At 65.9% G+C, this 201,735-nt stretch carries 173 protein-coding genes, 1 tRNA gene, 1 other RNA gene and 3 pseudogenes (1 of these 178 cut by a window edge); 81 read left to right on the top strand and 97 right to left on the bottom strand.

Annotated elements, in window-relative coordinates:
- The 4 genes and pseudogenes from BDW16_RS20965 to carA form a co-directional block, all read right to left on the bottom strand.
- Positions 1 to 121, bottom strand: a pseudogene (locus BDW16_RS20965) (transcription elongation factor GreA); the annotation flags it as partial.
- An 80-nt stretch (positions 122 to 201) separates the two neighbouring features.
- Positions 202 to 3,533, bottom strand: a pseudogene (carB, locus tag BDW16_RS20960) (carbamoyl-phosphate synthase large subunit).
- Positions 3,533 to 3,826 carry a hypothetical protein gene (locus BDW16_RS20955; RefSeq protein ID WP_066579418.1) on the bottom strand — a complete coding sequence of 98 codons (294 nt, stop codon included), beginning with the start codon at positions 3,824 to 3,826 and terminating at the stop codon, positions 3,533 to 3,535. The pseudogene carB and the gene BDW16_RS20955 overlap by 1 nt, the downstream one beginning before the upstream one ends.
- Positions 3,823 to 4,995 (bottom strand): glutamine-hydrolyzing carbamoyl-phosphate synthase small subunit, encoded by a 1,173-nt coding sequence (gene carA / locus BDW16_RS20950; protein WP_066579414.1) that lies wholly within the window; start codon positions 4,993 to 4,995, stop codon positions 3,823 to 3,825. The genes BDW16_RS20955 and carA overlap by 4 nt, the downstream gene beginning before the upstream one ends.
- A 147-nt stretch (positions 4,996 to 5,142) precedes the next feature.
- Here carA and BDW16_RS20945 point away from each other — a divergent pair, with 147 nt between their 5' ends.
- The 6 genes from BDW16_RS20945 (at position 5,143) to BDW16_RS20920 (ending at position 11,983) form a co-directional block, all read left to right on the top strand.
- Positions 5,143 to 5,595, top strand: a complete 453-nt coding sequence (locus BDW16_RS20945) for a GatB/YqeY domain-containing protein (RefSeq protein ID WP_066579413.1) — start codon at positions 5,143 to 5,145, stop codon at positions 5,593 to 5,595.
- Between the two features lie 11 nt (positions 5,596 to 5,606).
- On the top strand, positions 5,607 to 6,083 hold the full coding sequence (locus BDW16_RS20940; RefSeq protein ID WP_100362821.1) for a hypothetical protein: 477 nt from the start codon (positions 5,607 to 5,609) through the stop codon (positions 6,081 to 6,083).
- A complete protein-coding gene (locus BDW16_RS20935) occupies positions 6,080 to 6,793 on the top strand; it encodes a hypothetical protein (RefSeq protein WP_066579409.1) in 714 nt (237 codons plus the stop codon). Before BDW16_RS20940 ends, BDW16_RS20935 begins: the two co-directional genes overlap by 4 nt.
- A gap of 18 nt (positions 6,794 to 6,811) precedes the next feature.
- Positions 6,812 to 8,665 carry a DNA primase gene (gene dnaG / locus BDW16_RS20930; RefSeq protein ID WP_066579406.1) on the top strand — a complete coding sequence of 618 codons (1,854 nt, stop codon included), beginning with the start codon at positions 6,812 to 6,814 and terminating at the stop codon, positions 8,663 to 8,665.
- 52 nt (positions 8,666 to 8,717) lie between these two features.
- Positions 8,718 to 10,739 carry an RNA polymerase sigma factor RpoD gene (rpoD, locus tag BDW16_RS20925; protein ID WP_066579400.1) on the top strand — a complete coding sequence of 674 codons (2,022 nt, stop codon included), beginning with the start codon at positions 8,718 to 8,720 and terminating at the stop codon, positions 10,737 to 10,739.
- A gap of 125 nt (positions 10,740 to 10,864) precedes the next feature.
- Positions 10,865 to 11,983 (top strand): glycoside hydrolase family protein, encoded by a 1,119-nt coding sequence (locus tag BDW16_RS20920; protein ID WP_066579398.1) that lies wholly within the window; start codon positions 10,865 to 10,867, stop codon positions 11,981 to 11,983.
- Positions 11,984 to 12,110: 127 nt separating this feature from the next.
- Here the strand turns inward: BDW16_RS20920 and BDW16_RS20915 are convergent, their stop codons facing one another.
- Genes BDW16_RS20915 through BDW16_RS20900 form a run of 4 tightly spaced genes read right to left on the bottom strand, consistent with a single transcriptional unit; the run spans position 12,111 to position 15,755 of the window.
- Entirely contained in the window at positions 12,111 to 13,250 is a 1,140-nt protein-coding gene (locus tag BDW16_RS20915) for an ABC transporter permease (RefSeq protein ID WP_066579395.1), read from the bottom strand.
- Positions 13,247 to 14,179 carry an ABC transporter ATP-binding protein gene (locus BDW16_RS20910; RefSeq protein WP_066579392.1) on the bottom strand — a complete coding sequence of 311 codons (933 nt, stop codon included), beginning with the start codon at positions 14,177 to 14,179 and terminating at the stop codon, positions 13,247 to 13,249. Before BDW16_RS20910 ends, BDW16_RS20915 begins: the two co-directional genes overlap by 4 nt.
- The gene (locus BDW16_RS20905; RefSeq protein ID WP_066579389.1) at positions 14,176 to 15,144 is read right to left on the bottom strand and encodes an HlyD family secretion protein; all 969 of its coding nucleotides are present in this window, start codon (positions 15,142 to 15,144) and stop codon (positions 14,176 to 14,178) included. The genes BDW16_RS20910 and BDW16_RS20905 overlap by 4 nt, the downstream gene beginning before the upstream one ends.
- On the bottom strand, positions 15,141 to 15,755 hold the full coding sequence (locus BDW16_RS20900) for a TetR/AcrR family transcriptional regulator (protein WP_066579386.1): 615 nt from the start codon (positions 15,753 to 15,755) through the stop codon (positions 15,141 to 15,143). The genes BDW16_RS20905 and BDW16_RS20900 overlap by 4 nt, the downstream gene beginning before the upstream one ends.
- Positions 15,756 to 15,939: 184 nt before the next feature.
- Between BDW16_RS20900 and BDW16_RS20895 the strand changes: the two genes are divergently transcribed.
- Entirely contained in the window at positions 15,940 to 16,605 is a 666-nt protein-coding gene (locus BDW16_RS20895) for a DUF6975 family protein (RefSeq protein WP_066579382.1), read from the top strand.
- Between the two features lie 53 nt (positions 16,606 to 16,658).
- On the opposite strand, the gene BDW16_RS20890 is transcribed toward BDW16_RS20895, so the two are convergent.
- Positions 16,659 to 17,108, bottom strand: a complete 450-nt coding sequence (locus tag BDW16_RS20890; RefSeq protein ID WP_066579378.1) for an MliC family protein — start codon at positions 17,106 to 17,108, stop codon at positions 16,659 to 16,661.
- A 145-nt stretch (positions 17,109 to 17,253) separates the two neighbouring features.
- On the opposite strand from BDW16_RS20890, the gene BDW16_RS20885 reads away from it, so the two are divergent.
- Positions 17,254 to 18,105, top strand: coding sequence for an AAA family ATPase (locus BDW16_RS20885; RefSeq protein WP_066579372.1), 852 nt, complete (start codon positions 17,254 to 17,256; stop codon positions 18,103 to 18,105).
- Here BDW16_RS20885 and BDW16_RS20880 read toward each other — a convergent pair.
- Together BDW16_RS20880 and BDW16_RS20875 are read right to left on the bottom strand one after the other, a co-directional pair.
- Complete coding sequence (locus tag BDW16_RS20880) at positions 18,102 to 18,335, bottom strand: helix-turn-helix domain-containing protein (RefSeq protein ID WP_307695333.1); 234 nt, start codon at positions 18,333 to 18,335, stop codon at positions 18,102 to 18,104. The two genes, BDW16_RS20885 and BDW16_RS20880, sit on opposite strands and share 4 nt — an antisense overlap.
- Before the next feature lie 5 nt (positions 18,336 to 18,340).
- The gene (locus BDW16_RS20875) at positions 18,341 to 18,811 is read right to left on the bottom strand and encodes a DUF2975 domain-containing protein (RefSeq protein ID WP_066579367.1); all 471 of its coding nucleotides are present in this window, start codon (positions 18,809 to 18,811) and stop codon (positions 18,341 to 18,343) included.
- A 282-nt stretch (positions 18,812 to 19,093) separates the two neighbouring features.
- Here BDW16_RS20875 and BDW16_RS20870 point away from each other — a divergent pair, with 282 nt between their 5' ends.
- Positions 19,094 to 19,351, top strand: a complete 258-nt coding sequence (locus BDW16_RS20870) for a YjhX family toxin (protein ID WP_066579366.1) — start codon at positions 19,094 to 19,096, stop codon at positions 19,349 to 19,351.
- Between the two features lie 49 nt (positions 19,352 to 19,400).
- Here the strand turns inward: BDW16_RS20870 and BDW16_RS20865 are convergent, their stop codons facing one another.
- The 16 genes from BDW16_RS20865 to BDW16_RS20795 all read right to left on the bottom strand — a co-directional run bounded on the left by BDW16_RS20865 (position 19,401) and on the right by BDW16_RS20795 (position 33,993).
- On the bottom strand, positions 19,401 to 20,402 hold the full coding sequence (locus BDW16_RS20865; RefSeq protein WP_174532065.1) for an NADPH:quinone oxidoreductase family protein: 1,002 nt from the start codon (positions 20,400 to 20,402) through the stop codon (positions 19,401 to 19,403).
- Positions 20,365 to 20,994 (bottom strand): 3-isopropylmalate dehydratase small subunit, encoded by a 630-nt coding sequence (gene leuD / locus BDW16_RS20860; protein WP_066579363.1) that lies wholly within the window; start codon positions 20,992 to 20,994, stop codon positions 20,365 to 20,367. The genes BDW16_RS20865 and leuD overlap by 38 nt, the downstream gene beginning before the upstream one ends.
- Before the next feature lie 96 nt (positions 20,995 to 21,090).
- On the bottom strand, positions 21,091 to 21,231 hold the full coding sequence (locus BDW16_RS21430) for a hypothetical protein (protein WP_157081411.1): 141 nt from the start codon (positions 21,229 to 21,231) through the stop codon (positions 21,091 to 21,093).
- Positions 21,232 to 21,234: 3 nt separating this feature from the next.
- Positions 21,235 to 22,671 (bottom strand): 3-isopropylmalate dehydratase large subunit, encoded by a 1,437-nt coding sequence (leuC, locus tag BDW16_RS20855; protein ID WP_066579357.1) that lies wholly within the window; start codon positions 22,669 to 22,671, stop codon positions 21,235 to 21,237.
- Positions 22,672 to 22,756: 85 nt separating this feature from the next.
- Entirely contained in the window at positions 22,757 to 23,521 is a 765-nt protein-coding gene (locus BDW16_RS20850; RefSeq protein ID WP_066579355.1) for an enoyl-CoA hydratase, read from the bottom strand.
- Positions 23,518 to 23,991 (bottom strand): MarR family winged helix-turn-helix transcriptional regulator, encoded by a 474-nt coding sequence (locus BDW16_RS20845; protein WP_066579348.1) that lies wholly within the window; start codon positions 23,989 to 23,991, stop codon positions 23,518 to 23,520. The genes BDW16_RS20850 and BDW16_RS20845 overlap by 4 nt, the downstream gene beginning before the upstream one ends.
- A gap of 45 nt (positions 23,992 to 24,036) precedes the next feature.
- Positions 24,037 to 24,699 carry a hypothetical protein gene (locus BDW16_RS20840; RefSeq protein ID WP_066579346.1) on the bottom strand — a complete coding sequence of 221 codons (663 nt, stop codon included), beginning with the start codon at positions 24,697 to 24,699 and terminating at the stop codon, positions 24,037 to 24,039.
- Between the two features lie 52 nt (positions 24,700 to 24,751).
- Positions 24,752 to 25,705: an NAD-dependent epimerase/dehydratase family protein gene (locus tag BDW16_RS20835; RefSeq protein ID WP_066579344.1), complete on the bottom strand. Its 954-nt coding sequence runs from the start codon at positions 25,703 to 25,705 to the stop codon at positions 24,752 to 24,754.
- A 35-nt stretch (positions 25,706 to 25,740) separates the two neighbouring features.
- An RNA gene (rnpB, locus tag BDW16_RS20830) (RNase P RNA component class A) lies at positions 25,741 to 26,139 on the bottom strand.
- 42 nt (positions 26,140 to 26,181) lie between these two features.
- Positions 26,182 to 26,526, bottom strand: coding sequence for a hypothetical protein (locus tag BDW16_RS20825; protein ID WP_241230512.1), 345 nt, complete (start codon positions 26,524 to 26,526; stop codon positions 26,182 to 26,184).
- A gap of 10 nt (positions 26,527 to 26,536) precedes the next feature.
- A complete protein-coding gene (ilvD, locus tag BDW16_RS20820) occupies positions 26,537 to 28,258 on the bottom strand; it encodes a dihydroxy-acid dehydratase (protein ID WP_066579342.1) in 1,722 nt (573 codons plus the stop codon).
- A gap of 11 nt (positions 28,259 to 28,269) precedes the next feature.
- Positions 28,270 to 29,001 (bottom strand): N-formylglutamate amidohydrolase, encoded by a 732-nt coding sequence (locus BDW16_RS20815; RefSeq protein WP_066579339.1) that lies wholly within the window; start codon positions 28,999 to 29,001, stop codon positions 28,270 to 28,272.
- Positions 28,998 to 29,726 carry an enoyl-CoA hydratase/isomerase family protein gene (locus BDW16_RS20810; protein WP_066579337.1) on the bottom strand — a complete coding sequence of 243 codons (729 nt, stop codon included), beginning with the start codon at positions 29,724 to 29,726 and terminating at the stop codon, positions 28,998 to 29,000. Before BDW16_RS20810 ends, BDW16_RS20815 begins: the two co-directional genes overlap by 4 nt.
- Positions 29,727 to 29,910: 184 nt before the next feature.
- Positions 29,911 to 30,738, bottom strand: a complete 828-nt coding sequence (locus BDW16_RS20805) for a 4-(cytidine 5'-diphospho)-2-C-methyl-D-erythritol kinase (protein ID WP_066579456.1) — start codon at positions 30,736 to 30,738, stop codon at positions 29,911 to 29,913.
- Positions 30,735 to 32,297 carry a tetratricopeptide repeat protein gene (locus tag BDW16_RS20800; RefSeq protein WP_066579336.1) on the bottom strand — a complete coding sequence of 521 codons (1,563 nt, stop codon included), beginning with the start codon at positions 32,295 to 32,297 and terminating at the stop codon, positions 30,735 to 30,737. The genes BDW16_RS20805 and BDW16_RS20800 overlap by 4 nt, the downstream gene beginning before the upstream one ends.
- Positions 32,298 to 32,331: 34 nt before the next feature.
- Positions 32,332 to 33,993: an electron transfer flavoprotein-ubiquinone oxidoreductase gene (locus BDW16_RS20795; RefSeq protein WP_066579335.1), complete on the bottom strand. Its 1,662-nt coding sequence runs from the start codon at positions 33,991 to 33,993 to the stop codon at positions 32,332 to 32,334.
- Positions 33,994 to 34,110: 117 nt separating this feature from the next.
- Here BDW16_RS20795 and BDW16_RS20790 point away from each other — a divergent pair, with 117 nt between their 5' ends.
- Genes BDW16_RS20790 through moaB form a run of 3 tightly spaced genes read left to right on the top strand, consistent with a single transcriptional unit; the run spans position 34,111 to position 37,149 of the window.
- Positions 34,111 to 34,848, top strand: coding sequence for a uracil-DNA glycosylase (locus tag BDW16_RS20790; RefSeq protein ID WP_066579333.1), 738 nt, complete (start codon positions 34,111 to 34,113; stop codon positions 34,846 to 34,848).
- Complete coding sequence (locus BDW16_RS20785; protein WP_307695324.1) at positions 34,845 to 36,632, top strand: lytic transglycosylase domain-containing protein; 1,788 nt, start codon at positions 34,845 to 34,847, stop codon at positions 36,630 to 36,632. Before BDW16_RS20790 ends, BDW16_RS20785 begins: the two co-directional genes overlap by 4 nt.
- A complete protein-coding gene (moaB, locus tag BDW16_RS20780) occupies positions 36,622 to 37,149 on the top strand; it encodes a molybdenum cofactor biosynthesis protein B (RefSeq protein WP_066579331.1) in 528 nt (175 codons plus the stop codon). Before BDW16_RS20785 ends, moaB begins: the two co-directional genes overlap by 11 nt.
- 42 nt (positions 37,150 to 37,191) lie before the next feature.
- Here moaB and BDW16_RS20775 read toward each other — a convergent pair whose 3' ends face one another.
- The 4 genes from BDW16_RS20775 to BDW16_RS20760 all read right to left on the bottom strand — a co-directional run bounded on the left by BDW16_RS20775 (position 37,192) and on the right by BDW16_RS20760 (position 41,668).
- Complete coding sequence (locus BDW16_RS20775; RefSeq protein WP_066579327.1) at positions 37,192 to 37,671, bottom strand: nuclear transport factor 2 family protein; 480 nt, start codon at positions 37,669 to 37,671, stop codon at positions 37,192 to 37,194.
- A gap of 129 nt (positions 37,672 to 37,800) precedes the next feature.
- Positions 37,801 to 39,234, bottom strand: coding sequence for an amidohydrolase family protein (locus BDW16_RS20770; RefSeq protein ID WP_066579324.1), 1,434 nt, complete (start codon positions 39,232 to 39,234; stop codon positions 37,801 to 37,803).
- A gap of 124 nt (positions 39,235 to 39,358) precedes the next feature.
- Complete coding sequence (locus BDW16_RS20765; RefSeq protein ID WP_371836706.1) at positions 39,359 to 41,005, bottom strand: MFS transporter; 1,647 nt, start codon at positions 41,003 to 41,005, stop codon at positions 39,359 to 39,361.
- A gap of 72 nt (positions 41,006 to 41,077) precedes the next feature.
- A complete protein-coding gene (locus tag BDW16_RS20760; protein WP_241230513.1) occupies positions 41,078 to 41,668 on the bottom strand; it encodes a TetR/AcrR family transcriptional regulator in 591 nt (196 codons plus the stop codon).
- Positions 41,669 to 41,816: 148 nt separating this feature from the next.
- Between BDW16_RS20760 and BDW16_RS20755 the strand changes: the two genes are divergently transcribed.
- Positions 41,817 to 43,049, top strand: a complete 1,233-nt coding sequence (locus BDW16_RS20755; protein WP_066579314.1) for an MFS transporter — start codon at positions 41,817 to 41,819, stop codon at positions 43,047 to 43,049.
- 16 nt (positions 43,050 to 43,065) lie between these two features.
- Here the strand turns inward: BDW16_RS20755 and BDW16_RS20750 are convergent, their stop codons facing one another.
- Both BDW16_RS20750 and BDW16_RS20745 read right to left on the bottom strand, forming a co-directional pair.
- Complete coding sequence (locus BDW16_RS20750; protein ID WP_164520909.1) at positions 43,066 to 43,566, bottom strand: YbjN domain-containing protein; 501 nt, start codon at positions 43,564 to 43,566, stop codon at positions 43,066 to 43,068.
- A gap of 177 nt (positions 43,567 to 43,743) precedes the next feature.
- Complete coding sequence (locus tag BDW16_RS20745) at positions 43,744 to 44,946, bottom strand: MFS transporter (protein WP_066579310.1); 1,203 nt, start codon at positions 44,944 to 44,946, stop codon at positions 43,744 to 43,746.
- A gap of 144 nt (positions 44,947 to 45,090) precedes the next feature.
- Between BDW16_RS20745 and BDW16_RS20740 the strand changes: the two genes are divergently transcribed.
- Positions 45,091 to 45,531 (top strand): MAPEG family protein, encoded by a 441-nt coding sequence (locus tag BDW16_RS20740; protein WP_066579308.1) that lies wholly within the window; start codon positions 45,091 to 45,093, stop codon positions 45,529 to 45,531.
- Here BDW16_RS20740 and BDW16_RS20735 read toward each other — a convergent pair.
- Genes BDW16_RS20735 through BDW16_RS20690 form a run of 10 tightly spaced genes read right to left on the bottom strand, consistent with a single transcriptional unit; the run spans position 45,528 to position 58,084 of the window.
- Positions 45,528 to 47,420 carry an XrtA/PEP-CTERM system amidotransferase gene (locus tag BDW16_RS20735; RefSeq protein ID WP_066579305.1) on the bottom strand — a complete coding sequence of 631 codons (1,893 nt, stop codon included), beginning with the start codon at positions 47,418 to 47,420 and terminating at the stop codon, positions 45,528 to 45,530. The two genes, BDW16_RS20740 and BDW16_RS20735, sit on opposite strands and share 4 nt — an antisense overlap.
- A gap of 57 nt (positions 47,421 to 47,477) precedes the next feature.
- A complete protein-coding gene (gene xrtA, locus BDW16_RS20730) occupies positions 47,478 to 49,016 on the bottom strand; it encodes an exosortase A (RefSeq protein ID WP_066579303.1) in 1,539 nt (512 codons plus the stop codon).
- Positions 49,013 to 50,236: a TIGR03087 family PEP-CTERM/XrtA system glycosyltransferase gene (locus BDW16_RS20725; RefSeq protein ID WP_066579454.1), complete on the bottom strand. Its 1,224-nt coding sequence runs from the start codon at positions 50,234 to 50,236 to the stop codon at positions 49,013 to 49,015. The genes xrtA and BDW16_RS20725 overlap by 4 nt, the downstream gene beginning before the upstream one ends.
- Positions 50,236 to 51,285 carry a FemAB family XrtA/PEP-CTERM system-associated protein gene (locus tag BDW16_RS20720; protein WP_066579452.1) on the bottom strand — a complete coding sequence of 350 codons (1,050 nt, stop codon included), beginning with the start codon at positions 51,283 to 51,285 and terminating at the stop codon, positions 50,236 to 50,238. The genes BDW16_RS20725 and BDW16_RS20720 overlap by 1 nt, the downstream gene beginning before the upstream one ends.
- A gap of 20 nt (positions 51,286 to 51,305) precedes the next feature.
- Positions 51,306 to 52,148 carry an XrtA system polysaccharide deacetylase gene (locus tag BDW16_RS20715; protein ID WP_066579298.1) on the bottom strand — a complete coding sequence of 281 codons (843 nt, stop codon included), beginning with the start codon at positions 52,146 to 52,148 and terminating at the stop codon, positions 51,306 to 51,308.
- Positions 52,145 to 53,251, bottom strand: coding sequence for an AAA family ATPase (locus BDW16_RS20710; RefSeq protein ID WP_066579450.1), 1,107 nt, complete (start codon positions 53,249 to 53,251; stop codon positions 52,145 to 52,147). Before BDW16_RS20710 ends, BDW16_RS20715 begins: the two co-directional genes overlap by 4 nt.
- An 11-nt stretch (positions 53,252 to 53,262) precedes the next feature.
- A complete protein-coding gene (locus BDW16_RS20705; protein ID WP_066579296.1) occupies positions 53,263 to 54,849 on the bottom strand; it encodes a porin family protein in 1,587 nt (528 codons plus the stop codon).
- Positions 54,846 to 55,895 carry an AAA family ATPase gene (locus tag BDW16_RS20700; RefSeq protein ID WP_066579448.1) on the bottom strand — a complete coding sequence of 350 codons (1,050 nt, stop codon included), beginning with the start codon at positions 55,893 to 55,895 and terminating at the stop codon, positions 54,846 to 54,848. The genes BDW16_RS20705 and BDW16_RS20700 overlap by 4 nt, the downstream gene beginning before the upstream one ends.
- An 11-nt stretch (positions 55,896 to 55,906) precedes the next feature.
- Entirely contained in the window at positions 55,907 to 57,427 is a 1,521-nt protein-coding gene (locus BDW16_RS20695; protein ID WP_066579293.1) for an XrtA system polysaccharide chain length determinant, read from the bottom strand.
- A 12-nt stretch (positions 57,428 to 57,439) separates the two neighbouring features.
- The gene (locus BDW16_RS20690; RefSeq protein WP_066579291.1) at positions 57,440 to 58,084 is read right to left on the bottom strand and encodes an XrtA/PEP-CTERM system exopolysaccharide export protein; all 645 of its coding nucleotides are present in this window, start codon (positions 58,082 to 58,084) and stop codon (positions 57,440 to 57,442) included.
- A gap of 335 nt (positions 58,085 to 58,419) precedes the next feature.
- Between BDW16_RS20690 and BDW16_RS20685 the strand changes: the two genes are divergently transcribed.
- Entirely contained in the window at positions 58,420 to 58,854 is a 435-nt protein-coding gene (locus tag BDW16_RS20685) for a hypothetical protein (RefSeq protein WP_066579289.1), read from the top strand.
- Here BDW16_RS20685 and BDW16_RS20680 read toward each other — a convergent pair whose 3' ends face one another.
- Positions 58,855 to 60,078, bottom strand: coding sequence for a pyridoxal-dependent decarboxylase, exosortase A system-associated (locus BDW16_RS20680; protein ID WP_066579287.1), 1,224 nt, complete (start codon positions 60,076 to 60,078; stop codon positions 58,855 to 58,857).
- Positions 60,075 to 61,586, bottom strand: a complete 1,512-nt coding sequence (locus BDW16_RS20675) for an acyl-CoA ligase (AMP-forming), exosortase A system-associated (protein WP_066579286.1) — start codon at positions 61,584 to 61,586, stop codon at positions 60,075 to 60,077. The genes BDW16_RS20680 and BDW16_RS20675 overlap by 4 nt, the downstream gene beginning before the upstream one ends.
- Positions 61,587 to 61,707: 121 nt before the next feature.
- Here BDW16_RS20675 and BDW16_RS20670 point away from each other — a divergent pair, with 121 nt between their 5' ends.
- The 4 genes from BDW16_RS20670 (at position 61,708) to BDW16_RS20655 (ending at position 64,278) form a co-directional block, all read left to right on the top strand.
- Entirely contained in the window at positions 61,708 to 61,980 is a 273-nt protein-coding gene (locus BDW16_RS20670) for an acyl carrier protein (RefSeq protein WP_066579285.1), read from the top strand.
- 41 nt (positions 61,981 to 62,021) lie between these two features.
- The gene (locus BDW16_RS20665) at positions 62,022 to 62,678 is read left to right on the top strand and encodes an alpha/beta hydrolase family protein (RefSeq protein ID WP_066579281.1); all 657 of its coding nucleotides are present in this window, start codon (positions 62,022 to 62,024) and stop codon (positions 62,676 to 62,678) included.
- Positions 62,666 to 63,478, top strand: a complete 813-nt coding sequence (locus BDW16_RS20660; RefSeq protein WP_066579445.1) for a hydrolase 1, exosortase A system-associated — start codon at positions 62,666 to 62,668, stop codon at positions 63,476 to 63,478. Before BDW16_RS20665 ends, BDW16_RS20660 begins: the two co-directional genes overlap by 13 nt.
- A gap of 131 nt (positions 63,479 to 63,609) precedes the next feature.
- Positions 63,610 to 64,278: an AAA family ATPase gene (locus BDW16_RS20655; RefSeq protein WP_241230514.1), complete on the top strand. Its 669-nt coding sequence runs from the start codon at positions 63,610 to 63,612 to the stop codon at positions 64,276 to 64,278.
- Between the two features lie 160 nt (positions 64,279 to 64,438).
- On the opposite strand, the gene trxB is transcribed toward BDW16_RS20655, so the two are convergent.
- The gene (gene trxB / locus BDW16_RS20650; protein ID WP_083954332.1) at positions 64,439 to 65,410 is read right to left on the bottom strand and encodes a thioredoxin-disulfide reductase; all 972 of its coding nucleotides are present in this window, start codon (positions 65,408 to 65,410) and stop codon (positions 64,439 to 64,441) included.
- A gap of 162 nt (positions 65,411 to 65,572) precedes the next feature.
- Here trxB and BDW16_RS20645 point away from each other — a divergent pair, with 162 nt between their 5' ends.
- Complete coding sequence (locus BDW16_RS20645) at positions 65,573 to 66,217, top strand: peptidylprolyl isomerase (RefSeq protein WP_066579273.1); 645 nt, start codon at positions 65,573 to 65,575, stop codon at positions 66,215 to 66,217.
- A 4-nt stretch (positions 66,218 to 66,221) separates the two neighbouring features.
- Here the strand turns inward: BDW16_RS20645 and BDW16_RS20640 are convergent, their stop codons facing one another.
- The 8 genes from BDW16_RS20640 to BDW16_RS20605 all read right to left on the bottom strand — a co-directional run bounded on the left by BDW16_RS20640 (position 66,222) and on the right by BDW16_RS20605 (position 75,787).
- On the bottom strand, positions 66,222 to 67,415 hold the full coding sequence (locus BDW16_RS20640; RefSeq protein ID WP_066579271.1) for a dipeptidase: 1,194 nt from the start codon (positions 67,413 to 67,415) through the stop codon (positions 66,222 to 66,224).
- Between the two features lie 32 nt (positions 67,416 to 67,447).
- Positions 67,448 to 69,598 carry a prolyl oligopeptidase family serine peptidase gene (locus tag BDW16_RS20635; RefSeq protein ID WP_066579268.1) on the bottom strand — a complete coding sequence of 717 codons (2,151 nt, stop codon included), beginning with the start codon at positions 69,596 to 69,598 and terminating at the stop codon, positions 67,448 to 67,450.
- 566 nt (positions 69,599 to 70,164) lie between these two features.
- Positions 70,165 to 70,587, bottom strand: coding sequence for a 50S ribosomal protein L17 (gene rplQ / locus BDW16_RS20630; RefSeq protein WP_066579266.1), 423 nt, complete (start codon positions 70,585 to 70,587; stop codon positions 70,165 to 70,167).
- A 176-nt stretch (positions 70,588 to 70,763) separates the two neighbouring features.
- Positions 70,764 to 71,825, bottom strand: a complete 1,062-nt coding sequence (locus BDW16_RS20625; RefSeq protein WP_066579264.1) for a DNA-directed RNA polymerase subunit alpha — start codon at positions 71,823 to 71,825, stop codon at positions 70,764 to 70,766.
- Between the two features lie 105 nt (positions 71,826 to 71,930).
- Positions 71,931 to 72,320, bottom strand: coding sequence for a 30S ribosomal protein S11 (rpsK, locus tag BDW16_RS20620; RefSeq protein WP_066579261.1), 390 nt, complete (start codon positions 72,318 to 72,320; stop codon positions 71,931 to 71,933).
- Between the two features lie 61 nt (positions 72,321 to 72,381).
- On the bottom strand, positions 72,382 to 72,750 hold the full coding sequence (gene rpsM, locus BDW16_RS20615; RefSeq protein WP_066579258.1) for a 30S ribosomal protein S13: 369 nt from the start codon (positions 72,748 to 72,750) through the stop codon (positions 72,382 to 72,384).
- Positions 72,751 to 72,980: 230 nt separating this feature from the next.
- Positions 72,981 to 73,496: an SRPBCC family protein gene (locus tag BDW16_RS20610; protein WP_066579255.1), complete on the bottom strand. Its 516-nt coding sequence runs from the start codon at positions 73,494 to 73,496 to the stop codon at positions 72,981 to 72,983.
- 53 nt (positions 73,497 to 73,549) lie between these two features.
- Positions 73,550 to 75,787 carry a S9 family peptidase gene (locus BDW16_RS20605; protein WP_066579252.1) on the bottom strand — a complete coding sequence of 746 codons (2,238 nt, stop codon included), beginning with the start codon at positions 75,785 to 75,787 and terminating at the stop codon, positions 73,550 to 73,552.
- 158 nt (positions 75,788 to 75,945) lie between these two features.
- Here BDW16_RS20605 and BDW16_RS20600 point away from each other — a divergent pair, with 158 nt between their 5' ends.
- On the top strand, positions 75,946 to 76,896 hold the full coding sequence (locus BDW16_RS20600) for a chromosomal replication initiator protein DnaA (RefSeq protein WP_066579250.1): 951 nt from the start codon (positions 75,946 to 75,948) through the stop codon (positions 76,894 to 76,896).
- On the opposite strand, the gene soxR is transcribed toward BDW16_RS20600, so the two are convergent.
- Positions 76,890 to 77,354, bottom strand: a complete 465-nt coding sequence (soxR, locus tag BDW16_RS20595) for a redox-sensitive transcriptional activator SoxR (RefSeq protein WP_066579248.1) — start codon at positions 77,352 to 77,354, stop codon at positions 76,890 to 76,892. The two genes, BDW16_RS20600 and soxR, sit on opposite strands and share 7 nt — an antisense overlap.
- A gap of 90 nt (positions 77,355 to 77,444) precedes the next feature.
- On the opposite strand from soxR, the gene BDW16_RS20590 reads away from it, so the two are divergent.
- Positions 77,445 to 77,819 carry a VOC family protein gene (locus BDW16_RS20590; RefSeq protein ID WP_066579443.1) on the top strand — a complete coding sequence of 125 codons (375 nt, stop codon included), beginning with the start codon at positions 77,445 to 77,447 and terminating at the stop codon, positions 77,817 to 77,819.
- Here BDW16_RS20590 and BDW16_RS20585 read toward each other — a convergent pair.
- From BDW16_RS20585 to ffh, 12 genes are all read right to left on the bottom strand, one after another.
- On the bottom strand, positions 77,810 to 79,450 hold the full coding sequence (locus BDW16_RS20585) for a cation:proton antiporter domain-containing protein (RefSeq protein WP_371836704.1): 1,641 nt from the start codon (positions 79,448 to 79,450) through the stop codon (positions 77,810 to 77,812). The two genes, BDW16_RS20590 and BDW16_RS20585, sit on opposite strands and share 10 nt — an antisense overlap.
- 220 nt (positions 79,451 to 79,670) lie before the next feature.
- Positions 79,671 to 80,069, bottom strand: a complete 399-nt coding sequence (locus BDW16_RS20580) for a hypothetical protein (protein WP_066579244.1) — start codon at positions 80,067 to 80,069, stop codon at positions 79,671 to 79,673.
- A 48-nt stretch (positions 80,070 to 80,117) separates the two neighbouring features.
- A complete protein-coding gene (locus BDW16_RS20575) occupies positions 80,118 to 80,684 on the bottom strand; it encodes an OmpA family protein (protein ID WP_066579241.1) in 567 nt (188 codons plus the stop codon).
- On the bottom strand, positions 80,681 to 81,010 hold the full coding sequence (locus tag BDW16_RS21205) for a hypothetical protein (RefSeq protein WP_125958827.1): 330 nt from the start codon (positions 81,008 to 81,010) through the stop codon (positions 80,681 to 80,683). Before BDW16_RS21205 ends, BDW16_RS20575 begins: the two co-directional genes overlap by 4 nt.
- 333 nt (positions 81,011 to 81,343) lie before the next feature.
- Positions 81,344 to 81,736 carry a 50S ribosomal protein L19 gene (gene rplS, locus BDW16_RS20565; RefSeq protein WP_066579235.1) on the bottom strand — a complete coding sequence of 131 codons (393 nt, stop codon included), beginning with the start codon at positions 81,734 to 81,736 and terminating at the stop codon, positions 81,344 to 81,346.
- 1 nt (position 81,737) lies between these two features.
- Positions 81,738 to 82,466, bottom strand: coding sequence for a tRNA (guanosine(37)-N1)-methyltransferase TrmD (trmD, locus tag BDW16_RS20560; RefSeq protein ID WP_066579230.1), 729 nt, complete (start codon positions 82,464 to 82,466; stop codon positions 81,738 to 81,740).
- Between the two features lie 4 nt (positions 82,467 to 82,470).
- The gene (locus tag BDW16_RS20555) at positions 82,471 to 82,821 is read right to left on the bottom strand and encodes a type II toxin-antitoxin system VapC family toxin (protein WP_066579228.1); all 351 of its coding nucleotides are present in this window, start codon (positions 82,819 to 82,821) and stop codon (positions 82,471 to 82,473) included.
- A 9-nt stretch (positions 82,822 to 82,830) separates the two neighbouring features.
- Positions 82,831 to 84,339 (bottom strand): serine hydrolase domain-containing protein, encoded by a 1,509-nt coding sequence (locus BDW16_RS20550; protein WP_066579219.1) that lies wholly within the window; start codon positions 84,337 to 84,339, stop codon positions 82,831 to 82,833.
- Between the two features lie 42 nt (positions 84,340 to 84,381).
- The gene (locus BDW16_RS20545; RefSeq protein WP_066579216.1) at positions 84,382 to 85,104 is read right to left on the bottom strand and encodes a metallophosphoesterase family protein; all 723 of its coding nucleotides are present in this window, start codon (positions 85,102 to 85,104) and stop codon (positions 84,382 to 84,384) included.
- 8 nt (positions 85,105 to 85,112) lie between these two features.
- Positions 85,113 to 85,604: a ribosome maturation factor RimM gene (gene rimM / locus BDW16_RS20540; protein WP_066579208.1), complete on the bottom strand. Its 492-nt coding sequence runs from the start codon at positions 85,602 to 85,604 to the stop codon at positions 85,113 to 85,115.
- Positions 85,605 to 85,607: 3 nt separating this feature from the next.
- Positions 85,608 to 86,126, bottom strand: a complete 519-nt coding sequence (gene rpsP, locus BDW16_RS20535; RefSeq protein ID WP_066579207.1) for a 30S ribosomal protein S16 — start codon at positions 86,124 to 86,126, stop codon at positions 85,608 to 85,610.
- A 120-nt stretch (positions 86,127 to 86,246) separates the two neighbouring features.
- On the bottom strand, positions 86,247 to 87,728 hold the full coding sequence (gene ffh, locus BDW16_RS20530) for a signal recognition particle protein (protein WP_066579205.1): 1,482 nt from the start codon (positions 87,726 to 87,728) through the stop codon (positions 86,247 to 86,249).
- A gap of 220 nt (positions 87,729 to 87,948) precedes the next feature.
- Between ffh and BDW16_RS20525 the strand changes: the two genes are divergently transcribed.
- Both BDW16_RS20525 and BDW16_RS20520 read left to right on the top strand, forming a co-directional pair.
- The gene (locus tag BDW16_RS20525) at positions 87,949 to 89,592 is read left to right on the top strand and encodes a putative bifunctional diguanylate cyclase/phosphodiesterase (protein WP_075152219.1); all 1,644 of its coding nucleotides are present in this window, start codon (positions 87,949 to 87,951) and stop codon (positions 89,590 to 89,592) included.
- Between the two features lie 63 nt (positions 89,593 to 89,655).
- Entirely contained in the window at positions 89,656 to 90,327 is a 672-nt protein-coding gene (locus BDW16_RS20520) for a dioxygenase family protein (RefSeq protein ID WP_157926367.1), read from the top strand.
- On the opposite strand, the gene BDW16_RS20515 is transcribed toward BDW16_RS20520, so the two are convergent.
- A complete protein-coding gene (locus tag BDW16_RS20515) occupies positions 90,328 to 90,906 on the bottom strand; it encodes a DUF924 family protein (protein ID WP_066579202.1) in 579 nt (192 codons plus the stop codon).
- Between BDW16_RS20515 and mtaB the strand changes: the two genes are divergently transcribed.
- The 3 genes from mtaB to BDW16_RS20500 all read left to right on the top strand — a co-directional run bounded on the left by mtaB (position 90,905) and on the right by BDW16_RS20500 (position 93,820).
- A complete protein-coding gene (gene mtaB, locus BDW16_RS20510; protein ID WP_066579200.1) occupies positions 90,905 to 92,155 on the top strand; it encodes a tRNA (N(6)-L-threonylcarbamoyladenosine(37)-C(2))-methylthiotransferase MtaB in 1,251 nt (416 codons plus the stop codon). The two genes, BDW16_RS20515 and mtaB, sit on opposite strands and share 2 nt — an antisense overlap.
- The gene (ftsY, locus tag BDW16_RS20505; RefSeq protein WP_066579199.1) at positions 92,152 to 93,084 is read left to right on the top strand and encodes a signal recognition particle-docking protein FtsY; all 933 of its coding nucleotides are present in this window, start codon (positions 92,152 to 92,154) and stop codon (positions 93,082 to 93,084) included. Before mtaB ends, ftsY begins: the two co-directional genes overlap by 4 nt.
- A 94-nt stretch (positions 93,085 to 93,178) precedes the next feature.
- A complete protein-coding gene (locus BDW16_RS20500) occupies positions 93,179 to 93,820 on the top strand; it encodes a septation protein A (RefSeq protein WP_066579197.1) in 642 nt (213 codons plus the stop codon).
- A gap of 73 nt (positions 93,821 to 93,893) precedes the next feature.
- Here the strand turns inward: BDW16_RS20500 and BDW16_RS20495 are convergent, their stop codons facing one another.
- From BDW16_RS20495 to pspF, 3 genes are all read right to left on the bottom strand, one after another.
- Complete coding sequence (locus tag BDW16_RS20495) at positions 93,894 to 94,511, bottom strand: superoxide dismutase (RefSeq protein WP_066579192.1); 618 nt, start codon at positions 94,509 to 94,511, stop codon at positions 93,894 to 93,896.
- A 95-nt stretch (positions 94,512 to 94,606) separates the two neighbouring features.
- Positions 94,607 to 95,386, bottom strand: coding sequence for a TSUP family transporter (locus tag BDW16_RS20490; protein ID WP_066579189.1), 780 nt, complete (start codon positions 95,384 to 95,386; stop codon positions 94,607 to 94,609).
- Positions 95,387 to 95,424: 38 nt separating this feature from the next.
- Positions 95,425 to 96,459 carry a phage shock protein operon transcriptional activator gene (gene pspF, locus BDW16_RS20485; protein ID WP_066579184.1) on the bottom strand — a complete coding sequence of 345 codons (1,035 nt, stop codon included), beginning with the start codon at positions 96,457 to 96,459 and terminating at the stop codon, positions 95,425 to 95,427.
- A gap of 129 nt (positions 96,460 to 96,588) precedes the next feature.
- On the opposite strand from pspF, the gene BDW16_RS21200 reads away from it, so the two are divergent.
- The 10 genes from BDW16_RS21200 (at position 96,589) to BDW16_RS20445 (ending at position 99,884) form a co-directional block, all read left to right on the top strand.
- Positions 96,589 to 96,774, top strand: coding sequence for a hypothetical protein (locus BDW16_RS21200; protein WP_125958684.1), 186 nt, complete (start codon positions 96,589 to 96,591; stop codon positions 96,772 to 96,774).
- Positions 96,775 to 96,842: 68 nt separating this feature from the next.
- Positions 96,843 to 97,511, top strand: a complete 669-nt coding sequence (gene pspA / locus BDW16_RS20480) for a phage shock protein PspA (RefSeq protein WP_066579182.1) — start codon at positions 96,843 to 96,845, stop codon at positions 97,509 to 97,511.
- 4 nt (positions 97,512 to 97,515) lie between these two features.
- Positions 97,516 to 97,797 (top strand): envelope stress response membrane protein PspB, encoded by a 282-nt coding sequence (gene pspB, locus BDW16_RS20475; RefSeq protein WP_066579180.1) that lies wholly within the window; start codon positions 97,516 to 97,518, stop codon positions 97,795 to 97,797.
- Positions 97,798 to 97,800: 3 nt separating this feature from the next.
- Positions 97,801 to 98,178, top strand: a complete 378-nt coding sequence (gene pspC, locus BDW16_RS20470) for an envelope stress response membrane protein PspC (protein ID WP_066579179.1) — start codon at positions 97,801 to 97,803, stop codon at positions 98,176 to 98,178.
- Positions 98,179 to 98,207: 29 nt separating this feature from the next.
- Positions 98,208 to 98,498 (top strand): hypothetical protein, encoded by a 291-nt coding sequence (locus tag BDW16_RS20465; RefSeq protein WP_066579178.1) that lies wholly within the window; start codon positions 98,208 to 98,210, stop codon positions 98,496 to 98,498.
- Between the two features lie 36 nt (positions 98,499 to 98,534).
- Positions 98,535 to 98,840 (top strand): hypothetical protein, encoded by a 306-nt coding sequence (locus tag BDW16_RS20460; RefSeq protein ID WP_083629890.1) that lies wholly within the window; start codon positions 98,535 to 98,537, stop codon positions 98,838 to 98,840.
- A gap of 12 nt (positions 98,841 to 98,852) precedes the next feature.
- Positions 98,853 to 99,131, top strand: a complete 279-nt coding sequence (locus tag BDW16_RS20455) for a hypothetical protein (RefSeq protein ID WP_066579173.1) — start codon at positions 98,853 to 98,855, stop codon at positions 99,129 to 99,131.
- 31 nt (positions 99,132 to 99,162) lie between these two features.
- Complete coding sequence (locus BDW16_RS21835; protein WP_255265772.1) at positions 99,163 to 99,291, top strand: hypothetical protein; 129 nt, start codon at positions 99,163 to 99,165, stop codon at positions 99,289 to 99,291.
- A 42-nt stretch (positions 99,292 to 99,333) separates the two neighbouring features.
- Entirely contained in the window at positions 99,334 to 99,600 is a 267-nt protein-coding gene (locus BDW16_RS20450; protein WP_066579171.1) for a hypothetical protein, read from the top strand.
- Between the two features lie 38 nt (positions 99,601 to 99,638).
- Positions 99,639 to 99,884 (top strand): hypothetical protein, encoded by a 246-nt coding sequence (locus tag BDW16_RS20445; protein WP_066579434.1) that lies wholly within the window; start codon positions 99,639 to 99,641, stop codon positions 99,882 to 99,884.
- Between the two features lie 51 nt (positions 99,885 to 99,935).
- Here BDW16_RS20445 and BDW16_RS20440 read toward each other — a convergent pair whose 3' ends face one another.
- Positions 99,936 to 100,805 (bottom strand): alpha/beta fold hydrolase, encoded by an 870-nt coding sequence (locus tag BDW16_RS20440; protein ID WP_157926366.1) that lies wholly within the window; start codon positions 100,803 to 100,805, stop codon positions 99,936 to 99,938.
- A gap of 84 nt (positions 100,806 to 100,889) precedes the next feature.
- Here BDW16_RS20440 and BDW16_RS20435 point away from each other — a divergent pair, with 84 nt between their 5' ends.
- Positions 100,890 to 101,306, top strand: a complete 417-nt coding sequence (locus BDW16_RS20435; protein WP_066579166.1) for a SufE family protein — start codon at positions 100,890 to 100,892, stop codon at positions 101,304 to 101,306.
- On the opposite strand, the gene BDW16_RS20430 is transcribed toward BDW16_RS20435, so the two are convergent.
- Together BDW16_RS20430 and BDW16_RS20425 are read right to left on the bottom strand one after the other, a co-directional pair.
- Complete coding sequence (locus tag BDW16_RS20430; RefSeq protein WP_241230515.1) at positions 101,303 to 101,605, bottom strand: (2Fe-2S) ferredoxin domain-containing protein; 303 nt, start codon at positions 101,603 to 101,605, stop codon at positions 101,303 to 101,305. The two genes, BDW16_RS20435 and BDW16_RS20430, sit on opposite strands and share 4 nt — an antisense overlap.
- A gap of 7 nt (positions 101,606 to 101,612) precedes the next feature.
- Positions 101,613 to 102,149 (bottom strand): J domain-containing protein, encoded by a 537-nt coding sequence (locus BDW16_RS20425; RefSeq protein ID WP_066579163.1) that lies wholly within the window; start codon positions 102,147 to 102,149, stop codon positions 101,613 to 101,615.
- Between the two features lie 121 nt (positions 102,150 to 102,270).
- On the opposite strand from BDW16_RS20425, the gene BDW16_RS20420 reads away from it, so the two are divergent.
- Positions 102,271 to 102,346, top strand: a tRNA-Glu gene (locus BDW16_RS20420).
- A 277-nt stretch (positions 102,347 to 102,623) separates the two neighbouring features.
- Here the strand turns inward: BDW16_RS20420 and astD are convergent.
- Together astD and BDW16_RS20405 are read right to left on the bottom strand one after the other, a co-directional pair.
- Entirely contained in the window at positions 102,624 to 104,039 is a 1,416-nt protein-coding gene (astD, locus tag BDW16_RS20410; RefSeq protein WP_066579154.1) for a succinylglutamate-semialdehyde dehydrogenase, read from the bottom strand.
- Positions 104,036 to 105,232, bottom strand: a complete 1,197-nt coding sequence (locus BDW16_RS20405; RefSeq protein WP_066579150.1) for an aspartate aminotransferase family protein — start codon at positions 105,230 to 105,232, stop codon at positions 104,036 to 104,038. Before BDW16_RS20405 ends, astD begins: the two co-directional genes overlap by 4 nt.
- A gap of 457 nt (positions 105,233 to 105,689) precedes the next feature.
- Here BDW16_RS20405 and gcvA point away from each other — a divergent pair, with 457 nt between their 5' ends.
- Positions 105,690 to 106,592 (top strand): transcriptional regulator GcvA, encoded by a 903-nt coding sequence (gcvA, locus tag BDW16_RS20400; protein ID WP_066579147.1) that lies wholly within the window; start codon positions 105,690 to 105,692, stop codon positions 106,590 to 106,592.
- Between the two features lie 134 nt (positions 106,593 to 106,726).
- Positions 106,727 to 109,666 carry an ATP-binding protein gene (locus BDW16_RS20395; RefSeq protein ID WP_083954329.1) on the top strand — a complete coding sequence of 980 codons (2,940 nt, stop codon included), beginning with the start codon at positions 106,727 to 106,729 and terminating at the stop codon, positions 109,664 to 109,666.
- Here the strand turns inward: BDW16_RS20395 and BDW16_RS20390 are convergent.
- Positions 109,647 to 113,132 (bottom strand): hypothetical protein, encoded by a 3,486-nt coding sequence (locus tag BDW16_RS20390; protein WP_066579142.1) that lies wholly within the window; start codon positions 113,130 to 113,132, stop codon positions 109,647 to 109,649. The two genes, BDW16_RS20395 and BDW16_RS20390, sit on opposite strands and share 20 nt — an antisense overlap.
- A gap of 65 nt (positions 113,133 to 113,197) precedes the next feature.
- Complete coding sequence (locus BDW16_RS20385; RefSeq protein ID WP_100362819.1) at positions 113,198 to 113,728, bottom strand: hypothetical protein; 531 nt, start codon at positions 113,726 to 113,728, stop codon at positions 113,198 to 113,200.
- A gap of 135 nt (positions 113,729 to 113,863) precedes the next feature.
- Between BDW16_RS20385 and BDW16_RS20380 the strand changes: the two genes are divergently transcribed.
- The gene (locus BDW16_RS20380; protein ID WP_066582092.1) at positions 113,864 to 115,234 is read left to right on the top strand and encodes an IS1380 family transposase; all 1,371 of its coding nucleotides are present in this window, start codon (positions 113,864 to 113,866) and stop codon (positions 115,232 to 115,234) included.
- A 104-nt stretch (positions 115,235 to 115,338) separates the two neighbouring features.
- Here BDW16_RS20380 and BDW16_RS21195 read toward each other — a convergent pair whose 3' ends face one another.
- Together BDW16_RS21195 and BDW16_RS20370 are read right to left on the bottom strand one after the other, a co-directional pair.
- Positions 115,339 to 115,557, bottom strand: a complete 219-nt coding sequence (locus tag BDW16_RS21195) for a hypothetical protein (protein ID WP_125958850.1) — start codon at positions 115,555 to 115,557, stop codon at positions 115,339 to 115,341.
- A gap of 276 nt (positions 115,558 to 115,833) precedes the next feature.
- Positions 115,834 to 116,490 (bottom strand): Crp/Fnr family transcriptional regulator, encoded by a 657-nt coding sequence (locus BDW16_RS20370; RefSeq protein WP_164519420.1) that lies wholly within the window; start codon positions 116,488 to 116,490, stop codon positions 115,834 to 115,836.
- 84 nt (positions 116,491 to 116,574) lie between these two features.
- Here BDW16_RS20370 and BDW16_RS20365 point away from each other — a divergent pair, with 84 nt between their 5' ends.
- From BDW16_RS20365 to BDW16_RS20320, 10 genes are read left to right on the top strand one after another with little or no spacing between them, the layout of a single operon-like run.
- Positions 116,575 to 118,452, top strand: coding sequence for a DJ-1/PfpI family protein (locus BDW16_RS20365; protein WP_083954481.1), 1,878 nt, complete (start codon positions 116,575 to 116,577; stop codon positions 118,450 to 118,452).
- Positions 118,453 to 118,457: 5 nt separating this feature from the next.
- On the top strand, positions 118,458 to 118,967 hold the full coding sequence (locus BDW16_RS20360; protein ID WP_066581836.1) for a gluconate 2-dehydrogenase subunit 3 family protein: 510 nt from the start codon (positions 118,458 to 118,460) through the stop codon (positions 118,965 to 118,967).
- Positions 118,968 to 118,982: 15 nt separating this feature from the next.
- Positions 118,983 to 120,728 (top strand): GMC oxidoreductase, encoded by a 1,746-nt coding sequence (locus BDW16_RS20355; RefSeq protein ID WP_066581839.1) that lies wholly within the window; start codon positions 118,983 to 118,985, stop codon positions 120,726 to 120,728.
- The gene (locus BDW16_RS20350) at positions 120,725 to 121,060 is read left to right on the top strand and encodes a Dabb family protein (protein ID WP_066581840.1); all 336 of its coding nucleotides are present in this window, start codon (positions 120,725 to 120,727) and stop codon (positions 121,058 to 121,060) included. The genes BDW16_RS20355 and BDW16_RS20350 overlap by 4 nt, the downstream gene beginning before the upstream one ends.
- The gene (locus BDW16_RS20345; RefSeq protein WP_066581841.1) at positions 121,060 to 121,920 is read left to right on the top strand and encodes a uracil-DNA glycosylase family protein; all 861 of its coding nucleotides are present in this window, start codon (positions 121,060 to 121,062) and stop codon (positions 121,918 to 121,920) included. Before BDW16_RS20350 ends, BDW16_RS20345 begins: the two co-directional genes overlap by 1 nt.
- Positions 121,921 to 121,933: 13 nt before the next feature.
- On the top strand, positions 121,934 to 123,511 hold the full coding sequence (locus tag BDW16_RS20340) for a glycerophosphodiester phosphodiesterase (protein ID WP_066581843.1): 1,578 nt from the start codon (positions 121,934 to 121,936) through the stop codon (positions 123,509 to 123,511).
- Positions 123,512 to 123,514: 3 nt separating this feature from the next.
- Positions 123,515 to 124,735, top strand: a complete 1,221-nt coding sequence (locus tag BDW16_RS20335) for a hypothetical protein (protein WP_066581845.1) — start codon at positions 123,515 to 123,517, stop codon at positions 124,733 to 124,735.
- A gap of 1 nt (position 124,736) precedes the next feature.
- Positions 124,737 to 127,556 carry an amidohydrolase family protein gene (locus BDW16_RS20330; protein WP_066581853.1) on the top strand — a complete coding sequence of 940 codons (2,820 nt, stop codon included), beginning with the start codon at positions 124,737 to 124,739 and terminating at the stop codon, positions 127,554 to 127,556.
- Positions 127,557 to 127,565: 9 nt separating this feature from the next.
- Entirely contained in the window at positions 127,566 to 129,875 is a 2,310-nt protein-coding gene (locus tag BDW16_RS20325; RefSeq protein ID WP_066581855.1) for a S8 family serine peptidase, read from the top strand.
- Between the two features lie 14 nt (positions 129,876 to 129,889).
- Positions 129,890 to 130,297 (top strand): GlcG/HbpS family heme-binding protein, encoded by a 408-nt coding sequence (locus tag BDW16_RS20320; protein ID WP_066581858.1) that lies wholly within the window; start codon positions 129,890 to 129,892, stop codon positions 130,295 to 130,297.
- A gap of 85 nt (positions 130,298 to 130,382) precedes the next feature.
- Here the strand turns inward: BDW16_RS20320 and BDW16_RS20315 are convergent, their stop codons facing one another.
- Positions 130,383 to 148,922, bottom strand: a complete 18,540-nt coding sequence (locus tag BDW16_RS20315; RefSeq protein ID WP_100362817.1) for an S-layer family protein — start codon at positions 148,920 to 148,922, stop codon at positions 130,383 to 130,385.
- Positions 148,923 to 149,117: 195 nt separating this feature from the next.
- Here BDW16_RS20315 and BDW16_RS20310 point away from each other — a divergent pair, with 195 nt between their 5' ends.
- The 4 genes from BDW16_RS20310 to BDW16_RS20295 are packed head-to-tail and all read left to right on the top strand — an operon-like array spanning position 149,118 to position 151,285.
- Positions 149,118 to 149,696 carry a phage tail protein gene (locus BDW16_RS20310; protein WP_198585810.1) on the top strand — a complete coding sequence of 193 codons (579 nt, stop codon included), beginning with the start codon at positions 149,118 to 149,120 and terminating at the stop codon, positions 149,694 to 149,696.
- A 10-nt stretch (positions 149,697 to 149,706) separates the two neighbouring features.
- The gene (locus tag BDW16_RS20305; RefSeq protein WP_066580971.1) at positions 149,707 to 150,210 is read left to right on the top strand and encodes a phage tail protein; all 504 of its coding nucleotides are present in this window, start codon (positions 149,707 to 149,709) and stop codon (positions 150,208 to 150,210) included.
- Positions 150,211 to 150,222: 12 nt separating this feature from the next.
- Positions 150,223 to 150,750, top strand: coding sequence for a phage tail protein (locus BDW16_RS20300; RefSeq protein WP_066580973.1), 528 nt, complete (start codon positions 150,223 to 150,225; stop codon positions 150,748 to 150,750).
- A 16-nt stretch (positions 150,751 to 150,766) separates the two neighbouring features.
- Positions 150,767 to 151,285: a GNAT family N-acetyltransferase gene (locus BDW16_RS20295; RefSeq protein WP_066580974.1), complete on the top strand. Its 519-nt coding sequence runs from the start codon at positions 150,767 to 150,769 to the stop codon at positions 151,283 to 151,285.
- Here the strand turns inward: BDW16_RS20295 and BDW16_RS20290 are convergent.
- The gene (locus BDW16_RS20290; protein WP_066580975.1) at positions 151,282 to 151,581 is read right to left on the bottom strand and encodes a DUF6916 family protein; all 300 of its coding nucleotides are present in this window, start codon (positions 151,579 to 151,581) and stop codon (positions 151,282 to 151,284) included. The two genes, BDW16_RS20295 and BDW16_RS20290, sit on opposite strands and share 4 nt — an antisense overlap.
- 200 nt (positions 151,582 to 151,781) lie before the next feature.
- Between BDW16_RS20290 and BDW16_RS20285 the strand changes: the two genes are divergently transcribed.
- The 7 genes from BDW16_RS20285 to BDW16_RS20255 all read left to right on the top strand — a co-directional run bounded on the left by BDW16_RS20285 (position 151,782) and on the right by BDW16_RS20255 (position 158,877).
- Complete coding sequence (locus BDW16_RS20285; RefSeq protein ID WP_100362816.1) at positions 151,782 to 152,222, top strand: DUF6916 family protein; 441 nt, start codon at positions 151,782 to 151,784, stop codon at positions 152,220 to 152,222.
- A 256-nt stretch (positions 152,223 to 152,478) separates the two neighbouring features.
- Positions 152,479 to 153,300 carry a glucose-1-phosphate cytidylyltransferase gene (rfbF, locus tag BDW16_RS20280; RefSeq protein WP_066580977.1) on the top strand — a complete coding sequence of 274 codons (822 nt, stop codon included), beginning with the start codon at positions 152,479 to 152,481 and terminating at the stop codon, positions 153,298 to 153,300.
- Positions 153,293 to 154,453: a CDP-glucose 4,6-dehydratase gene (rfbG, locus tag BDW16_RS20275; protein WP_075152262.1), complete on the top strand. Its 1,161-nt coding sequence runs from the start codon at positions 153,293 to 153,295 to the stop codon at positions 154,451 to 154,453. Before rfbF ends, rfbG begins: the two co-directional genes overlap by 8 nt.
- Complete coding sequence (locus BDW16_RS20270; protein WP_066580978.1) at positions 154,444 to 155,655, top strand: DegT/DnrJ/EryC1/StrS family aminotransferase; 1,212 nt, start codon at positions 154,444 to 154,446, stop codon at positions 155,653 to 155,655. Before rfbG ends, BDW16_RS20270 begins: the two co-directional genes overlap by 10 nt.
- A 28-nt stretch (positions 155,656 to 155,683) precedes the next feature.
- Positions 155,684 to 156,904 (top strand): class I SAM-dependent methyltransferase, encoded by a 1,221-nt coding sequence (locus BDW16_RS20265; RefSeq protein ID WP_066580980.1) that lies wholly within the window; start codon positions 155,684 to 155,686, stop codon positions 156,902 to 156,904.
- Between the two features lie 12 nt (positions 156,905 to 156,916).
- Positions 156,917 to 157,858, top strand: coding sequence for an NAD-dependent epimerase/dehydratase family protein (locus BDW16_RS20260; RefSeq protein ID WP_066580981.1), 942 nt, complete (start codon positions 156,917 to 156,919; stop codon positions 157,856 to 157,858).
- Positions 157,855 to 158,877: a glycosyltransferase family 2 protein gene (locus tag BDW16_RS20255; protein WP_066580983.1), complete on the top strand. Its 1,023-nt coding sequence runs from the start codon at positions 157,855 to 157,857 to the stop codon at positions 158,875 to 158,877. Before BDW16_RS20260 ends, BDW16_RS20255 begins: the two co-directional genes overlap by 4 nt.
- Here BDW16_RS20255 and BDW16_RS20250 read toward each other — a convergent pair.
- The gene (locus BDW16_RS20250) at positions 158,862 to 160,475 is read right to left on the bottom strand and encodes a hypothetical protein (protein WP_066580985.1); all 1,614 of its coding nucleotides are present in this window, start codon (positions 160,473 to 160,475) and stop codon (positions 158,862 to 158,864) included. The two genes, BDW16_RS20255 and BDW16_RS20250, sit on opposite strands and share 16 nt — an antisense overlap.
- A gap of 165 nt (positions 160,476 to 160,640) precedes the next feature.
- Here BDW16_RS20250 and BDW16_RS20245 point away from each other — a divergent pair, with 165 nt between their 5' ends.
- On the top strand, positions 160,641 to 161,489 hold the full coding sequence (locus tag BDW16_RS20245; RefSeq protein WP_066580987.1) for a hypothetical protein: 849 nt from the start codon (positions 160,641 to 160,643) through the stop codon (positions 161,487 to 161,489).
- 12 nt (positions 161,490 to 161,501) lie between these two features.
- On the opposite strand, the gene BDW16_RS20240 is transcribed toward BDW16_RS20245, so the two are convergent.
- The 7 genes from BDW16_RS20240 to BDW16_RS20210 all read right to left on the bottom strand — a co-directional run bounded on the left by BDW16_RS20240 (position 161,502) and on the right by BDW16_RS20210 (position 170,215).
- The gene (locus tag BDW16_RS20240; RefSeq protein ID WP_100362815.1) at positions 161,502 to 162,920 is read right to left on the bottom strand and encodes a pectate lyase family protein; all 1,419 of its coding nucleotides are present in this window, start codon (positions 162,918 to 162,920) and stop codon (positions 161,502 to 161,504) included.
- Between the two features lie 8 nt (positions 162,921 to 162,928).
- On the bottom strand, positions 162,929 to 164,194 hold the full coding sequence (locus BDW16_RS20235; protein WP_066580989.1) for an outer membrane beta-barrel protein: 1,266 nt from the start codon (positions 164,192 to 164,194) through the stop codon (positions 162,929 to 162,931).
- A 10-nt stretch (positions 164,195 to 164,204) separates the two neighbouring features.
- The gene (locus BDW16_RS20230) at positions 164,205 to 164,765 is read right to left on the bottom strand and encodes a polysaccharide biosynthesis/export family protein (protein ID WP_083954426.1); all 561 of its coding nucleotides are present in this window, start codon (positions 164,763 to 164,765) and stop codon (positions 164,205 to 164,207) included.
- Between the two features lie 89 nt (positions 164,766 to 164,854).
- Complete coding sequence (locus BDW16_RS20225; RefSeq protein WP_066580992.1) at positions 164,855 to 166,138, bottom strand: O-antigen ligase family protein; 1,284 nt, start codon at positions 166,136 to 166,138, stop codon at positions 164,855 to 164,857.
- Positions 166,135 to 166,977, bottom strand: a complete 843-nt coding sequence (locus tag BDW16_RS20220) for a sulfotransferase family protein (protein WP_066580994.1) — start codon at positions 166,975 to 166,977, stop codon at positions 166,135 to 166,137. Before BDW16_RS20220 ends, BDW16_RS20225 begins: the two co-directional genes overlap by 4 nt.
- 12 nt (positions 166,978 to 166,989) lie before the next feature.
- Entirely contained in the window at positions 166,990 to 168,228 is a 1,239-nt protein-coding gene (locus tag BDW16_RS20215; RefSeq protein ID WP_066580995.1) for a DegT/DnrJ/EryC1/StrS family aminotransferase, read from the bottom strand.
- A 1-nt stretch (position 168,229) separates the two neighbouring features.
- Entirely contained in the window at positions 168,230 to 170,215 is a 1,986-nt protein-coding gene (locus BDW16_RS20210) for a polysaccharide biosynthesis protein (RefSeq protein WP_066580996.1), read from the bottom strand.
- Between the two features lie 520 nt (positions 170,216 to 170,735).
- Between BDW16_RS20210 and BDW16_RS20205 the strand changes: the two genes are divergently transcribed.
- The 9 genes from BDW16_RS20205 to BDW16_RS20165 all read left to right on the top strand — a co-directional run bounded on the left by BDW16_RS20205 (position 170,736) and on the right by BDW16_RS20165 (position 180,516).
- Positions 170,736 to 171,827, top strand: coding sequence for a glycosyltransferase family 4 protein (locus BDW16_RS20205; RefSeq protein WP_157926365.1), 1,092 nt, complete (start codon positions 170,736 to 170,738; stop codon positions 171,825 to 171,827).
- Positions 171,824 to 173,068, top strand: a complete 1,245-nt coding sequence (locus BDW16_RS20200) for a glycosyltransferase (protein WP_083629723.1) — start codon at positions 171,824 to 171,826, stop codon at positions 173,066 to 173,068. Before BDW16_RS20205 ends, BDW16_RS20200 begins: the two co-directional genes overlap by 4 nt.
- On the top strand, positions 173,065 to 174,816 hold the full coding sequence (locus tag BDW16_RS21760; RefSeq protein WP_100362814.1) for a sugar transferase: 1,752 nt from the start codon (positions 173,065 to 173,067) through the stop codon (positions 174,814 to 174,816). The genes BDW16_RS20200 and BDW16_RS21760 overlap by 4 nt, the downstream gene beginning before the upstream one ends.
- Positions 174,788 to 175,699: a methionyl-tRNA formyltransferase gene (locus BDW16_RS20190; RefSeq protein ID WP_066581000.1), complete on the top strand. Its 912-nt coding sequence runs from the start codon at positions 174,788 to 174,790 to the stop codon at positions 175,697 to 175,699. The genes BDW16_RS21760 and BDW16_RS20190 overlap by 29 nt, the downstream gene beginning before the upstream one ends.
- A complete protein-coding gene (locus BDW16_RS20185; RefSeq protein ID WP_066581002.1) occupies positions 175,696 to 176,382 on the top strand; it encodes a PIG-L deacetylase family protein in 687 nt (228 codons plus the stop codon). The genes BDW16_RS20190 and BDW16_RS20185 overlap by 4 nt, the downstream gene beginning before the upstream one ends.
- The gene (locus BDW16_RS20180) at positions 176,382 to 177,398 is read left to right on the top strand and encodes an ATP-grasp domain-containing protein (RefSeq protein WP_083954430.1); all 1,017 of its coding nucleotides are present in this window, start codon (positions 176,382 to 176,384) and stop codon (positions 177,396 to 177,398) included. Before BDW16_RS20185 ends, BDW16_RS20180 begins: the two co-directional genes overlap by 1 nt.
- Positions 177,395 to 178,102 (top strand): HAD family hydrolase, encoded by a 708-nt coding sequence (locus BDW16_RS20175; RefSeq protein WP_083954427.1) that lies wholly within the window; start codon positions 177,395 to 177,397, stop codon positions 178,100 to 178,102. Before BDW16_RS20180 ends, BDW16_RS20175 begins: the two co-directional genes overlap by 4 nt.
- Complete coding sequence (locus BDW16_RS20170; protein WP_241230572.1) at positions 178,099 to 179,253, top strand: glycosyltransferase family 4 protein; 1,155 nt, start codon at positions 178,099 to 178,101, stop codon at positions 179,251 to 179,253. The genes BDW16_RS20175 and BDW16_RS20170 overlap by 4 nt, the downstream gene beginning before the upstream one ends.
- Positions 179,254 to 179,766: 513 nt before the next feature.
- Complete coding sequence (locus BDW16_RS20165; protein ID WP_083629724.1) at positions 179,767 to 180,516, top strand: LuxR C-terminal-related transcriptional regulator; 750 nt, start codon at positions 179,767 to 179,769, stop codon at positions 180,514 to 180,516.
- Between the two features lie 358 nt (positions 180,517 to 180,874).
- Here the strand turns inward: BDW16_RS20165 and BDW16_RS21995 are convergent.
- Positions 180,875 to 181,765: pseudogene (locus tag BDW16_RS21995) on the bottom strand (oligosaccharide flippase family protein); the annotation flags it as partial.
- A 244-nt stretch (positions 181,766 to 182,009) separates the two neighbouring features.
- On the opposite strand from BDW16_RS21995, the gene BDW16_RS20155 reads away from it, so the two are divergent.
- The 4 genes from BDW16_RS20155 (at position 182,010) to BDW16_RS20140 (ending at position 188,385) form a co-directional block, all read left to right on the top strand.
- Positions 182,010 to 184,259, top strand: a complete 2,250-nt coding sequence (locus tag BDW16_RS20155) for a GumC family protein (protein WP_083954429.1) — start codon at positions 182,010 to 182,012, stop codon at positions 184,257 to 184,259.
- Between the two features lie 61 nt (positions 184,260 to 184,320).
- Entirely contained in the window at positions 184,321 to 185,022 is a 702-nt protein-coding gene (locus tag BDW16_RS20150) for a response regulator transcription factor (protein ID WP_066581008.1), read from the top strand.
- 290 nt (positions 185,023 to 185,312) lie between these two features.
- The gene (locus BDW16_RS20145; RefSeq protein WP_066581009.1) at positions 185,313 to 187,337 is read left to right on the top strand and encodes a hypothetical protein; all 2,025 of its coding nucleotides are present in this window, start codon (positions 185,313 to 185,315) and stop codon (positions 187,335 to 187,337) included.
- A gap of 238 nt (positions 187,338 to 187,575) precedes the next feature.
- A complete protein-coding gene (locus BDW16_RS20140; protein ID WP_066581010.1) occupies positions 187,576 to 188,385 on the top strand; it encodes a Crp/Fnr family transcriptional regulator in 810 nt (269 codons plus the stop codon).
- Here the strand turns inward: BDW16_RS20140 and BDW16_RS20135 are convergent.
- Positions 188,378 to 189,439 (bottom strand): NAD-dependent epimerase/dehydratase family protein, encoded by a 1,062-nt coding sequence (locus tag BDW16_RS20135; RefSeq protein ID WP_066581012.1) that lies wholly within the window; start codon positions 189,437 to 189,439, stop codon positions 188,378 to 188,380. The two genes, BDW16_RS20140 and BDW16_RS20135, sit on opposite strands and share 8 nt — an antisense overlap.
- A gap of 307 nt (positions 189,440 to 189,746) precedes the next feature.
- Between BDW16_RS20135 and cysD the strand changes: the two genes are divergently transcribed.
- Positions 189,747 to 190,667 carry a sulfate adenylyltransferase subunit CysD gene (gene cysD, locus BDW16_RS20130; RefSeq protein WP_066581013.1) on the top strand — a complete coding sequence of 307 codons (921 nt, stop codon included), beginning with the start codon at positions 189,747 to 189,749 and terminating at the stop codon, positions 190,665 to 190,667.
- Positions 190,667 to 192,574 (top strand): sulfate adenylyltransferase subunit CysN, encoded by a 1,908-nt coding sequence (gene cysN, locus BDW16_RS20125; protein ID WP_100362811.1) that lies wholly within the window; start codon positions 190,667 to 190,669, stop codon positions 192,572 to 192,574. Before cysD ends, cysN begins: the two co-directional genes overlap by 1 nt.
- A gap of 7 nt (positions 192,575 to 192,581) precedes the next feature.
- Here cysN and BDW16_RS20120 read toward each other — a convergent pair whose 3' ends face one another.
- The 3 genes from BDW16_RS20120 to BDW16_RS20110 form a co-directional block, all read right to left on the bottom strand.
- A complete protein-coding gene (locus BDW16_RS20120; protein ID WP_066581441.1) occupies positions 192,582 to 193,205 on the bottom strand; it encodes a response regulator transcription factor in 624 nt (207 codons plus the stop codon).
- Positions 193,202 to 195,076, bottom strand: a complete 1,875-nt coding sequence (locus BDW16_RS20115) for a PAS domain S-box protein (RefSeq protein ID WP_066581443.1) — start codon at positions 195,074 to 195,076, stop codon at positions 193,202 to 193,204. The genes BDW16_RS20120 and BDW16_RS20115 overlap by 4 nt, the downstream gene beginning before the upstream one ends.
- Before the next feature lie 134 nt (positions 195,077 to 195,210).
- Positions 195,211 to 195,600: a response regulator gene (locus BDW16_RS20110; RefSeq protein WP_066581445.1), complete on the bottom strand. Its 390-nt coding sequence runs from the start codon at positions 195,598 to 195,600 to the stop codon at positions 195,211 to 195,213.
- A 622-nt stretch (positions 195,601 to 196,222) separates the two neighbouring features.
- On the opposite strand from BDW16_RS20110, the gene BDW16_RS20105 reads away from it, so the two are divergent.
- Positions 196,223 to 198,208: a hypothetical protein gene (locus BDW16_RS20105; protein WP_125958848.1), complete on the top strand. Its 1,986-nt coding sequence runs from the start codon at positions 196,223 to 196,225 to the stop codon at positions 198,206 to 198,208.
- 81 nt (positions 198,209 to 198,289) lie between these two features.
- On the opposite strand, the gene BDW16_RS20100 is transcribed toward BDW16_RS20105, so the two are convergent.
- The gene (locus BDW16_RS20100; RefSeq protein WP_066581447.1) at positions 198,290 to 199,882 is read right to left on the bottom strand and encodes a peptidase dimerization domain-containing protein; all 1,593 of its coding nucleotides are present in this window, start codon (positions 199,880 to 199,882) and stop codon (positions 198,290 to 198,292) included.
- Between the two features lie 172 nt (positions 199,883 to 200,054).
- Between BDW16_RS20100 and BDW16_RS20095 the strand changes: the two genes are divergently transcribed.
- Complete coding sequence (locus tag BDW16_RS20095; protein WP_066581449.1) at positions 200,055 to 201,356, top strand: Hsp70 family protein; 1,302 nt, start codon at positions 200,055 to 200,057, stop codon at positions 201,354 to 201,356.
- 10 nt (positions 201,357 to 201,366) lie between these two features.
- On the opposite strand, the gene BDW16_RS20090 is transcribed toward BDW16_RS20095, so the two are convergent.
- Positions 201,367 to 201,735 carry the 3' portion of a GtrA family protein gene (locus BDW16_RS20090; protein WP_066581451.1) on the bottom strand. 42 nt of this gene lie beyond the right edge of the window, so 369 of the gene's 411 nt are visible here — the last part of the coding sequence; its start codon lies beyond the right edge, outside the window; it ends in the stop codon at positions 201,367 to 201,369.

Raw genomic sequence — 201,735 nt, 5'->3', positions numbered from 1 at the left:
GCGCTCGCGCCTCCTCGATCGCATCCACGATCAGGGGTCGTTCGGCTTTGAGGCGCTTCAGTTCCGCCGAGAGCTTCTCATAGCCCTCCTGGAGCATCGGCATCTTTTCGACCGTCGCCATCGCATTTCGTCCTTCGTCAAAACCCCTTTTCCCGGCGCGCCTGAATTGGCTCGCCCGCACCCTAACCTTCGTTGTGGGGATCAATTGTGCGATTGCGAATAGTAGGACTGCAACGGGCGGACTTCAAGGGACTGGACCGCAAGTGCAGCAATTGCCCGCGCCGCCGCCACGCTCGCCGGGGCGGTGGTGAAGTACGGAATCTTGAGCGACAGCGCCGACGCACGGATCGATTCGCTATCCTTGAGCGACTGCCAGCCTTCGGTGGTGTTGAAGATCAGCGCGATGTCGCCATCGACGATGCGGTCGACGATGTGCGGACGGCCCTGGGCGACCTTGTTGACGCGCTCGACCGGTACGCCATTGGCCTCCAGATAGTCCGCGGTGCCGCCGGTCGCGACGATGGAAAAGCCCTGTTCGACCAGGATACGCACGCCCGGCAGCACCACCGGCTTGTCGCCGTCCTTGACGCTCACGAACACGCGGCCCTCGGTCGGCAAGGTCATGCCGGCACCGAGTTGCGACTTGGCGAAGGCGATCGGGAAATCGCTGTCGATTCCCATCACTTCGCCCGTGGACTTCATTTCCGGTGACAGCACCGGATCGACGCCCGGGAACTTGTTGAACGGGAACACCGCCTCCTTCACCGCGACATAGTCGATGTCGCGATCGATCTTCGGCAGGTCCTTGAGCTTCTCGCCCGCCATCACCCGGCTCGCGATCTTCGCGATGGGCGCGCCGATCGCCTTGGCGACGAACGGCACGGTGCGCGACGCACGCGGATTGACCTCGATCAGGTAGACTTCGCCGTCCTTGACCGCGAACTGGATGTTCATCAGCCCCTTGACGTTCAACCCGCGCGCCAGCGCCTCGGTCTGGCGCTCGATCTCGGCGATGATCTGCGCCGACAGCGAGTAAGGCGGGATCGAGCAGGCGCTGTCGCCCGAATGGACGCCCGCTTCCTCGATATGCTGGAGCACGCCCGCGACCACGACATCGTCGCCGTCCGCGATCGCGTCCACATCCACCTCGACCGCATCGCGCAGATACTGGTCGATCAGCACGGGGGCGTCGCCCGACACCTGAACCGCGGTCTGGATGTAATGATCGAGCTGCTCGACCGTATCGACGATCTCCATCGCCCGGCCACCCAGCACATAGGACGGCCGCGTCAGCACAGGGTAACCGATCCGCTCGGCCACCGCGATCGCCTCTTCCCGGCTGCGCGCGATGCCGTTGGCGGGCTGTTTGAGGCCGAGCTTCGACACCAGATCGGCAAAGCGCTCGCGATCCTCGGCCAGATCGATCGCGTCAGGCGAGGTGCCGAGGATCGGGATCCCCGCCGCCTCCAGCGCGCGCGCCAGGTTGAGCGGAGTCTGCCCGCCGAACTGCACGATCACGCCGAGCAATTCGCCCTTCGACTGCTCGACATGCAGGATCTCCAGCACGTCCTCGGCCGTCAGCGGCTCGAAATAGAGGCGGTCCGACGTGTCATAGTCGGTGCTGACCGTTTCCGGGTTGCAGTTGACCATGATCGTCTCGAACCCGGCGTCCGACAGCGCGAAGCATGCGTGGCAGCAGCAATAGTCGAACTCGATCCCCTGCCCGATCCTGTTCGGACCGCCACCCAGGATCACGATCTTCCTGCGATCCGAAACCTGGCTCTCGCACTCGGGCTCGCCGAAGCTCGGCGCTTCATAGGTCGAGTACATGTACGGCGTCTTGGCATCGAACTCGGCCGGCAGGTGTCGATCCGCTTGAACACCGGGCGTACGCCGAGCTTGTGGCGGTGCGCACGCACATCGGCCTCGGTCACGCCGCCGGTCATCGCCTTGACGACTTCGCCGATCAGCCCGAAGGAGCGCGCCATCGCCCCCGCGCCCTCGCGCAGATTGGCCGATTGCAGCGCCAGCCAGGCCAGCCGCTTGTCGGAAAAGCCCATCGACTTGAGCTTGCGCATCCCCGCGCGCGTCCTGCGGCAGGCCATTGGTAGCGACCTCGGTCTCGGCGCGGACGATCTCTGCCATCCGCTCAAGGAACCACGGGTCGTATTTGGTGAGCGCATGAACCTCGGCGACGGTGAAGCCTTCGCGCAGCGCCTGCGCCGCGATCAGCAGCCGGTCGGGCGAGCGGATCGCCAGCGCCGCCTCGATCTCGTCGCGCGGCGCGCCGGCGAGATGATCGACATTGTTGAAGCCGCTGAGGCCCGTTTCGAGGCCGCGCAGCGCTTTCTGCATCGATTCATGGATGTTGCGGCCGATCGCCATCACCTCGCCGACCGACTTCATCGCGGTGCCGAGCGTCGCCTCGGCGCCCTTGAACTTCTCGAACGCGAAGCGCGGGATCTTGGTGACGACATAGTCGATCGTCGGCTCGAAGCTCGCCGGGGTCGCGCCGGTGATGTCGTTCTCGATCTCGTCGAGCGTGTAGCCCACCGCCAGCTTGGCCGCGACCTTGGCGATCGGGAAGCCGGTCGCCTTCGACGCCAGCGCCGAGGAGCGCGACACGCGCGGGTTCATCTCGATCACGATCAGGCGGCCGTCCTTCGGATTCACCGCGAACTGCACGTTCGAACCGCCGGTTTCGACGCCAATTTCCCGGAGCACCGCGATCGATGCGTTGCGCATGATCTGGTATTCCTTGTCGGTCAGCGTCAGCGCCGGCGCGACGGTGATCGAATCCCCGGTATGGGTGCCCATCGCGTCGATATTCTCGATCGAACAGATGATGATGGCGTTGTCGTTGCGATCCCGCACGACCTCCATCTCATATTCCTTCCAGCCGAGCAGCGATTCCTCGATCAGCACCTCGGTCGTCGGCGACAGGTCGAGGCCGCTGCGGACGATGGTGAGGAATTCCTCGCGGTTGTAGGCGATGCCGCGCCCGAGCCGCCCATGGTGAAGCTGGGACGGATGATCGCGGGCAGGCCGACCTTCTCCAGCGCCGCCAGCGCATCGGCCTCGCTGTGCGCGATCGCCGAGCGGGCCGATTCCAGCCCGATCTTGGTCATCGCGTCCTTGAACTTCAGCCGATCCTCGGCCTTGTCGATCGCCTCGGCATCCGCGCCGATCATGATGCAGCCGAACTTCTCCAGCGTGCCGTCGTTCGCCAGCGCCAGCGCGGTGTTGAGCGCGGTCTGACCACCCATCGTCGGCAGGACGGCGTCGGGCCGCTCCTTCTCGATGATCTTGGCGACCACCGCCGGCGTGATCGGCTCGACATAGGTCGCGTCGGCCAGCTCGGGATCGGTCATGATCGTCGCCGGGTTCGAATTGACCAGGACGATGCGATAGCCCTCTTCCTTGAGCGCCTTGATCGCCTGCGTGCCCGAATAGTCGAACTCGCACGCCTGACCGATCACGATGGGACCGGCGCCGATGACGAGGATGGAGGAGATGTCGGTGCGTTTGGGCATTATTGCTTCTTTTCAGGGCGATTAGGGTAAAGGCGCGCATGCCGGGTCGATCTCGCCTTGGCCATGCAGGCCACTTGGCTATCCGTCGCCATCGGCGGCAGAATCACGGTGAAACGCCAAGCATCTGCAATGATTTTGAGGCCATCGTCAGGCTCCGGGCCAAAGGTCACCGTCAGGCCACAAGTTTGCGCGTCGCTATTAATGATTTGGGTGACCTGCGGGCAGGCGCCGGCTCGCGTCGAACAGGTCACCACTTCGGGATCAGCCAGCAACGCTGCTGCCAGAAGAATCACGCCGGTTGCCCCAACATCCCCACAAACCGCTCGAACAGATAGAAACTATCCTGCGGCCCCGGGCTCGCCTCGGGGTGGTACTGCACGCTGAACGCGCGGCCGCCGTCGATCTCGATCCCGCAATTGCTGCCGTCGAACAGCGAGACATGGGTCTCGGTCACATTCGCGGGCAAAGTCGCGCGATCGATCGCGAAGCCATGGTTCATGCTGGTGATCTCGACCGCGCCGTCGCTGAGGCGCTTGACCGGGTGGTTGGCGCCGCGATGGCCCTGGAACATCTTGGTGGTCTGCGCACCGACTGCGAGGCCGAGCAGCTGGTGGCCAAGGCAGATGCCGAACAGCGGCTTCTTGGTCTCCAGCAGCTCGCGGATCACCGGTACCGCATATTCGCCGGTCGCCGCGGGATCGCCCGGGCCGTTCGACAGAAAGATGCCGTCAGGGTTGAAGCTCAGCACCTGCTCGGCGGTCGCGGTGGCGGGCAGCACCGTCACCTTGGCGCCGGCCTGAACCAGATTGCGGAAGATGTTGTGCTTCGACCCATAATCGATCGCCACGACATGCGGGCGGCCATCCTCGGCACCCTCTTCACCATAGCCGAAGCCGAGCCGCCACACACCGCCTTCCCAGCCGAAATGCGTCTCGGTGGTGACGGTGATGGCGAGGTCCATGCCCTCGAGCCCAGGCCAGGCGCGCGCTCGCTCGAGCAGCCAGGGAATGTCGAACTCGCCGCTCGCCGAATGGGCGATCACGCCGTTGGGCGCGCCCTGCCCGCGGATGCGGCGAGTCAGCGCGCGGGTGTCGATCCCGGCAAGACCGATGCGGTCATGCTGCTTCATCCAGTCGTCGAGCCGCTCGACGCTGCGGAAGTTGCTCGGCTCGGTCACGTCCTCGCGCACGATCATGCCGAGCGCATGGGGATTGTCCGCCTCGACATCGTCGGGGTTGGCGCCGACATTGCCGATATGGGGGAAGGTGAAGCAGATCATCTGGCCCGCGAAGGACGGGTCGGTCATGATCTCCTGATAGCCGGTCATCGCGGTGTGGAAGCAGACTTCGCCCGCGGCATGGCCCTCGGCCCCGAATCCACGCCCCCAGATCACTTCGCCCGACGCAAGAACAAGAACGCCTGTAGCTCCTTCAGGCACGGTAAAAGGCGTCGCGTCGGCCATTATGAGAGGGCGCTCCTACAGGGGTTTCCGGCAATGTGTGCTAAGGCCCGCCCGCTAGACCCCTCCCCCCAATTCGTCAACCCTCGCGTCGGACGGCTGCGGGGTCTAAGGCCGGATAATTCCGATTCACCTGTGGGTAGAGACAAAATGATCCGCGACGATATCCAGGCTGCCGTCATCACCGCCATGAAGAGCGGCGACAAGGAAGGCACGGCCGCCATCCGCCTGATCCAGAGCGCGATCAAGAATCGCGACATCGAGGTGCGGACCCAGGGCCCGGTCACCGATGACGACGCGCTGGTGGTCGAGGTCCTTCAGAAGATGGTCAAGCAACGTCGCGAGTCGATCGAGATGTTCGAAAAGGGCGGGCGCCAGGAGCTTGCCGACAAGGAGAAGGCCGAAGTCGCGGTGATCGAGCGGTTCCTCCCGGCGCAAATGAGCGAAGCGGAGACCAGCGCGGCGATCGAGGCGATCAAGGCCGAGCTGGGCGCATCGGGCATGAAAGACATGGGTAGGGTGATGGCGGAGCTGAAGGCGCGCCACGCCAGCCAGCTCGACATGAGCAAGGCGTCGGGGCTGGTGAAAGCGGCGCTCAGCTAAAAGAGGGGCAAATGGGGGTTTCGCACAAATCAATCGTCATAGCGCTGACGGTGCTTCCGCTCTTGTCGGGCTTTTCGGTCAGCCCGGCCTTTGCGCAATCGACACAGGCGTCTTTGATCAATCCGATGCGCCACTTCATGTTTCATGCGCCGGGAGTGTCGGAGGAGACCGCGCTTGCCGATTACCGTTTCTGTGCGGAGCAGGCGCTTCCAGTGCTCTCGCTCAACGACATGATCGGCAACAACAAGGGCATTCTCGGCAACTACATGGGCGGAAAGGATCGCCGCGACATGCGTGCAGCCGTCATGCGGCGTTGCATGCACGCGCACGGCTATGATCGCTATGCCATGCAACCGGACGCATGGGACGCGATCGTCGGAAAGGGCGACATGGCCGTCGTCGATGACGGGTTGAACGAACCGGCACTGCAGAAATTTGCGGCACTCGCGGCTTCCGCACGGCCTGGTGAAGAAAGGCTGGCTCCATGAAACGCGCACTTCTCCTGCTCGCGGCTCTCGGAACGGCTCTGGTTATTCCGGCCGCGAATGCGACCAAGCCCGTCAAGCCGAACGAGCTCAAGGTCGACCATCAGCTGGGCTACATCGTGATTGCCGTTCATCCGCAATCCGACATCCCTTTCATCTATCTCAACCGCCTGGATCCGACGACCGGGAAGCTGGTCTGGAAATATGGCCTGGGCTCTCCGGGTTCGAGCAAGAATCTCGATGTGGCCCAGATCACCAAGGGTCGCGCATGGGCGACCAACGCGCATGGCTCCTTCTTCGTCATCCCGGTTACCCCGGGGCGATGGGTGATCGGCGGAACCGGAGATCATGGCGGGGAAACCGCGCTCTCGCTGGGGTCTTACGGGTTCGATATCGAACCCGGCAAGTTCACCTATGTCGGCCGGGTCAGCGGAAGCTGGGAAAACGGCAAGGCAAAGGATACGCGGTTGCAGGCCGCCAAACTGTCCGACGACCTTGTCCGTTTCGGAACGTTGATGAACATCGTCATGTCGTTCACGATCGTGCACGACGAACCAAACGCTTCGGATGCCATCCCAGCCGACCTGCAGGCACGCGGCGTGACAATCGCCCCGATCATAGCCGATGTCCGGTTCGACAATGCCTTCCGGGGTCTGGTCAGCCGGGCCGCCGATCTGCCTCCCATTCGCTCCCGTGCCGCGGAGGCACCCTGAACATGCTGTACTGAGGGAATGAGTCTCACCCCCGCCTTTCTCGACGAACTGCGCACGCGCACCACGCTGTCCGCCCTGATCGGGCGCAGCGTGAAGATCACGCGCGCGGGGCGGGAGTGGAAGGCGTGCTGCCCGTTCCATAACGAGAAGACGCCGTCGTTCACGATCAACGACGACAAGGGCTTCTACCATTGCTTCGGCTGCGGCGCGCATGGCGACGCGATCCGGTGGATGACCGATCAGCAGGGCCTGCCTTTCATGGATGCGGTGAAGGAACTCGCCGCCGCAGCCGGAATGGACGTGCCTCAGGCCGATCCGCGCGCCGCGGAGAAGGCGGAAAAGGCCAAGGGCCTGCACGAAGCGATGGCCGATGCGGCCAGATTCTACGTCGATCAACTCCACGGGCTCGCCGGGGCGGAGGCGCGCGCGCTGCTCGAGCGGCGGCGGATCACCGCAGATACGGCGCGCGACTTCGGCATGGGGTTCGCGCCGGATTCGCGCAGCAAATTGCGCGAGACGCTCAAAGCCTATGGCGACCCGATGCTGGTCGAGGCCGGGATGCTGATCCAGGTCGAGGGCAAGGAGCCGTACGATCGGTTCCGCGGCCGGCTGATGATCCCGATCAAGGATGCGCGCGGCCGGGTGATCGCGTTCGGCGGCCGCATCATCGGCGAGGGCGAGCCCAAATATCTGAATTCGCCCGAGACCCCGCTCTTCGACAAGGGGCGCACGCTCTACAATCTCGATCGCGCCCAGGCCGCGTCGCGCAAGACCGGGCGGGTGATCGCGGTCGAAGGCTATATGGACGTGATCGCGCTGGCGCAGGCGGGGTTCGGGGAGGCGGTGGCGCCGCTCGGTACGGCGCTGACCGAGCATCAGCTGGAGCGGCTGTGGCGGATGGCGGACATTCCACTGCTCGCGTTCGATGGCGACGCGGCGGGACAGAAGGCGGCGATGCGGGCGGCGCATCGCGCCCTGCCCCATCTGGCGCCCGGCCGCAGCCTTGCCTTTGTCACCCTGCCCAACGGCCAGGACCCCGACGATCTCGTCCGTTCCGCGGGCCCGCAGGCGTTCGAGGCACTGCTTCAGGCCGCCCAGCCGCTCGCCGACCGTATCTGGCAGCACGAGCTTGCCGCCGAACCGCTGGAGACGCCCGAGGCGCGTGCGGGCCTCAAACGCCGCCTGTCCGATCTTGCGGCGACGATCCAGGACGGCAATGTCCGCCACGAATACATTACCGAGTTCCGCAATCGTTGCGACGCCCATTTCGCCCCTGCACCGCGCACCTTCACGCCGCGCGCGCAGGGAGGCCGCGCGCCTGGCCGCTCCGGCCAGCGCTGGCAGCCGCCCGAACCGCCCCCCGGCCCGGCCACACAGGCGGTGGGTGCGACCGGGATCGACCGCGTTCTCGCCAAGGCGGTGCTCGCCGGTCTGATCCGCCATCCGGCAGAGATCGCCCGTCACATGGAGACACTCTCCAGCCTTCGTGTCGCCGACGGCGCACTGGGCCGGCTGTTCGAGGCCGTGATCGATGTCGCCCTTGAAGATCAGGCGCTTGATACCGCTCGCCTGCGCACCATATTGGCGGCGTCCGGTTTTGATCAGATAGCTGCGGAACTGCTCCGCGCCGACGCGCTTCGCTTCACCTTCACGCAGAAAGAGTGGGACGCGGAACGGGCGGCGCTCGATCTTGGCGAAGCGATCGCGGTGCTTGTCGCAAGGCCGCAGGTCGATGCTGCGTTGGCAGAGGCAACCGCTGCGGTTCAGGCGCGTTTCAGCGACGAAGCGTTCGATCGTCAGGTAGCGCTGGTACGGCGCAAGGCGGAGCTTGAGACGCGACTCGCGAATCTGATGCTTGCGGACGAGGCATAATTCAGGAATAGGCGGCGTATAATAGCCGCCATCCGGTTTTCGAAGGTAATCGATGGCAAAGGCAATCATGGCAGACGACGGGGATACGACCGAGACCGGCGATGCGCCGCTGATCGATCTCAACGAAGGCTCCATCAAGAAGCTGGTCGCCCGCGCCAAGAAGCGCGGTTACATCACCGTCGATCAGCTCAACGAAATGCTCCCGCAGGATCAGTTCACGACCGACCAGATCGAAGACGTGATGTCGGCGCTGTCCGACATGGGCGTCAATGTCGTCGAGAACGAGGATGTCGGCGAGGACGAGCAGCCCGAGGATGACACTCCCGACGAGGTGGATTCGTCCGACAAGGACGACGAACCGTTCGAGATCGCGAAGAAGAAGGAGACGGTCGATCGCACCGACGATCCCGTCCGCATGTATCTACGCGAGATGGGCGCCGTCGAGCTGCTCAGCCGCGAGGGCGAGATCGCGATCGCCAAGCGGATCGAGGCCGGCCGCGACACGATGATCCTCGGCCTGTGCGAATCGCCGATCACCTTCAACGCGATCATCGGCTGGTCGGACGCGCTCAACGAAGGCACGATGCAGCTGCGCGAGATCCTCGATCTCGACGCGATGCTCTCCAAGGGTCCGTCGGCCGAGCAGGTCGAGGGTGCCGAGGACGACGATTCGGGCGAGATCAGCGAGAAGACCGCCGGCGCCAGCTTCAAGGAAGAGGAAGAGCCCGAAGAAGCGAGCGCCGACGAGGACGACGAGCTGACCGAGCGCCGCGCCCCGCGCATTTCGGACGAGGAGGAAGAGGACAACACCCTCAGCCTCGCCCAGATGGAAGAGACGCTGAAGCCACAGGCGCTGGAGCGCTTCGCAAACATCACGTCGATCTACAAGAAGTTCAGCAAGGTCCAGCAGCAGCGGCTCGACGCGATGGCGGCGGGCGGCGAGCTGACCGCGGCGGACGAGAAGAAGTACCACAAGCTGCGCGAGGAGCTGACCGCCGAGGTCGAGTCCGTGCAGTTCCACCAGGCGAAGATCGAGTATCTCGTCGATCAGCTCTACAGCTTCAACCGGCGCCTGACCGCGCTGGGCGGCCAGATGCTGCGCCTTGCCGAGCGCCACAAGGTCAACCGCAAGGATTTCCTCGACCGTTATATGGGCCATGAGCTCGACGAGAGCTTCATCGCCTCGGTCGAGAAGCTCGACAAGAAATGGGCCGCATTCGCCGCGAACGAAGGCGCCGCGGTCGACCGCATCCGCGTCGAGGTCAGCGAGATCAGCCAGCAGACCGGCATGGCGCTCACCGAATTCCGCCGCATCGTCAACATGGTGCAGAAGGGCGAGCGCGAGGCGCGTATCGCGAAGAAGGAAATGGTCGAGGCGAACCTGCGCCTCGTCATCTCGATCGCCAAGAAATACACCAATCGCGGCCTGCAGTTCCTGGACCTGATCCAGGAGGGCAATATCGGCCTGATGAAGGCCGTCGATAAGTTCGAATATCGCCGCGGCTACAAGTTCAGCACCTATGCGACCTGGTGGATCCGTCAGGCGATCACCCGCTCGATCGCCGATCAGGCGCGCACCATCCGTATCCCGGTGCACATGATCGAAACGATCAACAAGCTGGTCCGCACCAGCCGCCAGTTCCTGCACGAGCAGGGCCGCGAACCGACGCCGGAGGAAATGGCCGAGCGCCTGTCGATGCCGCTGGAGAAGGTCCGCAAGGTGATGAAGATCGCCAAGGAGCCGATCAGCCTCGAAACGCCGATCGGCGACGAGGAGGATAGCCATCTCGGCGACTTCATCGAGGACAAGAACGCGATCATCCCGGTGGACGCCGCGATTCAGGCAAACCTCAAGGAAACGGTCACCCGCGTCCTCGCCAGCCTGACCCCGCGCGAGGAGCGCGTGCTGCGCATGCGCTTCGGCATCGGCATGAACACCGACCATACGCTCGAGGAAGTCGGCCAGCAGTTCAGCGTGACCCGCGAGCGTATCCGCCAGATCGAGGCCAAGGCGCTGCGCAAGCTCAAGCACCCGAGCCGGTCGCGCAAGATGCGGTCGTTCCTCGATCAGTGATCGAGGGTCAGCGATAGAAACGGAAAGGGCGGGATTTTCCCGCCCTTTTTCGTATCCGCAAGACCTCGGCGGTTGCACTCGCACGCATACCGGCATATTCATATTATGACTTATGATAATATGAAATGGAGAGCAGCGAGATGGCACGGCGGGTGATTGCGATTGCGGCGGCACTGTTGGCGGCGCCCGTGTCCGGGCAAAACTACAATCTCGACCAGCGCGATGCCAGCTTCCGCGAGAAGCTGACGATCATCGAGGAAACGCAGGGCCCGGTGATCGGCCCCGACAGCAATCAGCTCGGCGACAACAAGTCCGGTTTCGAGACCGGGATGACGCTCAAGATCGACGGCACTTACCACCTCTTCATCTCGGAGATGTTCGGCCGCCCCCATCTCGACCTGCGCATCGCCCACTGGACCAGCGCCGACGCGACCAGCTGGACGCGCCAGGGTACGGTGGTGAACAGCGTGCCCGGCCGCTCGCACCTCAACCACCGCTCGGAAGTGTGGCTGCAGGGCGTGATCTTCGACGAGAAGACCGATCGCTGGAACCTGTTCTACATCGCCTATCGCGGCGGCAATCGCGAGAAGGGCGAAGCGCTCAACCTCGATTATGAGGGCATCGCGGTTCGCGCGGTGTCGCAGACGCCCGGCCGCAAGGGCATTGGCGGGCCTTACAAGGACGCCGACGTGTCGATGGCGCCGGGCGGCAAGGACGCCGCCAAATGGGAGGGGCAACAGGGCCTCGACAGCTTCTTCCCGTACAAGATCGGGAACAACAAATGGGTCGCGCTGCACGGCAGTCACAACCACTTCCCGGTCTCGCCCTGGTATGTCGGCGTCGCGACGGGCGACAGCCTGACCGCGACTAAATGGAACCGCGTGCCGAGCGAGCAGCCCTCGCCGATCGAGAGCCTGTTCATCGAGAATCCGATCGTGGAGAAGCTGCCCAACGGCCATTACATGGCGCTGTACGATTCCAACCACTTCACCCCGGTCCAGCCCGACCTGCCGGCCCGTCCCAACAACTCGGTCAGCTACAGCGTGTCGACGGACGGCATCCGCTGGCACCAGGGCCGCTCGCTGATCGTGCAGAGCGACGCAAACAACTGGGCCTCGGACCTGCGCACCCCGCTCGGCCTGGTGGCGGAGGGCAACGGAATCTATACGATCCTCTACACCGGCCGCATGAAGGACAAGCCCTTCTGGGCGATCGGCAAGGTCAAGGTGAAGCTCAGCGAGTGAGCAGAGCCGATAGAGCCGCGATGTCGGCCAGTCGGGCCGTTTGAGCGGAGCGACTGCAACGGGGTCGCTTCCAGACTGCCTGCTTTCCGAACGTCAGCAATGTTGGCGAACAGGGACCGCGCCCTCCTCACTCAAGCGTATCGCCATAGCGCCGCACCGCGATCACCGCGAACACAGCGCCGAGCGCGGCGAGGATCAGCAATTGGGTCAGCGCCTCGCCGGGGTACCAGCCCTTGAGCATCACCCCGCGCACCACGCGCAGATAGTGGGTAACCGGCAGCAGCTCGCCCAGCCACTGCGCCCAGCGCGGCATACCCGCATAGGGGAACGCAAAGCCGGAGAGCAGGATGCTGGGCAGGATGTAGAAGAAGCTCATCTGCATCGCCTGCATCTGCGTCTTGGCGAAGGTCGAGAGCGTGAAGCCGAGCAGCAAGCTGACGGTGATGAACACCAATGTCGCCAGCGCCAGCAACCATGCGGCACCCGCAAACGGCACGTGGAAGATCAGCCCGGCCAGTACCACGATGATCACCGTCTGCGCCGCGCCGATCAGCACATAGGGCAGGATCTTGCCCGTCATCACCTCCATGGGTCGCAACGGCATGGCGAGAAGGTTCTCCATCGTCCCGCGCTCCCGCTCGCGCGCGACGGCGATCGAGGTCATCATCACCATCGTCATCGACAGCACCACCGCGAGCAGGCCGGGGACGATATTGTGACTGGTGATCCCTTCCGGATTGTAGCGCCGCTGGATCACCACCTCGACCGGAGACGGCGTTCCCGCGCGCGCCGTCAGCGGGCCGATCAGGTCGTGCCGCAGCCCCGAAAGCACCGCCTGCTCGACCGCAAAGGTCGCATTGCCGGTCGCGGCCGGATCGGTCGCGTCGGCCAGCACGAGCAGTTGCGGCCGCTCGCCGCGGACCAGGTCGCGCGTGAAGTTGCTCGGCACGACGATCAGGAACTGCACCGATCCGCGGCGCAGCATCGCCTCGCCCTCTCCCGGCTTGCTCACCGGCACCAGCTCGAAATAGCTGCTCGCGCGAAGCGAATTCTCGACGGTGCGGGTGATCGAGCTGTGATCGTTCATCTCCAGCGCCGCGCGCAGGTGTCGGGGATCGTTGTTGATCGCGAAGCCGAACAGGATCAGCTGGACGAGCGGAAGCCCGACCACCATGCCGAAGGTCAGCGGATCGCGGCGCAGCTGATGCACCTCCTTGACCAGCACGGCCCAGATGCGCCGCCAGGCGAGGGTGAACCCCTGCGTCATGTGCGCGGCTCCGTGCTGTTGTCGGTGGCGCCACGCATCAGGTGGATGAACACATCCTCCAGCGTCGGCTCGGTCTCGCGCCAGCTGATGCCGGGCGCGATGTCGGCCACCGCCGCCCGCAATGCCGCCATGTCGCGGCCGCAGACATGCACCGTCGGCCCGAACGCAGCGGCCATCGCCACGCCCGGCGCACGCTCCAGCTTGGGCGCAAGCCGGTCGGCGCCCGGCCCCTCACCCGCCAGCGCGACCAGCCCCGATTGCACGACGATCTCATCCGCCGTGCCGCGCGCGAGCAGCACGCCATAGGCGATGTACGCGATATCGTGGCAGCGCTCGGCCTCGTCCATATAATGGGTCGAGACGAGGACGGTCGTGCCTTCCGCCGAGAGCATATGGACCTGATCCCAAAATTCGCGCCGCGCGAGCGGGTCGACGCCGGCGGTCGGTTCGTCGAGCAGCAATATCTCCGGATCGTGCAGCACGCAGGCGGCCAGCGCGAGCCGTTGCTTCCACCCGCCCGAAAGCGTGCCGGCCAGCTGACCGGCGCGAGTCTCGAGACCCAGCCGCTCGAGCGCGGCATCGACACGCTTCATCTTCTCGTCCAGCCCATAGGCGTCGGCGACGAAGGCCAGATTCTCGCGGATCGTCAGGTCCTCGAACAGGCCGAAGCGCTGGGTCATATAGCCGATCCGGCGCTTGATCAGCTCGCGCTGGGTAAGCAGATCCATCCCCAGCACCTCGCCGCCCCCGCCGTCCGGGATCAGCAGCCCGCAGATCATCCGCAGCGTCGTGGTCTTGCCCGATCCGTTGGGGCCCAGAAACCCGCAGATCCGGCCGCGCCCGACCTCAAGGCTCACAGTGTCGACCACCGTCCGGTTGCCGAATCTCTTGGTCAGCCCCTCGACCGAAATGGCCGCGTCGCCGGTCACTGCGGTTGCACCTCGACCGGCAGGCCCGGGCGGAACCGCTCGATGCCGCTGTCGGGATAGGCTTCGACCAGAAAGACGAGCTTGGCGCGCGCGCGTTCGCTGTAGATCACCGGCGGCGTGAATTCCGCCTGTGCCGCAACATAGCGCACAGTGGCAGCGACCGGCCCGCCACAGCCGTCGCAGGTCACCGTCACCTTCGACCCGGGCTTCAGACCGGCGACCGCCGCTTGCGGGGCATAAAAGCGGATCTTCACCCGGCCCGGCGGCAACAACCGAACCACGGGCGTGTTCGCGGGTACCCATTCGCCGGGGTTGAAATAGGTCTGCTCGACCAGCCCCGCAGCCGGTGCCAGCGGCGCGATCTCCTCGCCGCGGCGGCTCTGCACGGCGATCGCGGCCTGCGCCGCCGCGATCTGGGCATCGGCGGCGGCGATCTGGTCGACACGGCCTGCGAGTTTGCCCGATGCTTCGCTGGCCTGCGCCTGGCTCAGCGACGCCCGCGCGCCGTCTGCTGCCGCGCGCGCCGCATCCAGTTGGCTCTTGGTGGCGAAACCACGCTGGGCGAGCGTCGCGATCCGCTGATACTCGCGCGCCGTCCGCGTCACTTCGGCCCGCGCCGCCGCCTGTTGCGCACGGGCGATGTCGAGCTCGGCGGGCCGCTGGCGCGCCTTGGCCAGGTCATCGCGCTGCGCCTGTGCAGATGCCAGCTGCGCCCTCAACCGCTTGAGCTCGGCCTCGGTGGTTGCCGCGTTGAGTGCGAACAGCGGCTGCCCCGCCGTCACCTGTCCGCCGCGCTGGACGTTGAGTGCCGCGAGCTGGCCCGACACCGGCGCCGCGACCTCGATCGCCTCGCCCTCGACATAGCCTAGCCATGGCTCCGGCCCCTCGTCCCGTCCGAACGCCCACCAGATCAGCGCGGCGAGCACCGCGATCCCGATCGCTGCCAGGGGCAATATCCGTTTCATCGGCGCACTCCTGCGAGAAGCCCGTTCAACACGATGTCGATGTGCGAGGCAGCCAGCCCTTCCATATCCACCGGGGCGGCGCCGACCGGTTCGAACACCGTCTTCCACAATGCGCCGAGCAGCAACGCGCCGGCCACCGTCCGCGCCGTCAGATAGGGATCGACCCGACGGAAACTGCCGTCGGCAATTCCGCGCGCGACGATACCGGCGACTAATGTCAGGATGCGATCGACCGCACGGTCATGATAGGTACGCGCGATCTCCGGAAAATTCCCGCCCTCGCCGATCACCAGCCGCGGCAGAAACGCGATCTCGGGCTCGGCGAGCTGACGGGCACCCAGCCGCACCAGCGTCTCCAGCTGGACCGCGGGCGGCGCCGATTCCACTTCCGGCGGCAGCGCCGCGGGCAGCCGCGTCAGCAGCGTCCCGTCCACCATTTCCCGGAACAGCGCCGCCTTGTCGGCGAATTGCAGATAGAGTGCGGCCTTCGAGATGCCGACCCCGGCCGCTACATCCTCCATGCGAGTTCCGGCATAGCCGCTCGCCGCAAACTGGATGCGTGCAGCGTTCAGAATGGCCTCGCGGCGATTGGGCGGGGTACGGCGTGGCATGGATAATAAATAACTGACTGGTCAGTTATTGTGAAGCCTGTTTTCCTTTGGTCGCTCCGGACAATCCCTTCACCGTGGTAAACCGGGTATCAACCAGGTCTTTACGTGGTTCGGTATAGACCTGTGGGCCACAGCAGTTCCGCAGGCGCCGGATCGTCCGGTGCGGATCGAATGCGGGGATCGAATGGCTTTGAAGTCGGTGCAGACGGCAGGACTTGGCGGCGCTTCGGGCACGCTGACGGCGCTCGTCGCCGCAGACGGCAGTGCGAGCCATCGCTTTCTTGCGCGCCTCACCACCGGCATCGCGCCGATGCGCGACCTGGCCGACGCCGTGCACATGATCTGCCTGCTCCACGCGCGCCACCCCGATGTCGTCGAGCAGGCGAGCCTTCATTCGCGCGAACCGGCCACCGCAGGGTGGATGGCGCAGGCCGCTGAGGGATTTTCGGCGGAGCGCGCCTTCATTGTTCGCCTCGTCGCAGCCGCAGGGCCGCTGCCCAGCACGCCGGGGCAGGCCCAGTCCGAAGCCGCGGTCGCGGCCCAGCGTCATGCGCTGGACATGCTCGCCCAGTCCGATCGCACCGGCTGCGCGGACGGAACGGCGATCGCGCTGGTGCTCGACTGGCCAGTGATCCGCGGACTGCTGGATATCGCGGCTGAGCGGCTGGGCCTCGACTCCCCCGAGTCGATCCTGCCCCCGGTGCATGAGACCGCCACGGTGATCGATGCGCTGGCCGCTACCCTGCCGGTCGAGCGTGCCATGCTGTTCGGCGCCCAGCAGATGCTTGCCCAGCATCGGGGCATCTGGGACGTGCTCGAAGCCCGCTCCTCCGCCCGCGACATGCTCTGACGAAAAAGGGCGGGACGCCTTCGCGTGCCCGCCCCGGTCAAGTCGGCGCTGGATCAGCCCTTGCGTTCGCTGCAGCTCGAAACCTTCTTCTCGTCGGCATCGGTACCGCCGACCTTGCCCTCATAAAGCGTGCCTTCCGGCCCCTTGGTCCACCACACCAGTGTCTTGCCCGCCGAGCGGCCCTGATCGGTCGCATATTTGGCGCCGCTTGCCGCCTGAACGCCGGTCAGGTCATAGCTCTTGTCGCCGATCGTCAGCTTCGCCTTGGGCGTCGCGCCGCTATTGTCATAGGTCGCGCTCAACAGCAGCGCAGGCATACAGTCATAGGCTGCGGTCAGCGGCGCAGCAGCGGCGTCATTCGCCGGCAGCGTCTCGTTCGCCGTCATCGCCGGTTCGGTGGTATTCGCCGGTGCGGTCTCGCTCTTCTTGCCGCAACCGGCGAGAAGCGCGAGTGCGAACAGGGGCGAGGTGGCAAGAAGGATTCCGGAATACGGCTTGGGCATCGGACGTTCCTCTTTTTCAGCGCGGCGATGAGTCGAACCGCGGCGGGACCTTACGAAAGCGCCGGGATACAGGCAAACCGCTTGCGTCCCCGAACCCAATCCCGCTACCCCATACCCGATCTTCCAATTTCCGGCGGGAACACAGATGCGTTTCGAAGGCACCCAGAGCTATGTCGCCACCGACGACCTCAAGGTCGCCGTCAATGCCGCGGTCACGCTGCGCCGCCCCTTGCTGGTCAAAGGTGAACCGGGCACCGGCAAGACGGTGCTGGCGTACGAGATAGCGAAGGCGGTCGGCGCGCCGCTGATCGAATGGAATGTCAAGTCGACCACCAAGGCGCATCAGGGCCTGTACGAATATGACGCGGTCGCCCGCCTGCGCGACGGACAACTCGGCGACGAGCGCGTCCACGACATCGCCAACTATATCCGCCGCGGCAAGCTGTGGGAGGCGTTCACCTCCCCCACCCTGCCCGTGCTACTGATCGACGAGATCGACAAGGCCGATATCGAGTTCCCGAACGACCTGCTTCAGGAACTCGATCGCATGGAATTCCATGTCTACGAAACCGGCGAGACCGTCCGCGCCGCCGAGCGCCCGATCGTCGTCATCACCAGCAACAACGAGAAGGAACTGCCCGACGCGTTCCTGCGCCGTTGCTTCTTCCACTATATCAAATTCCCCGATCGCGAGACGATGCAGGCGATCATCGACGTCCATTTCCCCGGCATCCAGAAGATCCTGGTGAGCAAGGCGATGGATATATTCTACGACATCCGCGAGGTCCCCGGCCTCAAGAAGAAGCCCAGCACCAGCGAGCTGCTCGACTGGCTCAAGCTGCTGCTGCACGAGGACATGCCGCTCGACGTCCTCCAGTCGCGCGACCCAAGCAAGGCGATCCCCCCGCTCCACGGCGCGCTGCTCAAGAACGAGCAGGACGTAATGCTGTTCGAACGGCTGGCGTTCATGACCCGGCGCCACGGCGGGAAGGGCTAGTCCTCCAAGCTTCCGGCCACCAGATCGCCGGGATCGTGCGCATAAGTAAGCAGTTCACCCGGCTGACAATCGAGCGCCAGGCACAGGCGCGCGAGCGTGGCGAAACGGATTCCCCGCACCTTGCCCGAACGGAACAGCGAGAGCTGCGTCTCGCTGATACCGATCTGCCGCGCCAGTTCCTTGCCGGTGATCCCGCGATCGCCGAGCACCACGTCCAACGTCACCACCATCGGCATCAGAGGATCGCATCCAGTTCCGCGCGCATCCAGGCAGCGTGACGCAACGGCCGGGCGAGCAGGATGAGGAACAGCCCCGCGGTGCCCAGCGTGATCGCCGCGACATCGAAATTGGCCCAGGGCCAGGGCCGCCCGAGCGCGAGCCGTGTAAGCCACGGCTCTACAAAGACGCGCAGAAGGCCGCCAAGGAACATGCATGTGCCGACCCGGACGAGCAGCGTCGCGACGATCCGCTCCACCGCATCGCCCCGCGCCAATGCCGAGAAGGCGAGGTGGATCATCCAGACCGCCGCGAGGTAGCACAGCATCGGCAGCATCGTGATCGCCTGCAGCAGCTTCGCCGGTCCGCTGCCCCCCGGCATGACCAGCCCGCTTGCGTTGAGGGCCAGCCCGAGCGCCAGTACGGCCAGCACGACGCCGGTCAAGTTGCGGGCAATCGCCGCGTCGCGTTGGTTTCCCTTCTTGCGCAAAGTCGCCTCCGCTAAAATTTACGCCTTAGTTAAATACTCAGCCGAATATTTAAGCAAGAGATAAATTTCAGTCCGGCACGGGTGCCCTTTGCCGGGCAATGACGAACGGCGGAAGCGCGCCGATTTGACACCCACGGCCCCGGCGTCCTACGCTCGCGCCATGTCTGAACTTGTGTGAACATCCTAGCGTCCCGGTGACCGGGACTGCCGGCGAACAGAGCCGACGCGCGTCTGCGCGCGACAGCGATCGCCTGAGGATCCGTCTCATCCACGAGTCATCCAATGAACGTTTCAAGACTGGAGCAGCGCGTCCTGCACGTGCTGGCTCAAGGCGGCTATATTCGTCACCGTCGTGACGAACACGGCCGCGTCTGCGAAGTCCTGTGCTTCACGCGCGAGGGCTATGTCCTGTCGGACTGCACACTCGGCATCTTCAAGGCCTTGCGGCGCAAGCGTCTGATCGAGTCCCGGGCGTCCAGCCCCTATCGCATCTCCCTGAAAGGGCGATGCTCGGTGCGGGCACAGCTCGACAATCGATAGCTGCACGACCGGCGGCAGGCGGCGCAGGCCGTCTGCCGCCCATCCAATTTCAATCCCCGATCTTCACCACCAGCTTGCCGATCGCGCTGCGCCCGGCAAGCCTGGCGATCGCCTTTCCGCCATCCTCGAGCGCAAAGGTCTCGCTGACATGCGGGTTGATCTTGCCTTCATCCCACAGCCGGAAGAGGTGCTCGACATGCGCGGCATTGGCCTTGGGGTCGCGCGCGGCGAAGGCGCCCCAGAATACGCCGCACACGTCGCAGCTCTTGAGCAGCGTCAGGTTGAGCGCCAGCTTCGGGATCCCCGCCGGGAAGCCGACGACGAGGTAACGTCCCTCCCAGCCGATCGATCGCAGCGCCGGTTCGGCATAGTCGCCGCCGACGGGATCGTAGATTACCTGCGCGCCGTCCGGCCCGACCGCGGCCTTGAACTGCTCGGCCAGCGCCTTGGACTGGTCCTTGTCGAACGGCGCGCGGCCATAGACGACCGTCTCGTCCGCCCCGGCCGCCTTCGCCGCCGAGGCCTTCTCCTCGCTCGACACCGCCGCGACCACACGCGCGCCGAACGCCTTGCCCAATTCGATCGCCGACAGCCCGATGCCGCCCGCCGCGCCGAGGATCAGCAGCGTGTCGCCTGCCTTCAGACGCCCGCGGTCGAGCAATGCATGGATGCTGGTGCCATAGGTCATCAGCAGCGACGCGCCCTGCGCGAAGCTCTTGCCCTCGGGCAGCGGATAGAGGCGACGGCGATCGACCGCGATCTTCTCGGCCATCCCGTTCCAGCCCGTCGAACCGAGCACGCGGTCGCCCGGCCTGAGGTCGGTGACGCCCTCGCCCACCGATTCCACCACGCCCGCAATCTCGCCGCCCGGCGCGAACGGGCGCGGCGGCTTGAACTGGTATTTATCCTCGATGATGATGACGTCGGGATAGTTGATCGCGCACGCCTTGATCGCGACCACCACCTCGCCCGGCTTTGCTACCGGGTCGGGCAGCTCACCGATGGTTAGAGTTTCAGGTCCGCCCACTTCCCGCGACAGCAAGGCCTTCATCCGCTCTCTCCCGTGCGATCCACGGGCGCGATTGGGCGACCGTCGATTCGTATTTCGAAATCACGGTATCCTTTGCCAGCGTCAGACCGACCTCGTCCAGCCCCTGCATCAGGCAGTCGCGGCGGAACGGGTCCATCTCGAAGGCGAACCGGTCCTGATAGGGGGTGGTGACGGTCATCGTCTCGAGGTCGATCGTCACCGGATCGGTCTTCGCCACCTCGACCAGCCGGTCGACCGCGTCCTGCGGCAAAACGACGGCAACAATGCCGTTCTTGAACGCATTGCCCGAGAAGATGTCGGAGTAGCTCGGCGCGATCACCGCGGTGACGCCCATGTCCTTCAATGCCCAGGCGGCATGTTCGCGGCTAGACCCGCAGCCGAAATTCTCGCCCGCGATCAGGATCGGCGACCCGGCGTAGCGCGCGTCGTCGAAGATGTTGTCCGGTTCCGCGCGCACGCTCTCGAACGCGCCCTTGCCCAGCCCCTCGCGGCTGATCGTCTTGAGCCAATGGGCGGGGATGATGATGTCGGTGTCGATATTCTTGGCGCCCCACGGATAGGCACGCCCCTCGACCTTCTTCACCGGTTCCATTGTGTCAGCTCCGTTCCATCGCCGGACGCCGCATACCGGAAAGGGCGCCCGCCCCTGCCCGGACGGCCGCCCGATAGTCTTCAACAATCGCGTCGATCAGCGCGCGACGCGGCCCTGCGGCTTCGTCACGCCCGGCTTTGCCGCCGGTGCGCCCGTCTTCGCATTTGCCGCCGCGTAGACCGCCGCTGCGCCGCTCAGCACGGTACCCGCCACCAGCAACACCAAAACACGCTTCACGGGTCATCCCCCTACAAGGTCACGCACATCGGTGAGCCTTCCCGTGACCGCCGCCGCCGCCGCCATTGCGGGTGAGACGAGGTGCGTTCGGGCCCCCGGACCCTGCCTTCCTACGAAATTCCGGTTGGAAGTGGAAGCACAGCGTTCGCCGGCGGGAACCTTGTCCGGGTTCATCGCCAGGCACATCGAACAGCCCGGCTCGCGCCATTCGAACCCGGCGTCGAGGAAGATGCGGTCCAGCCCCTCGGCTTCCGCCTGACGCTTGACGAGGCCGGAGCCCGGCACGATCAGCGCCTGACGGATTCCGTCGGCGACATGGCGGCCCTTCACCACATCGGCCGCGGCGCGCAGATCCTCGATCCGGCTGTTGGTGCAACTGCCGATGAAGATGTTCTCCACCGCGATGTCCTGCATCCGCGTGCCGGGGGCGAGGCCCATATAGTCGAGCGACTTCTGCGCCGCGACGCGCTTGGCGGGATCGGCAAAGCTCTCGGGGTCGGGCACGACGCCGGTGATCGGCACCACGTCCTCGGGGCTGGTACCCCAGGTGAGCGAAGGCGCGATGTCGCTGCCGTTGAGCGTGACGACGCGGTCATACTGCGCGCCCGCATCGGTCGGCAGCGTCTTCCACCACGCCACCGCCTGTTCCCATTGCTCGCCCTTGGGCGCCATCGGGCGCCCTTTGAGATAGGCGAAGGTCTTCTCGTCGGGCGCGATCAGGCCGGAGCGTGCGCCGCCCTCGATCGACATGTTGCTGACGGTCAGCCGCCCCTCGATCGACAGCGCGCGGATCACCTCGCCGGTATATTCGACGACATAGCCGGTGCCGCCCGCGGCGCCGGTCTTGCCGATGATCGCGAGAACCACATCCTTGGCCGAGACGCCGAAGCCCAGCGTGCCGTCGACGCGGATCTCCATCGTCTTCGACTGGCTGAGTAGCAGCGTCTGCGTTGCCAGCACATGTTCGACCTCGCTCGTTCCGATGCCGAACGCCAGCGCCCCCAGCGCGCCATGCGCCGAAGTGTGGCTGTCGCCGCAGACCAGCGTGGTGCCGGGCAGCGTGAAGCCCTGCTCGGGTCCCACGACATGGACGATGCCCTGCTCCGCCGCGGTCGCGCCGAAATAGTCGATGCCGAACTCGGCGACGTTGCGCTCCAGCGCCGCAAGCTGCTGCGCGCTCTCGCGATCCGCGATCGGCAGGCGGTTGCCGGCCGCGTCGACACGCGGCGTGGTCGGAAGGTTATGATCGGGCACCGCAAGCGTAAGGTCCGGCCGCCGCACCCGCCTTCCGTTGGCGCGAAGCCCCTCGAACGCCTGCGGGCTGGTGACTTCGTGGACGAGGTGACGGTCGATATAGATCAGGCACGTGCCATCGTCGCGGCGCTCCACGACATGCGCGGCCCAGATCTTCTCGTACAGGGTGAGCGGTCTGTTGGACATGATGCCGCCCACTTACGCCTTTGTTGCGCCGGAGCAAGCGCAGGCGGCATTTTCGTGCGTGAAGCTGGGGTTGGGGCGGACAGGCTCAGCTGAACTGGGTGAAGTCCGGCTCGCGGCGCTGGGCAAAGGCCATGAACGCCTCCTTCGCTTCCGGGCTCTGTAGCCTTGCGGCGAACTCCTCGCCCTCCACAGCCATCTGGGCGGTGAGCTGCTCTGCATCACGCATCAGCCGCTTGGTGGCCTGGATCGCGCCCAGCGGCTGGCGGGCGATGCGGGCCGCAGCAGCCTCGATCGCGGGAACCAGCTCGCCCAGCGGGACGACCGCGTTGGCCAGCCCCCACTCGATCGCCTGACTCGCCTCGACGGCCTCACCCAGCGCCAGCATCGAGAAGGCGCGCAGGTGACCGATCCGGGCAGGCAGCAACAGGCTCGACGCGGCTTCGGGGACAAGAGCGAGGTTGACGAAGGGCGTGGTCAGCTTCGCGTCCTCGGCCAGCAGCACATAGTCGCAGTGCAGCAGCATCGTCGTACCGACGCCTACCGCTCGCCCCTGGACCGCCGCGATCAGCGGCTTGGTCGTCTGCGCGATCGCGCGGATGAAGCGGCCGACATTGCGCGGGCTTTCGCCCGGCTTGGCCGCCGCGAAATCCGCCAGGTCATTGCCCGCGGTGAACATGTCGCCCTCGCCGCGAATGACGATGACGCGGGTGGCGCTGTCGGTCTGTGCGCCCTCGATCTCATCGGCGAGAACGCCGTACATCGCGTCGGTGAGCGCGTTCTTCTTCTCGGGACGGTTCATGACCAGCGTCAGGATGCCGTCCGCCTTGGTCACCTTGATGTGCGCCGTCATTTCATCGTCTCCCTCGGAAATTTCTCGCGGACCGCATCGAGCCACCGCGCGACGACGGCCAGTTCGGCGTCGTCGAACCCTTCACACAATTTCTCGTTCAGCAACCGCGCCACCGGCACTGCCTCGGCGCGCCGTGCCTTCCCTGTCTCGGTCAGTGCGATGTTCCACGCGCGCCCGTCATTCGGATCGGGGCTGCGCACGATCAGGCCATCGCGCGACATCCGATCCACCAGCCCTGAAAGTGCAGAGGCGCTGAGGTCGAGCGCTTCGCCCAGCTGCCCCAGCGGCACCGGCGCTCCGTCCGCGCTCAGCGCCATCAGCAGGCCAGCCCGCGCGGCGGTCTTGCCCTCCGCATCGCCCTGCGCCGCCGCCAGCAGCCGCCGGTGCGCGACGTTGAGCAGGAAGAGGAAGCGTGGCTTTCGCCCCCGGCCGCCTGGCTCATCCCTAACAATCGCCGAATCGCTTCGCATACGAAGCATATATTTCGTATACGAAGTATATGCGCAAGAGGTCGTTCAAACGGCCCCGGCGGCAGCTTCCCCGGCGTCCGCCCAGTCGTCCCGCCGCCTGAGCCACGGGTTGAGGAACAGCACGGGCAGCTTGAAGAACAGCAACTCCGAGTGAATGAACCCGTCCACCGCTCGTTCCCACCATCTCGGGTCGCGCTTGCCGTGGGCCTTGAGCCAGCCGTCATAGGGCGCCCAATGGCTCGGCTCGTCGCGATGGATCACCTCGAAGATGCGCACCAGCGCGCGGTCGTGGCGGACCAGCGGGTGGCGCAACAGGATCTCGACCTGGCGGAAGCCGCGCTGTTCGGTGAGCGAGATGACGCGGCACAGTTTCTCGAACAGATCGTCGCGCGCGATGATCGCGCTGGTATCCAGCTCGTCGATCGTCTGGCGGAACATGATCTCGACGAACCGGTCGATATGGCCGCAGGTGCGATCGACCCGCAGCGGCATCTGCCCGCGCAGCTCGAACCAGCGCTTGAACATCATATAGTGTTTGTGCTCGTCTGCGCGGTGCTGCTCGATCGCGGCGATCAGCGCATGGTCGTCGGGGGACCGCGCCCGAACCGCCTCCAATACCCTGTCGATGCTCGTGTAACCGCGATGCTCGTTATAGATGTATATCGAGCAGAGAAGGTCGAGATATCGGCGGCGAAACCACGCGATCATCGCGCGATGCTACGCCTCTCGGGCGCGCCCTACAAGCGAGCGATCGGGGCGATCAGGCCACCTCCTTGGGCGAGATATAGTCCGCATCATGCTCGAACGGCAGCGGCGCACCATCGCGCAGGGCCGCCAGAATCTCGGGGAAACCGGTCTCGAAGCGGAACCCCAGTTCGCGCACGATCCGTCCGCTGTCATAAACCCGTCCGATCCGCTGGGGCAGCACCCAGCCCCGCGCCGCATACAGGCCGGGTGCGTCGGGGAAGTACCGCGCAATGACCGAAGCGGCATCATGTTTGAGTTCCGCCGCATCGCCGCGTGCGAACGGCGTGGGCGCGGAAACGAGATAGGTGGCGAAGCCCATCTCCGGCGCTTTCTCCAGCGCCGCGACATGCGCCCGCGCCGCATCCTCGACGGTCAGCCGGCGATGGAGAAACTCGTTGGCCTTCAAATTCTCGCCCGGCGGGTGGCTGTGGGTATCGTCTTCCTCGGGAAAGAAACGCCCGGTGCGCAGCACGATGCTGTTCAGGCCATGCTCGGCATGGAACAGGCGGCACAGCTGCTCGGCGGCATATTTGGTCGTGCCATAGATATTGCGCGGCTCGATCGGCCCTGACTCCTCGTCGAGCCATACCGCCGCGTCGCCCGCCTCGTCGCGGATCGCCTGGCTGATCATCAGCGAGGTGGTGGAGGTGGAGACGAACCGGTCATGCCCCGCACGCACCGCCGCTTCGAGCAGGTTGAGCGTGCCGGTCACGTTGACATCGACGAACGTCTGTTTGGAATAGCGAACGATGTCCGGCTTGTGCAGCGCGCCGCCATGGATGACGGCTTCGATCCCGTACTCGCCAAACACCCGCTCGATCAGCGCGGCATCGGCGACGCTGCCGACCACGTCGGTATCCACGCCCGGCGCGACATCGAGGCCAGTGACCTCATGCCCAGCCCCACGAAGCATGGGCGCAAGATAGCGGCCGAGCCAGCCGGACGAACCTGTCAGAAGAATACGCATGGCAGCGCGATTAGCCGGTCCGCGCGCGCAACGAAAGTGCCAGAGGGCCTGTAAGCCGGGTTCTGTCCACGCGGCCCTTTCCCTTGCGGGAGGTGCACGCGATGGGCGGCCATTCCTCTAGGCCTGCACTTGCGTGCAGGCTCAAGCAATCAACCCGGGCCGCGAGGCGGAACACCCCATAAGCGGCCCCTATTCGATCTTGCTCCCGGTGGGGTTTGCCGTGCCGCTTCCGTTGCCGGTCGCGCGGTGCGCTCTTGCCGCACCCTTTCACCCTTGCCCTCAGTCCGAAGACCAGTGGGCGGTCTGCTCTCTGTGGCACTTTCCCTGACCCCGGCCGAAGCCGGAACCGCCGGGCGTTACCCGGCACCGTGTTTCCGTGGAGCCCGGACTTTCCTCGGTGCACCGAAGTGCAACGCGGCCGCCCGGCCCTCTGGCACGGCCGGAATAGGCAGAAAACCCGCGCAATGCAATTTGCGTTACTTGGCCGCGCCGCCCTTCACCGTCGCGGGGAGCCGGTAGCGCGCATCGTCGATCGTCACTTCGATCGTTCCGCCGCCGACCACCGCGACCTTCGCCTCCTGCGCGCCATCCGCCGCGATCACGCCACGGCCGTCCGTCGTGACGCGCAGGCGGTGGAAGCCGCCATCGGGGTGCCGGACGGTCAGGATCAGCCCGTCCCCGGTCTGCGCGCGCTCGACCGTACAATTGGAAGCGAATTCGGTCGCGCCGCCAAGCGCACAGGGGATGCGATCCCCCTCCCCGCGCGCGGTCTTGTTCGCATTGTCGCCACAGGCGGAGAGCGACAGCAGGGCTGCGCTCACCGCCAGCGTGTTAGATATCCGCGTAGACATGCTTTTCGGACTTTGCCCCCGGGTGCGTTACCGCTCCCTTATAGGCCGGTCCGACATTTTGCGCATAGCGCCAGAGTGCCCCGGATTGGTACGCATTCTCGCGCGGCTGCCAGCGCGCGCGGCGCTCGGCGAGCACATCCTCGGCGACGTGAAGGTCGATCGTCCCCGCCTCGGCGTCGATGCGGATCGTGTCGCCGTCCTCGACCAGCGCGATCGGCCCGCACTCCGCCGCTTCCGGCCCGACATGGCCGATGCAGAAGCCGCGGGTCGCGCCGGAGAAGCGCCCGTCGGTGATCAGCGCGACCTTCTCGCCCATGCCCAGGCCATAGAGCGCCGCGGTGGTCGACAGCATCTCGCGCATGCCCGGGCCGCCCTTGGGGCCCTCGTAGCGGATGACGACGACCTCGCCCTCCCGGATCTCGCGCTTCTCGACCGCGGCGAAGGCGTCCTCCTCGCAATCGAAGCAGCGCGCGGGCCCTTCGAAGACCAGCCGGCTCATCCCGGCGACCTTCACGATCGCGCCATTGGGCGCCAGCGTCCCGCGCAGCCCGACCACGCCACCCGTCGGAGTGATCGGAGTCCTGACGTCATAGATGACCTTCTGGTCGGGGTTCCAGGTCACCTGATCGATATTCTCGCCCAGCGTCTTGCCCGTCACGGTCATGCAATCGCCGTACAGCAGCCCGTTCTCGAGCATCGACTTCATCAGCATGTAGACGCCGCCGGCCTCGTACATGTCCTTGGCGACATACTTGCCACCAGGCTTCAGGTCGGCAGCATAAGGCGTTGATTTGAAAACTTCCGCGACGTCGAACAGGTCGAAGTCGATCCCCGCCTCGCTCGCCATGGCGGGCAGGTGCAGCGCGCCGTTGGTCGATCCGCCGGTCGCCGCGACGATGCGCGCGGCGTTGATGAACGCCTCCCGCGTGCAGATGTCGCGCGGGCGGATGTTCCTCTCCAGCAATTCCATCACCTGATAGCCCGCGGCGACCGCGATCTGCTCGCGGCTGGTATAGGGCGCGGGCACCATGTTGCTGTTGGGCAGCGACAGCCCGATCGCCTCGCCGACGCAAGCCATGGTGTTGGCGGTGTACTGGCCGCCGCACGCGCCGTGACCCGGGCACGCGACCTTCTCGAGCGCGTGGACCTCGCTGATCGGACAGGTGCCGGCGGCGAACTTGCCGACCACTTCGAACACGTCGACCACGGTGACATCGCGGTCCTGATAGCGGCCCGGCAGGATCGATCCGCCATAGACGAAGATCGACGGGATATTCAGCCGCAGCATCGCCATCATCATGCCCGGCAGCGACTTGTCGCACCCGGCAAAGCCGACCAGCGCGTCATAGCAATGACCGCGCACGCTGAGTTCGACCGAGTCGGCGATCACCTCGCGGCTGACCAGCGAGGACTTCATCCCCTGATGGCCCATCGCGATGCCATCGGTCACCGTGATCGTGTTGAACCGGCGCGGCAGGCCGCCATTGTCCGCCACGCCCTTGCGGGCGGCATCGGCCTGCGCGTCGAGCGTGGTGTTGCAGGGTGCGCTGTCGTTGCCCGCGCTGGCGAGCGCGACGAACGGGCGGGCGATCTCCTCCTCGGAAATGCCCATGGCATAGTAATAGCTGCGGTGCGGGGCACGTTCGGGACCGACGGACACGTGGCGCGACGGCAGGCGGGACTTGTCGAAACGATTGGTCATGGCGCGAACGCCTATGTCGCCGGGGACCCCGTTTGCGCAAGTCTGTTGCGCACATCATTTGCTATCGACGCCAGAAGCTGCGCCCAATGTGCCACACCCGAGGCGTCGGAAATCAGGTCGTTGCGAATCTCGATCCCCAGATAGGGGATACCGTTGCCTTCGGCGTGACGGTTCATCGTCGCGTTGAGGATTCGGCCCGAATAGGGCTCATTGTCGCCGGTGACGATGCCTGCGGCTTCCAGCAACGCGATCCCGATCCGCGCCGCGCGCGCATCGCGATTGTAGAGGATGCCGATCTCCCACGGGCGGTCGGCGCCGTCATGCTGCTCAAGCCGGGGGGTGAAGCTGTGGACGGAGACGATCAGCTTGGGCGGCTTCGCGCGGATCGTCTCGGCGATCAGCCGGTGATAGGGCGCGTGGAAACGCGCGATGCGTTCGCCGCGATCGGCATCGTCATTGCCAGGGATCGCGTGTCCGTCGCTGCTGTGCGGGATCAACCCCAGACGGTCCGGCTCGCGGTTGAGATCGATGACGAGGCGCGAGACGGTAGCGAGGATCGCGGTCGCTTCCAGCTGTGCCGCCATCGCCTTGCTCACCGCTGCCGCTCCGATATCGACAGCGATATGCCTGGTCAGCAGGTCCGGATCGATCCCAAGGTCGATGCCGGACGGCACCGCGCTGGACGCATGATCGCACAGGATCAGGATGTCCGCGGCACCGTCGATAATCTGTGCCACGCTCATCTTTTACCCTCCAGAAACGCGCCAAGCCGGCCCCGGAACGCATCCGAACCAAACGCATCGTCAAATATCTGTTGATGGCCGGCGCTCGCCGGATCGCGCAGCACGCATTTGAGCGCTCGGACTGCCTCCGGCACATTCGCTGCGATGGCATTGGCCATCTCGTGCGCGGCGGGCTGAGCGTGAGCGACCCGGCGATGCGCCAGCCCGATCCGTGCCGCCTCGTCCGCGTCGATCCGCGTGCCGGTGAAGAGCATCAACCCCGCCTGCCCCTCGCCCACCCGCGCCTTGAGCCGCGCGACGTCTCCGGCCGGATAGGTCAGGCCCAGCTTGGCGGGGGTCGTGGCGAACACCGCCTGATCCCCAGCCAGCACGATATCGCACGCCAGCGTCAGCGCTACCGCCGCACCGAAACACCCGCCATCGACCGCGCAGATCACCGGCACGGGCAGCGCCGCGACCGCTTCGATCCCGGCGGCCATCGCCTCACGGAAGCGAATGCGCAGTGCGGGCTCTTCGGTCAGTTGCCGGAACTCGGCGAGATCGGCCCCTGCCGAAAAGATGCCCGGCATGGCCGAGCGCAGGATCACCGCCCGCGCATCCGACCCGGCGATGTCACGCGCCGCTTCGGCCAATTCGTCCCAAGCCGCGATCGGAATCGCATTGCGCGCGCCGCCACGGTCTAGGGTCAGGGTCGCGATGCTGTCATGGAGTTGCCAGCCGATCATCGGCGGCCCCGCCGCTGGCGAGGATAGCGCCCGCTCGCATCAGCGAGCGGGGGCCATCCACGGACGTTTCGCTCCCGGCGCCTGGCCCGCACAAACGCTACAGCAAGAGCGATGCCAATCGCCCTTCCCCAGAGGGGGGCCGCAGCGCTATACGCCGAACGTCCCGCTTTGAAACAAAAAACTGTCACGACAGCACCGTTTCGAGACACCACCAGCTGGGTTGAGCCTGTCGCACGGCCGCGGCGGCGTGATCGCGCGCCGCGATATCGTCGAACAGCGCGAAGCAGGTCGCACCCGATCCCGACATCCGCGTCAGCGTCGCACCCGCTTGCCCACCGAGCAGCGCGAGCGCTGCGCCGATTTCCGGCGCTACCGCGAGTGCCGGCGGTTCCAGATCGTTGCGTCCTGCCTTTGCGGCCGCCAGCAATTCGCCTTCGCCCAGCGGGCCGCGATCGATGCCATCCCAGCGCGCGAACACCTCAGCAGTCGAAACGGCGACGCCGGGGTTGACCAGCAGCACCGGCGTGCCCGGCGCACCGTTCACCCACGCCAGCCGCTCGCCGCGCCCGCGCCCGATCGCGGTGCGGCTGTAGAGGCAGGCGGGCACGTCCGATCCCAGCGCATCGGCGCAATCGAACAGGCGCGGATCGTCGATGGCAACGCCCTCGCGCCGCGCAAGCAATCTCAACGTGGCCGCGGCGTCCGCCGATCCGCCCCCAAGCCCCGAAGCCACCGGCAGCCGCTTGGTCAGCGTGATCTGCCCCGTTCCCCCGGTCCCGAACATCTCGGCGAATTTCGCCGCCGCGCGGGTGACGAGATTGTCGCCCTCCCCGGCCAAAGCGTCCGCGAAAGGCCCCTCGACACCAAAGCCGGCGCCATCGCTCAGCGTCACCGTGTCGCCATCCGCGACGAAGGCGAACAGCGTCTCCAGCTCGTGATAGCCATCGTCTCGCCGCCGCCGTACGTGCAGGGCGAGGTTGAGCTTGGCCGGCGCGGGCTCGACGATAGTCAGTTTGCCGCCGTCCCCTGACCCAATCCATCGGCCAGCTTTGCCGACAGCCGGGTCTTCTGCTCGCCCTCGGCATAGAGCGCGGCCGCACGCCAGGCATAGCGTGCCTCGAATCGCCGCCCGGTCCGCCAATAGGCGTCCCCAAGATGCTCGTTGATCGTCGCGCTGCCCGGATCGCCCTGCGCTGCCCGTTCCAGAAGCGGCAGCGCCTTGTCGATATCGCCGCTCCGGAAATAGGCCCAGCCGAGCGAATCGGTGATCGCGGCATCGTCGGGACGCAGCTTGCTTGCCCGTTCGAGCAGTGCGGTCGCCTCCTTCAGATTCTCGCCACGCTCGACCTGTGCATAGCCCAGATAGTTCAGCGCGATCGGCTGTTCGGGCGCCAGCTCGACCGCCTTCTGCAGATGCGGCAGCGCAGCCGTCCATTTGCCCGCGCGCTCGAGCGATCCGCCCAGCTGGAGATGATGGACCCAGGTCGCGCCGTCGCCGGCCTGTGCCAGTGCTCGGGCATAGACGTGCGCGGCCTCCTCTTCGCGTCCCTGCGCCGACAGCAGGTCGGCATAGCGCTGGCTGTCCGCGATGTTCGCACCGGCGGCATTGGCCAGCGACGCCGCCAGCTCGAGAGCCCCCGCAACATCCCCCCGCTTGCCGCGCAGCCCTACGCGCTCGCTCAGCGCCGTGGGGTAGAAGGCGCTGTCCTTCTTCACCGCGTCGAGCGCGGCGAGCGCGCGGGGATAGGCCTGCTCGCCCGCAAGCGCGTCGGCAAGCAACAGCCGTGCGCGGTCTTCGGCCGGATCGAGCAGCAGTGCCGATCGCGTCAGCAGGATCGAAAGTGCCTGAGTCTCCTGCCCGGCCAGATCTGCGGCCAGCCGTGTGAATGCACGGCTTGCACCGAAGGCGGCGCCGGGCTTCGGCCCTTTCCTCAACCGCGCACGAAGCGCCGAGAGCACCGGATCGCTGCCGGCCAGCAGCGATTCGGCGATGTCGCGCTTACCCTTCGCCGTCAGCAAGGTCGCCGCGTTCCACCGCAGGTCGATGCTCCCCGGATCGGCACCCAGCGCCGCACGCAATGCCGCGACGCCGTCCTCGACACGATTCGACGCGATCAGCAGCAACGCGCGATGCTCAGCAATATATCGGCGGCTAAGCCCACTCTCGCTGGCCTTTTCGAGCAGCGGCATGGGATCGGTACCGCGATCGAAGGCGATCCAGGCACGCAACACCGGCGCAAGGAAATCGAGCGGGCCGGCCCCGATCTTCCCGAGCGCGTCGTCTGCCGCGGTCACATTGCGCGCTCGAAGCGCAGCCGCAAAATCGAGGATGGAGACGTCCGCCGGCGCGACGTCGGCGCGTTTGAGCACCTCCGCGGCGCGCTGTGCCAGCAGCATGTCACCCGCCGCGAGCGCGTTGCGATAGGCGCGGATCGCAACGACTTCGTCGTTCGGCGCCGTCGCCATCGCTGCGGCATAGCCTGCCGCGGCCACATCGACCGCCCCGTCCGCCGCCGCCGCACGCGCGCGGACATAGGATCGCGCATCGGCCAGCGCCGCTTCGGGCAGCATCAGCCCCAGCGCCGCAAGCGGCAGGATCAGGCGGCTACATGTTGGGATAGTTCGGTCCTCCGCCACCCTCGGGCACCACCCAGTTGATGTTCTGGGTCGGGTCCTTGATGTCGCACGTCTTGCAATGGACGCAGTTCTGCGCGTTGATCACGAACTTCGGCGTTCCCTCGGCCTCGCCCACGATCTCGTACACCCCCGCCGGGCAATAACGCTGCGCCGGCTCGTCGTACATCGGCAGGTCATAGTCGACCGGGATGTCGGGATCCTTGAGCGTCAGGTGGATCGGCTGGTCTTCCTCGTGATTGGTGTTCGACAGGAACACCGAGGAAAGCCGATCGAAGCTCAGCACGCCGTCGGGCTTGGGATAGTCGATCGGCTGGACTAGGTCCTTGCGCCACAGGCTCTCATGATCGGGCTTGTGACCCAGGGTGAAGGGCATCTTCACACCCCAGCTCTCAAGGAACATGGTGACGTTGGCCAGGCCCGATCCGACCATGTCGCCGAACTTCTTCACCAGCGGCACGACGTTGCGGACGATGCTCAATTCCTTGTGCATCCAGCTCGCTTCGAAGCCTTCGGTATAAGCCGTCAGTTCGTCGCCGCTGCGGTCCGCCTGCACCGCCGTGAACGCCGCTTCGGCCGCGAGCATGCCGCTCTTCATCGCGGTATGCGTGCCCTTGATCCGCGGCACGTTGAGGAAACCGGCGCTGTCGCCGATCAGCACGCCGCCGGGGAAGGTCAGCTTGGGGATCGACTGCAGCCCGCCGTCGCTGATCGCGCGCGCGCCGTAGGACACGCGCTTGGCGCCCTTCAGGATCTCCGCGATCTTCGGGTGGGTCTTCCAGCGCTGCATCTCGTGGAACGGCGAGAGGTACGGGTTGGTGTAGTTCAGCCAGGTCACGAACCCCAGCGCCACCTGTCCGTTGGCCTGGTGGTACAGGAAGCCGCCGCCGTTCGATCCCTTGGTCTCGTTGAGCGGCCAGCCCTGGGTGTGGATCACCCGGCCCGGCTCGTGCAGCGCGGGGTCGATGTCCCACAATTCCTTGATGCCGATGCCGTAGATTTGCGGCTCCACGCCGTCGCGCAGGTTGAACTGGCGCTCGATCTGCTTGGACAGATGCCCGCGCACGCCTTCGCCGAAGAAGGTGTAGCGCGCGTGCAGCTCGAGGCCGGGCTGATAATCGGGCTTGCGCGTGCCGTCGCGCGCCACGCCCATGTCGCCGGTCGCGACGCCCTTCACCGACCCGTCCTCGTTGTAGAGGATCTCGGCGGCGGCGAAGCCGGGGAAGATCTCGACCCCCAGCCCTTCGGCCTGCTCGGCCAGCCAGCGACAGAGATTGCCGAGGCTGCCGGTATAGGTGCCCTCATTGTGCATGAACTTGGGCACGATGAAGTGCGGGACATCCCACTTGCCGGTCTTGCTCAGCAGCCAGTGCTGGTTGTCGTTGACCGGCACCTGCGCCAGCGGGCACCCCTGCTCGCGCCAGTCGGGCAGCAGTTCGTCGAGCGACCGGGGATCGATCACCGCGCCCGACAGGATGTGCGCGCCGACCTCGGACCCTTTTTCGAGGATGCACACGCTGATCTCGCTGCCCGCTTCGGCAGCAAGTTGCTTCAGCCGGATCGCCGCGGCCAGACCTGCGGGTCCGGCGCCGACGATCACGACATCGTATGGCATCGACTCGCGTTCGCTCACATTCTGTCTCCCCTCGGGGACTCGACCTGCACATGTCGTCGCATCTGCGGCGCGTCCTGTCCCTCCCCCGATGGCGGTAGATTGACGGTGGCGTCAAGGCATGACTCTGTGAAATCGATGGGTATATCGGGGGCATTCGACTGGCGCGCCGAAGCGGCAAGCGCTCTGGAGTGGTGGCGCGACGCAGGCGTGGACGTGCTTGTGGACGATGACCCGCGCGACTGGACCGCTCGCGAGGCTGCGCCTGCCGTAGCGTCGACTACGCCCCAACCCGTCGCGCTCGCCGAACCCGAGCCGGAGGTTCCGCTTCCCGCGACCCTTGAAGCATTCATCGACTGGCGTTTCGGCAGCGGCGCACCCGAATCGGGCTGGGTCGAGCCCATCGTCGCGCCGACAGGCAATCCCGCCGCGCCGCTGATGGTCATTACCGACTTTCCCGAATCGGACGGTGAGACGCCGTCGCTGCTCTCCGGTCCGGCCGGACGGCTGTTCGATCGGATGCTCGCCGCGATTGGCCTCGACCGCGATGCCATCTATTTCGCCCCGCTCTGCGCCGCGCGCCCGATCACCGGCTCGGTCCCGCGCGACGCGGAGGAACGGCTGGGCGAGTTGCTCCGCCACCACATCGCCCTGACCGCGCCGAAACGGCTGCTCCTGCTTGGGCAAACGGTAAGCCGTGCGGTTATTGGGAGTGATGGCGGGCTTCAACGCGGTCGTTTACAAGCCGTTAACCAGGAAAATGGACAATCGCTGATGGTCGCGACCTTCCATCCGCGGTTCCTGCTGACCAGACCCGCCGCGAAGGCCGATGCCTGGAAAGACCTGCAATTGCTTCTTGAGGAGCAAGCCGAGTGAACCCGCGTATCCTTTTCCTCGCTGCCATTTCGGCACTCGCGCTCACCGCCCCTGCCGTCGCGCACGCTGCCGATGAATCGGCGCCGATGGAGCGCGAAAGGCGGGCCGACAAGGACGGCGTTCCCGAGCAGCTCGACCGTTCGGAGCGCGAATCCTATCGCGCCGTTTTCGCCGCCATCCGCGAAGCCCGCTGGGCAGATGCGCAACTCCGCCTCGATGCGATGCGCCCGGGCTTGCTACACGCCACCGCGCGCGCCGAGCTGTATCTTGCCAAGGGCTCGCCCAAGGTGGAGCTGCCTCAGTTGCTTGCGCTGCTGAACGAAGCGCCCGAGCTTCCCCAGGCAGAACAGATCGCCCGCCTCGCCCGGACGCGCGGAGCGACCGAGCTTCCCGCGCTCCCGGTCGCGAAGCGCATGGTCTGGCACAACGCCGCGCCCGCACGTATCCGCTACAAGGCCACTCCGGCGGCGGATGCCGCGGCGATGCAGGTCGTGTTGGCAATGCAGCCGCTGATCAAGGCCGATGACGCCACCGGCGCCGAAACGTTGATCGAATCTCGCGGGCCGGAGCTTTCGCCCGAGGTGCTCACCGAATGGCGCCAGCGTGTCGCCTGGATGTACTATACGACCGGTCGAGACGCGGATGCGCGCCGCGTCGCCGCCAAGGCGCAGGCGGGCAGCGGCGAGTTCGCCCCGCTTGCCGACTGGGTCCAGGGCCTTGCCGCCTGGCGCCAGAAAGACTGTGCCACGGCGCAGGCGGCGTTCACTTCGGTCGCGCAGCGCGCCGCCGACATCGAGAAGCGTACCGCTGGCCTCTATTGGGCTTCGCGCGCCGATATGGCGTGCGGCCGCCCGGATCTGGTCAGCACCCGGCTCAAGAACGCCGCTCAGCATGGCGAGACCTTCTACGGCCTGCTCGCTCGGCAGATGCTCGGGATGAAGGAAGCGCCGGTTCGTCCGGAGAAGTTCGTGTCGAGCGACTGGAAGGCGATCGAACGGCGTCCCAATGTCCGCGTCGCCGCGGCGTTGGTCGAGATCGGCGAGGATAATCTCGCCTCCGACGTGATCCGCTATCAGGCCCGCATCGGCGACGCGCGCGAGCACACCGCCCTCACCCGTCTTGCCGCGCGTCTGGCGCTCCCGGCCACGCAGCTGTGGCTCACCCATAATTGCCCGCCGGGCGCCAGCCCGCTTGAGGAAGCGCGCTATCCCGCGCCCGATTGGACGCCCGATGGCGGCTGGCGGATCGACAAGTCGCTGGTGTTCGCCCACGCGCTCCAGGAATCGCGCTTCAACCGCACGGTCGAAAGCCCCGCCGGCGCTTACGGCCTGATGCAGATCAAGAGCGGCGCCGCAATCGATGTCGGGCGCCGTCGCGGCCTGACGATCGGCCGCGGCGACCTCTCGCGCCCCTCGACCAATATGGAGGTGGGCCAGTCCTATATCGAGCAGCTGCGCGATCAGAGCTTCACCGGCGGCCTGCTCCCCAAGGTGATCGCGGCCTACAATGCCGGCCCGACGCCGGTAACCAACTGGAACTACCAGATCCGCGATAACGGCGACCCGCTGCTGTATATCGAGAGCATCCCCTATTGGGAGACACGCGGCTACGTCATGACCGTGCTGCGCAATTACTGGATGTACGAGAAGAATGACGGCCGCGACAGCGCTAGCCGTGCCGCGATCACCCAGGGCCTGTGGCCCAAGGTGCCGGGCCGCAACGGCGGCGGCGCGGTACGCGTTCAGGCCACGGCGAGCCTTTCGAGCGTCACCAGTGCCAATTGACCCGGAAGTCGCGTTCCGCCCGGTGCGGATCGCGGTGCTTACCGTGTCCGACACGCGCACGCATGCCGATGACAGGTCGGGCGACACGCTGGTCGGCCTGCTGACCGATGCGGGGCATGAACTCGCCGACCGCGCGATCGTCCCCGACGACCCCGACCTGATCGTCGGCAAGCTTCACGCCTGGATCGACGACGAGACTGTGGATTGCGTGATCACCACCGGCGGCACCGGCGTCACCGGCCGCGACGTCACGCCCGAGGCGCTGGAGCGCGTCGCCGACAAGATGATCCCCGGCTTCGGCGAGCTGTTCCGTTTCCTGAGTTACGCCAAGATCGGCACCTCGACCATCCAGTCGCGCGCCACCGCCTGTGTCGCGCGCGCTACCTATGTCTTCGCGTTGCCGGGCTCGACCGGCGCCGTGCGCGACGGCTGGGATGGTATCCTCGCTCACCAGCTCGACAGCCGCCACAAGCCCTGCAACTTCGTCGAGCTGATGCCGCGCCTTACCGAGCGCTGACAGGAGAGGCTCGGGACCAACGCCCCGAGCCCCGATCGTCGCTCAGTTCGCCGCTGCGGGCGGACGAATGGCATGGAAGAACTTGTTCATGATCTTCCATTCCCCATCGACCTTCAGCAACGGCATATAGTCGATGAAGGTCACTCCCGGGTAGATAAGCTCGACCCGTGCTATGCCAGTCGTCGGGGTCAGGTCCAGAATCCGGAAGCTGCGCTTGCGCTGGGCCTCATCGGCGTTGGGCGTACCCCTCAGCCCCTTCATCCACTCCTCGATCGGCATCGAAACAAAGCCGTCGCGGCCGTGCCCGATCATCCGCGCGTCCTTGTGAAAGGCCAGCCGGGCATGGTCGATGCTGCTCAGCTGCAGCGCCTTGATGTAATTCTCCACCGGCACCGAAGCAGCCTTCATCTCCGCATCGTCAACCGGCCTTTCCGCGACCGGTTCCGGCGCGTCCGATGCCAGAGCAGACACCGCGAATACCGGCGTCAGGAACAGGGCGGTGAGCGCGTAAGCGAGCTTCATGAAGTGCCTCTCCTGATTGAGATGGCAGCACTAACCGACCGGCGTGAAGCTTGCGCCGGTCTTTGACCAAGCAGCGCTTCCGTTCGACGAACAACGCGGTTCGCCGAACTTCGGCTGGATCATCCGGCTTTAGTCGGCGCGCTTCGCCTCCACCGCGTTCCACGCCGCAACCTTGTTTCGTGCCGCCGTCAGTATCGAGTCGAGCGCGAGGCGATCATGCACCTTGCCGTTCATCACCACCGTGCGGATCGCGCGCGTCGCGGCGATGTCCTGCAGCGGGTTGCGGTCGAGCAGGACCAGATCCGCCGCCATGCCCGGCCGGATCGCGCCATAGCGGTCGAGCTTGCCGAACCAGGCCGGCCCCGCCCGCGTCGCAGCCGCCAGCGCCTGCGCAGGCGTCAGTCCATACTTCACGAACACCGACATCTCGTCATGCAATCCGATGCCCGGATAGTTGTACGAATTGAGGAAGCCCGCATCGGTCCCTGCGATGATCGTCACGCCCGCCTTCTGGAGCATCGGCAGAATTGCGCCTATCCGATCGATATGTGTATGGCGCGCTGCGATCGCGGCGGCATCAGCCTGCGCCGCACGCTGGACGCGCCAGTCATAGGTCTTGCGCAGCTTCGGCCCGATATAGGCGAGATAGGCATCCTTCGAATGATCCTCACTGTCGAGCCAGGCAATGATGCGGCTGCCGTTCAGCGTCGGGGTCACGAACACGCCCTTCGCCGCGAAGTTCCTGTACGCCGCCATCGCCGTCGCAGGGTCGGATCCCGCCGCAAGCCGCCGGTTGGCCTCGGCACGGTCGATGCGCCCCGCGGCGAAATCAGCGGCGATCTGCTCCTCGTCCTTCACTCCTGCTTTGAACGCATAATCGAGATGCTCGATCGAGCTGATCCCGGCGTCCACCGCCTGCCCGACGGTCAGTGCCATCGGGATATGCCCCGATGTGCGCATCCCCCGCGCCTTGGCCTGGCGCAACGCATAGAGGAACAGTTCCGGCTTCAGCGTGCTGTCGGTGATCTTGACGAAATCGACCTTGTCGCGCTGCTGGAGCCGGCCGAGCGCGCGATCGACATCCGCCTCGCTTCCCGTTTCGATCGTTCCCTTCCAGACCGGCGCCAGCCCTTCGATCTTGGCGCCCGAGGTCAGCAGATGCGGCCCGAACAACTTGCCGTCCGCGATCTCGCCCCGCCATGCCAGCACCTGGTCTGGCAGATCGCCCGACGCGTCGCGGATCGTGGTGATGCCGTACGCGATATAGAGCGGCAGCAGCGCCTTGTTCTCCTCGACCAGCTCCGGTCCACCGCCGAAATGGACGTGCATGTCCCACAGGCCCGGGATCAAGAAGCGGCGCTTGCCGTCGACCGTGCGTGTGGCGCGCCACTCCCGCGCAATCCGCGCGTCAGGCCCGACCGCGACGATATCCTTTCCGCGCAGCACCACCGCTTGCCCGGCGACCGGCCTAGCGTGCTCGACATCGATGACCGTAACGTCGCGGATCAGCACATCTGCATTCTGTTGCTTCGCAGCGGCGGGAGACACTGTGATGGCCAACATCACCCCCAGGATTGTCAGCAACTTCCTCAACGCGCGTTCCTCTCGCAATATATCGACTCGAATGATGGCCTCCTGCCCCGGGGCTCGCGGCCCGCCAACCTGATCGTCCGCGAATCCTGCGGGCCTAGCTCGACCGGGTCGCATCGGTCACGGGGTCGAGCTCGCGCGCATCGGGATCGCGCGCATCGGGCAGCGAGCCGGTCTGGCGCTCGATCCGGCGGTGCACGACCGGCTCATAGTCCTCGATCTCGAGCGCGCGGATCGCCGCGCTGTTCGCGGCGTCGGCATTGGTGCGCCGCTGGTTGTGGCGGACATAGTCGATCCAGGTCGGTACATGATATCGCTCGACCCACAGATCGGGGTCGCCAAGATCGCGCAACAGGGTCCAGGCGAACGCGCCGTCGCGGCGGCGGATTCGGCGCCGCTCGCTCATCACGCGCAGGAACTCGGGCACGTTCGCCGCCGCGATCCGGTGTTCGATCGTGACCACGATCGGCCCGCTTCGCGGCTCGACGGGGATGGCGGTCTCCGGCTCCTGCCAGCCTGCGCGCGGGTCGAGGTCGAACTGGTTGATCGCCGGAACGCGATAGCGCAGCCCGGCAAGGATGCTGACAAGCAGCACCATGGCGGCCGCGATCAGCGCCGCGGGCAGCCCGCGCGCCTCGACGATCGTGCCGAATGCCCAGCTGCCGCCCGCCATCCCGCCGAACGCGGCCATCTGGTACAGGGCAAGCGCGCGCGCCACGACCCAGCGGGGCGAGGCCATCTGGACGCTGACGTTGAAGGTGGAGAGCGCACTCACCCACCCTGCTCCGCCCAGCACCAGCGCGAGCAGCGTCAGGACGAGCCCCGGATCGAGCGCGATCAGCCCGGCGCCCGCCGCCAGCATCACCGTGGCGAGCCGCACCAGCGCTTCGGTCGAGAGCCGCGTGCGCAGCCGCCGGCTGCCGATCGCGCCCAGCACCGCACCTGCGCCGAACCCGCCGAGGAGCAGGCCGTAGGTCAGCGCTCCGCCGCCGACCAGATCGCGTGCGATCAGCGGCATCAGCGCAGGCAGGGCACTCGCGCCGAACCCGAACAGCGCCGCGCGGGCCAGCACGACGCGGATGTTGGGCGACAGGCGCACATAGCGGATGCCCGCGGCCATCGCGACGCCCAGCCGCTCGCGCGGCAGACGCCGGGGCGGGAGGTCGGGCTTCCAGCGAAACAGCACCGCGATCAGTCCGATATAGCTCAGCGCGTTGACCAGGAACGCCGCTGCCGCGCCCGCCACCGCGACGATCGCGCCGCCCAGCGCCGGACCGGCGCTGCGGGCGATGTTGAACCCCATGCTGTTGAACGCCACCGCATCGGGCAGCATCGGACGCGGCACCATGTCGCCCACCGACGCCTGCCAGGCCGGACCATTGATCGCGGTTCCGCAGCCGATCAGGAAGGTGAAGATCAGCAGCGACCAGGGCGTGATGAGCCCGGCCCAGGTCAGCGCCGCCAGCGCCGCCGAGACGATCAGCATGAACGACTGGGCGGCGAGCATCACGCGGCGGCGGTCGAGATTGTCCGCCACGGCCCCGGCCCAGAGCGAAAGCAGCATGATCGGCAGCGTCGTCGAAGCCTGGACCAGCGCGATCATCTGCGGCGACGCGCCGAGACCGATCATCATCCACGATGCGCCGACCGACTGGATCAACCCGCCGAAGTTCGAGAACAGGCTCGCCATCCATACCGACCGGAACAGCGGGATGGCGAACGGACTCGGATGACTCGACGGCATGGCAAGCATCCATGCCGGACCAGACCGGGCGATCCAACAGGCAACACGCTTCGGGCTACCGGAAGCAGGCCTTTATCCGCCCTCTCGATCGCCGCCGGCGTGCAGCAACCCTTCCAGCATCGCCTTGAATGCCGGGATCGCGCGGCGCGAGGTTTCGGCGGGATCGGCGGAATTGGCGATCCACATCGCCGCATCGGTCGACGCGCCGGAGATCAGCCGGGCGGCCGCCTCGGCATCGATCTCGCCACGCACCACGCCATCGGCCTGAAGCTGTTCCACGCGCCGCCGGATCGACGCGATACAGGCGAGCGCGCCCGGCCAGTTGGCGGGATCGCCCAGCACCGCCGGGCCGTCCCGCAGCATGATCCGCTGCACGCCGGGCTCCAGCGCCAGCTCGATATAGCCGATATTCTCCGCCACCATTCCTTCCCAGCGGGTCGGCGCGGCCGCGGCCACGTCCTTGAGCCGTTCCGCCATCTCGGTGTCGATCTGCGCGATCACAGCCTCCAGCAGGCCCTGTTTGCCGCCGAAATGATGATAGAGCGCACCCCGCGTCAGCCCCACCGCGGCGGTGAGCTCGTCCATCGACGCCTCGGCATAGCCATGTTCGGCAAAGGCCTCCCGCGCGGCCGCGATCAGCTTGGCGCGGGTTTCGGCGATCATTTCGGGGCGCGATCGGCGCGACATGTTCGTCCTCGACCTTTTTCGGGAGCGCCGCATTGACATACGCAGCGTATGTCACCACCTCACTCACATACGAGACGTATGTAAGCCCTTGCGGCCTGCATTTCCAGTGAAGAGAGTGAGCGCCATGTTTTCAGCCTATCGCGATATCTTTCGGGCCCCCGGAACCAAGGGATTCGCCGCCGCCGGCTTCGTTGCCCGCCTCCCCATCGCCATGGCGCCGATCGGGATCGTGACGATGATGGCGCAATCGGGCACCGGCTATTGGCTGGCCGGCGCGGTTGCGGCGACCTTCACCCTCACCAATGCCTTCATGGCGCCGCAGATCTCGCGGCTGGTCGATCGCTATGGCCAGAGCCGGCTGCTGATCCCGGCCACCGCGATCGCCGTCGCCGCATTTGCCTTTCTGATGCTCGCCGTCCGCTTCGACTGGCCGGTCTGGACGCTCTTCGCCTCGGCGCTCGCCGCCGCCGCGATGCCCAGCATGCCGGCGATGGTCCGCGCGCGCTGGACCGAGATCTTCCGTGACAAGCCCGAGCTCAACACCGCCTTCGCGTTCGAATCGGTCGCGGACGAGTTGGTCTATATCGCCGGCGCCTCGCTCTCGGTCGGGCTCAGCGTCGCCTTGTTCCCCGAGGCGGGGGTGCTCGTCTCCACCCTGCTGCTCTCCGCCGGAATGACCGCCTTCGTCCTCCAGCGCGCCACCGAGCCCAAGGTGCGCGTTGGCGAGAACAGCACGCATCGCTCGGCGATCTTCCTGCGCCCGGTCCAGTTCGTGACCCTCGCGCTGATCTTTGTCGGTTCGATCTTCGCCACCGCCGAAGTCACCACGGTCGCACTCACCCGCGATTTCGGAGAGCCGGGCGCCGCCAGCCTGGTGATCGGCGTCTATGCGCTCGGCTCGTTCGTCGTCGGCCTGATCCTCGGCGCGCTCAACCTGCGCTTCCCGCTCCACCGCCAGCTGCTCGTCGTGCTGGGCGTGCTGCTCCTCACCACGCTGCCGCTGCTGCTGGTCGGCAGCGTGACCGCACTGGCGATCGCAATCTTCCTCAGCGGCGTTGCGGTCTCACCCACCTTCATCACCGCATTCGGCCTGGTCGAGCGCCGCGTCCCGCCCGATGTCCTGACCGAAGGCGTGACCTGGGTGATGACCGGCATCGGCATCGGCATGGCACTGGGGGCATTCGTCGCCGGCTGGGTGGTCGACACTTTCGGGGCACAGAACGGATTCTGGGTTTCGGTCGCGGCTGCGGTGCTGGCGCTGCTCGTCACCGCGATCGGCCAGCGTGCGCTCGGCGGCACGCGGGACAGCGGCACCGCGACCGAAGACGCGGCGCTCGTCAGCGGACAGCGCGCCTGAAGCGCCCGCCGCCCGCCTACTTGGCGGGCGTGGCGCCCTTGGCCCTGGCGGGGTCTTCCTCCTCGAAGAATTCGAACAGGTCGCTGGAAAGCACCGTCCACCAATCGAGGCTGTCCGCAAACGATTCACGCGTCCCGCCCAGCGCGGTGATGTCCATATAGGTCGAAAAGTCGCCATCCTTGTCGATGGCCGCCTTCACGAAGCGCTTCTTCGCGTTCCACTTGTCGGTCAGCGCTGCATTGTACCAGGGCTCTTTCTTGTACCAGGCGAAGAACTGGATCGACGTGCACTTCACCGCCTTCTCGCATCCGTAGAATTCGATGCTGAAGTTCGAACCGTTGGCAGCACTGTTGATATAGGGTTCGCCATTGTCACGAGCCTTGAGCTCGGCCTTGTAGCCCAGATCCTGGACCAGCTTGGCGACCGTCGCCGGATCGGTGAGATCGACGGGAGTCGGCGCCTTCTGCGCTTGCGCGCTCGTTGTGACCGCGGCCAGCGCCGCTGCGAACCAGATCATGTTGCGCACGGTTATCCCCTTGAATTGAGGCATCGCTACAGCGCAAACCCCGTCCATAGGCAAGGGGTCATCCGCACCACTGGATCATCGCGCCGATCAACACGTCCGGCCCCGCCGCCTGCCAGAGCCACCAGCCGCCGGCGAGCACCAGCGCGAGCGCGATCAGGCCGAGCGCTTTCATGCCGCCGCCTCGCGCAGCCGCGGCACGGGCCGGTCTGGGATCGGGGCATGGACGATCGCCGCCATGAAGCCGAGCACGACCGAAGCCACCCAGATACTGTCATAGCTACCCGTCAGGTCGAACATCAGCCCCGCGCTCCACGCGCCGAAGAAGCTGCCGACCTGATGGCTCAGGAACACGATGCCGTAGAGTGTCGAGAGATAGCGGATGCCGAAAATCTGCCCGATCAGCCCGCTGGTCAGCGGCACGGTGCCGAGCCAGAGAAAGCCCATCGCGGCGGCGAAAGCGAGCGCGGTGAACGGCGTCAGCGGCAGCGCAAGGAAGGCGATCATCACCACGCTGCGCGCGGCATAGAGGCCGCTAAGCAGGTATTTCTTGCTGCGCTTGTCGCCCCACATGCCGAAGAGATACGAGCCGAAGATGTTGAACAGGCCCACCAGCGCCAGCGCGTTGGCGCCGATCGACAGGCCCAGCCCCTTGTCGGTGAGGTAAGCGGGAAAGTGCGTCGCGATGAACGCGATGTGGAAGCCGCAGACGAAGAAGCCGGCATTGAGCAGCCAGAAGCCGCGATGCCCCGCCGCCTCGCGCAGCGCTTCGCTCAGCGTCTGTGTCGGCGTATCTCCGTTGGACGCCTGCGCGGCGGGCTTGCCGGCAACACCGATGGCCAGCACCAGCATCACCGCGACGATGCCCGCCATCGCCACCAGCGCCATCCGCCAGCCCAGCTCGCCGATCAGCAATTGCCCCGCCGGCACGAGCAGGAACTGGCCCAACGATCCGCCCGCGGTGACGATGCCGAACGCCATGCTGCGCTTTTCGGGCGGAACCGCGCGGCCCACCGCGCCCAGCACGACGACGAAGGTCGTCGCCGACAGCGCCATGCCGATCAGCACGCCGAAGGAGAGGTGCAGGCCGATCGCGCTCGTCGCCAGGGACGCGCCGATCAGGCCGACGACATAGACCAGGGTGCCCACTGCGACGACGCGGCCCGCGCCATGCTTGTCGCCCAGCGCGCCGACGAACGGCTGGACCAATCCGAACAGCAGATTCTGAAGCGCGAGCGCCAGGCCGAAGCTGGACCGGCCGATGCCCAGGCTGACGCTCATGTCCGGCAGGAACAGGCCGAATGCCTGGCGCACGCCCATCGCGACGGTCACGATGATCGCCGCAGCGGCGATGACGATGGATGCGCGCTTCATACTCGACCCCCTGTCAGCGGACAGGCGCCCTATATCGTGCATCCCCCGCTACTTTCCATGCCTCTTCGGTTGCGAAATGAAATCTTTTCAAGCGGCGCGTGCTGGTGCAGCTTCGCGCGACCGGCTTTCGGGGGAGGACAATCGATGCACGCACAGATACTGGGACCGGTGATCGCACTGGTCGGCTGGTCGCTCGTCATGTGGATATGGCTCTACGCGCGCCGTATCCCCGCGATGCGCGCCGCCAAGATCGACGTGAGCAAGCTCAGCGGCGGTACCGGCAAGGATCTCAAGCAGATCATCCCGGCGCAAAGCCAATGGCCCGCGGACAACTACAATCACCTGATGGAACAGCCGACGATCTTCTACGCGATCGCCCTGGCGCTCGCGCTGATGGATCAGGGCGACGGTCTCAACGCCCAGATCGCCTGGGCCTATGTTATCCTGCGCATCGCCCACAGCCTGGTGCAGGCGACGGTCAACCGCGTCATGGTGCGCTTTGCGCTCTTCACGCTGGCGACGCTTCCGCTGGTGATGCTCGCCGTCCACGCCGCGATGGCGTTTTGGGGATCGACCCATCCCTAGGCGAACAGCCGTCCCAGGCTGCGTTCCAGCATCATGAGCTGCCACAGCGTCCGCCCGTGCTCGGCGCGGCCGCTGCGGTGCTCTTCGGCAAGGCGGGCGATCGCCTTCGGCTCGAACCAGCCACTCCCTGCAAGCACCGCCGATCGCGACAGCGCCGCCGCGTCGTCCGCCAGCGCCGTGCGGAACCATGCCGAAACCGGGGTCACGAACCCCATTTTCGGACGATAGAGGATGTCCTTGGGCAACCACGGCTCAAGGGCCTTCTTCATCAGCCATTTGCCCTGCCCGCCCCGGATCCGCATCGACGCGGGCAAGGTGGCGGCGAACTCGACGAAGCGATAGTCGAGCAGCGGCTCGCGTGCCTCCAGGCTGACGGCCATGCTGGTGCGGTCCATCTTGGTCAGGATGTCGCCGGGCAGCCAGTGCTTGAAATCGGCATATTGCGCACGATCGAGTCCGTCGCGCGCCGGGGCGTTGCGCATCGTCTCGACATAGCGGGTCTCGGCGCGGTGTCCGCCCAGCAGCGCGCGCGCGGCATCGGTGTAGAGGCCCATCCGCACCGTCAGCGCGGTCACCCCCACTGCCTTGGCATAGGCCGCGCCGCCGTCCTCGGCGAGGGCGAGCAGCGTCGTCTTGGCGCGCAGCGGACGCGGTGCCCAGTCGGCCTTGGGATAGAGCCGTCCCAGCGTTCCGAACACGCCCTGCCGCGCCGTCGCCGGGAACAGCCCGCGGACGCGTTCCTCGGCGGCGTGGAATCTGTAGCGGCGATATCCCGCCAGCGCCTCGTCCGCGCCGTCGCCCGACAGCGCCACCGTCACCGTCTCGCGCGCCAGCTCGCACACCCGATAGGTCGCCAGCGCTGAAGCGTCGGCGAACGGCTCGTCGAAATGGTGGACCAGCGCATCGATCAGCGCAAAATCGTCCGCCGCAACGGTCCGAGTGCGATGCTCGGTGCAGAACCGCTCGGCAACCGCGCGGGCATAGACGCGCTCGTCATGGTCCGTTTCGTCGAACCCGATGGTGCAGGCCTTCACCGCATTCCGGCTCGCCTCGGCCATCAGCGCGACCACCGCGCTCGAATCCACTCCGCCCGACAGGAATGCGCCGAGCGGCACGTCGGCGATCATCCGCGACTGGATCGCCGCGCGCATATGCTCGATCAGCTCGGCCTCGAGATCGCGGGCGGAGCCTTTGGTCCGCTTCGAGAAATCGACGTCCCACCATTCGGTCGGGGCCGGCACCGGTTTGCCGCGCTCGAGCAGCAGATAATGCCCGGCCGGCAGCTTCTTCACCCCGGCCAGCACCGACGCATCGTCCGGCACATAGCCAAGGCCAAGGAAATCCTCGATCGCATTGAAATCGGGTTGCCGCCGGAACAGCGGATGCGCCAGCAACCCCTTGATCTCCGAAGCGAATGCAACCGCGCCGTCGGACAGCTCGACATAGTGGAGCGGCTTTACTCCCAGCCGGTCGCGCGCCAGCATCAGCGACTTGCTGCGTGCATCGTACAGCGCGATCGCGAACATGCCGTTGAGCTTGCCCAGCATCGCCGAGCCCCAGGCTCGCCAGCCGTGCAGCAGCACTTCGGTATCGCTGTTGCTAAGAAACTGCGCGCCCTTGGCCTCGAGCTCGCGGCGCACCTCAAGGAAATTGTAGATCTCGCCATTGTAGCTGACGACGACATCTCCCTCGGGCGTCGCCATCGGTTGTGCGCCACCGGCCAGATCGATGATCGACAGCCGCCGGTGGCCGAGCCCGATGCCCGGCGCGGTCCACGCACCCGATCCGTCGGGGCCGCGATGCGCGAGCGCGTCAGCCATGGCCTTGATGCGCTGGGGCTCGACCGGCTTCGGCACGCCCGGATAGTAGAGCCCAGCAATTCCGCACATCAGTCGATCGTTCCCGCCCCATATCCTGCGCCAGCTCCCGCTTTCGCGGGGTTGGCGTCAAGGTGCAAGCGTCACGCGGTCGGCGACCTGCTCGACCGGGCCAATCGCACCCAGGAAACGCTTGATCGCAGCGCGAGTAGGCAGTTCGCCCTTCTCCGCCGAGATCATCACCGCCACCGCACGCTGCTTCCCGCCCAGCAGCTTGGCCTTGAGCGTCTCCGCCTTCACCCGCGAGTCACTCGGCGTCAGCACGTTGCCGACGCGGTACCAGGTCACGACTTCGCGCTCGATGGGGCCCGGCGCGGTCATTCGCATCGCCTTGCCACCTTCCAGCGCGGGCAGATCCTCGATCCGCACCCATTGGTCGTTCTCGCGGATCGCGCCCTGGCCGAAACCGACCAGCTCCTTGCCCTCCCGCTGGCTGCCATAGACGGCCAGCACCAGATCGACCTGCGCACCCATGCCGTCCGAATAGCGTCCCATCAGGAAATGATCGGCACCCGGGAAATTAGGCTTCCACTCCGCGCGCTTGCTGAGCGGGACCTGCGTCCAGCCCGCAATCTGCGGCATCGCGACCTTGGCAGGCAGCGTATCCGCACGCGAGGCGATCGCCCCGCCCCACGCCATGAACAGGCTCACGATGAACAGCCCCGTCAGCGCGACCACCGCGGGCATCCGCGCGATGCCCCACCAGCGCCGCTGGAGCTTCGACGCGTCGAACCACGGCGCATCGGGATCGCGATCGAACCATTTCCAGCCGATCGCCAGCACCCCCGCCATCACCGCGCCGAAGAAGAACCAGCCATAGACGATGTGATCATAGCCCGTCGCCGCCTCGACCGAGGTCAGGTAGGCGGCATAGACCGTCCCGAACGCCCGCACGCCGTTGGCGAGCATCGGCACGATCAGCGCCACCGCCATGAACGCCGCGCGCCGCGCCCAGCTGACATAGCAGACGTTCGCGACCAGCGTGCCGTACGCAACCATCGCGATCACGAACTTCGAACCGGAGCAGGCCTCCGCCACCTCGAAATAGCCGTTGGGCGTGGTGATGAGCACGCCATCAACATGCGCGGGCACGCCGAACAGGTCGAGCAACGGCACCATGATCGCGACCGTCAGGTCCTGAAGCGGCTTCTCCAGCGCATCGCCGAAGGGGACGAGGAAGATCATGTAGCAAAGCGGGAAGAGCAGCGCCCGACCAACATTGGGGCCGAGCAGCGCGACCACTGCGCCCTGTAGCATCACCACCAGGCCAAGGTGGCGGAACAATGCCACTCCCGCCGCATCACCGAGCAGCCAGGCGAACCCGCCGCCGCCGATCACCAGCAGCCCGGGCCACCACGCCTCCGCACGGACTGCGGGCAGATCGGCGCGGCGCTGCCACACCAGCCAGGCCACGACTGGCGCGATGAACAGGCAGTGGCCGAACGTGGTGTTGGTCCAGTAGATCGCCAGCAGATCGGCGACATCGCGGTGGAACAACAGCAGCAATACGGCCCAGACGCCGGCCAGCAATGCCGCATTTCGCCGCCATGCCGCATCGAAACTAGCCGTAGGCGCTTCGATCTCGCCATTCGCTACCGTACTCGTCATGCCGCCGCCTTGCTACGCGGCTGGGGATCGCTGCGCCCCTTGCCGAAGCCCATGATGGGGTCGAGCGCGGACAGCTTGGCGTCCCAGCCATAGAGGTCGATCACGCGCTGCCGCGCTGACACGCCCAGTTGCGCTGCGCGCGGCGGATCGGCGATCATCGCGTTGACCGCATCGGCCATTCCGCCGACGCCCGCACCGATCTCGATCGTGCCGCCGTGATCGATCCCCGTCGCCGCGGCGGGCGAAGCGACCACCGGCCGTGCCATCGCCATCGCTTCCAGCACCTTGTTCTGCACCCCGCGCGCGAGCTTCAGCGGCGCCACCACCACGGAGGCAGCAGCAAGCCAGGGACGCACATCTGGCACTTCGCCGGTCACCGTCACCCCTTCGATCTTCGCCAGCGCCTGCACCGCTGCGTCGGGCTTGCGCCCGACGATCGCGAACTGGGCGTCGGGATGGCGAACGCGGATGTGCGGGAAGACGCTCTCGGCGAACCAGGCCACGCCCTCGATATTGGGACGATAGTCCATCTGGCCGGTAAAGACGATCAGCGGCGCCACCGCCTCGATCCGCGCGAAGGACGCGGCGGGGTCGAACTTCACCGTATCGATCCCGTTTTCGACCGTATGAACGCGTTCCGCACCGGTGCGTTCGCGGAACAGATCGGTCTCGGCTTCACTGACGAGCAGGCTGGCGTCGGCCTTCGCCGCCACCGTCTTCTCGAACTGGGCGAGCATCCGCGCCTCACGCCGCATCATCCAGCCGGTGAAGCCCCGCGTCGTCTTGCCGTAGGTCGCGAACTTGGCCGAATCCATGTCGACGAAATCCATCACCACGCGCTGGCGCGGCTTGGACGGCAGATACTGCGCCATCTGGCTGGAGAAGACGTAGATGGTGTCGATCGAGCGCTGCGCGAGCGCCGAGGCCACCGCGTTGCGAAGCTCGGGATTATCGAACGCGGTGAGCGAAAAGGGCCGCCGCGCTGCCAGCGCCTGGAGACCGGCCGCCGCCTGTCCCTTGCCGCGCCAGACAATCTCCCGGCTCGCCGTGACCTTGGCCAGTCCGCTGCGATGCTTGAGATCGGCAGGGTCGTCGGCAAAGGCGATCAGATGGACGCGCTTATGGCGCGACAGATAGCGCAGGATATTGAACGCGCGGATCTTGTCGCCCCGATCGGGCGGAAACGGCACGCGATGAGCGAGGAACAGAATGTCGCCCATCAGCCCAGCCCCCGCGAAATCCACGGGCCCACGCGATTGGCGATGGCAAGCGGCAGCTTGCTCCACACCGCGACCTGCAGCCGGTATTTGGGGTTGAGCGGATTGGCATCGCGGATCGCCGCGCCGTCCGCCACGCGGTCGTAATAGACCAGAGGTTCCGGCTCGAACCCCCAATTCTTCTTGAACGCCGCGGCGCCGGTACCCACCTTCGACCGGCCGAAATCGAAGCGTGTGCAGCCGCGCGTCCGGGCATGGCGCATGAGCTCGAAATACATGCGGTCATTGGCGCGCAGCCGGCGCGCATCGGCGGTTCCGCCGCCCCAATAGGGATAGACCGTCCCCCGCCAGTACAGGCTCAACACTCCAGCCACTGCCTTCCCCCCGTCCCGCACGATCAGGACGTCGGCAGCTGTGCCGAATTCATGCAACATTTCCGTGAACAGAGCGCGCGGAAAGACGGGCGTGCCCAGATTCCGTACCGACTCGGCGTAGACCGCATAGTGCGCGGCGATATCCGCGGTGGCCTGCCCCACCGAAATATCAAGATCATAGCCCAGCGACCTGCGCACTTCCGCACGTTGCTTTCGCGGGATCTGGAGCAGTTCCGTCTCGTCGTTCGCCGCCAGATCTCGGGAGAACCCGAGATAATGCGTGTCGTCAACGCTCCATTCGGGTCCGGGCCGCGGTCCGCCGCGGACTTCCGCGCTCGGACAGCTCAACTGCACCGCGAGCGTCCAGCACGCGTCGGCCAGTTGCCGCGCCACTTCGGGCCGCTCGGTCAGAATGCCCCCGCCCACCCCGAACCCCGCCGAAGCGAGGACTCGCCCGAACAGCGGCGAATGGAGCTCGGTGAGCGGCATCACCCCGGCGATGCCCTGCCCATCCCGCTCGGCGACCAGATAATGCGCCTTCTGTCCGCACCCCTTCTCCACCGCCGCACTCCATGCGGGCAGGTGGAACGGGGTGCCGTCCGGATGGGCCTCAACGAACGCCTCGATCCGTGCCCGCTCCCCGGCATCGGCAAGGTCGGCCACGCGCAACGCGGTCATCGGCAGGCGCACCGGCGCATTCACCCGAGCTTCGCCGCTTCGGCAGCCGCGACACGATCGGTGCGGTCCCAGCGATGCCGCTGCATGAGCGTACCGAGCTTGCCTGCCATCGCGCCGAGCCGGCTGTAGTGACGCAGCTTCGACTTGAGCGGTGCGTTGGCGACGCGGGGCTGGCCGGGATCGACTTCCCAGGGGTGGAAATAGAAGATCGCGGGCTTCCCGGCGCCGTTGAGCGCGTCGATCGCCCGGTAGATGACGTTGCCCGGCAGCAGCCGGAAGAAGCCGCCGCCGGTCGTGACCTCACGGCCCAGGAACTTCGCGGTCGTCACCGGCAGTTCGATCAGGTCGCTGCCTGCGACGGGACGGAAGGCACTGCGCGGCGCATCTTCCCAGCCGTAGTGATCATGCCCGATCGGCGCGACGCTAGACGAATAGGCATAGCCCTGTTCGGCCAGAATTTGATGTGCCCAGGGCGTCCGTTTTTCGATCGAGAAGCTCGGCGCGCGGTATCCGGTCACCTTCTGCCCGCTCGCATCCTCCAGCGCCGCCCGGGCGCGGGTGATGTCATCACGGAACTGGTCCGGGGTCAGGTTGAACACGCGCTGGTGGTCCCAGCCATGGCTCGCCACCTCATGCCCCGCCTCGGCGATACGCCGCATCAGCGCGGGATATTTGTCCGCGACCCAGCCGAGCGTGAAGAAGGTCGCTTTCACCCCGCCCGTGTCGAACAATTCCAGCACCTTGTCGGTGTTGGCCTCGACGCGATGGTCGAGTCCGTCCCAATCGCCGCGCGCGATTACCTTCTCGAACGCGCCGACCTGGAACCAGTCCTCGACATCGACGGAAAGGGCATTCGCGGTCATTGCCAGGCAGCAGTTTCGCGCCGCGGCGCTCCGATACCTGCCGTCTCTTCCTCGCGCTCGATGAAATCGACCATCAGCGTCAGCACGCGGCGCAGCGCCGCATCCTGCTCCTCGAGCCGGGCCTCAAGCCGTGCCATGCGCGCATTGAGCGCGTCGATGGCGGCGGTATCGACCGCCGGAGCCGTTTCATGACGAACCGGCTCAACCGCTTCGGCCATGTCCGCGGCGCTGAGCGCCACGGCGCTCCCGGTCGCCGCATTCGCCGCGGCAGCGAGCGGACGCCCGGCGACCACCGTGTCGTTGTCGAGATCGGCGATCACCGCCTCGACCTCATCGGCGCCGAAGCTGTCGAGCTGCTCGATCGCGCCGAACAACATCACCCGCCCGGCGAGCTGGTTGACCCGGCGCGGAATGCCGTCGGACCAGCGGTGCATCGCAGCGACCGCATCCGGTTCGAAGCGCGGCCGGCCGTTCCAGCCGACCTTGGACAGGCGATGGACCAGATAGGGCTCAAGCTCTTCCAGCCCCATCGGATCGAGCTGATGCATCGCAATCACGCGCTGACGCAGCTGTTCCAGCCGCGGATCGGCAAACAGAGCACGGAATTCGGGCTGGCCGAGCAGGAAGATCTGGAGCAGCGGATAGCCGCCTGCCTGGAAGTTGGAGAGCATACGAAGCTCCTCCAGGCTCTCCATCGGCAGCGCCTGCGCCTCATCGACGATCAGCAGCGTGCGCTTGCCGCTGCGCGCGACGCTGTGCAGCCCCTTCTCGATCGCGGCGAGCGTCTGCGCCTTGGCAAGGCCGGTCGTATCCGCGCCAAGTCCTGCCGCGACGAGATGGAGCAGATCCTCCGCCTGCACCTGCGTCGTCACGATGCGGATGAAGTTCAGGCGCTCGCGATCGATCGTGTCCATCAAATGGCCGACCAGCGTGGTCTTGCCCGCGCCCGGCGAACCGGTGATGACGATGAAGCCCTCGCCCTGGCTCAGACCGTAGCCGAGATACGCCATCGCCTTGCGATGCGTTGCGGTATCGAACCAGAAGGCCGGGTCCGGCGTGAGCTGGAACGGCCGACCGTTGAGGCCATAATGCTCGTCGTACATCATTCCACCCGTCAGAAGCCGTAGCGAAGACCGAGCAGCGCCTGGGCAGAAGTATTGCCCGCACCCTCGACATCGAACGTCGAAATCCCAAGCGTCGCCATCGCACTGAGCGCGCCGAAGCTACGATAATAGGAGCCGTTCGCACCAGCCCCGAACACACCGGGCGCCCCCGGCAGATTGCTCTCATAATAATTCGCATAGACGTTGCCGCTGAGGCTCGAAACCGAGTCCAGCATGTGCGACGCGAACAGCTGGCCATACCAGTTGTCGTCGCTCGTCCCGGCCACGATCACACCCGGCGGCACCAGATAACGGCGGTTGGCATAGCCAAGACCGAGACCCAGCGTCGTCGGTCCCGCATTCATCGACAGCACCGCATTGACGCCGCGCGCACGATAACTGGCGGTCGAGATCGAACCCAGCGAATTGGTCAGGCACCCGCCCGCCGCAGTCGCGGTATCGCCGAACACGCAGCCGTTGAAACCGTCACCGAACGGATCGCCCGGGATGTTGAAGCTCGTCGGCAACGCCGAGAGATCGCGCACGAGCTGGCGGCCGAAGCTGTCGACGGAGTCATAGACCCCGACCTGAAGCCCCGAGCGGCGCGAGATCTGCCACTGGAGCGATCCGGTATAGCTCATCGAATCATAGCGGCGGCCGACGCGTGCCTCGAGCATCAGCCGCGAGCTGGGCTTGTACATCACCCCCGCGTCCCAGAAGAGGCCGTCCGTCTCATAGGCGATGCGCGGCGGCGATGCCGGATCGGTGACGAAGCGGCCGTTGCGGTCGCGCACGATGTTGCCGGCGCCGTCGCGCAGCGGATCCTTCTGGGTGATCTCGATCTTCTCGTAGCCGAGCCCGCCGACGACCGCGAGGCCGCCGCCGACCGGCAGCACGGCGTCGATCCGCGCGAACTTTCCGTCATAGGTCTGGTCGAGCTGGCTCGCATTCTCGCGCTGCCACGCGCCGGCGACGCTGAGGCCGACCGGCAGGATCACCCCGGCCTTCACGCCCGCCCGCACCTGGGCGAGGTGGCTGGTCGAGCTGTCATAGACGTCGAGCGGCGGCAGCAGCGGATCGACCCCGATGATATCGGGCGCTTCCGCCTTGACGTAGCCGAAGCGGTACGCCGCGCTGACGTCCACCGGACCACTGCCGGCATGGAAGGTCGGGCCGGCGTAGAGCGAATAGATCTGGCTGACATTGCGGACATTGCCGGCCAGGTTGCCGGGCGCGTCGCCGCGGAAATCGCTGCGGGTCCGCGTGGCGAGCGCGCCGCCCTCGAGCGTCAGACCGCGCCCGACGCGCATGGCTGCGCGTGCGATGCCGCTGTGCGTGTCGCTGTCGGCAACATCCCGGTCGTAGGAGAAGCGATGCTCGTACTTGTACGAAAGCTGCACCTCGACCCGGCGGGTCTGGATCGACGCGTCGATCCCGGCACCTACCGACGTAGAGGTCAGCACCTCGTCGGAATCGAAATCGGCGACGAGCACCTGCGCGGCATCGACATGCGCCTCGATCGACTTGCTCCGCTCCTGTGCGGCGGCCGGAAGCGTCAGAACGGTCGAAGCGGCGATCGCCGCAGCGAGCAACCTCATGACTCGGTTTCCCCGTAATAGGCACCATAGCTGCCGAAGCGGCGTCCGCCCGGCTGGAATGAAACACTGTTGAGCACGAGCTGGATATGCTCGCACCCGTCGAGCAGGCCGACCGCTTCGCGCAGGTCGCTCTCACTCGTGCGGTCCGCGCGGACCACCAGCATCACCTGCCCTACCTTACCCGCCAGCACCGAGGCGGGCGATGCGGCAAGCGCGGGCGGCGAGTCGAAGATCACGATGCGGCGCGGATCGGCAGCAGCCAGCGAGTCGAGGATCGCGCTCGCCCGTTCGCTCGCCAACAATTCGGTATCGGCATGCGATCGCGTGCCCGCGGGCAGCACGGAAAGTTGCGGCACATCGGTCGCGATCACGCAGGATTCCACATCCTCGACCGTCCCCGCCAGCACGTCGAGCAAGCCTGTCGTCTCGCTCGCGCCCAAGCGGCTCATCACATCGGGCTTCGCGAAATCGGCATCGACCAGCAGGACCTCGACGTCCTTCTCGGCTGCCATCGAAAGCGCAAGGTTGATCGCACAGAAGGTCTTGCCGTCATTGGGCTTGGCCGAGCAGACGAGGATCGACCGGGCCCGGTTCTCGTTCGCAGCACTGTCCGCCGCCCAGATCGAACGCGCGGAATTGAGCAGCTGGCGCTTGATGAGCCGGAACTCCTCCGCCAGCGCAGTCACCGGTGCGCCCGGAACCAGCATGCCCTCTTCGGCCAGCGCTTGGCGATCGATCGCGATCCGTGTCCGGGCACCTGCAGCGCGGACCGGCCGAACGGCTGGCCGCCCGGGTGCTTCTGTCGCCAGCGTTGCCGCCGCGACCTTTTCGACTGGAGCGTGCGGTGTTTCAACTGGTGCTTCGACTTCCGAAACAGCGTCGGGCGTCTCGACCACTGCCTCTGCAACGGGCGTTACGGGCCCTTCAGGCACAGGCTCATCCGCCGGCACCGACGGAATGACCCGCGGCTCATGCATCAGGTCGTATCGCTCGGCTGCGCGCTCCAGCAGCGATCCGCGATAGCGGCGGGGGGTTTCGTCGTTCATCGCTTTCCCCGTCATGCCGCCATGCCGCGCTGGAACATCTCCAGCCCGAGCAGCGCTACCCAGGCGACCAGCAGCCCGCCGGTCGCCGCGGCGAACATCTGCAGCCGCTTTCTGCGAAGCGCAGTCTGCGCCTCTGTTACAACCTCACCAACCGATCCGATCACCGGCATCCCGGATGCCTTCTCCAGCCGCTTGGCGGTCGGGAAGGTGCCGGCCAGCTGGCTCAGGCCGAATGCCGCCGCCACGCCGCCGCCCAGGCCGACGATCAGCACGCCGGTCAGCAGCAGCATCCGGTTGGGCGCGCTCGGCGCGGTAGGCGTGACCGGGGGATCGACGACGTCGAACTTCACCGCATTGGCCTGGCTCGCCGCCTGGCTACGCAGCTTCACCTGCTCGCGATCGGTCAGCAGCTTGTCATACTCGGTCTTGAGCACCTGATAGTTGCGGTCGATCTCCGCCTGCTCTTGCGCGGCGGCGGGATCGCTGGCGATCTTCTGGTCGAAGGCGTTGATATCGGCCTCGATCTGCGCCTTGCGATTGGCCAGTGCCGCCACCTGCGCGGCGCGCTCGGCCTGCATCGTCTTGAGACCCAGATAAAGCGGGTTCGCGCCGGCGCCGCCACCGCCGCCCGCAACCGGCTTTTCGCCGCGTGCGGCGATCTGCGCCTGCGCCAGCTGGCTGCGCAGCGCCGCAACATCGGGATGATTGTCGGTCCAACCACGCGCGCGAGCTTCGGCCAGCTGTCCTTGAATAGCCGAAACACGCGCGCGTGCGGGGCCGGCGACAGCGGTGCCACCAACCCCGGGAGTCGTGGCGGCGGTCCCGGCCATCTGGCCGTTCACCGCCGCGAGTCCGCTCTGCGCAGCGGCAAGCTGAGCGTTGACATCGGCAAGCTGGCTGCGCGCCGTCGCCAGCCGCTCGGTGAGCGTACCTGTGCCGGGCAGCGAACCCAGATAACGCGTCTGGAACTCGGCCTGCTTGCTCTCGGCTGCCTGAAGCGCCTTCTGGCGTTCGGCCAGCTGCTGATCGAGGAAGGTGAGCGACTGGCTGGCCTGATCGCGGCCCTGCGTCAGATTATCCTCAACAAAGATATCGATCAGCTTCTGCACGATCGAGCGCGCCAGCTTGCCGTTCGACGCGGTCGCGCTGATCTCGAACAGATTGTCCTGCTGCGCGACGACCTTGATCTTCTGCTGCAGCCCTGCGACCCGCCCGGCGACGTCCTGATCTGTGACGACGGTGTTGGCGAGCTCTGTGCCGCGGACGACCTTTTCCAGATTCACCGCGCTGGTCAGCGTCTGGCGGATCCGGTCGATGTCCTTCTGCTGCTCCTGCTGCGTATCGGCGCCCTGACCCGGCAGGATCTGGCGCAGCTGCACCATGATGCGCGCGCGGCTCTCATATTGGTTGGGGATCTGCGACACGACCAGCCAGCCCGCCAGGCACAGCGCCCATGCGATCGCCAGCGCGATCCAGCGGCGTTGCCAGATCCCGTGGATCAGTGTCCGGATTTCTTCCCAAAGGCCTCCCATCAGTGCCAGCCCCTAGAACATGCTTTCGGGGATGATAATCACGTCGCCCGGCTCCAGTCGGACGTTCGCGCTCGTATCCCCGTTCTTGAGCAGTGCCGACAGGCGCAGACGGTATTCGCGCTGCTGGCCGGTGTTCTTGTCGAAACGGACCAGCCGGGCACGGTTGCCGGCCGCAAATTCCGAAAGTCCACCCACCGCGATCATCGCATCGAGCAGGGTCATGTTCGCGCGATAGGGCAGCGATGCCGGTTTCTCGGTTGCACCGACGATGCGGACCTGCTGGCTGAACGTGCCGCTGAAATTCTCGACGATGACCGAGACGATCGGATCCTTGATATACTCGCCAAGCGCGATCTTGAGATCGTCGGCAAGCATCGCCGGGGTCTTGCCGACCGCGGGCATGTCGCTGATCAGCGGTGTGGTGATGCGGCCGTCCGGACGCACCTGCACCTTGGCCGAAAGCTCAGGATTGCGCCATACGAAGATCTGCAGGCTGTCGAGCGGGCCGATCACATATTCCTCGCCCGGCCCTTCGCGGCTGGCGACAAAGGTAGTGGACGGCAATTCGGGCCGATTATTCCCGCCCGCGCAGCTCGAAAGCGCGATCGCGGCGATCGACACGGCCGTCAGAACCCTCGCATTATGCCCAAAACGCATCACCCAAAACCTCCGTCCCGCACGCAACTGGAGCCGGCGTCCCGCCTCCACATATCACGCGCCTTGCGGAACGCTTAGGGTTACATGGGTAAAGATACCGTTAGGAAAGAACAGCGCGCGACTTGCGCGTGACGCACGCTATGCTTGAGAAAAGAAGCGATCCCGATTCGATTTCGGGCGAGTGTTGCTGTGGGAGACTTATATGAGCGGGGATCATGAACTGTCGATGAGCGGCCAGCACGGTGGTTGGCCGCCTGCGCCCCCGCCGCCGCCTGCACCGGCCCCGACCCCGCCCGCGCCGCCCAAGCCTTCCAAGCCCGTCTGACCGAGTGCCCATGGGGCCGGGGCACCTCTACTATCTCGGCATCATCCTGACGGGGCTGTTCGTTGCGCCGTTCAGCCCGCTTGCGCGCGTCATCGTGCTTAGCTGGCTGGCGGGAGAGTTCGTCTTCTGGCTCGGCGCCCCATTCCATTGGGTGAACCTGCTCCAGCACCTCGCCGCCTTTATCATCGGCAGCCGCTATCTGCGCAACGAATGGTGCATGGCCGCCTGGGTGATGTTCATGCCGATGCTGGCCTGCGACGCGCTGGCGCTGATCCGGGAGCAAGAGGTGCTTGCCTGGTGGGGCCTGCTCTGTACCGCGCTGGCTCAGCTTGTCTTCCTGCCGCTCGGCATGGATTTCAGCGAGGCACGCTCCGGCTTTCCGGGGAAGACGACGGGTGAGACGCATGCCTCAAACTATCTCCGTTTTCGTCTCTTTTCCGGCTGATCAACAGCCTGCGACGATCTCTGTCGCCGGGCCATGGCCCAGAAAGGCAGCCGGGCTCGCGCTCGCGCCATAGGCGCCGGCCAGGAATACTGCGATGACGTCGCCTGGCTCCGTGCGCGGCAGCGCCACCCGGTCGGCGAGCCGGTCCAGGGGCGTGCACAGCGGCCCTACGACGGAGACGGTCTCGACCGGCTCAGCATCCATCTTTTCCGCCACGGCGACCGGATAGTTGCGTCGTACCACCGTGCCGAAATTACCCGATGCGGCGAGTTGGTGATGCAGCCCGCCGTCACAGATCAGGAAGGTCTCGTCCCCGCTGATCTTCCGGTCGATCACGCGCATCAGATAGACGCCGCACTCGCCTGCTATCCAGCGCCCAAGCTCGATCGCGAAACCCGATTGCGCGAGGATTTCCTGCCGAGACTCCAATGTCTTGCCCAACGCGGCTCCCACCGCATCGATATCGATTGGCATATCGCCTGAAAAATAGGGGATTCCGAACCCGCCGCCCAGGTTCACCAGCGGCGGCGACACGCCGGCTTCCTGTGCCAGCCGCGCGGCCAGCGCTACCGTCGCCGCCTGCGTCTCGATGATCGCCGCGGTATCGAGCGACTGCGACCCGGCGAAGATATGGAACCCTCGCCAGTCTGCGCCCGCCGCGATCAGCCGGTTCACCAACGCCGGCACGCGTGCGGCATCGACCCCAAATGGCGAGGCGCGCCCGCCCATCTTCATGCCCGATCCGCGCAGCTCGAAATCCGGATTTACCCGCACCGCCAGCCTTGGCGTCGTACCCAGCACTCGCCCGATCGTCAGTGCCCGCTCCGCCTCCCCTTCGGATTCGAGGTTGAGCGTCGCGCCCGCCACGATCGCCGCTTCCAGTTCGGCATCGCGTTTGCCCGGTCCCGCAAAGCTGATGTGCGCCGCGTCTTTGACCTTGAGCGCCTTGGCCAGTTCCCCGCCCGACGCGACATCCAGCCCACCAACGAGCGGCGCCACTGCCGCTATGAATTCGGGCAAGGGGTTGGCCTTGATCGCGAAGTGGATCTCGCATGCATCGGGAAGCGCCGCACGTAGCCCCCTCAGTCGTTCATGCACGATCCCCATGTCGTAGACGAACAGCGGCGACCCTGCCTCCGCCACCCAGTCCGCCGCGGCTCTCCCCGCGATCGTCAATTCGCCCTGCCTCATGAAATAGGGAGGAATCGGCCCGATCGGCTTCATGACGTCAACTCCGCCTTCAGGCCCGACCGGTCGAACTTGCCGTTCGCATTGCGCGGCAACGCCTCGCGCCACTCGTAGCGTGTCGGCTGCATGAAGCTCGGCAGTTCCCGCCTCAGTCGCTCGCGCAGCGCTGCCTCGGCCATCGCCGCATCGCCCCGCGCCGCTGCGACCACCACGATCGCCTGCCCCAATCGCTCGTCCTTGATCCCAAATGCCGCCGCCTCGCGCACCTCACCGCCGGCCAGCACCGCTTCCTCCACCTCGGTCGGGCTGATCCGGTTGCCCTGCGACTTGATCATCTCGTCATCACGCCCGACGAAACGAAGCAGCCCATCCGGCCCCTCGATCACCGTGTCGCCCGAGAACACCGCCATCCCGCCATAGCGGGAGAATGCCGGCGCGGGCTTGAAGCGTTGCATCGTGCGCTCCTCGTCCTGCCAATAGCCCTGCGCGACCAGCGGCCCGGCATGCACCAGTTCGCCCGGCTCGCCCGGTTCGGCGCCGGTCCCGTCGGCACGCACCACCATGATCTCGGCAAAGGGGATCGCCCGCCCCATCGACTCCGGATTGGCGTCGACCAGTGCCGGATCGAGATAGGTCGAGCGGAACGCCTCGGTCAGCCCGTACATCGGATAGAGGTCCGCGCTCGGAAACATCGCCCGCAACCCACGCACCATGCCTATGGTAAGCGCGCCGCCCGAATTGGTCAGCCGCCTAAGCCGCCAGGCCGTCGTCTCCGGCCACTCGGCGTCAAGCAGCTGCACCCATAGCGGAGGCACCCCGGCGATCGTCGTAACGCCATGCCGGTCCACCGCCTTGATCACGTCCTTCGCGGTCAGATAGTCGAGCGGGATCACCCGCCCGCCGCCCGCCCAGGTCGAGAAGAGCTGGTTCTGCCCATAATCGAAGCTCAGCGGCAGTACGCCCAGCACGCGGTCGTCCGGCGTGATCTTCAGATAGTGAGCGACCGAGATCGCCCCCAGCCACATATTGGCGTGGCTCAGCATCACCCCCTTGGGCCTCCCGGTCGATCCGGAGGTGTAGAGGATCGCCGCCAGTGCCTGCGGGTCGGCGCCGGACGCCGGCAGCCCCGCTCCTTCGAATGCCACCTCGTCGTCCCCGGCAACCCGGCAATGATCGGGCAGGTCGCCGCTCTCCAGCGTCATCGACCGCGAAGGTTGCGTGATCAGCAGCGATGCGCCGCTATCCGCCAGGATATGCGCGACCTGAGCGCGCTTGAGCACGGGGTTGACCGGAACATGGACCAGCCCGGCGCGCGGCACGGCCAGCGGCATCAGGCAGGCGACCCGCGTCTTGGGCAGCCAGGTCGCCACGCGCGCGCCGGGTGAGAGGCCTTGGGCCTGGAGCCAGCCCGCCATTGCGGCAACAGCAGCTTCGAGCTCGGCGTAGGTCAAGGTGCCGTTGCGATCTTCCAGCGCGACGTCTTCGGGCGCCCCCATGCCGGGCAGCGCATCGATCGGCCGGGGTGTCGGGTCCAGTTCAACCATCGCGCCTCCTTACCCTGCATCGGTTAACGATACAGTGCGTGTTTGCTGTTAGCAGGTGCAGCACTTGGCAGCGCCGCGCGCAACCGGTAACGGAAGCGCAAAAATAGCAGGGGGACGCACGTTGCAACCGGACGGATTTCACGAGGTCGAGGAGACGGTGCGCGGCGTATTGCGCGATGTGCTGGGGATCAGCGCCGATCGCGCTGCCGCCTTCGACGAGGCGACCCCGCTGTTCGGCGCGCTGCCCGAGCTCGATTCGATGGCGGTCGCCGGCGTGCTGACCGAGATCGAGGATCGCCTCGGCATCATCATCGAGGATGACGAGGTTGACGGCGACATGCTCGAAACCTTCGGTGCGCTGGTACGCTTCGCCGCCTCCAAGGCGCTCACCTGATCGCGTTCGACGCCTATGACTGGCCCGGCGGGCGCGAAGCGATGCTCCGCTTCGGCCCTGCGGCCGGCCCCGTCGTCGTCGTTGCATTGCCGCTGTTCGAGGAAGCCAATCGCACCCGCGCCTTCGCGGTGGCGATCTTGCGCGCGCTGGCCGAGCGGGGTGTTGCGGGCGCGTTGCCCGACCTGCCAGGCCAGGGTGAGAGCCTGATCCCGACGCACGAAACCGATCTTGGGAAGTTGCGAAGCGCATTCGCCGCCGCAGCGGCAGGCCTTGGAACCCCTGCCATCTCGCTGGGCATCCGTAGCGGCGCGCTGCTCGACGGTGAGGCGACGCTTGCGGGCCGCTACCATCTCTCCCCCATGAACGGCGCCGATCTGCGCCGCGAGCTGGTGCGCGCGCGCCAGGCTTCGTCGCGTGAATCGGGCGAGGCATTCGACCCGGCATCACTCGACACCGCGGCCGACCCGGTGGAACTTGCGGGCAATCTCGTCGCCCCGGCCCTGCTCGCCGAACTCACCGACGCGACGCCGTTAACGGGGATTGCCCGCACCGTCCGCCTCGAAACCGAAGCCAAGCCCGCCGATGCCAAGCTGCCAGGCAGCCCGCTCTGGCGCCGGGCCGAGCCGGACAACGACATCGCCTTCGCCAACACCGTCGCCGACGATGTGGCACTATGGGTCGCGACATGCGTTGCCTGACCCACTTCCCCTGCGCCGGAGAGACCCTTGCCGCCACGCTTGACGAGGCATCGGGCACCACCGGTCTGTTGATCGTCTCGGGCGGAAACGAGATCCGCATCGGCGCGCATCGCGGCATGGCCGAGCTCGCCGCAACCGTCGCAGCGGCGGGTCACCCCGTGTTCCGCTACGACCGGCGCGGGATTGGCGATTCAACCGGTGAAAACAACGGCTTCGAATCCACAGCTGAGGATATTCGCGAAGCCGCTGCCGCCTTCCGCCAGGCAGCGCCGCATCTCACCCGCATCGTCGCCTTCGGCAATTGCGACGCCGCCAGCGCGCTCATCCTGTTCCATGCGGGCACTGGCATCGACGCCCTTATCCTCACGAATCCCTGGACGATCGAGACGGATGAAGACGGGGGCGACGATCTCCCTCCCGCCGCCGCCATCCGCTCGCGCTATATCGAGAAGCTCAAAAACCCCCGCGAGTTGCTCCGCCTGTTCACAGGCGGCGTCAATATCCGCAAACTTGCCAGTGGGTTGCTAAAGGCATCTTCCAAGCTGTCGCAAGCTCCGCAAGGGTTTCCAGCCCGCCTTGCGGCTGCGCTGAACACCACCGGAATCCCCGTCACCATCCTGCTGGCCAGAGCTGACAACACCGCCCTCGCCTTTGCCGATCAATGGAAGGGCGAGGCCTTCGCCCGGGCCCACGCCCATTGCGACCTCCAGATCTGCGACACCGACAGCCACAGCTTCGCGCGGCCGGGGGACAAGGCATGGCTGACTGAACGCGTCCTCTCAGCGCTCGCGAGGACCTGACCCATTGCCGGATATCGCTTCTACGATAAGCTGAAGCGATGGTCTCAAAACGACGCGACACCGCTCTGCCACCCCCGTTCCTTCGCCGCATCTGGTTGCCCCTTGCGGAAGGCGAGGCCGGGGAGGCGCGCATGCACTATCCATTCACCCTTCCATTGATCCGGAACGACGGCTTCGATTTCCGTTTCGAGAAGTCGGTGACGATCCTCATCGGAGAGAACGGAACGGGCAAATCCACCATACTCGAAGCCATTGCGAAGAACGCGGGCTTCAGCGACGCCGGCGGTGCTCAGGGCATGCGGGCAGTCGATGCTGCTCCCCATTCAGGGGCAGATGCCGGATCCCTCGGCCTGCAGCTTCGGTCGTCCTGGCTTCCCCAGGTCAAGCAGGGCTGGTTCTTCCGCGCCGACACCTTCTTCACCGTCGCCCGCTACCTCGACGATTCGGGTTCGCCCTTCGCCAACTATCTGTCGGCGTCGCATGGAGAAGGGTTCATGGCCTTTTTCGAGGAGCGATTGAGCCGACAGGGTCTCTATATCCTTGACGAACCCGAATCCGCTCTCTCCCCGCAACGCCAGTTCGACTTCCTGAAGCTGCTACGCCAGCTCCAGCGCGCCAATCGCAGTCAGGTCATCATTGCAACGCATTCGCCGATCCTGATGGCACTGCCCGATGCAGACCTCTGGCAGATTGACGAATTCGGCGTGCAGCCGACCAGGCTCGAGGAAACCGCGCACTACCGCCTCTACCGCGAGTTCGCGCTCTACCCCCACGAAACGGTGGAGGCGATGATCGACTGATCATCCCGGCAAAAACAGTCACCCCTGGTGCCGCTGTATGCAGCGCTCTGCGCCGTCTGCAGAGGAAATCGGGTCAGCGCGTTAACTTCGGCGGCCCAGGGGCCCTAGCCCGTATCAACCGCGCCCGAAAGAACGCGCTAGAACCGTCAACTTGGGACGATTACTCCGCCGCTTCGGCGACCGCTTCGAAATCGGCCTCGGCCAGGAAGCGCTCGGCATCCAGTGCCGCCATGCAGCCGGTGCCCGCCGCGGTGATCGCCTGGCGATAGACCTTGTCCATCACGTCGCCGCACGCGAACACGCCGGGCACGCTGGTGCGGGTGGTGCCAGTCTCGACCTCGATATAGCTGTCGCTGTCGAGCTTCAGGTGGCCGCGGAACAACTCGGTCGCCGGGTGATGGCCGATTGCGACGAAGCCGCCTTCGACATCGATGTCGGACAGTTCGCCGGTCACCGTGTCCCTGAGCTTGAGACCGACCAGTCCTTCGGGATCGCCGCCGCCGACGAACTCGACGACTTCCTTGTTCCACAGCGTCTTGATCTTGGGATTGGCGAACAGCCGCTGCTGCAGGATCTTCTCGGCGCGCAGGCTGTCGCGGCGGTGGATCAGCGTCACGTCATGGCTGTGGTTGGTCAGGTACAGCGCCTCCTCGACCGCGGTGTTGCCGCCGCCGATCACCGCGACCTTCTTGCCGCGATAGAAGAAGCCGTCGCAGGTCGCGCACGCGCTCGCGCCCTTGCCCTTCATCGCCTCCTCGCTGTCCAGCCCCAGCCACTTGGCCTGCGCGCCCGTCGCGATCACCAGCGTGTCGCCGAGATAGACGGTGCCGCTGTCGCCGACCATGCGGAACGGGCGACGGGTCAGGTCGACCTCGACGATCGTGTCGTACAGCATCTGCGCGCCGACATGCTCGGCCTGCGCCTGCATCTCGCCCATCAGCCAGGGCCCCTGGATAACCTCGCGGAAGCCGGGATAATTCTCGACATCGGTGGTGGTCATCAGCTGGCCGCCCGGCTGGATGCCCTGCACCACGATCGGCGCCAGGCCGGCGCGCGCGCCATAGATGGCGGCGGAAAGCCCGGCAGGGCCGGAACCGAGGATCAGCATGCGGGTCGAGTGAGTGGCGGTCATCTTGTGTCCTGTAGGCCGCGAAATGGCGGTAGCGATACTGCATCTAGGGGAACGGCATCGCTTTTCGCAACATGGGTGACGTCACGCCACGTACCAGCAAAGCGATTCTGTTGTGGACGAAAGCCGGTTGAAGCGGTCCGCCGCCTGGGCGAAGCTGGCTGAATGATGATCCGCCGCACCCTGCTCACCGCCGCCCTGCTGGCCCCTCTCACCGCCCTTGCGCAGACCGTGCTGCCGGCCCCGCCTGTCACGCCGACGATCCAAGAATCGACACCCAAGCCTGCGACTCAGAAGGTCGCGATCGAGACCAGCCTCGGCCGGATCGTGCTCGAGCTGGAGACCGCGCGCGCCCCGATCACGGCACGCAATTTCCTGCGCTATGTCGACCAGAAGCGGCTCGACGGTGTCGGCTTCTATCGTTCGGTGAAAGTTGCGGACAAGTTCGGCTTCGTCCAGTTCGGCGTGGAGGGAAACCCCAAGCGCATTCTTCCCCCGATCGCGCATGAACCCACCACCAAGACCGGCGTGAAGCACGTCGACGGCGCGATCTCTACCGCACGCCTCGCCCCGGGCACCGCGCGCGGCGAATTCACGATCAGCGTCGGCGATCAGACCTCGCTCGACGCCAATCCGTCGGCGCCGGGCGACAATCTCGGCTATGCCGCGTTCGGCAAGGTGATCGAGGGGATGGACGTGATCTGGAAGATCCTCGACGCCCCCACCTCGCCGACCCGCGGCGAAGGCGTGATGAAGGGCCAGATGCTCGAACCCCGGATCAAGGTGCTGAGCGTGCGCCGCGTGCCTTAGCGGATCACTTCCCCTTGGCGGCGTCCGCTGCGCGCATGATCCGCAACACATTGCCTGACCAGATCTTGGCGATGTCCGCTTCGGAATAGCCAGCTGCGATCAGCCGTTCGGTGACCTTGGGCAATGCGGTGATGTCCTCGAACCCGCGCACGCCGCCCCCGCCGTCCCAGTCGGCCCCCATGCAGACATGATCCGGCCCCGCGACCTTCAGCAGATAGAGCAGATTGGTCATGAAGTTCTCGAAGTCGGTGTCCTGAACCGGTGCCACCTTGTCGAGCGCGCGCACCTGTGCGGTCAGCTTCGCCTGCTCCCCGGGCGAAAGCGTGCCGATCTTGTCGACCAGCGCCGACAGGCGATTGCGCTCATCGGTATAGTTCATCTTGGTCAGAAAGACGCTGTTCATGCACACCGCCCCGCCCTTCGCCGCAAGCTTGCGGATGCGATCGTCGTCGATATTGCGGTTGTGTCCCCACAGCGCCTTGGGACCGGAGTGCGAGAGAATGATCGGCGTCTTGCTAAGCTCGAGCAGCTGATCGAACGTCGCATCGGACGAATGGCTGCCGTCGATGACCATGCCAAGGCGGTTCATCTCGGCCACCCACTGCTTTCCGAGCGGCGACAAACCCTTCCACGTCGCCTGCCCCGTCGCGCTGTCGGCGAACTGGTTGTCCTTGGAATGGACAGGCCCAGCCATGCGCACGCCGCCGTCGTAGAAGGTCTTGAGCAGCGACAGGTCCTCGCCCAGCGGATAGCTGTTTTCGATGCTGATGAATCCGAAGCGCAGCCCCGCCTTGTCGGCGCGGATCGCCTGGTCTGCAGTCGTCACCAGCTCGATCCGGTTCGGATAGGCGCCGAGCGTCTTCCGGATCTCATCCAGCCGCTTGAGCGCGAACGCCTTGGCGTCGGCAAAGCCCTGCGGCGTCACTTCCTTCTGCGCAGTATAGATGACGAACATCCCGCCATCGAGCGCGCCTGTATCCATCCGGCCCAGATCGACCTGGGCAAGATCCGTCTCCCAGTCATGCCGGTCGCCGAACTTCCAATTGGGGTTGGAGAACCAGACTGGCGTGTCCAGATGCGTGTCGAGCGTCATCAGCCGCTGGTGCAGCGACTGCGGCGGCGCTGCCGCCTCCTGCGCGATCGTGGAGGAGCAGCTGGCCGCGGCAAGCGCAAGCAACGGCAGGCAGATCAAACGCATAGCGGCTCCTTCACGCACAACGACAGCTCCTCTCATTTCACCGGCTTGACGTCGAGTCCGGTCCATTTCGCCGCAAAGGCCCACAGGTCCGAGGTTTCCTCGATGACCTTGTCGGTCGGCTTGCCAGTGCCATGGCCGGCACGGGTTTCGATGCGGACCAGATGCGGCTTGGGGCCGATATCCGCCGCCTGCAGCGCCGCCGTATATTTGAAGGTATGGCCGGGGACGACGCGATCGTCCGTGTCCGCAGTCGTGGCGAGGATCGCCGGGTACGCCTTGCCCGCACCGATATTGTGATAGGGCGAATAGCCACGCAGCGTCTTCCAGTCCGCCTCCTTCGAGGGGTGACCGTAATCGTCCACCCAGTAGCGGCCGGCGGTCCAGCGATCGAAGCGCAGCATGTCCATCACGCCCACCGCCGGCAGCGCCGCAGCGAAAAGATCGGGCCGCTGGTTGACCACCGCGCCGACGAGCAGACCGCCATTCGACCCGCCCTGAATGGCGAGACCGTCCTTCTTCGCGATGCCCTGCGCGATCAGATACTCGCTCGCGCCGATGAAATCGTCGAAGGTGTTCTGCTTGTTGGCGAGGCGGCCGCCATCGTGCCATGCCTTGCCATATTCGCCACCGCCACGAATGTTGGCGAGGACGAATACCCCGCCCTGCTCCATCCACGCGATCCGCGAGGCCGAGAAGGCCGGGCCGTAGCTGACGTTGAACCCGCCATAGCCCCAGAGCAACGTCGGTGCCGGACCGGTCACATCCTTCCGCTTGACGATGAACATCGGCACCCTGGTGCCGTCCTTCGAGGTGAAGAAGCGCTGCTCGACGCCGTACTTCGCCGGATCGAACGCCACCTTGGGCTGTGCCCAGACCTTCGTCTCGCCGGTCTTCACGTCGAAGCGGTAGACAGTGGTCGGCATGTTGAAGCTGGTAAAGGCGTAGAACAGCTCGCTGTCGTCGGGATCGCCACTCGATCCCGCGATGCTGCCGATGCCCGGCGTGGCGACCTTGCCCAACAGCTTGCCGTCGAGCGAGTAGCGCCGCATCTCGTCCTTTGCATCGACCATGTAGCTGACGAGCAGCTGCCCGCCGACGATGCCCGCGCCTTCAAGCGTCGCCTTTTCCTCGGGGATCAGATCGGTCGCGACAGGGTTCGCCTGCGCGACATCCATCGTCACCACCTTGAGCTTCGGCGCGCCCTTGTTGGTCGTCCAGTAGAAGCGCGTGCCGACATTGCCGACGAGGCTCCAACGGTTCTCCAGACCCGCGATCAGCTTGCGCGGCTTGGCGCCAGGCGTCTTGATATCGAGCAGCGTGATCTCATAGCGGTCGTCGGTGCCCTCGGTCGTGGTGATGACCAGCCAGTTGCCGTCGTCCGTCACCTGCGCGAAATGCCCGCGCCTGGGCGTTTCAGGCGTCGCATAGACCAGCGTGTCGGCGCTCTGCGGCGTGCCGATCCTGTGGAAATAGACCGACTGATTCTCGTTGAGCTGCTGGAACGCCTGCCCCTCGGCCGGGGCCGGGAAGCGGCTGTAATAGAAACCGGATCCGTCCTTCGCCCAGGCGAGGTTGCTGAACTTGATCCACTTGACCTCGTCGTCCAGCGTCTTGCCGGTGGCGACGTCGAGCACCTTGACCGTGCGCCAGTCGCTGCCGCCGTCCTGGATGCCGTAGACCAGCAGCTTGCCATCCTGCGACGGCACCCATTCGGACAGCGCGGTCGCGCCGTCCTTGGCCCAGCCATTGGGATCGATCAGGACACGGCCGGGCGCATCGACCCCGTCGCGCACCCAAAGCACCGCCTGGTTCTGCAATCCGGTATTGTGGCTGTAGAAAAGTCGGCCTCCCTTGCGCGTGGGCACGCCGAACCGCTCGTAATCGAACAGCTGCTTGATCCGCGCCTTGAAGATATCGCGGCCGGGCAGCGTCGCCAGATAGGCATTGGTGACCTTATTCTGCGCCTCGACCCAGGCAGCGACCTCCTTGTCGTTGCGCACGTCATTCTCGAGCCAGCGATAGGGATCGGCGACTTTCTGTCCGAAGCTTTCGTCGGTCACGTCGACACGTTTGGTCTCAGGATAGGCGATCGGGGCAGGCATCGTGCTGGGCGACTCCGGGCTGGCGTGAACGATGGGGGCTGCGAACAGCAGCGGAAGGGCGATCAGCGACGCACGGCGCATTGGTATCTCCTGAAACGGGAACCGCGGCACCCTATTGCGGCAGCGCTGGCGGTCAAGCGGACCGCTTCATGAAGTTCGCATAAAAGCGGGGATTTCCGGCGAACGCGCCAGCGACGCGCCCATGACGCGACAGGTTCGCGACCATGACGGAACATCGACGCGACACCTGCGCGACGGGTACGCGACGACGTCAAGCCGAGGACGGGTGAAGACACTGCCGGTTGCCGCTTCATCGCCAAGGGTAAACCAGATGAAGTCCAACTTTGGAAGATCGCTCAGGAAAACGCGCTGAGGCCCGTCGAGTAGCTGACCCAGCCCATCACCAGCAGCGGCACAGTCGCGAAACCGATCGCCACCGCATTGCCTGCACCATTTCGCGTATTCGAACGCATCCGAACCTCCGACGCGAGGACATCCTCACGATCTGTCGACGCTCAAATGGGAAGTCATTTCGGTTTCGAAAGAGCAGCGATTCTTTCGAGGCGAAAATACCCGCTTTGCACATGGCAAAAAGGCGGCCGCACCGGAGTGCGACCGCCCTTTCGATCGGCTTGCGAGTCCGCGGATCAGGCCGCTTCGTCGAAATCCTCGTCGTTCATCACCGGGCCCGAATCCTGGCCCTTGGCCGAGACGTCGCGATCGACGAACTCGATGATCGCCATCTGCGCCGCGTCCGAAGCGCGCGGGCCGGTCTTGATGATCCGGGTGTAGCCACCGTTGCGGTCGGCATAGCGCGCGGCCAGAACGTCGAACAGCTTCACCAGCTGAGCATCGTCGAGCAGACGGGCATGCGCGAGACGGCGGTTCGAAAGGCCGCCCTTCTTCGCCAGCGTCACCAGCTTCTCGACGTAAGGACGCAGTTCCTTCGCCTTGGCGACGGTGGTGGTGATCTGCTCGTGCTTGATCAGCGCGGCCGACATGTTGCGGAACAGCGCAATGCGGTGTGCCGAGGTGCGCTGAAGCTTACGACCGCCGTACTTATGGCGCATGATATCTTCCTTCGTTCGTTAAGGGGCCGTCTTACGGAACCCCAGACCAGGTGGGACGGAGAGCCACCCATCAAGCCGTCATCCCGGCGAAAGCCGGGATCTCCATAAGGTTGCCCCCCGCCGCACGAGACCCCGGCTTTCGCCGGGGTGACGGCCAAGGGAGGAGCCGAAGCTCCTTACCCCATGATTTCTTGTTCGAGCTTCTTGGCCATCTCTTCGATATTCTCAGGCGGCCAGCCCGGGATTTCCATGCCGAGGCGCAGCCCCATCGACGACAGCACTTCCTTGATCTCGTTCAAGGACTTGCGGCCAAAGTTCGGGGTGCGCAGCATCTCGGCTTCGGTCTTCTGGACCAGATCGCCGATATAGATGATGTTGTCGTTCTTGAGGCAGTTGGCCGAACGGACCGACAGCTCGAGCTCGTCCACCTTCTTGAGCAGGTAGCGGTTGATCGTCGCGGTGTCGCCCGCGCCGCCTTCCGCCGCGGCCGGAGCGGCCACGCCGATCGGTGCCGAACGGGTGATCGCCGAATCGTCGAAGTGGACGAACAGCGCGAGCTGGTCCTGAAGAATGCGCGCGGCATAGGCCACGGCGTCTTCAGGGGTCACGGTGCCGTCGGTCTCGACCGAGAGGCTGAGCTTGTCGTAATCGAGTTCCTGCCCGACGCGGGTGTTCTCGACCTTGTAGCTGACCTGACGGACCGGCGAGTAGAGCGCGTCGACCGGGATCAGACCGATCGGCGCGTCGGCCGGACGGTTCGACGCGGCCGGGACATAGCCCTTGCCGGTGTCGGCGACGAGTTCCATGTTCAGCGTTGCGCCATCGTCGAGGTGGCACAGCACCAGATCGGGGTTCATCACTTCGATGTCGCCCGAAACCGCGATGTCGCCGGCCTTGACCTCGGCCGGGCCGGTCGCGCTGAGCTGGAGACGCTTGGCGCCTTCGCCCTGCATCTTGAGCGCGATCTGCTTCACGTTGAGCACGAGATCGGTCACGTCCTCACGCACGCCGGCGAGCGACGAGAATTCGTGGAGCACGTTCTCGATCTTGATCGAGGTCACCGCCGCACCCTGGAGCGACGAGAGCAGCACGCGGCGCAGCGCGTTGCCGAGCGTCAGGCCGAAGCCACGCTCCAGCGGTTCAGCGACGAAGGTCGCCTTCCGCTTGCCGTCACCGCCCTTTTTCTCAAGGCCGTTCGGCTTCTTCAGTTCCTGCCAGTTCTTTGCGTTGACAGACACAGGCTTCCCCTGGGTTGGGCAGGACGGGGGGCAGTCCTGCCAGGATTGGAGCCGCCTGCCACCCGATCCGGCATCCCGGACCGCGATGGCAGGCGGAAAGTCAAATCAGACGCGACGACGCTTGCTGGGGCGAACGCCGTTGTGCGGGATCGAGGTCACGTCGCGGATCGACGTGATCTGGAACCCAACCGCCTGCAGCGCGCGCAGTGCCGACTCACGGCCCGAACCCGGGCCCTTGACCTCGACCTCGAGCGTGCGGACGCCGTGCTCGGCAGCCTTGCGGCCCGCATCCTCGGCAGCGACCTGAGCCGCATACGGGGTCGACTTGCGCGAGCCCTTGAAGCCCATCATGCCGGCCGACGACCAGCTGATCGCGTTGCCCTGGGCGTCCGTGATCGTGATCATGGTGTTGTTGAAGCTGGCGTTCACATGGGCGACGCCGGCGGTGATGTTCTTGCGTTCGCGACGGCGAAGACGCTGCGGTGCTTGTGCCATTATTCAGTAATCCTTCGAATCTGCGAAGAAAGGCGGGCCACCGGTCAGGCGGCCCAGCGGCTTACTTCTTCTTGCCAGCGATCGGCTTCGCCTTGCCCTTGCGGGTGCGCGCATTGGTGTGCGTGCGCTGGCCGCGAACGGGCAGACCCTTGCGATGACGCAGGCCGCGATAGCAGGCCAGGTCCATCAGGCGCTTGATGTTCATCGCGGTTTCGCGGCGAAGATCACCCTCGACGGTGTAGGCGCCGTCGATGGTTTCGCGGATCTGAAGCACTTCCTGGTCGGTCAGGTCCTGCACGCGACGCTCGGCGGTGATGCCCAGCTTGTCGGTGATTTCCTTGGCCTTCGCGGGGCCGATGCCGTGGATATACTGAAGCGCGATCAGTACGCGCTTGTTGGTCGGGAGGTTAACACCCGCAATACGTGCCATGAATCTTGTTCTCCCAGCTCCACGGGGCGTGCATGGCAGCAAGCCCCATCTCGTAGCGTTGACCCGAAACGCAGTCGCGCGGCACACGCCCACAAGCGCTGCCGGTCGAACAGGTTTCGGAAGATGCGCGACATATGGAGTCGGACCCGCGCTGTCAAGCGCCGGTGCCGAATGCGTTTCGCGTTAGGCGGACATACACCATTCGGGCGGCCCGGCCAAGCGAATGACGCTCAGCCGCCCTGCTCGGCCGCCTTCTTGAGTGCGGGCCATTGCGCGGCAAGCACGCCGTCCACCGCCTGCGCAAACCCGGTGAGGCCGGCGGGGTGATAGCCGCCGACGACATAGGTGACGGTCACTACCGTCCCCTGCCCCTCCGGCTTGAGCGCGAAGGTCATCGTGCCGGTGACCGCGCCGCTCTGGAGCGGGCCGAAGGCGCCGTCGACGCGCAGGACCTTGCCGCGATCGGCATAGATCACCCGCGCATGTTCGATCGCGCCGCCCGCCAGCTTCTCGCACCAGCAGCCGCCGGGCCGCGGGTCGATCGACAGGTTGGCGGCGATGCCGGAATAGCTGTGATCCTTGCTCCACCAGACCGACGGCCGGACGATCGTGTCCCACACCTTCTCGGGCGGGGCGGCGACGACCAGCTTGTGGCTCGACACAAAGCCGCCCGGCTCCGACTTGGTCACTTCGCCCGCCGCGGGCCAGCCCGCCACCAACGCCACCGCCATGATCATCTTGCGCATCGTTCCGCCCTCCTGCCCGAAAAAGGCTGATCCTGCGGCGGCGCCCCGTCAAATCATTTTGCGGGCGCCTCCGTCTTGGCGGTGCTGCGGTCGAGGAAGTCGAGGATCGTCTTCCACAGATGGACGCTGACGCCCGGGCCGCCGACCTTATGGGTCTGGCCGGGGTAGAGCATCACCTCGAACGGCACGGACGCGCCCTGAAGCTTCGACATCATCACCGTCGAATGCTCGAGCACGACATTGTCGTCGGCCATGCCGTGGATCAGCAGCAGCGGATCGCTGATCTTCGTGGCGTCGGCGACGGTGTTGGCCTTGTCATAGGCGCCCTGAACCTTGCGCGGATCGCCCATATATCGCTCGGTATAATGGGTGTCGTACAGCTCCCACTTGCTCACCGGCGCGCCCGAGACACCCGCCGCGAAGGTGCCGGGCGCGGCCTGGAGCATCTTGAGCGTCATATAGCCGCCGTACGACCAGCCATAGGTGGTGATCCTGGCCGGATCGACGAAGTCGAGCGTCTTCAGATACGCGGCGCCGGCAAGCTGGTCCTGGACCTCGACCCCGCCCATCGCCTGGAACAGGTGATCCTCGAACGCCTTCCCGCGATTGGCCGCGCCGCGATTGTCGAGCACGAACCAGATATAGCCGCGATCGACGATATATTGCTGGAGCGCGCCGCCCCACTGGCGGCTGACCTGTTGCGAGTGCGGGCCGCCATAGTGCTGGAAGAACACCGGGTATTTCCTGCCCGGTTCGAGCTTCGGCGTGATCATCTCCCAGTGAAGGTCCGTGCCGTCGGCAGCCTTGATCGTGCCGAACTGTTTGGCGCGATGCGCGGCGAGATAGAGCGCATAGGGATGGTCGCCCGCGACCTTGTTCTCATTGACCCAGGCGAGGCGCTTGCCCGCCGCGTCGGTCAGCATCACCTGGGCCGGCTGATCGCCCTTGGAGCGGGTGACGATGATCCGGCTGGCACTCTCATTCCCCTTGGCCGCATGCCAGAAGCCAGGCTCGCTGATCCGCGTGACCACGCCGGGCCTGGCCAGATCGACGGTGTAGAGGTGCCGTTCGAGCACCCCGTCCTTGTTACCGAGGAAGGTGACCCGCCCGTTGACTTCATCGACACCGACCAGCTCGGCGACTTCCCAGTCGCCCCTGGTCAGCTGGGTCCAGTTGCCGTCCTTGAAGCGATAAAGATGGCCATGGCCGTCGCGCTCGGACCACCAGATCAGGCTGCCGTCCTTGAGCGGCCGGTAGGCGTCCGAAAGATTGACCCAGCTGCGCTCGCCCGACTTCTCGCTGAACAGGATGCGCGATTTGCCGGTGGCGGGATCGACCGCGAGCATATCGAGCACGGTCTGCGCGCGGTTCTGGCGCTGGACGAGCAGGGTCTTGCCGTCGGGCGTCCAGTCGACGCGGGCGAGGTAGATGTCGGTCTCGGCGCCGAGATCGACCTTCACCTTGCCGCTGCCATCGGGGTTGATGACGTAGAGGTCGACCAGCACGTTTGCGGTACCCGCCTTGGGATAGCGTTGGTCATAGACCTTCGTCCCCTCCGCACCGATCGCGGCGCGGCTGACGATGCCGACCGGCGATTCGTCGAAGCGCTGGACGGCGATGCGCTTGTCGTCGGGCGACCACCAATAGCCGGTGCGGCGTCCCATCTCTTCCTGCGCGACGAATTCCGCCTCACCGAAATAGACATTGCCCTTGCCTTCGGAGGTCGCCTTGCTCTCGGCGCCGGTGGCGAGGTTGAGCACCACCAGATTCTGGTCGCGCACATAGGACGCGAAATGACCGCCGGGGCTGATTTCCGGGTTCAGTTCCCCGGCCTCGCTGGCGGTCAGCCGACGCACGTCGCCGGCCAGGGTCGCGAGGTAGAGGTCGCCATCGAGCGGCACGAGGATCGCCTTGCCGTCGGGTGCCCAGTCATAGGCGACGATGCCGCGCGTCCCGCCGATGCGCGCACGCTCACGCTGCATCTTCTCCGCCTCGGACAATTCAGCACCGGTGCCGATCTTCTTGCTATCGACGAGCATCCGCCATTCGCCCGTCGCGGTATCCATCGCCCACAGATCGTAGCGGTCGCGATCGTCGGCGCGGTTGCGCAGTACCGTCACATATTTGCCGTCGGGCGAGAGCTTGAGCGCACGCGGATTGCTGCCCGCCAGATCGGGGCTGGCGAAAACCCGCTCCAGCGTCAGCCGTTGCGGCACCGCCTGTTGCGCTTCAACCGGCATCGTCAGCCCGCAAACGCCCGCCATCATCACGCCCGCCAACCATCGCTTCATCAAACCTCTCCGGAACAAGGTGCCGCTTATTGCGGAGCGTTCACGACCGGTAAAGCGCGATGGCGGTTGAAGGGCAAATGGATGGGGGGAATATCCATTCACGGAACGGACGCGTAACGGTGCGAGTTGTCGCACAGTCCAGTAACAGAGGAACGATCATGACCAAGCGAATGACCAAGGGCATCGCTACCCTCGCCCTGATGGCGACGGTGCTGACGCCGATCGCCGTCGCCGCGCAGGAGAACGACCTGCAGGGCATCCGCTCGAGCCGGGGCGACTCCGAACTGCAGCGGCGCGGCTACAAGCTCGAGAAGCGCTCGGGCGATTCGCAATTCTGGTGGAACTCGCGCACCGATACCTGCATCCGCGTGAATGTGTGGCGGGGCCGGTACGAGAGCATTTCGAGCGCATCCAAGTCGGACTGCGGCAAGGGCGGCCCCTCGGCCGGAGTCGTGGTCGGCGCCGCTGTCGCGATCGGCCTGATCGCTGCGCTCGCGAGCAAGAAGGACAAGGGCCCCGACTACAAGCGCGGCTACGACGACGGTCTGAACGGCAACCCCTATGATCGTCGCGGCAACGACCGCTATCGCGAAGGCTATCAGGCGGGCGAGACCGAGGCGCAGAAGCGCCCCGATCCGCAGCGCGACCCGGAGTTCAAGCGTGGCTATGACGACGGCCTCTACGGCAGGGCCTATGACCGTCGCGGCAACGACCGCTATCGCGAGGGCTATCGGGTCGGCCAAGACGAAGCGCGGCGCCCCGATCCGCAGCGCGACCCGGAGTACAAGCGGGGCTATGACGACGGCCTCTACGGCAGGGCCTATGACCGCCGCGGCAACGACCGCTATCGCGAGGGCTATCGGGCCGGCCAGGACGAAGCGCGTCGCCCCGACGACCGCGGCTCGCTCCGCAACGTGCCGCAGGCCGCGCGCGACGCCTGCGCCCGCCGCGCCGACGAGGACCTGAATGCGCGTCGCGGGACGAGCGTTCCGGTCAGCGCCCGCGAGCTGAACCGCAGCGAGTGGGAGATCGTGGTCGAGACCGGGCGCGAACGTTCGCGCTGCACGGTCGATTCGCGCGGCTATGTGCGCAGCCTGACCGCCTATTGATCCGGGCCGGGCCGCGCTTCCGACAGGACGAAGCGCGGCCCGGGACCGTCGGCGGCCATCCGATCGCCCGGATTGTAGAGCCCGCACGTCCTGAGCGACAGGCAGCCGCAGCCGATGCAGCTGTCCAGCGTATCCCGGGTCCGCTCCAGCAGCGCGATGCGCCGGTCGATCTCCTTGCGGAAATGCCGGCTGATCCGCTCCCAGTCCGCCTGGGTGGGGGTGCGCCCCTGCGGCAGCTGCGCCAGCTCGGCGCAGATCTCCTCGATCGTCAGCCCCAGCTTCTGCGCGATCAGCGTGAAGGACAGACGCCTGATGTCCGATCGCAGGAAACGGCGCTGGTTGCCGCTGGTTCGTATCGACGAAACCAGCCCCCGCCCCTCGTAGAAACGGATCGCGGAGACCGACAGGCCGGTCCGCGCCGCAAGCTCGCCGATCGTCAGCAGGTCGCATCCGCGCATTCCGGGCCTTTCGAAATTTTGGGCTTGATCTCAACTTAAGTTGAGGTTGTACCGGGGGCGGGCAATCACGCAACCGCAAAGGATATGTGGATGTCCGGCCCGATCATCGAACACGTCAATCTCACCGTCACCAACCCCGCGCGTACAGCAGAACTGATGGAGCGGCTGTTCGGCTGGCACATTCGCTGGGAGGGGCCGGCGCGCGACGGCGGCACATCGATCCATGTCGGGGACGAGCGTTTCTACATCGCGCTCTACGCGCCCCCGGGCGAACCGGAGGCGCGCTTTCCCAAGGGCGCGCCGCTCAACCATGTCGGCATCCTTGTCCGCGACCTCGATGCGATCGAGGACAAGGTCACGCAGGCCGGGCTGAAACCGTTCGCGCATGGCGACTATTCGCCCGGCCGCCGCTTCTACTTCCTCGACTATGACGGGATCGAGTTCGAGATCGTCTCCTATGGCTGACGTGCCAGCGGAACCGCGCAGATGCTGAGCATCCGGTTCGCGATCTCGCGTTCGCCCATCACCACTTCGCCGGCGCCGGCGCCCTCGAGATGGGCGACCTCGGCCTCCGAATGGGCGCGCGCGACGATCGCGATGCCGGGGTTGAGCTTGCGCACGGCCTCGACCACCGCGCCGCCTTCGAACCCTTCGGGGATGGCGATGAGCAGCTTGCTCGCGCGTTCGATCCCCGCCGCTTCCAGCGCGGCGGGATCGAGCGCGTTGCCGCGCACGACGTTGAGCCCCGATTCCTTCGCCTCCCTGGCGGTATCGGCCTGATCCTCGATCAGGATGAAGGCCCGGTCGCGCGCCTTCAGGTCGCGCGCGATCAGCTTGCCCACGCGGCCATAGCCGATCAGCACGACATGGTCGCGCAGATCCGCGGTATCGGCGGGCATCTCGACCGGATCGGTCTTCTCCTGCCGCTTGGGCACGAACCAGTTGAAGATGAACGGGTTGACGAAGATCGACAGCAGCGCACCCGCGAGGATCAGGTCACGGCCCGCCGGAGGCAGGATGGCGAGGCTGGTGCCGAGCGTGGCGAGGATGAACGAGAACTCGCCGATCTGCGCGAGGCTGGCCGCCGCGGTGATCGCAGTGCGGTGGCTGTGCTTGAGCGCGCGAACGATGAAATACGCCGCGACCGACTTGCCGAAGACGATGATCAGCACCGTCGCGACCAGCGCCAGCGGCTGATCGACGACGATCTGCGGATTGAACAACATGCCGACCGACACGAAGAACAGCACCGCGAACGCGTCGCGCAGCGGCAACGTCTCTTCGGTCGCCTGACGGCTGAGCGGGGTTTCGCCCAGGATCATGCCCGCGAAAAAGGCGCCGAGCGCGAACGACACGTCGAACACCACCGCCGCACCGAACGCGACACCCAGCGCGATGGCGAGCACCGCGAGGCGGAACAGCTCGCGCGAACCGGTGTTGACGACCCAGTGCAGCGCCCATGGGATGACGCGGCGGCCGACCACCAGCATGACGAAGAGGAAACCGGTGATCTTGAACCCGGTCTGGGCCAACGGCACCAGCAGCGCCGACCAGCTCGCGGGCGCATCGCCCTTCATCACCTCGGCGAGCGCGGGCAGCAGCACCAGCGCGAGGACCATCACCAGATCCTCGACGATCAGCCAGCCGACTGCGATCCGCCCGCGTTCGGTATCGACGATGCCGAACCCTTGCAGCGCGCGCAGCAGCACCACGGTGCTGGCGACCGACAGCGCGAGGCCGAAGACGAAGCCGGCGAGCGGGTCCCAGCCCATCGTCCAGGACAGGCCCATGCCCATCAAGGTCGCGACCGCGATCTGGCCGATCGCGCCGGGCACCGCGACATTCTTCACCGACAAGAGGTCGCGCAGCGAGAAATGCAGGCCGACGCCGAACATCAGCAGGATCACGCCGATCTCGGCGAGTTCCGCGGCGAGGTCGCCGTCGCCGACGAAGCCGGGCGTGTGCGGGCCGACAAGGATGCCGGCGAGCAGATAGCCCGCGATCGGCGATACTTTGAGCTTATGGGCGATCGAGCCCATGATGAAGGCGATGACGAGGCCGGCGACGATCGTGGCGATGAGCGGCGTGTGATGCATAGGCAATGAAGTCCCTGTTTGGTGGCCGGGCCGTCAATGCGGCCCGGTCAACGGCTCACTCGGTCGTCGCGCCGACCAGTGCCGCGGCGATCGCGGCGCTGCCGGCAATCCCGCTCCAGATCGCGGGTGCAAACCACCAGGGCGGCCGTTTGTTGCGTGGCGTTTCCATGACGTATCTCCCAATGTCGCCGCCCGCGGACGGCGGTTGGCTGAGGGAAGGTCAGGAAAGCGGCGGACCACGCGGACTGCCGTCCAGAGCAGGGGATGACGGCAGCGCAGGTGCCGCCGTCAGTGGATTGGGAGGGTCAGGGAGGCCGTAGTCGAGCGCCGCCGGGACGATGGGCAGCGGCGCGAGAGCGAGCGCATCGCCCTGCCCGCTTGCCGGCTCATCGTCGGAACGAACGGCCTCCGCCACGATGCGCGGCTGGGCACGGCTCGGCTGGAGCGCGACCGCGGTGGTCGCCGGGTTGAAGGCCGAACCGAGCGTCGTGGTGCGCGGCATTCCGACCGGCATCAACGAGGAAAGCAGGGCGGTGGCGAGCGCAAGCCAGAGCGACGCGACGTGGAGCGGCAAGCGCCGCCGGGTCATCGTCATCGTTCGGATCGCCCGTGTCGCCATCTTCCCAACCTAGTGTCGACCGGCCGAGATGCAATCGCGCCGAACGGCTCAGCGTGGAATCGACACCGTGACGCGACGATTCTTCGCGCGACCGGCCGGATCGTCCTTGCCGTCAGACGCCTGGTTGGCCGCAACCGGTTCGGTCTCACCCTTTCCGGCCACGAGATACCGGCGCTGGCGAATGCCCACCTGCTCGCCCATCCAGTCAGCCACGGCTTGCGCACGCCGCTTGGAAAGCTCGAGATTATAGGCGTCGTCGCCCTTGGCGTCGGTATGGCCGACCATCTCGACCGGGCCGGCCGGAGCCTGACGTACAAGCTCGGCGACCTTTGCCAGATTGGTGGCCGCCGCTGGCGTCAGATCCGCCCGGTCGAACTCGAACAAGGTGTCAGCGGGCAGATCGACGATCGTCTGTGTCTCCGTCGTCCGCACGTTGAGACCGCTGATGTCGGCTTTCAGCGCGCTGACCGATCCGGCAAGGGCGCCGCCGGTCCCGGCTGACCGGCTAGCTTGTGGAGTGACCGGCGTTGCCGCCGGCTCGACGCCGTTGGCGGGAGCCGCGCCGTTGTCGGAACACCCGGCCAGGACCAACGCCGCGACCAGCACCTGCCTCACCGCGTCACCGGTACGCCGTCGAACGGCACCACGCCGGGGAGATTGATCGATACGGTCTTGCTCGTGGCGGGCGGCGCCGGGAATTTGAGCCAGACGATCTGCGGCGAACGCCCCAGTGCGAACGACAGATTGTCCTTGCTACCGGAGGAGAGCGGCGCGGCGAGCGGCTTGCCCGAAGCGTCCTTGAGGACCCCGAGCTGACGAGCGCTTGCGTCGTCGATCACGCTGATGTCGTCGACCTTGAGATATTGCGATCCCGTGCCGCCCGTATAGCTGAGCTGGACGGTCATCACGTCGCCCGTGACCGCGACCTTGTTGAGGGCCACCTGCGATCCCTGGGGCCCAGGCTCGGTTCTGATCGCCGCCTGGGGTGCCGGCACCGGAGTCGGCGAGGCGACAACATCCGTCCGCATCACGCCTGAGACCTCAGCCTCGACCGGAGCGGATGCGGCAGGTGTTGCCTGATTGGCCTCCGGTGCTGCCTTGCAAGCAGCGAGCATCCCAAGAACGATCAACGGCAAGTGGTTGCGGAACGTCCTCAATCGTCATCTCCCGGCTGTGCCGGGCAACTACGTTCGGGCGCTGCGCGGGTTCCGAAACGAAACGGGGCGCGGAAGTGATGACTTCCGCGCCCCGCGCTGTTCGTCTGGCGACGCGGCTTATTCGGCCGCGGCGACGTCCTTCGACGGGCGCGGATCGCGGCGCTCGGCGATGCGCGCCGACTTGCCGGTACGGCCACGCAGATAATAGAGCTTCGCACGACGCACGACGCCGCGACGGACGACTTCGATGCTGTCGATGTTCGGCGAATAGAGCGGGAAGACGCGCTCGACGCCCTCGCCGAACGAAATCTTGCGAACGGTGAAGTTGCTGCCCATGCCCTTGTTGGCGCGGGCGATGCAGACGCCTTCATAGTTCTGAACGCGGGTGCGCTCGCCTTCGACGACCTTCACGCCGACCTTCAGCGTGTCGCCGGGGCGGAAATCGGGGATCTTCTTGTCGGCCAGGAACTTCGCGACGTTCTCGGCCTCGATCTGCTGGATGAGGTTCATCTCATTCGTCCTTCTTCTGCCGCGCGCCAGAGGGAGACTGGACCCGAGCGCCCTCATGGCGCTCCCAAAGATCCGGCCTCCTTAGCCGTGTATCGATCTCCGCCTGTTGCTTTCGCCAGGCCGCGATCTTCGCATGATCCCCCGATCGCAGCACTTGCGGGATCGTGCGCCCTTCCCATTCGACGGGCCGGGTGTACTGCGGATATTCGAGCAAGCCGCTTTCGAAGCTTTCCTCGACCCCGCTGGAAGGCGCGCCCATTACGCCGGGAAGCAGCCGAATGCAAGCGTCAAGCAGCACCAGCGCGCCCATCTCCCCGCCCGAGAGGATATAGTCGCCGATCGAAACGGGTTCGATGGCGCACGCCTCGAACAACCGCTCGTCGAACCCCTCGAACCGGCCGCAGAGGATCGACACGCCGGGACCCGCCGCCAGCGCGCGCACGCGCTCCTGCGTCAGCGGCGCGCCGCGCGGGGTCATCGCCAGCATCGGGCGGTCATAGCCGACATGATCGCACGCCGCGGCGAGGATATCCGCCTTGAGCACCATCCCCGCCCCGCCGCCGGCCGGCGTATCGTCGACCGTGCGATGCTTGTCGGTGGCGAAGTCACGGATCTGGACAGTGTCGAGCGACCACTTCCCGTCCGCCAGCGCGCGCCCGGCGATCGACGTGCCGAGCGGCCCCGGGAACATCTCCGGATAGAGGGTCAGGACGGTTGCGGCGAAACTCATGGTGTCAGAGAGTCCAGTCTTCGATGCGAAGCCCGGGCACGTCCCGGAAGTCGCGAACATTGTGCGTCACCAGCGTCGCGCCCAGCGCCAGCGCGTGCGCGGCGATCAGCCGATCGAACTTGCCCCGCGCTTTCCGCGCGGCCGGAAAGCGCCGCGCCGCATCCGCGTCGAACGGCAAGACCGCGACGCTTTCGGCAAAAGCGTCCGCCGACGCAAGCGCGCCCTGCGCCAGTTCGGCGAGGGAGACGGCGGAGATCGCCACCCCCTCCTCCCGCGCCGCCCGCAGCGCGACACGGCATTTCGGGTCACGCAGGATGCGGATGCAGATATTCGTATCCAGCAGGTACCGCGTCATTCCTCCGCGTCAGTTCCCAGGCCGCGGCGCGAAGCGCAGCGCCTGGATCGTCGGCGGGTTGGTCGGCGCCATCAGGATCTGACCATCGAGCTTGCCCTTCTCGCAGTTCCAGCGGAAGCCGGTCGAGAGGTTCCCGGTCGGCGCCAGCGGCTCGGCGGTCGCGCACGCGCCGACCAGCCCCTTGATCCGCGCGAATTCCTTCGCCCAATTCTCCGCCGAGCGATCCATGAGGAAGTTCATCGCCAGCTTTCCATCGAGCGGCTTGAGATTGCCGGCCTGATAGGCGGCGCGCGCCGCATCCTGCATCTGGCCGAGCAGCGGGTTGAGCGGCGTTTCGCGCGGGGCAATCGCATTGGTGCGGGCGAGCGCCCAGAGCGACTGCCAGACCGGAACCGACGGTCCCTGATAGGTGCGGTTGGCAAAGCCGAACGCCGCCGTGCCCGTCTCGGGCGCGAGCACGACGAAGCTGCCGTAACCGGGATAACCACCGCCATGCGCCAGCGTCAGGCCCAGATTGCAGTCGGGCGTGACGCGGAATCCCATGCCATAGGCGGTGGCATGGACGCAGTGATCGTCATCCGCCCCGCCGGGGCGCGGCGTGATCCGCACGAAATTGAGGCCCTGCGCCATCTCGCGCACCGTGGCGCGCTTGACCGGGCCGGTCTCGGCCCCGTCGCGCGCGGGCCAGGCCGAAAGCAGGAAAGCGACCCATTTCGCATAATCATTGGCCGTGGTGACGAGCCCACCCATCGCCCCGAAGGCGCCGTCGCGCATCTGCGGCTCCTCGACCCAGCGCTCATTCTCCCAGCGATAGCCGACCGCGAGCTTGCCCCTGGGCACCTCACCCACCTCATAGGTCGAGGCGGTCATGCCCAGCGGGCGCAGGATCGTGTCGCGGATATAGGCCTGATAGGGCTTGCCCGAGACGTTGGTGACGATGCGGCCGAGCAGCGCATAGCCATAGTTGGAATATTCGTGCTGGCTCTGCCCGACGCGGCTCCACGGCACGCCCGCGGCGATCATCGCGCTGAACTCGGCTTCGCTCAGCACCTGCTGGCGATCGCCCCAGGGATCGTCGGTGACCATGCCGCCGACATGCTGGAGCAGGTCTCGGATACGGATGCGCGGGGCATCGCTGGTCGGATATGTCCAGCCGCGCATCTCCGGAACGTGTTTCTCGGCCAGGTCATCGAGCGACAGCTTGCCGTCGTCGCGCAGCTTGAGGATGGCGAGCGCGGTAAACGCCTTGCTCATCGATGCGATGCGGAACCGCGTGTCCATCGTCACCGGCGCGCCGCCGATCGTCTGCACGCCCTGCGTCGATGAAAGCGCGATCTTGCCGTCCTTGACCACGGCATAGACCAGGCCGGGTACGGGCGTGCGCTGCTGGAACTTCGCGAAGGCGTCGCCGACCTCGACGACCGCCGCGGGCGGAAGCTGCGGGGCGGTCTGCGCGGCGGCGGGCAGCGCGACCGATGCGGCGAGGATGGCGAGCGGGCGGATCAGGCGATTCATCATCCGCCGACGCAACCAGAGAAATTCCGATTCTGAAAGCGAAAATCAGCCGTTGCGGCCGCTGCGCAGGGCTTCCGCCCAATCCTCCCGCCCCTCGCGCGCCGCCTTCGCGGCAGCGGCAAGGTGATCATAGGGGATAGCACACAGATCGACCGTGGTACCGCTGACCAAGGCGTAGCGGGCGAGCGGGTCGCCATTCTCGACCGAATAGAAGGCGGGATGGTCGTCGGTATAGGCCTGGAGCCCGACGCTGCCGGGGTTTGCGATGACCCGGCCATCGGCAAGCGTGACGACGCGCGGGACATGGGTATGACCGCAGAGGATGAGTGGCGCCGCGGCATCGTCGAGCCGCTCGACGATCTCGGCGTCGGATGCGTCCCGGAGGCCGATGCCCTCGACGCTGTGGATCAGATGCTCGACATCGCTGCGTGGGGAACCGTGGACGCAGAGGATCGCCGGGATGACGGTGATGCTTTTGGGCTGGGCCGCCAGCCAGGCGAGATGCGCGTCGCTGAGGCATCCCCGCGCGAACCGATCGGAAGCGTTCATCCGCTCGAGCGGATGCGTCAGCAATTGCCGCTCGTGATTGCCCGCGATCGTCGGCCAGCCTTCGCGCATCAGCAGATCGGCAGTCTCGGCCGGCCAGAGCGGGCCGGACAGGCTGTCACCGAGATTGACGAAACCGGTCGCGCCGGCGGCGCGGGCATCGGCGATGACCGCTTCGAGCGCGGGGAGGTTTCCGTGGATATCGGAGAGGATCGCCAGCATCGCGCCGGCTATTCCGCCCAGCCGTCGGCGACGGTCAGCGTGGACTCGTCCCAGCGCGGCACCGCGACGGGCCGCATCGGGACCATGAAGCGCCTGGCGCCCTGCCCTTCCACCGGGGTCCGTTCGATCTCGATCACATCGCCCGCACCGAAATTCTCGACCGAAACGACGGTACCGATCGCTTCCCCGCTCTCGGAGACCGCGGCGAGGCCGAGCAGGTCGGCATGATAATATTCGCCGTCTTCGAGCGGCGGAAGCGCGCTGCGCGGCACGACGAGCTCGGTGCCGCGCATCTTCTCCGCAGCGGTCCGGTCGGCGATCTCGGCAAAGCGCGCGATGGCGCCGTTATTGCCGTGGCGCACCGACTTGAGCGTCAGCGCACCGCCATTGAAGCTGCGGTGCACCGACAGGTCTTGCGCAAAGACCTTGAGGCGGACTTCCCCCGTCACACCGTGCGCGCCGATGATGACGGCAAGCGTGACAGGGGAGTCTTTAGCCAAGGATCAGCCCTCGGCCTTTTCTTCGCCGGCTTCGGCAGCCGGAGCTTCCTCGGCGGTTGCTTCCGCGGCGGGGGCCTCTTCGGCCGCGACGTCTTCAGCCGGAGCTTCGGCGGCGGGCTCTTCAACCGGGGCCGCGGCAGCGGCTTCGGCAGCGGCCTTCGCCTCGGCGGCGGCTTCCTCGGCGGCCTTCAGCTTCTCGGCACGCTCTTCAGCGCGCTCGACGGCCTTCTCGCCCGGCTTGCCCTTGTTCGGGTTGTTCTTGGCTGCACGCTCCTTGACGCCGGTTACGTCGAGGAAACGGGCGACGCGGTCGGTCGGCTGCGCGCCGACGCTCAGCCAATGCTTGGCGCGGTCGGTGTCGAGCTTGATGCGGTCCGCATTGTCCTTGGCGAGAAGCGGGTTGTAGGTGCCGATCTTCTCGATGAACTTGCCGTCACGCGGCGAACGCGCGTCCGCCACGACGATGCGGTAATAAGGGCGCTTCTTCGAACCGCCACGCGACAGACGCATGCTGAGTGCCATGATGTACTTCCTTGCTTTCTAACTCGTCACCCCAGCGAAAGCCGGGGTATTTTGGTGGATATCGTGCCCTTCCCGCTTGAGACCCCAGCTTCCGCTGGGGTGACGGTCGAGGCGGGTGGGTTACTTCTTGTTATTCAAAAGCTTTGCCAGGTCCGGCGGAATCTCGCCGCCGGGCAGGCCGGGGATGCCGCCGCCCGGACCGCCGAGCTTGCCCATCATCTCGCCCATCTGCGGACCGCCCAGCGCATTGCCGAGGCCGCCCATGCCACCCTTGCCGAGCATCCCGAGCATGCCCTTGAGGCCGCCCATCTTCTTGATGCGCTTCATCGCGGTGGACATTTCCTGGTGCATCTTGAGCAGCTTGTTCACGTCCTGAACGGTCGTGCCCGAACCCTTGGCGATGCGGATCTTGCGCTTGGCGTTGATCAACTCGGGCTTGCTGCGCTCCTTGGGCGTCATCGAAGTGATCATCGCGTCCATGCGGAGCAGGATGCGCTCGTCGACATTGCCCGCGGCCATCGCCGCCTGCGCCTTCTTCATGCCCGGGATCATGCCTGCAAGCGCCCCGAGGCCGCCCATGCGGCGCATCTGCGCAAGCTGATTGCGCAGGTCGTTCATGTCGAACTGGCCCTTGGCCAGCCGCGCCGCCATCTTCTCGGCGTCTTCCTGCTCGATCGCCTGAGCGGCCTTCTCGACCAAGGAGACCACGTCGCCCATGCCGAGGATGCGGCCGGCAACGCGCTGCGGGTGGAAAGGCTCGATCGCGTCGAGCTTTTCGCCGACGCCGGCGAACTTGATCGGCTTGCCGGTGACGGCGCGCATCGAGAGGGCAGCACCGCCACGGGCATCGCCGTCCATACGGGTGAGCACGACGCCGGTGAGCGGGACCTGATCGGAGAAGCTCTGCGCGACGTTGACCGCGTCCTGGCCGGTCAGGCTGTCGACGACGAGCAGGATTTCCTGCGGCTTCGAGATGTCGGCGACCGCCTTCATCTCGTCCATCAGCTGCTGGTCGACGTGCAGGCGGCCCGCGGTATCGAGCATCAGCACGTCGAAGCCCTGGAGCTTCGCCGCCTGGAGCGCGCGGCGGGCGATATCGACCGGCTGCTGGCCAGCGACGATCGGCAGCGTCGCACCCTCGATCTGCGTGCCGAGGACCGCAAGCTGTTCCTGCGCGGCCGGGCGATTGACGTCGAGCGACGCCATCATCACCTTCTTGCCCTGCTTCTTCAGCAGCCTGGCGATCTTGGCGGTGGTGGTGGTCTTGCCCGAGCCCTGCAGGCCGACCATCATCACGACGGCGGGCGGGGTGACGTCGAGCGCGAGTTCGGCCGTGTCCGGCCCGAGCATCTCGATCAGCGCGTCGTTGACGATCTTGACGACCTGCTGGCCCGGCGTGACCGAGCGCAGCACCTTCTCGCCGACCGCCTGCTCGGTGACCGTCTCGACGAACTGGCGCGCGACGGGGAGTGCGACGTCGGCCTCGAGCAGCGCGATGCGCACTTCGCGCATCGCGGTCCGCACATCGGCTTCGGTCAGTGCGCCACGGCCCTTGAGACGGTCGAATACGCCGCCAAGCCGCTCGCTCAGACTATCGAACACTCGCTTCTCCTAATATCCCGGGGCCGAAACGCATAAAACGCCGGCGGACGAAACCTCGTCGGCCAGCGTGCCCTTGGGCAACATGCGTCGCGTTCCTGGGAACGGTCGTTGGCGCGCTTAGCCGGAAACGAAGATAGGTGCAACCTCTACCCACTTTAACTCCATCTACACCCTCGACGTGGAAAATCCCGCGATTGACAGGGGTGGGAGATTTGCCGGCATGGCGCTGGATCTCGACAAGCAAGACGAAAACAGGGACGCAGCGCCGGGAACGGACCTGATCACGGGAGCGATCAGCGTTGCCGCGATCCTGATGTTCGTCGGGACCGGCAGCTCGGTGCTGTCGAAGACGCTCAAACATTATTTCGAGGGCGGGGCGCCTGCGGATCGCACGCTGGTGATCGCGCTGCTGCTCAACGTCGCGCTGATCCTGTTCGGCTGGCGGCGCCACACGGCGCTGCGCCACGAGGTACGCATCCGTGCCGCCGCGGAAGAGCGGGCGCATATGCTGGCGAGCCGCGATCCCCTGACCGGCTTCCTCAACCGCCGCAGCCTGAACGAGGAAGGCGCGGCGATGTTCATGCGCGCGCACAACCGCCGCAAGGCGATGGCGCTGATGATCGTCGATCTCGATCACTTCAAGACGATCAACGACATGCACGGCCACGCCGTCGGCGACGCCCTTTTGCGCGCCGTCGCGGGCGAAATCGCCAACGCCATGCCCCCGGTAGCGCTCACCGCGCGGCTGGGTGGCGACGAGTTCGCGTGCGGCTTCCTGTTCGATCCGACGCACCCCGACACGGTCGAGCGGATCGCTGAAAAGCTGGTCGCGCGCCTTTCCCAACCGATCGAGGCGGACGGGTTCCGGCTCCACATCAGCTGCTCGGTCGGCGTCGCGCGATCCGACTTCGACTGCCAGAGCATCGACGCGCTTTTGCGGTCGGCGGATATTGCGATGTATGTCGCGAAGAAGTCGGGGCGGAACCGCTATGCCTGGTTCGACCAGTCGATGGAACGCGAGCTGCAGACGCGCAACGAGCTCGAATCCGGGCTGCGCGCGGCGATCCCGCGCGGCGAGATCGTCCCCTATTTCGAGCAGCAGATCGACCTCGCCACCGGCAAGCTCCACGGCTTCGAAGTCCTTGCGCGCTGGGAGCATCCGACCCGCGGGCTGATCAGCCCCGAACTGTTCATCCCGATCGCCGAGGAAACCGGAATGATCGCGGAGATGTCACTGTCGATCATGCACCAGGCCTTCACCGCCGCGCGCGACTGGGACCCGGCACTCAACCTTTCGGTCAACATCTCGCCCTGGCAGCTGCGCGACGCGTGGCTTTCGCAGAAGATCATCAAGGTGCTGACCGAGACCGGCTTCCCAGCCCATCGGCTGGAGCTGGAGATCACCGAAAGCGCGCTGTTCGAGAATCTGGCGCTCGCCCAGTCGATCGTCGGCAGCCTCAAGAACCAGGGCGCAAGCCTTGCGCTCGACGATTTCGGGACAGGCTATTCCTCGCTCGCGCACCTGCGCGCGCTGCCTTTCGACCGGATCAAGATCGACAAGAGCTTCGTCATCTCCCTGAACGAAAGCGCCGACTCCGCGGCCATCGTCAACGCGATCGTCAGCCTGGGCGAGAGCCTCAACCTGCCGATCACCGCCGAAGGCGTCGAGGACGCCGCGATCGAGGCCCGGCTGAAGGCACTCGGCTGCGCCAAGGCGCAAGGCTGGCATTACGGCAAGCCGCTGTCGATCGCGGGTGCGCGGCGGATGCTCGCGGAGAAAAGGCTGCTGGTCCAGCCTCCGGGAACGCCCCAGCCCGCGGCCTCCGCGAACCAGGTCACCGATAGCGAACGGCGCGCAATCTGATCCCCCTTCTCCCGGCGCCCCGCCTGATCTAGACTTCAGGTCGACGCAGAAGGGGCGACGATGATGGCATTCGATCGACGCATCATACTGGCGGCTCTGGCGGCCGGCGCGGGGGGCACGCTTGCCATCCGCAACCTGATGGCGCAGCCATCCGCGCCCGGCCCATCGGTCTCGCCCGCTTTACCGGCGGCACGGCCCAACCTCTACAATTGCGAAGGTTGCGAAGCGGTAGGCGAACGCCGCGCCACGACGCTTGCCGCAACGGTCGACCTGGCCGGCCCCGACGAGCCGGGCGAGCGGATGATCCTGACCGGGCGGGTGCTGACCGCGGACGGAAGCGCACCCGCGGCCGGCGTCGTCATCTACGCGCATCACACCAACCATGACGGCCTGTACGCGAACGGATCGAACGAGAGCATGTGGAGCCGCCGCCACGGCCGGTTGCGCGGCTGGGCGCGCACCGGCGCGGACGGGCGATATACCTTCAACACGATCAAACCCGCCCCCTACCCCGACCGGACGATGCCGGCACATGTCCACCTGTTCGTCGGCGAACCGGGGCGGCGGCCCTATTATATCGACGACGTCGTCTTCGAGGGTGAGTTCGGGGTGACGGCGGCCTATCGCAAGGCATGCGAACTGCGCGGCGGCGACGGAGTCGTCCGGCTAGGCAGGACCCCGGACGGCATCCTGCTGGCGCAACGCGATATCAGGCTGGAAACGCACCCGGCCTGATCACCATCCGGCATCCGGCCGTTCGAGATACTCGCGCTCGGCAGCCGTGGACTCGCGGCCGAGCGCGGCGTTACGGCTGGGGAAGCGGCCGAACTGCTCGATCACCACCGCATGATCGATCGCGTACTTCACCTGCTCGTCCTTGCCGAGCGCCGCCATCTTCGCGATGCACAGCTTCTGCGCCTCGGGACTCTCGGCATGCATCAGCGGCATGTAGAGAAAGACGGCACGATCGGCCGGCAACCGCGTGTCCCAGCCCTTGCCGATCGCCTCGAGCGTCAGCGACAGGGCGAGCTTGTCGGCGGCATAGGCCTGTGCCGTGCCGCGATGCATGTTGCGACTGAACTGATCGAGCACGATCACTGCCGCAACGAGATTGTCGGGCTGATCGCGCCAGCCCGCCGCGCCACTGGCCATCAGGAAATCATGCAGCCGCGAGAAGCGGGTGCGAATGGTTTCGTCGACCGCATCGTCCTTGGTGAAATGCTGTTCGGGCGTGAGGTCGCCGAACCAGAAGTCGAGCACCTCCCCGACCTCGTCATGGACTTCGCCGTCCGCCAGCCCTAGATCGCCGCTCATGTCGTCCTCCTGTTCCGGACCAGAGGTAATCAGCCTGGGTTGCAGGCTCAACCTCGCTGAAAGCGAAACGATCCGGGCCCTGATAAGTTCTGGGCCTGGGTCCGGGGACGTCGTCGTGGTCAATAGCTGCGCCGTGACCAACGAGGCGGTGCGCCAGACCCGCAAGGCGATCCGCCAGGCACGGCGTGCACGGCCGGACGCCCAACTGGTGGTGACCGGCTGCGCCGCGCAGATCGATCCCAACAGCTTTGGCGACATGCCGGAGGTGGACCGGGTGATCGGCAATGCCGAGAAGCTGATCCCCGCGTCATGGGCATCGGGCGAGGTGGCGCTGGTGCAGGACATCATGGCGGTGCGCCAGACTTCGCCGCACCTTGCGGCGAGCTTTTCCGCGCATGCCCGCGCCTTTGTCGAGGTGCAGAACGGGTGCGATCACCGTTGCACCTTCTGCGCCATCCCCTTTAGCCGCGGAAACAGCCGGTCGGTGCCGGCGGGCGCGGTGGTCGAACGGGTTCAGGCGCTGGTTGCGGCGGGGCATCGCGAGATCGTGCTGACCGGGGTGGACCTGACCAGCTACGGTCCCGACCTGCCCGGCGCACCGACGCTGGGGATGCTGGTCGAGCGGATATTGGCGCACACCGGTGTCGCACGGCTGCGCCTCTCATCGCTCGACGGGGTCGAGATCGACGCGCGGCTGTTCGCGCTGCTGACGCAGGAAAAGCGGGTGATGCCGCATGTCCATCTGTCGCTTCAGGCGGGCGACGACATGGTGCTCAAACGGATGAAGCGCCGGCATTCGCGGGCGCAATCGGTGGATCTGGTGATGCGGTTGAAAGCCGCACGGCCGGAGATCGCGATCGGCGCGGATCTGATCGCGGGCTTCCCGACCGAGGACGAGGCGATGTTCGCCAATACGCTGGCGCTGATCGACGATTGCGACATCGTCCATCCGCATATCTTTCCCTATAGCCCGCGCGACGGCACGCCGGCGGCGCGGATGCCGCAGATCGCCCCGGGTGTCGCCAAAGCGCGGGCGGCGGCGTTGCGCGAGCGGGCAGCGGCGCGGCGGGCGGTGTGGCTGGACACATTGATCGGCACGCGGCAGTCGATTCTGGTGGAACGGCCGGGCGATCGCGGCCATGCGGGCAATTTCGCGGAAGTGCTGCTTCCGCCACAGGAAATCGGGGCAATCGCGAACGTGAAGATCGAGACGGTACGGAACGGCAAGCTGATCGGGGCGATGGCATGAGCGGGCCTTCGTGGCGCGAGCGGCTGCTCGGCGGGTTCAAGAAGACGTCGGACAAGCTGGTCGGCAATCTTGCCGGCCTTGGCGCGGCGCGGCTGGACGACGCGACGCTGGATGAGATCGAGGAAGCGCTGATCGCCAGCGACCTTGGCCCCGGCACCGCGGCGCGCATCCGCAACCGGCTGGCCGACGGGCAGTTCGAGCGCGGCATGGAGGATCTGGGCATCCGCCTGGTCGTCGCCGAGGAGATCGAGAAGGCACTGGTGCCGGTCGCCCAGCCGCTGACCACCGACAAGGCCCGGCCGCAGGTGATCCTGGTGATCGGCGTCAACGGATCGGGCAAGACCACGACGATCGCCAAGCTCGCCGCGATCCTCAAGGATCAGGGGCTGAAGGTGATGCTGGCGGCCGGCGACACGTTCCGCGCGGCGGCGATCGGCCAGCTCAAGACCTGGGCCGAGCGGGTGGGCGTACCGATCATCGCGGGCGCCGAGGGCGGCGACGCGGCGGGCATCGCTTTCGAGGCGCTGAAGCAGGCGACCGACCAGCGCGCCGACGTGCTGATCGTCGACACCGCCGGGCGGCTTCAGAACAAGCGCGAGCTGATGGACGAGCTGGCCAAGATCCGCCGCGTGCTCGGCCGGATCGATCCGGGGGCGCCGCACGACGTGGTGCTGGTGCTCGATGCGACCACCGGCCAGAACGCGCTGAGCCAGATCGAGGTGTTCAAGGAAGTCGCCGGCGTCACCGGCATCGTCATGACCAAGCTCGACGGCACCGCGCGCGGCGGCGTGCTGGTCGCGGCGGCGGAGAAATACGGCCTGCCCATCCATGCGATCGGCGTCGGCGAGAAGGTCGACGACCTGCGCGGGTTCGATCCCAACGAGGTCGCCCGGATCATCGCCGGGGTCGAGGCGTTCAACAGGGGGTGAACCCTTCGCCTCGCACGGTCGAGAGGCCGAGGCGGATGCAATCCTTCAAAATGTGTCTCGACTTCGCTCGACACGAACGGAATTCTAGGAACCGATGACCGAATCCACGCCTCAATCCGCTGCGGGCAAGCCCGCCCCCACCCCCGGCCTTCGCATGCTGATCGATTTCGGTCCGCTCGCGGTGTTCTTTGCCGTCAACAGCCTGATGGGCGGGCCGCAGCTCGCGCGGATGATGGCGGCGACCGCGGCCTTCATGGTCGCGATCTTCATCGCCATCGGCATCTCGTTGTGGAAGACTAAGCACGTCTCACCGATGCTGTGGATCTCCGGCGCGCTGGTGCTGGTGTTCGGCGGACTGACCCTGTGGTTCCATGACGAGACCTTCATCAAGGTGAAGCCGACCATCGTCTATTCGATGTTCGCCGCGGTGCTGGCCTATGGCCTGATTACCAGGAAGCCGCTGCTTCAGATGCTGCTCGAAAGCGCCTATCCCGGGCTGACCGCCAAGGGCTGGCGCCTGCTGACGATCAACTGGACCGTGTTCTTCGTTGCGATGGCAGTGCTGAACGAGGTCGTATGGCGCACGCAGAGCTGGGACTTCTGGGTCGGCTTCAAGCTGTGGGGCGTGGTGCCGCTGACGCTGATCTTCGCGATGGGCAATATCCCGATGTTGCTGCGCCACGGTCTGACGACGGATCGCGAGATCGTCGACAAGGCGCTGCCGCCGGAGCAGTGATCCTCCTCCCTAGGCAAGAAAAAGGGCCGCGGTTCGGTGAACCGCGGCCCTTTTCATTTACACCGTCCGGCAATCAGCCGTTCTGGTCGGCCCGGCTCACGCCCTCACCGTCGAGGTTCGCCGCGACGAAATCCCAGTCGATGATCTTGGTGATCGCTTCCAGATAGCCCGGGCGCGCGTTGCGGTAGTCGATGTAATAGGCGTGCTCCCACACGTCGATCGTCAGCAGCGGCTTGTAATCATAGACGACGGGCGTGTCGGCGTCGTGGAGCGAGGTCACCTTGATCTCGTCGCCGTCGAGCACCAGCCAGCCCCAGCCGTTGGAGAAGTGGTTGGTCGCCTCGGCGATCAGCTTCTTCACCAGCTCTTCCTTCGACCCGAAGGTCTTCTCGATCAGCTCGGCGAGCTTGTCGGTCGGCTCCTTGGGCTCAGGCGTCAGGCCGAACCAGTAGAAGCTGTGGTTCCAGATCTGCGCCGCGTTGTTGAACAGCGCCTTGTCGCCGGTTTCCTTGGCGTGCTTGATCACCTCGGAGAGCTTCTTCCCCTCCAGCCCCTTGTCCGCGACGAAGCCGTTGGTCTTGTCGACATAGGCCTTGTGGTGCTTGCCATAGTGGAAATCGAGCGTCTCGGCCGAGATGGTCGGGGCGAGCGCGTCCTTGGCATAAGGCAGCGTGGGAAGTTCAAAAGCCATGGGAGACCCTCCTTGTTCTGGTGTCGCGCCCGCCTAACGCATCAGCCCGGGCTTCGCCGCACAAATTTTTCTCGTAGCGCAATCGAAATGAGCGATCAGTGCGGCAGCCAGTTCCAAATCGGGTTGGCCGGATCCGACAACAGCTTCACGGTGAGCGCGACCGACATGAGGACCAGCAGCGGGCGCACCCCCTTGCCCCCGTAGCGCATTGCCAGCCGCGCGCCGATCTGGTTGCCGGCGATGTTGGCGGCAGCCATGCCGAGGCCGAGCATCCACAAGACCTTCCCGCCCGCGATCATTGCCAGCAGCCCGGCGACATTGGTGGCGAAATTCAGGAACTTCGCATTGGCGATGGCCCGGACGAGGCCAAGCCCGGCAAGCGCCACCAGCATGGTCGTCAGGAACGATCCGGCGCCGGGCCCGAAGAACCCGTCATAGAAGCCGAGCACCACCGACACCGCGGTGATCCCCGCAGTGCCGAGGCGGGCGTGGCGATCCGCCTCCCCCATCGGCGGGGCGAGCAGGAAATACATCGCCATCAGGATGAGCAGGATCGGCACGAAGGCGGTGAGGAAGCCCGGATCGATATGCTGGACGGTGAAGGCACCCGCCGCAGACCCCAGGAATGCGCCCGCCGCCGGCATCGCGAAGCGCCGCAAGTCGAGATGCCCGCCGCGCCAATAGGCGATGCAGGCCGAGGCAGTTCCGAATGCGCTCTGCAGCTTGTTGGTGGCGATCGCCGCGACGGGGGGCACGCCTGCCGCCATCAGCGCGGGAATGGTCAGCAGCCCGCCTCCCCCCGCCATCGCGTCGATCGTGCCTGCGACGAAGGCGATGGCGAGGAGGAAGGCGATGATCTCGGTGCTGAATTCCATGCCGGGCGCGATAGGCCTACGCGGCCCCGGATGGCAACCTATCCGCCGGCGTTGAGCAGCTCATGCCGTTTGAGGGCATGCCGGAGCTGGTCGTAGCTCAGGCCCAGCGCTTCGGCGGTGGAACGCTGGTTGAAGCGGTTCTCGGCCAGGGCGCGGCTGAGCAGCTCGCGCTCGAACCGGTTGACGCGGCTCTTGAAATCGCCCGCCAGATCGTCGTCCCGACGCGGCAGCGGCCCGGGCTCCTCGGTGACCAGCTGTACCGGCGCGGCGTTGCCGGGGATGCCGTGCGGCATCGGCGCCGGACGATAGGGCGAGGCGAAGGGATCGATCTGGATGGCATCGACGGGCCCGTGCCGGTCCCAGCGATAGACGGCGCGCTCGACCACGTTGCGCAGCTCGCGGACATTGCCGGGCCAGCCATAGTCGGTGAGCGCATCGAGCGCGGTCGGGCCGAACCCCTCCCACGCCATGCCGATCTCCGACGCCATGCGGCGCCCGAAGAAATCGGCAAGGACGAGGATGTCGCCCGCACGCGCACGCAGCGGCGGCAGCGTCACGACCTCAAACGAAAGCCGGTCGAGCAGGTCGGCACGGAACGTTCCCCGCTCCACCCGCTCGGGCAGATGCTCGTTGGTGGCCGCGACGATGCGGACGTCGACCGTGATCGGCTTGGAGGCGCCGATGCGGGTAATCTCGCCATATTCCACCGCGCGCAGCAGCCGGTCCTGCGCGGCCATCGAAAGCGTACCGAGCTCGTCGAGGAACAGCGTCCCGCCATCGGCCTCTTCGAACCGGCCGGCCCGCCCCTTCGTAGCGCCGGTGAAGGAGCCCGCCTCATGCCCGAACAGCTCGGCCTCGATCAGCGTCTCGGGCAGCGCGGCGCAGTTCATCACCACCAGCGGCTGATCCCAGCGCGGCGAGAGGCGGTGTAGACGCTCGGCGACCAGCTCCTTGCCCGTCCCGCGCTCCCCGATCACCAGCACCGGCCGGTCGAGCGCAGCCGCGCGCGAGGCAAGCTCGAGCGCATCGAGAAAGGCGCCGGATTGGCCAATGACCTGGGTCGTACGCTCCATATCCGAACCTTTGGGGTATTTTCCCAACACTTGGCAATAGGACAATTGCAGCGACAGGCCAGAACCGGTTGAGAATGGCGGATTTCAGCCAGTTTTCAAACTTGGCACGCCCCCTGCAATATTCCAGTCATGCCGCATCGGGCGGCGAACGAGATACCAAGGGACGGAACGACAATGTACAAGGGCAACAACAGCTTTCGCAGCACGATGGCGGCGCTGATCTGCACCCTGGTCGTGAGCACCACCTGCCTGGCCAGCGTCGTCGGCCCCGCCGCCACCGCGACGGCAGACGTTTCCACTCAGGCCACGGCCTGAGCGGTCCCGCCGGGCGGGTATCCCCTAGCCCGTCCGGCGGCACGAAGTTTCCAAGGAGCAAGTTGAAGATGGGCATTTTCTCTCGCACCCGCGACATCATCGCAGCCAACATGACCGACCTTCTCGACAAGGCGGAAGATCCGGCGAAGATGATCCGCATGATCATCCTCGAGATGGAGGAGACTCTGGTCGAGGTTCGCGCCAGCGCGGCGCGCACCATCGCCGACCAGAAGGAAATGCGGCGCCATATCGCGAAGCTGGAGAACCTGCAGCTGAGCTGGACCGAGAAGGCCGAGCTGGCGCTGAGCAAGGATCGCGAGGACCTGGCCAAGGCCGCGCTGGTGGAGCGCCAGAAGGCGTTCGACATGTGCGATCAGCTTCAGGCCGAGATTGCGGTGCTGGACGATGCGCTGCGCGCCTCTGAAGAGGATATCGCCAAGCTGCAGACCAAGCTGCGCGACGCCCGTGCCCGCCAGAACGCGATCACCACTCGCCTGGAAAGCGCCAACAATCGCGTCAAGCTGCGCGAGATGACGCACGGTTCGAAGGTGAGCGAGGCATTCAGCCGCTTCGACCTGCTCGAACGCCGGGTCGACTTTGCCGAGGGCCGCGCCGATGCGCTGGCACTGGGCGCGCCCAAGAAGACGCTGGAGGAGGAAATCGCCGAACTCCAGTCGGCCGAGAAGGTCGATGCCGAGCTGGCCGCGCTCAAAGCGCGCCTGAACAAGGAGGGCTGATCCGATGGAAGATGTTTTCCTGCCGATCATCATCGTCGGCATGCTGTTCATCGGCATGCCCTGGGTCATCCTTCACTATGTGACCAAGTGGAAGCAGGCGAAGACGCTGACCGGCGAGGACGAGAACCTGCTCGACGAGCTGCACTATACGGCGCGCCGGCTCGAGGATCGTCTCATGACGATCGAACGGATCATCGCAGCCGACAACCCCGAGTTCCGCCTGCGCGGCAATGACGAGCTGCCGCTCCGCGAACTCCCCGACTATGAACGCGCACGGAGGAACTGAGAGATGTCTGCAAGCCGCACGCAACTCTATCGCGACAAGGTCAACGGCAAATGGCTCGGCGTTTGCGAGGGTCTCGGTGAGTATACCGGCGTCGACCCGCTGTGGATCCGCCTGGGTTTCCTGGCCCTGCTGGTCGCCACCTTCCCGCTGATGTTCTTCGTTTATATCGGCCTGGCGATGGTCACCTCGCAGAAGCCGATCGGCCTCTATCAGAACAATGAGGACGCGAAATTCTGGCAGGGCGTGCGGGCCAATCCGCGCCGCTCGACCCAGGAGGTCCGCTCGAAGCTGCGCGATATCGACCGCCGCATGGCCGACATCGAAATGTTCTACACGAGCCGCAACACGCAGCTCGCCGACGAGATCGAGCGCCTGCGCTGAACCGCGGCGTTAACGGGAGGGAATGAACCATGAGCTGGAGTGGACCGGGCTTCGTCATCGCCATCATCGCGATCTCGACCTTGGGCTGGCTCGTATCGACCTGGATCCGCGCGAAGCACGGCTATCCGATCGAGAATGAGTGGACCGGGATGACCACCAAGGCGGACCCAGCCGCGGATCGCAAGATCGAGCTGCTGACCAGCGAGAATGAGCGGCTGACGGGACAGATCGGCCGGCTGGAGGAGCGGATCGCGGTGCTCGAGCGCATCGCCACCGACCCCGCCGAACGCACCGCCCGCGAGATCGACTCGCTGCGCTGAAGACAAGAGGAAACAGGGAAGATGGAAAAGGTGCAGATGATCGGTGTCCTGGCCCCCACGATCGCGATCGTCGGCGTGGCCGGAATGGTCGCGTGGATGTTCACCACCTGGCTGCGCATCAAGAATGGGTACCCACTCGACGGTGCCTGGGGTCAGGCAGTGTATCCCAAGAAGAATGAGGAGCTGGTCGAGCGCATTAAGCTCATCAGCCAGGAGAACGCCCAGCTTCGCGCCGAGATCGGTTCGATGAAGGACCGTCTGGCGAATGTCGAGCGCATCGTCACCGACGGCAGTGTAGCCTTGGATCGCGAGATCGAAGCGCTGCGGATTACCAAGAACTGAGGAACGACCACAATGGAAAAGGCCCCTTTCGTACTTGGCTTCTTCTTCATCGTGGTGGGGCTGCCAGTGATCCTGGGGATCGGCGCGGACATGTTCCGCCGCTGGCTGAAGCATAAGGAGAAAATGGCCGAGGCGCTCAATGCCCAGACCGCCGAGAAGGCCGCGCAATATGCGGCGCATACCGAGCGGCTGGAGCAGCGGGTGCGGGTGCTGGAGCGGATCGCGACCGACAAGGGTCTCGATCTCTCCGACGAGATCGAGCGGCTGCGCGACGAGCGGCCGGTAAACTGAACCAACCCCCGAGTATTAGGGAGTAGCAACAATGTTGATCGGGTTCTTCGCGGTACTGGGTGTGATCGGCGCAATCGGCGTCACGCTCTCCGAGATGCGCGACCGGCCCGTCCGCCGTGCCGAGAAACTGGCACGCGAACAGGCGAACGCAACGAACTGAAACGACGCCGGACCAACGGCGCAAAGGCCAAGGAGGCTTTGAATGAATCCGTTTGAGATGGTGATCGGGATCGTGCTGATCGTGACCATCGGCAGCATCATCCGGGCGAAGCTGGGTGTACGGAAGGACAAGTGGGGCAATGAGCACCACGTCAGAGACGGCGCCGACACCGCCGAAGCCCGCCGCCTGCAGGAAGAGGTGCGCACGCTCAAGGACCGCATCGCCGTCCTAGAGCGAGTGATCACCGACAATCACAGCGCGACTGATCTCGACCGCGAGATCGAGAAGCTACGCGACGGCCGGAACTGACCGGCTCCACCGAACCAACGCGTCTGATGGAGGGCGTGATGAGTGACCCGAATTTCTACCTTGTCATAGCGTCCGCGGCCCTTGCCGGCCTGGGCATGGTCACAGCGGCGGGCCTCGCCGGCTGGCGCGGCTGGCTGGCGCTCAAGCGGCAGGAGTTGAGCCTGGCGCATGCAGGCGACAGCCACCAGCCGATGCCGAGCAATGCCGGTGCGCGGATCGAGATCGCCGATCTCAAGGAACGCATCCGCAAGCTCGAGGCGATCGCCGCCGGCGTCGACCTCTGACCCGAAACCGGGGGCGGCATCCCTTGCAGCCGCCCCCGGCCCCGCACCGAATCAGCGTGTGATCCGGTGACGTTCAAGGAACCGCAGCGCATCGGCATAGAGCCGGGCCTGCGCCTCCTCCCCTAACTTGCCGTGACCGCCACCGGGCACGATGTGAAGTTCGGATGGGACGCCGGCCCGATCGAGCGCCGCCTTCAACTGCCGTGACGACTGGATCGGCACGACATTGTCCGCATCGCCATGCACGATGAACACCGGCACCTGCCCCTTGCGGACCAGCGTGAGCGGTGACATCCGCTCTGCCAGCGCTGGTGCATCAGGCCCCTCCCCGATCCATTTTGTCACCGATGGACTGCGCCATTTCCCGAGCGATTCGGGACGAAGGTCGGTCGGCCCGTAAAAATCGATGATCGCCGCCGCGCGCGGCACCGGGCCGCAGGCGGGCAGATCGATGTCCGCCCTGCCGCCCAGCATCCCCGCCATCAGCGCCAGGTGGCCGCCCGCGCTGGTGCCCAGCACGACGAGGCGGCGCGGATCGAGCTGGTGGCGATCGGCATTCCGCGCCACCCAGGCCATCGCGCAGCGCGCGTCCTGCACCGCCGCCGGGGCCTGTGCCGTACCTGACAGACGATATTGCACGCTGACGATCGCATAGCCGGCCTCGACAAAGGGACGAAGCCCGGCCCAGCTCTTCGGCCGCTCCCCCCGTGCCCAGCCGCCCCCGTGCAGGACGACCAGCACCGGAGCCCGCCCCTTCCCCGCAGGGCGGTGCAGGTCGAGGTGCAGCGGACCGGTCGGATGGGTGGCGTAGATGACGTCCGTGCTGCTCGTGACTTGCGCCGGCGCCGGGGTTTGCGCAGGACTTGTCGCCGGCATCGCGAGCATCAACGCCAGAGCCGCCAGTCCCGATCGCTTCGCCATATGCCGCATCCCTACCCCCTTTGCCGTACAGCGGCATACAATGCCGGGCTGGCACGGCGGCGCAACCCCGCTATAGCCGCGGCCATGCCGAGCCTGTCCGATATCCGCGACGACTATGAGTTCCTCGACGCCGACGATCGCTATCGTCTGCTGATCGATCTTGGCCGCGCGCTCGAACCGATGCCCGATGCGCTCAAGACCGACGCGACGCTGGTGCGCGGCTGCTCGGCGGCGGTGTGGGTCTATCCGATGGTGCGCGATGCCGGCGGTGATGGAGGCACGCTCCACTTCCTCGCCGACAGCAATGCCGCGATCACCAAAGGGATCATCGCGCTGGTGCTGCTGACCGTTCAGGATCGCAGCCCCGCGGATATTCTGGCGACCAGCATCGAGGACGCGCTGGCGCCGTTCGACTTGCGCAACCAGCTCAGCTCGAACCGGACCCAGGGCATTCCCAACATGATCGCGCTGATCCGCGCGACCGCGGAGCGTTACGCCTAGGGCTCAAGCCCCGCTGCGCGCGCGACTTCGTCCAGATCGGCGCCCTCCGGGACGATCAGCCACTCGCGGCTGGCGGACGCATTGACCATCGTCACCGCGCCGCGCGGACACACGCCCAGACATTTTACATCGACGACGCCGGCCTCCGCCTTGCGGCCCTTCTTTAGACCCAGATGCTTGCGCAGCGCCTTGCCCAGCGACTGTTTGCGCTTCGGCCCGAACCCGCCGCCCAGCTTCTTCGAGCATTTGGCACAGACCAGAACGGCGCTGGTCCAGTTGGAGCGTATGCGCGGCTTCAACCGGCGATCACTCGGGCCGCCACTGGCGGCGCTCCTCGGCGGCGCGGAGCACTTCATACGCCGCCTGGATCGCCTGAAAGCGCTTCGCTGCCTCGGTATCGCCGGGGCGGATATCCGGGTGGTTTTCCTTGGCGAGCCGCCGCCATGCCGCGCGAATTCCCTCGAAATCCGCATCGGGATCGAGCTCGAGCACGTCGAGCGCACGCATCTCGTCGCGCGAACGACTGCCGTCGCCGGGGCCGGCCCAGGCGTTATGACGGCTAGAGGTGAAGCCGTCGGCGGTGCGCCGTTCGTCCGCTTCGCGCTTGGCCGCCTCCTCGGCGGTCAGGCCTTCGAAGTAATTCCAGTTGCGGTTGTATTCGGCAGCATGCGCTTCGCAGAAATACCAGCGTTCGGGGCTGTTGGGCGATTTGGGCGCGGGGCGGTCACCCGGCTCCTCGCATCCCTCGCGATCGCACAGGCGCACGCGCACGGCCTCACGCTCGGACCCGTAGGGCCGCCAGCGGGGGAAGCCCCAGTCCATCGAACGGGTCGAACGCGCCATCGCCCGCCAGATAGGCGCAGACGGCACGGATTGCCAGCGCCCGCGGCGGGTTTCGAAAAGCCGCGCGGAGATGCTTGACGCCCCCGCCCGCCCCCTGTAGAGGCCCCGCTTCCGCTCGCACGGCCCCTTCGTCTAGCGGTCTAGGACGTCGCCCTCTCACGGCGAAAACACGGGTTCGAGTCCCGTAGGGGTCACCAGCGACGCGCTTTATCCCGTTGATTTATTTCGGAATCGTTCCGAGCGTCATGAGGCTGGACGCTATAATCGCTGCTGGGTCTGGATCATATCGCGCGACCTGAATCGGCCTTCGCCGCACCGGTCCTTGGCCAGCCGTCAATTCGGGCGGCGTCCAAACCGCGTTCGTCGCAGAGTCGAGCTGCTCCTTGCCGTCGCTGTAGCGGCGGACGAACATCGCCAGTCGCGGGCGCACCAGCCCGCCGGCGGTCGAGCGCAGGCTCGCCGCCGGCATCGGATTCAGCCGATTCCGCGCAACCCGCCGAGTTGATCGGCGATCCGCTCCGCCTCAAGGCTGGCGACCGGATAGGCGCAGTAATCCGCAGCATAATAGGCGCTCGGCCGGTGGTTGCCGGAGTCGCCCAGACCGCCAAACGGCATCGACGAAGCCGCACCCGTGGTGGGCCGGTTGCGATTGACCACGCCCGCGCGCGCCTGTGCCTGGAAACGCGCCCATAGGGCATCATCGTCGCTGATCAGACCCGCCGCGAGCCCGAAACGGGTTTGGTTCGCAGCGGCAAGCGCTGCATCGAAATCCGCAACGCGGCGGACCTGAAGCACCGGCGCGAAAATCTCCTCGTCCGGAACTTCCAGCCCGGTCACGTCGAGGATCGCCGGCCGCACGAACGCACCCGAGCGCCCCTCGACGCCGCCGAACGGGCGAATTTCCCGCGCGCCGAGCCCGACCAGTGCCGCGACCTGCGCCGCAGCGCGCTCCGCGGCGCCCGTCGAAACGAGCGGCCCCATGAACGGCTCGGGGGTCTCGTCCCATCGTCCGATGCGCAGCCGATCGGACAGCGCCGCGACGGCATCGACGATCGCGTCGCCCGCCGCCCCCTCGGGCACGATCAGGCGCCGCGCGCACGAACAGCGCTGTCCCGTCGTGATGAAGGTGGATGCCACGACGATCGAGGCGACCGCTTCCGGCTCGCCGTCCCACGCCACCAGAGGGTTGTTGCCACCCAGCTCGAGCGCGAGGATCACGGCGGGCCGCTCCGCGAAGCTGCGGCGGAAATGCATTCCCGCTCCCGCCGATCCGGTGAACAGCAGCCCGTCGATATCCTGTGAGACCAGCGCAGCGCCGGTCTCACGTCCGCCCTGGAGCAGGATCGCGACGTCCTCCGGAATCCCTGCGGCATGCAGCGCCTCGACCATCAACTGGCCGACGAGCGGCGTTTCCTCGGACGGCTTGAACACAAGCGTATTTCCGGCGAGCAAGGCCGGCACGATATGGCCGTTGGGCAGATGCCCCGGGAAGTTATACGGCCCGAGCACCGCCATCACGCCGTGCGGGCGATGCGCCAGCACCGCGCGTCCGAACGGCATTGCGCTCTCGCGCGTGCCGGCGCGCGCCGCCATCGCCTCGATCGAGATCGCAACCTTGCCGATCATCGATGCGACCTCGGTCGCCGTTTCCCACAGCGGCTTGCCCGTCTCGCGCGCGATTGCCTCCGCCAGAGCGTCTTTGCGCTCTCCGAGTACTGCCGCGTACCGCGTCAGGATCGCCGCGCGCGCATCTGGCGATTGCGCAGCCCAAGCAGGGAAGGCTGTCCGGGCCCGCTCCACAGCGCGCGCGCAATCCTCAGCGCTCGCGACAGGTCCTTCCCACAGCGTCTCGCCGGTGGCGGGATTGGTCGAAGCGAACAGCGCGCTCATGCCGCCACCTGCACATTGGCCATCGCGTGGCATGCGGTATCAAGCCGATCGAGTATCTGATCGGCTTCGGCGACCGTCAGCGTCAGCGGCGGCAGCAGCCGGACGCAATTGTCGCCGCCGCCCGCAACCAGCAAACGCTGCTCGCGCGCCGCTGCCATGAATGCCCGGTTATTGGGTACCAGCCGCACCCCGACCAGCAGACCCTTGCCGCGGATTTCGGAAATCACCCCGGGGTGCGTCGCTGCCAACCGGTCGAGACCGGCGCGCAGATGCTGCGCGACCTCACGGGCATGCGTCAGCGTCTCGGGCTTGGCGATCTCGTCGAACGCCGCGATCGCCACCGCCATCGCCAGCGGGTTTCCGCCCGCGGTAGTGCCGTGCACGCCCGGCACCATCCCGCTCGCCGCCTCGGCGGTCGCAAGGCACGCGCCGACCGGGAAGCCCGATCCCAGCGCCTTGGCGAGCGCCATGATGTCGGGCGTGGCATCGGGATACCATTGATGCGCAAACAGCTTGCCTGTCCGACCCATCCCCGTCTGCACCTCGTCATAAATCAGCAGCACGCCATGCGCAGTGCAGGCCGCGCGCAGCTTGTCGAGGAACGGTTCGGTCATCGCGCGGGCGCCGCCCTCGCCCTGCACCGGCTCCACCACCACTGCAGCCGTCGCCGAATCGGCGATCGCCAATGCCAGCGCCGGCCAGTTATCGACCGCGAAGTGCACGAAGCCGGGAAGACGATCACCAAAGCCGTCGAGATGCGCCGGATTTCCCGCGGCATTCATCGCGCCATAGGTGCGGCCATGAAACGCACCGCTGAACCCGATCACGGTCTGGCGCTGCGGCTCGCCGCGCGCAGCATGGTAGCGGCGTGCCACCTTGATCGCGCATTCGACCGCCTCGGTCCCGGAGTTGGTGAAGAAGACGGTGTCAGCAAAGGAGGCCGTGGTCAGCCGTTCGGCCAGCGCGTTCTGCCCCGGCATTTCGAACATGTTCGAGATGTGCCACAGCTTCGCCGCCTGAGCCTCCAGCGCGGCAACCAGCACCGGATGGCAATGACCGAGGGCATTGGTGGCGACCCCCGCGACACAGTCGAGATAGGGCTCGCCGCCGTCCACGGGGTAGAGCCAAGCCCCCTCCCCGCGATCGAACGCGATCGGGGCGCGGGCGTAGACGTTCATGAGCGAGCTGGTCATGGGATCCTCGGATGGCTGCGATCTGCCCAATCTAATTCCGATTGATCAATAGGGAATGGGATAGTCGAGCAGTCCTGAGGAGTTTTTGTCGGACCTATATTCGAAATGGTAATAGATGGGACGAACGACGCCCCTACCCCACTCCAAGGCTCAGAAGAGCCTTGTCCCGATCAAGGACGCCCCTTCGACCTTAATACAGGCGCTCGGCGTCGATCCGGATGGTGAGATTGTCAATCGGCTTGATCTGAACGCGCCGGCCGGTACCGCGCGCAGCGCAGCACCGCCAAGGAGCGGCGGCTTATGCGTGCTAGTCATGTCAACGGCCTCCCATGTTCCGACCCTTGCTTTTCCAATAAGCAGGCCATTGCCCGATCCCCACCACCAAAAACCTTGCTTGCTTGCGCGAATGGCGCTTCGCGTCTTGCGGTTCCTTTGCAATCCAATATTCACATTGCTCATGAACGAGCATGCCCGCCGCCTGCTGCCGCCAATGGCCGCGCTCCACAGCTTCATGGCGGCCGCGCGCCACGGCAGCTTCTCCCGGGCCGCGTCCGAGATCGGCCTGACACAAGGCGCGGTCAGCCGTCAGATCGCGACCCTGGAGGACTGGCTGCAGACGCAGCTGTTCCAACGCAACGGCCGCCGGGTGCAACTCAGCGAAGCAGGCCGCGCCTATGCCGATGCGATCGGGCCGGCGCTCGCGGCGATCCGCCTCGCCACCGCGCGCGCGCTGGCGGAGCCTGCCGAAACCACGTTGCGCATCGCGACCTTGCCTACCTTCGGCATGCGCTGGCTGGGACCGAGGCTCGGCCGCCTCACACGCGACCTGCCCGATCTGGTGATCGAGTTCGCCGCGCGCAGCCATGAATTCGATTTCGCCGATGAGGGCTTTGATGCCGCGATCCATTATGGCCTGCCAAGCTGGCCAGGCGCGCAGCACGACCTGCTGTTCCGCGAGCGCGCCATCCCGGTGATCGCGCCGGCGCTGCTGCGCGAACACCCGGTGCGCACCCCAGCCGATCTCCTGCATTTCCCGTTGCTCGCTCAAGCCGCTCGGCGCGATGCGTGGCGCCAATGGTTCCGCCATATGGACGTGCCCGCCGGTCAGATGATCCCCGGCCCGGTGGTCGAGCATTTCCTGATGCTTGCCCAGGCCGCAGTCGCAGGCACTGGCGCGGCGCTGCTGCCAAGCTTCATGGTCGAACCCGAGCTGGAGGCCGGGACGCTGGTGTGCCCCTTCGACGAAGCGGTGGTCGGCGAGAATGCCTATTACCTCGTCCATCCCGCCGGCCAGCGCGAGCGCCCGCAGTTCGAACGCCTGCGTGCCTGGATCCTTGCGGAGGCCACTGCGCAGCGCTGAAAGGGTGCGGCTAGTACGCAGTTCCAGCTGCCAGCGCGAAGTTCGAAGCCTGGACCGCTGGCGAGCTCGGCCATCCGCATCGCACCCCGGCAGCCCTTAGCCATCCCTCGCTTTTCCTGTAAGCTGTCCATGCCATGCAGCCGGAGCCATCTTCGTCGGAAATACTCGCTCCCGAGCGTCGAATAGTCACGATCCTGGCAGCGGATATTGCCAACTCGACGCAGCATATCGTGGACTGCGACCCCGAGGACGCCCTGCTGCTCTTCGACCATTGGTTCGAGCATTTCCGCGAAACCGTCGAACGGAGCGGCGGCAAGCTGGTGAGTTACGAAGGCGATGGCGGCATCGCGGTCTTCGGATGGCCGACCCCGCTCGAGGACCACGCCGATCGTGCCTGCGCGGCGGCATGGGATCTCCAGATCGTTCCCGAGCGCCGGCTAGGCCCCGGCGGCCAGCCGATCCGCTTTCGCGTCGGCGTGCATTCAGGCCTCGCCGCCGTGCGCCGCGTCGATCGCGACGGCAATTTGCATCTGAACACCGTCGGCGCGACGGTGAATATTGCCGCCAAGCTGCAACAGGCCGCGCAAGGCGGCAATATCCTGGTGAGCGCGCAGACGGCGAAGCTTTGCCGCATGCGGCTTGCCCTGGCCCCCGAGGAGGCGACGGAGGCACTGCGGACGATCGGTTCGCTTCCCTACAAGCTCGAAGCGCGGCCGGAGAACAGGCGGACAACCGACATCGCCCAGCGCTACCGGCTGCCCATCGTCGGCCGCCACGCCGAAGTCGCGCTTCTCGCGGCTGCGCTGCCGCGAAACGGGCAGCCGAGCCGCTCGATCGCGCTGGTGGGCGAACCGGGCATCGGCAAGAGCCGCCTGGCGTTCGCTGCCGTCGCGGACGCAATCGCGCTCGGCATCCGGCACATGATCTTCTTCGGCGATGCGCAGCGGCGAACCACGCCCTTTGCCGCAGCCCGTCACCTTGTCGAAAGCCTGCTCGATGCTGCGCTTCAACCTTCCAGCCGCAATCTGCGCGATACGCTCGCCGCGCTTTCACTCGACACAGACGATATCGCGGCGCTTGAAGCCGCCCTTGCCTCTCATTCATCGGAGCTTGGCAAGCAGTCCGCGGCGCTGAACCAGAACCAGCTCGCGCGAGCCTTCGTCAACGCCTTCTGCGCGCTGGCGCTCGACCGGCCAGCGATCCTGCTGGTCGAGGATCTGCAATATGTCGATCCGGAAAGCAGGCTGTTCCTAAGGCTCCTCGCCTGCGAGCGGACCGGACAGCCGCTGTTTCTGCTCATGACCGGCAGGCCCGAGGCGCGCGCGGATGCCGACAAGATAGCGGACAGTATCATCGTCGTCGAACCGATGCCGGCGGCCGACATGGCGAGCCTGGGGCGGCGGCTATGGGCGGGGCGTCGCGATACCGAAACGATGCTCGAACATTTCGTCGCGCGCGCGGAAGGCATACCCTTCGTCCTCGAGGAACTGGTTCGATCGGTCGAGAACCGGCCGGCCACGCCACCGCTGGCGCTGCCGCCCAGCGTCGAATCCGTCATACATGCCCGGCTGGAGCGGCTTCCACCCGGCGGCAAGGCGCTTGCACAGGCGCTGAGCCTGCTTGGCGAGAATGTGGATATCGGGTTCGTCGCCGCAGTGATGGGGGTCGAGGAGGAAGCGCTGCAAGGCGATCTCGACGCCCTCGAACGCTTCGCGTTCATCCACCCGCCGTCACAACGGTCGACCCATTTGCGCCACCATATCATTGCCGAAGCATGCGCGAACACTATCGGACGCCATCGGCGCAGACGGCTTCATGCCGCCGCCGTCAGCGCGCTTCTATCCCGCCATTCCGATCTGGCGGGGCGATACGAACAACTCGCCATTCATGCCGAGGGTGCGGGCGACGATATCGCTGCGCTCGACTATCTCTGGAGGGCCGGTCTCGAGGCGCGGCGCAGTTCGGCGGCAGCGTCGCTCGATCTGATCTTCGATCGCGCACTGGAGGTCATCGGCCGCATCGGCGACGCCGCCGAGGAGAAATATGCCGACTTCGTCCTGATGGCCTTCGCCTCGATGGTGCAGCTCGGCGAGTTCGACAAGGTCAATCTGCATCTACCGCGGGTGATGGATCTGGTGCGACGGTTCGACCGCCCGGCGCTGATCTCCAGTACGCTCTCCCAGCTCGGCATGATCTGCTGGTTCGAGGGACGCTACGAAGAAGGACTGCGGGCGACCGAAGAAGGGATCGCCATCGCGCGCATTCTGGAATCGCCGGCGCTGATCTTCTCCAATCAGATCATGCAGTCGAACATCCTGCACGGCATGGGCGAAGTGCACCGCGCGATCGCCGAGGAGCGTGCGCTGTGCGACATGCTGACCGGCGAGCTGGAAACCGCGCGCCTCGGTGCCGCGGGTATCCCGAGCGCCACGGCACTGGCATTCATGAGCTGGTTCCTGGTCGATGTCGGACAGCTGGATGAGGGGCTGGGTTTCGCCGAACGCGCCCTTGCCATCGCGATGCGCGAGCGGGATGCCTATTCGGAAGCACTCGCACGTAATGCACTCGGCCGGAACCTGCTTCTTCTCGGGCGTAACGCGGAATCAGCGGCGTGCCTGGCCGTTGCGCGCGCGATCAGCGAGCGCAACGGCTATGACGCGATCCGGCCCAATCTGGCGGGCCGCTCGGCGGCGGCGCTATCGCGGATCGGCCGGACGCGGGAAGCGATCGAGATCGTCGAGGAGTGCCTGCGTCTGGGGCTGCACGAGCGGACCGGGCAGCTTGAGGTGTATAATCTCCATATCGGCCATGCGGAGGCGCTCTATCGGAGCGGCAGGACCGATGAAGGGCTGGAGAAACTTGCCGAGGCGCTGGACGTCGCGCGCCGCACAAACAGCCCATGCCTGATCGTTGACGGACTCGGCCTTCGTGCCCGGTTGCTCGAGGAAAGCGTTCCCGGCGATCCGCGTATCGCGGCGGATCTGGCTGAGCGCGATGCGATCTGCGCCCGCCATGGCCTGGTCGCCGTCCCGGCTTTCCTGCCCAACGGCGATGCTACGACGTCAGCCGCGTGAAGCGCGCGAGCAACCCGATGGTGACCCCGGCAAGCTTCTGGGGCTCCCCCGCCCGCCCGGCGACGCGGCGAAGACCGGTCAGTCGGCTGCATGCACGAATGCATTCCTGAAGGACCGGCATCGCGACCCGATTGCGGCCCCAGCAATCCTTGTGGCTGCCGGGAATGCCGAACAGCAGGTAATCCCCGATTTTGCGGGCAGGCGCGTCGCCGACCCCCGCCCCCTTGAGCGAGAAGCGCGTCGGATCGGGGAATTTTCTCGGATCCATGTTCGCCGCCGCGATCAGCGCGGCGACCGAGTCCCCCGCGGCGATCCCGAGCTCTCGCGACCAATCGGTATCCGCTTCGCAATGGCGCATCCGCACCGGAAGATTGGGGTTGAGCCGCTCAGCCTCGTAGATCAACGCCTCGATCGCGGCATTGTCCAGGCGGGGCAGTGCCGGGAGTGCGATCCGCAAGTTGAGCAGGCTGGTCATCACCGACGCGAAGGTCAGCGGAATCACCGCCAGCGTCGAGCCGAGGATCTCGATCAGGATCATCGAGACGTCCTGATAGTATAGCTTCCGCCAATCCTCTCCCGCCGGCACATGCTTGTAGAGGTCCTGAACCTCGTGGAGCGCTTCGTTCGCGACAAAGGCACCCACCAGCGTTCCGGCAGCCGCGGCAGGGCGACTGCGCACCTCGGCAAGCCGGGCATCGATATGGATCAGCATCTCAGACCCGGCCTGTCGTGACAGCGCGTGCAGGGTAGCCTGATTCTGGAGGTTACCGATGAGATCGACCACCATCACCGCGGTCCAGACCTGCATGGTGGTAAGTCCCGGATCGGCCGTCCGCTCGCCCTTGAACGCGGCGAGCCAGTCGGCAGGCAGGTCGCCCACATGCTGGCGAGCGAACGGCAGTGCGAGACCGAGCTCGGTCACCCATGACGGGCCAGGCATGCCGAACAGATCGGTGACGACGCCATAGGCCGCCTGAGTCGCGATGTCGGCGACCAGATCGATCCGGCGAGCATGCGCCGTCCGCCGCAGCGCCGCGTCGAGCCTGACCCGCGCGATGTCGCGCAACGCGGCATCGATCCCACCGGTCTGGCCGTAGTGCTGCGCGAGCGTGTTCCAGGCGTGGTCGAGGATCGGCTTCAGCCGATGCCGCGCCGGACAGGTCGGACCAGTCTCATCGGTGCCGATCAGCATGTCGCTGCCGCGGGTGATCCGCTGGCTCGCCTCGTGATAGGCGCGGACGGAAAACTCGACCGTGTCACCGGCGACCCGGTTGCTCAGGATTCGGGTGACGTCGTCATGACGGCCGACGAAGCTGACGACCCTGCCGTTTCCAGGCGTCGCGACGCGCACCGCGCGCTTTGGCGTGGCGAGCACGGTCCGTGCATAGGTCTTGATACGGCTCTCGCTGTACAGAGAGGGCGTGACTGCATCGCCCATGCTGTAGCCGCCATAGGGAAGCTGGCTGGACGGAACCGCGAAGGTCTCGCCTTCGGCGATCCCCTTCAGCGCCTCGATCCCCGGCAGAAAGAAATAGTCGCCCCCCTTCGTGTAGACGAAGCGCGGAATGTCCGTGACAGGCGCTGTTGCACTCGCTTCGAAGAAACGGTCGGCCCTCGTGCCGCCATTCGCGCCGGTCAGCGGGCAGCGGTCGAGCCCCGCCTGGCCCAGGAATTCGCCGCTATTGATCCAGTCCGCCTGGATCACCTCGAACTGCAGGTCGATCCGCGCATTGGCGGCGACAAACAGCATCCCGCGCTTCTCGCCATCCCCCGCGGAATTCTCGGGCAGCAGAGGACCGCCATAGCTGATGCCGCGCCGAAGGATACGATGCCGCCGCACATCGTTGCGCCCCCCGATGTCGCGCGGATTGGAGCGGCGAACATGCGCGCCCAGCGGACAGCGTCTGCCGTCCGGATCATCGGCCGCATAGCGGAAATCATTGAGCGTACCCTCCGCATCGGCATCGACATGCGGCTGGTGCCAAGGGGCAGCGACGAGCGATGCGCCATTCTTCCACCGGCCGACCATCTGGGCACCGAGCGCGTCCTGCGCCTGTGGATCGCCGGGCCGCTGACGGCCGAGATACGATCGGAAGCCCGGGACATCCTGTTCAAGCTTCCGGAACACGAGGAAGGTCGATCCACGGCGGAGCACCGGGTGGACGGGCAACGCATGCTCTTCGCCATCCTCGTCGCGCTGATCGAGGAAGATCTCGCCAGGCGCGACGGGCGTCCAGCTCGGCAGCCGCGACGCCGTCCCGCCGCCTGGCAGCGTATCGCCAAGGCCGAGATCGACGAAGGGCTGGCTGAGATTGTCGCGATAGCCGAAATGCTCCGTTCGCGGCGTCTGGCGCGCCGACGAATCCAGCAGCGCGGCCTGATCGTCAGCATGCTGATGCGGATCCTGCCCCAGCTCGATATGGACGATTTCCAGCCCGACCGACCGGAACAGGACGCCGATCAACTCGCGCAGTTGCTCCTTCGCGTCGTCCGTGGCGTCATTGAAGGCGCGGGCTTCGGCGCGCAGCTTCTTCCAGAATGCCTCTGACGTGGGATAGGCATGGGTACCAAAGCCTCCGGTAAAATAGCCGTGCACGCTCTTCAGGCCGAGCTCGCCTTCCCAATATTCCGGCGCGCTCGGGCCGGTATCCCTCAGCCGCCGGGCGCGCGCGGCCATTCCTTCCTTGAAGGCGTCCGGAAAGGAGGCGAGCGTGTTCGCATCGAACCGGAGCGCCTGAAGCCCGGAATGAGTGAAGGCGAAGCTGATCGGCATCCGATCGGCATTGTCGGCATCGCCAGCCAGCGCCTTCTGATCGGCCTCGCTACGGATCGCCGGCGGCAGGCCCCTGCCCGGCTCGAACGCCGGAGCGCCCGCGCGAAGGAACTCGTAGAAAAGCAGCGGCGGCAGGACCGGACCGGCCGCGTCGTCCGCGTCGTCCGCGGCGACCGCCTTGAACTGCTCCTCCGCGCGTTCGACGAGGTGGGCATAGCCCGCTTCGGTCATGAAGCCGCGCAATAGGTCGAGAAGCATTGCGGCGCTGGCATGCACCGCGCCGGGCGAGGCATCGAGGCCAGCTGGCAGTGGCATTTCCGCCTCGCCATCAGCCATCGCGGCGACCGCCATCCCGGCCTGGATCGCTTCGCCGAAGCCGGCGAGGGTCGCCCGCATCGGTTCCGCGTCCTTCGACACCAGTGCCTTGAGCCAATTGCGGAATGCCTCCGCCGGCGCAGCCTCTGCTTCGGGATCGGCAAGTGCGGCGTTCAGCACGCCCGGATGCGCGAGGTCGATCCGGAGCTTCTCCTGCGGCCCCATCTCACCAGCGACGCCCTCCGCGCTATCATGAAGCGCAAGAATACGCTCACGAGTGGCCGCGAGCTCGTTCTCGCTCATGATCCGGAAAAAGACGAACAGCGCCCAGCTCCGTGTCCGCTGGTGGTCGCCGCCGGTCTTTGGCGCGCGAAGCAAGCTCGCCTGGACATTCGCGCGCGTTGCCGCGACGGAATCCGGTACTGGATCAGTCCTGTCCAAATCTAGCTCCCATCCGAAGTGCTGCGAGGACGATAGACCCCGCCTGGCGACGGGAAGTCGCGGGCATATTGCTGATTCTCGCGCAGAAACTCGTCGAACAGTTCGTCCATCGACCGCACGGTCGGGCCATGCGGAGAACGCACGCGAGCGACGAACTGGTCGAAGCGGCGCTTGAATGCCTCGAGCTGCTTGAGCCTCGCGACGGACAGGTCCGCGTAGGGCGCGTAGAACAGATCGGTGTTGATCTGATAGCGCCGGATCCATTGCCAGAACTGCTCGAACCGCCTTGTGCCGGGATAGTCTTCGCAATTGCGGAAGACCTTGTCGAAATCCGAATTCAGGATGCGCGCGATGTCGCGCATATAGACCTTGAGGTCGCCGTCGAACTCGACGAGGGTCAGTATCCAGGACCGGAACTCAGGCACAGGGACCGGCGCGCTGGTGGTGGCGACTTCACGGAAATCGTCGATCGGCCGCGGAATCCGCCGGCCGGCCGCATCGGCAAGCCCGGCGCCATCCTCCTCGTAAGACAATCCGGCGACACTCTCGGAATAGACTAGCCTGAATTATTCACCGCGGTGGGGGTGAAGGGTTGGCGGGAGTGGCGTAAGCGTTTGCTTTGCAGTAGGAAAATGGGTGTCTAGACCAGTCCTGCAGCGAGGCAAAAAATGCCACAGGCCACACCCGCCGAGAGCGAGGATAACGCGCTTGGATTTTCGTTTCCAGCCATTGGCGGCAAAAAGCTCACAGCCGCGTTCGACGGTGGCCGGCTGACCTCGGATGGCGGTGTGCTGCTGCTGGCGCAGGCCGAGCGCGCGATGGGGATCTGCCGTCGGCTTGCGGCTTGCATTGCCGACCCGCGCGATCCTGCGCGGGTGATCCATCGCCTCGATGACATCCTGCGTGCCCGCACGTTCGCGATCGCCTGCGGCTATGAGGATGCCGATGATCTCGATGCCCTGCGCGACGATCCAGGCTTCCGCCTGGCGCTGGGCAAGTTGCCGGGATCAGGTGCCGGGCTTGCGAGCCAACCGACGATGAGCAGGTGGGAGAATGCACCGACCACGCGTGAGTTGGCCAGGATGATGGGTGCGATGATCGACATCTACTGCGCCAGCTATCCCGCCCCGCCGGCGGCGGTGACGCTGGACATCGATGATACCTGCGATGTCGTCCACGGCTACCAGCAGTTGTCGTTCTGGAATGGTCATCACGGTGAGCGCTGCTTCCTGCCGATCCACGTCTACGACACTGCGACCGGCCGCCCGGTGGCGATGCTGCTGCGGACCGGCAAGACGCCGTCGGGCGCCGAAGCTGCCGGCCACATCCGGCGCCTGGTGCGCCATATCCGCCGGCACTGGCCCGATACCCACATCACCATCCGTGGTGACGGGCACTATGGGCGGCCCGAGGTCATGGCGTTCTGCGAGGCGCACCGCGTCGATTACGTGTTCGGCTTGCCAACCAACGCCGCGCTGCGTGCCGATCCGGTCATCGTCGCGGCCGCCGATGCCTGCGCGGTCAAGCGCGCTCAGCGCCAATACCCCGTCCTGCGCAACTATGCCGAGACCCGCTACGGCGCCAAAAGCTGGAAGTGTCGGCGCCGCGTCGTCGCCCGGATCGAGGCCAGCACGCTGGGTATGGACATCCGCTATGTCGTTACCTCGCTTCAGGACGGATCGGCCGAGCATATCTACGACACGCTCTACTGCGCGCGCGGCCAGGCCGAGAACCTGATCAAGCGCCACAAGTCGCAGCTCGCCAGCGATCGCACTTCGTGCCGCTCAGCCAATGCCAACCAGATGCGCCTCATTCTGCACACCGCCGCCTACTGGCTGATGTGGCGCATCCAGCAGGCCATTCCCAAGGCCACCGCGCTGGCCGCTGCCGAGTTCGCGACCCTGCGCCTGCGGCTGCTCAAGGTCGCTGCCCGCGTCATCGAAAGCGCCTCGCGTATCCGCATTGCCTTCGCTTCAGCCTGCCCGGATGCCAGCGTGTTCAAAGACATCGCCACCAGCTTCCGGCCAACTCCTACATAGCCAGCGCGGCAGCGCCGCCCAGACCCCGAGCCCTCGTCCTTCAACCCTGAAAAGCCCATCGCTCCTGACACGGTGAAAAACACCGCCGATGGCGCTCGCCCAGGTCAAACCGCTATCGGCTGAACACAATCAGAACAGCCCAAAATCCCGGCCTCGTGAATAGGAGAGGCTAGATACTGTTCGGGGCGCAGGATGATCATCCGTCCGAAATGGATCGTCGGAACCTTGTCGAGTTCCGAGGGCAGCCCCTGCTGAAGGCGCTGGGTGATGTTCGCGATCGTTGCGCGCAGCGCTTCTTCGAAGGTGGCGGTCTCGCCGGGCACGCAGCCCTTGCGGATCGGCGCGAGGACCGCGATTTCCGATACATTGCCCGTCCGCCTGGACGCCGCCCATTGGATGGGGCCCCGGGCAAGATCGTTCGTCGCAGGAACTTCCGCCTGTGAATCCGGCATGCTGTACCACCCCCCGGTCGCCGTGGATCAGACTTGCACGATGAGGGTGGAATCACAACAGGCAGCAGACCCATTCAGGAAACAAAACAGACCGGACCTTCAAAGAACAGCTCAAGACAAGCCCTTGCAAGACTCATGAGGCGTCGGTCACCACCACCCTGAATCACCCGCGGGATCGTGCAGAGCGGCCGAGACGACTTCCTCCAATCCGGCGAGATCGAGAAATTCGAGGCGCCTGCGGCCTGCGCGGATGATCTTCCGTTCCGCTAGAATGGCAAGTTCGCGCGTTACCGCTTCGCGGTGGGAGCCGATCCGGTTCGCCAGCTCCGCATGGGTCGGGGCGCTCGCGCTGTCGCCGTCACGCGATCTGGCGAGCCGAAGCAGTTCGCAATGGAGACGGGTGCGGACGTTGAGCGCGCTCAGCTCGAACACACGATCGGTGAGGCTGCGGACCTGCTCGGTCAGCCGGCGGATGAGCCAGTCCGCAGCATCGGGATGGCTTCGGATCATCGCGCGAAAGGCCTCTGGCGGGATGGCGAGCAGGCGGCCGTCGGTCACCGCGACGATGCCGACCGATCGCGCGGCGCCGTCGATCGCCGAAAGTTCACCGAACAGCTGTCCTTCGGTCAGTTCGCGCATCGAGACTTCGCGCCCGTCGACCGAATAGCGTACGACGTTGAAGCGTCCCTCCTGAACGACGAACACGTCGCCCGAGGGTTCGTTGCGCGCGACCACCGCCTGCCCCTTGCGCACCCGTATCGTGCCGGAACGGGCAAGCAGGTCGCGGCGCGCCTCCGCGCTCAAGATTCCGAGCAATCCGCGCCGTTCGCCCTGTTGCATCGCAGCCCCCGCCGGACACGAATAAACAGCAGTGGTCCGGGCAAGGCAATGGCGATCGGACGCCGAAGCACCCTTCCCCGGATCCCGAACGTGCGAAAAATCACAGAAGCTGTGTGTGCAGGCTCACCGCGCGCCGCAACGATGGCCGCTATCCCGTTTGAAGAACGCAAGCGGGGGCCGATTGCCGTGATCAAAGCCATCTTCTTCGATGCGAAAGACACGCTGGGTTATGTCGACCGACCGGGTCATCTGGTGACCTACAAGCCGTCGACCCAGACGCTGCTGGAAACCGTGGGCGGCACGCTCGGCTGCCGGATCGGCATCATCACCAACCTGCCGAAGAACGTCGACAGCGCCGCGGGGCTGAAGATGATCACCGATGCCGGGATCGCCGGGTTCCTCGACCCGGCCGGCTTCATCACCAACCATGATGCCGGGGCGGACAAGCCGAGCGCCGAGATCTACCGCTATGCGGCGGCGAAGCTTGGGCTCGTGCCCGAGGAATGCCTGTTCGTCGGCGAAAACTTCCTTGAGGTGCTCGGCGCACGCGCGGCGGGGATGCAGGCCGAGCTCAAGCCCTGCCCGCCCGGCCGCGAATTCCTGACCAAGGACATTGCCGCACGCCCCTCAACCGAAACGGACAGCGGGCGGCTGGCCGAACAGATCATGGAGGAGGATCACCTGATCGGTCGGCGGCTGGTCATGGCCTCCGCCGCGATCTCCAAGAAGATCGGCGCGGGCGAGGCACCGCCGCTGCGCGCGATGGGGCTGCTCGTCTTCCTGCTCCACGAATTCATCGACCGCTATCACCACAGTGTCGAGGAGCGGGTGCTGCTGCCGCTCGCCTTCGCCAACGGCTTTCCCGAAGCGGACGCCGCCTATGTTTATGCCGACCACGATGCCGGGCGGAAGTTGTTCGCCACGATGCGCGACACGCTCGCGCGGATCCGTGCAGGCGATATCGCCGCGACCGCCCTGTTCCGCGAGGCGCTGGACGATTTCGTCGCGCTCTACCGCGAGCATGCGCGCCGCGAGAATGACGAGACGCTGCCGGGGATCGGCAAGCACCTGAACGGCCATTCGGACGCAGTGATCGTCGAACTGATGGAGCGGTTCGGCCCGGGCGACCTTGGCCCCTGGCTGATGCTGATCGCCGACCTCGAACAGGAACTGCAACCGCAAAGCGGAGGAAACGGGATGCCCGACATCAAGACCGTGGCCGTCATGGCCTATCATCGCTGCGGCGAGCAGGACACGCTCGTCCCCTATGAGATCCTGAAGCACGCCACGATGGTGCTCGCCGAACAGGGCAAGCAGCTTCGCGTCCGGCTGCTGCGGGTCGCCGAGCCCGATCCCGAGGTCGTCGAGATGCAGATGGGGACGCGCGTCTTCACCGACGGCGCGGTCGAGCCTGAAGACCTGTTCGACCTGCTGTTCGTCCCCGGCGGGCTGGGCAGCGGCGAGGCGAGCAAGGACGAGCGGCTGCTCGACATCGTCCGCAAGCATCATGCCGCCGGCAAGGTCGTCGGCACCAACTGCTCGGGCATCTCCATCCTGCATCGTGCCGGGATCATCGGCGACACACCGGTCACCTGCGCCGCAACGGTCTCACGCCGGCTCAAGGAGGAAGGCGCGAACGTCCTCCAGCCACGCACCATGTGGGCGGGCCAGGTCGACGGAAAGATCTGGACCTCCGCCGGGGGAAGCGGCGTGCATGGCAGCACCATAGCGATGATCGCCAACTATTTCGGCCGCGACGTCGGCCAGTATCTCGGCATGGGCTGGGATACCTACCCGGCGCTCGGCGAGCAGATCTTCGAGGAGCGCGGCCCGCAATATCTGAGCTTCCCGGCACTCGAGGCCGGAATCCAGGACGCGCTCGAGGACATATTGCTGCCGCGCCGCGCGCCGGCCGTGGCGGGCTGACCGTCATGGCCTGGGACATCGAATTCCGCCTGCCCGAGACGCGCTACTTCACCGATGCGGAGCGGGCGCAACTGGCGGTGCTGTTCAGCGCGATCCAGCCGCGCGACGCGGCACGCGGAATCCCCGGGGCGGGCGACTGCGGCGCGGTCGATTACCTCGACCGGCTGCTGGAGATGGACCCAGCCGGTCCGGTCAAGCTGCACGAGGACCTGGCAAGCTGGCAGGCTGGTTATCACGACTGGCTCGCCGCGCTTGATGCCGCGGCGACCGCGCGGTTCGGAACGCCGCTCGCGCAACTCGGCGCGGACGACGCCACCGCGCTGATCGACCTGCTCGAGCGCGGGGAACTCGCGCGAATGGGCAGCGCCGCGGATCAGAGACGGCTGTTCGACACGCTCTGGCGCCACTGCCTCCAGGGCTGCTGGGCCGACCCGCGATGGGGCGGGAACCGCAACCGGATCATGTGGCGCTGGCTCGGCTATCTCGGCGACGCCGAGAAGCTCGAGCTGGTCTGAAGGGGGAAGCGAATCATGCCGACCATCGACAAGCCCGATGTCATCATCGTCGGCAGCGGCGCCGGCGGATCGACGGCCGCGCGCGCGCTGACCCAGCGCGGGTTCAGTGTCCTTGTCCTTGAGCGCGGCGGGCCGAGCAATGCAGAGGATTTCATCCCGCTCGACGAGCTCCACTTCCTCGATCACAAGGCCATGGTCCCGTCGCGCCGCGACGATCCGATGCTCTACATCGATACGTCAAAGCCGGATGCGACGCCGGTATCCAGCGAGCGCTGGTGGATCACCAACATGGTCGGCGGATCGACCAACCAGTGGGAAGCCAATCTTCCGCGCTACACGCAGGAGGACTTCTCGGTCACCCAGTATCTGCGCGACATCCCCGGCGATGTCAGCATGATCGACTGGCCGTGGACCTACCAGCAGTTCCAGCCCTATTTCGAACGGGCCGAATGGGACTGGGGCGTGTCCGGCCAGGCGCGGCAATCGCCCGCGCAGGAGCCGATGCGCGCGGGGTATGACTATCCGATGCCGCCGATCCGCGAGCATGGCTCGTCCTCCTTCCTCCGCTTCATCTTCAACAAGGCGGGGATGTTTCCCTATCGCAGTCCGCGCGGGATCAACTCGCGGACCAACGACAGCCGCCCCGGCTGTCCCTTCTGCGGCTTCTGCCAGGGCTTCGGCTGCGCATCCAACTGCCGGTCGGGCGCCGCCGACACCGTCCTGCGCAAGGCGCTGGCTTCGGGCCTGTGCGAGCTCCGCACCGGGCACAATGTCCTGCGCCTGCTTCACGAGCCGGCGCCGGGCAGCGAGCGCGGCCATCGCGTGACGGGGGTGGAATATGTGACCGAACCGGGCGGCGCGCCGACCACGCTCACGGCGCCGATCGTCATCGTCTCGATCCAGGCGATCGAATCCGCGCGGCTCTATCTGCTGTCAGGCCTGCCCAATCCCAACGGGCTGGCCGGACGCTATCTCACCTATCACACCAAGGGCGACCTCGAATTCACCTTCCCCAACCAGCCGGTCTGGGGATCGATGGACCCGACCTATCCCTATCAGCCGAGCACTTCGCTCGGCAGCCTTCAGCTCCGCGACCTGTACGTCATCAACGACAGCAATTCGCCGCTGAGCAAAGGCGGTAAATTCTCCATCTACGATCCGATCACGATCAATCCGCCGCTGAAGGCGCTGTACCGGACCGGTATGCCCGAAAAGGGATCGCGCCTTTGGGGGCGGCATCTGCAAGAACGGCTGATCGAGCTGCGCGAGAATGGCGGCGTCTCCTTCTCGTTCACCGGCGAGACGATGTCCAAATACGACAATCGCGTCGAGCTGGCCGACGGCCTGGGCGGGCGCCCGCTCAAGACCGATCCCTATGGGCAGCCGGTCGCGCTGACCTACTACCAGCACCACCCCTATGACCTTGCGCTCAGCGCCTATGCGCTGGATCGCGTCGCCAATATCGTCGGCAATGCCGGCGGTGAGCTGCGCGTCAACCGGCCCCAGACGCTCGCCAACCCCGGCTATGGCCACAACCACGGATCGCTGCGCGCCGGAACCGATCGGGGCGCATCTGTGCTCGACGCCAACTGCCAGGCCCACGAGGTCGAGGGGCTCTACGTCATCGACGCCGCCTTCATGCCAACGGCGGGGGCCAGCAACCCGTCGCTGACGATGATCGCCAACGCCTATCGCGTCTGCGACAACATCCCCGAGCCCGCGCAGCGGACCCGCGTCGGCGCGGAAGGCGGTGCGGCATGACCGCCCGACTCTGCCATGTCGTCGTCTACCGGCTTGTCGAAAACCTCGATCCGGATCGGCTGACGCAGGTCGAAGCCCAGTTCGAAGCGCTGCCCGGCGAAATTCCAGAAGTCCTCGGCATCGAGGCAGGTCGCAATGTCAGCCCGTCGCGGCTGGCGCGCGGTTGGGATTTCGGCGCCGTCATGACCTTTACCGGAGCAGCGGAGCGCGACCGCTTCCTCAGCCATCCGGCGCATGACCGGCTGACCGAAGCGACCGCCAACGGCTTCTTCCGCGAGGCGATGGTGTTCGACCTGCCGATCGGCAGCACCGTGCTTTCGGGGATGAGGTGATGGTCACGCTCCGCACCCATCTGGAGACTTATCTCGCCGGGTGGCGAGACGATCTCAACCCTGCCTGGCGGAGCCTGTTCGGTGAGGTCGAACCCGATTTCGGCGCGGTCCCGCTGGAGCTGACCTATGACGCGGAGCATCCGGTGATCCCGCCGCTTCGCTCCCGCCCCCTCCCGGGCGCCCCTGCCGGCGCGCATATCTTCCGCGCGTTCGATGGCGTCGTTCCCGATGCGGTTCGCGTGGTGCTGATCGGGCAGGATCCCTACCCTCGCGCGTCGCGGGCCACTGGCCGCGCGTTCGAGGACGGGGCGCTGGCCGGCTGGCAAGCGTCGGTCGCGATCAGCCTGCAACGGCTGATGCAATCGGCAACGGCACTGCGCTACGGCGAGCCCGATTTCGCGCGAACGCCGGGCGACTGGCAGCGGGTCCGCGCGGCCGCTGCGGCGGGCGACATCTCCCTCGAGCCGCTCGGCGCCTATTTCGACCGGCTTCAGGCTGGCGGCGTGCTGTTCGTCAACGCCGGCTGGACGCTGACGCGTTTCGTCCCCGGCGGGGGCGAAGAGCAGAAGGCGCATATCGCGATGTGGCGGCCGCTGATGCGCCGCCTGCTCCAGGAGCTCGCCGAGCGGCCGGGGCGTCCGACGGTGTTCCTGCTGCTCGGCGGGTTTGCGAAGAAGCTGTTCGCGGAAAGCGGCGTCCAGGCCCGTGCCGAAGCTGGCGGCTACGCCGATCGCATCGCATCCGTCGTCCACCCCCACCCCAATACCGTCGGCCCGAACGGATATCTGGCCAAGGGCAATCCGCTCGAACGCGTGAACGTGGCGCTCGCCAGGCTCGGCGCGCCGGCGGTGGCGTGGTGAAGGAGGCGACACGATGAGGATCATCGCTCTGGGCGGAAACCGCCTCCATGCTCCCGCCAACAGTCTCGCCGCGCTGACCAGCGCCTATACGGGCGGCGCCGATGCGCTGTTGATCGGCGTGAAACAGACCGCCGACGGCGTGCTGGTGCCGGCGGACGACGATCACGTTCCCGGCTCCACCGCCCTGATCTCGACGAGCAGCTTCGCCGATCTTCAGGCCCATGATTTCTCGGCAGGCTGGTTGCCCCGGCACACCCCGGCGGGAAGCTTTCACTATTGCGATCCCGCGGTGCCCGCCCGGCGGCTCAGGCTTCCCCGGCTCGACGACGTCATCGACGCCCTGCCGCGCGACGTCACGCTATTGCTCGACGCGGGTACGGCAGCAGAGCCGAGCCTCGCGCTCTGCGAGAGTCGCGGACGACTGAACGCGGTGATGCTGATCGGTGACTCTCCGGCACGGCTAGCCGATGCGCGGGCGCGCCGCCCGGCACTCCGTACCGCGTTCTGGTCGGACGATACCAACGTCGTCGCAGACGATGCCGATCTGCTGCTGCTGCGCGCCGCACTGCTGCACGACGGCAATGACTGGACCCGTGTCGGCACCGATCTGCGCGACCGACAGTCCGCGGGCGAATGGCCGATGGGGATCTGTGCCGTGCTCGACGATCATGGCGCCGATGCCGCGACCCTCGACGCGCTGGCGGGCGCCGCCTGGATCTGGGGGGTCTGCACCGGATCGACCTTCGATGTCGAACGACTGCGCCCGTCCTACGTCCACACTTCATCCGACTTCGCGGGACGCGAGATCGATCGGCGTCAGTTCGCGCTCGGCTATGCCAAAGCGAACCGCTTCGCGAACGTGCATTGCGATGACGGGGTCCATGTCGAGATCGCGCACTATGCCGGTCCGATGCCGGGTGGTGGCGGATCGGCGATCGAACGCCGGCTCGATCGGCTCGAATGGGACCTGATCAACGTCGCGAGGGAATGGCCCTTCTATTCGGGCGGCGGGGTTGGGGTGGTGCGGGGGATTGGTGACGATTTTGCGGCGGAAGTCGCGTACCGCGTCGCGCGCGTCGGGCAGGCGACGACGCTGGAGATGGCGATCACCAATGTCGATCCGGGCGCCCACCGGGCCGCTCCGCCGCAGAGTTTCCGCGACAAGGACAGCTTCTACGACCCGCATGGCGCGCCGCCCTATGTCGGCGTGGAGCATGACGAGGATGACGGGTTCCGGATCAACTGGAACCTCGGCTCCGAATATGACAGCAACCAGTATGGCCGGCCGGTGTCCGAAGGGCGCACGCCGCATGGCGGCCGCCTGCGCCTCGAGCGCCGCGGCGCATTCCACGCCGCCTATTATCGCGACCCCGTCGACGCTCAGGACAATCCGGTCTCGCCACGCGACTGGGTCTGCGTCGGCGTCATCGCCAACGAGAGCCTGAACCGCACCGTCCATCTGCGCTGCGTCGGCAAGCGCTGGCGCCAGGAGAAGGAATCGGACCCGTCCCAGTACGAGCCGATCCTGCCCAACCATTTCACCTTCCGCGACCTGCGGATCACCTGTTTTCCACCGGCCCAAGGGGGGTAGATCATGCCACAACCGCAACGTCCCGACTTCGCGCGCGAGATCATCGACTTCGGACTCGACGACAGCGACTTCAGCCCGGCACCGCTGGCGGCGACACCGTTCCTCGACCTCGGCCTGCCCTGGCCCGCCGGCGCCCGCCCGGTGCCCGAACCCTGGGGCCCCGGCGAGATGCCCCAGCCCGGTGACGAACTGCCCGAAGCCGATGTGCTGGTGGTCACCTGGACCGTGGCCGAGCATGAAGCGCTCGCCGATGTGCTGACCCCCGGCTTCGGCCGCAACAGCTGGGCGCGCTACGCCCGCCGTTTCCAGGACCATTACGAGCCGCAGATCCGCGACGGTGCACCCTCGCGCAAGGTCCGGCGGCTCGGTTCCTATTTCCGCACCACCATCGCAGGCAAAAGGATCCTGTGCTTCAAATCCGAGCTGCACCTGAACCAGGACGGCAAACGGACCGCTCCGGGCAAGGCGACGCTGCCGGTCCGGGACCTGTTCGAGCAGATGATCGACGAGGTGAAGCCGTCGCTGGTGATCACCGTCGGCACCGCGGGCGCAACCTTCGCCCCGGACGACACGCTGTCGGTGGGCGGCATGAACTGCCCGCCGCACGAGCTTGGCGACGTGGTGATCACGCGCGGCGCGAAGTTCCGGCTCAGCCGCGAGTTCGCCCAGGAGGATTTCGCGCACGATGCGTATCGCTGCGACACCTTCACGATCCCGACCGCGCGGCTCGCAGCGGCACGCACCTTGCTGGCGCACCATGCCGACAAGCTGGTCGAGCCCGGCTTCGGACCGCCGCACACCAAATATGACTGGCCGCAGGGCGGCTCCCTGCCGGGATTTGCCAATACGCCCGATTTCAAGATCGACGGCGTCGATTTCCCGGCCTTCCATCCGATCCTGACGACCGACTTCTTCGAGTTCGGCACCTCGACCAACCGGCTGTGGGAACAGGGTTGCGGGGTGGAAATGGGCGATGCCGTGCTTGGCCTGGTGGTCGAGACGCGCAAGGCGGAAGGCCGGCCGGCGCCCGACTGGCTCGTCATCCGCAACGCATCGGACCCGCAGATCAACGGGCGCCTGCCCAACCGCGAGACCCCCGGCATCCCGCCGGAGCTGCGCCGCAGCCTGGACATGCAGGCGCATTGGGCGGTCTGGTACTATGAGACCTATGGCTATTGGACGAGCGTGAACAGCGCGATCGCCGTGTGGGCGATGGTCGCCTGACATGCCCGCCAACCGCACCCTTCCGGTCGAGGTCGAACTGGCGCTGGAGGTGATGCCGTGCCAGGCGATGCGGCGCACCTATGACGGCGCCGGTGCACCGCATCCCTGCGCGCATTTCGGCCAATGGGGTGCGTTCCACAGCTATGACTATCGCGACACCGGCGCGCCCGCCCAACCGGGCGTGGTCCAGCAAAGCGTCTATGCCGGCAAGCGGCCGCTGGTTCCCGAGATCCTGAGCGGATGCCGCAAGGCGCCGATCCTCGCGGTCGGCATCAATCCGAATCTGCCGGGATGGACCAACGGATCGCGCAACGCCGTCCACCCCTATTTCGAGGATTATCTTCAGTACGCGCATCACTTCCGCTGGCGCGCGACCGAGAAGCTGCGGATCCCGATGGCAGCGTTCGACGCGCTGCGGGGCGATCGCGCCGACGGTCCCTATGAGACGCGCGGCCTGACGCGCGAGGGCGAGGACATTCCGGTCGAGCCAGCACCGGTCACCATGTACCATGGCTATCAGTCGCTGCTCGATGCGCTGGCGCAGCGGATGGGCTGGACCGGTCACGAGCTCACCGTCGGCGAGGACATCGCCTACGCCAATATGGTGGCGTGCGGATCGGCGCGCTGGACCACCCGGCCCGTGGCCGGCAATCCGCCGATGCCGGTGATGGGCGAGGCCGGCGCGCGCGGGATCGTCAAGGAGTGTTTCCACGACCGGCGCTATTTCCTGCGCCAGATGCTGCAGACGCTGCCCCGCGTCGTCATCGTCTTCAGCCAGACCACGGCCGACGCCTTCGTCATCGCGATGCGCGACCATTTCACCCAGGGCGACCCGCGCCCCGGCGAACCGATCGCCGAGCTGCTCAAGCGCGAGATCCGCCTGCGGTTCGGCCGGACCGCGACGGGCGAGGAGCTCGACGCACGTATCGTCTTTTCCCCCCACGCCTCGGCGCGGCAGGACGAGTTCGCGCAAGCGCGCGACGCCATCGTCGATCATCTGGCGGCAGAGGTCCACGCCGGAAGGCTCGCACTCAACCCATCCACCGGCCATCTGACGCGCCCGCGCGGCGGCTGCCTGTTCTGCGACAACGCGCTCTACCGGATCGGAGACTGTGCCTATCGCGCCGAATTGCAGCCGCTCGCCGGTGCCGCGATCGGCGCCATGGCCGATTCCGGCACGCCCGATCCGCTGGCCGAGCGTGCCGAACATCAGCGGCTGCTGGCCGCCTTCACCCAAGGGGAGCGCAAGATGTCCGACACCAGCGAGATCATGGCGTTCGACGATGCGGCGCGCGATGCGCCGAGACTGGCCCTGCGCGGCAAGATCGTTCCGATGTCAGGGCCACCGGTCGAACGCGGAACCGTCTATCTGCACCGCGGATCGATCATCGACGTCCGTGACGCCGATGCGCCGCCGCCGGCCGGGTTCGAGGGCGTGACGCCGGTCGATACCGGCGGGGTGATCTATCCGGGTCTCGCCGATCTCCACAACCATCTGGCCTATAACGCGCTGAGCCTGTGGTGGCCCGATCCAAAGTCGACCAACCGGTCGCAATGGCTGCGCAAGCCGGGCTACAAGCGTGCCGTTGGCATGCCGATGGAAGTCGTCGCCAACCGCCAGGATCTGGTGAAGGCGCTGATCCGCTACGTCGAAGTGAAATTGCTGCTGGGCGGAGTTACCTCCGGCCAGGGGATGAAGAGCAAGTACAGGCACAGCGACAAGCTCTATCCCGGCCTCGTCCGCAATTTCGAAGCCTCAGACGACGTGGACCTGCCACCGATCGGCCACGCCATCCTGGACCTCAAGGATCAGCCGGAAGCGATCGAGAAGTTCCGCACATCGCTTTCGCGCGGCCGCCAATTCTTCTTCCATCTTTCCGAAGGCGTGGACGCCAACGCACATCGCCAGTTTCAGCTGCTGGCGGACAATAACCTGATCCGGCCGACACTGGTCGGCGTGCACAGCCTGGGCCTGAACACGCCCGACTATGCCACGCTCGCCGCCGCCGGCGCATCGGTCGTCTGGTCGCCCTTCAGCAACGCCGTGCTTTATGGCCAGACCCTCGACGTCGCCGCGATGACAGCATCGGGGGTGCGGTTCGCGCTGGGAAGCGACTGGACGCCATCAGGCAGCCGCAACATCCTGCAGGAGATCAAGATCGCTTCGCTGACCGCGGCGGCGCAGGGCGCCCCGATCGCCGACGAGCAGCTGGCGCGGGCGATCACCATGGACGCATTCGCGATCGCGGGCTGGGGCGACCGGCTGGGTCAGATCCGCCCGGGCTATCACGCCGATCTGACGATCCTCGATCCGATCGATCCCGACCCTTACGCCAACCTGCTGCGCGCCAACGAAGCCAATGTGCGCATGGTGGTGATCGCCGGCCACCCCCGCTATGGCGACCGCGCGCTGATGGCGGCGGCGGGGTTCGACGGGCCGCGAACCGAAGCGCTCCCCGTCGGCGGCCGCGAGCGACTGCTCAACCTCGACCACCCATCCTCCCCGCTCAATCACATCAGCTTCGCGGCCGCGCGTGACGCGCTAGCGGCGGCGTTTGCCGACCTGCCGGCTGCGCGCGACGCCACGGTGTTCGAGCCGTTCGACGACGGCGCTGCACTCGACCTCGAGCTCGATCTTCAGCCGCCGGAGCCCGAATGGGGCGAGATCGAGGAACTGGCCGACGTCACCCTCCCGGATTCGGTGCCGTTCGACGCCGCCACGGTGATCAACGACCCGGATTACTGGACGGTGTTCGATTCGATTCCGCACCTTCCCGCCTTTCTCAAGGGGCCGGGAGGGTTGCGGCGTTTCTACGCATAGGAGAGTCCGATGCAGCTCACCGCCCTTCCGATGACCGAAGGCGAACGCCGGACCGCGATCGACATTCTCGGCGAGGACACGATCGAGAACGGGCCCTATCTGACCGCCGAGGCGGACGAACCGGCGATGGAGGCGCTGCGCGCTGCCGGCATCCTGTTCACCGCGGAGCCGGTACCGGAGGCCGTTGCCGAAACCGGCGCGGAGGCGATCGACGCCATGCTCGATGAGGCTGCCGATCCGGCATCCTATGGTAGCGGGGTGCAGATCGAGAGCATCGACGGCGGCGGCGCGGCAGCAGCGGCAGTAGCGGAGGATAGCACCCCCGAGGAGCTTTGGATCGCGACCGTGGCAGGACCGCTGACCGCCGAGCGGCAGGCCTGGATCGAAGACCAGGGCCTGACCCTGGGATCGCGGATCGGGAAGTCCCGCTTCTCCGTCAACGCGCGCCGCGAGCGCATCAGATCGGCGGACGCCGATGCCGACTGGCTGAGCTTCGGCCGCTACGGGCTTCGGGAAACCGTGGGTCGCCGGCTGGCGGGCGCGGTCGAGGTCACGCTGGCCGGAGGCGGCCTGATGAAGAGCGCCGATGCGCCCGAAGGCATGGCCGATATCGCGGCCGCCGAAGGGCCCGCGCTCTACGATGTCCGCTGCACCGATGTCGCGAGGCTGGCCTCGCTCGCGGCGCAGCTCGAGCTCGATCCGCGCGTCGAGCGGGTCGAACGCGGCAGCGACCGGCTGCGCTATCATGTAACCGCCGGCCCGGAGGCGGAGGCCGCGCTGCTCGCGGACATGGGCCGCGACGGCACGGTGGAACTGGTCGAGCGCTATGTGCCGCCCGAGCCGATGCTGAGCTATGCGCTTGCCGCGCTGGTCGGCAACAGCGTGCCGCTCGCCACTCCCCTGCCCTGGCAGGGCACGGGCGAGACGATCGGCATCGCCGATTCCGGGATCGATGCCGCCCATCCCGATTTCGGGAACCGCGTGACCGTCGTCCTGCGCGAAACCCCGCTCTCTTCGCGGGACCCCAAGGGCCATGGCACGCATGTCGCGTCGATCGCGGCGGGGAGCGGCGCGGCGAGCGGCGGGTTGCTGAGCGGTGCCGCGCCCGCCGCCCGCCTGTTCGTGCAGAGCATCGCCGACGAGACCCTGACCTATCGCTTCGGCATCGGACTGACCGATATGCTGCAGGAGGCCTATGCGGCGGACGTACGCATCCAGAACTATTCCTGGGGCGCCTATGTCGGCGGCCGCTACACGCTCGACACGCTCGATATCGACGCGTTCGTCCATGCGCACCCCGACCTGCTCGTGGTCATCGCCGGGGGGAATGACGGCGATCAGGACATCGACGATCCGGTCGGCCGGAACCGGCTGGGATCGCTCGCCTCACCGGCGGGCGCGAAGAATGCGCTGACCGTCGGCGCATGCTGTTCGCCACGCCCGGACGGGCCCTATGCCGCCCGGCAATGGCGCCACTATGACGGGCGGCGCGCACCCACGCGTCCGGCAATGGCCGACCTGGACCTGACGGGCGACGCCGATATCGTCGCGGCGCTATCTTCGCGCGGGCCGTCCGACGACGGGCGGGTCAAGCCGGACCTGGTCGCGCCGGGTGTCGGCATCCTTGCCGCGCGGAGCCATGATTCCGGAACGCCGGTCCATCCCTACCCCCAGGACCCCGCCCGCTACCAATATATGTCGGGCACCAGCATGGCGGCACCGCTGGTCGCAGGTGCGGCGGCGGTGGTGCGCGAATATTACCGCACGCAGCGGGCGCAGGCTCGCCCTTCGGCGGCGCTGCTCAAGGCGACGCTGATCAACGGCACCGAATGGATCGATCGGGCACCGTTCACCGACGACCGGATCGGCAAGCCCAATTTCCACCAGGGCTATGGCCGGCTGAACCTTGCTCGCGCAATTCCGTTCGACGCCGGTGCCGGTTTCACGCTGGCCTTCACCGATATCGACAATGCGTCGCCACAGGCGCTGATCGCCGGGAACATGAGCCGTGCGGTCTTCATCCGGCAGCTCACGCTCCCGAAGTCCGGTCCGCTCTCGGTCACCATGGCCTGGACCGACCCTCCGGCACGGTTCATCCAGCACAATCTCGATCTGGTGCTGATCGCTCCGGACGGCACCAAATATGTCGGCAATCACGGCCTCAACCGGCTGCCGTTCGAGCAGTTCGATCGCGCCAACAATGTCGAGCAGGTGCGTGTTGCGGACGCCGCCGCGGGCGACTGGACGATCAGCGTGACCGCCCAGAACACCTTCCGGGGCCCTCAGGGCTTTGCGCTGGCAGCGACGGTGCCGGCCTGACGAAAGGACGCATCATGCGCAGCCAACTCAGCGTGACGCTCGAAGATGCCCAGGCGATCATTGCCGCGGCCTGCGCCAAAGCGCGCGCGGAAGGCTGGCTGGTATCGATCTGCGTCCTGGACGCGGGCGGGCATCTGCTGGCGTTCGAGCGCCTGGACGGCGCGCCGGCGGGGTCGGTCTCCGCCGCACTGGAGAAAGGGCGCACGGCGTTTCTCTTCCGTGCGCCGACGCGTGCCCTGGAGGAAGCCGTTGCCGGCGGCAGGACGGCGCTGCTGTCGCTCCCCGGCGCGACCCTGCTCGAGGGCGGGCTGCCGCTGATCGCCGGCGACGCGCTGGTCGGCGCGATCGGAGTGTCCGGCGCGAGGGGCCCGCAGGACGGAGAGGTTGCACTGGCGGGTGCCGGTGCGCTGGGGCCAGGCTAAGGCCGGGCGCCTCCACGCGGCGGCAGTTGCAACCACATTCAGCCGGCAACCCGGCGCGTGAACGCACGCGCCGGGGAATGCCCGATCAGGGGAGCGGCACCACCGACGGCGGCAGGGTCGGCGCGGCCGAGCCATAGGTGATCGGTCCGCCCGCCCCGATGCTGATCTTGCTCGCGTCGTTGAAGCCATTGGCATCATCGACCTCGTTGGCGATCGCGCTGCCCGTCGCTGCCAGCTGTGTGAGGAAGAACTGCCCACCCCCGCTGGCGCTGAGCCGGATATACTGGCCGTTGCCGGCCTGACCGGCGATCGTGCCGAGGAACTGGTTGCTCATCAGGCTGAGACGGACCGTCGGAAGCGTACCGGTATTCTGGTTGTTGTTCACGATGATGCCGCGGCTGTTGAGGATATCGCGGATCGTGTTGTTCAGGATCGTGAGGTTGGTCGTGCCGCCGCCCGTCGCCTGGCCCACCAGTCCGACATTGACCGCGATCGCCGACGAGCCGCTTACGCCAGCCTGGCCGATCTGCTGGATGGTGTTCCCGCTGATCAGATAGTTGGCGTTGACCGCACCTTCGTTCGAGACGCTGATGCCGTTGCCGAACTGGGAGCCCGACAGCGCAACGCCGTTGATGCCGATGATGTTGTTCTGGATCGTGCCGTTGACGGTGCGCGAGAACGGTGAATTGCCGTTGTGGAAATCGTTGATCGCCGTCGAGCGCGAGCCGGTGATGGTGTTGCCGATGATGCTGTAGGTCAGCGTCGTCGACCCCGGGCCGGTCGACATGTTGATGCCGTTGTTGTTGTTGTAGAAATTCGACGTGCTGACGTTCGCCGTCATGCTCGTGCCCGAGCTGTCGACGAACAGGCCGCTGCCCGTGGTCAGCACCGGCGGGCTCGACGGGTTCCAGTTGCCCGTGAAGGTGCTGCCGGTGACCGTGAGCCCCATGGTCGAGGTGCCGGTGCCCAGGAAATTGACCAGGTTGCCGTGCGCACTGGCGCTGTTGCTGCCGGTATAGGAGATCGTGGAATTCACGATCTGGAAGTTCGTCAGCGTGCCGCCCGAATTGGTGATCTGCACCTCGAACTCATAGTTGTTCTGGATCGTCGAGTTGAAGATGCCGGTCGGGCGCAAACCGCCCGAGGCGCTGCCGGTGAGCCCAGCGATATTGATGCCCGATTCATCGGTGCCGCTGTCGGTGCCGTTGCCCGAGATCAGAAGATTGTCGATCACGAAGCCGTTGATGTTCGATCCGCCGATGCCGTCGCCCAGATTGTTGGTGACGTTCATATAGTTGAGGCGGACATTCTCGGTGCCGGTCAGGCTGATGCCGTCGCCGGTCGAATTCTGGATCGTGCCGCCCGAACCCGCCGCACCGGTACCGAGGACGCGCAGGCCCCCCGCCGAACCGGTGTTGTTGAGGATGATTCCGCTCGCGGCACCGTTCGACGAGATGCTGCGGAAGTTGACGCCGTTCGACCCGATATTGGTGTTGACGATGTTGAGCGCGGTGCCGGTGCCGCTGGTGATGGTGCTGTTGGTCCCCTGCACATCGACTGTGCCGCCGCCGGTGGCGTTGAAGCCGGTGCCGCTGGCGGTGGTGATATTCAGCCCGCCATTCGGGAAGCTGATCGTGCCGCCGGTGTTGTTGAGCAGACTCACCGCGGTGTTCGCGCCAGTGCTCAGCAGGACCGTGCCGCCGAACTGGACGGTGCCGCTGTTGACGTTCTGGACGACGATGCCGTTGTTGAACCCGCCCGTGGCACTGATGTTGCCCGAGAAGTTGACGGTGCCGATCTCGTGGTTGTCGACCAACACGACATTGACGCCGGTGGTCTTGGTGACCGAGGAGGCGATGTTGACCGCACCCGAGCCGCCCAGCACATACACGCCGAAACCGTTCGGATCGTTGATGGCGCCGATCGCGCCGCCCGACAGCGTGACCGAGTTAGTCGCGCTGCTGATCTCGACGCCGTTGCCGCCGGTATCGTTGATCGTGACACTGCTGGCAGTGAAAGTGCCGTTGCCGGCACCGTTGATCTCGATGCCTTCGTCCGCCGTACCGGTGATCGTCGTCGAACCGAAGTTCATATTGGTGGTCGATCCGAAGCCGTAGAAGATGCCGTCCGAACCCGCGCCGCTGGTGCCGGCGATCGAGACGGTGCCGCCATTGAGCGTGCCCCCGTCGACGTTGCTGACGTTGATCGCGGTGGCCGCAACCGTTCCGGTGCTGGTCAGCGAATCGAAGGTCAGTCCGGCGACGCTGACATTGCCATTGGCAAGGTTGAGGATCTGTCCATTCGCGGTCTGGACGGTGTTGCCGCTGCCCCCGATGGCCAGCAGGCCGCCGCCGGTAAAGCTGATGCCCGTGCCGGTGCCGCTGGCCAGGATGTCGAGGCCATTGCCTCCGCCCGCCATCCCGAACAGAATCGAGCTGCCGGTGTTGTTGGCAAGGGTCAGCGCGGTGGCATCGGCCACCGTCGACAGGGCGATCGACGGACCGGTGAAGCTGACGGTGCCGCCGGTGTTGTTGGCGATGTTGATGCCCAGCGCATTGTCGGTGATGTTGCCCGAGAAGGTGGCGATGTTGGCTGTGCGGTTGGTCACTTCGACCGAGCGCGCGGCGGCGCCGCTGGTCGTGATGCTGCCGCCATAGGTAAAGGTCAGCGCATCGCCGTCGAGATCCACGCCGCGGTTGGTGGCGGTGATCGCACCGCCTGCGATGTTCACCGAACCGGCGAGCGTGCCCGCGGTGCGGCTGATCAGGATGCCGTTGGCGCCCGACGTGTTGCTCGCCGCCCCGAAGTTCAGGTTGAGCGCCGTGGCGCCAGCCGTGGCGTTGGAGACGTTCAGCAGCGTGCCGCTGGTGCTGGTGATGCTGTTGTTTGCGCCAAGGACGTTGACCGTGCCGCCGCCCGAGATCAGCAGGCCGGTGCCCGAGGTCGTGACGATGTCGAGGCCGTCGCCGGCCGCGCTGAACGAAACGGTACCGCCGGCATTGCTGTCCAGCGTGATCGCCGTGTTCGCGCCGGTGTTCAAAGCGATGGCGCCGTTGAAGCTGACGGCACCGCCATTGCTGTTGATCACGCTGAGGCCGAGCGCGCCGGCACCATTCGCGCCGATATTTCCGGTCTGGAAGGTGATCGCGCCGGCATCGTGGTTGTCGATGCGGATGGCATAGCCGTTGCTGTCGTTGATGCTGCCCGAATAGGTCACATCGGCATTGCTGTCGGTCAGCACGAAGGCATCGCCTGCAGCGGCATGGGTGATCGCGGTGCTCGCGCCGAAGCCGAAGGTGCCAACCGAGCCGTTGACGATATCGATGCCGGCATCGCCGCCGTTCAGCGTCGAAGTACCGTTGAAGTTGTAGATGCCGTCGGCATTGTTGAACTGCAGGCCGGTGCCGTTGCTGGCGACCAGCGTGCCGGTCTGGAAGGTGATCGTGCCGCCCGAATGGTTGAGGACGTTCACCAGCGCGGCGTTGCTCGCCTGGGTGATGCTGCCGCTATAGGTGACGGCCGCGGTGCTGCCCGCAACATTGAATGCGGCGCCCGTCGGGCTGGTGATCGACGTGCCGGTCCCGAAGGTGAAGCTGCCGCCCGAGCCGTTGAGGATGTCGATCCCGGCATCGCCGCCGTTCAGCGTCGAAGTGCCGTTGAAGTTGTAGATGCCGTCGGCATTGTCGAACTGCAGGCCGGTGCCGTTGCTGGCGACCAGCGTGCCGGTCTGGAAGGTGATCGTGCCGCCCGAATGGTTGAGGACGTTCACCAGCGCGGCGTTGCTCGCCTGGGTGATGTTGCCGCTATAGGTGACGGCCGCGGTGCTGCCCGCAACGTTGAATGCGGCGCCCGTCGGGCTGGTGATCGACGTGCCGGTCCCGAAGGTGAAGCTGCCGCCCGAGCCGTTGAGGATGTCGATCCCGGCATCGCCGCCGTTCAGCGTGGTCGTGCCGGTGAAGTTGTAGGTGCCGTCGGCATTGTCGAACTGCAGGCCGGTGCCGTTGGTAGCGCCGATCGTTCCGGCATAGGTGAGCGTGCCGCTATGGCCGCCGGTGACGCTGAGCGCGCTGGCATTATTTCCCTGAGCGATCGAACTGGTCGCGTCGAAATTGTAAGTGGCAGTGCCGCCAGAGACGGAAATCGCCGCGCCGCTGGTATTGGTGATATCGACATTGGTCGCGGTGACCGTGCCGGTCGTACCGGTGAACTGCAGGCCGAAGCCAAAAGCGCCGGTGACGCTGATATTGGTGAGTGTCAGCCCGGCGACTCCGCCAAAGCTCAGCGCGTTGCTCGCCCCGGTGCTGCTGATGTTGCTGAACGTGGCCCCGCTGCCGCCGTTGATCAACACGTCAAGCGCGTTGCCCGAGAAGGCGACATTGTCGATCGCCGAGCTGTTCAGGCCAGCAAGTACGACACCGCCGACACCGACGAAATTGCGGATCGTCAGACGGTCCAGCTGGGCGTTTGCCGTGCCGGCACCGCCGTCGAAGATACCGCGCGCGACGCCACCGACGCCGTCGAGGATGAAGCCCGAGAGACGGTTGCCGCTGGCCGCCAGTGTGACCACGCTCGGCGCGCCGACCGAGGAAGTGAGCGTCGCTGCGCCCAGCCCGGTGGGATCGGCAATGTTGATCGTCGAGCCGCCCGAAAGGAGGATCGTCGAAGGCACGGTGATGGTGAGCGCGATCGGCGCGCTGCCGCTGCCCGCCCCGCCACCCGCGCCGTTGCCGAAGCCACGCACCTGCGCACCGGTAGCGAGCGCGAGCGACGAAGCGCCAGTGCTGATCAACTGGCCGTTGTTGACCAGGACGATGATGTCCTGAACGCCGGCGACCGCCGCCGCGGCCGCGATCGTCATCGGATTGTTGCCGTCGGAGCCGCTGCCGTTGCCGCCGCCGGTGGCGCCGTCCGCGTCGACGAACCAGATCTTGTTGACGCCGAAGCCCGCACCGGGGCTGCCCGCGAATGCGACGTCGCGGAAGTCGTAGGTTCCGGCAAGCGGTGCGTTGGTCGCGTCGATCGCAGTGCTCGCGGAGATCGTCGAGGCGATGTCGCTGACCGACTCGCCGTCGCCATAAGTGAGCAGCGCGTTGGTCGTTGCATTCAGAGCGATGCCGGTGCCCACACCCGCGATCGAGCTCGAGGCACCCGACTGGCCACCCAGCAGGATGCTGGCGCCGCCAAGCGTGCCCTGCAGATCGACGGCGATGCTGGTACCTGCGGCGCCCGCGTTGGTGACATCGAAGTCGCCGATGATGATCGGGGCCGAAAGCGTCGCTCCGTTGAGATCGAGCGCGACCGCGCTGTTGCTGTTCAGCGCGATGTCGAGATCGGTGATCGTTAGGCCAACCGGGTTGTTGCCGGAGATGTCGATGCCGCGCGAGGTGATCCCCTGGAGGTTCACCGTGCCAAGGCTGAGCGCCGGGCCGGTGGTGCCCACATTGTGGATCATCATCCCGATCGCCGCGCCATTGGCACTGACGCTGTTGAATTCAAAGCCGTTAGCGCCGATCGTGACGTTCTGCAGATTGAGCGCCATGCCGGTACCGGTGGTGCTGATCGAGTTGCCTGCGCCGCGCACGATGATCGTACCGCCGCTAGCGGCGTCAAAGCCCGCACCGGAGCTGACGATGTCGAGACCGCTGCCGCCCGCTGCAGGGTTGAAGTCGATCGTGCCGCCGGCGTTGCCAGACAGCAAGACGCCGGCGCCGGTGGCGTTCAGCGCGAGGGTGTTGCCGGTGAAGGTGACCAGGCCGGAGTTGACACCAACAACCAGGATGCCGCTGACCGTCGACGCCATGTTTCCGCTGAAGGTGACGGTGCCGGTTTCATGATCGGAGATGCGCACCATGTTGGTGCCGCTGAGCGCCGAGCCGACCGTAATGTTGCCAGTGCCGCCGGTAACCGAAACCGCGTGATTGGCCGCTCCGGTGGCAGTGATGGTGCCGAGCCCCAGTGTGACCGGGCCGGTCGAGCCGTCGATGACAACCGTGGAGCCGCCGCCGCCAGACAGATTCATCGTGCCGAACGTCACTGCCGAGCCGCTGTTGAGCAATTCGATCGCGTTGCTGCCAGCCGCCCCGATCGTGGTCGCGCCGAAGTTGATCGCCGCGGTACCCGTGCTCACCTTGATGCCATCATTGGCTGCGCCGCTGGTGCCGCCGATATTGACCGTGCCGCCGCTGAAGGCGTCGCCGGTGAGATTGCTCAGCAGAATGGCGTTGTCGGTGACGGTTCCGGTCGCGGTCAGCGACGCGAAGTTGATGCCGCCGGTGCCTGCGGTCACCCCGCTCAGGTTGAGGATCTGGCCGGTGGTCGTATCGATCCGGTTGTTCGCGCCGGTGACGATGATCGTTCCGCCGGTCCCGCGGAAAGCGGTGCCGCTGGTCGAGTCGATATCGAGCCCGCCGCCGGTGAAGGACAGCGTACCGGTGCCGGCCATGCCGACTGCAGGGCTGGCGCCCGAGTTGAACACCTTGCTCGCACCCGAGAAGGTGATCGTGCCGCTACTCGACGCATCAACGACGACGCCCATGCCGCCAGTTTGGCTGACGTTGCCGGTGACGGAATAGATTCCGTCGGCGTTGTTGAAGACGAACATCGTGCCGAGGCCGGTCGAGTTGCTCGCCCCGGTCAGGGTGACCTGCGAGCTGCTGTCGGACACCCAAAGCGCCGCACTGCCCGTCGTCTGGGTGATGGTGCCGCCATAGCTCAGCAGGCCACCGGTGCCGCCAGTCACACGGATCGCTGAGCTGTCGGCGCTGATCGCGGCACTGCCGCCGCCCATGCCGATATTGACGTTCCCGCTGGTCACGCCGTTGAAGAGGATCGCCGGCGTGGCGCTATTGATGGTCAGCGTGGAGCCGGCCGCGTCGGCGATGTTGATCGTGCCCAGCGTACCGCTGAATTCGAAGCCGGAGCTCCCGTCGATATCGATCGTGCCGGTCAGGTTGACGCCCGCGCCGCCCGTCAGGTTGCTGAAGCGCGCGGCGGTGCCGCCGCCGAAGACGGTGAGCCCGCCGATCGACAGCGCCCCGTTCAGCGTCACCGTATCCGCGATGACCGCCGCAGCGACGCTCGTCGCCGCATTGATGCTCTGGAAGGTCACGCCGCCCGAAGCGAGCGCAACGTTGTTCAGCGACAGCGCGGTGGCGCTCAACGTCGTGATCGCGTTGCCGGCACCGTCGACCAGCACCGTGCCGCCGCCGCTCGTGGCGAAGCCCGTGCCGGTGATGGTGGAGATGCCGAGTCCGCCGCCGCTGAACGACAGCGTGCCGGTGCCAGCGGTGGTGATCGCGGCATTGTTCCCGGTGTTGAAGGTCTTCGATGCGCCGGAGAAGGTGATCCCGCCCGCGCTCGCCGCGTCGATCGCGACGCCTGCGCCGCCCGTGTGGCCGACATTGCCGGAGATGGTGTAGTTGCCGTCCGCATTGGCGAAGTTGAACGCGGTGCCGGCGGTGGTCGAGGTGATCGCGCCGGACAGCGTGACATTGGCAAGGCTGTTCGCTGCGTTCAGGACCGAACCCTGCGCCGCGTTGATCGTGCCGCCATAGTTCAGCGTGCCGCCGGTATCCCCGCTGAGGTCGATCGCCGAATTGACCGACCCATTGATCGCGGCGCTACCGGCACTGCTGGCCACGTTCACCGTGCCACCGGTCACGTTGAGGAAGCGGATCGCCTGCTGGGCGCCGTCGATCGTCAGCGACGAACCCGCCGAGTTCGCGATGTTGATCGTTCCGAGCGCGCCCGAGAAGCTGAAGCCGACGCCGCTATCGATATCGAGCGTGCCGGTCAGATTGACGCCGCCGGTGCCGGTCAGGTTGCTGAATACGACCGCGTCATTGGCCGCATCCAGATTGAGCCCGCCGATATTGAGCGAGCCTGCCAGATTGACGCTGACCGCGCCGACCGCGGTGCCCATCGTCGGCGCAGCGGTGATCTGGTCGAAGGTCACCCCGTCTGCCGCCACCGTGATGCCGCTGAGGATGAACCCTGCCGCATTGCCCGTGGTGATCGTATTGCCGCTGCCGGTCACGCTGATCGTGCCGCCGCCGGTGCTGGCGAAACCCGTGCCGGTGGTAGTGACGATCCCCAGCCCGCCGGTGAAGTCCACCGTCGCGCCCGCATTGTTGGTGAGCAGGACGCCCGCGCCCGCGGTATTGTTGATCGCGACCGCACCCTGGAACAGCACGCCCAGCGCGGTATTGTCGCGAACCGAGATTCCGGCGCCGGTCACGCCGCTCACATTGACCGCGCCAGTGACGGTGAAGTTGCCGAGCACCTGATCGAGCAGGATGCCATAGGCGCCTCCGGTCGCGGATACCGAGTTGAGCACCATGTTGATGCTCAGCGGATCGAGGTTGATCGCCGTGCCGTTGGTCGTGTCGATCGCGCCGCCGGTGGTACCGAGGGTGAAGTTGTTCACCTTCGAATTGGCGACGATCAGGCCGGTGCCGCCATTGTTGGCGATGTTGAGATCGCTGAAGTTCAGCGTCCCGGTGACGTTGGTCAGGCTGAGGCCGTCGCCGGTGATCCGGGCACCTGTGGTACCGAGCGTCAGCGCACCCGCGTTTACCGCCTGAAGGCCAGCGGTGAGGGTGTCCGAATCGAACGTCACGTCGGAGAAGAGGAAGCCGCCTGTCTCCGTGCTATGGTTGACGGTAAGGTTCGCCAGTTGCGTCAGCGTGAACGTTCCTGCGCCCGTGCCGTCGAGGTGCAGGATGTTGCCGCCGTTCGCGGCGAGAGTGAGGTTGCTCAGCCCCAGCACGACGTTCGCGGCGTTGTCGTAGATGCGCAGCGCACCGGCCGCACCGCCCGAGATGGTGCTGTTGCGGATCGTGAGCGTGCCGCCGACTCCGTTGCCGAGGATGCCGGCGCCGGTGCCGCTGTTGGCGATGATCACGCCGTCGAGAATGTTGTTGCCGCCCAGCGTCAGCGTCGCGTTGGCGCCGCTCGCGGTCAGCGTCGGTGCGCCCGAACCCGCGAACGGGTTGGAGATCACGCCGGTCTGGACATTGTAGAGGATGATATTGGCCGGGGCGCCGCCGCCCACGGTGAAGCTGTCGGTATCGCGGAAGCTGTACAGGATCTGGCCGCCGTCAAGGTCGAACGAACCGCCCGCGCCCGCTGTGGCGTCCAGAATGTCGTTGCCGCCCAGCGGATTGTTGAGCAGCACGATATAGGTGGCGTTCGCCGCCTCGGCGCCGGCCAGGCTGCCCGGATCGCTGCGCGTTCCGCTGCCGGTCGCGCCCTCGAGCACGAAATAGGCGGAGACCGACAGATTCGTGGTGTCGCCGTTCAGGTTCACATCGGCGAAGTTATAGTTGCCGGTGCCGCCATTCAGGCCCGCAATCACAAGCGGGGTCACCGCATTGATGTTCGACGCCGCGCCGTTCGCATCGGTGTTCAAACCGTCACCATAGCGGAAGTTGCCGGTGATCGCGGCATTGGTCAGATCCACGCCGATGCCGAGGCCGCTCATATTGCTGCTGCCGCTGACGATCACATTGGCGGCAGTGGTGCTGCCGGTCATGTCGATGCCACGCGTGCCGATGGCCGAAGCCGCGGCGATGTCGAGCGTCGCGAAGGTGACGTTGCCGGTCGCGCCGGTCAGATCGACCGCGGTGGTGTTGGCCAACAGCCCGGTGATATCGACATCGCCGAAGGTGAAAGCGCCCGCCGAACCGCCGAGCAACGCAAGCCGCGCGCCGCCCGAAAGCGCCACCGCGCCGAAGCCGTAGCTGCCATCGGCGTTGTTGAACGTCAGCCCGGTGCCGCCCGTCGCGGCAATGGTCGCGCCGGTGAAATTCAGCGCGCCGGTCGAATGAGCCGAAACGTCGACTGCCGCCACGCCCGGCGTCGACTGGCTGATCACGCCCGAATAGGTGACCCCCGCGGTCGAGTTCCCGATGCTGATCGCCGCGCCGGCCGCATTGGTGACGCTGGTGCCGCTCCCGAAGGTGAAGGTGCCCGCAGACCCATTGGTGATCGCGATGCCCGCGCCGCCGCTGAGCGCCGCGTTGCCGAAACTGTAGACGCCATCCGCATCATTGAACGTCAGCCCGAGTCCGCCGGTCACGTTCAGGGTCGCGCCGCTGAAATCGAGCGTTCCGACAGAATGTGCCGATACGTTGAGCGCCAGCGCAGCCGCGATCGACTGGTTGAGCGTACCCAGATAGGTCACGTTCGCGATCGAGTTATGGATGTTGAACGCCGGACCGCTCGGGTCGGTGATCGTGGCATTGGTGCCGAAGGTGAAGCTGCCACCCGAACCGTTCAGGATATCGATACCCGCGTCGCCGCCGTTCAGCGTCGTCGTGCCGTTGAAAGCATAGGTGCCGTCGGCATTGTCGAACTGCAGGCCCGTGCCGTTGGTCGCGCTCAGCGTGCCGCTCTGGAAAGCGACCGTACCGCCCGAATGGTTGAGCACCGAAAGCAGGGCCGCGTTGTTCGCCTGGGTAACGCTGCCGGTGTAGCTCAGGCTGGCCGTGCTGTCCGCGATACTGATCGCAATGCCGGTCGGGCTGGTGATCGACGCGTTGGCGAAGGTGAAGCTGCCACCCGAACCGTTCAGGATATCGATACCCGCGTCGCCGCCGTTCAGCGTCGTGGTGCCGTTGAAGGCATAGGTGCCGTCGGCATTGTCGAACTGCAGGCCCGTGCCGTTGGTCGCGCTCAGCGTGCCGCTCTGGAAAGCGACCGTACCGCCCGAATGGTTGAGGACCGAAAGCAGGGCCGCGTTGTTCGCCTGGGTGACGCTGCCGGTATAGCTCAGGCTGGCCGCGCCGTCCGCGATGTTGATCGCGGTGCCGGTCGGGCTGGTGATCGACGCGTTGGCGAAGGTGAAGCTGCCACCCGAACCGTTCAGGATGTCGATGCCGGCATCGCCGCCATTCAACGTCGTCGTGCCATTGAAGAGATAGGTGCCGTCGGCATTGTCGAACTGGAGACCCGTACCGTTGGTCGCCGACAAAATGCTGCCTGCGCCAAAGGTGATCGTGCCGTTATGGCCCGCCACGCTGAGCAGCGCCGCGTTGTTCGCCTGGCTGACGCTGCCGTTATAGGTGAAGTCGAGCGTGCCGGTGCCGCTGGCGATCGAGATCGCCGAGCCCAGGGTGCCCGTAATGCTCGAGCCCGCGCCGAAGCTCATCGTGCCGTTGACGTTGCCCGAAACCGCGATGCCGCTGCCGGCGGTCGTGCTGACGTTGAGCGCGCCAATCTGGAGCGCCCGGCCGCCGGTGCCGATGCCGGTCAGGCCGTTGACCAGGATACCGCTGCCCGAGCCGACATGGACGACGCTATCGAGGACGAGGTCGGTCCGTGCGCCGGCGAGGGCGAGCGTGGTGCCGTTCAGCGTGTCGATCGTGCCCGACATGCTGGCCAGGTTCAGCGCCGAACCGGTCATGGCCAGACCACTGCTGCCCTGGTTGAAGACGCCGAGGCTGACGAACCTCAAGTCGCCGCTTGCGCCGTTGAACGCGACACCGGCGCCGTTCAGACGCGTGCCGCCCGTGCCGACCTGCAGCGTGGAATCGACCCGCTGATAGCCTGCAGTCGCCAGGTCGGCATCGAAGGTCACGCCGTTGAAATAGGCGCCGCCCATCCCGCCATGGCCACCCTGGATCAGGATGTTGCTAAGTTCGGTGATCGTGGTGGAACCGCCGCCGGTCGTCTGAACCGAAAGCGCGATCGAATTGTTGCTGGACCACAGGTTCAGGACGCCGAGCGCCAGGCTCGCGTTGAGGCCGCCGTCCCTGAAGTCGATCGCGCGACTCGTGCCCGAGATGTTGCTTCTGTAGATCGTGACGTTGCTCGCGCCCGAGCCATAGACGCCCGCGCCGCTGCCGCCATTGGCGATCACCACGCCGTCGATCACCGTGTTGTTCGCAACGACGACGGTGTTCGCCCCGCCGCCCGCCGTGGTCGTAAGCGTCGGCGCGCCCGATCCGGTGAAGGGATTGGACACGCTGCCGGTCGCAACGTTGTAGAGGACCACATTCGCCGGAGCGCCGCCCGGCAACGCGATCATGTCGCTCGACAGGAAGCCGCGCAACTGCTGGCCAGTCAGCAGCGTGAAGGTGCCGCCGGTGCCATAGGTCGCGTCGTTGGCGTCGAGCGTGTCGTTGCCGCCGACCGGATTGTTAAGCAGGATAATGATGTCGGCGCCCGACGCCGCCGCCCCGCTCAGGCTGCCCGGATTGCTGCGCGTGCCCGCGCCGCTCGCGCCGGCCAGCACCCAATAGACCGTGGACGATGTAGCAAGCGCGCTGGTATCGCCAACCAGGTTCACATCGGCGAAATTATAGGTGCCGACAGCGCTGTTGAGACCGGTGACGACAAGCGGAACCGTGGCGTTGATCGTCGACGCCGCGCCGTTCGCATCGGTGTTCGATCCGTCGCCATAGCGGAAGCTGCCGGTAATCGCCGCGTTGGTCAGATCGACGCCGATACCGACGCCGGTGATCGTGCTGCTGCCCGCGATGGTCAGATTGCCGCCGAAGGTCGCGCCGGTCAGATCGATGCCGCGCGTGCCCGCGGTCGAGATGCCGGTAATGTCGAGCGTGCCGAAGGTGACATTGCCCGACGCATTGCGTGCGTCGAGGCCGGTGCTGTTGCCGCCCAGCGCAGTGATATCGACGTCACCGAAATTGATCGTACCGGCGCTGCCGCCGCCCAGGCGGATGCCCGTGCCGCCCGGGCCGGTGATGGTCACGCCGCCGGTGAAGGCCGCCGAACCGTCGATATCCGTGAGCGACAGACCGGTGGCGCCGCCCGTGATCGATCCGCCAAGCGCGGTGAACGCGCCTTGCATCCCTTCGATGCGCAGGCCGGTGCCCCCGGCTCCGCTGATCGCGAAGGTGCCGAGCGTGACATTGCCGGTGTTTGCGAGGACCTCGACGCCGTCGCCGGCGGCGTTGGCGACCGTCACCGCGCCAAGATCGATCGCCACGCTGTTGCCGCCGAGCGAAACCCCTGCCCCGGCGCCGGTGCCGCCGACATTGATGCTGGTGAAGCTCAGTCCGCCGCTGCCGCCGATATTGTTCAGTGCGACGCCGGAGCCGGACGCGGTCTGCGTCGCGACGGCGCCGAAGCCTAGATTGGCGCCCAGCGTGACGCGATCCATGACCAGGCCGCGCGCATTGCCGGTGGCCGCGATCGAGATGCCCGATCCGCGAAGGGTCAGCGACCCGCCATTGGTACCGAGCAGGTCGAGCACCGTCCCGCCCGTGCCTGACAGCGAGAGGTTGGTGAGCGTCGCCGATGCCGCCGCGCCACCGTCGCGCAGCAGGATTGCGCCGTTGCCGCCCGCGATGATCGAGTTGGCAATCGACACGTTCGAGACGCCGACGCCCGAAACGCCAATGCCGGTGCCGCCGATGCGGATGCCGTCGATCGAGGCGCCGTTCGCCAGCGTTACGGTTATGCCGCCGCCGGTGTGGGTCAGCAGCCCCGCGCCCGATCCGGCATAGGGATTGGTGACCACGCTCGGCGTCAAGCCATAGAGGAGCATGTTTACCGGCGTGCCGCCGCCGACGGTCTGACTATCGCCGTTGAGGAAGCCGATCAGGCGCTGGTTGGCGTCGAGCGCGAAGGTGCCGAGGCCCGCTACGTCGAGCGTATCGTTGCCGCCCGTCGGATTGTTGAGCAGGACGATCACGGTCGCGTTCGAAGCGAGCGCCGCAGCGAGGCTGCCCGGATCGGTCTTGGTGCCTGCGCCAGTGCGGCCTTGCTCGACGAAGAACAGGCGGACCGGATTGGTCACGAGACCCGTGGTGTCGCCGTTCAGCACCACATCGGCGAAATTGTAGCTGCCGACGGCTTCGTTGATCCCGGTCACGGTGATCGGCGTGATCGCGTTGATCGTCGATGCCGCGCCATCTGCGTCGGTATTCGACCCGTCGCCGTAGCGGAAGCTGCCGGTGATCGCCGCATTGGTCAGGTCGATACCGGTCCCCACGCCGGTGATCGTGCTGCTTTCGGCGACGGTGATGTTTCCGGCGAAGCTCGCGCCGGTCATGTCGATGCCGCGCGTACCGGCGGTAGAAATGCCCGAAATGTCGAGCGTCGCGACGTTGATCGTGCCGGACGCATTACGAGCATCGACGCCGGTCATTCCCGCGCCGAGGCCGGTGATATCGACATCGCCAAAGCTGATCGTGCCGGAGCTGCCCGCACCGAAGCGGATACCGTTGCTGCCCGCGATCGTGGTGGCGCCGGTGAAGGTGGCGGTGCCATCGATATCCTCGAGCACGATGCCGGTGCCGCCGCTACCGTTCACGCTCAGCGCGCCGATCGAGATGGCGCTCGATGCAGATGCGCCCTGCACCCTCACGCCGCCGCCCGTGGCACCGGTGATCGTGGCGCCGGCGACGTTGAGGTTGCCCGACACATTCTGGGCGAACAGGCCGGTGCCGCCGATATTGGCAAGCGTCAGCTGGCCGAGCGACGTCGCGCCGTTGCCGGCCAGATGCACACCGTCGCCGGTGCTGTTCGCAACCGTCACGGCACCGAGAGTGAGAGCCCCGGCGTTGTTCAGCAGCGAAACGCCATGGCTCGCGCTGTTCGATATCGTGACCGCGCCGAGCGTCACTGCGCCGGTATTGCCGGAGACGGCGAGCCCCGCGCCGCCGCTGTTCGCGACCGAAACCGGGCCGATGGTAACGGCGCCGCTATTGTTCTGGATGGCCACGCCTGCGCCGGCGGTGTTGGCGACACTGGCTGCGCCGATATTCACCGCAGCCGCACTGTTCGCCACGGTGATGCCCGAACCGGCACTGGCACCCCCGACGGTGACGCTGCCGACATTGACCGCGCCGCCGGCGACCTGGTTGAGGTAGACGGCTCCATTGGCCCCAGCGGCCGTGCCGGTGGTGACCGACGCGACATCAAGGGTGCCGACCGTGACATCGTTGATCGCAAGCCCCTGTCCGGTGCCCGTCGCGGCAATGTTGATGCCGGTGCCCGAGACATTGACCGTGCCCGCGCCCGTGCCATTGAGATTCAGCACCGTGCCGCCGCTGGCCGACAGGTTGAGGTTGGCCAGCGTGACCGAGGTCGCCGCGCCGCCGTCGGTGATGCTGATCGCACCGCCGGTGCCCGAGATCGTCGAGTTGCGGACGATGACGTTGGAGACGCCCGATCCGACGACGCCGATGCCGAACGCATCGTTGTTGATGATGACGCCGTCGATCCGGGTGTCGTTCGCAAGGTTGACCGTCGAACCCCCGAGGCTGCTGGTCAGGATCGCGGCGCCCGAGCCCGCAAAGGTGTTGACGATGCCGGTCGGGCCGAGATTCGAGACGATCAGGTTGGCCGGCACAGTGGCGCCGGTGACCGCGAAGAAATCGGTATTGAGGAAACTGACCAGCGACTGGCCCGCGGTCAGGCTCAGCCCGCCGCCCGCGAGACCGCCGGTATCGATGACGTCCTGCCCGCCATTCGGGTTGTTGAGCAGCACGATATATTGCGCGCCCGAGGCTGCGGCGCCCGCGATGCTACCGGGATCGAGCGCGGTGCCCGTGCCGGTCGCGCCGGCGAGGACGTAATAGGTGGTGAAGCTGCCACCGGTGATATTGTTCGTGTTGCCGTCGAGCTGGACGTCGGCGAAATCATAGGTGCCCTGGGTCGCGTTCATGCCCGCGACGACGATCACCGTGTTGGCGGTGATGCGGCTCTCCAGTCCGTCGGCGGCGTTGCCGTCGCCATAGCGGAAGCTGCCGGTAATATGCGCATTGGTCAGGTTCGCGCCGATATCGACGCCCTGGATCACGCTCGGGTTGACGATGGTGACCACGCCGGCATTGGCGGCGTTGGTCAGATCGATGCCAGTCGAGCCGGCGGCGCCGGTGCCGGTGATATCGAGCGTCGCGAAGGTGACGTTACCCGAGGTGCCGGTGAGGTCGAGGCCGGTGGCCGCGCCAAGGCCGGTGATATCGACGTCGCCAAAGGTCACGCCGCCCGGCACTGCGCCGATCACGATGGCGGTGCCTGCCGGGTTGATGATGCTGAGCGCGCCGGTGAAGGCGGTGGCGCCTGCCAGATTGTTGAGCGACAGCGCGGGCGCGCCGGCACCGGTGATCGAAGTGGCGCCAGTGAAGGCCACGGTCGAACCGGCCGCGCTGTTGCCGATCAGGATCCCGCTGCCAGTCGGATTGGTGATGGTCACCGTGCCGGTGAAGCCCACCGTGCCGGCGACGTTGTTGATCGACAGCGCAGGGCCGGTCGCGCCGTTGATCGCTACATTGCCAGCGAAGACGATGCTCGACCCCGCAGCCGTGCCATCGATGGCGATCGGCCCGGTACCGCTGACCGCGCCGGTGAAGCGGATCGCACCGCCGGTGTTGAAGAGCGAAACGAGCGGTCCTGGCCCGCTGTCGGTGATCGTCGCGCCGAGATTGAGCCCGATCGTGCCGCCACTGCCCGCGACGCCGGCCTCGCCGATCTGGACGGAGGCGCCGCCGCTGTTGGTGATCGTGCCGCCGCCAATCGTCACCAGTCCGGTCGAACCGCCGGTGATGAGCAGGCCCTGCTGGCCGCTGTTGGCGATCGTCAGCGTGCCGATGTTCAGCGCGCTGCCGCCGGTGCCCGCACCCTGGACATTGTCGAGGATGATGCCCGCGCCCGCCGCGCCGGTCGAACTGACAGCCGCAAAATTCAGGTTGATCAGCAGCGGATCGAGGTTGAGCGCGGTGCCCGCGATGGTGTCGACCGTTCCGGTGGTGCTGGTCAGCGTGAAGGTGCCGGTCTTGGTGTTGTTGACCGTCAGGCCCGTCCCGGCGTTGTTGGCGATATTGAGCGAGGCAAAGCTCAGCGCACCATCGACTTCGGTCAGCGAAACACCGGCGCCGTTTACCCGCGCCGTCGTGCTGCCCACCTGCATCGAACCGGCATTGACCGCCTGTATGCCCGTCGCGGTGCTCGAATCGAAGGTCACATTGCGCGCAGCAAAACCGCCGGTCTCGCCATAGCCGCCCGCGATGAAGATCCCGGAAAGCCCCGCGATCTGCACCGTGCCCGCTCCCGATCCGTCGATGTCGAGGACCGTGCCGCCGGTTGCCGTCAAAGTGAGGTTCGACAGCGAGGCCGTCAGGTTGCCGCCGGCATCGTTGATGTCGATCGCCCCGGCGCCGCCGCCGATGGTCGAGTTCCGAACTACCAGACCGCTGCCGCCATTGACGAGGAGGCCCGCCCCGGCGCCGCCGCGGATCGTGATCCCATCGACCACTACCGTGCCGGTGGTGTTGGTGAGCGTCAGCCCCGCCCCGCCGGTATTCTCGATCGTCACGCGATCGAGCGAGAATCCGCCCACGCCATTCGCAAGAATGCCTGCCCCAGCGCCGCGGACGGTGAGGTCGCGCACCACCGAGCCCTGGCCCAGCGTGACCGCCGCGCCGCCGGCATTGCTGCCCACGACCGTGCCGTTGCTGCTGCCGAAGCTGAAGGCGCTGACCGTGCCGTTGGAATGGCGCACGCTGACGCTGCTCGCGCCGCCGACCAGATACTGGTTGGTGGCCAGCGTCACCCCGCCGGTGGTGATGTTGCCGGCATTGCCCATCGCCACGACGACGCCGTTCGCGCCTGCGCGGGTGACCGCGTCGGCAAGGGTGGTCGGGCTCGAGCTGGTTCCCGCCCCCGCTGCAGCCGCGCCCCCGTTGACGTAGTAGATGCCGCCGAATTCATTGCCGGTACGCGCGTCGATCGCAAAGCTGTTGCTGGTGAGATCGGTGTAGCGGGTGCCCGACGGTGTCACGTAGTCGCGCCGGATGCGGTCGCCCATCTGGCGGTCGAGACCGGAGGTGCCCGCGCCGCGATCGCGCCCGCGACCGCCGAATGGAATCGACAGGCGCACGGTGCCGCGCGCCTGGGTGCCCCAGCGATTGTCGTTCTGCAGCTCGGCGCCGATCGTGAAGCGACCGCCGGTGCCAAGCGGATCCTCGACACCCAGCTCCAGTGCGCCGCGAACGCCGCGATAGGCCTTGCTCGCCGCATCGTCGCGATAGTCGAAACCCGCCGCCGATGCGCGCACGCTGAGCTTCCTGCCCACCGGAATCGTCGCGCCGATTTCGGCATTGGCCCCGCCCAGCGGGACATCCTCAAGTCGCCAGCCGCTCTTGCGCTCGATCAGCCGGTTGTTCTCGACCAGCAGCGCGCCGACGGGGCTGGCATTGGGATCGAGATAGCCGATGGTGTAGCGATTGGTGACCGGCAGGCGATAGTTGAGGCGGACATCGAAGACCGAGGTGAAGCCTTCCAGGCCGAACGAGACCGCCGTCTGGTCACGCTTCGAGAGATTCGACTTGTAGAAATCGACTCCTGCATTCACGCCGATCGCGAAATCGTCGCCGATCTTGCCGCGTCCGCCGATGGTGACGGATCCGTTGCGGTCGAAGTGTTCGTCATAGCCGATCCGGCCGGAGACGAACAAAAGGCTCGAGTCGTTCTGCGCGACCGGCGCGAACAGTTCGAACGAGACCTGGCTGCTCCCGTCGGATGCGCGAGCGTCCACTTCGGCGCGCGGCTGCCAGTTGGGATCCGTGTCCTGGGCCTGTGCGCCAGCTGCGGATGCGAGGGCGATGCCCGTCAGACACGTCGATAGCAACAGGCGGCCACGATGCAGCTTCTTCACGGACAATTCTCCCCCGGGGCGGCGCCAATCCTGGCAATGGCCTGCTGGTTAATGACTCGGCAACGGATTGATACGCCCCGTCAACGATTACCATCGCAGCGCCATTGTCTCAAGACGGCAGTGACTTACACACGAGTGTAAAGAAACTAGCGACGGGCGATCGCTCCAAAACCGGGCAGTCTGAACCCAAGCCCTATGGCCAGCCCTCTCTGTTTCCGCTACGGCCTGAATCGGGGTACTTCGGGGGATATTGCGATGGCGGAACCATTTCTGTCGGAAATCCGACTCATGTCGTTCGTCTTCGCGCCCAAAAACTGGGCGCTGTGCAATGGCCAGCTCCTGCCGATCAACCAGAATCAGGCGCTGTTCTCTCTGCTGGGCACCACCTTCGGGGGGGATGGTCGAGTGAATTTCGCCCTGCCCGATCTGCGCGGCCGCGTGCCGATTCATGTCGGCAACGGCCATACCCTGGGGGAGCGCGGCGGCGAGGCAGCGCATACCCTGAGCATCAGCGAGATTCCCACGCACGTACATCTGCTGCAGGCCTCCAATTCGGCGGGCAATGTCGTGAACCCGAATTTCGGCGGCACCGGCTATGTGCTCGCCAGTGAGCCGGCAAATCCTTACTCGCCCGGCTTCACGCCCACAGCCGTCGCACTCAATGCCGGGACCGTGGCCAATAACGGGGGCAGCCAGGCGCATCAGAACATGCAGCCCTTCCTGACGCTGAACTACTGCATCGCCCTGAGCGGCATCTTCCCGTCCCCGAACTGAGGAACAGCCCATGGCACAACCTTATGTCGGCGAGCTTCGCATTTTCGCCGGAAACTTCGCCCCGGCGGGATGGATGTTCTGTGAAGGGCAACTGCTGCCGATCTCGGAGAACGAGACGCTCTTCAACCTGATCGGCACAACCTATGGCGGCGACGGGCAGAGTACCTTCGCATTACCCGACCTGCGCGGCCGGCTGCCCATGCATCAGGGCAACTCCTATATCCTCGCCGAGACGGGCGGCGTTGAAGAGGTCACGCTGTCCGTCAACCAGATCCCGGCCCACTCGCACCCCATGTTGGGCGCATCGGGCAATGGGTCGCAGGCCAATCCCAAGAACAACGTGCTTGCCAGTTCGACGCTGCTGAAGCTCTATTCGGGCGAGGCGGCGGACACAGCCATGGCCCCGACGTCGATCACACCGGTCGGCGGCAGCCAGCCGCACACCAACTTCCAGCCCTATCTCTGCCTCAACTATATCATCTCGCTGTTCGGCATTTTCCCGAGCCCGACCTGACAGGAACGCACCATGGCCGATCCCTTTGTCGCCGAGATCCGAATCTTCCCGTTCAACTTCGCACCGAAGGGCTGGGCCTGGTGCGACGGCCAGCTGTTGCCGCTCTCGCAGAACACGGCGCTGTTCTCGCTGCTCGGCACCACCTATGGCGGCAACGGGAAGAGCAATTTCGCGCTCCCCGACCTGCAGGGCCGCGCGCCGATGCACCCCGGTCAGGGCCCCGGGCTGTCGTTGCACGACCTGGGCGAGACAGGCGGCAGCGAAACCGTCTCGCTGCTCGAATCAGAAATCCCGAGCCATTCGCACATGCTGCGCGCCTCGGTGGAAGAGGGTACCCAGGGCACGCTTGCATCCGGCGTCACGCTCTCCACCTCCAGCGGCGGCGCGCTCTACAACAGCACCACCAATGCCAACCTCATCCAGATGTCGCCTCAGGCGCTCTCACCCGCGGGCGGCGGTGCGCCGCACAACAACATGCAGCCCTATCTGACCTTCTATTTCTGCATCGCGCTGCAGGGTGTGTTCCCGCCACGCAGCTGACCTCGTCCGCCACACCATGCCGCCGCCCCTTCGCGCCGCCGCGCTCCATGCGCTCGTCTATCGCTCCTATACCGAGGAGGACTTCGCGTTCATCGAGGCCCTCTATCGCTCCACGCGGGAGGCGGAGCTCGCACTGAGCGGCTGGCCGGACGGCGAGAAAGAGGCCTTTCTCACCCAGCAGCATCGCGCCCAGCACCACCATTATCAGGCCTATTACCCGAATGCGGAGCGACTGATCCTGGAACAGGACGGGGCCCCGATCGGGCGCCTCTATGTCGACGCCTGGCCGCTGGAGTTTCGTATCGTCGATATATCGCTGCTACCGGCGGCACGCGGCCAGGGATTGGGCGAGGCGATCCTGCGCGATATGATCGCCTGGGCGCAGGATCAGACGAAGGGCGTCTCGATTCATGTCGAGAAATTCAATCCGGCGCGACGGCTGTATCTGCGACTCGGCTTCGTGGTGACCGAGGACAAGGGCGTATACGAGCTGATGGAGTTCGGGACGCCCGGCGCGGCCAAAGCGCTCGCCTAGAAGAAGACGGCTTCGTACCGTATCCCGCCCTCGGGCCGGTAGCCGATCGCAACGATGAAGATATCGTGCGCGGCGCCATCGATCACGAACCGATAGATCGACTGCGGCAGCCGGGGCTCCGGCGGTCCCGCGAATTCGAGCCTGAATCCCCCTTCGGGACGGGTGGATTGCGGCATCGGTTCGACAACGGCCAATTCGAGCGTGTGAGCGCCAAGCTCCGTTTCGATCGCGAACCCGGTGCCGATATGTCCTTCGAAATCGCCAAGCGTCAGCCCTCGAACCGCATCCGCCGTCATCGTACCTTCCCCAGCCGCACCACGCGCGCAGCGTTCCCGCTATAGGCAGACCAGACCCGCCGAGCCAATCCCGCGTTGAACCGCATCCATAACGATTCATGGGATGCGGTCCGGCCAAGCAGATGATAAAGGTCCATTTTGGGGGAAAGGCCGTACGCAATCGTCGTATTCCGGCCTGGCCATTTGAAAAGTAAGAAACAATGACTGACAGCGCGCGTCGTCGCTTCATGGTTGGAGGACTGGTCGTCATGGCCGGCGCCGGAGTGGCTGGCTGCGGAGGCGGCGGATCGGGCAGTGTCGTCGCGCCCACCACCGGTGCCACGCCTGCCGGACCGCCGCTCACCGCTTCCGAAGCCGGCGAGTGGGACAAGCTGGTCGGCAGTTCGTTCCTGATCGCCACCCCGACCGGGAAGGTATCGGCGGTGCTCGCCAGCCTCGAGCGGATCGCGGACACGTCGCGGCCGACAAGCCTGGGGCGGCAACAGCCCTTCTATGCGGTTTTCCAGATGGAGGCGCGCCTGGCGCCTGAGGGGGGCGCGACCTACCAGCTCTCCCACGCCACCAAGGGGAATTTCGACCTGTTCCTCGGCATGTCGAGCGAGGTTCAGGGCAAGGGCGTGCTTACCGCGCTTCTCAACTGAGCGCCCGCCCCGCTCTTTCGCGACGATCGCCGGCCTGTCCTTCGATCGTACCCACCGCGGTATGGGATACGCTTTGAAGCGAAGGCGGCATATCTGTTTGCGGCGAGAGACCGCTCCCTGCCCGACACCTATGGAATAGCCCCGGTACCACGATTGGGTGGTGGCTAATCCCGATGCCCGAATCGCTTCCCGCCACAGCTTCCCTAGTCTGTGACGACCAATCTGGCATGCCCAGTATGGTGGGAGGAGCGGCGCGATGCAGGTCGTATTATTGGCGGGGGGCTTGGGCTCACGTCTTTCAGAAGAAACCGTCCGCGTGCCCAAGCCGATGGTCGAGGTCGGCGGCAAGCCGATCATCCTGCATGTCATGGACATCTATGCCCAGCACGGCGTCACCGATTTCGTCGTCGCCTGCGGCTACAAGATGCTGCTGCTCAAGAAGTTCTTCCACGACCTGCATTTCATGAGCAACGACTTCACGGTCGCGATCGGCAACGGCCATGTCGCCTTCCGGCAATGCCGGTCGCTCGACTGGAACGTTTCGGTGGTCGATACCGGCGAGCTTACCATGACCGGCGGGCGCCTGCTGCGGCTGCGCGACTGGCTGGAGGGCGGGACCTTCATGGTCACCTATTCCGACGGCGTGGGCGACATCGATATCGGTGCGCTGCTGGCGTTCCACCGATCGCACGGCAAGCTGGCGACGGTCACCGCAGTGCAGCCGCCCGCGCGGTTCGGCAATCTGGAGCTGGAGGGTGCACGCGTCGCCGAGTTCACCGAGAAGGTGCGCAAGCACGAGACCTGGATCAACGGTGGCTTCTTCGTCTTCGAACCCGGCGTCCTCGATTACCTGAGCGGGGACGAGGAACCGCTGGAGCAAGCCCCGTTGAGCCGTTTGGCGCAGGACGGCCAGCTGTTCGCCTACAAGCATACCGGATTCTGGCACCCGATGGACACGATTCGGGATCGCGATCACCTCAATCAGCTTTGTGTAGCCGGTTCGCCGCCATGGGCGAAGAGCCCCCCTGCTCCATGGCAGCTCGCCGCACCGCCCACAGGAGCGCATGCCCATGCGTGAGGTGCGGTTCGACGAAGACCGGTTGAGCCGCGCGCTGGCTGGCCGCCGGATCCTCTTGACCGGTCACACCGGTTTCAAGGGGGGCTGGCTAGCGTTGTGGCTACGGCGGCTGGGCGCCGACACCACCGCGGTCGCATTGCTCCCGCACGATCGCGAACCCAGCTTTTTTCAGGCCGCCGGCATCGCCGACATCGTCGATCACCGGGTGTGCGACATCGGTAACGAGACGGCCTTTCTGCGCACGGTCGAGGATTGCGATCCCCATCTCGTCATCCACATGGCGGCGCAGGCGCTGGTCCGGCCATCCTACGCCGCGCCCGTCGCGACGCTGCAGACCAATGTCGTCGGCACCGCGGTCGTGCTCGAAGCGGCACGACGCTTTCCGTCGCTGCAGGGCGCGATCATCGTCACCAGCGACAAATGCTATGAGAATCTCGGCTGGCCCTGGGGCTATCGCGAGACCGACCGGCTCGGCGGCAGCGACCCCTACAGCGTATCCAAGGGCTGCGCAGAGCTTGTGGTCGAGGCGTATCGCCGCTCCTTCTTCCGCGATCCCGGCAGTCCGGTGCTCGCCACCGCACGCGCAGGCAATGTATTCGGCGGCGGCGACTGGGCCACCGACCGGCTCGTGCCCGACATTGTCCGGGCTGTCGCAGCCGGCAAGCCGGTGCATATCCGCAATCCGGCGAGCGTCCGGCCCTGGCAGCATGTCCTCGAACCTCTGGCGGGCTATCTCATGCTGGCCGCCCGGATTGCCGAAGGCGATCGCAGCGTGGCCGGCGCCTGGAATTTCGGGCCGGATTCAGAAGCGACGGTCGACGTCGCGACGCTCGCCGCGCTGCTGGAAAGCGCCTGGGGCCATCGCAGCCCGCAGTTCGTGTTCGGCGACGAGAAGGATGCACCGCCCGAAGCCCATTTCCTGCATCTCGACAGCGCCAAGGCGCGATCGGCGCTCGGATGGCGCCCGCGCCTGGCGCTCCGCGACTCGGTCGCGCTGACGGTCGAATGGTACCGGGCAGCGCTGGACGGAAACACCAGGCTGCGTGCGCTGAGCGAGCGTCAGATCGACCGCTACGTGCGCGGCGTTCATCCCGTGCAACCCACGGGATTCGCGTTCGACCCGGTATTCGGAGGGGCTGCCGCATGCGCGTGAACTATGGTCAGAGCGTCCATGGCGAGGAGGAGATCGCCGCCGTCGTCGATGTGCTGCGCACCTCGACGCAGATGGGCACCCATGTCCGCGCGATGGAAGCGCGGGTCGCCGCGCTCTTCGCGAAGCGGCATGGGATCATGGTGAATTCGGGTTCGTCGGCGAACTATCTCGCCGTCGAACTGCTTCGCCTTCCGCATGGCAGCGAGGTGATCACGCCCGCGCTCACCTTTGCCACCACCGTGGCGCCGATCGTGCGCCATGGCCTGGTGCCGGCATTCGTCGATGTCCGCGAGGGAACCTACAATATCGACGAGGATGCGATCGAGGCGCGGATCACGCCCTGCACCCGCGCGATGATGATCCCTTCGCTGATCGGCAATCTTCCCGACTGGGACCGGCTCCGCGACATAGCCGACCGGCACAACCTCATCCTGATCGAGGACAGCGCCGACACGCTGGGCGCGACGTTGCGCGGCGAAAGCACTGGCAAGCGATCGGATATCAGCACGACCAGCTTCTATGGCTCGCACGTCGTCAACGCGGCCGGCAATGGCGGCATGCTATGCATCAACGACGAGGACCTCGCCCGGCGTGCGCTGCTGATGCGCTCCTGGGGACGATCTTCTTCGCTCTTCATCGAATCCGAAGCGATCGAGCGCCGCTTCGACGTCAAGCTCGGCGACATTCCCTATGACGCCAAGTTCCTGTTCGAAGAGCTGGGCTACAATATCGAGCCATCCGAGATGGGCGCCGCTTTCGGTCTGGTCCAGCTCGACAAGCTGACGCGCAATATTGAACTGCGTGAACAGCATTTTGCGCGGCATTGCGCATTTTTCTCCGACTATGCCGACTGGTTCGTCCTGCCACGGCAGCTGCCCAGAACGCACACCGGCTGGCTTGCCTTCCCGCTGACGATCCGGCCGGAAGCGCCGTTCGACCGGCGCGAGCTGCAGATCTGGTTCGAACGCGCCGACATCCAGACGCGCGTCGTATTCACCGGCAATATCCTGCGCCAGCCGGCGATGGCGAACGTGAAGGTCAACGCGGACCCGCGGGGCTATCCGGAGGCAGACGCAGTCACCCGCGGCGGCATCCTGCTCGCCTGCCATCACGGGCTGAGCGACGAGCAGATCGAGCATATCCACGCCACTTTCCGCAGTTTTGCCGAGCGTCAGGTGGCGCCCGCAGCACGCGTGGCCTGAGGACCCGGCACCGGAGAAAGGATTTCCAATGGAACGATTGCAGCACTGCCGCGCATGCCTGGCCCCGGCGCCCTATCTGTTCCTGCCAATGGGGCAGCATCCCCCGGCCAACATGTTCGTGCGGCCCGAGGAATATGATGCGGACCAGCCGACCTTCTCGCTCAACACCGAAGTGTGCCTCAATTGCGGCCTGATCGAGATCGCGGACCAGATCCCCGCCGACTTCTTCCGCCACTATCTCTACGTTCCCTCCGGTGCGGCGACGATGCACACGCATTTCGACACGCTGGCCGGCGTCCTGGGGGACATCGCAGGAAACGGGCTCATCGTCGATATCGGCTGCAATGACGGGCTGTTGCTCGCGGCTTGCAATACCCGTGGCGCGAGGACGCTGGGGATCGACCCGGCAGCGAACCTGGCTGAAGCCGCCGCCGCGCGCGGAGTGGACGTCCATGTCGCCTATTTCGATCCCGCTACCGCGGATGCGGTACGCGACGCCAACGGGCGCGCGCAGGTGATCGTCACCACCAACACGTTCAACCATATCGGCGACCTTCACCGATTCATGGAGGGGATCACCCGCCTGCTCGCCGAAGACGGCACCTTCGTGGTCGAAGTTCCCTGGGCCAAGGAGCTGCTCGACCGGAACGAGTTCGACACCGTCTATCAGGAACATGTCTCCGAATTCAGCCTGCTCTCGATGCAAAAGCTGGGCGCATTCTTCGAGCTGGAGGTCGTCGATGTCCATCGATTGCCCATCCATGGGGGCTCGATGCGTGTATTCTTCCGCAAGACCGGCACCGCCGAGCCGACGCCCGAGGTCCGCGCGATGCTCGACGAGGAACTGGCCGGGGGCATGCTCGACCCCGAGACCTATGAGCGCTTCGCCGAGCGCGTCGAGGCCGTCCGGGTCCGGCTTCTGGCGATGCTCGACGAGCTCAAGGCCCAGGGCAAGAAGATCGCGGGCTATGGTGCCCCGGCAAAGGGAAACACGCTGCTCAACTATTTCGGGATCGGTCCCGACCGGCTCGATTTCCTGGTCGACCGCAATCCATTGAAGCAGGGGCTCTACTCCCCCGGCATGAAGATATCGGTCAGATCGGTCGATGCGATCGCCGATGAAAAGCCCGATGTCCTGATGGTCCTCGCCTGGAACTTCTTCGACGAGATCCGCGAACAGCAATCGGACTTCGTGGCGCGGGGCGGACGCTTCCTCGTCCCGCTGCCCGAGCCCATGCTCGTCAGCTGAAACGGGGCCGGGATGCCCGAGCGCGTGCTGATCACTGGCGGGGCCGGCTTCATCGGTTCGCATCTCGCCGCAAGCCACCTCGACAGCGGCGACGAGGTGCATCTGATCGTGCGGCCCGAAGGAGTGCTGCGCGCCGAACGGATTCGACCCGGTGCGATCGTCCATGCGCTCGACCTCAAGAACCTCGATCGCGTGCGCGCCTGTTTCGACCGGTCGGGTCCCACGATCCTCTATCATCTGGCGAGCGGCACCGGTCGCGCACCCGGCGTCCCCGATCCGTCCGAATGGCCGGCCATGACCTCCGATCTGGACAATCTCCTCGTCCTGCTGGCCGCCGCGGCCGGAAGCCCGGATCTGCGGGTGATGGTGCGCGCGGGATCGATCGCCGAATATGGCAACCAGCCGACCGCGTCGCCGGAAACCCGGCGCGAACAGCCACGCACCGTCTACACCGCTGCGATGGTCGCCGGCGCGCATTATTGCGCGATGCTGCAGCCGCGGCTCCCTTTTCGGGTGCTCACGGCGCGCTTCGCGCTCGTCTATGGTCCCGGCCAGTCGGATGATTTCCTGCTGCCCGCCCTGCTGCGCCGATGCCTTTCGGACGAGCCCGCAATCATCCACCAGCCGGACAGCCGACGCGACATGGTGTTCGTGGACGATGTCGTCGCCGGGCTCCGCGCGATGGCGCAGTCGGACCTGCCCGGCGGGACGATCCTCAACCTTTCGAGCGGGAACGCGCGAAAGATCCGCGAGATCGTCAAGCTCGCGCTCCGGGTGACAGGCACCCCGGCCGATCATGTTTCCATGGAAGCCGCCGAGAGTCCCGGCCTGCGCATCGATACCGTTTCGGGTGCCCCGGATCTGGCGGCGTTGAACCTCGACTGGCGCGCGCGCACGCCGCTCGAGGACGGCATCGCCATCACCGCCCGATCGCTCGCGGAGGTCATGGCATGACCGATCTGGTCTCCGTCATCGTTCCCGCCTTCAACGAAGAGGCCACGGTCGAGCGTGCCTATCGGAGCATCGTCGAGGTGTTCCGGACGCTGCCGGACTATTCGCTCGAGCTGATCTTCATGGACAATCACTCGACCGACGCGACCTTCCCGCTTCTGCAGGAGATCGCCGCCGGCGATCCGCGCGTCCGTGTCGTGCGTCTCTCCCGCAACAACGGCTATCAGCGCTCGCTGCTGGTCGGCTATCAGCGGGCCCGTGGCGCCTGCGCCGTTCAGATCGATTGCGACCTCCAGGACCCGCCAGAGCTGATCCCCGAGATGCTCGCGCGCTGGCGGCAAGGGCATCAGGTCGTCTACGGTATCCGCCGCTCGCTTCCCGACGGATTCGTCACCGCGCAGCTCCGCCGGGCCTTCTATGCCGGCATGCGGATGCTGAGCGACGACGATCTGCCGCGCGACGCAGGGGAATTCCGGCTTGTCGATGCGTGCATCCTGATCGAGCTGCGCAAGGTCAACGATACCAGCCCCTATCTACGCGGCCTGATCAGCGCGATGGGATTCTCACAGGTCGGGCTGCCTTATGACCGCGAAGCACGCGTCGCAGGGCAGAGCAAGTTCCCGCTCAGCAAGATGCTGGGCATGGCGCTCGACGCGATCCTCAACCACTCGCTGGTCCCGCTCCGCGTCGCGTCGATCACCGGGCTGGTGATCGGTATCGCCACCTTCCTCCTCACCCTTATCTATCTCGCCGGACGGCTGGTCTTCGGCCAGCATTGGCCCGCCGGTTTCGCGACGACCACGATGCTGCTGCTGATGGGGATCACGCTCAACGCGATCTTCCTCGGGATCATCGGCGAGTATCTCGGCCGCATCTTCCGGCAGGTCAAAGCACGGCCGACACCGATCGTGGAGGCCGAGATCGGGCACGCGGCTCCCCGCCCCCTCCGCCCGGTGAGCAAGCCGGACCCGGCGCGCCCAACGCTGGGTCGTGCGCGCACCGCCGATCAGGGCGCCAGATAGAGGCGGACTCGCTCCGCATCCTCCGCCTTCTTCAGCGACAACGGGATTTCCCGGTAGCCGCGCGACTTCGCGAAGCTGTCGAACGGGGCATCGTTGGCTCCCTCCATACCGGTCAGGATCGCCGACGGGGGCTCACTGCCGAGCAGCGCCGGAACCGCGTTGGGCGTGATGAAATAGGCGTAGTGGCGGCGATCCTCCGCCGGGATCCAAGGTGCGGCCCGGACGATGAACGGCCCGAGCGCGAACTGCGGATAGATGGGCAGATGCCCTTCCAGCGCGTGGATCGGCGAGACTGTCGCGACGGGGCCAGCGGGCGATCGCTCCCCGACCAGCGCAGCGATCGCACGCCCGTCGCGTGCCACTTGAACGCCTGTCCATCCGCCGGGCCTGACGAGCCCCGCGAGCGACGGCAGCAGCTGCGGCGCGCCGGTGACCAGCGTCAATCCCAGCACTGCCGCAAGCACTGGCCTGGCGATATCCCGCCCCTGCGTATCGAGCGATCCGAACAACAGGCCCGTCAGCACCACCGCGAAGGGCAGCGGTGGTGTGAAATATTGCGGGAAGGCAGGGCTGGGCACGAACGAGATCACCATGCCGATCGCCGCGAGGCTGCCGGTGAGGAGGAGCGGCCAGCGCAGCACGAATGTCCGTCGCCGCATGACAGCGATCCCCGCCAATGTCAGCAGCAGCACGAGGATGAGCATCGTGACCCCGGACAGCCACAGGCGATGCGCGAGCAGCAGCTTGTCGGCGATCCCGATCACCTTCGGATCATTGGGGTCCGCATGCGCCGCCCAGTAAGCGAGCTGCGGACCACGATGCGCATTCACCACATGGGCGACGAAACCCTCCGCGTCGCTCAGCGCATAGAGAATGGACGGGAGGCCGCCGATCACCCCGCCCGCCAGAAGCGGCAACGCGATGCGGAGCAAGCGGCTGCGGAACGGCAGGGTTCGCGGTACCAGCAGCGCCGCGGCTGCAAAGGGGACCAGGAACAGCAGGTAGTTCGCCTTGAAGCCCGCCCCCATGGCCAGCACAAACCCGCTCGCCAGCGCCAGCACTGGTGACGGCATGTCACGGTCCGCCGCGCGGAGGAACAGATACAGGCCGAACAGCATGAAGGGTACTGGAAGGAAGTTGTTGGTCGCGGTCATCCCCGTCGCATTGAGCAGCATCGGATTGAGCGCGAGCAGCGCGAGCATCAATCCGCCGATCGGCACGCTTCGCACATAGCTGCGCGCGATCAGCAGCAAGACAGCACAGGTTCCCGCCCACGCGGCAAAGACCAGAAGGCGGCCGATGAGCAGGTAATGAGCGTCGCCGAGCAGCGCGAATGCGCCCGCGAAGAGCAGCGCGATGTTGGGAAGGTGGCTGAACCCGATCCCCGAATAGAGCGGGTAGCGATCGAACAGGACTCCGGCGGCGATGTAGAATTGCTCGTCATGCTGCATCGGATAGGTCATGATCCGCGCAAACACCGCCAACAGGCACAGCCCGCATCCCGCCAGCGCTGCGAAACGCCACGAACGATCCAGTGCGCCGGTTCGCGGCGTGTCGCGAAAGCCCGATGCTTCATGAAAATCGGTCTTCAGCATCATCTTGTCCCCGGTTGCTGCGACACCATGGATAGCCTGACGCGTCCGCGCGCGCCGGTGGGCAGGAGGAGTACCCCGACCGTTCCGCTCTCTACGGCGCGTGCCGGTGCTACACCGGAGCATGCGCCGCACTGCTGCGGCAGGAAACCATGCGGGAGCTCAGCCAGGATGCATCGTGCAAGCGCGTTCTTCTCCGCTGCCCCGGAAGACATCACCCCCCGCGACGAAGCGCGCTTCTTCGGGCTGCTCAAGACCGCGAACAACACGTTCAAGCGAACCGGGGCGTCCCGGCTTGCCGGGGTCGATGCCGCGCTGATCGCGGCGCTCGCGAACCATAATTGCCGTGTCGATACCGTGCTCGACCTCGGCATCTCGTCCGGCGTCACCACCCTCGAACTGATGACGGCGCTGCGAGCAGCCGGTCATCCGGCGCGTGTCACGGGCACCGACCGGTCGGTGCGGGCACGGCTCGTCCCGCTTCCGCACGGATGCCGGGCACTTGTCGAGCCGTGCGGACATGTGCTGCAATATGAGGTGCTAGGCCGCGCCATCCGGCCATGGGAACGGCGGCTTGACCGCTGGACCGGCATGGCGCTGGCACGTGCGCTGGTCGAATGGCGTCTGCGCGACCCCGCCATTGCGCACGCCGCCGCAGGTGACGGACTGGAAGTGGCACTTCTCACCCCGCGCCTGCGGCGATCGGGAGCCTTCCAGTGGCGGGAGGATGACATTACGCAGCGCAACGAGGCCTTGATCGGACGGTTCGACCTGGTGCGTGCGGCCAATCTGCTGAACCGGCATTATTTCGAACCTGCGGTGCTGCGCGCCGCGGTCGCCAACGCCATCGCCTATCTCTCCGGCCCCGGCGCCTGGCTGCTCGTCCTGCGGACCCACGGCGCGGCCGATCATCGCGGCACGCTGTTCCGGATGGACGACGCCATGCGGCTCTCGGTCGTCGAGCGCTTTGGTACGGGGTCCGAAGTCGAAGCGCTCGTCCTGGAACTCGGCGGCGGATAGGACCGCAAGCGGCTATCGCACGCGCCGGCCGGCCAGCCGCGCGCGATGCGCATGGTTGAGGAACTCTTCGAGATTGTCCCAGCCATTGCCGTCCGCATCGCTCCAGCCATCGTTGCGCTTCGGATCGAGACCGCGGCGGCGCTCCCACGCGTCAGACATACCGTCGCCGTCCGCATCGGCATAGGGCGCGCCGCTCTGCAGCGCCGGCAGCACGCGATTGTCGCGGCCGATCCTGCCGCCGCGTGTCCGCACCTCGTCCACGATCCGCGCATCGACGCTGTCGTGCGGAAACGCCCCTGCTCCCTCAAGCACCCGCAAATAGGCAGTCCGCGCATCGAGCACCGCGCTTTCGAGCGGGCAGACAGGCTTGTCGACGAACGCTTCGGCGGCGATCGGCGCAAAGGTCACGCGATCGCCGTCGATCACATTCCCCGCCTGGTAGATGCGCGCTCTGCCGGTGGAGGCGACCAGCGGTCGGTCGATCGCATAGGCGCGCCCTGCCGTGCTCGGCCCCTGGCGGTAATAGTTGCCGACGATGTTCGCCGGGGTGCCGCCATAGCTCTCCCACACTTCGGTGAACTGCGAGCTGGCATTGTACAGCACGTTGTTGATCACCTCGACGCAGGAGCCGGGCGGGAAGTTCACATCCGGATTGCGATCGCCATTATGTGCGCAGAGGTTCCGCACGAAGCTAAGCCGCTGCGGCCCCCTGGGGTCGCTCGACAGCAGCGCGCACTTGTCGTGCCGCGGCACGCCCTCGGCGAAGATCGACCAGGAAATGGTGATCGTGTCATTGGCGCCGTAGCCGCCGACATTCTCGTCCAATGCCCAGGACGCGCTGACATGATCGAGGATGACGTTGCGGCTGTTCTCGATGATGAACCCGCTATTGGCGCCGCGCTGCTCGCCGCGCAGGTCCGTGCGGACGCGGATATGGCGGATCACGACATCGTGCGTGTTCTTGATGACGAGCGGCGTGAAGGCGAGTTTGCCCCCCGAATGGGTGATCAGAATACCATCGCCGGGCGCCGTCTCGCCGGCGATCGTGAGATAGGGATGCACGATGACCGGGCGTTCGCGGACATAGCGGATCACGCCTGCCACGCGGAACACGCAGACGCGCGGCCCCGCCGCGTCGATGCACGCGCGCAGCGATCCTGCGCCTTCGTCGGCCAGCGTGGTGACCGGGATGATCCGCCCGTCGCGTCCTCCGCGGGCGAAACGGCCATGCCCCTCCGCCCCCGGAAAGGCAGGCCGGTCCTGTCGAGCGACCGGGGCGAGCGGCTGATCGGCCGCCGGTTCGTCCTCATCCGCCTCCTGACATGCTCCCGTCGTCGAGCAGGACAAGGCGACCGCCAGCAGCGCGATACCGATACGCCCACGGTCGCGGATAGGATGGTGACAAACCTGCAGCGGCCGGAGCGCACGCATGACGGCCCTCAAAAACGTGCCCTGATCCCGGCCTGCAGCTGGGCGCGGGAGAAGCGGTCGAGACGGTCGCGAGCGGTGCGCCGCGCATAGTTGACGCCGACAAAGAGCGAGAAGGTTCGGTTGACCAGATACTCCCCTTCCGCTGCCAGGCTCCATGTGTTCAGCGTGTCGGCGCCCACCCCGCGATAACGGCTTTGCGTCCAGCCTGCGCGTCCATGGAGCAGCACATTATGATAGGCCTCCTGGTCGATCGTCAGCGCGACGCGCGTGTCGGTCCGTCCGCTCGATCCAGCGCGTGCGGTCGCGACGTCACCGCGAAAGAGCTGTGCCGTCACTGCGGTCCGAGCGCGGGGGTTCCAGCTGACGTCGCCGCTCAGCGCAAAGCCGGTATAGCCGCCGAGTGCCCCGTCGTCGGGATCGAAGCGGAAGACGCCGGCGCCGATCCGGCCCCGCAGCCGCGGGCTCACCTCGCGGCTGACGCCCGCGATCAAGCCATAGGTCGTCGCATCGCGGTTGATGCCGCTCAGATCGACCGCGGTGCGGAAATTGCGGCGATTGATATAGGCCTCGGCAAAGAACGCGACCGGCGCCGCCGGCCGCCACGTGGCGCGCGCCGAGCCTCGCCAGCTGGTGAAGTCGCGATCCTGTTCATTGGGATCCAGAAAATCGAGCTTCTGGACGCCGCCCGTCAGATTGAGCCCGAGCCGGGTCCCGGTGAGCGTGTAGCCAATCTCGCCGGCCAGAATGTTGATCTTGCGCGGTGGAAGCAGGATGCTTGCCCGCGCTTCCGGATCGGCCCGGCTCTCGATATCCCGGTCGAACCGCATCTCGCCGGAAAGGACGTGCCCTGCGGCCGGCGCTATCTGCCCGGACAGGGCGGCACCGAAGCGGCTCGCGCTCTCCCTCCCCTGATCGAGGTAGCGTCGTATATCGGCATAGGCTTCACCATGAAGCTCGGCATTTGCGCCACGCCAGTCGATCGCGACACGCGGGCGCGCGACCATCGCAGCGTCGCCTGTTGTTGCAGTCGATGTCGCATAGACATTGGTGTCGTAGAGCGCGGCGACCTCGACATCGATCCGCACCTCGGCCGGGCCGATGCGGGTCGTGCGGCGTTCATATCCCGGCCGCGGAAGATCGAGCGGCGAAGCTCCGCGCTGTACCTGCTGCGCGTCCGCGACCGGCGGCGCCGCCAGCAGGACCGCGATCAGCGGAAATGCCCCGCAACGCACCGCACACGGGCGCATCGCCGGGGCGGTTCGGCGCTTCGCCACCGCCCGTCCCTCAGAACCAGGCTTCGGGAATGACGATGGTGTCGCCCGGTTGGATCGACGAATCCGCGTCGAGCCGTGCCTTGCTCCGCGCGGTGCCGCTCATCCGCTCGACCCCGGCGACACGCTTGTTGGCGCGGAAGGTGTAGCCGCCCGCGATCGAAACCGCGGTCAGCACCGTCATCCCCGGCACATAAGGATATTGGCCGGGTCGCTGCACTTCCCCCAGAATGTAGAAGGGACGGTATTTCTCGACCTGCACGCTGACATTGGCGTTCGGCGCGAGATCGCGTGTGCGCAGCACGGCCGCGATTTCGGCCTCGAGCTCAGGGGCCGACTTGCCGGCGACGCTCAGCGTACTTACCATCGGGAGCGAGATGGTTCCGGCGTCGCTGACGGTGTAGCTCCCCGCCATCGCGTCGAAGCCATAGACTGCGATCTTGATCGAATCGCCCGGTCCCAATGTGTAGCGGTCGGCCGGTCCGGCGGTTGCGATCGGAAGATCGGAATAGGCCCCCGCGCACGCAGCCACGGGCAGTGCCAGCACCCCACTCAATAGCATTCGGCGGTTCACGTCGGTTCCCCTTCAAGATGCCGCACGAGTTTACCGCCTGAACCTGTCCGATGGTGAACGCATGGTGGGCAGCCCGCGCCCCAAAGGGATTAGCTCGACGGGACTGGCCCGTTTGCGCCTGCAGGACGCGTCAGCGCAATGCCGAGCGCTAGGATCAGCGGTACCACCCAACTGCGCGCGTACATGTGCGGCGCCGCGTTGGAGAAGATCAGGAACGACAATGTCACCGCAATCAGCAATGCGGCGGCCGCACGGTCCGTCGCGAAACGCCGTATCGCGACCGACACCGGCACAAGCATCATCAGCAGCCAGCCGAACAGGGACAAGAGCCCCCCTTCAGCCCAGGCGAGCAGATAGATGTTGTGAACCGGCGCGCGATCGATGCTGACGACGCGATACTGATCGACGCCAAGGCCGACCAGCGTCGTGTCGCCGACGATGTTCCACGCCTCGCGCACCAGTTCCATCCGCCCGGCGAACGTCCCCGCCTGGCTGATGTCGCCCTGCACGAGCGCGGTCGCTACGCGGTTCTGGAAGGTCGCGGGAAGCGCGATTCCGGTGGCGGTCATGGCGCTCGCAAGCGCGACGATACCGATCAGCATGCCGATCGACCGTCTTCCCCAGTCGAGCAGCAGGAAAGCCAGCGCTCCCACCGCGGTGCTCGCGAAGCCGGTGAAGGAACCCGACAGCAACAGCCCCGATCCGAAGATCCCCAGAATGGCAAAGGCGACAGGCAGCTTCAGCTGTCCGATCCGCGCAAGGTAGAGGACGAAGGGCGTCGTCATCGCGATCATCGCTGCGTTCCAGTTCGCGTCCGCCATGAACGCGCCCAGCCGCTGCGCTCCGGTGATGAACTCGAAGCCGAAGTGCCTGGCCTGCTCGTGCGACGCGTCGGTGGCATAATAGACGATGGTCCCGAACAGCTCCATCGCGGCGACGCCAGCGATCAGCGCCATCACCGCAAGAATCAGCGATCGCCGCCGCTCGCGCAGCAGCAGCGCAGGCAGCAACGCGAAGGCGAAGCCGTATTGGCCGGCGACGATGATCCAGCGCAGCGGGTCGCCATTGACTACGCTGCCGATGAAGAAACCGAGCAGCAGACCCGCCAGTCCCAAAAGCCAGAGCGCCGACCAGTCCTGCAGCGGGCGGACCACGATCCCACGCCCGGCGAGCAGCAGTATCCCGGCGATGCAAAAGAGCGCGTCGCTGAGCGTGAACAGATAGGGCGGCACCACCCGCCAGACGACATAGGGTGAGAGGAACACCGCCAGCAGCAGCATGGGCGCCGCCAGCCGCAGCATCGCATGGTGATAGGAGGTCCGATCCTGATCCTCGGCCACCCAGACGGACGAAGCGATATCGCTATAGCTCATGACGCGGTCTGGACAGGGCTGGTCCAGGCGCCGAGGTCACGCCCGAGCGTCCGCGCAAGTTGCTCGATATCGTCGCGGTAGAAGTCGGCCAGCCGTCTGCGCGTGTCGTCAGACAATGGCGGGTAGCGGACCGGGCGCGCGATCAGGCTGCGCGCTCCTTCGAACAGGCGATTGCCGCGTAACGGCGCAGCGAGCCGTTTTACGGGTGTCGGCAATCGCCGCAACGCAAGCGGAACCAGCGCCGAAGCGCCGTCATTCACACGCGCCTCGATCCGTGCGCTATCCGTCTGAGGTGGAAGCGCTAGCATATCGAACACATCCGCCGCGACTGCCGCCGGATCGCGCTTGATCTCGTCGTGCAGGATCACCTTCATCTGCGCGGCGGGAAAATGGTCGAGGAAGCGGCGCAGGTGGCGGCCGTAAAGCCCGTCCTCGAGGAAACGCCGTTCGGTCGCGCGTCTGCCGTCGAGATGACGGTCGATATCGCCATCGACCTGGCCGCGCCGGAACAGCATGCAATAGTCGGAATAGGCCCGCTCGACCGGATTGCGCAGCTGCGCGATCAGCCGGACCGACGGGAGCAATGCCGCTATGCGTGCCGCCGCTTCGGGATGCGCGAGATAGTCGGCGGACTTCTCCGCGACGAGTTGACCGGGCCGGGCGTCGGCGAACAATGATCGATACCATTCCTCGCCGCGGTGGAACTCGCGGCTGAAATAATGCGGCTCCGGGCCCGGCATGCAGACGTCCGGCCGGGTGCGAAGCTGGTGGGCGATCCATGTCGTCGCCGCTTTGGCGGCTCCAATCACGATCAGCTGCGGGAGCGGCGGTGACTCCATCGATGTCCCTCGTCAGGCGGTGGCGCTTGCGATCACCGATGCGACGATCGCTCCCATCCGCTCGACCATTGCGGTGTCGAGCGTCGGGTCGACCGGCAGCATCAGGCTGGTCTCCCCCAGAGTTCGGGAAACGGGCAGCGGATTCAACGGCACGGACGGGCTACCGACAAAGGCTTGCTCGCGGTAGATTTCGGGGCAGCTGCCCGTGCCGCACGGTACGCCGGCAGCAATGCAGGCGCCGACGATACGATCACGGGTCCACCCCCGCGCCAGCCGCTCGGGATGCACAAAGGCATAGTATTTGTAATAGGCGTGCCGGACACTCGACGGCGGCAGCGTCAACCGCACCGCGCGAAGCGGCGCCAGCGCCGCGTTCAGGATGCCTGCATTGCGCTGACGGGCTTCGATCCAACCGTCCAGCTTCGCGAGCTGGCAGAGGCCGATCGCGGCCTGCATCTCGGTCATGCGATAATTGCTGCCCAGGCTGCCGTGCAGCCAGCGGAAAGTGCCGGGCGGGCCGATCACTGCGCCGACATGCGGCGACTTGCCATGGTCCTTGTAGGACCAGGCACGCTCCCAAAGCGCGTGGTCGTGCAGCACCAGCATGCCGCCCTCCCCGCCCGTCGAGATGATCTTGTCCGTGCAGAAGGAAAAGGCGGCGGCATCACTGCACGCGCCGACCGGAAAATCGCCTTGGACTGCGCCATGGGCCTGCGCGCAATCCTCGATCACGAACAGCCCCATTGCACGGGCCAGAACCATGATCTCCTGCATCGCGGCAGGCCAGCCCGCGAGATGCACGACGATGATCGCGCGGGTACGCGGCGTCAGGGCGCTCGCGATCGTGTTCGCGGTCAGGGTCTGCGTATCGGGATCGACATCAGCGAAGGCAGGGATTGCGCCTACCGCGGCGACGCAGCTCGCCGACGCCATGAAGCTGCGCGCCGGCACGACCACCTCGTCCCCGGGCCCGACCCCGAGCGCACGCAGCGCCAGCTCCAGCGCCAGCGTCCCGTTCGCCACGGCGATCGCGTGAGAGGCATTGCATTTCTCGGCAAAGGCCTGCTCGAACGCATGGGTCTGCTCGCCATGATGTAGCGAATTCACCTTGCCGCTGCGCAGGATCGCCGCGACCGCGGCGATTTCTTCCTCGCCATGAACCGGCCAGCGCGACCGGATCTCGCCGCCGCCTTCTGGGACTGCAGTCCGCGGTGCCGTCAGGGTTGCAGGGCGGGCATGGGCGGTCGCCATCTCAACCCGCCTGCGCCATGATTGCCGGGCGGCGCGCGCCAACGACCGCGATATCGGCCACCGGCGCGCGCCTACGGTCGAGCAGGCCAGTCGCGATCGCCACGCACGCGGCGTCATCTGCCTCGTCGCTCGCCCGTTCAAGCGCATCGAATGTCTTGTTCAGTGTCCGCAGCGGGATCGGCCGCGGCTCCGCCTCGAACACACCCGGGATCGACGACGGCAAACGCGACTCCTCGGCATCGAACAGCTCCTCGTAGAGTTTCTCACCCGGCCGCAGCCCGATGATATCGATCCCGACATCAATCTCGGGATCGAGACCGGCGAGCCGGATCATGCGGCGCGCGATGTCGATCACGCGGATCGGCTCTCCCATGTCGAGCACGAAGATCCGTCCGTGCCGCATCCCGTCACGCAGTCCGCGCGAGGCGCTCTGCAAGATCAACTGTACGGCCTCGTGCACCGTCATGAAGAAGCGTTCGATTTCCGGATGGGTGACCGTGAGCGGCCCGCCCCGGCTCAGCTGACGCTGGAACAAAGGGATGAGTGACCCACTCGACCCCAGCACATTGCCGAACCGCACGGTGATGAACCGCGGCGCTCCGGGATCATCACTGCCGGCCAGATCGAGCGCCTGACAGTAGAACTCGCCCAGCCGCTTGGTCACGCCCATGAAACCGACCGGGTTGACCGCCTTGTCCGTCGAGACCTGCACCATCGCAAGGGCGCCGTAGAACCGCGCCGCATCCGCCACGTTGCGCGTGCCCAGCACATTGGTCTGGACGCCGGCTGCCGGGTGCATCTCGACCAGTGGAACATGCTTCAGTGCCGCAGCGTGAAAGACCAGCTCCGGGCGATGCTCGGCGAACACCTGCATCAATTGGCGGCGCTGGCGGATCGAACACAATACCGGCGTGCACGACACCTGCGGATGGCTCTCGCGCATCTCGAGGTCGGCGTCGTAGAGGTTGAACTCGTTCGCATCGAGCAGAATGAGCCGGGCAGGACCATGTTCGGCGATCTGGCGCGCGAGCTCGCGTCCGATCGTGCCGCCGGCACCGGTGACCAGGATACGGCGTCCACCGATCATGTCAGCGACCGCACGATCGTCGAGCACGGCCTGAGGCCGCCCAAGAAGGTCCGCGACATTGAGGAAACGGAAGTCGAGGCTGGCACCTGGCTCGGGCGCGAAGCCGATGAATCCCGGACGGTAGGCGATCTCGAGATCGAGGCTTTGCGCCTGCGCGACGATATTGACCATCGCCATCCGCTGAAGCCGCTCGACCGGACCTGCGAAGATCAGGCAGGCCGGACGCGCATCCCTGGCCGTGAGACTGCCGACCACGCTCACGAGGTCAGCAGGCCGCCCGACCACCGGCACGCCGCGTACCCGGGCCCCGGTATGCGCACCGGTTTCGTCGAGGATTCCGACCGCGCGGAACGCTGCATTGGGCTCACCCTCGAGCTGCCGAAGGAGCTGCTCGATATCGTCGCTCGATCCGAAGAGCAGCGCGGTGCGCTTGGGATGCTCCGGGTTCGCCGCCGATGCGGGCGGATGGAAGCGCCCGCCCAGATATTCGGCAGCGAGGCGTCGCGCCATGCGGACGCCGCCCATCAGTACGACCAGCACCAGCCACTGGATCACCGGGATCGATCGCGGCAGCCAGCCCGCGCCGCCGATCAGGATCAGGAGCAGGACATAGGCAAGGATCGCCACGGTCGCGGCCTTGACGACCTCGAAGACCTCTTCGGTCGAGGTATAGCGCCAGACCCGCCGATGCAGCCGCATCGCGGCGAAGGTGACCAGCGCGACGACGACGAACAGCGGCATCGCGGCGAGATGCTCGTTCAGCACCTGTCCCGCGCGCAGCGAACCGACCCGCAGACTGATCGCGGCAATCAGCGAAACCGCCGCGATCACGCCGTCGATCAGATAGATGAGCGACGCGCGGATCAGCGATGAGGATCGGTTTTCGAGAGTAATGGTCATTCCGCTGCTCCGTCCCCAAGCCGTCACCGCTTGCGCGGTTGCGCCCGGGATGCCCGTGATCGAGCGAGGTTAACTGCGAAGCGAGGGGCCAATAAGCCGGGCATAGAGATTGCGTTCTAAAGGACAGGGCGATCACCTTTTGGCCGGCCGCCTACCCCTTCTCGATCTTGCGCAGGAAAATGAGGGGCATCGTCGGATCGGTGGCCTAATCCGGCGCGCGTACCGCCATCGATCTTGAGGCGCAGCGAAACCTTTCGGCCAGCGACACTGATTCCTTTGGGCAGTGTCCGAAGTTGCCGTGGTGAGCAGGTGTCCGATGCGCGACAGTCCCCGCTTGTTTGAACACCTGCTTGTTTGAATAGGGGCCATCCGATCGATGCAACTGGAGCGACGAACCACCGGGGTTTCGGAAAGCATCGCGTCGCTCGGGACGCGGGGCCATGGCAGCGTGCACCCTGTCCGGCCGCGGCGCACGCGCATCTGCTTTCCCTTTGCAGGCGGGCTTATCGGCGGAAGCCATGTGTCGGCACTGAAACTCGTCCAGTCGCTTGATTCGACGGAGTTCGAGCCTCTGGTTCTCCTCCACAGCCTTGAAGGCCCGCTGCTCGAATTCATCCAAAGCGCAGGCGTCCGCTTCGAACTCGCGCCGCCTGTCCACGTCTGGCGGCCGGGTGATCCGCTCGCGCTGCGCCAAGTTGCCCGCGCACTCCCGGACGCGCTTCGCATGCGCGCGTTCCTGAAACGGCGGGGCATCAGCCTCGTGCACACGAACGAGGGTCCGATGCACGCGACCTGGACGCTGCCTGCCCGACTCGCAGGGGCCGGTCATATCTGGCACCACCGCGGCAATCCACGCGCAAGGGCATTGCGGCTGCAGGCGCCGCTGCTGGCCAGCCGGGTCCTTTGCGTCTCGAAGTTCGCAGCGCCCAAGGCAGGGCTCTGGTCGGCGCATCGCAAGTCCACGGCAGTCTACAGCCCCTTCGATACCTCGATCGCGCAGATAGATCGTCAGGCAGCGCGCACCGCGCTCGACGCGCGGCTCGGTATCGGTCCGGAAACCGTCGTCCTGGCCTTTCTCGGGCAGTTCGCGACGCGCAAACGCCCCCTCGTCTTCGTCGAGACGATTGCCGCGCTGCGCCGCATGCGGCCTGATCTCCCGCTGATCGCACTCATGCTGGGCGAAGAGTTCGAGCCCGGTATCGAAGCGCAGATCCGCGCGCGGATCGAAGCGCTCGGTGTGGGCGACCTGATCCGCATGATGGGGTTCGTTCGTCCGGTCGAGCCCTGGCTCGCGGCCTGCGACATGCTCGTGGTCCCCGCGGTCGAGGAACCCTTCGGGCGGACGCTGATCGAAGCGATGCTGGTCGGCACGCCGGTCGTCGCGGCCGCTTCCGGCGGCAATATCGAGGCGATCCGCAATCGCGGCACCGGCATCCTCGCGCGCGTCGATGATCCAGACGATCTGGCGGCGCATATCCTTGATCTGATCGATCATCCACAGCTGGCGGAGACGATCGCTCATCGCGCGCGGCAGGAGGCGTTGACCAAGTTCAGCGTCGAACATCACGTCAAGAAAGTCACTGCAATCTATCGGGAGGTGCTGGCGGAATGACTGAGCGCGCCTGTCACACAGCATCGGCGATGCCGGGTCTGGTGCAACACCTCACCACGAGCCTCGATGTCGGAGGCGCGCAGGCGATGCTGGTGAAGCTGATCGAGGCCAATATCGCCAAGCGCAAATGCGCGCGTCCCGCTGTGCTTTCGCTCATGCGCCCCGGCACGTTTGCACAACGCCTGCGGCAGACGGGTTGCCCGACCTATACGCTTGGCATGTCGCGGGGCGTTCCTGGTCCGGTCGCGACGCTCCGCCTGTTACGGATCACCGCCATGCTTCAACCCGACATTTTGCAGGGCTGGATGTACCACGGCAATCTCGCCGCAAGCGTCGCAGGCCTCGCCGCGGGGCGGAAGGTTCCGATATTCTGGAACGTGCGTCACTCGCTGGCCGATCCGATGGTGGAGAAACGCAGCAGCCGCGCGTTGTTCGCGCTCAGTGCGCGTCTGTCGCGATCCGTGCAGGGGATCATCTACAATTCGCGCACTGCGGCACAGCAGCACGCAGCGATCGGCTTCGACCCGTCGCGCGCGATCCACATCCCCAACGGGTTCGATCTGTCGACCTACCACCCCGATCCGGCCGCCCGCGCACGGCTCGAAGCGATCTTCAACCTCACCCCCGGGGGTATTCTGATCGGCATGGTCGCCCGCAATCACCCGATGAAGGATCATGCGACGCTGGTCCGCGCCGTCGCGCGCGCGCGCTCGGCAGGCCATGATCTGCGGCTGCTGTTCGTCGGGCCAGGCATGGACCGGCCCGATCCGTCGCTTTCCCAGACGATCGCGCAATATCTGCCGGCCGGAACCGCGACGCTTGCTGGAGAGCGGACCGATCTCGCCAGCTGGCTGCCGGGGCTTGACCTCCTCGCGCTCTCCTCCGCCTGGGGAGAGGCGTTCCCCAATATCCTGGGCGAGGCGATGGCATGCGGCGTACCGTGCATCGCTACCGATATCGGCGACAGCGCCTGGGTGGTCGGAGAAGGTGGCCTGATCGTCCCCCCGCGCGACGCCGAGGCGATGGCGGTGGCGATCGAGCGGCTGGCTGCACTCGACACCGGCGCGCGGCGGAACCTTGGCGCTGCCGGGCGCGCGCGCGCGATCGCGCATTTCGATATCAACGACATCGCAGTCCAGTACCGCCGACTGTACGCCAGCGCGGTCGAGCGGGCCACGAAGGATACCGCCCCCGCCAGCACGAATGCGCTGGCCAGCGACGCGGGAGTGAGCCGGCTATGAGGGTTCTCGTTCTAGCCAGTCTGGCCTATTCGCTGGTCAACTTCCGCGCCGCGCTGCTGCGTGAGATGGTCGCCGAGGGGCATGAGGTCATCGCCTGCGCGCCGGATGAGGATCCGGCGACGATCGCGGAGCTGGCAGCGATGGGCGTCCGTTTCACCTCGGTGCCGATGGACCGGGCCGGAACCAACCCGATCCGCGACCTCGCCACCTTGCGTGCGCTGGTCCGGACTATCCGGCGGGAAGCCCCCGACATCTGCCTCGCCTACACGCAGAAACCAATCATTTATGGCGGCATCGCTGCGCGGATCGCCGGCGGGAGTACCCGCTTCTTCGCGATGGTCAGCGGATTGGGGCATGTCTATTCGGACGACCGCCCGGTAAACTGGCCGCACCGGATGCTGCGATCGGCGGTCTCGATGCTCTATCGCACGGCGGTTGCCCGCGCGGCAGGAATCTTCGTCTTCAATGCCGACGATGCAGATGAGCTGCGCCGTCACCGGATCGTCGGGCGGGATCGCCGGATCGTCCAGGTTCCCGGCTCGGGCATCGACACGGCGAAGTTTCCACATGTTCCGATACCCGCGGGACCGCCCGTCTTTCTCCTGGTCGCGCGGCTGATGCGCAACAAGGGGATAAGCGAGTTCATCGAGGCCGCATCCACTGTCCGGGCGCGATACCCCGAAGCAAGCTTCCGAATTCTCGGCCCGCGTGAGTCCGGATCCGCCGGCTTCACCGCCGAGGAGATCGATGCCTGGGGTACGCAGGGCATCGAATATCTCGGCGCGACCCGCGACGTGCGTCCCCATCTCGCGCAATCAAGCGTGTTCGTACTCCCGTCCTGCTACCGCGAAGGATTGCCGCGCACGATTCTCGAGGCGCTGGCGACCGGCAGACCAGTCATCACCACCGACACACCAGGCTGCCGCGAGACTGTCGTCCCGGGCGAAAACGGCTTGCTCGTGCCGCCACGCGACGCCCCGGCGCTCGCCCGTGCGATGGAACAACTCGCCGGTGATCCGGAACGCGTCCGGTCGATGGGCGCACATTCGCGGCAGCTGGCACAGCAGCGCTTCCGCGTCGAGCGCGTCAACGAACAGTTGCTGTCGGAGATGGGGCTGGCCGGCACCTCGCTGGCACCGGGCCGGCACCGCGCACTGGGAGACTATCGCCTCGCCGAGCGCGGACTCGCCGTACTGGCACTGATTCTCGCCACGCCGCTTCTCCTGCTCGTCGCGGCCGCCGTGGCGCTCGCGCTCGGACGGCCGGTGCTCTTTCGCCAGCGGCGCGCCGGTCAGGGCGGACATGCGTTCGATCTCGTCAAGTTCCGCTCGATGGCGGCCGCAGGTGCCCACCCCCTCCCCGACGCCGCTCGCCTGTCGTCCTTCGGCAGGCTATTGCGCCGCACCCGGCTCGATGAACTGCCCGAGCTGTGGAACATCGTCCGCGGCGAGATGAGCTTTGTCGGTCCACGGCCGCTGCTTCCCGAAACGGTGGCGGCGATGGGAAAGGCCGGTGCGCGGCGCGGCCAGGTCCGGCCGGGGTTGACGGGCTGGGCGCAAGTGAACGGCAATGCGCTGCTAAGCGATTCCGACAAGCTAGCACTCGACCTCTGGTACATCGACAACCGCTCGCTGACGCGGGATGGCAAGATCATTCTCCGCACCTTCACCATGCTGGCTCGTGGCGAACGCGTCAGCCCCGCCAATATCGGGAGAGCCTATGCGCGCGTTGCTGATCGGCGCGGTTGAAGGTACGCGCGTCGCGGCGGAGGCGATTGCCCGGGTTCCGGACTGGGAACTGGCCGCGATCGCAACCCTGCCCGCGGCGCTCGCCACTCGCCATTCCGATTTCGTCGATCTGGCGCCTGTTGCCGCGCGCCACGGTGCGACACTGCTTCCCGTCGAACAGTGCAACGCGCCAGCCTTTCTCGAGCAGGTGAAGGCGATCGCCGCCGATATCGTCTTCGTCATCGGCTGGTCGCAGATCTGCGGGCCGGAATTTCGCGCCGCCGCGGGCGGACGCGTGGTGGGCTACCATCCTGCCCCACTGCCCCGTCTGCGCGGACGTGCCGTCATTCCCTGGACGATCCTGCTCGACGAAAAGATCACTGCGTCGAGCCTGTTCTGGATCGACGACGGCATCGACAGCGGCCCCCTGCTCGCCCAGCGTTTCTTCCACGTTGCTCCGGCCGAGACCGCCGGGTCGCTCTACGCCAAGCATATGGCTGCGCTCGACAAGATGCTCAGCGAACTGCTCCCGCGGCTGGCACGGGGCCCGGTTTCCGGCGAACCGCAAGACGAAACCGTCGCGACCTGGGCAACCCGCCGCCGCCCGGATGATGGGCGGATCGACTGGCATGCACCGGCCGCGGAGGTCGAAAGGCTGGTCCGCGCGGTCGGACACCCCTATCCGGGCGCGTTCACAGATGCCGGCGGCGATCGCATCACGATCTGGGCCGCGCGTGCCTGTGACTGCGCCGGGCGCCAGCATGCCCGCGCCGGTCAGATCGTCCTGCGCGACACGGAAGGCTTTGCCGTCCGCTGCGGCGACGGTCGTGCGCTCCACGTGCTCGACTTCGAGACCGCGGCCCGCGGACCTGCGCTCCATAGCGTGCTGGGGACCGGACGATGACCGGGGCGCTGACGAACATGGGCACCGTGCTGGTCATTGCGCCGCACCCTGACGACGAGATCCTCGGGTGCGGCGGCACCATCGCACGCCTCACGGCGGACGGTCAGACGGTCCATATCGCGATCGCCACGCGCGGAAAGCCACCGCGCTACCCGCCGGAGGATGTCGAACGTGTCCGTGCGGAAGCTGCCGCCGCGCACACGCTGCTCGGCGTCACCCAATCGCACTGGCTCGATCACCCTGCAGCCGAACTCGATCGCGTTCCGCATGCGGAGCTCAACGGCTCTATGGGCGCGCTGTTCGAGACGGTAAGGCCTGACACGCTGTTCCTCCCGTTCGCCGGCGACATCCATCTCGACCATCAGCTGACCTTCCGCTCCGCGCTCGTCGCGGCTAGACCGCGGAACTGGCGTTACCCCACACGCATCTACGCCTACGAAACGCTGTCGGAGACCAACTGGTCGGCCCCCTGCCTCGCGCCGGGCTTCGCGCCGAACGTCTTCGTCGATATCCACGAAACGCTCGACCGCAAGCTCGACGCCTTCGCCTGCTATCGATCGCAGGTCTGCGCCTTTCCGAACGAACGCTCGCCCGAAGCGCTGCGTGCGCTGGCGACGCTTCGCGGCGCTACGGTGCATCGGCGCGCGGCCGAAGCTTTCCTGCTCATCCGGGAGGTATCATGATGCACCAGCTCGTTGCAGACCGCACGCTGGATATCCCGCCGCCAACCGGCCCCGACCGGCAACTGACCATGTTGCTATGTTCGGCCGGCCGGCGCGTCGGCCTGCTCCGCGCATTCCGGCGCGCCGCCGCCAACCTGCACGTCGATCTCCAGATCGTCGCGTGCGACGCGCAACCCGAATGGAGCGCCGCGTGCCGACTCGCCGATCTGGCAGTGCAGGTACCCCGCGCCGACTCCCCCAGCTATATCCCGGCGATCGAGGCGATCTGCCGCGAGTACAACGTCGGGCTCGTCGTGCCGACGATCGATCCGGAGCTGCTGCCGCTGGCGGCTGCTCGTGATCGTCTTGCGGCATCGGGCACGACCGTTGCGGTGAGCACGCCTCCGCTGATCGAGATTTGCCGCGACAAGCTACGGACCGCGGATTTTCTGGGCGCGCACGGGATCCCGGTCCCGCGCACGATCGACCTTGCGTCGGCGGATTCGCGCAGCTGGAGCGGCCCGGCGATCGTCAAGCCACGGCACGGCAGCGCCGGACGCGCAGTCACCCGGATCGGCAGTCTCGATATGCTGCCCGGCGCCGCAACCGAACCGATGGTCGTCCAGGAACTGCTCGAAGGCGAAGAGTGGACGGTGAACCTCTATTTCGACGGCGCCGGCACCCTGCGCTCAGTCGTGCCCCATCACCGGGTACAGGTGCGCGCCGGCGAGGTGGAGAAGGGCGTTACCGGCCGGCAGTCGCACCTGATGGAAATCGCCAGGCAGATGGCCGCCTGCCTCCCCGGCCCGCGCGGCGCACTATGCTTTCAGGCCATCACCGCAACCGACGGTTCGGCAAAGGTGTTCGAGATCAATGCGCGTTTCGGCGGCGGCTATCCACTCGCCGACTACGCCGGTGCATCCTTCGCACAATGGCTGATCGAGGAACGGCTGAGGCTGCCGGACACAGCCACCGATGCCTGGGCGACAGGCGTTGCGATGCTGCGGTTCGATGCGGCGATCTTCGTGACGCTATGAGCACCGTCATCGTCTTCGATCTCGACGACACGCTCTATCGCGAACGGGACTATGTGCGCAGCGGCATCGCTGCGGTGGATGTGTGGGTGCAATGGCGGCTCGGCATACACGGGTTCGACGCGACGGCCACAACGCTGTGGAATGCAGGTCGGCGCACGAAGCTTTTCGACATGGCACTGGCCGAACTGGGGGTGACAGCCGATCTCGCCACGATCGCAGCGATGGTCGCCATCTATCGCGACCATCTTCCCCGCATCCGGCTCGCGCCCGATGCGCTTGCCTTCCTTGCCAGCGACCACGGGTTCGGTCTTGCACTGATTACCGACGGCTTCGGCGCAGCGCAGCGGCGGAAGGTGGCCGCGCTTGGCCTGACGCGCTACCCCTTCGACCCGATCGTCTACACCGACGACTGGGGACCGACCTTCTGGAAGCCGCATCGCCGCGCCTTCGATGCTGTCGAAGCGGTGCATCGTGGGCGATCGAACCGCTTCGTCTATGTCGCCGACAATCCAGCCAAGGACTTTCTCGCGCCCCGCGCTCTTGGCTGGGGGACGGTACAGATCGACCGGCCAGATGCCGTCCACCCCCGCGTGGCACCCGGTCCGCCCTATTGCGCTGCCACGCATATCCGGTCCCTGCGCGACCTGACTCAGCAGCGCACCGAGGCCCTGTTCGCTCCGGCATCGTTGGAGGTGGACGCGTGAACATAGCGTTCGTCCTGTCGGCACTGGGAGCGGGCGGCGCGGAACGCGTCATCAGCTCGATCGCCGGGGCTGCGATCGCGCGGGGATGGACCGTGACGGTCATTACCTTCGATGCCCCGGACGATCCGATCTTTCACGCGATCGATCCGCGCGCGCAGCTCATCCGCCTCGCTGTACCGGCAGGGAGCGGCGGCCTCTCCGCCTATGCAGCAGGCATCCGACGCGCGCGCGCGCTTCGGCGCGCGCTCGACGCCGGCAGCTACGATGTCGTCATATCTTTCCTAACCAAGATCAACGTGCTCACCTTGCTCGCGACACTTGGCCGGCACACACCCGTCATCGTCTCGGAGCGCAACAATCCCGATCGCCAGCCAGCCCATCCGCTCTGGCAGATGATGTTGCACCGGCTCTACCCGCGCGCCGCGGGGGTCGTGACGCTCACCGAACGCGGGAAAGCACGGATGCGGATCACGGACAGGTCGAAGGTGACGGTCATCCCGAACCCCATCCCGGCGCTCGCCTTCGAGCCGAGGCGGGAGAAACCGCCACAGCTAGTCGCGGTCGGCCGGCTGACGGAGCAAAAGGGATTCGATCTGCTCATCGATGCATTCGCCGGAATTGCGGCCCGTTTCCCCGACTGGAGCCTCGTCATCTTCGGCGAGGGGCCGGAACGGCCGCGCCTGGAAGCCTTAGTTCGGGACCACGGACTCCAGCACCGGATACGTCTTCCGGGCAATACCGAACGGCACGCGGAATGGATCAGCGCCGCCAGCATGTTCGTGCTCTCCTCCCGCTATGAAGGCTTTGCCAATGTCGTGGGCGAAGCGATGCGGGCGGGTCTGGCCGTTGTCGCCAGCGATTGCGATTTCGGGCCAGGCGAGATGATCGAACAGGAAGTGAGCGGCCTGCTGGTTCCCCCCGAAGACTGCGCACAGCTCGCAACGGCGCTCAGCAGGGTCATGTCCTCCGGTACACTGCTCCGGCGATTGGGGAGCAACGCCAAACGACGTGCCACGCTGTTCGACGAGCGCATCATTCTCGATCGCTGGCTAGGCCTGATTGCCAGTGCCGCAGACCGCCAGCCGGCGACCTCCAGCGGCAAATCCTTTCGATCCGGATCCCGACTTCATGCGTTGATCAGATCGCGCTGAATTCAGCGACACGCGTATAAATTGACACGCATGTAAAAAGAATGGCGGCTCAAACTAAAGCCGCCATTCGAGTGATGGACAGTACCTAACGCACCGTCCAGGTCGCCACATTACTTTAGCCCGTGCTGCGATGAATCAAACTAGGGATTCTACTGATATCCAGCGATATCGATACGGCAAGATACCATTGTCATATATTGGTATTCATCCTGGAACCCACCAATCGTGGTATCAAAGTTACCGACAGTTCCGGATGAAACTTATGATTTGTCCGCGACGATCGTTAACATGATCCGGCGCTCATACTGATCTTCACATAGCCATAGACTGTCTCGAATTGACACCGATACGTTCGTTACCGAAATATATTGGTACATTTTAAACCATGACATTTTTTTCCGGGCTAGGGCTATATAAGAGAGTATTTGGGTCGTCATCGTTAACTAGAAGTAGTCCAGTCGTCCGGAAGGGCGACAAGAATCGACTGCCGTAAATAGCGGTAGGAGGTAATCCATGTTGAGCGAACCCATTCACGTCAATATCATTGGCAAGAACGAGATTGTCAGGGAAGGGCTGAAGCGAATTCTAGCTGACCAAGATTTTTCGGTCGATTGCGCAGTATCTTGCGTCGATGATCTGGACATCGAGAACGAACCCTCGCTCATCATCATCGACGTCAACGACATCGATGAAGGCCTGAGCGTGTGCGCCGATGTGCGCGAACGCTGTCCCAAGCCGCGCATTGTCATCATGACCGATGGGTTCAGCATGGAGGACGTTTCCCGCGCTTTTGCGACGGGGGACGTGGACGGATACCTCGTAAAGGAGATTTCGTGCGATCCACTGGCGGGCGCCCTGCGCCTGACCGCCCTTGGAGAGAAGGTTCTGCCGTCTCAGATCGCCAGTTCGCTCGCCAGTGCGCCTGCCGGCGCGATTTCGCGCTGCTGGGATATGGGCGCCAGCGGAACCAATCTGTCGGCGCGCGAGGTCGATATCCTGCGCTGCCTGGTCGATGGCGAGCCCAACAAGGTGATTTCGCGTCGTCTGAGCATCGCCGACGCGACGGTCAAGGTCCACATCAAGGCGATCCTGCGCAAGCTGCGCGTCCGCAATCGCACGCAGGCGGCGATCTGGGCGGTCAACCGCGGGCTGGCGGGCGAAGCGCCGGTGAATGCGACTCCGGCGCTGCGTCCGCAACCGCCCTTTCCCGCCGCATTGCCCCCGCAAAGAGCGCCAGAGATCCAGCTAGCCAGAGCAAGTTGAAGGCGATGTGGGCGATTCCGGCACCGCTGACGCCAAGCGCCGGGATCGCCACGTAGAGCGTCACGAAGAAGGCAGTTCCAGCCACGATCGCGACGCCCAGGACTTTCGGCTGCAGCCCCATCGTCATCAGCGCAGGCCGGAGCGCGCTTCCCGCGAGGAAGAGCAATGCCGCGATCGACTGGACGACCAGCGGGCCGGCCGCATCCTCGAACTCGGGACCGGCAATCAACCGGATCGCGATGTCGCCGGCAAAGATCACGCCGACGACGAACGCTACGCCAACGCAGAGCGTGAACAGCTCGATCTGTCGGATCGCGTTCGCGAAGCCAAGGAGGTCGCGCCGCGCCCATAGCCGCGCCAGATCAGGAAAGACGACCTGCTGCAGCATGGCGCCGGCTTTCATCGCAGCCAGGGTGAACTTGCGCACCAGTTGATAGATGCCGGCACCGATCGGTCCCGCGACGGCGCCGACTGCCAGAATATCGAGCTCCTGGGTGCTCTTGCGCACCAGCACGGCGCCATTGGCGGAAACGATGAACGTCCAGATTCCCTCGAACTTGCCGGTATTGATCAGCGCGTCGAACCGCGGCCGGATCCGGTAGCCGCGGCGGCGCAGTTCGTGCCACGCCATGACGGCCAGGGTCACGCGCTGGAGGCAAGGGACCGCAATCGCGATCGCCAGCAGTTCCCAAACCGAGCCGCCAAGAGCCCAGACCAGGGCCACGGCGATCAGCCGCAGCACCGCAAGCACCGGATCGACCCAGGCGATGAGCGCGAAACGATCGAACAGGCGCAGGACGCCGGTTGGCGTCGACGAGATACCGAAGGCGACGGCGATGGCGTAGAAGGCAGCCATGGTCTGCGCCTCCGTACCCCATCCGATCCAGCTCCCGACGAGCGGGATGGCGAGCAATGCGACCGCGCCGGCGGCAAGCGCGCCGATGATATCAAGCGCGATTCCGAACCCCACCAGTTCGGCGAAACGATCGTCGTCCCCCGCCTCGAGCGCGCCTGCCCCGTAGCGGATTACCGCTTGCCAGGTCTCAAGGCGAATGATCTGGTCCATGAACCGGCCATAGGCTTCGACCATTGCGAGCAGCCCGAGCAGCGCCGGGCCCAGCATGTGCGCCATCAGCGCGAGCGTCACCATGCCGATCCCGATGGCGGTGGCATTGCCGGAGGCAAGGTGCGCAATCTGGAGCAATGTCCAGCGGATGCGCGATCGCCCCCCGCGGCTGCTCGTTTCCATGGGGCGTACCATTCCCTTACCAGCGCAATCGATGCCGCAGGTCTGGCGGTCCGGGAAACCGATTTCTAGGCGAGCAAGCGGGATAGCCCCACTGGGGTAGTGCCTGCCACCCCGACGATACCTGACAGCCCTTTCCCGCATGCGCGCATACCCGCAATCGCCCCATTTGCCCCTTCTGACCAATATCCGCCGGGCGCAGGCAGCCTAAGCTCCTCCACCAGCCGCGGTGGCGGGGAGTTGGCCGATGAACATGCAGGAACGAGCGTTGATGGAGATGCGCCCAACTGAGGTTGCCGTACCGCAACAGGCGTCCGGCGTCGATTTTCTGCGCGTTCTGCGCCGGCATCAGCGGCGACTGATCATCACCTTCCTCGTGGTGATGGTGCTTACCGCGCTGGCGCTGGTGTTCATCGAACCGCGCTATCAGGCAACTGCGGTGATGCGCGTCGATGTCGAGGAATCGGGGCTGCAGACGGAGGACGAAACCGCCGCCTCGATCCGCGACGCCGAACTTCGGCGCGAACATCAGATCGAAACGCAGATCCAGCTGCTCCAGTCGCGCCCGGTCGCCCGGCAGGTGGTGCGAGACCTCGCGCTCCACGACGATGCCGAATTCAATCCCGACGCCAATCCCGACAAGAAGACGGGCTGGGACCGCTTCCTCGACCGCCTGAAATTCTGGAAGGGCGATGCGGTCAAGGCAACGCAGACCCCGGCGGGCACCGTCTCGCCACAGCTGGTCGAGCGCACGACCGACCGGCTACTCGAGGTGCTCGATGTCGCCCAGGACGGACAGTCCAGCTTCATCGACGTCACCGTCACCTCCAGGCACCCGGAGAAGGCCGCGTTGATCGCGAACAAGATCACCCGCGTCTATGTGAAGACTCAGGTGGAGGAACGCCAGGCTGCGATCCGCCGCCGTATCCAGACGCTGGACGAACGCGTCACCGAATTGCGCGATCAGCTCGTCTCCACCGAACAGACGATCGCGTCCTACCGGCGATCGCACGGTCTCGACGCCGGTGCTGGCAGCCAGGCGGATGCGGCGCAGATGGGACGCGCGGCGGCCGAGCTCGCCGCGATCCGAGGCCAGCGCGCCGAAAGCGAACGGCGAAGCGGATCAGCCGGGCAGATCATGTCCCCGCTGCTTGCGGACCTGCGCAGCCAGCAGGCAACGGCACAACGCCGCCTGGGCGAACTGACCACCCTCTACGGCAGCGCGCATCCGGACGTGCTCAAGGTGCGGGCAGAACTCGCGCAGCTTGACGGGAGCATAGCCCGGGAATCCGGACGGGTCGGCGCCCAGCTTGCCAACGAGGCATCCGCTCAGCGCTCGCGCGAGGCACAGCTGGCCGGGGATCTCGCTTCGCTCCGCGCCCGCTCGCTCAATGACATTGCGGAGGGCGTGCCGCTCGCCGATTTGGAGCGGAACGCGCAGGCGACACAGACCGTCTATCTCGCGCTGCTCGGGCGGCTGAAGGAAATCACGCGCAACGAGAAGACCGTCAAGGCAGACGCGGCGATCGCCTCGCCGGCGCTTCAGCCGACGCAGCCGAGCTTCCCTCGGCGTACCCAGATCATGGGCGCCGCCGCTGCCGCTGCGCTCATCTTCGGAATGATCATCGTCATGCTAAGCGAAGCGCTCGACACGCAGGTGCGCAGTGCAGCCCAGGTCTGGGCGATCAGCGGGCTACCGACGCTCGGCATGATCCCGGAGCTCCCCAAAAGCCGGCGACGCATGCCGACCCATCTTCGCGTGATCGGCCAGCCCTATTCGGTCTTTGCCGAAGCCATCCGGTCGGTCGAAACGCGGATGGGACGCAACGCGACACGCGCGACGGGCAATATCGTGCTCGTCACCTCGCCGCTTCCCGACGAAGGCAAGACGAGCGTGTCGATCGGGCTTGCCGCCGCCGCCGTCGCGCGCGGGCGCCGCGCCATTGTCGCCGATTTCGATCTGCGCCGCCCCGGCCTGGCCGGCCTGCTCGAAGACACGTCGGGCGAGAAGGATTTGCTGGACTATATCCGCGGCGATGCGGAGATCGACGAGATCATCTTCACCAGCAGTTCCACGCCGGCGGTGCATGGCGTGAAAGCGAACAGGCCCGCGCCAGACCCGGGCGCGGCGATCGCCTCGCCGCGCGTAGAAACCCTGTTCGCGATCCTTCGGGACCGCTACGACCTCATCGTCATCAACACGCCCCCCGTCCTCGCAGTGAGCGATGCGCAGCAGCTTGCGCGGTTCGCCGAGCAGAGCCTGCTCGTCCTGCGGTGGGGCCGCACCACGCCGGATCTGCTGCGATCGGCGATCCTGCAGTTCGGCGAAACGCTGACTGGGGTCGTCTTCAACCGCGTGCGCTATCGCAAGCATGCGCGGCTCGATTACGGGGACGGCATTCATCAATATCATCGCTATGCGCGCGACGACCAACCCTATGCGCTCCTGCGCAACCCGCTGCTGCGGTTGCGCGGCCGCCGTTCGGAGCTGGCCTGAAACGGACGGATCGCGCGATGGCCGGACGGAGATCAAGAGTCCCCTGTGACGAGGCAAAGCGTTGACCGCAAACCTGCGCGCGATAGGCGGAGAGCGGAACCAGGGCAGAAGCAATTCCGACGAGTTGCATCTGCTGGTGATCGATCCGCGGTCCCTCACCCGCGACTGTCTTGTGGCGGCGCTGGAGAGTGCGCCCGGTATTGCCTCGGTCACAAGCGCCGGAAGCATTGACGAGGCCGCGACGGCCCTGGCCGGGATCGAAGGACGCAGCGCGGCACTGCTGAACCTTGCTTCCGACGCCTTCGACCATTCCACACTCTCGCATATGATCGCACCGCTGCGCGACCGCGCGCCAGGTGGCATCCTGATCCTCACCAGCCATGTCGACGCAGAGCATGCCCGCGCCGCCCTGCGCCTCGGTATCGCGGGCCTGCTCAGCACCGAAATGTCGTTCGACCTGACCATCGATGCGATCCGGATCGTCAGCCGCGGCTGGATCACCTATCCCCGTTCGGTACTCGACCCGCCGGTCATGGAAGCGATCGCACGATCGTCCCGCACGCACCGCAGCCATGACGAGATGCTCACCGGACGCCAGCGCCAGGTTCTGGACGGGCTATCCCGTGGAATGACAAACCGGCAGATCGCCAAGAGCCTGATGGTCACCGAACGCACGGTAAAAGCGCATGTGAAGGAGCTCATGCGCCGACTCGGTGCGAGTAACCGAACGCAGGTCGTCGCAATCGCCAGCGCCTATCCCTAGTCAGAACCGTCCAACCCAACAGCATCTTCTACGATATTGTACCAATGGACATGTCCATTGGTACAATAGTTTCTATCTAACTACCCACGGCTGAGCTGAATAGAGGCAAATCCGGGCTAGGATTCATTTTTTTTAAATCGATATCACGTTAGACGACGGCGAAATTGACCACATCTTTCATAGACGAAAGATTTACAGAACAGAGGGTCGCAACATCATGTTTAAATTGAATACTTATAGTATTCAAGAGACTGATTCGCGCCCTCGCCAGTAAACAAGGGGCGCAAACCATGGATTTCATCTCCAAGCGTGGAGCGGGGCTGGGCGCGGTGGCTGTCATTGCATTGGCAGCCACCGCGATGGTCGCTGCCCGCGCTAACCCGATTACGCTGGGCGCAGGCGTGGAACTGACCGCGAAATTCCGCGTGATGGGAAGCGATCTTCAAACGGGCGTCGGCATGCAGCAGGGCGGCGCGGTCGGCACGGTCGTGGAGGGGCCAGTCCTCCGCCTCGGAAAGCGCTGGTGGCGGGTTGATTTCGGTCAGGGAGTCGATGGCTGGGTGAACGAGTCGCTTTTGCGGACCACCGGCGGGATCATCATCACGCCGCCGAGCCCCACGCCGACGCCAACGCCGTTACCGCCAATCGTCACCCCGACCCCCACGCCGCCGCCTTCGGCGGGCGCCGCTGCGGCCTTCGCAAACCCCGACAATGGCGCCATTCCCGACCGGGCGCGCCACCCCCTCGCCTTCCCGACCGCGACCGGATTCGGAAAGAAAACCAGCGTCCGCAGCACCAATGCGGTCGTGTACAAGATCAATACGCTGGACGACGTCGCCAATCCGAACGACGGCAAGATCAGCTACCGGGAGTGCGCGCTCGCACTACCGGTAACCAGCCCTTACAACATTCCGGCCAATCGCCCGCGCTACTGCGTCTTCGACGTCGCGGGCGCGATCGTTCTGCAGTCGTCGGCATTCATCACCCAGCCGCAGATCTACATTGCCGGGCAGACCTCGCCGGGCGGGATCGAGTTCAGGCTCGGCGACAAGTACAACCCGGTGGATTCGCTGATCGACACGCGCCACGGCGGCAACAACATGATCCTGCGGCATGTGCGCACGCGCACGGGCCCGCATGTCGGCCGCAGGTCGGAGAATGGCGACCCGATCCGCATGTCCGGCACCCGGAACCAGATCATCGATCACGTCTCGACCATGTTCGGGACCGACGAAAGCCTCGACATGGCGTGCATCGACTGCACGGTCCAATGGTCGATCATCGGGCCGAACATCTGCCGCAACGCCGGGCACACGTCTGCCCTGCACTGCAAGACCTTCTTCCTGAAGCCTGCATCGCGCGTGACGATCGCGCACAATCTCTCGCAGCATGGCGAACAGCGCGGCATCAACATCGCCGTCGGAACCAACCCCGCCACCGCCGGCGCCACCGGCCAGGTGGATGTGGTCAACAATGTCCTCTACCACTTCATTGCGGAGGCGGGACTTGTCTCCAACCAGTTCGGCAGCGTCTATGCCAACTATGTCAACAACGCCTATCTCCGCGGGCCGCGATACAATGCAAGCGATGGCAACTACCTGATCGGCCTTTATGGCAACGGCGCCCGCTTGCCGTTCGGCTTCAACATCCATTCCGCGGGCAACGTGACGCCGCGCACCCGCATCGCCGGTCAGTTCGGATCGACGACGACCGACCCGTTCCAGAACACCGCGGGCTTCATTGCGCACGTGACCGCAAGCTCGATCTGCGGCGTCACCAGCACCGGAGCGCAGGATTGCAGCCGCACCGGCCTCGCCACGGTGCAGAATTCCGCCTTTGCGCTGATGCCCGGCACCACCGAGCCTTCGTTCGATCCGACCCGCATCGCGACGGCCCAGCAGGCGCTCCTCGATGTGCTCACCTTCGCCGGCGCCGACCTTTGCCGTGATGGCATCTGCCGCGACAATGTCGATCAGATGTATGTGGAGGATGTGCGCAGTTGCGACACCGCGCCCTATCTCTTCGCGTCGAACTGGCCGTCGTCGGTCGCGGAGGCGGGCGGCTGGGCGAACCTGACGCAGGGGGCCGCCAAGACCGACAGCGACAATGACGGCATGCCCGACGATTGGGAGCGCCGCTTCACCAACACCAACCCCAATGTCTGGGATGCGAATGCCGATGCCGATGGCGACGGCTACCCTAACATCGAGGAGTATCTGAACGCGCTGGCCCAGGACGATGTGCGCTACTACGGCATGGTCGGCTCCGGAACGGGACGCGTACCGGCCTATAATTGCGGAAGGCCGATGTTCTGATGTGCGCCGGGGCGCTATCGACGGGCGCCCCGGACCGTCTCGCCCGATCGAAGCCCGCAGCCGCGCGGGAAGCTCGAAGGCGCTTCTTCAGTCGACCAAGAACAATCAGCCGCTGTAGCGAATAGGATGCAACAGCAACAAGGATAGTACGGATTAGTACTTATTAACAGCTTGGTAGCATTCGTTAAAATCCCGATCCTGTATCCGATCGTTCAATGACGGCGATTTTGTATCGAAGGTGACCGTGCTCAACCCGCTCTTCTCCAAGCTCGATGGTAAGATGCCGCTGGGGCAGGAGGAAAGGGCAGCACTTGCAGGGTTGATTCAGAGCAAGGCGCGCCGCCTTCCGGCGCGGCAGGACCTCTATGTCGAAGGCGACGCGATATCGCCGATCCGTATCATCCTCGACGGCTGGGCCTGCCGATACGAACAGTTTGCCGATGGCCGGAGGCAGATCGTCGAGCTGTTTCTGCCCGGCGACATCATGGGTCAGGATTGCCAGTTCGTGGAGCGCCAGGACCATTCTGCCTGCTCGATCTCGGCGCTTTCCTATGCGCTGGTTCCTCGAAGCGAGCTCGACGCCGTGGCCCGGCAATTCCCGGCGATCGGACAGGCCCTGCTCTGGGACGCCTCGGTCGCCGCGGCAATCCATCGGCAATGGATCCGCTCACTCGGAAGGCTCAGCGCAACCCAGCGGATCGCACATTTGTTCTGCGAACTGCTCTACCGCTCCGCGCGGGCAGGCCTGGCGCGCGGGACCACATTCGACATGCCAATGGGCCAGCGCGATCTTGGCGATGCGCGCGGTCTCAGTACCGTCCAGGTCAACCGAACCGTGCAATTGCTGCGATCGGCAGGTCTGCTCGAATGGCGGCGGCGGATCGTCGAGATCTCGGATCTGCCGCGCCTGACCCGCATTGCGATGTTCAGGCCCAACTATCTGGAACTGGCGCCGGACAGCGAATTGCTGATGTCGCGCTCCGACACCGGCCCTGAAATCGCCGCTCGCACCGGCCCCGAGGATCGCGACCTCCCCCTGTTCAGATAGCAGCAACGACAGGCGCGGCTGACTGTATGCCGCCCGGCCTCGATATGCCGTTATAGTCGCAATACCAATCGACAAAAGCGGCGACGCCGTCTGCGACGCCGGTCTTCGGAACATAGTCGGTCAGCGCCCGCAACAGCGACGGATCCGCACAGGTGAGTGATACGTCGCCGGGCTGCATTGGCAGCATGTTCAGCCTCGCGCGCGTCCCTACACATGCCTCGATCGTCCGGATGAAATCCATGAGTTCGATCGGGCGTCCCCCCGCAATGTTCACGGTCCGGCAGGGTGCGACCGGCGATAGGCTGTCGATGACGCCTCTTTCCCGGATTCCCATACCCTGTACCGGCACCGCATCGATCAGCCTGACGATCGCCTCGACTAGATCGTCGATATAGGTGAAGTCACGCGCCATCCGGCCCTCGCCGTAGACATCGATCGAACGGCCCGCGAGGATGGCGCTGGTGAACTTGAACAGCGCCATGTCCGGCCGGCCCCATGGCCCGTACACGGTGAAGAAACGAAACAGCGTCGTCGGGATCGCGAACAGATGCGCATAGGCGTGCGCCATCGCCTCCATGCCCTTCTTGGTTGCGGCATAGAGGCTCAGCTGATGATCCGCGCGGTCGGTTTCACCGAACGGCATCGCCTCGTTCGCACCATAGACGGACGACGTTGATGCCATCAGCAGATGCTTTGGCTGTATCATCCGCGCCAGCTCAAGCACCGCCCCGGAGCCGGTCAGGTTGCTCGACACATAGGTTTCGGGTTCCTCGATCGAGTAGCGCACCCCGGCCTGCGCCGCCAAATGCACGATTACCTCGGGCACGTTCTTCTCGACCGCCCGCATCAGCGCGCCCCTATCCTCCAGCGCACCCTCGATGAAATGATAGCCCGGGAATGCCTTGAGAATGGCGTTGCGTTTGCGCTTCAGCGCCGGGTCGTAATAGTTGGTGAGCGCATCGAAGCCGACCACGTTGTGACCGTCCTCAAGCAGTCGTCGCGCCAAGTGAAAACCGATGAAGCCGGCGCTGCCGGTGATCAGGAACTGAGTCATCCCATCGACTCCGATTGCCGCTCGATCGTGATCGATGGGTAGCGGATCGCAGCGCCCGCGTGCGGGCGCATTGGTGGAGGTGAGTGACCCTTGTTGGGGATTGCACCGCGGCAGAGAGCGCAAGGCGCAGGTGAGGCGGGCCGCGTGCATGCACAGACCGAAGGCCTCCCGGCAAGTTGCGGCCGGGCCGTCTCGCTACTTCCGGGCTACCTCGCCTTCGCCGCCCCATCAGCGGGTGTTGCAATTTCCAGCGCCGACCGGAACCGCCATGCTGGCTGTCATCCGAGGCCGAGCAACGGAAGATATCATGCGTCCAACGCCGCCGCTTCTGCCAACGCTCTCGCATCTCGAGCGACTGGAAGCCGAGAGCATCAACATCCTGCGCGAGGTGGTCGCTCAGGCTGCGCGCCCTGTCATGCTCTATTCGGCGGGCAAGGATTCCGCCGTGATGCTGCATCTTGCCCGCAAGGCCTTCTACCCCGCCGCCCCGCCCTTTCCGCTCCTGCATGTGGATACGACTTGGAAGTTCCAGGCGATGTATGCCTACCGGGATCGCGCGGCCGCCGACGCCGGGATGAGGTTGATCGTCCACCGGAACCCGGAAGCGCTCGCGCGCGGGATCAATCCGTTCGATCACGGCGAACTCCACACCGAGATGTGGAAGACGCAGGGACTGAAGCAGGCCCTAGACGCATATGGTTTCGACGCCGCGTTCGGCGGTGCCCGGCGCGATGAGGAGAAGAGCCGAGCCAAGGAGCGGATCTTCAGCTTCCGCGACCGGGATCACCGTTGGGATCCGCGCGATCAGCGCCCCGAGCTGTGGAGGCTCTACAACGCCAGGATCGCGAGAGGCCAGAGCTTGCGGGTGTTCCCGCTGTCGAACTGGACCGAACTCGACATCTGGCAATACATCCAGGCGGAGCAGATCGAAATCGTGCCGCTCTATCTTGCGGCACCGCGGCCGACCGTCTTCCGCGACGGCCTCCTGCTGATGGTGGACGATGCCCGCTTTCCTCTCGCCGATCGAGAAGTGCCGGTGACTCGTTCGATCCGCTTTCGCACCCTCGGCTGCTACCCGCTCACCGGCGCGGTGGAGAGTAGGGCGAAGACCCTGACGGACCTGATCGAGGAGACGTTGCTCGCCACGACCAGCGAGCGCCTTGGCCGGGCAATCGACCAGGAGCACGGCCTCAGCATGGAGCGCAAGAAACAGGAAGGGTATTTCTGATGGCCGAACCCTATCGGGTGATCGCTTCGAATCTGCAGGATTGCCTCGCCCAGCGCCACGAACCCTCGCTGCTGCGCTTTCTGACCTGCGGGTCGGTGGATGACGGAAAGTCCACGCTGATCGGCCGGCTGCTCTACGACGCAAGGCTACTGTTCGAGGATCAGCTCGCCGCCCTCGAAGCGGAGGCACCCGCCCCGGGGACGCAAGAGCGGCGGATCGACTTCGCCAGCCTGCTCGACGGTCTCGCCGCCGAGCGCGAGCAGGGCATCACGATCGACGTCGCCTATCGCTTCTTCGCGACCGAGAAACGCAAGTTCATCGTCGCCGACACCCCGGGGCATGAACAGTACACGCGGAACATGGTGACCGGCGCCTCGACCGCCGACCTCGCGGTGATCCTGGTCGATGCGCGCAAGGGCGTGCTGACCCAGACCCTGCGCCACAGCTATATCGTCCACCTGCTCGGTATCCGCCATATCGTACTGGCGGTGAACAAGATGGACCTCGTTGGATATGAGCGGGAATCGTTCGACGCGGCGGTAAAGGACTATGCCGATTTCGCGCGCCGGATCGGCATCTCCAGCTTCACCGCCATTCCTATCTCGGGCCGCAACGGCGACAATATCGTCGCCCGGTCTGAAGCGATGGCATGGTACCCCGGCCCAACATTGATGGCGCATCTGGAGACCGTGGAGGTCGATGTCACGACCGACGCGACCAAAGCGTTCCGCATGCCGGTGCAATGGGTCAACCGGGCCAATCAGGACTTTCGCGGCCTTGCAGGCACGATTCCGAGCGGAACCGTCCGCCCGGGAGATCCAGTGCGCATCCTGCCTTCGGGGCAAAGCACCCGCGTCGCACGCATCGTTACGATGGACGGCGACCTCGAGCTGGCCCGCGCTGGCCAGTCGGTGACGCTCACCCTAACCGACGATGTCGATTGCGCTCGTGGCGACCTGATTGCCGCCGCCGACACGCCAGTTCAGGTCTCCGACCAGTTCGAGGCCTCGCTCGTGTGGCTCGACACAGCGCCAATGCTACCCGGACGCCGCTACCTCCTGCAGACGGCGAGCGCCACAGTCGGTGCGACGGTGACCCAGATCAAGCATGCGGTCGAGCTGGAGACGCTGGGCCATGCTTGCGCACGCATGCTCGAGTGCAACCAGATCGCAACCGTCACCCTCCGGCTCGATCGCGCTATCCCCTTCGTCCCCTATGTCGAGTGCAACACGCTCGGCAGCTTCATCCTGATCGACCGGGAAACCAACCGCACCCTCGCGGGCGGGATGTTCCATTTCTCGCTGCGCCGTGCCGACAATATCTATTGGCAACCCCTGGAGGTCCGCCGCGAACAACGCGCTGCGATGAAGGCCCAGGCGCCGCGAGTCCTTTGGCTCACCGGAGTTTCGGGAGCAGGCAAGTCGACCATCGCCAATCTGGTCGAGAAGAAACTGCACGCGCTCGGCTATCACACCTTCCTTCTGGACGGCGACAATGTCCGGCACCGGCTGAATGGCGACCTCGGCTTCACCGATGCCGACCGGGTCGAGAATATCCGCCGCGTGGGAGAGGTAGCGGCGCTGATGGCCGATGCGGGGCTGATCGTGCTCGCCGCCTTCATCTCCCCCTTCCGCGCCGAACGCGAGATGGTCCGCGCGATGCTTCCCGATGGCGAGTTCGTCGAGATCTTCATCGATACGCCACTGGCCGATGCGGAGGCGCGCGACGTGAAGGGACTCTATCGAAAGGCCCGGCGCGGCGAGCTCGCCAACTTCACCGGTATCGACAGCCCCTATGAGGCACCACAGGCGCCCGAACTGCGGGTGGATACCACGCAATGCTCGGCCGACGAGGCCGCCGACCGGATAATCGCCGAATTGTTCGCGAAGGATCGTGGCGACGCGTAACGCGACTTCACGCGCGCCCTTCACCCATCCCCGCGGCAAAGGCGATGCGCAGCGCCCCCGACAGGCTGCGGGTCTGCAGCTTCGCCATGATGTTCGCTCGGTGCACCTCGACCGTACGGGGCGATATGCCAAGATAATAGGCGATGGTCTTGTTCGGATAGCCCTGCGCGAGCCCTTCCAACACCTCGCGCTCCCGCTCGCTCAGCACGCCGATCACCGCTTCGGCATCGGCCACCCGCCCCGTTGCCCGGCTCACTGCGGCGAGCCGTTCGAACGCTCGGTGGATCGCGTCTTCTAGAGCGTCGGTCTCGAAGGGTTTCTCGAGAAAGTCGATCGCCCCCGCCTTCATCGCCTTCACGGCCATGGCGATGTCGCCATGGCCGGTCAGCATGATGACCGGCATCGTGACGCCGCGCACATTGAGTTTCTGCTGGACCTCCAGTCCGTCCATCTCCGGCATGCCGATGTCGAGGAGGATGCAACCATTCTCGACGCGATCGACTTCCCTGAGGAACCGTACGCCCGACTCCCATGTTCGCACGGCATAGCCTGAAGTCTTGAGGAAGAAGCTGGCGCTGCGGCGGATGCTTTCCTCGTCGTCGATGACATGAACCAGAAGCCGGTCGGTCATTCGGGAATCTCCCTGTCGGCGCGGACCAGTGTGAAGTGGAAACGTGCGCCCCCTTCGGGCCGTTGCTCCATCCAGATGCGCCCCCCGTTTGCCTCGACGATGGTACGACAGATCGAAAGGCCAAGGCCAAGGCCATCGCACTTGGTGCTGTTGAAGGCTCGAAACAGATTCTCCGCGATTTCCGGGGCCACGCCGGGCCCGGTATCGGCCACGGTCACGCGAACATAGCCGCCTTCGTCGGACTTGCTCGACACGGTGAGAAGCCGCACCGCAGATTGTCCCATCGCTTCCATCGCATTGCGCATCAGGTTGATGAGCACCTGCTGGATCTGGATCTTGTCGACGAGTACCAGGCGTACGGCGCGGTCAACTTCGAACTGGGCCCGGATCCCCTTTTCGCGCGCGTCGATCAGAGCCAGTTTAGAGGCCTCATCGACCAGCGTGACCAGATCTTCCACCGTCTTCTCCATGTCGCCGCGTGCAACGAATTCGCGCAGACGCCGGATGATTCCCCCCGCCCGCAACACCTCCTCATAGGCGCCGTCCAGCCCCCGCTCGATCATGTCGCGGTTGCCAGCCCCCTCTTCGTGCAGCAGCTTCTGGACACCGCGCACAAAGGTCGCGACCGCGGTGATGGGCTGGTTCAGCTCATGCGCCAGGGTCGAGGCCATTGTTCCCATCACGCTCACCCGGCCTGCATGGACCAGTTCGGAACGCAATTCGTTGACGCGGTGCTCGGCGGCCTGTTTCTCGGTTAGATCACGGATGAAGCCGGTAAAGACGCGCGCACCGTCCGAGATCGCCTCGCCGACGGCGAGCTCGATCGGGAACAGGCTACCGTCACGCCGTCTGGCGCTCACCGTACGCCCGATGCCGATGATGCGTTTTTCGCCCGTGGCGATATGGTGCCTGATATAGTCGCCATGACGCTCGCTGTGGTGCGGCGGCATCAGGCAGCTGACATCGAGCCCGATGACCTCCGCTTCCGTGAAGCCGAACAGCCGTTCGGCAGCGGCGCTGAACCACAGGATCTTGCCAGACTCGTTGATCACGACCATCGCGTCGGGAACAGTGGCGAGGATCGATCGGAGGTGCGACGCGCTGGCAGCCAGCTTCTGTTCGGCTGCGCGCTGTTCGGTCACGTCGCGAATGACCTTGCCAAATCCCTTGAGCTTGCCTCGCTTGTCATGCAGCGCGGTCACCGTGATGTGAGCGAGAAACTCCGAACCGTTCTTGCGGACGCGCCAATCTTCCTTCTCGAGCCGCCCTTCCTTGCGCGCGCGCGCAAGATCGAGTTGAGGCCGCCCCGCGGCAACGGTCTCCTCGGGAAAGAACAGCCCATAATGTCGGCCGACCACTTCTGCCTCGTTCCAGCCCAGAAGGCGCTCGGCCGCCTTGTTCCAGATCGTCACATTCCCATCGGGGTCGAGCATGTAGATGCCGTAGCCGCTGGCGCCATCGATCAGCAGGTTGAGTTCCTCCGCCAGCTGATCGGCGCGCGCCGCCCGGAGTTCGGCCCGCTGCTCGCTCTCTATCGCCTTGAGATACAGCGACCGGACATGCCCAGTCACCCAGATGGTCAGTCCCGACGCCAGCACGAAGACGAATAATACCGGCGACCAGAGCGGCTCGGGAAACCACCCCAATGCCCTGACGGCAACGATCGAAGCCACGGCAGAAAGAAGTGCGGGCCCACGCCCTGCAAACGCACCGGTGGCGAGAACCGCGACGCCGAAGAACAGGAAGTAGCCACGCCCCGGCACCCAGGGGTCGAACGCCAGGCGCACGAGCGCTGCCACGGCTACGGCAACTATCGCCAATCCGTAGCCGAACCAGATACGATCGCTGATGGACTTCCCTTCAGCTTTCATGTGGCCCCCGCCAGACGGTGAGCAACCGACGCGGCAAAACTGCGCCTGCGCCAGTCCACCGGCCAGCAGCTACGCCATACCATATGTCCAGAATCGCGCAAATTCCGCGGCGCGTCCCCCTGTCTCGGAACAGGTCATGTCGCCGCAGGTTCGCCGTGCAGGGCTTCGATCAGGTTCGCGTCCGAGAATGGTTTTGGCAGGATCGCGGCAAATCCCGCACGGAGCGCAGTCCGGCGGAGATTCGCCGTATAGCAGGTCGTCATCAGCACCGCGCGCCCGCTCCATCCGTGCAACTGCAGGAGATTGAGCGCCTCCACGCCATCCGCTTCAGGCAGGACATGATCGATGACGAGATGGCTCGCAGTCATCACCAGCGGATCCGCCAGCGCGCGCATTATCCTGGAAAAGGCATAGACCTGATAGCCTTGCCCGGTGAGCAGCAGTTGCAAACCACGCCGCAGCGCATCGTTGCCTTCGACCAGGAGGAGACGTGGCGCGCGCGCGCGCCGGGCGACTGCATTCATACAACGTCACGCCTTCAGTTGCATGTGTAACCGGCTTCCGCACGTTCCAGGTCAACCGAACCGACACCGCAGCTGGCTGGAGATTCGAAGAATGCAATCACCCGCCGGTACTCAAGATGGATGCTGCGCAGACAGCAGGACCGGTATCGAGGCCCGGGAACACAGGCTTACGATTGAACCCCGGCTTTGTGCCTTTCCGTGCGGACCGCTGGAATCGCGGCGCCAATCTAAGGCCGGTTTGCAGCCGCGCGAGTAGGAATATTACGTAGCAAGCTGCACCGGCGGCGCATCAAGCAGCACCGATCGTCGATCGCAAAAGTCGGCCCGACGCGAATTGGCAACCATATATCGCGCCTGCAGCTTCGAACCGCTCGGAGCCGCAACGGCCCAACGCCCGGAAATTGCTGCACGAACGAGCTGCGCGGCCCCCCGCGCGCACCGATCCGCTGCCGCATCGCGACATCGCCCTGTCCCTTTGGCCAACTGGTGAGCCGAAGGGCGCGCCACTAGAAGCAACTCTGGTTTAGGGCTCCGGAAAGTTGTGGGTAAGTATATGGCAGTATCCGATCTGCGACGGGATCGGCCCGTTCGGTTGCAAGCAGCGCTGACGCTCGTCTTGCTGATGGCCGGCTGCGACGGTGGTGGCGGTGGCAGCAGCAGCACAGGCGGGGTGGTGACGCCCTCGCCCAGCCCGCCTCCGGTAGTCACCCCTTCCCCCACGGCAACCGTCACCCTCACCGCCTCGTCCACAACGGTCGCGCCCGGCGCTTCGATCGTTCTCAGCTGGACCGCCTCTTCAGGCGCGACTGGCTGCACAGCCAGCGGCGGCGCATCCTTCAGCGGCGCTCAGCCCGCCAGCGGAAGCGTCACCGTCACTCCGGGCGCCACCACCAACTACGTGCTGAGCTGCACCTTCCCCTCCGGCACAGCGGCGGGTTCGGCGACCGTGACAGTGCAAGGATCGCAACCGCCTGCCGGCGCCGCCGCCGCTTTCGCCAATCCCGACAATGGGGCTATTCCCGACCGCGCCCTACACCCGCTCGCCTTTCCCACCGCGATCGGGTTCGGCCGAAACACCTCGGTCCGTGCGGCCAATGCCGTCGTGTACAAGATCGACACGCTGGACGACGTGGCCAACCCCAACGACGGGAAGATCAGCTATCGCGAGTGCGCGCTCGCGCTGGCCGTCAATACACCCTACACAATCCCCGCCGGACGACCGCGCTATTGCGTCTTCGACGTCGCCGGCGCGATCATCCTTCAATCGCCCGCACAGATAACCACGCCCAAGATCTATATCGCCGGCCAGACGTCACCGGGCGGCATCGAGTTTCGGCTGGGCGCCAACTACAATCCGGTGGATTCGCTGATCGACACGCGGCGCGGCGGCGATCACATGATCCTGCGCCATGTCCGCACACGGCTGGGCGAACACCCCGGCCGGTCGTCGGACAATGGCGATCCGATCCGGCTGCAGGACACCAGCTACCAGATCATCGATCACGTCTCGACGATGTTCGGCACCGACGAGAGCCTCGATACCGCCTGCAACAACTGCACGGTTCAATGGTCGATCATCGGTCCCAATATCTGCCTCAACGCCGGCCATAGCTCGTCGCTGCACTGCAAGACCTTTTTCCTGAAGCCGGCCAACAACATCACCATCGCACACAATCTGTCGCAACATGGCGAGCAGCGTGGGATCAACCTGGCGGCCGGAACCAACCCGCCCACCGCCGGAAATACCGGCCAGGCCGACATCTTCAACAATGTTCTCTACCACTTCATCGCGGAGAGTGGACTGCTCTCCAACCAGTTCGGCAGCATCTATGCAAACTATGTCGGCAACGTCAGCCTGCGCGGGCCGCGCTACAATGCGAGCGACGGCAACTATCTGATCGGTCTTTATACGCCGGGTGGCGCGCTGAACTTCGGGTTCAACGTCTATGCGCGCGACAACGTGACCCCGCGCACACGGATTGCCGGGCAGTTCGGATCGACCGTCACCGACCCCTTCGTCAATGCGGCGGGTTTCATCACTCATGTCGTGCCCACCACCATCTGCGCCGTGACGCCCGCGGGTGTCGCCGATTGCTCGCGCAGCGGACTCAACGTCGTGCAGAACAGCAGCTACGCGCTCGCACCCGGACGATCGCTGATGTTCGACCCGAGCCAGATCACCTCGCCCGAACAGGCGATGCGCGACGTCATGGCCTATGCCGGTGCGGACCTGTGCCGCGACGGCGGGTGCCGCGACAATGTCGATGCGCTCTATGTCGATGACCTGCGCACCTGCGACAGCGCACCCTATCTCTTCGCGTCGAGCTGGACATCGACTGTGGCGCAGTCCGGCGGCTGGGCGAACCTGACGCAGGGGGCCGCCAAGACCGACAGCGACAATGACGGCATGCCCGACGACTGGGAACGCCGCTTCACCAATACCAACCCCAATGTCTGGGATGCGAATGCCGATGCCGATGGCGACGGCTACCCCAATATCGAGGAGTATCTGAACGCGCTGGCCCGGGACGATGTGCGCTATTCGGGCTTCATCGGATCCGGAACCGGCCGCGTCCCGGCCTATAATTGCGGCCGGGCGATGTACTGACCGAACCTGCTGCCGCCCGCTGGGCAGCAGACTTCCCGGCCCGCAGATGCGGGCCGGGAACCGATCCGGACGGGACCGCGCTCAATCCTTGACCGGCGTCAGCGTCGGATACTTGACACCGAGCTGGTCGAGATAGCTCGGATACTTCACCGGGTCGTAATAATATTTGCTCAGTTCCGGCCGCATCCGCTCCATCACCTCCTTGTTGAGATGGATAGCTGGCTGGTCGGCCGCGGTGAGCACCGGATCATACTTCTGATCCTTGGTCTGGACGTCGCGGAAATAGGCCTTGGCGTCCGAGACGAGCCTGGGCGTCGTCATGGCATCGAGCACTGTCATCGCGACCGCCTTGGCCCCTGCCACCGCGCCCTTGTGGGCGACCGGCGTGGCCATCGCGATCGCCGCGGTGACGTTGTGGCCAATCATGTTGGGGATGTTCGACGGGAAGCGGATCGTGATGGTCGGCACCGTCCACATGATGTCCCCGATATCATCGGAGCCGCCGCCGAGTGAACGGCCGCGCTTCTCGGGCGTGGAGAGCTTGTCCACGGTCGTCTTTAGCGGCTCGACCTTGAACTTCAGCCCCTCCTGAACCGCCTTGGTGAACGCCTGATCGTCGGCGCTCCACTTGGGCATGCCGACCAGCTCGATATTGGCCTGCGCCGCCTCCGCCAAAGGCCGGTTGGCGTGGTTGGGCGCGGCATAGCCCAGGATACGGCGGGAGACGGTGGTGCCCGTCGCCTTGGCCGCGGCCTCCGAAATCTCGTTCCCGGTCTCGAACAGCTTGCGGATCGAATCGAAATTCTGCTCGCGGAAATAATACCAGACCGTCGCTTCGCCCGGCACGATGTTGGGCTGGCTGCCGCCGTTGGTGATGACATAGTGCGAACGCTGGGTGAGCGGGAGATGCTCGCGCCGCATGTTCCAGCCGATGTTCATCAGCTCGACACCGTCGAGCGCGCTGCGTCCGGCCCAAGGCGCGCCCGCCGAATGGCTGGTCAGGCCTTTGAAGTTATACTCGACCGAAACCATGCCGGTGTTGCCGAGATCGCCCCAGCTGGTGCCGAAGCTCGAGGCGACATGGGTGAAGATCGAGACGTCGACGTCCTTGAACAGCCCGGCGCGAACATAATAGGCCTTGGTCGCGAGCAGCTCCTCCGCGACGCCAGGCCACAGCATCAGCTTGCCCTTGATGTTGTGCTTGCTCATCACGTCCTTGGTCGCGAGTGCTGCAGCGACGATCAGCGGCATGCCGGCATTGTGTCCCTCACCATGGCCTGGGGCGCCGGGAACGATCGGCTTGACCTGGGGAATGCCCGGTATCTGCGAAAGGCCGAGCAGACCGTCGACGTCCGAGCCGAGCGCGACCACCGGTCCCTCCCCGTTGCTCCAGGTCGCGGTCCAGGCGCTGGGGATGCCGGCGACCCCCTTCTCGATCTTGAAGCCGTTCTTCTCGAGGATCGCGGTCAGATACTCCATCGTCCGGAATTCCTGAAATCCCGGCTCCTGAAAGCTGAACACCGAATCGACCATCTCCTGCACCAGCTTGGCGCGGGCATCGATGCCCGCGGCGACCTCCTTCTTGAGGGCAGCCGACGCCTTTGCGTGCGCGCTCGCAACCGGGGCGCTTGCTAGCAATGCGGCGGCGAAGGTCTTCAGCACGAGTTTCCGCATAGGCGTCTCCCTGACCAAGTGGTGATTCCAAATCCCACTATGGAAACAAAACCGCAGGAGGCACAGAGCCGTTGCGGGTTCGAAATGCCCGAAACTTCAGCTAGGTGGGCCGCCGCTCGGTGTGATTCGCGCATTGCCGCGGTGCCTTCGAGCCTCCGAACCAGAACAGGAGATGCGCGTGGACAGCGCCATACGCCCGGGCGCGCTCGGGCTCGATTTCGGTACAACCAACACGGTCGTCGCGCTGGCCGACGGCCACGGCGATTCCCGGCTTGTCGAGTTTGCGGGCAATGCCGGCGCCGTGTTCCGCACTGCCCTCTGTTTCTGGGAAGAAGAACGCGGCTGGAACGGGATCGCGCACGAGGCCGGCCCCTGGGCAATCAGGGAGTTCCTCCAGTCACCGCTCGACAGCCGTTTCGTCCAGTCGTTCAAGAGCGTCGCGGCAAGCCCGCTGTTCGAGCGCGCGCAGATCTTCGGCAAACCGTTCCGCTTCGAGGATCTGGGACAGAAGTTCCTGGCCAAGCTCGTCGTGCATGCCGACGGCGCGCTGAACGAGCGTCCTCGCCGCGTGATCGTCGGACGCCCGGTCGAATATGCTGGCGCCCGTCCCGATCCCGCCCTCGCCCGCCAGCGCTACGACGCGATGCTCGAAGGGTTCGGAATCGAGCTTCACTATGTCTACGAGCCGCTCGGTGCCGCCTATAGCTATGCATCCCGGCTCACCGAGCCCGCGATGATTCTGGTCGCCGACTTCGGTGGCGGCACCACCGATTTCTCGATCGTCCGCGTTGCCGAACCGGGGGCAGTGCGCCGCTGCGAACCGCTCGGTTCGGCCGGCATCGGGATCGCGGGCGACCGGTTCGACCAGCGCATTGTCGATCATCTCGTGCTTCCGTTGCTCGGCAAGGGCGGGAACTACCGCTCGTTCGGCAAACTGCTGCCGATCCCCGGCGGCTATTTCACCGAGTTCGCCGATTGGTCGCGGCTCGCGCTGATGCGCAACCGCCGCACGCTCGAAGAACTGCGCCGCCTTCAACGCGACACGATCGATCCCGAACCGATCGGCCGGATGATCGCGCTGATCGAGCATGAGCAGGGCTTCCCGCTGTACGACGCGGTCGGAGAGCTCAAGCGTGCATTGTCGAGCGATACCGAAGCCCAGTTCCGCTTCGAGGGCGGCGGTGTGACCATCGCCGAACCGGTACGGCGCGTGGATTTCGAGCAATGGATCGCCGGTGATCTGCGCCGGATCGAGGCAGCGCTCGACCTCGCACTTGACCGGGCTGCGACATCGGCCGAGAGGATCGACCGCGTCTTCCTGACCGGCGGCTCGTCACTGATCCCCGCTATCCGCATGTTGTTCGAACGCCGCTTCGGCGCCGAGCGGATCGCGACCGGCGGCGAGCTGACCTCGATCGCGCACGGGCTGGCACTGATCGGCGAACAGGACGATCTCAGCCAGTGGGTCGCATGACCCTTTCGACCTAGCGGAACGTGACGATGCGGTGGCCGACCCAGCTTGTCGCGACCGGCGTCGCGATCGCGATCGCATGTCCGATCGCTTCGGCGTGAAAGGTCATGCCGACCGCTGGAAAGAGCACCTCGACCAGCAGCCAGGCGACGCCGACCGTCGCAGCCATCCCGAACAGATTGACCAGGCAGAAGTCCCGCGCCTGCCCGCCGATCGGCCGCGCGGAATCGAATACGAAGGCGCGGAACAGATAGAACGCCACGACCATGCCGACGCCATAGGCGGCGACCACCGCCAGGCTGAACGGCAGGATCAGGCTCCACAGGAAGCGCGACCCCCAGTTTGCCAGGGCGGCGACGCCGCCGCAGGCGAGGAACCGGAC

It is taken from the genome of Sphingomonas koreensis (genome assembly GCF_002797435.1).
GTDB lineage: Bacteria > Pseudomonadota > Alphaproteobacteria > Sphingomonadales > Sphingomonadaceae > Sphingomonas > Sphingomonas koreensis.
The sequence above is the reverse complement of the archived record's forward strand: the minus strand, read 5'-3'. Positions and strand labels throughout refer to the sequence as shown.

Coding starts and splice junctions, on each gene's coding strand:
- carA (WP_066579414.1), bottom strand. CDS start 4,995: ATGGCCGACGCGACGCCTTTTACCGTGCCTGAAGGAGCTACAGGCGTT.
- BDW16_RS20945 (WP_066579413.1), top strand. CDS start 5,143: ATGATCCGCGACGATATCCAGGCTGCCGTCATCACCGCCATGAAGAGC.
- BDW16_RS20940 (WP_100362821.1), top strand. CDS start 5,607: ATGGGGGTTTCGCACAAATCAATCGTCATAGCGCTGACGGTGCTTCCG.
- BDW16_RS20935 (WP_066579409.1), top strand. CDS start 6,080: ATGAAACGCGCACTTCTCCTGCTCGCGGCTCTCGGAACGGCTCTGGTT.
- dnaG (WP_066579406.1), top strand. CDS start 6,812: ATGAGTCTCACCCCCGCCTTTCTCGACGAACTGCGCACGCGCACCACG.
- rpoD (WP_066579400.1), top strand. CDS start 8,718: ATGGCAAAGGCAATCATGGCAGACGACGGGGATACGACCGAGACCGGC.
- BDW16_RS20920 (WP_066579398.1), top strand. CDS start 10,865: ATGGAGAGCAGCGAGATGGCACGGCGGGTGATTGCGATTGCGGCGGCA.
- BDW16_RS20915 (WP_066579395.1), bottom strand. CDS start 13,250: ATGACGCAGGGGTTCACCCTCGCCTGGCGGCGCATCTGGGCCGTGCTG.
- BDW16_RS20905 (WP_066579389.1), bottom strand. CDS start 15,144: ATGAAACGGATATTGCCCCTGGCAGCGATCGGGATCGCGGTGCTCGCC.
- BDW16_RS20900 (WP_066579386.1), bottom strand. CDS start 15,755: ATGCCACGCCGTACCCCGCCCAATCGCCGCGAGGCCATTCTGAACGCT.
- BDW16_RS20895 (WP_066579382.1), top strand. CDS start 15,940: ATGGCTTTGAAGTCGGTGCAGACGGCAGGACTTGGCGGCGCTTCGGGC.
- BDW16_RS20890 (WP_066579378.1), bottom strand. CDS start 17,108: ATGCCCAAGCCGTATTCCGGAATCCTTCTTGCCACCTCGCCCCTGTTC.
- BDW16_RS20885 (WP_066579372.1), top strand. CDS start 17,254: ATGCGTTTCGAAGGCACCCAGAGCTATGTCGCCACCGACGACCTCAAG.
- BDW16_RS20880 (WP_307695333.1), bottom strand. CDS start 18,335: ATGGTGGTGACGTTGGACGTGGTGCTCGGCGATCGCGGGATCACCGGC.
- BDW16_RS20870 (WP_066579366.1), top strand. CDS start 19,094: ATGAACGTTTCAAGACTGGAGCAGCGCGTCCTGCACGTGCTGGCTCAA.
- BDW16_RS20865 (WP_174532065.1), bottom strand. CDS start 20,402: ATGAAGGCCTTGCTGTCGCGGGAAGTGGGCGGACCTGAAACTCTAACC.
- leuD (WP_066579363.1), bottom strand. CDS start 20,994: ATGGAACCGGTGAAGAAGGTCGAGGGGCGTGCCTATCCGTGGGGCGCC.
- leuC (WP_066579357.1), bottom strand. CDS start 22,671: ATGTCCAACAGACCGCTCACCCTGTACGAGAAGATCTGGGCCGCGCAT.
- BDW16_RS20850 (WP_066579355.1), bottom strand. CDS start 23,521: ATGACGGCGCACATCAAGGTGACCAAGGCGGACGGCATCCTGACGCTG.
- BDW16_RS20845 (WP_066579348.1), bottom strand. CDS start 23,991: ATGCGAAGCGATTCGGCGATTGTTAGGGATGAGCCAGGCGGCCGGGGG.
- BDW16_RS20840 (WP_066579346.1), bottom strand. CDS start 24,699: ATGATCGCGTGGTTTCGCCGCCGATATCTCGACCTTCTCTGCTCGATA.
- BDW16_RS20835 (WP_066579344.1), bottom strand. CDS start 25,705: ATGCGTATTCTTCTGACAGGTTCGTCCGGCTGGCTCGGCCGCTATCTT.
- ilvD (WP_066579342.1), bottom strand. CDS start 28,258: ATGACCAATCGTTTCGACAAGTCCCGCCTGCCGTCGCGCCACGTGTCC.
- BDW16_RS20815 (WP_066579339.1), bottom strand. CDS start 29,001: ATGAGCGTGGCACAGATTATCGACGGTGCCGCGGACATCCTGATCCTG.
- BDW16_RS20810 (WP_066579337.1), bottom strand. CDS start 29,726: ATGATCGGCTGGCAACTCCATGACAGCATCGCGACCCTGACCCTAGAC.
- BDW16_RS20800 (WP_066579336.1), bottom strand. CDS start 32,297: ATGCTGCCCGAAGCGGCGCTGGCCGATGCGCGATCCTATGTCCGCGCG.
- BDW16_RS20790 (WP_066579333.1), top strand. CDS start 34,111: ATGGGTATATCGGGGGCATTCGACTGGCGCGCCGAAGCGGCAAGCGCT.
- BDW16_RS20775 (WP_066579327.1), bottom strand. CDS start 37,671: ATGAAGCTCGCTTACGCGCTCACCGCCCTGTTCCTGACGCCGGTATTC.
- BDW16_RS20770 (WP_066579324.1), bottom strand. CDS start 39,234: ATGTTGGCCATCACAGTGTCTCCCGCCGCTGCGAAGCAACAGAATGCA.
- BDW16_RS20765 (WP_371836706.1), bottom strand. CDS start 41,005: ATGCCGTCGAGTCATCCGAGTCCGTTCGCCATCCCGCTGTTCCGGTCG.
- BDW16_RS20760 (WP_241230513.1), bottom strand. CDS start 41,668: ATGATCGCCGAAACCCGCGCCAAGCTGATCGCGGCCGCGCGGGAGGCC.
- BDW16_RS20755 (WP_066579314.1), top strand. CDS start 41,817: ATGTTTTCAGCCTATCGCGATATCTTTCGGGCCCCCGGAACCAAGGGA.
- BDW16_RS20750 (WP_164520909.1), bottom strand. CDS start 43,566: ATGATCTGGTTCGCAGCGGCGCTGGCCGCGGTCACAACGAGCGCGCAA.
- BDW16_RS20745 (WP_066579310.1), bottom strand. CDS start 44,946: ATGAAGCGCGCATCCATCGTCATCGCCGCTGCGGCGATCATCGTGACC.
- BDW16_RS20740 (WP_066579308.1), top strand. CDS start 45,091: ATGCACGCACAGATACTGGGACCGGTGATCGCACTGGTCGGCTGGTCG.
- BDW16_RS20735 (WP_066579305.1), bottom strand. CDS start 47,420: ATGTGCGGAATTGCTGGGCTCTACTATCCGGGCGTGCCGAAGCCGGTC.
- xrtA (WP_066579303.1), bottom strand. CDS start 49,016: ATGACGAGTACGGTAGCGAATGGCGAGATCGAAGCGCCTACGGCTAGT.
- BDW16_RS20725 (WP_066579454.1), bottom strand. CDS start 50,236: ATGGGCGACATTCTGTTCCTCGCTCATCGCGTGCCGTTTCCGCCCGAT.
- BDW16_RS20720 (WP_066579452.1), bottom strand. CDS start 51,285: ATGACCGCGTTGCGCGTGGCCGACCTTGCCGATGCCGGGGAGCGGGCA.
- BDW16_RS20715 (WP_066579298.1), bottom strand. CDS start 52,148: ATGACCGCGAATGCCCTTTCCGTCGATGTCGAGGACTGGTTCCAGGTC.
- BDW16_RS20710 (WP_066579450.1), bottom strand. CDS start 53,251: ATGTACGACGAGCATTATGGCCTCAACGGTCGGCCGTTCCAGCTCACG.
- BDW16_RS20705 (WP_066579296.1), bottom strand. CDS start 54,849: ATGAGGTTGCTCGCTGCGGCGATCGCCGCTTCGACCGTTCTGACGCTT.
- BDW16_RS20700 (WP_066579448.1), bottom strand. CDS start 55,895: ATGAACGACGAAACCCCCCGCCGCTATCGCGGATCGCTGCTGGAGCGC.
- BDW16_RS20695 (WP_066579293.1), bottom strand. CDS start 57,427: ATGGGAGGCCTTTGGGAAGAAATCCGGACACTGATCCACGGGATCTGG.
- BDW16_RS20690 (WP_066579291.1), bottom strand. CDS start 58,084: ATGCGTTTTGGGCATAATGCGAGGGTTCTGACGGCCGTGTCGATCGCC.
- BDW16_RS20685 (WP_066579289.1), top strand. CDS start 58,420: ATGGGGCCGGGGCACCTCTACTATCTCGGCATCATCCTGACGGGGCTG.
- BDW16_RS20680 (WP_066579287.1), bottom strand. CDS start 60,078: ATGAAGCCGATCGGGCCGATTCCTCCCTATTTCATGAGGCAGGGCGAA.
- BDW16_RS20675 (WP_066579286.1), bottom strand. CDS start 61,586: ATGGTTGAACTGGACCCGACACCCCGGCCGATCGATGCGCTGCCCGGC.
- BDW16_RS20665 (WP_066579281.1), top strand. CDS start 62,022: ATGCTCCGCTTCGGCCCTGCGGCCGGCCCCGTCGTCGTCGTTGCATTG.
- BDW16_RS20660 (WP_066579445.1), top strand. CDS start 62,666: ATGCGTTGCCTGACCCACTTCCCCTGCGCCGGAGAGACCCTTGCCGCC.
- BDW16_RS20655 (WP_241230514.1), top strand. CDS start 63,610: ATGCACTATCCATTCACCCTTCCATTGATCCGGAACGACGGCTTCGAT.
- trxB (WP_083954332.1), bottom strand. CDS start 65,410: ATGACCGCCACTCACTCGACCCGCATGCTGATCCTCGGTTCCGGCCCT.
- BDW16_RS20645 (WP_066579273.1), top strand. CDS start 65,573: ATGATGATCCGCCGCACCCTGCTCACCGCCGCCCTGCTGGCCCCTCTC.
- BDW16_RS20640 (WP_066579271.1), bottom strand. CDS start 67,415: ATGCGTTTGATCTGCCTGCCGTTGCTTGCGCTTGCCGCGGCCAGCTGC.
- BDW16_RS20635 (WP_066579268.1), bottom strand. CDS start 69,598: ATGCGCCGTGCGTCGCTGATCGCCCTTCCGCTGCTGTTCGCAGCCCCC.
- rplQ (WP_066579266.1), bottom strand. CDS start 70,587: ATGCGCCATAAGTACGGCGGTCGTAAGCTTCAGCGCACCTCGGCACAC.
- rpsK (WP_066579261.1), bottom strand. CDS start 72,320: ATGGCACAAGCACCGCAGCGTCTTCGCCGTCGCGAACGCAAGAACATC.
- rpsM (WP_066579258.1), bottom strand. CDS start 72,750: ATGGCACGTATTGCGGGTGTTAACCTCCCGACCAACAAGCGCGTACTG.
- BDW16_RS20610 (WP_066579255.1), bottom strand. CDS start 73,496: ATGCGCAAGATGATCATGGCGGTGGCGTTGGTGGCGGGCTGGCCCGCG.
- BDW16_RS20605 (WP_066579252.1), bottom strand. CDS start 75,787: ATGAAGCGATGGTTGGCGGGCGTGATGATGGCGGGCGTTTGCGGGCTG.
- BDW16_RS20600 (WP_066579250.1), top strand. CDS start 75,946: ATGACCAAGCGAATGACCAAGGGCATCGCTACCCTCGCCCTGATGGCG.
- soxR (WP_066579248.1), bottom strand. CDS start 77,354: ATGCGCGGATGCGACCTGCTGACGATCGGCGAGCTTGCGGCGCGGACC.
- BDW16_RS20590 (WP_066579443.1), top strand. CDS start 77,445: ATGTCCGGCCCGATCATCGAACACGTCAATCTCACCGTCACCAACCCC.
- BDW16_RS20585 (WP_371836704.1), bottom strand. CDS start 79,450: ATGCATCACACGCCGCTCATCGCCACGATCGTCGCCGGCCTCGTCATC.
- BDW16_RS20580 (WP_066579244.1), bottom strand. CDS start 80,069: ATGGCGACACGGGCGATCCGAACGATGACGATGACCCGGCGGCGCTTG.
- rplS (WP_066579235.1), bottom strand. CDS start 81,736: ATGAACCTCATCCAGCAGATCGAGGCCGAGAACGTCGCGAAGTTCCTG.
- trmD (WP_066579230.1), bottom strand. CDS start 82,466: ATGAGTTTCGCCGCAACCGTCCTGACCCTCTATCCGGAGATGTTCCCG.
- BDW16_RS20555 (WP_066579228.1), bottom strand. CDS start 82,821: ATGACGCGGTACCTGCTGGATACGAATATCTGCATCCGCATCCTGCGT.
- BDW16_RS20550 (WP_066579219.1), bottom strand. CDS start 84,339: ATGATGAATCGCCTGATCCGCCCGCTCGCCATCCTCGCCGCATCGGTC.
- BDW16_RS20545 (WP_066579216.1), bottom strand. CDS start 85,104: ATGCTGGCGATCCTCTCCGATATCCACGGAAACCTCCCCGCGCTCGAA.
- rpsP (WP_066579207.1), bottom strand. CDS start 86,126: ATGGCACTCAGCATGCGTCTGTCGCGTGGCGGTTCGAAGAAGCGCCCT.
- BDW16_RS20525 (WP_075152219.1), top strand. CDS start 87,949: ATGGCGCTGGATCTCGACAAGCAAGACGAAAACAGGGACGCAGCGCCG.
- BDW16_RS20520 (WP_157926367.1), top strand. CDS start 89,656: ATGGCATTCGATCGACGCATCATACTGGCGGCTCTGGCGGCCGGCGCG.
- mtaB (WP_066579200.1), top strand. CDS start 90,905: ATGTCGTCCTCCTGTTCCGGACCAGAGGTAATCAGCCTGGGTTGCAGG.
- BDW16_RS20515 (WP_066579202.1), bottom strand. CDS start 90,906: ATGAGCGGCGATCTAGGGCTGGCGGACGGCGAAGTCCATGACGAGGTC.
- ftsY (WP_066579199.1), top strand. CDS start 92,152: ATGAGCGGGCCTTCGTGGCGCGAGCGGCTGCTCGGCGGGTTCAAGAAG.
- BDW16_RS20500 (WP_066579197.1), top strand. CDS start 93,179: ATGACCGAATCCACGCCTCAATCCGCTGCGGGCAAGCCCGCCCCCACC.
- BDW16_RS20495 (WP_066579192.1), bottom strand. CDS start 94,511: ATGGCTTTTGAACTTCCCACGCTGCCTTATGCCAAGGACGCGCTCGCC.
- BDW16_RS20490 (WP_066579189.1), bottom strand. CDS start 95,386: ATGGAATTCAGCACCGAGATCATCGCCTTCCTCCTCGCCATCGCCTTC.
- pspF (WP_066579184.1), bottom strand. CDS start 96,459: ATGGAGCGTACGACCCAGGTCATTGGCCAATCCGGCGCCTTTCTCGAT.
- BDW16_RS21200 (WP_125958684.1), top strand. CDS start 96,589: ATGCCGCATCGGGCGGCGAACGAGATACCAAGGGACGGAACGACAATG.
- pspA (WP_066579182.1), top strand. CDS start 96,843: ATGGGCATTTTCTCTCGCACCCGCGACATCATCGCAGCCAACATGACC.
- pspB (WP_066579180.1), top strand. CDS start 97,516: ATGGAAGATGTTTTCCTGCCGATCATCATCGTCGGCATGCTGTTCATC.
- pspC (WP_066579179.1), top strand. CDS start 97,801: ATGTCTGCAAGCCGCACGCAACTCTATCGCGACAAGGTCAACGGCAAA.
- BDW16_RS20465 (WP_066579178.1), top strand. CDS start 98,208: ATGAGCTGGAGTGGACCGGGCTTCGTCATCGCCATCATCGCGATCTCG.
- BDW16_RS20460 (WP_083629890.1), top strand. CDS start 98,535: ATGATCGGTGTCCTGGCCCCCACGATCGCGATCGTCGGCGTGGCCGGA.
- BDW16_RS20455 (WP_066579173.1), top strand. CDS start 98,853: ATGGAAAAGGCCCCTTTCGTACTTGGCTTCTTCTTCATCGTGGTGGGG.
- BDW16_RS21835 (WP_255265772.1), top strand. CDS start 99,163: ATGTTGATCGGGTTCTTCGCGGTACTGGGTGTGATCGGCGCAATCGGC.
- BDW16_RS20450 (WP_066579171.1), top strand. CDS start 99,334: ATGAATCCGTTTGAGATGGTGATCGGGATCGTGCTGATCGTGACCATC.
- BDW16_RS20445 (WP_066579434.1), top strand. CDS start 99,639: ATGAGTGACCCGAATTTCTACCTTGTCATAGCGTCCGCGGCCCTTGCC.
- BDW16_RS20440 (WP_157926366.1), bottom strand. CDS start 100,805: ATGGCGAAGCGATCGGGACTGGCGGCTCTGGCGTTGATGCTCGCGATG.
- BDW16_RS20435 (WP_066579166.1), top strand. CDS start 100,890: ATGCCGAGCCTGTCCGATATCCGCGACGACTATGAGTTCCTCGACGCC.
- BDW16_RS20425 (WP_066579163.1), bottom strand. CDS start 102,149: ATGGCGCGTTCGACCCGTTCGATGGACTGGGGCTTCCCCCGCTGGCGG.
- astD (WP_066579154.1), bottom strand. CDS start 104,039: ATGAGCGCGCTGTTCGCTTCGACCAATCCCGCCACCGGCGAGACGCTG.
- BDW16_RS20405 (WP_066579150.1), bottom strand. CDS start 105,232: ATGACCAGCTCGCTCATGAACGTCTACGCCCGCGCCCCGATCGCGTTC.
- gcvA (WP_066579147.1), top strand. CDS start 105,690: ATGAACGAGCATGCCCGCCGCCTGCTGCCGCCAATGGCCGCGCTCCAC.
- BDW16_RS20395 (WP_083954329.1), top strand. CDS start 106,727: ATGCAGCCGGAGCCATCTTCGTCGGAAATACTCGCTCCCGAGCGTCGA.
- BDW16_RS20380 (WP_066582092.1), top strand. CDS start 113,864: ATGCCACAGGCCACACCCGCCGAGAGCGAGGATAACGCGCTTGGATTT.
- BDW16_RS20365 (WP_083954481.1), top strand. CDS start 116,575: ATGGCGATCGGACGCCGAAGCACCCTTCCCCGGATCCCGAACGTGCGA.
- BDW16_RS20360 (WP_066581836.1), top strand. CDS start 118,458: ATGGCCTGGGACATCGAATTCCGCCTGCCCGAGACGCGCTACTTCACC.
- BDW16_RS20355 (WP_066581839.1), top strand. CDS start 118,983: ATGCCGACCATCGACAAGCCCGATGTCATCATCGTCGGCAGCGGCGCC.
- BDW16_RS20350 (WP_066581840.1), top strand. CDS start 120,725: ATGACCGCCCGACTCTGCCATGTCGTCGTCTACCGGCTTGTCGAAAAC.
- BDW16_RS20345 (WP_066581841.1), top strand. CDS start 121,060: ATGGTCACGCTCCGCACCCATCTGGAGACTTATCTCGCCGGGTGGCGA.
- BDW16_RS20340 (WP_066581843.1), top strand. CDS start 121,934: ATGAGGATCATCGCTCTGGGCGGAAACCGCCTCCATGCTCCCGCCAAC.
- BDW16_RS20335 (WP_066581845.1), top strand. CDS start 123,515: ATGCCACAACCGCAACGTCCCGACTTCGCGCGCGAGATCATCGACTTC.
- BDW16_RS20330 (WP_066581853.1), top strand. CDS start 124,737: ATGCCCGCCAACCGCACCCTTCCGGTCGAGGTCGAACTGGCGCTGGAG.
- BDW16_RS20325 (WP_066581855.1), top strand. CDS start 127,566: ATGCAGCTCACCGCCCTTCCGATGACCGAAGGCGAACGCCGGACCGCG.
- BDW16_RS20320 (WP_066581858.1), top strand. CDS start 129,890: ATGCGCAGCCAACTCAGCGTGACGCTCGAAGATGCCCAGGCGATCATT.
- BDW16_RS20310 (WP_198585810.1), top strand. CDS start 149,118: ATGGCCAGCCCTCTCTGTTTCCGCTACGGCCTGAATCGGGGTACTTCG.
- BDW16_RS20305 (WP_066580971.1), top strand. CDS start 149,707: ATGGCACAACCTTATGTCGGCGAGCTTCGCATTTTCGCCGGAAACTTC.
- BDW16_RS20300 (WP_066580973.1), top strand. CDS start 150,223: ATGGCCGATCCCTTTGTCGCCGAGATCCGAATCTTCCCGTTCAACTTC.
- BDW16_RS20295 (WP_066580974.1), top strand. CDS start 150,767: ATGCCGCCGCCCCTTCGCGCCGCCGCGCTCCATGCGCTCGTCTATCGC.
- BDW16_RS20290 (WP_066580975.1), bottom strand. CDS start 151,581: ATGACGGCGGATGCGGTTCGAGGGCTGACGCTTGGCGATTTCGAAGGA.
- BDW16_RS20285 (WP_100362816.1), top strand. CDS start 151,782: ATGACTGACAGCGCGCGTCGTCGCTTCATGGTTGGAGGACTGGTCGTC.
- rfbF (WP_066580977.1), top strand. CDS start 152,479: ATGCAGGTCGTATTATTGGCGGGGGGCTTGGGCTCACGTCTTTCAGAA.
- rfbG (WP_075152262.1), top strand. CDS start 153,293: ATGCGTGAGGTGCGGTTCGACGAAGACCGGTTGAGCCGCGCGCTGGCT.
- BDW16_RS20270 (WP_066580978.1), top strand. CDS start 154,444: ATGCGCGTGAACTATGGTCAGAGCGTCCATGGCGAGGAGGAGATCGCC.
- BDW16_RS20265 (WP_066580980.1), top strand. CDS start 155,684: ATGGAACGATTGCAGCACTGCCGCGCATGCCTGGCCCCGGCGCCCTAT.
- BDW16_RS20260 (WP_066580981.1), top strand. CDS start 156,917: ATGCCCGAGCGCGTGCTGATCACTGGCGGGGCCGGCTTCATCGGTTCG.
- BDW16_RS20255 (WP_066580983.1), top strand. CDS start 157,855: ATGACCGATCTGGTCTCCGTCATCGTTCCCGCCTTCAACGAAGAGGCC.
- BDW16_RS20250 (WP_066580985.1), bottom strand. CDS start 160,475: ATGATGCTGAAGACCGATTTTCATGAAGCATCGGGCTTTCGCGACACG.
- BDW16_RS20245 (WP_066580987.1), top strand. CDS start 160,641: ATGCATCGTGCAAGCGCGTTCTTCTCCGCTGCCCCGGAAGACATCACC.
- BDW16_RS20240 (WP_100362815.1), bottom strand. CDS start 162,920: ATGCGTGCGCTCCGGCCGCTGCAGGTTTGTCACCATCCTATCCGCGAC.
- BDW16_RS20225 (WP_066580992.1), bottom strand. CDS start 166,138: ATGAGCTATAGCGATATCGCTTCGTCCGTCTGGGTGGCCGAGGATCAG.
- BDW16_RS20220 (WP_066580994.1), bottom strand. CDS start 166,977: ATGGAGTCACCGCCGCTCCCGCAGCTGATCGTGATTGGAGCCGCCAAA.
- BDW16_RS20215 (WP_066580995.1), bottom strand. CDS start 168,228: ATGGCGACCGCCCATGCCCGCCCTGCAACCCTGACGGCACCGCGGACT.
- BDW16_RS20210 (WP_066580996.1), bottom strand. CDS start 170,215: ATGACCATTACTCTCGAAAACCGATCCTCATCGCTGATCCGCGCGTCG.
- BDW16_RS20200 (WP_083629723.1), top strand. CDS start 171,824: ATGACTGAGCGCGCCTGTCACACAGCATCGGCGATGCCGGGTCTGGTG.
- BDW16_RS21760 (WP_100362814.1), top strand. CDS start 173,065: ATGAGGGTTCTCGTTCTAGCCAGTCTGGCCTATTCGCTGGTCAACTTC.
- BDW16_RS20190 (WP_066581000.1), top strand. CDS start 174,788: ATGCGCGCGTTGCTGATCGGCGCGGTTGAAGGTACGCGCGTCGCGGCG.
- BDW16_RS20185 (WP_066581002.1), top strand. CDS start 175,696: ATGACCGGGGCGCTGACGAACATGGGCACCGTGCTGGTCATTGCGCCG.
- BDW16_RS20180 (WP_083954430.1), top strand. CDS start 176,382: ATGCACCAGCTCGTTGCAGACCGCACGCTGGATATCCCGCCGCCAACC.
- BDW16_RS20175 (WP_083954427.1), top strand. CDS start 177,395: ATGAGCACCGTCATCGTCTTCGATCTCGACGACACGCTCTATCGCGAA.
- BDW16_RS20165 (WP_083629724.1), top strand. CDS start 179,767: ATGTTGAGCGAACCCATTCACGTCAATATCATTGGCAAGAACGAGATT.
- BDW16_RS20155 (WP_083954429.1), top strand. CDS start 182,010: ATGAACATGCAGGAACGAGCGTTGATGGAGATGCGCCCAACTGAGGTT.
- BDW16_RS20145 (WP_066581009.1), top strand. CDS start 185,313: ATGGATTTCATCTCCAAGCGTGGAGCGGGGCTGGGCGCGGTGGCTGTC.
- BDW16_RS20135 (WP_066581012.1), bottom strand. CDS start 189,439: ATGACTCAGTTCCTGATCACCGGCAGCGCCGGCTTCATCGGTTTTCAC.
- cysD (WP_066581013.1), top strand. CDS start 189,747: ATGCGTCCAACGCCGCCGCTTCTGCCAACGCTCTCGCATCTCGAGCGA.
- cysN (WP_100362811.1), top strand. CDS start 190,667: ATGGCCGAACCCTATCGGGTGATCGCTTCGAATCTGCAGGATTGCCTC.
- BDW16_RS20120 (WP_066581441.1), bottom strand. CDS start 193,205: ATGACCGACCGGCTTCTGGTTCATGTCATCGACGACGAGGAAAGCATC.
- BDW16_RS20115 (WP_066581443.1), bottom strand. CDS start 195,076: ATGAAAGCTGAAGGGAAGTCCATCAGCGATCGTATCTGGTTCGGCTAC.
- BDW16_RS20110 (WP_066581445.1), bottom strand. CDS start 195,600: ATGAATGCAGTCGCCCGGCGCGCGCGCGCGCCACGTCTCCTCCTGGTC.
- BDW16_RS20105 (WP_125958848.1), top strand. CDS start 196,223: ATGGCCGGCTGCGACGGTGGTGGCGGTGGCAGCAGCAGCACAGGCGGG.
- BDW16_RS20100 (WP_066581447.1), bottom strand. CDS start 199,882: ATGCGGAAACTCGTGCTGAAGACCTTCGCCGCCGCATTGCTAGCAAGC.
- BDW16_RS20095 (WP_066581449.1), top strand. CDS start 200,055: ATGCGCGTGGACAGCGCCATACGCCCGGGCGCGCTCGGGCTCGATTTC.